This is a genomic window from Pseudomonas sp. Y3 TE3536 (assembly GCF_053629175.1).
Genome location: NZ_JBRJHU010000001.1, coordinates 3,270,125 through 3,500,810, shown reverse-complemented (window position 1 = coordinate 3,500,810; position 230,686 = coordinate 3,270,125). Strand labels below are relative to the sequence as shown.

Annotated in this window: 178 protein-coding genes, 7 tRNA genes, 3 rRNA genes and 4 pseudogenes (2 of these 192 cut by a window edge); 85 read left to right on the top strand and 107 right to left on the bottom strand. The window is 62.2% G+C overall.

Translation table 11 applies throughout. The annotated features are described in order from the left end of the window. Nucleotides 1-226 carry the 5' portion of a bifunctional isocitrate dehydrogenase kinase/phosphatase gene (gene aceK / locus AB7M33_RS15765; RefSeq protein ID WP_265968496.1) on the bottom strand. It extends 1,490 nt beyond the left edge of the window, so only the first 226 of its 1,716 coding nucleotides appear in the window; the start codon lies at nucleotides 224-226; the stop codon falls past the left edge of the window. Nucleotides 227-363: 137 nt separating this feature from the next. Between aceK and AB7M33_RS15760 the strand changes: the two genes are divergently transcribed. Further along, nucleotides 364-1,239, top strand: coding sequence for a DMT family transporter (locus AB7M33_RS15760; protein ID WP_454243097.1), 876 nt, complete (start codon nucleotides 364-366; stop codon nucleotides 1,237-1,239). A 13-nt stretch (nucleotides 1,240-1,252) separates the two neighbouring features. Continuing rightward, a complete protein-coding gene (locus tag AB7M33_RS15755; protein ID WP_454243096.1) occupies nucleotides 1,253-1,711 on the top strand; it encodes a DUF4265 domain-containing protein in 459 nt (152 codons plus the stop codon). 10 nt (nucleotides 1,712-1,721) lie between these two features. Here the strand turns inward: AB7M33_RS15755 and AB7M33_RS15750 are convergent, their stop codons facing one another. Continuing rightward, the gene (locus AB7M33_RS15750) at nucleotides 1,722-2,603 is read right to left on the bottom strand and encodes a DMT family transporter (protein ID WP_186681965.1); all 882 of its coding nucleotides are present in this window, start codon (nucleotides 2,601-2,603) and stop codon (nucleotides 1,722-1,724) included. 443 nt (nucleotides 2,604-3,046) lie between these two features. On the opposite strand from AB7M33_RS15750, the gene pvdO reads away from it, so the two are divergent. Next, nucleotides 3,047-3,907: a dihydropyoverdine dehydrogenase gene (pvdO, locus tag AB7M33_RS15745; protein WP_454243095.1), complete on the top strand. Its 861-nt coding sequence runs from the start codon at nucleotides 3,047-3,049 to the stop codon at nucleotides 3,905-3,907. Between the two features lie 125 nt (nucleotides 3,908-4,032). Beyond that, nucleotides 4,033-6,489, top strand: a complete 2,457-nt coding sequence (locus tag AB7M33_RS15740) for a TonB-dependent siderophore receptor (protein WP_238217037.1) — start codon at nucleotides 4,033-4,035, stop codon at nucleotides 6,487-6,489. A 193-nt stretch (nucleotides 6,490-6,682) separates the two neighbouring features. Here AB7M33_RS15740 and AB7M33_RS15735 read toward each other — a convergent pair whose 3' ends face one another. The 5 genes from AB7M33_RS15735 to AB7M33_RS15715 all read right to left on the bottom strand — a co-directional run bounded on the left by AB7M33_RS15735 (nucleotide 6,683) and on the right by AB7M33_RS15715 (nucleotide 43,484). Then, nucleotides 6,683-24,280, bottom strand: coding sequence for a non-ribosomal peptide synthase/polyketide synthase (locus AB7M33_RS15735; RefSeq protein ID WP_454244226.1), 17,598 nt, complete (start codon nucleotides 24,278-24,280; stop codon nucleotides 6,683-6,685). 28 nt (nucleotides 24,281-24,308) lie between these two features. Then, complete coding sequence (locus tag AB7M33_RS15730) at nucleotides 24,309-27,662, bottom strand: amino acid adenylation domain-containing protein (protein ID WP_454243094.1); 3,354 nt, start codon at nucleotides 27,660-27,662, stop codon at nucleotides 24,309-24,311. Between the two features lie 145 nt (nucleotides 27,663-27,807). After that, nucleotides 27,808-35,652, bottom strand: a complete 7,845-nt coding sequence (locus tag AB7M33_RS15725; protein WP_454243093.1) for an amino acid adenylation domain-containing protein — start codon at nucleotides 35,650-35,652, stop codon at nucleotides 27,808-27,810. A 1-nt stretch (nucleotide 35,653) separates the two neighbouring features. After that, nucleotides 35,654-42,133 carry an amino acid adenylation domain-containing protein gene (locus AB7M33_RS15720; protein WP_454243092.1) on the bottom strand — a complete coding sequence of 2,160 codons (6,480 nt, stop codon included), beginning with the start codon at nucleotides 42,131-42,133 and terminating at the stop codon, nucleotides 35,654-35,656. 367 nt (nucleotides 42,134-42,500) lie between these two features. Next, nucleotides 42,501-43,484: a TauD/TfdA family dioxygenase gene (locus AB7M33_RS15715; RefSeq protein ID WP_454243091.1), complete on the bottom strand. Its 984-nt coding sequence runs from the start codon at nucleotides 43,482-43,484 to the stop codon at nucleotides 42,501-42,503. Nucleotides 43,485-43,663: 179 nt separating this feature from the next. On the opposite strand from AB7M33_RS15715, the gene azu reads away from it, so the two are divergent. The 3 genes from azu to AB7M33_RS15700 all read left to right on the top strand — a co-directional run bounded on the left by azu (nucleotide 43,664) and on the right by AB7M33_RS15700 (nucleotide 46,871). Continuing rightward, nucleotides 43,664-44,116, top strand: a complete 453-nt coding sequence (gene azu / locus AB7M33_RS15710; protein WP_265968501.1) for an azurin — start codon at nucleotides 43,664-43,666, stop codon at nucleotides 44,114-44,116. 46 nt (nucleotides 44,117-44,162) lie between these two features. Continuing rightward, on the top strand, nucleotides 44,163-45,815 hold the full coding sequence (locus AB7M33_RS15705; protein WP_238215939.1) for a cyclic peptide export ABC transporter: 1,653 nt from the start codon (nucleotides 44,163-44,165) through the stop codon (nucleotides 45,813-45,815). A 630-nt stretch (nucleotides 45,816-46,445) separates the two neighbouring features. Further along, the gene (locus AB7M33_RS15700) at nucleotides 46,446-46,871 is read left to right on the top strand and encodes a hypothetical protein (protein ID WP_454243090.1); all 426 of its coding nucleotides are present in this window, start codon (nucleotides 46,446-46,448) and stop codon (nucleotides 46,869-46,871) included. 177 nt (nucleotides 46,872-47,048) lie between these two features. Here the strand turns inward: AB7M33_RS15700 and AB7M33_RS15695 are convergent. Beyond that, a pseudogene (locus AB7M33_RS15695) lies at nucleotides 47,049-47,351 on the bottom strand (type II secretion system protein GspD); the annotation flags it as partial. A 35-nt stretch (nucleotides 47,352-47,386) separates the two neighbouring features. Between AB7M33_RS15695 and AB7M33_RS15690 the strand changes: the two are divergent. Together AB7M33_RS15690 and AB7M33_RS15685 are read left to right on the top strand one after the other, a co-directional pair. Next, nucleotides 47,387-47,824 (top strand): hypothetical protein, encoded by a 438-nt coding sequence (locus AB7M33_RS15690; RefSeq protein ID WP_265968503.1) that lies wholly within the window; start codon nucleotides 47,387-47,389, stop codon nucleotides 47,822-47,824. A 2-nt stretch (nucleotides 47,825-47,826) separates the two neighbouring features. After that, complete coding sequence (locus AB7M33_RS15685; protein WP_454243089.1) at nucleotides 47,827-48,489, top strand: hypothetical protein; 663 nt, start codon at nucleotides 47,827-47,829, stop codon at nucleotides 48,487-48,489. A gap of 83 nt (nucleotides 48,490-48,572) precedes the next feature. On the opposite strand, the gene AB7M33_RS15680 is transcribed toward AB7M33_RS15685, so the two are convergent. Next, nucleotides 48,573-49,508: an aspartyl/asparaginyl beta-hydroxylase domain-containing protein gene (locus AB7M33_RS15680; protein ID WP_238215933.1), complete on the bottom strand. Its 936-nt coding sequence runs from the start codon at nucleotides 49,506-49,508 to the stop codon at nucleotides 48,573-48,575. A 172-nt stretch (nucleotides 49,509-49,680) separates the two neighbouring features. Then, nucleotides 49,681-50,655, bottom strand: coding sequence for a cysteine synthase A (gene cysK, locus AB7M33_RS15675; protein ID WP_027594589.1), 975 nt, complete (start codon nucleotides 50,653-50,655; stop codon nucleotides 49,681-49,683). Between the two features lie 133 nt (nucleotides 50,656-50,788). Here cysK and AB7M33_RS15670 point away from each other — a divergent pair, with 133 nt between their 5' ends. From AB7M33_RS15670 to AB7M33_RS15660, 3 genes are all read left to right on the top strand, one after another. After that, entirely contained in the window at nucleotides 50,789-51,862 is a 1,074-nt protein-coding gene (locus AB7M33_RS15670) for a DUF748 domain-containing protein (RefSeq protein ID WP_454243088.1), read from the top strand. 229 nt (nucleotides 51,863-52,091) lie between these two features. Continuing rightward, nucleotides 52,092-52,937, top strand: coding sequence for an AAA family ATPase (locus AB7M33_RS15665; RefSeq protein ID WP_454243087.1), 846 nt, complete (start codon nucleotides 52,092-52,094; stop codon nucleotides 52,935-52,937). Nucleotides 52,938-52,947: 10 nt separating this feature from the next. Further along, a complete protein-coding gene (locus tag AB7M33_RS15660) occupies nucleotides 52,948-54,126 on the top strand; it encodes a vWA domain-containing protein (RefSeq protein ID WP_265968506.1) in 1,179 nt (392 codons plus the stop codon). A gap of 133 nt (nucleotides 54,127-54,259) precedes the next feature. On the opposite strand, the gene AB7M33_RS15655 is transcribed toward AB7M33_RS15660, so the two are convergent. Genes AB7M33_RS15655 through AB7M33_RS15640 form a run of 4 tightly spaced genes read right to left on the bottom strand, consistent with a single transcriptional unit; the run spans nucleotide 54,260 to nucleotide 57,941 of the window. Next, complete coding sequence (locus AB7M33_RS15655) at nucleotides 54,260-55,177, bottom strand: 5-oxoprolinase subunit C family protein (RefSeq protein ID WP_454243086.1); 918 nt, start codon at nucleotides 55,175-55,177, stop codon at nucleotides 54,260-54,262. Beyond that, the gene (gene pxpB / locus AB7M33_RS15650; protein ID WP_454243085.1) at nucleotides 55,174-55,869 is read right to left on the bottom strand and encodes a 5-oxoprolinase subunit PxpB; all 696 of its coding nucleotides are present in this window, start codon (nucleotides 55,867-55,869) and stop codon (nucleotides 55,174-55,176) included. The genes AB7M33_RS15655 and pxpB overlap by 4 nt, the downstream gene beginning before the upstream one ends. Continuing rightward, a complete protein-coding gene (locus AB7M33_RS15645) occupies nucleotides 55,866-56,645 on the bottom strand; it encodes a 5-oxoprolinase subunit PxpA (protein WP_454243084.1) in 780 nt (259 codons plus the stop codon). Before AB7M33_RS15645 ends, pxpB begins: the two co-directional genes overlap by 4 nt. Nucleotides 56,646-56,654: 9 nt before the next feature. Then, a complete protein-coding gene (locus tag AB7M33_RS15640) occupies nucleotides 56,655-57,941 on the bottom strand; it encodes an MFS transporter (protein WP_027594598.1) in 1,287 nt (428 codons plus the stop codon). A gap of 131 nt (nucleotides 57,942-58,072) precedes the next feature. On the opposite strand from AB7M33_RS15640, the gene AB7M33_RS15635 reads away from it, so the two are divergent. After that, nucleotides 58,073-58,984 carry a LysR family transcriptional regulator gene (locus AB7M33_RS15635; RefSeq protein WP_454243083.1) on the top strand — a complete coding sequence of 304 codons (912 nt, stop codon included), beginning with the start codon at nucleotides 58,073-58,075 and terminating at the stop codon, nucleotides 58,982-58,984. Between the two features lie 135 nt (nucleotides 58,985-59,119). On the opposite strand, the gene AB7M33_RS15630 is transcribed toward AB7M33_RS15635, so the two are convergent. The 3 genes from AB7M33_RS15630 to AB7M33_RS15620 are packed head-to-tail and all read right to left on the bottom strand — an operon-like array spanning nucleotide 59,120 to nucleotide 60,936. After that, on the bottom strand, nucleotides 59,120-59,641 hold the full coding sequence (locus tag AB7M33_RS15630) for a DUF2937 family protein (protein WP_027594600.1): 522 nt from the start codon (nucleotides 59,639-59,641) through the stop codon (nucleotides 59,120-59,122). A 9-nt stretch (nucleotides 59,642-59,650) separates the two neighbouring features. Beyond that, on the bottom strand, nucleotides 59,651-60,424 hold the full coding sequence (locus AB7M33_RS15625) for a class II glutamine amidotransferase (RefSeq protein ID WP_027594601.1): 774 nt from the start codon (nucleotides 60,422-60,424) through the stop codon (nucleotides 59,651-59,653). A gap of 14 nt (nucleotides 60,425-60,438) precedes the next feature. Then, complete coding sequence (locus AB7M33_RS15620; protein WP_027594602.1) at nucleotides 60,439-60,936, bottom strand: hypothetical protein; 498 nt, start codon at nucleotides 60,934-60,936, stop codon at nucleotides 60,439-60,441. 132 nt (nucleotides 60,937-61,068) lie between these two features. Between AB7M33_RS15620 and AB7M33_RS15615 the strand changes: the two genes are divergently transcribed. After that, complete coding sequence (locus AB7M33_RS15615) at nucleotides 61,069-63,111, top strand: S9 family peptidase (RefSeq protein WP_454243082.1); 2,043 nt, start codon at nucleotides 61,069-61,071, stop codon at nucleotides 63,109-63,111. A gap of 192 nt (nucleotides 63,112-63,303) precedes the next feature. On the opposite strand, the gene AB7M33_RS15610 is transcribed toward AB7M33_RS15615, so the two are convergent. After that, nucleotides 63,304-63,582, bottom strand: a complete 279-nt coding sequence (locus AB7M33_RS15610) for a hypothetical protein (protein ID WP_186680926.1) — start codon at nucleotides 63,580-63,582, stop codon at nucleotides 63,304-63,306. 132 nt (nucleotides 63,583-63,714) lie between these two features. Between AB7M33_RS15610 and AB7M33_RS15605 the strand changes: the two genes are divergently transcribed. Further along, nucleotides 63,715-64,086: a YajD family HNH nuclease gene (locus tag AB7M33_RS15605; RefSeq protein ID WP_027594605.1), complete on the top strand. Its 372-nt coding sequence runs from the start codon at nucleotides 63,715-63,717 to the stop codon at nucleotides 64,084-64,086. Nucleotides 64,087-64,157: 71 nt separating this feature from the next. Next, nucleotides 64,158-64,628 carry an RNA methyltransferase gene (locus AB7M33_RS15600; RefSeq protein WP_027594606.1) on the top strand — a complete coding sequence of 157 codons (471 nt, stop codon included), beginning with the start codon at nucleotides 64,158-64,160 and terminating at the stop codon, nucleotides 64,626-64,628. A gap of 130 nt (nucleotides 64,629-64,758) precedes the next feature. Here AB7M33_RS15600 and AB7M33_RS15595 read toward each other — a convergent pair whose 3' ends face one another. The 5 genes from AB7M33_RS15595 to AB7M33_RS15575 all read right to left on the bottom strand — a co-directional run bounded on the left by AB7M33_RS15595 (nucleotide 64,759) and on the right by AB7M33_RS15575 (nucleotide 70,840). Beyond that, entirely contained in the window at nucleotides 64,759-66,249 is a 1,491-nt protein-coding gene (locus AB7M33_RS15595) for an aldehyde dehydrogenase (protein ID WP_454243081.1), read from the bottom strand. Nucleotides 66,250-66,251: 2 nt separating this feature from the next. After that, the gene (locus AB7M33_RS15590) at nucleotides 66,252-67,154 is read right to left on the bottom strand and encodes a dihydrodipicolinate synthase family protein (protein WP_265968513.1); all 903 of its coding nucleotides are present in this window, start codon (nucleotides 67,152-67,154) and stop codon (nucleotides 66,252-66,254) included. A 75-nt stretch (nucleotides 67,155-67,229) separates the two neighbouring features. Next, nucleotides 67,230-68,558, bottom strand: a complete 1,329-nt coding sequence (locus tag AB7M33_RS15585) for an MFS transporter (protein ID WP_238215911.1) — start codon at nucleotides 68,556-68,558, stop codon at nucleotides 67,230-67,232. Nucleotides 68,559-68,741: 183 nt separating this feature from the next. Next, complete coding sequence (locus tag AB7M33_RS15580) at nucleotides 68,742-70,061, bottom strand: NAD(P)/FAD-dependent oxidoreductase (protein ID WP_265968514.1); 1,320 nt, start codon at nucleotides 70,059-70,061, stop codon at nucleotides 68,742-68,744. Nucleotides 70,062-70,123: 62 nt separating this feature from the next. Continuing rightward, complete coding sequence (locus AB7M33_RS15575) at nucleotides 70,124-70,840, bottom strand: GntR family transcriptional regulator (protein WP_186680931.1); 717 nt, start codon at nucleotides 70,838-70,840, stop codon at nucleotides 70,124-70,126. Nucleotides 70,841-71,173: 333 nt separating this feature from the next. On the opposite strand from AB7M33_RS15575, the gene AB7M33_RS15570 reads away from it, so the two are divergent. After that, entirely contained in the window at nucleotides 71,174-71,515 is a 342-nt protein-coding gene (locus tag AB7M33_RS15570) for a YgaP-like transmembrane domain (RefSeq protein WP_027594612.1), read from the top strand. A 494-nt stretch (nucleotides 71,516-72,009) separates the two neighbouring features. On the opposite strand, the gene AB7M33_RS15565 is transcribed toward AB7M33_RS15570, so the two are convergent. Both AB7M33_RS15565 and AB7M33_RS15560 read right to left on the bottom strand, forming a co-directional pair. Continuing rightward, nucleotides 72,010-73,224 (bottom strand): hypothetical protein, encoded by a 1,215-nt coding sequence (locus AB7M33_RS15565; RefSeq protein ID WP_238215907.1) that lies wholly within the window; start codon nucleotides 73,222-73,224, stop codon nucleotides 72,010-72,012. A 41-nt stretch (nucleotides 73,225-73,265) separates the two neighbouring features. Beyond that, nucleotides 73,266-73,715 (bottom strand): YcgN family cysteine cluster protein, encoded by a 450-nt coding sequence (locus AB7M33_RS15560; RefSeq protein WP_027594614.1) that lies wholly within the window; start codon nucleotides 73,713-73,715, stop codon nucleotides 73,266-73,268. Nucleotides 73,716-73,859: 144 nt separating this feature from the next. Here AB7M33_RS15560 and AB7M33_RS15555 point away from each other — a divergent pair, with 144 nt between their 5' ends. Continuing rightward, complete coding sequence (locus tag AB7M33_RS15555; protein ID WP_027594615.1) at nucleotides 73,860-74,453, top strand: nitroreductase family protein; 594 nt, start codon at nucleotides 73,860-73,862, stop codon at nucleotides 74,451-74,453. 116 nt (nucleotides 74,454-74,569) lie between these two features. Here AB7M33_RS15555 and AB7M33_RS15550 read toward each other — a convergent pair whose 3' ends face one another. The 4 genes from AB7M33_RS15550 to AB7M33_RS15535 form a co-directional block, all read right to left on the bottom strand. Then, nucleotides 74,570-75,502, bottom strand: coding sequence for a D-2-hydroxyacid dehydrogenase (locus AB7M33_RS15550; protein ID WP_186680938.1), 933 nt, complete (start codon nucleotides 75,500-75,502; stop codon nucleotides 74,570-74,572). A 78-nt stretch (nucleotides 75,503-75,580) separates the two neighbouring features. Next, on the bottom strand, nucleotides 75,581-75,874 hold the full coding sequence (locus AB7M33_RS15545; protein WP_027594617.1) for a YcgL domain-containing protein: 294 nt from the start codon (nucleotides 75,872-75,874) through the stop codon (nucleotides 75,581-75,583). Further along, nucleotides 75,871-77,004 carry a ribonuclease D gene (rnd, locus tag AB7M33_RS15540; protein ID WP_265970164.1) on the bottom strand — a complete coding sequence of 378 codons (1,134 nt, stop codon included), beginning with the start codon at nucleotides 77,002-77,004 and terminating at the stop codon, nucleotides 75,871-75,873. The genes AB7M33_RS15545 and rnd overlap by 4 nt, the downstream gene beginning before the upstream one ends. 108 nt (nucleotides 77,005-77,112) lie before the next feature. Continuing rightward, entirely contained in the window at nucleotides 77,113-78,750 is a 1,638-nt protein-coding gene (locus AB7M33_RS15535; protein ID WP_454243080.1) for a phosphoethanolamine transferase, read from the bottom strand. 297 nt (nucleotides 78,751-79,047) lie between these two features. Between AB7M33_RS15535 and AB7M33_RS15530 the strand changes: the two genes are divergently transcribed. Next, nucleotides 79,048-79,284: a YdcH family protein gene (locus AB7M33_RS15530; protein WP_274885149.1), complete on the top strand. Its 237-nt coding sequence runs from the start codon at nucleotides 79,048-79,050 to the stop codon at nucleotides 79,282-79,284. A gap of 61 nt (nucleotides 79,285-79,345) precedes the next feature. On the opposite strand, the gene AB7M33_RS15525 is transcribed toward AB7M33_RS15530, so the two are convergent. Then, nucleotides 79,346-80,530, bottom strand: coding sequence for a trans-sulfuration enzyme family protein (locus tag AB7M33_RS15525; protein WP_454243079.1), 1,185 nt, complete (start codon nucleotides 80,528-80,530; stop codon nucleotides 79,346-79,348). 128 nt (nucleotides 80,531-80,658) lie between these two features. Between AB7M33_RS15525 and AB7M33_RS15520 the strand changes: the two genes are divergently transcribed. Then, nucleotides 80,659-81,120, top strand: a complete 462-nt coding sequence (locus AB7M33_RS15520) for an Lrp/AsnC family transcriptional regulator (RefSeq protein ID WP_027594622.1) — start codon at nucleotides 80,659-80,661, stop codon at nucleotides 81,118-81,120. Nucleotides 81,121-81,242: 122 nt separating this feature from the next. Here AB7M33_RS15520 and AB7M33_RS15515 read toward each other — a convergent pair whose 3' ends face one another. Then, a complete protein-coding gene (locus AB7M33_RS15515; RefSeq protein WP_454243078.1) occupies nucleotides 81,243-83,567 on the bottom strand; it encodes an FdhF/YdeP family oxidoreductase in 2,325 nt (774 codons plus the stop codon). Between the two features lie 358 nt (nucleotides 83,568-83,925). Between AB7M33_RS15515 and moaA the strand changes: the two genes are divergently transcribed. Further along, complete coding sequence (gene moaA, locus AB7M33_RS15510) at nucleotides 83,926-84,930, top strand: GTP 3',8-cyclase MoaA (protein WP_454243077.1); 1,005 nt, start codon at nucleotides 83,926-83,928, stop codon at nucleotides 84,928-84,930. Nucleotides 84,931-84,950: 20 nt separating this feature from the next. After that, a pseudogene (locus tag AB7M33_RS15505) lies at nucleotides 84,951-85,851 on the top strand (bestrophin family protein). 66 nt (nucleotides 85,852-85,917) lie between these two features. Here AB7M33_RS15505 and moaB read toward each other — a convergent pair. After that, nucleotides 85,918-86,457, bottom strand: a complete 540-nt coding sequence (gene moaB / locus AB7M33_RS15500; RefSeq protein ID WP_099430188.1) for a molybdenum cofactor biosynthesis protein B — start codon at nucleotides 86,455-86,457, stop codon at nucleotides 85,918-85,920. 141 nt (nucleotides 86,458-86,598) lie between these two features. Between moaB and AB7M33_RS15495 the strand changes: the two genes are divergently transcribed. Continuing rightward, complete coding sequence (locus AB7M33_RS15495; RefSeq protein ID WP_238215891.1) at nucleotides 86,599-87,486, top strand: LysR family transcriptional regulator; 888 nt, start codon at nucleotides 86,599-86,601, stop codon at nucleotides 87,484-87,486. Here the strand turns inward: AB7M33_RS15495 and AB7M33_RS15490 are convergent. Next, the gene (locus AB7M33_RS15490; protein WP_099455060.1) at nucleotides 87,474-88,256 is read right to left on the bottom strand and encodes an AraC family transcriptional regulator; all 783 of its coding nucleotides are present in this window, start codon (nucleotides 88,254-88,256) and stop codon (nucleotides 87,474-87,476) included. The two genes, AB7M33_RS15495 and AB7M33_RS15490, sit on opposite strands and share 13 nt — an antisense overlap. Before the next feature lie 359 nt (nucleotides 88,257-88,615). Between AB7M33_RS15490 and AB7M33_RS15485 the strand changes: the two genes are divergently transcribed. The 5 genes from AB7M33_RS15485 (at nucleotide 88,616) to AB7M33_RS15465 (ending at nucleotide 95,201) form a co-directional block, all read left to right on the top strand. Then, nucleotides 88,616-90,232, top strand: a complete 1,617-nt coding sequence (locus AB7M33_RS15485) for an APC family permease (protein ID WP_027594629.1) — start codon at nucleotides 88,616-88,618, stop codon at nucleotides 90,230-90,232. Between the two features lie 28 nt (nucleotides 90,233-90,260). Then, nucleotides 90,261-91,187, top strand: a complete 927-nt coding sequence (locus AB7M33_RS15480) for a 4-hydroxyproline epimerase (RefSeq protein WP_454243076.1) — start codon at nucleotides 90,261-90,263, stop codon at nucleotides 91,185-91,187. A 56-nt stretch (nucleotides 91,188-91,243) separates the two neighbouring features. Further along, nucleotides 91,244-92,191 (top strand): dihydrodipicolinate synthase family protein, encoded by a 948-nt coding sequence (locus AB7M33_RS15475; RefSeq protein ID WP_454243075.1) that lies wholly within the window; start codon nucleotides 91,244-91,246, stop codon nucleotides 92,189-92,191. Between the two features lie 172 nt (nucleotides 92,192-92,363). Further along, nucleotides 92,364-93,941: an aldehyde dehydrogenase (NADP(+)) gene (locus AB7M33_RS15470; RefSeq protein WP_454243074.1), complete on the top strand. Its 1,578-nt coding sequence runs from the start codon at nucleotides 92,364-92,366 to the stop codon at nucleotides 93,939-93,941. Nucleotides 93,942-93,944: 3 nt separating this feature from the next. Continuing rightward, nucleotides 93,945-95,201 carry an NAD(P)/FAD-dependent oxidoreductase gene (locus AB7M33_RS15465; protein WP_454243073.1) on the top strand — a complete coding sequence of 419 codons (1,257 nt, stop codon included), beginning with the start codon at nucleotides 93,945-93,947 and terminating at the stop codon, nucleotides 95,199-95,201. A 130-nt stretch (nucleotides 95,202-95,331) separates the two neighbouring features. On the opposite strand, the gene xenA is transcribed toward AB7M33_RS15465, so the two are convergent. Next, the gene (gene xenA / locus AB7M33_RS15460; RefSeq protein ID WP_454243072.1) at nucleotides 95,332-96,423 is read right to left on the bottom strand and encodes a xenobiotic reductase XenA; all 1,092 of its coding nucleotides are present in this window, start codon (nucleotides 96,421-96,423) and stop codon (nucleotides 95,332-95,334) included. A 49-nt stretch (nucleotides 96,424-96,472) separates the two neighbouring features. On the opposite strand from xenA, the gene AB7M33_RS15455 reads away from it, so the two are divergent. After that, a complete protein-coding gene (locus AB7M33_RS15455) occupies nucleotides 96,473-96,808 on the top strand; it encodes an ArsR/SmtB family transcription factor (RefSeq protein WP_027594635.1) in 336 nt (111 codons plus the stop codon). 117 nt (nucleotides 96,809-96,925) lie between these two features. On the opposite strand, the gene AB7M33_RS15450 is transcribed toward AB7M33_RS15455, so the two are convergent. The 3 genes from AB7M33_RS15450 to mqo all read right to left on the bottom strand — a co-directional run bounded on the left by AB7M33_RS15450 (nucleotide 96,926) and on the right by mqo (nucleotide 100,061). Then, the gene (locus tag AB7M33_RS15450; RefSeq protein ID WP_027594636.1) at nucleotides 96,926-97,543 is read right to left on the bottom strand and encodes a helix-turn-helix transcriptional regulator; all 618 of its coding nucleotides are present in this window, start codon (nucleotides 97,541-97,543) and stop codon (nucleotides 96,926-96,928) included. Then, complete coding sequence (locus AB7M33_RS15445; protein ID WP_454243071.1) at nucleotides 97,543-98,181, bottom strand: hypothetical protein; 639 nt, start codon at nucleotides 98,179-98,181, stop codon at nucleotides 97,543-97,545. The genes AB7M33_RS15450 and AB7M33_RS15445 overlap by 1 nt, the downstream gene beginning before the upstream one ends. Nucleotides 98,182-98,423: 242 nt before the next feature. Beyond that, a complete protein-coding gene (gene mqo / locus AB7M33_RS15440; RefSeq protein ID WP_454243070.1) occupies nucleotides 98,424-100,061 on the bottom strand; it encodes a malate dehydrogenase (quinone) in 1,638 nt (545 codons plus the stop codon). Nucleotides 100,062-100,395: 334 nt separating this feature from the next. Here mqo and AB7M33_RS15435 point away from each other — a divergent pair, with 334 nt between their 5' ends. The 3 genes from AB7M33_RS15435 (at nucleotide 100,396) to AB7M33_RS15425 (ending at nucleotide 104,487) form a co-directional block, all read left to right on the top strand. Beyond that, the gene (locus tag AB7M33_RS15435; protein ID WP_099430197.1) at nucleotides 100,396-100,926 is read left to right on the top strand and encodes a sigma-70 family RNA polymerase sigma factor; all 531 of its coding nucleotides are present in this window, start codon (nucleotides 100,396-100,398) and stop codon (nucleotides 100,924-100,926) included. A gap of 4 nt (nucleotides 100,927-100,930) precedes the next feature. Beyond that, the gene (locus AB7M33_RS15430) at nucleotides 100,931-101,896 is read left to right on the top strand and encodes a FecR domain-containing protein (RefSeq protein ID WP_265969909.1); all 966 of its coding nucleotides are present in this window, start codon (nucleotides 100,931-100,933) and stop codon (nucleotides 101,894-101,896) included. Nucleotides 101,897-102,051: 155 nt separating this feature from the next. Then, nucleotides 102,052-104,487, top strand: coding sequence for a TonB-dependent siderophore receptor (locus tag AB7M33_RS15425; RefSeq protein WP_454243069.1), 2,436 nt, complete (start codon nucleotides 102,052-102,054; stop codon nucleotides 104,485-104,487). Between the two features lie 85 nt (nucleotides 104,488-104,572). Here the strand turns inward: AB7M33_RS15425 and AB7M33_RS15420 are convergent, their stop codons facing one another. Further along, entirely contained in the window at nucleotides 104,573-104,764 is a 192-nt protein-coding gene (locus AB7M33_RS15420; RefSeq protein WP_027594641.1) for a DUF4223 family protein, read from the bottom strand. 205 nt (nucleotides 104,765-104,969) lie between these two features. On the opposite strand from AB7M33_RS15420, the gene AB7M33_RS15415 reads away from it, so the two are divergent. Continuing rightward, the gene (locus AB7M33_RS15415) at nucleotides 104,970-105,587 is read left to right on the top strand and encodes a LysE family transporter (RefSeq protein ID WP_027594642.1); all 618 of its coding nucleotides are present in this window, start codon (nucleotides 104,970-104,972) and stop codon (nucleotides 105,585-105,587) included. A 76-nt stretch (nucleotides 105,588-105,663) separates the two neighbouring features. Here the strand turns inward: AB7M33_RS15415 and AB7M33_RS15410 are convergent, their stop codons facing one another. Continuing rightward, a complete protein-coding gene (locus AB7M33_RS15410) occupies nucleotides 105,664-106,827 on the bottom strand; it encodes an ATP-binding protein (RefSeq protein ID WP_099430200.1) in 1,164 nt (387 codons plus the stop codon). A gap of 427 nt (nucleotides 106,828-107,254) precedes the next feature. Here AB7M33_RS15410 and AB7M33_RS15405 point away from each other — a divergent pair, with 427 nt between their 5' ends. From AB7M33_RS15405 to AB7M33_RS15390, 4 genes and pseudogenes are all read left to right on the top strand, one after another. Beyond that, nucleotides 107,255-107,518: a hypothetical protein gene (locus tag AB7M33_RS15405; RefSeq protein ID WP_274885136.1), complete on the top strand. Its 264-nt coding sequence runs from the start codon at nucleotides 107,255-107,257 to the stop codon at nucleotides 107,516-107,518. A 136-nt stretch (nucleotides 107,519-107,654) separates the two neighbouring features. Further along, nucleotides 107,655-107,930, top strand: coding sequence for a DUF3077 domain-containing protein (locus AB7M33_RS15400; protein ID WP_265969904.1), 276 nt, complete (start codon nucleotides 107,655-107,657; stop codon nucleotides 107,928-107,930). Between the two features lie 63 nt (nucleotides 107,931-107,993). Beyond that, a pseudogene (locus tag AB7M33_RS15395) lies at nucleotides 107,994-108,119 on the top strand (type II toxin-antitoxin system RelE/ParE family toxin); the annotation flags it as partial. Beyond that, nucleotides 108,112-108,456 (top strand): addiction module antidote protein, encoded by a 345-nt coding sequence (locus AB7M33_RS15390; protein ID WP_454243068.1) that lies wholly within the window; start codon nucleotides 108,112-108,114, stop codon nucleotides 108,454-108,456. The pseudogene AB7M33_RS15395 and the gene AB7M33_RS15390, both read left to right, overlap by 8 nt. 128 nt (nucleotides 108,457-108,584) lie before the next feature. On the opposite strand, the gene AB7M33_RS15385 is transcribed toward AB7M33_RS15390, so the two are convergent. The 5 genes from AB7M33_RS15385 to dapA form a co-directional block, all read right to left on the bottom strand. After that, nucleotides 108,585-108,674 (bottom strand) — tRNA-Ser (locus AB7M33_RS15385). A gap of 92 nt (nucleotides 108,675-108,766) precedes the next feature. After that, a complete protein-coding gene (gene purC / locus AB7M33_RS15380) occupies nucleotides 108,767-109,477 on the bottom strand; it encodes a phosphoribosylaminoimidazolesuccinocarboxamide synthase (protein WP_008097517.1) in 711 nt (236 codons plus the stop codon). A gap of 29 nt (nucleotides 109,478-109,506) precedes the next feature. Continuing rightward, nucleotides 109,507-110,265, bottom strand: coding sequence for an MBL fold metallo-hydrolase (locus tag AB7M33_RS15375; protein ID WP_027594646.1), 759 nt, complete (start codon nucleotides 110,263-110,265; stop codon nucleotides 109,507-109,509). Continuing rightward, on the bottom strand, nucleotides 110,266-111,384 hold the full coding sequence (gene bamC / locus AB7M33_RS15370; RefSeq protein ID WP_454243067.1) for an outer membrane protein assembly factor BamC: 1,119 nt from the start codon (nucleotides 111,382-111,384) through the stop codon (nucleotides 110,266-110,268). A gap of 17 nt (nucleotides 111,385-111,401) precedes the next feature. After that, nucleotides 111,402-112,280 carry a 4-hydroxy-tetrahydrodipicolinate synthase gene (dapA, locus tag AB7M33_RS15365; RefSeq protein ID WP_099430204.1) on the bottom strand — a complete coding sequence of 293 codons (879 nt, stop codon included), beginning with the start codon at nucleotides 112,278-112,280 and terminating at the stop codon, nucleotides 111,402-111,404. A gap of 259 nt (nucleotides 112,281-112,539) precedes the next feature. Between dapA and AB7M33_RS15360 the strand changes: the two genes are divergently transcribed. Both AB7M33_RS15360 and AB7M33_RS15355 read left to right on the top strand, forming a co-directional pair. Then, nucleotides 112,540-113,100, top strand: a complete 561-nt coding sequence (locus AB7M33_RS15360) for a glycine cleavage system protein R (protein ID WP_027594649.1) — start codon at nucleotides 112,540-112,542, stop codon at nucleotides 113,098-113,100. 10 nt (nucleotides 113,101-113,110) lie between these two features. Further along, a complete protein-coding gene (locus AB7M33_RS15355; protein WP_027594650.1) occupies nucleotides 113,111-113,584 on the top strand; it encodes a peroxiredoxin in 474 nt (157 codons plus the stop codon). 100 nt (nucleotides 113,585-113,684) lie between these two features. Here the strand turns inward: AB7M33_RS15355 and AB7M33_RS15350 are convergent, their stop codons facing one another. Together AB7M33_RS15350 and AB7M33_RS15345 are read right to left on the bottom strand one after the other, a co-directional pair. Beyond that, on the bottom strand, nucleotides 113,685-114,755 hold the full coding sequence (locus AB7M33_RS15350; protein WP_027594651.1) for an AI-2E family transporter: 1,071 nt from the start codon (nucleotides 114,753-114,755) through the stop codon (nucleotides 113,685-113,687). Between the two features lie 20 nt (nucleotides 114,756-114,775). Continuing rightward, nucleotides 114,776-115,015 carry a sulfurtransferase TusA family protein gene (locus AB7M33_RS15345; protein ID WP_027594652.1) on the bottom strand — a complete coding sequence of 80 codons (240 nt, stop codon included), beginning with the start codon at nucleotides 115,013-115,015 and terminating at the stop codon, nucleotides 114,776-114,778. Nucleotides 115,016-115,135: 120 nt separating this feature from the next. Here AB7M33_RS15345 and AB7M33_RS15340 point away from each other — a divergent pair, with 120 nt between their 5' ends. Beyond that, on the top strand, nucleotides 115,136-116,572 hold the full coding sequence (locus AB7M33_RS15340; protein WP_027594653.1) for a M48 family metalloprotease: 1,437 nt from the start codon (nucleotides 115,136-115,138) through the stop codon (nucleotides 116,570-116,572). Between the two features lie 118 nt (nucleotides 116,573-116,690). Here the strand turns inward: AB7M33_RS15340 and nadA are convergent, their stop codons facing one another. Together nadA and AB7M33_RS15330 are read right to left on the bottom strand one after the other, a co-directional pair. Further along, nucleotides 116,691-117,749, bottom strand: a complete 1,059-nt coding sequence (nadA, locus tag AB7M33_RS15335) for a quinolinate synthase NadA (protein ID WP_085272423.1) — start codon at nucleotides 117,747-117,749, stop codon at nucleotides 116,691-116,693. Between the two features lie 215 nt (nucleotides 117,750-117,964). Continuing rightward, complete coding sequence (locus tag AB7M33_RS15330; RefSeq protein WP_454243066.1) at nucleotides 117,965-119,473, bottom strand: YdgA family protein; 1,509 nt, start codon at nucleotides 119,471-119,473, stop codon at nucleotides 117,965-117,967. A gap of 473 nt (nucleotides 119,474-119,946) precedes the next feature. On the opposite strand from AB7M33_RS15330, the gene AB7M33_RS15325 reads away from it, so the two are divergent. The 3 genes from AB7M33_RS15325 to AB7M33_RS15315 all read left to right on the top strand — a co-directional run bounded on the left by AB7M33_RS15325 (nucleotide 119,947) and on the right by AB7M33_RS15315 (nucleotide 124,555). Continuing rightward, nucleotides 119,947-121,299, top strand: a complete 1,353-nt coding sequence (locus AB7M33_RS15325; RefSeq protein ID WP_027594656.1) for an APC family permease — start codon at nucleotides 119,947-119,949, stop codon at nucleotides 121,297-121,299. 66 nt (nucleotides 121,300-121,365) lie between these two features. Then, nucleotides 121,366-123,432, top strand: coding sequence for a methyl-accepting chemotaxis protein (locus tag AB7M33_RS15320; RefSeq protein ID WP_454243065.1), 2,067 nt, complete (start codon nucleotides 121,366-121,368; stop codon nucleotides 123,430-123,432). A gap of 163 nt (nucleotides 123,433-123,595) precedes the next feature. Then, nucleotides 123,596-124,555: a cation diffusion facilitator family transporter gene (locus tag AB7M33_RS15315; RefSeq protein ID WP_265969899.1), complete on the top strand. Its 960-nt coding sequence runs from the start codon at nucleotides 123,596-123,598 to the stop codon at nucleotides 124,553-124,555. Nucleotides 124,556-124,624: 69 nt separating this feature from the next. On the opposite strand, the gene AB7M33_RS15310 is transcribed toward AB7M33_RS15315, so the two are convergent. The 18 genes from AB7M33_RS15310 to AB7M33_RS15225 form a co-directional block, all read right to left on the bottom strand. Continuing rightward, nucleotides 124,625-124,700, bottom strand: a tRNA-Lys gene (locus AB7M33_RS15310). A 61-nt stretch (nucleotides 124,701-124,761) separates the two neighbouring features. Further along, nucleotides 124,762-125,436, bottom strand: coding sequence for a 7-cyano-7-deazaguanine synthase QueC (gene queC, locus AB7M33_RS15305; RefSeq protein WP_454243064.1), 675 nt, complete (start codon nucleotides 125,434-125,436; stop codon nucleotides 124,762-124,764). A gap of 17 nt (nucleotides 125,437-125,453) precedes the next feature. Beyond that, a complete protein-coding gene (gene queE / locus AB7M33_RS15300; RefSeq protein WP_454243063.1) occupies nucleotides 125,454-126,101 on the bottom strand; it encodes a 7-carboxy-7-deazaguanine synthase QueE in 648 nt (215 codons plus the stop codon). Nucleotides 126,102-126,260: 159 nt separating this feature from the next. Further along, nucleotides 126,261-127,076, bottom strand: coding sequence for a tol-pal system protein YbgF (ybgF, locus tag AB7M33_RS15295; RefSeq protein WP_099430209.1), 816 nt, complete (start codon nucleotides 127,074-127,076; stop codon nucleotides 126,261-126,263). 6 nt (nucleotides 127,077-127,082) lie between these two features. Then, complete coding sequence (pal, locus tag AB7M33_RS15290; RefSeq protein WP_008090230.1) at nucleotides 127,083-127,580, bottom strand: peptidoglycan-associated lipoprotein Pal; 498 nt, start codon at nucleotides 127,578-127,580, stop codon at nucleotides 127,083-127,085. 54 nt (nucleotides 127,581-127,634) lie between these two features. Continuing rightward, entirely contained in the window at nucleotides 127,635-128,906 is a 1,272-nt protein-coding gene (tolB, locus tag AB7M33_RS15285) for a Tol-Pal system beta propeller repeat protein TolB (protein ID WP_033694211.1), read from the bottom strand. Between the two features lie 26 nt (nucleotides 128,907-128,932). After that, entirely contained in the window at nucleotides 128,933-130,057 is a 1,125-nt protein-coding gene (tolA, locus tag AB7M33_RS15280; protein ID WP_033694212.1) for a cell envelope integrity protein TolA, read from the bottom strand. Then, on the bottom strand, nucleotides 130,057-130,509 hold the full coding sequence (tolR, locus tag AB7M33_RS15275; protein ID WP_012273765.1) for a protein TolR: 453 nt from the start codon (nucleotides 130,507-130,509) through the stop codon (nucleotides 130,057-130,059). The genes tolA and tolR overlap by 1 nt, the downstream gene beginning before the upstream one ends. 14 nt (nucleotides 130,510-130,523) lie before the next feature. Beyond that, a complete protein-coding gene (tolQ, locus tag AB7M33_RS15270; protein ID WP_008090219.1) occupies nucleotides 130,524-131,219 on the bottom strand; it encodes a protein TolQ in 696 nt (231 codons plus the stop codon). Nucleotides 131,220-131,221: 2 nt separating this feature from the next. Further along, a complete protein-coding gene (gene ybgC, locus AB7M33_RS15265; RefSeq protein WP_027594664.1) occupies nucleotides 131,222-131,674 on the bottom strand; it encodes a tol-pal system-associated acyl-CoA thioesterase in 453 nt (150 codons plus the stop codon). A 124-nt stretch (nucleotides 131,675-131,798) separates the two neighbouring features. Then, entirely contained in the window at nucleotides 131,799-132,845 is a 1,047-nt protein-coding gene (ruvB, locus tag AB7M33_RS15260) for a Holliday junction branch migration DNA helicase RuvB (protein WP_454243062.1), read from the bottom strand. Beyond that, nucleotides 132,842-133,459, bottom strand: a complete 618-nt coding sequence (gene ruvA / locus AB7M33_RS15255; protein WP_238215831.1) for a Holliday junction branch migration protein RuvA — start codon at nucleotides 133,457-133,459, stop codon at nucleotides 132,842-132,844. The genes ruvB and ruvA overlap by 4 nt, the downstream gene beginning before the upstream one ends. 109 nt (nucleotides 133,460-133,568) lie before the next feature. Beyond that, the gene (gene ruvC / locus AB7M33_RS15250) at nucleotides 133,569-134,093 is read right to left on the bottom strand and encodes a crossover junction endodeoxyribonuclease RuvC (protein WP_027594667.1); all 525 of its coding nucleotides are present in this window, start codon (nucleotides 134,091-134,093) and stop codon (nucleotides 133,569-133,571) included. 226 nt (nucleotides 134,094-134,319) lie between these two features. After that, entirely contained in the window at nucleotides 134,320-135,066 is a 747-nt protein-coding gene (locus AB7M33_RS15245) for a YebC/PmpR family DNA-binding transcriptional regulator (protein ID WP_027594668.1), read from the bottom strand. 114 nt (nucleotides 135,067-135,180) lie between these two features. Further along, nucleotides 135,181-136,956, bottom strand: coding sequence for an aspartate--tRNA ligase (gene aspS, locus AB7M33_RS15240; RefSeq protein ID WP_027594669.1), 1,776 nt, complete (start codon nucleotides 136,954-136,956; stop codon nucleotides 135,181-135,183). A gap of 93 nt (nucleotides 136,957-137,049) precedes the next feature. Further along, entirely contained in the window at nucleotides 137,050-137,271 is a 222-nt protein-coding gene (locus AB7M33_RS15235; RefSeq protein ID WP_027594670.1) for an FmdB family zinc ribbon protein, read from the bottom strand. 92 nt (nucleotides 137,272-137,363) lie between these two features. Further along, nucleotides 137,364-137,693, bottom strand: a complete 330-nt coding sequence (locus AB7M33_RS15230) for a ribbon-helix-helix domain-containing protein (protein ID WP_027594671.1) — start codon at nucleotides 137,691-137,693, stop codon at nucleotides 137,364-137,366. A 181-nt stretch (nucleotides 137,694-137,874) separates the two neighbouring features. Then, the gene (locus tag AB7M33_RS15225; RefSeq protein ID WP_027594672.1) at nucleotides 137,875-138,348 is read right to left on the bottom strand and encodes a Dps family protein; all 474 of its coding nucleotides are present in this window, start codon (nucleotides 138,346-138,348) and stop codon (nucleotides 137,875-137,877) included. Between the two features lie 277 nt (nucleotides 138,349-138,625). Here AB7M33_RS15225 and AB7M33_RS15220 point away from each other — a divergent pair, with 277 nt between their 5' ends. Next, entirely contained in the window at nucleotides 138,626-139,219 is a 594-nt protein-coding gene (locus tag AB7M33_RS15220; RefSeq protein ID WP_027594673.1) for a cold-shock protein, read from the top strand. Nucleotides 139,220-139,258: 39 nt separating this feature from the next. On the opposite strand, the gene AB7M33_RS15215 is transcribed toward AB7M33_RS15220, so the two are convergent. Together AB7M33_RS15215 and AB7M33_RS15210 are read right to left on the bottom strand one after the other, a co-directional pair. Next, nucleotides 139,259-139,465 (bottom strand): SlyX family protein, encoded by a 207-nt coding sequence (locus tag AB7M33_RS15215; RefSeq protein ID WP_027594674.1) that lies wholly within the window; start codon nucleotides 139,463-139,465, stop codon nucleotides 139,259-139,261. 1 nt (nucleotide 139,466) lies between these two features. Next, nucleotides 139,467-139,889, bottom strand: a complete 423-nt coding sequence (locus tag AB7M33_RS15210; protein WP_155951424.1) for an HIT family protein — start codon at nucleotides 139,887-139,889, stop codon at nucleotides 139,467-139,469. Nucleotides 139,890-140,654: 765 nt separating this feature from the next. Here AB7M33_RS15210 and AB7M33_RS15205 point away from each other — a divergent pair. The 3 genes from AB7M33_RS15205 (at nucleotide 140,655) to AB7M33_RS15195 (ending at nucleotide 144,788) form a co-directional block, all read left to right on the top strand. Beyond that, complete coding sequence (locus AB7M33_RS15205; RefSeq protein WP_027594676.1) at nucleotides 140,655-141,938, top strand: OprD family porin; 1,284 nt, start codon at nucleotides 140,655-140,657, stop codon at nucleotides 141,936-141,938. Between the two features lie 160 nt (nucleotides 141,939-142,098). Continuing rightward, a complete protein-coding gene (locus AB7M33_RS15200; RefSeq protein ID WP_027594677.1) occupies nucleotides 142,099-143,814 on the top strand; it encodes a proline--tRNA ligase in 1,716 nt (571 codons plus the stop codon). Between the two features lie 20 nt (nucleotides 143,815-143,834). Beyond that, on the top strand, nucleotides 143,835-144,788 hold the full coding sequence (locus AB7M33_RS15195; protein ID WP_027594678.1) for a hypothetical protein: 954 nt from the start codon (nucleotides 143,835-143,837) through the stop codon (nucleotides 144,786-144,788). Nucleotides 144,789-144,816: 28 nt separating this feature from the next. Here the strand turns inward: AB7M33_RS15195 and dinB are convergent, their stop codons facing one another. Continuing rightward, nucleotides 144,817-145,875 (bottom strand): DNA polymerase IV, encoded by a 1,059-nt coding sequence (gene dinB / locus AB7M33_RS15190; RefSeq protein ID WP_454244225.1) that lies wholly within the window; start codon nucleotides 145,873-145,875, stop codon nucleotides 144,817-144,819. A gap of 221 nt (nucleotides 145,876-146,096) precedes the next feature. On the opposite strand from dinB, the gene AB7M33_RS15185 reads away from it, so the two are divergent. The 5 genes from AB7M33_RS15185 (at nucleotide 146,097) to AB7M33_RS15165 (ending at nucleotide 150,794) form a co-directional block, all read left to right on the top strand. Beyond that, nucleotides 146,097-146,173: transfer RNA gene (locus AB7M33_RS15185), tRNA-Met, on the top strand. A gap of 134 nt (nucleotides 146,174-146,307) precedes the next feature. Next, a tRNA-Met gene (locus AB7M33_RS15180) sits at nucleotides 146,308-146,384 on the top strand. Between the two features lie 133 nt (nucleotides 146,385-146,517). Then, nucleotides 146,518-146,594, top strand: a tRNA-Met gene (locus AB7M33_RS15175). 265 nt (nucleotides 146,595-146,859) lie between these two features. Then, on the top strand, nucleotides 146,860-149,502 hold the full coding sequence (gene mprF / locus AB7M33_RS15170; protein WP_265970065.1) for a bifunctional lysylphosphatidylglycerol flippase/synthetase MprF: 2,643 nt from the start codon (nucleotides 146,860-146,862) through the stop codon (nucleotides 149,500-149,502). Next, entirely contained in the window at nucleotides 149,502-150,794 is a 1,293-nt protein-coding gene (locus AB7M33_RS15165; protein ID WP_099430214.1) for a virulence factor family protein, read from the top strand. Before mprF ends, AB7M33_RS15165 begins: the two co-directional genes overlap by 1 nt. Before the next feature lie 245 nt (nucleotides 150,795-151,039). Here AB7M33_RS15165 and AB7M33_RS15160 read toward each other — a convergent pair whose 3' ends face one another. Then, entirely contained in the window at nucleotides 151,040-152,950 is a 1,911-nt protein-coding gene (locus tag AB7M33_RS15160) for a potassium transporter Kup (protein ID WP_454243061.1), read from the bottom strand. A 236-nt stretch (nucleotides 152,951-153,186) separates the two neighbouring features. Between AB7M33_RS15160 and rimO the strand changes: the two genes are divergently transcribed. The 5 genes from rimO (at nucleotide 153,187) to tsaA (ending at nucleotide 157,275) form a co-directional block, all read left to right on the top strand. Next, nucleotides 153,187-154,518: a 30S ribosomal protein S12 methylthiotransferase RimO gene (rimO, locus tag AB7M33_RS15155; protein ID WP_027594684.1), complete on the top strand. Its 1,332-nt coding sequence runs from the start codon at nucleotides 153,187-153,189 to the stop codon at nucleotides 154,516-154,518. A gap of 262 nt (nucleotides 154,519-154,780) precedes the next feature. Beyond that, nucleotides 154,781-155,239, top strand: a complete 459-nt coding sequence (locus tag AB7M33_RS15150; protein ID WP_027594685.1) for a GNAT family N-acetyltransferase — start codon at nucleotides 154,781-154,783, stop codon at nucleotides 155,237-155,239. A gap of 112 nt (nucleotides 155,240-155,351) precedes the next feature. Continuing rightward, on the top strand, nucleotides 155,352-156,062 hold the full coding sequence (locus AB7M33_RS15145) for an rRNA pseudouridine synthase (RefSeq protein ID WP_099430216.1): 711 nt from the start codon (nucleotides 155,352-155,354) through the stop codon (nucleotides 156,060-156,062). A gap of 49 nt (nucleotides 156,063-156,111) precedes the next feature. Then, on the top strand, nucleotides 156,112-156,573 hold the full coding sequence (locus AB7M33_RS15140; RefSeq protein WP_027594687.1) for a YehS family protein: 462 nt from the start codon (nucleotides 156,112-156,114) through the stop codon (nucleotides 156,571-156,573). Nucleotides 156,574-156,579: 6 nt separating this feature from the next. Further along, nucleotides 156,580-157,275, top strand: a complete 696-nt coding sequence (gene tsaA, locus AB7M33_RS15135; RefSeq protein WP_099430217.1) for a tRNA (N6-threonylcarbamoyladenosine(37)-N6)-methyltransferase TrmO — start codon at nucleotides 156,580-156,582, stop codon at nucleotides 157,273-157,275. Nucleotides 157,276-157,333: 58 nt separating this feature from the next. On the opposite strand, the gene AB7M33_RS15130 is transcribed toward tsaA, so the two are convergent. The 4 genes from AB7M33_RS15130 to AB7M33_RS15115 form a co-directional block, all read right to left on the bottom strand. Next, nucleotides 157,334-158,656, bottom strand: coding sequence for a dicarboxylate/amino acid:cation symporter (locus tag AB7M33_RS15130; RefSeq protein WP_027594689.1), 1,323 nt, complete (start codon nucleotides 158,654-158,656; stop codon nucleotides 157,334-157,336). 385 nt (nucleotides 158,657-159,041) lie between these two features. Continuing rightward, nucleotides 159,042-160,388 (bottom strand): ATP-binding protein, encoded by a 1,347-nt coding sequence (locus AB7M33_RS15125; RefSeq protein WP_099430218.1) that lies wholly within the window; start codon nucleotides 160,386-160,388, stop codon nucleotides 159,042-159,044. Next, nucleotides 160,385-161,062 (bottom strand): response regulator, encoded by a 678-nt coding sequence (locus AB7M33_RS15120; protein ID WP_027594691.1) that lies wholly within the window; start codon nucleotides 161,060-161,062, stop codon nucleotides 160,385-160,387. The genes AB7M33_RS15125 and AB7M33_RS15120 overlap by 4 nt, the downstream gene beginning before the upstream one ends. Nucleotides 161,063-161,192: 130 nt before the next feature. After that, nucleotides 161,193-161,798, bottom strand: coding sequence for an outer membrane beta-barrel protein (locus tag AB7M33_RS15115; RefSeq protein WP_027594692.1), 606 nt, complete (start codon nucleotides 161,796-161,798; stop codon nucleotides 161,193-161,195). Nucleotides 161,799-161,927: 129 nt separating this feature from the next. On the opposite strand from AB7M33_RS15115, the gene AB7M33_RS15110 reads away from it, so the two are divergent. Both AB7M33_RS15110 and AB7M33_RS15105 read left to right on the top strand, forming a co-directional pair. Next, nucleotides 161,928-162,719 carry a dienelactone hydrolase family protein gene (locus tag AB7M33_RS15110; protein ID WP_454243060.1) on the top strand — a complete coding sequence of 264 codons (792 nt, stop codon included), beginning with the start codon at nucleotides 161,928-161,930 and terminating at the stop codon, nucleotides 162,717-162,719. Between the two features lie 80 nt (nucleotides 162,720-162,799). Beyond that, complete coding sequence (locus AB7M33_RS15105) at nucleotides 162,800-163,501, top strand: 4'-phosphopantetheinyl transferase family protein (RefSeq protein WP_454243059.1); 702 nt, start codon at nucleotides 162,800-162,802, stop codon at nucleotides 163,499-163,501. 3 nt (nucleotides 163,502-163,504) lie between these two features. Here the strand turns inward: AB7M33_RS15105 and AB7M33_RS15100 are convergent, their stop codons facing one another. After that, nucleotides 163,505-165,112, bottom strand: coding sequence for an ATP-binding protein (locus tag AB7M33_RS15100; RefSeq protein ID WP_099430221.1), 1,608 nt, complete (start codon nucleotides 165,110-165,112; stop codon nucleotides 163,505-163,507). Beyond that, nucleotides 165,109-165,807 carry a response regulator transcription factor gene (locus tag AB7M33_RS15095; RefSeq protein ID WP_265969947.1) on the bottom strand — a complete coding sequence of 233 codons (699 nt, stop codon included), beginning with the start codon at nucleotides 165,805-165,807 and terminating at the stop codon, nucleotides 165,109-165,111. The genes AB7M33_RS15100 and AB7M33_RS15095 overlap by 4 nt, the downstream gene beginning before the upstream one ends. A 623-nt stretch (nucleotides 165,808-166,430) precedes the next feature. On the opposite strand from AB7M33_RS15095, the gene AB7M33_RS15090 reads away from it, so the two are divergent. From AB7M33_RS15090 to AB7M33_RS15080, 3 genes are all read left to right on the top strand, one after another. Beyond that, a complete protein-coding gene (locus AB7M33_RS15090) occupies nucleotides 166,431-169,310 on the top strand; it encodes a ribonucleoside-diphosphate reductase subunit alpha (RefSeq protein ID WP_027594697.1) in 2,880 nt (959 codons plus the stop codon). A 137-nt stretch (nucleotides 169,311-169,447) separates the two neighbouring features. Then, complete coding sequence (locus tag AB7M33_RS15085) at nucleotides 169,448-169,579, top strand: hypothetical protein (RefSeq protein ID WP_256208043.1); 132 nt, start codon at nucleotides 169,448-169,450, stop codon at nucleotides 169,577-169,579. Between the two features lie 491 nt (nucleotides 169,580-170,070). Then, entirely contained in the window at nucleotides 170,071-171,321 is a 1,251-nt protein-coding gene (locus AB7M33_RS15080; RefSeq protein ID WP_027594698.1) for a ribonucleotide-diphosphate reductase subunit beta, read from the top strand. Between the two features lie 54 nt (nucleotides 171,322-171,375). Here AB7M33_RS15080 and AB7M33_RS15075 read toward each other — a convergent pair whose 3' ends face one another. After that, the gene (locus tag AB7M33_RS15075; RefSeq protein ID WP_454243058.1) at nucleotides 171,376-171,834 is read right to left on the bottom strand and encodes an N-acetyltransferase family protein; all 459 of its coding nucleotides are present in this window, start codon (nucleotides 171,832-171,834) and stop codon (nucleotides 171,376-171,378) included. Between the two features lie 101 nt (nucleotides 171,835-171,935). Here AB7M33_RS15075 and pdxR point away from each other — a divergent pair, with 101 nt between their 5' ends. Then, entirely contained in the window at nucleotides 171,936-173,414 is a 1,479-nt protein-coding gene (pdxR, locus tag AB7M33_RS15070; protein WP_454243057.1) for a MocR-like pyridoxine biosynthesis transcription factor PdxR, read from the top strand. A gap of 104 nt (nucleotides 173,415-173,518) precedes the next feature. Here the strand turns inward: pdxR and AB7M33_RS15065 are convergent. Together AB7M33_RS15065 and AB7M33_RS15060 are read right to left on the bottom strand one after the other, a co-directional pair. Then, nucleotides 173,519-174,238: pseudogene (locus AB7M33_RS15065) on the bottom strand (type II toxin-antitoxin system HipA family toxin); the annotation flags it as partial. Nucleotides 174,239-174,274: 36 nt separating this feature from the next. Then, nucleotides 174,275-174,592, bottom strand: coding sequence for a helix-turn-helix domain-containing protein (locus AB7M33_RS15060; protein WP_027594701.1), 318 nt, complete (start codon nucleotides 174,590-174,592; stop codon nucleotides 174,275-174,277). 589 nt (nucleotides 174,593-175,181) lie between these two features. On the opposite strand from AB7M33_RS15060, the gene AB7M33_RS15055 reads away from it, so the two are divergent. The 8 genes from AB7M33_RS15055 (at nucleotide 175,182) to AB7M33_RS15020 (ending at nucleotide 183,161) form a co-directional block, all read left to right on the top strand. Then, nucleotides 175,182-176,420, top strand: a complete 1,239-nt coding sequence (locus AB7M33_RS15055; RefSeq protein ID WP_454243056.1) for an OprD family porin — start codon at nucleotides 175,182-175,184, stop codon at nucleotides 176,418-176,420. Nucleotides 176,421-176,668: 248 nt separating this feature from the next. Continuing rightward, nucleotides 176,669-177,475, top strand: a complete 807-nt coding sequence (locus AB7M33_RS15050) for an NAD-dependent epimerase/dehydratase family protein (RefSeq protein WP_454243055.1) — start codon at nucleotides 176,669-176,671, stop codon at nucleotides 177,473-177,475. Between the two features lie 25 nt (nucleotides 177,476-177,500). After that, entirely contained in the window at nucleotides 177,501-178,379 is an 879-nt protein-coding gene (locus tag AB7M33_RS15045) for a glucurono-1,5-lactonase (protein ID WP_252825584.1), read from the top strand. A gap of 63 nt (nucleotides 178,380-178,442) precedes the next feature. Then, nucleotides 178,443-179,414, top strand: a complete 972-nt coding sequence (locus AB7M33_RS15040) for a TRAP transporter substrate-binding protein (RefSeq protein WP_027594705.1) — start codon at nucleotides 178,443-178,445, stop codon at nucleotides 179,412-179,414. Between the two features lie 66 nt (nucleotides 179,415-179,480). After that, complete coding sequence (locus AB7M33_RS15035) at nucleotides 179,481-180,008, top strand: TRAP transporter small permease (RefSeq protein ID WP_027594706.1); 528 nt, start codon at nucleotides 179,481-179,483, stop codon at nucleotides 180,006-180,008. Continuing rightward, nucleotides 180,009-181,289, top strand: coding sequence for a TRAP transporter large permease (locus AB7M33_RS15030; protein WP_027594707.1), 1,281 nt, complete (start codon nucleotides 180,009-180,011; stop codon nucleotides 181,287-181,289). A gap of 53 nt (nucleotides 181,290-181,342) precedes the next feature. Beyond that, the gene (locus AB7M33_RS15025) at nucleotides 181,343-182,266 is read left to right on the top strand and encodes an EamA family transporter (RefSeq protein WP_099430227.1); all 924 of its coding nucleotides are present in this window, start codon (nucleotides 181,343-181,345) and stop codon (nucleotides 182,264-182,266) included. Between the two features lie 25 nt (nucleotides 182,267-182,291). Beyond that, entirely contained in the window at nucleotides 182,292-183,161 is an 870-nt protein-coding gene (locus tag AB7M33_RS15020) for an aldose 1-epimerase (RefSeq protein ID WP_454243054.1), read from the top strand. 147 nt (nucleotides 183,162-183,308) lie between these two features. Here AB7M33_RS15020 and AB7M33_RS15015 read toward each other — a convergent pair whose 3' ends face one another. The 15 genes from AB7M33_RS15015 to AB7M33_RS14945 form a co-directional block, all read right to left on the bottom strand. Beyond that, on the bottom strand, nucleotides 183,309-184,604 hold the full coding sequence (locus AB7M33_RS15015) for an MFS transporter (RefSeq protein ID WP_099430229.1): 1,296 nt from the start codon (nucleotides 184,602-184,604) through the stop codon (nucleotides 183,309-183,311). A gap of 171 nt (nucleotides 184,605-184,775) precedes the next feature. After that, nucleotides 184,776-185,672: a LysR family transcriptional regulator gene (locus AB7M33_RS15010; RefSeq protein WP_265969942.1), complete on the bottom strand. Its 897-nt coding sequence runs from the start codon at nucleotides 185,670-185,672 to the stop codon at nucleotides 184,776-184,778. Between the two features lie 86 nt (nucleotides 185,673-185,758). Continuing rightward, entirely contained in the window at nucleotides 185,759-187,789 is a 2,031-nt protein-coding gene (locus tag AB7M33_RS15005; RefSeq protein ID WP_454243053.1) for a pyridoxamine 5'-phosphate oxidase family protein, read from the bottom strand. 28 nt (nucleotides 187,790-187,817) lie between these two features. Then, on the bottom strand, nucleotides 187,818-188,447 hold the full coding sequence (locus AB7M33_RS15000; protein WP_099430232.1) for a glutathione S-transferase family protein: 630 nt from the start codon (nucleotides 188,445-188,447) through the stop codon (nucleotides 187,818-187,820). A gap of 173 nt (nucleotides 188,448-188,620) precedes the next feature. Beyond that, the gene (locus AB7M33_RS14995) at nucleotides 188,621-189,172 is read right to left on the bottom strand and encodes a UPF0149 family protein (RefSeq protein WP_265969938.1); all 552 of its coding nucleotides are present in this window, start codon (nucleotides 189,170-189,172) and stop codon (nucleotides 188,621-188,623) included. Between the two features lie 90 nt (nucleotides 189,173-189,262). Further along, on the bottom strand, nucleotides 189,263-190,252 hold the full coding sequence (locus AB7M33_RS14990) for an asparaginase (protein ID WP_454243052.1): 990 nt from the start codon (nucleotides 190,250-190,252) through the stop codon (nucleotides 189,263-189,265). Further along, nucleotides 190,249-191,400, bottom strand: coding sequence for a hypothetical protein (locus AB7M33_RS14985; protein WP_454243051.1), 1,152 nt, complete (start codon nucleotides 191,398-191,400; stop codon nucleotides 190,249-190,251). Before AB7M33_RS14985 ends, AB7M33_RS14990 begins: the two co-directional genes overlap by 4 nt. A gap of 11 nt (nucleotides 191,401-191,411) precedes the next feature. Further along, the gene (locus tag AB7M33_RS14980; RefSeq protein WP_265969935.1) at nucleotides 191,412-192,308 is read right to left on the bottom strand and encodes a nitrilase family protein; all 897 of its coding nucleotides are present in this window, start codon (nucleotides 192,306-192,308) and stop codon (nucleotides 191,412-191,414) included. A gap of 148 nt (nucleotides 192,309-192,456) precedes the next feature. After that, on the bottom strand, nucleotides 192,457-194,391 hold the full coding sequence (locus tag AB7M33_RS14975; protein WP_454243050.1) for a flavin monoamine oxidase family protein: 1,935 nt from the start codon (nucleotides 194,389-194,391) through the stop codon (nucleotides 192,457-192,459). A gap of 197 nt (nucleotides 194,392-194,588) precedes the next feature. Continuing rightward, nucleotides 194,589-196,232: an acetolactate synthase large subunit gene (locus tag AB7M33_RS14970; RefSeq protein WP_099455110.1), complete on the bottom strand. Its 1,644-nt coding sequence runs from the start codon at nucleotides 196,230-196,232 to the stop codon at nucleotides 194,589-194,591. 290 nt (nucleotides 196,233-196,522) lie between these two features. Continuing rightward, nucleotides 196,523-196,638 (bottom strand): 5S ribosomal RNA (gene rrf, locus AB7M33_RS14965). Nucleotides 196,639-196,767: 129 nt separating this feature from the next. Next, nucleotides 196,768-199,660: ribosomal RNA gene (locus tag AB7M33_RS14960) — 23S ribosomal RNA — on the bottom strand. Between the two features lie 228 nt (nucleotides 199,661-199,888). After that, nucleotides 199,889-199,964 (bottom strand) — tRNA-Ala (locus AB7M33_RS14955). Nucleotides 199,965-199,970: 6 nt separating this feature from the next. Next, nucleotides 199,971-200,047, bottom strand: a tRNA-Ile gene (locus AB7M33_RS14950). 77 nt (nucleotides 200,048-200,124) lie between these two features. After that, a 16S ribosomal RNA gene (locus AB7M33_RS14945) occupies nucleotides 200,125-201,661 on the bottom strand. Together the 16S, 23S and 5S rRNA genes with 2 tRNA genes alongside form the textbook arrangement of a ribosomal RNA operon. Before the next feature lie 456 nt (nucleotides 201,662-202,117). Between AB7M33_RS14945 and AB7M33_RS14940 the strand changes: the two genes are divergently transcribed. Further along, nucleotides 202,118-203,014 carry a formate/nitrite transporter family protein gene (locus AB7M33_RS14940; RefSeq protein WP_027594253.1) on the top strand — a complete coding sequence of 299 codons (897 nt, stop codon included), beginning with the start codon at nucleotides 202,118-202,120 and terminating at the stop codon, nucleotides 203,012-203,014. 3 nt (nucleotides 203,015-203,017) lie between these two features. Here AB7M33_RS14940 and AB7M33_RS14935 read toward each other — a convergent pair whose 3' ends face one another. Continuing rightward, nucleotides 203,018-204,112 (bottom strand): MBL fold metallo-hydrolase, encoded by a 1,095-nt coding sequence (locus tag AB7M33_RS14935; RefSeq protein ID WP_454243049.1) that lies wholly within the window; start codon nucleotides 204,110-204,112, stop codon nucleotides 203,018-203,020. 130 nt (nucleotides 204,113-204,242) lie between these two features. Between AB7M33_RS14935 and AB7M33_RS14930 the strand changes: the two genes are divergently transcribed. Beyond that, nucleotides 204,243-205,316: a diguanylate cyclase gene (locus tag AB7M33_RS14930; RefSeq protein WP_454244224.1), complete on the top strand. Its 1,074-nt coding sequence runs from the start codon at nucleotides 204,243-204,245 to the stop codon at nucleotides 205,314-205,316. Between the two features lie 56 nt (nucleotides 205,317-205,372). Further along, the gene (locus tag AB7M33_RS14925; protein WP_454243048.1) at nucleotides 205,373-207,961 is read left to right on the top strand and encodes a bifunctional diguanylate cyclase/phosphodiesterase; all 2,589 of its coding nucleotides are present in this window, start codon (nucleotides 205,373-205,375) and stop codon (nucleotides 207,959-207,961) included. 45 nt (nucleotides 207,962-208,006) lie between these two features. Here the strand turns inward: AB7M33_RS14925 and AB7M33_RS14920 are convergent, their stop codons facing one another. The 8 genes from AB7M33_RS14920 to AB7M33_RS14885 all read right to left on the bottom strand — a co-directional run bounded on the left by AB7M33_RS14920 (nucleotide 208,007) and on the right by AB7M33_RS14885 (nucleotide 213,322). Next, nucleotides 208,007-208,327: a DUF2025 family protein gene (locus AB7M33_RS14920; protein WP_186702577.1), complete on the bottom strand. Its 321-nt coding sequence runs from the start codon at nucleotides 208,325-208,327 to the stop codon at nucleotides 208,007-208,009. Between the two features lie 160 nt (nucleotides 208,328-208,487). After that, nucleotides 208,488-209,357 (bottom strand): efflux RND transporter periplasmic adaptor subunit, encoded by an 870-nt coding sequence (locus AB7M33_RS14915; protein WP_027594248.1) that lies wholly within the window; start codon nucleotides 209,355-209,357, stop codon nucleotides 208,488-208,490. Nucleotides 209,358-209,392: 35 nt separating this feature from the next. Beyond that, nucleotides 209,393-209,599, bottom strand: coding sequence for a DUF1656 domain-containing protein (locus AB7M33_RS14910; protein WP_027594247.1), 207 nt, complete (start codon nucleotides 209,597-209,599; stop codon nucleotides 209,393-209,395). Further along, on the bottom strand, nucleotides 209,586-211,574 hold the full coding sequence (locus AB7M33_RS14905; RefSeq protein ID WP_454243047.1) for an FUSC family protein: 1,989 nt from the start codon (nucleotides 211,572-211,574) through the stop codon (nucleotides 209,586-209,588). The genes AB7M33_RS14910 and AB7M33_RS14905 overlap by 14 nt, the downstream gene beginning before the upstream one ends. Nucleotides 211,575-211,754: 180 nt before the next feature. After that, nucleotides 211,755-211,871 (bottom strand): cytochrome c oxidase subunit CcoM, encoded by a 117-nt coding sequence (ccoM, locus tag AB7M33_RS14900; RefSeq protein WP_003254862.1) that lies wholly within the window; start codon nucleotides 211,869-211,871, stop codon nucleotides 211,755-211,757. 135 nt (nucleotides 211,872-212,006) lie between these two features. Continuing rightward, nucleotides 212,007-212,168 (bottom strand): hypothetical protein, encoded by a 162-nt coding sequence (locus AB7M33_RS14895; protein ID WP_454243046.1) that lies wholly within the window; start codon nucleotides 212,166-212,168, stop codon nucleotides 212,007-212,009. 67 nt (nucleotides 212,169-212,235) lie between these two features. Continuing rightward, complete coding sequence (locus tag AB7M33_RS14890) at nucleotides 212,236-212,565, bottom strand: aspartate-semialdehyde dehydrogenase (RefSeq protein WP_085273530.1); 330 nt, start codon at nucleotides 212,563-212,565, stop codon at nucleotides 212,236-212,238. Between the two features lie 61 nt (nucleotides 212,566-212,626). Further along, the gene (locus AB7M33_RS14885; protein ID WP_454243045.1) at nucleotides 212,627-213,322 is read right to left on the bottom strand and encodes a M949_RS01915 family surface polysaccharide biosynthesis protein; all 696 of its coding nucleotides are present in this window, start codon (nucleotides 213,320-213,322) and stop codon (nucleotides 212,627-212,629) included. A 151-nt stretch (nucleotides 213,323-213,473) separates the two neighbouring features. Here AB7M33_RS14885 and rapA point away from each other — a divergent pair, with 151 nt between their 5' ends. Beyond that, complete coding sequence (rapA, locus tag AB7M33_RS14880) at nucleotides 213,474-216,320, top strand: RNA polymerase-associated protein RapA (protein WP_099455117.1); 2,847 nt, start codon at nucleotides 213,474-213,476, stop codon at nucleotides 216,318-216,320. Nucleotides 216,321-216,601: 281 nt separating this feature from the next. Beyond that, nucleotides 216,602-218,866, top strand: coding sequence for a putative bifunctional diguanylate cyclase/phosphodiesterase (locus AB7M33_RS14875; protein ID WP_265968795.1), 2,265 nt, complete (start codon nucleotides 216,602-216,604; stop codon nucleotides 218,864-218,866). Here AB7M33_RS14875 and AB7M33_RS14870 read toward each other — a convergent pair. Both AB7M33_RS14870 and AB7M33_RS14865 read right to left on the bottom strand, forming a co-directional pair. Beyond that, a complete protein-coding gene (locus tag AB7M33_RS14870; protein WP_454243044.1) occupies nucleotides 218,766-219,653 on the bottom strand; it encodes an NAD(P)-dependent oxidoreductase in 888 nt (295 codons plus the stop codon). The genes AB7M33_RS14875 and AB7M33_RS14870 overlap by 101 nt on opposite strands. Before the next feature lie 205 nt (nucleotides 219,654-219,858). Then, a complete protein-coding gene (locus AB7M33_RS14865) occupies nucleotides 219,859-220,170 on the bottom strand; it encodes a DUF2288 domain-containing protein (RefSeq protein ID WP_454243043.1) in 312 nt (103 codons plus the stop codon). 360 nt (nucleotides 220,171-220,530) lie between these two features. Between AB7M33_RS14865 and AB7M33_RS14860 the strand changes: the two genes are divergently transcribed. The 8 genes from AB7M33_RS14860 to nhaA all read left to right on the top strand — a co-directional run bounded on the left by AB7M33_RS14860 (nucleotide 220,531) and on the right by nhaA (nucleotide 229,606). Beyond that, complete coding sequence (locus AB7M33_RS14860; protein ID WP_027594239.1) at nucleotides 220,531-221,646, top strand: branched-chain amino acid ABC transporter substrate-binding protein; 1,116 nt, start codon at nucleotides 220,531-220,533, stop codon at nucleotides 221,644-221,646. 187 nt (nucleotides 221,647-221,833) lie between these two features. Continuing rightward, on the top strand, nucleotides 221,834-222,757 hold the full coding sequence (livH, locus tag AB7M33_RS14855) for a high-affinity branched-chain amino acid ABC transporter permease LivH (RefSeq protein ID WP_008097482.1): 924 nt from the start codon (nucleotides 221,834-221,836) through the stop codon (nucleotides 222,755-222,757). Next, a complete protein-coding gene (locus AB7M33_RS14850) occupies nucleotides 222,754-224,010 on the top strand; it encodes a high-affinity branched-chain amino acid ABC transporter permease LivM (RefSeq protein ID WP_454243042.1) in 1,257 nt (418 codons plus the stop codon). The genes livH and AB7M33_RS14850 overlap by 4 nt, the downstream gene beginning before the upstream one ends. Continuing rightward, nucleotides 224,007-224,774, top strand: coding sequence for a high-affinity branched-chain amino acid ABC transporter ATP-binding protein LivG (gene livG, locus AB7M33_RS14845; RefSeq protein WP_027594237.1), 768 nt, complete (start codon nucleotides 224,007-224,009; stop codon nucleotides 224,772-224,774). Before AB7M33_RS14850 ends, livG begins: the two co-directional genes overlap by 4 nt. Beyond that, nucleotides 224,775-225,476, top strand: a complete 702-nt coding sequence (locus AB7M33_RS14840) for an ABC transporter ATP-binding protein (RefSeq protein ID WP_085273538.1) — start codon at nucleotides 224,775-224,777, stop codon at nucleotides 225,474-225,476. It abuts the gene before it with no gap. A gap of 237 nt (nucleotides 225,477-225,713) precedes the next feature. After that, a complete protein-coding gene (locus AB7M33_RS14835; RefSeq protein WP_099430246.1) occupies nucleotides 225,714-226,388 on the top strand; it encodes a COG3650 family protein in 675 nt (224 codons plus the stop codon). A 103-nt stretch (nucleotides 226,389-226,491) separates the two neighbouring features. Beyond that, the gene (locus tag AB7M33_RS14830; protein WP_099430247.1) at nucleotides 226,492-228,105 is read left to right on the top strand and encodes an NAD(P)/FAD-dependent oxidoreductase; all 1,614 of its coding nucleotides are present in this window, start codon (nucleotides 226,492-226,494) and stop codon (nucleotides 228,103-228,105) included. Nucleotides 228,106-228,430: 325 nt separating this feature from the next. Further along, nucleotides 228,431-229,606 (top strand): Na+/H+ antiporter NhaA, encoded by a 1,176-nt coding sequence (nhaA, locus tag AB7M33_RS14825; protein ID WP_027594233.1) that lies wholly within the window; start codon nucleotides 228,431-228,433, stop codon nucleotides 229,604-229,606. 78 nt (nucleotides 229,607-229,684) lie between these two features. On the opposite strand, the gene AB7M33_RS14820 is transcribed toward nhaA, so the two are convergent. Further along, a complete protein-coding gene (locus AB7M33_RS14820; protein ID WP_027594232.1) occupies nucleotides 229,685-230,149 on the bottom strand; it encodes an outer membrane lipoprotein in 465 nt (154 codons plus the stop codon). 151 nt (nucleotides 230,150-230,300) lie between these two features. Between AB7M33_RS14820 and AB7M33_RS14815 the strand changes: the two genes are divergently transcribed. Beyond that, nucleotides 230,301-230,534 (top strand): hypothetical protein, encoded by a 234-nt coding sequence (locus AB7M33_RS14815; protein ID WP_454243041.1) that lies wholly within the window; start codon nucleotides 230,301-230,303, stop codon nucleotides 230,532-230,534. A gap of 140 nt (nucleotides 230,535-230,674) precedes the next feature. Here the strand turns inward: AB7M33_RS14815 and pdxH are convergent, their stop codons facing one another. Then, a protein-coding gene (gene pdxH / locus AB7M33_RS14810; protein ID WP_027594230.1) for a pyridoxamine 5'-phosphate oxidase crosses the window boundary here: on the bottom strand, nucleotides 230,675-230,686 show its 3' portion. The gene runs 636 nt beyond the window's last position; the window shows 12 of its 648 coding nt (coding positions 637-648); its start codon lies off the right edge, out of view — the gene reads right to left on this strand; the stop codon is at nucleotides 230,675-230,677.

Genomic DNA, 230,686 nt, shown 5'->3' with positions numbered 1-230,686 from the left:
GCAGCACCTCATCGGCAACGCTCTGCCGTAGCCGGCCGTTGGCCTCGGCCACCTTTTCTTCATAGAGGTTGATACGCGCCGCCGCTGCGCGCTGGATGTCTTGCCAGCGCGCCTGCTCGAAGCGCTCACGGGCGCCGAGGGTGATGCGCCGAAAGTGTTCGCGGTAGTCATCGAAGCCATCGAGGATCATCCGGGCGATTTCGCTGGCAGGCCAGTGCTGGGACATGCAGGGCATCTCGGTGCAGGGTGAGAGATACAGCTTAGCCGGTCCACAGCCCGCCTAGATTCACAGCGCAAGAAAGCACAAGAATCCCACTCCCCCCTGGCGTAAACTCGCGCCCTGCCCAAAACCCGGAGACCGTTGTGACCCCCATTGCCCTAGCCCGCCTGCTGACCCTTGCCGCTGTCTGGGGGGCGAGTTTTTTGTTCATGCGCATCATCGCCCCCGAACTCGGCACCGTGCCGACCGCGTTCTTCCGCGTGTCGATCGCCTGCCTGGGCCTGGTCGCCATCGTCGCCGCCGCGCGGGTACGCTGGGACTTCCAAGGCAAGCTCGGCGCCTGCCTGGTGCTGGGCATGATCAACTCGGGCATCCCCGCGACGTTCTACTCCGTGGCCGCGCAAGTACTGCCAGCTGGCTACTCGGCGATTTTCAACGCCACCACACCGCTGATGGGCGTACTGATCGGCGTGCTGTTCTTCCGTGAACCGATGACCCTGCCCAAGCTCTGCGGCATCTTCCTGGGCCTGTTCGGCGTCGGCATAGTCAGCGGCGCTGGCCCCGTCGCGCTGGACCTGGCCTTGCTGCAAGGCGCCCTCGCCTGCCTGGCGGCCACCACCTGTTATGGCTTCGCCGGCTTTCTCGCCCGCCGCTGGGTCAGCGGCCTGGACAGCCGCCTCTCGGCCCTGGGCAGCATGCTCGGCGCCACGCTACTGCTGAGCCCGCTGTTCGCCTGGAGCGCCTTGGCTCAGCCGCCTGCCAGCTGGGGCGGCTGGCAGGTGTGGCTGTCGCTGCTCGGGTTGGGCCTGCTGTGCACCGCATTCGCTTATATCCTGTACTTCCGCCTGCTCGAAGAAATTGGCCCGGTCAAGGCCAGCACCGTGACCTTCCTGATCCCGGTATTCGGCGTATTGTGGGGGGCATGGTTGCTGGATGAACCGCTGTCGATGGCGCACCTGTACGGCGGTGTGTTGATTGGCGCGGCCTTGTGGCTGGTGCTGCGGCCGACGCGCAATTGAAGCGGGGCACACGATGAACAGTGCATACAAGAAGGTGTTGTTCCGCCTGGTACAGGACGCAGACGGTTACCCGCCGGCCTCGGTCGAGGGCCTGTGGGCCAAGGCAGTCGAGGGCGGCTACCAAGTCGATGGCATCCCGTTCTATGTCTACGGCATTGCGCCGGGCGACATCATCGACACGCGGGAGGACAGCGGTGAAACCTGGTTCGACAGCTTGCGCATCAGCAGCGGCCGCTCGGTGTTCCGGGTGATCGTCAAGCCACCGGAAACCCTCGACCAGGTGCGCGCAGCCCTGCAAGACTTTGGCTGCAACTGCGAAGCAGAACAGGCGGTGAGGATGCTTGCCGTCGAAGTCCCCTCGCAGCGCGCGCTCGACACCTTGCTCTACTACCTGCTGACCCAGCGCGAAGCCGACCTGCTGGACTTCGAGGAAGGCGTGCTGCGGCACACCATCCCCGAAGAGTTTCGCTAGCGCGCTACGCTTACGCCTCCGCCAACCGCGCAGCCGGCTTGCGGAACACGAACAGCAAGCCCACCACGATCAGCCCCATCCCCAGCAGGCTCAGCGCTGCCAAACGGTTACCGAAGATCAGGAAGTCCATCACCGCAGTCACCGCAGGCACCAGGTAGAACAGGCTGGTGACATTGACCAGATTGCCCTTGGCGATCAGGCGATACAACAGCAGGGTCGCCAGCAACGACACCACCAGCCCCATCCACAGCAATGCACCGACGAAGCCGCCGGTCCACTGCACGTGCAACGGCTGCAAGGGGGCGAACAACGCGCACAGGGCAAACCCTGCCAGGTACTGCAACGGCAAGGTGCCCATAGGGTTGTCGGTGATGCGTTTCTGCAGGATCGAACCCAAGGTCATGCTGCCCAGCGCCAGCAGCGCGAACAGCATGCCGGCCAGGGACACCCCACCCAGGTTGATGCTTTGATAGACCACCATCACCAGGCCAGCAAGGCCTAGCCCCAGGCCAAACAGCCGGCTCCAGGAACGCTGACGCTCCATCAGTACTACAGTGAGGATCGGTTGCACCCCCATCACCGTGGCCATCACGCCAGGGGTGACATGGGTATTGAGCGCCAACAGATAGAAGATCTGGTAGGCCCCCAACAACACGCAGCCAGTGCCCAGGGCGCGCAGCACCGCCCCACGACTGCGCGGCCAACGCAGGCCCAACAAGGGGCCGATCATCAACAGGCCCGCAAGGGCCAGCGCCGAGCGCAATAACAGGAAAGCGAACGGGCTGGCGTGCGCCAGGCCCAGCTTGGAGACGATTGCCCCGCTGCTCCACAGCAAGACGAACAGGCTGGTGGTGGCCGCCGAGGCCACGGATGCTTTGGAAATGACAGACATGTATTGCCACCTTTCGGGCGAATGAGCCGAACGGAGGGCGTACGCTTCAGCGAGGGAGGTAGCCGACCGTGTTCAGTAGGTTGCGAGTGCGGTGGGCAGCGGCCAGAAGCCGATCAGCCCAGCACGACCACGCAAGGAGGCGGAGCTACGCCGCCTACAACGCCACTGACAGGTGGTGGGTAGTGACTGATCATGGCCGGCTGCTGGCTACCACGCACGACCTCGCCCGCGACTGGCGCGATGGCAAAGCATGAGGTGGAAGGGATGGCTGGCATGAACAGGTCTTCAGGATGAGATCAATGGCCTGGACTATAGCCCGGCGTTTTCTGGCTGGCAACTGGCTAAACCGACCTTTGTAGGCGCGGCCGTTGGTTAATTTTTCACCGCCTTGGCTCGTCTGAATGCGAAACGCCGCACGCATTCACCCGCTCCGAGGACCACTCATGAACGCAAAAGCCTGGCTCTACCGGCCAGCCCAGATCACCTGCCTGCTGCTGGTCAGCGCCTACGCCCACGCGGCCCAGCCAGGTGATGTTTTCCAGGACTGCAAGGACTGCCCAGAGATGGTGGTACTGCCCGCCGGCAGCTACGTGATGGGCGCACCCGATGACGAAGCCGGCCGCCAGCCCGACGAAGGCCCGCTGCACACCGTGACCTTCGCCAAGCCTTTCGCGATGAGCCGCTACCAGGTCACCGCCGGCGAGTTGGACGCCTACATCAAGGCCACCGGCACCGTCATCAAGAGCGGCGACGACCGCCCCGGCCGCTGGTGCGAAGCCAGCAAGCCCACCTACAAACAAACGGCCCGCCAACCTGCGGTGTGCGTCGACTATGACGAAGTCCAGGCCTACACCGTATGGCTGGCAAAAAAAACCGGCAAGCCCTACCGCATGGTCAGCGAGGCTGAACGTGAATACGCCGCCCGCGGCGGCTCTACCGGCCCGTTCCCCTTCCCGTTCGACGAGCCGGGCAAGTACGAGATCAGCAAGCACGCCAACACCTACGGCCCCCGTGACGGCTACACCTTCACCGCCCCCGTGGGCAGCTACCCGGCCAATGCCTTCGGCATGTACGACATGCACGGCAACGTCTACGAGTGGGTCGCCGACTGCTACCACGAAAGCTACGAAGGCGCCCCCAGCGACGGCAGCGCCTGGATCCAGGACCCCAAGTGCATCCGCGCGCACATGCGCGGCAACGACTGGGGCGAGCCACCGATCTTCTCGCGCTCGGCCAACCGCAACGACCGCCTCAAGACCACCCGTGGCGACTTCCTCGGCTTTCGCGTAGCCCGCGAACTCTGAACGTTGTGACGCGGTTAACAGCACCTGCGGAAAAACAGTCAATAAGAATCGTTCCGGTTTTTCACAGGTGCTGCGTCACATACAGCACATAGAAAAAAACCCCTCTGCCAACGAGAACGCAACAGATGTCCATGCCATTGCCCAGTGCGCTCAACCCGCTTGCCAAAGCCTTACTGATTCGTCATTCCCTTCGCCCCCAGCGTGCGCTGTCACGCATTGGCCTGGGCCTGGCGCTGTCCTCTGCGCTGGTTGCACAGGTGCAGGCACAGGAATGGACCCTGGATATTCCGGCGCAGTCGATGAACTCGGCGCTGCAGGCGCTGGCCAAGCAGACGGATACTCAACTGCTGTACAGCCCACAAGATATCAGTGGGCTGCGTTCTTCGGCACTGAAGGGGCGCCATGACCTGGCGTCATCGCTGCGCATCCTGTTGCAAGGGACGGGGTTGAGGTACCAGATTGATGGCAACTCGGCGACGGTGACAGCGAGTTCGGCCGCAAAGGAAGGCCAGGTCGAGCTTTCGGCGACCAACGTCAATAGCGTGGGCCTCGGCGCTACTACCGAAGGCACCGGTTCGTACACCACAGGTATCACCAGTACAGCCACGAAGATGAACCTGTCGCTTCGTGAAACGCCTCAATCGGTCACCGTGATGACGCGTCAACGCATGGATGATCAACACCTCAGCGCCATCACCGATGTGCTCAAAGAGACCCCAGGGATCACCATGTCCCAGGATGGCGGGGAGCGCTTCAACATCTACTCTCGCGGGAGTGCCATCGATACCTACCAGTTCGACGGCGTCAATACCAGCCAGGAAAACCAGACGCGCAACATGCCCAGCACGCTGCTGGACATGGCCTTGTATGACCGGGTCGAGATCGTCCGTGGCGCCACGGGCCTGATGACCGGTGCCGGCGAGCCTGGCGGCGTGATCAACTTGATCCGCAAGAAGCCGACCCGCGAGTTCAAATCCTATGTCAAGGGCAGTGTTGGATCCTGGGATAACTACCGCAGCGAAGTCGATGTCTCCGGCCCACTGACAGAAACAGGTAACGTCCGAGGGCGCATGGTTGCGGCCAAGCAAGACAACCACACGTTCATGGACTGGTATGACCAGAAGCGGGAAATCCTCTACGGCGTCGTTGAAGCCGACCTGACCGACACAACCCTCGTGCGTTTTGGTGTCGACTACCAGAAGTACAAATCGACGGGCGCGCCGGGTGTCCCACTGCTGTTCACCAATGGCAAGCAAACCGATTTCTCGCGATCCACCAGCTCTGGCGCTCGGTGGATGTACGATGATTTCGAGACCATGAACTACACGGCGACCTTGGAGCAGCAGTTGGTCAACGACTGGAAGCTCAGGGTGGTGGCCAATTACATGGACGTCGATCGCGATGCTGACCTGGGCTGGTACCGCAGCACGTCCGGGGTCACGTACTTGAACGAGGAAACCGGCGCTGCAAGCGCCGAACGGGCAAAGATTTCCGCCGATCAAACCCAGAAGGGCTTGGACGTCAACCTCGCCGGCACTTACGAGCTGTTCGGCCGTTCCCACGACTTGGTCGTGGGGTACAACTATTCCGAATATGAAAACGACCACCACTCGCAGACCGGTGGTATCGCCACGTTCAATTTCTACACCTGGGATAACTACCTGGCCCGCGACGGCTACCGGCCCTCTCTGATTTTCAACATCAAGACACGACAAAGCGGTTACTTCGTGGCCAACCGTTTCAACATTACCGATGACCTGCACCTGCTGCTGGGTGCACGGGTTTCGCAATACACTTACGACTCCGACCTGACCTCGCTGATTGCCAACACCAACACGGTCAGCAAGATGCGTGAAACCGGCCAGGTAACCCCCTATGCCGGTGTGGTCTACGACCTGACCCCTGAACAGTCTGTCTATGTCAGCTATACCGACATCTTCAAGCCGCAGACGTCGATGGACAAAGACGGCAAGGTACTCGAGCCTGTGGTCGGCAAGAACTACGAATTGGGTTGGAAAGGCGAGTTCTTCGATGGCCGCCTGAATACCAGCGCCGCCGTGTTCATGGTAGAGCGGGACAACTTCGCCGAAATTGATCCGGGCCAACTCACACCGACCAATGGCCAGGCGTATCGGGCCGTAGACGGCGCGAAAACCAAGGGCTTCGAGTTTGAAATCGCGGGTGAGATCGCGCCTGGCTGGAATGTCCAAACCGGCTACAGCCATGCCCGTACCGAGAACGCCGACGGCGACCGTCTGACGACCCAATTGCCCATGGACACGTTCCGCCTGTGGAGCACTTATCGCCTCCAGGGCAACTGGGACAAGCTGACCGTAGGCGGCGGCGTCAACTGGGATTCCAGCAAAGCGTTGACGTTCACCAACTTCAACAATGCCAAGGTCAAGGATGACGACTATGCCGTGGCCAGCCTGATGGCGCGTTACCAGGTCACCGACCACTTGGCGGCAACGCTGAATGTGAACAACCTGTTCGACGAAAAGTACTACTCCGGCATGGCCGGCAGTTATGGTCACTATGGTGCACCGCGTAATGCCACGCTCGACCTGCGCTACGACTTCTGATGGCGTTCATCTAGCCAGGCGGGTCTAGCCGGCCACGGTCCACACGACAGGCCTGTTGATAACGGCGCTTCCCTAACCGGAGCGCCGTTTTTTCATGCCCAGCCTTTGCGAAGGCGAGCGCCATTTACGCCTGCATACAAAAAGGGGCTATCCCGTACGGATAGCCCCTCTTGGTACTTCTACAAGGCCGTTGTTACGCGACCGTATCCACCTCCCTCAACTTAGCCACCAGGCTCTCGATCACCTCTGCATGCTTGAGGATGTCATAGTGGCCAGCTAAGACAGCGTTGCTTTCAGCATAGGCATGGGTCCAGGCAGGGCTCACGCTGCCGCCTGCCCACCAGCACGATGCCAATGCCTGGGTGGCCGGAAGCGGCTCGACCCCTTGCGACAACACCTTCAGCCGCATGGCAACGATGAATGTATGAGCCAATTCAGCGCTGCCGACTTCGGCAAACGCTGACTGCCCACCCTGCATCGCGCAGACCTCGTCGATCACCTGCTCCAGCATTGCAGTTGCAGTACCGGCTGGCACTGAGCCAATAGCCAGTTGTTCCTTGGGTACCCCCAACACGACACCCAGGAAGCCGCGTAGGTCATCGCTCCAGTCACCTTGCACGTCATTTGGCTCGGTCCCCGGCATGAAGCTGTCGACCAGCCCGAGCAACGATACCTGCTGGCCCTGGCTTTCCAGTTCCTGGGCCACCAGCACGGCCAGCGTCCCCCCCAACGACCAACCCAGCAGGCGGTAAGGCCCTTCGGGCTGCTTCTGGCGGATGTACTGGGCGTAATCGATGGCCATCGACTGAAGCGAATCGTCCACCCAGTCACGGTCGAGCAGCATTCGGCATTGCACACCGTAAACGCTGCAGCGCCCCTCCAGGCGTCGGGCCAGTGGTTCATAATCGAACACCGTACCAAAGCCCGCGTGCAGGCAGAACAGGGGGGCCACATCGGGCACCCGGCTGTTGAGCAGCAACAAGGGATCGAGGCTTTCATCAGCGGCGGCATAGCCACTGAGTTCACCGATGGTCGGTTTAGCCATGACGTCCCGCAGTTTCAGCTCTATCGGAATATCATCGCTGGCGCGGACCTTCGACAACATCTTGAGCACCCGCAGCGAGTCACCGCCAAGCTCGAAGAAGTTGTCGTCCACACCCACACTTTGCACGCCCAGCACCTCTTGCCAGATGTTCACCAAGGCCTGCTCCACGGCATTGCGCGGTGCAATCCGCTGCCGCTGTGCTGCAAACTCAGGGGCAGGCAATGCATTGCGATCAATTTTGCCATTAGGGGTGAGCGGCAGCGTCGGCAACAGCACCAACTGCGCAGGCACCATGTAGTCAGGCAGCTCGGCACGAAGCGCCTCACGCAGCTGCGTCGCATCGGTTGCGGCCGTACCGGTGACCACATACCCGACCAGCTGTTTGCCGGCAGCGCCCTCACGCGCCACGACTACGGCATCCCTGACATCGGCCAGGTTACGCAAGCGCGCTTCGATCTCGCCCGGTTCGATACGGAAGCCGCGCACCTTCAGCTGGCTGTCCAGGCGCCCAATGAAATCGATCACCCCGTCGGCACGGCGGCGCACGCGGTCCCCCGTCCGATACAGGCGCGAACCTTCGGCGAAGGGGTCGGCCACGAAACGCTCGGCCGTCAGGGCACTGCGCTGGTGGTAACCCCGCGCCACACCCTCGCCCCCGATGTACAACTCACCCGCGACACCCTCTGGCAGCGGGTTGAGGTCATCATCGAGTACATGCAACGTGCGCTGGCCGACCCGATCACCGATCGGCGCATACACCGCCTCGCAACGCTGCTGTGCCGATACCTTCCACAGCATCGGCGTCACTACCGTTTCTGTAGGCCCATAACCATTGGTCAAGTACTGCGGTTGCAAGGTGCGCTTGACCAATTCGAACAAGGCATCGGGTACCGCATCCCCGCCGAAGCAATAGATGCGTACCGCAGGTGGCGCCTCTGGCTGACTCTCGGCGAACTCGGCCAACTGCTGCAGGTAGGCTGGCGGGAAGCACGCAATATCGATGCTTTGTGCCTGCAGCACCTGCCAGGTTTCTTCCGCGGTCCACAAGCGGTTCTCGCGAACCACCAGGCAACCACCGGAGGACAGGGTTGAAAGCCACCGTTCCTGGGCTCCGTCGAAGGCAAACGACATGAACAACAACTCGCGCGTGGCCTCGTCCATCTCATACAACTGGGCGATGGCCTGGCAGTGCATGCGGATTTGCCCATGGCTTACCGCCACACCTTTCGGCTTGCCGGTAGAGCCAGAGGTGTAGATCAGGTAAGCGAGGTTGTCTTCCTGTACCTGAAGCTGAGGTGCAGTCGACGGCAACTGCGACAGCGACAACTGGTCCAGAGCCACCACGTGTTGTACGTCGCCCAAACGCTCACGCAGGCTGCTGCTGGTCAGCAGCAGGTGCATGTGCGAATCCTCCACGATCCACTGCAGACGTTCCTGCGGGTAGTCAATGTCCAGTGGTACATAGGCCGCGCCGGTTTTCATCACTGCCAGGAAGGCCACGATCGTCTCGACCGAACGCTCCAGCGCAACCCCCACCGTCGCTTCAGGCTGCGCGCCCAGGCCGATCAAATGGTGCGCAAGGCGGTTGGCGCGTTCGTCCAGTTGCGCATACGTCAGTTGCTGCCCAGCACAGATGACAGCCACAGCTTGCGGCCTGGCTACCGCGTGTTGGGCAATGCGCTCAGCCAGCAACGGCAGGCCCTGTTGCTTAGGTTGCAGTTGGTTGCGCTCGCGTGCCTTGAGCGACTGCATCGGCGTGAGCATGTCCAGGCTGCCTATCGCTGCGTTCGGGTTATCCAGTATGCCGGTGAGCAAGCGCTCAAAGCTGCCCCGGATCATGTCCGTTGCCGCATAAGTCAAGCGGTTTCGCAGGTACAGGAACTCGACGGACAAGGTCTCGCCCAGGTGCACGGCGAGGTCCATGGCATAGTTGGTCACGTCACGGCTACTGACTTCACCGAACCGCAGTGTGCCAGCCCCTTCCTCGCGCAGACGCTCATCGACTGGATAGTTCTCGAAGACCACGATGCTGTCGAACAGCGGTTGCCCCGCGCGCCCTGCCCAACGCTGGACGTCAGACAAGGCAGCATGTTCATGGTCTCGCAGTTCCAGGTTGTAGGCCTGAAGCTGACGTACCCACTCACCGACAACGTGATGAGGTTGTGCTGACTGCACCACTGGCAAGGTATTGATGAACAGCCCGAGCATCTCATCGGCGCCGGCCAAACCTGCTGGCCGCCCAGCTACCGTGGCCCCGAAGCACACCGTGGATTGACCGGTATAGCGCTGCAAGAGCAACAGCCAAGTGGCCTGAATCAAGGTGTTCGGGGTGACGCGCAGACGCTGTGCCTGTTCGCGTAAACGGGAAGTCTGCTGGCGGTCCCATTTCAGATACAGGGCATCATGGCCAACCTGCTTGGCATCAGGCTGTGGCGCTATGCTGCCCGCCAGCAGCGTCGGGCTTTCCAGCCCTTGCAACTTACTGCTCCAGAACGTCTCCAGCGCGCTTTGCGGCTGCTCGCCCAGCCAACGGATGTAGTCAGCGAAGCGGCCGAGCGGCGCCTTGGCAGCATGACCGTGGTAATGCTGCAGCACCTCGCCCAGCAGGCGTGAGTTGCTCCAGCCATCCATCAGGATGTGATGGCGTGTCCAGATCAGGTGCAAGCGTGCGTCTTCGAGCTTGACCAATGTCAACCTCATCAGCGGTGCAGCCATCAGGTCAAAGCCTTCTGCCGCCTCCCTTGCAGCCAGGTCTTGCAATGCCTGAGCGGTATCATCACGGCCGCGCCAGTCAAGCACTTGCACAGGCAGGGTGGCGTGGCGATGGACCACTTGCAGCGGCTGGTCTGCTTTGGCAGACAACCAGAAGCCGGTACGCAGGATGTCATGGCGCGCAATCACATGGTTCCAGGCCGCGATGAAACGCTCGACTTCAAGGCCTTCGACTTCTACTGCGGTCTGGTTGATGTAGAGCGCGGCTTCCGAGCCCTGCAGCGTGTGGAAGAGCATGCCCTGCTGCATCGGGGATAGCGGGTAGAGATCGGCAATGTCCGCAGCTGCAACCGGCAAGCTGTCCAGCTGAGCCTGGGTAAGGCCCGCCAATGGGAAGTCCGATGGTGTGACACCACGATGGGACGGTTCGCAGCAGTGGGCCACCAACGCTCTCAACTCGTCGGCATACGCGTCCGCCAGCTGCTTGAGTGTCGCCTCGTCGAACCGCTCGCGGCTGAAACTCCAGCTCACCTTCAATTCGCCGCCATACACCTGGCTGTTCACTGTCAGCAAGCTGGGCAATGGCGCGTCTGCGTCCTGGTTAGCACCCGCGTACTCCTTGGCAGGCACGAACAGGCTCGACTCGCCGTCAAAGCTACCGTCGAACTGCCCCAGGTAGTTGAACACGATTTCCCCCTGGGGCAGCGCCGCGAGCACATCACGCGCGTTGTCCCCGCCCAGGTATCGCAGCAGACCATACCCGACCCCTTTATTGGGTACTGCGCGCAATTGCTCCTTGATGGCCTTGATCGAGTCGGCCAGGCCAGCGTGAGGGCGCAAGGTGATCGGATACATGCTGGTAAACCAGCCTACCGTGCGGCTCAGGTCGATGCCATCGAACAGGTCTTCCCGACCATGGCCTTCCAAGCGCACCAACACTTCCGGGCGCCCCGTCCAACGGCCCACTACCCTGGCCAGCGCAGTCAGCAGCAAGTCGTTGATCTGTGTACGATAGGCCACCGGGGCTTGCTGAAGCAGTTGCCGCGTGGTCTCGCGGTCCAATTTGGTGCTGACCGACGCCGCATGTTTGAGCAGGTTTTCGCCTTGCGGGTAGTCACACGGCAGCACGTCATTGGCGCCCTGCAGTTGTGTTTGCCAGAAGCCCAGCTCGGCCTGCAACTCAGGGCTGGTGGCATGACGCTGTACATGCTCCGCCCAGACTTTGAACGCGCAGGTCTTGGCCGGCAAGCGCAGCGCATTACCGGCCCGCAGTGCTTGGTATGCCTGTTGCAAATCCTCCAACAGCACCCGCCACGACACACCATCCACAACCAGGTGGTGGATCACCAGCAGCACGCGTTGGCTGCCATCGGCGAGGTTAGCCAGCACCGCCCGCACCAGTGGGCCCTGCTCCAGGCTCAAGCTGCGCTGGGCTTCTTCGACAAGAGGCTGAAGGTCGTCTGCATTAACGGCTGAGCGCGTCCACAGTTGATGGGGTAGCGCTTCGCGGAACTCGGCTTGCCAGGCGCCCCCCTTCGACTCGAAGCACAAGCGCAGTACATCATGGTGCTCGACCAGTGCGAGCAAAGCTGCGTCCAGCGTATCCGAGTCCAGTCGTTCACTCGGTGTCAGCAGTACCGACTGGTTCCAGTGGTGTCGTTGAGGAATATCCGCCTCGAAGAACCAGTGCTGAATCGGTATCAGCGGCGTGACGCCGGTTACCGGCCCTTGATCGATGACAGCACTCGCCGCGCGGCGGGCCACGGCTGCCAGGCCTTGAACTGTTTGAGCCTGGAACAATTCCTTGGGCGTGAACTGGATGTTTTGCAGGCGTGCGCGACTGACCACCTGCAGCGACACGATAGAGTCGCCCCCCAACTCGAAGAAGTTGTCACTCAAGCCGACGCGTTCCAACCTGAGTACATCTGCCCAGATCGCCGCGATCTGCTGCTCCATTTCGGTCTGGGGTTCGATGTATTCGCCTTGCAGCAGGCTGGCATCCGGTTGCGGCAGGGCTTTGCGGTCCAGCTTGCCGTTCGGTGTTACCGGCAGCTTGCCCAGCAGCAGCAGGTGCGCGGGCACCATGTAATCCGGCAGCCCGGCCTTGAGGGCCTCACGCAGGCTGTCGCGCAACTCTACCTCGTCTTGCGTGCTGTCGGCCGGTACCACATAGCCCACCAACTGCTTGCCACTCGGCCCGTCCTGGGCCAGCACCACCGCTTCCTGCACCGCTGGCAATTCCAGCAGGCGCGCTTCGATTTCACCCAGTTCAATCCGCAACCCGCGGATCTTCACCTGATGGTCGATACGCCCGGCGTAGTCGATCACGCCATCGGCGTTGTAACGCGCCAGGTCACCGGTGCGGTACAGGCGCCCGCCGTTGTCGCTGAACGGGTCCGGCACAAAACGCTCGGCCGTCAGCGCCGGGCGCTGGTGATAACCACGTGCCAAACCTACGCCGCCCAGGTACAGCTCGCCGGCACTGCCGCGTACCGCCGGTTGCAGGCTGCCTTCGAGGATGTGGGTCTTGAGGTTGTCGATCGGCTGGCCGATCGGCACGCTGATGCTTTCGTCCGCGCGGCAGGTCCAGTGGGTGACGTCGATGGCCGCTTCGGTCGGGCCGTACAGGTTGTACAGGCCGGCCCCTGGCAGGCGCTGCAGGGTCTGGCGCGCGAGCTCGGCCGGCAGTGCCTCGCCACTGCACACCACGCGCTTGAGGCTGCGGCAGCTTTCCACCGCTTCGTGGATCATGAACGCCTGCAGCATCGACGGCACGAAGTGCAGCGTGCTGATGGCGTACTGGTTGATGGTGTCGACCAGCAGCTGCGGGTCGCGGTGGGCGCCCGGCTGAGCCATGACCAGGCGCGCGCCGGTCATCAGCGGCCAGAAGAACTCCCACACCGACACGTCGAAGCTGAACGGGGTTTTCTGCAGCACGCTGTCACTGGCGTCCAGGCCGTAGGCCTTCTGCATCCACCACAGGCGGTTGACCAGTGCCTGATGGCTGTTGCCGGCGCCTTTCGGGCGGCCGGTGGAGCCGGAGGTGTAGATCACGTAGGCGAGGTTCAGCGGGGCTACGTCGATACCAGGATTGGCATCGCTGTAGCCGGTCAAATCCTCGACATCCAGATCCAGGCTGTGTAGGCCAGCCGGAATCGGCAGGGCATCACGCAGGTGCGACTGGGTCAGCAGCAAGGCAATGCCGCTGTCTTCGAACATGTAGCTGAGGCGGTCCTGCGGGTACTCCGGGTCCAGCGGCACATAGGCGCCACCTGCTTTGACGATACCCAGCAAGCCGATGACCATCTCCAGGCTGCGCTCCATGGCGATGCCCACCAGCACGTCCGGGCCCACGCCCAGTTCACGCAGCTTGTGCGCCAGCTGGTTGGCTTTGCCGTTGAGTTCGGCGTAGCTCAGGGTCTGCTCGCCGAACACCAACGCCGGGGCGTCCGGGGTGGCGAACACCTGGGCTTCGATCAATGAGTGGATGCTGCGCTCATTCGGGTACGCCGCGACGGTGTCGTTCCAGCCTTCGACCATCATCTGCTGCTCTTGCAGGCTCAACATCGGCAGCTCGCCGACTACTGCATCCGCATCCGCGACCAGTGCCTGCAGTAAATCCGCAAAGTTGGCCGCCAGGCGGCCAATGGTCTCGTCGCTCCACTGCGTACGGTCGTGGTTGTAGTGCATCGCCAGGCTGCTACCCAGCTCAACCACCAGGGTCAGTGGGTAGTTGGTTTGCTCCTGCACGGCCACGTTGCCAAAGCGCAAGCGGCCGGGCGCGCCTTGTTGCAGCGCCTCGGACACCGGGTAGTTCTCGAACACCAGAATGCTGTCGAACAGCGCGTCACCGCCCTGCCCGGCCCAGCGCTGCACATCGTACAGCGGGGTGTGCTCGAACTCGCGCAACGCCAGGTTGCAGCCTTGAACCTGGGCGATCCACTCGGCCACGGTCTGCTCGGCACGGGGCGCGCCAATCACCGGCAGGGTGTTGATGAACAGGCCGATCTGCTCCTCAACGCCTGGCAAATCTGCCGGGCGGCCGGCCACGGTGGCGCCAAAGCAGACACTGGCCTGGCCGGTATAGCGCTGCAACAGCAGCAGCCAGGCCGATTGCACCAGGGTGTTGACGGTGACGCGGTTAGCCCGGGCGAAGGCTTCGATGCGTGCGGTCTGCTCGGCATCGAGGGCCAGGCGATGATCACCGTAGCCGCTGCCCGCATCGCCTGCGCTACCGGCAATGGCCTGGGCCAGGCGCGTCGGCTCGTCGAGCGCGGCCAGCTGGGCCTGCCAGAAGGCTTGGGCAACTGCCGTATCCTGACGTTGCAGCCAGGCGATGTAATCCCGATAGTGCGTGGCCTGGAACCCGGTCGTCGGGCCAGCATAACGCTGCAGGACTTCGCCCAGCAGGCGCGAGGTGCTCCAGCCATCCATCAAAATATGGTGGTTGGTATAGATCAGGTGGTAACGGTCATCGTCGATACGGACCAGCACCAGGCGCAGCAGCGCTGGCTCATCAAGCGCAAAACCACGCTGACGCTCGTCTTCGGCCAATGCTTGCAGCGCCGCTTCGAGCGCTGGTGCTCCACGCCAGTCGTGCTCACTGAACGGCAGCGTCACCTGCTTTCGGACCACCTGCATCGCCTGGTCCAGGTCCCCTTCCCAGACAAACCCGGTGCGCAGAATGTCGTGCGCATCCAACGCCGCCTGCCAGGCCTGCTTGAAGCGCAGTACCTCCAGCCCCTCGACATCGACCCGCAACTGGTTGATGTAGTTACCGGCCTGTTGGTCGTAGAGCGTGTGGAACAGCATGCCCTGCTGCATCGGCGACAACGGATAGACATCGGCGATCGAAGCCGCCGCCACGGGCAGGTGGTCCAGTTGTACCTGGCTCAAACGTGCCAGCGGGAAGTCCGACGGGGTGAACCCGCGATGCCCGGGTACGCAGCAATGGGCAATCAACGCCTTGAGCTCTTCAGCGTACTCGTCGGCCAGGCGCTGCACCGTCGACGCATCGAACAACGCGCTGCTGAAGGTCCAGCCAAGTTTCAGCTCACCGGCATACACCTGACCGTTGATTGCCAGCAGATTGCTCAGTGGCGCGGCTTGGTCATGGGGGTCACCGCTGTACTCTTTAGCGGGAACGAACAGGCCTGCCTCATCGCCGAAGCTGCCGTCGAACTGGCCCAAGTAGTTGAAGACAATTTCACCCTGTGGCAACTGCGCCAGTGCCTGACGCTGTTCATCACTCCCCAGGAAGCGCAGCACACCATAACCAATGCCTTTTTCAGGCACCGCGCGCAGTTGCTCTTTGATCGCTTTGACCGAATCGGCCATGCCAGCGCTCGGGGTCAATTTCACCGGATAAACACTGGTGAACCATCCAACGGTGCGGGTCAGATCGAGGTCATCGAACACATCCTCCCGTCCATGCCCTTCCAAACGAACTACTACGTCCGGCTGCCCTATCCAGCGGCTAAGCACCCGCGCCAGCGCGGTCAGCAACAAGTCGTTGATCTGCGTGCGATAGGCCGCTGGCGCATCCTGCAAGAGCTGACGGGTGCAGGTTTTATCCAGGCGGGTCGTCACCGAGGTGGCATGCCTGACCAGGTTTTCGCCACCCGGATGGTCCACAGGCAACGACGCGCCTCGTGCCGTTTGCAGGCTACCTTGCCAATAGCTGACCTCATGCTCCAGCTCGACGCTGCTGGCATAGGCCTGCAAGCGTTGGGCCCAGGCCTGGAACGAACTGGTCTTGGCCGGCAAGCTCGGCGCTTGACCGGAACCCAGCGAGGCATAGGCCTGTTGCAAGTCTTCCAGCAATACCCGCCATGAAACACCGTCCACGACCAGGTGGTGGATCACCAGCAGCAACCGCTGGCTACCATCAGGCAGCAACGCGAGCACCGCACGCATTAAGGGCCCTTGTTCCAGGTCGAGGCTGCGTTGCGCCTCGTCGACAAGCCCGCGCAGCGCTTCGTCGTCGCGCAGCGTACGGGTCCACAACACCGCTGACGGCGCTGCTGTGCCGAAGCTGGCCGACCAATTGCCACCTGACGCTGCGAACTGCAAACGCAGCGCATCGTGATGCGCAAGCAACGCGTGCAACGCCGCATTCAGTCGATCCGCTTCCAGTGCGGTATTCGGCGTGAGCAGCAACGACTGGTTCCAGTGATGGCGCTCGGGGATATCCGCATCGAAGAAGCGACGCTGGATCGGGGTCAGTTGCATGTCGCCCACGACCAGGCCTTGGTCGATGCTCAAGCCTGCCGACAACCGGGCAACCGATGCCAGCCCCTGTACCGTCTGGTGCTCGAACAACTCCTTGGGCGTGAATTGAATGCCGGCCTGACGTGCCCGGCTGACCACTTGCAAGGAAATGATCGAGTCGCCGCCCAACTCGAAGAAGTTGTCGGCCAGCCCCACCTTGTCCAGTTTCAATACGTCCGCCCAGATCACTGCAATCGTACGCTGCAGGTCCGTTTGCGGTTCGAGGTAGGCCTGCTGTAACAGGCTGGCATCCGCGTGTGGCAGGGCTTTGCGGTCCAGCTTGCCATTCGGCGACAGCGGCAGCTGATCCAGGAACAGCAAGTGTGCAGGCACCATGTATTCAGGCAGTGCGGCCTTGAGATCGACCCGCAGGGCATCACGCAGCGTCGACTGAGTATCAGGGCCGCCTTGCATCACCGATGGCTCGGTCGGCACCACATAACCCACCAACTGGTGTCCCTGCGGCCCTGGCTGAGCCAATACCACGGCTTGACGCACACCTGGTAACGCCTGTAGGCGCGCTTCGATTTCACCGAGTTCGATACGGAAACCGCGAATTTTCACCTGATGGTCAATACGCCCGACGTACTCGACAACCCCATCGATGCGGTAGCGCGCCAGGTCACCGGTGCGGTACAGGCGCTCACCCTCCGGGGCTCCAAACGGATCGGGGATGAACCGTTCTGCAGAGAGCTGGGCCTTGCGGTGATAACCGCGTGCCAGGGCTTTACCACCGATGTACAGCTCTCCACAGACGCCAACCGGCACCGGATTGAGGCCCGAGTCGAGAATATGGATCCGCGTATCAGGCAGCGCCTTGCCGATCTCGACGTCGCCCTGCCGAACGCTCAAACGCTCACTGTGAGTCGCATTGATCGTCGCCTCGACCGGGCCGTAACGGTTGTAGATTGCCACATGCGGCAAGCACTCCAGGGCCCTGTTGAGCAGGTCATGGGTGATGGCTTCGCCACCCGAGAACAAACGCTTCAGGCTATGGCAGTGGGCAACGTGCTCCGCGTCGAGGAAACTCTTGAGCATGGACGGAATGAAGTGCAGGGTCGTGACGCCATGGGCACGAATCAGATCGATCAGAAGCGCCGGGTCACGCTGATCACCCTGCCGTGCCAGCAGCACCTTGGCACCACAGGTCAATGGCCAGAGCAGCTCCCACACGGACACGTCAAAGCTGAACGATGTTTTTTGCAGGACCACATCGTGCTCGTTGAGGCCATAGGCGTTCTGCATCCAGCGCAGGCGGCCACAGAGTGCTTGCTGATCAACGCCTGCACCTTTCGGTTTGCCGGTCGAGCCAGAGGTGTAAATGACGTAGGCCAGGTTCTGCGCGACGCTGGTTTGCGTCAGGTTCTCGCCCGGGTAACCTGCAAATTCATTGTGTTGGTCGACGACAACGCAGTGCATCCGTGCCGGCACCGGTACGTGCGCAACCGATGATGCCTGCGTCAGCAACAGCTGAATATCACTGTCCTCGAGCATATAGGCCAAGCGGTCCTGCGGGTAGTCCGGGTCCAGCGGCACATAGGCGCCGCCCGCCTTGAGCACAGCCAGCAACCCCACCACCATCTCCAGGCTGCGCGCCATGGCGATACCGACCAGCACATCAGGGCCTACACCCAGCTCACGCAACCGGCCTGCCAGTTGGTTAGCCCTGTGGTTCAGCTCGGCATAGCTCAACGACTGCCCCTCGAAAAGCACCGCCACGGCATCAGGCGTCCGTGCTACCTGCGCTTCGATCAACTGGCTGACACTCAGCTCATCGGTGCTGACGGCGGCCTGGTAGTTCCAGTCCGAGACCATCAGGCGAGCTGCTTGCGGATCCAGCAGAGGCAGGTCGCCCAGTGCCGTGGTGGCATTGTCGACGAGCGCCTCGAGCAGATTGGCGAAGTGGCTGGCGACCCCTTGGATCGCTTGCGTACTCCACAGCGTTCGATCATGGGTGTAGCGGACAGACAGCACATTGCCGAGCCCGATTGCCACGCTGAGGGGGTAGTTGGTCTGCTCCCGGTTAGCCACTTCGCCAAACTGCAAGCCGGCAGGCGCGCCTTGCTGGAGGGCTTCGGACACCGGATAGCTCTCGAACACCAGGAGGTTGTCGAACAGTGCCTCCCCGCCCAGGCCTGCCCAGCGCTGTACCTCGTACAACGGCGTGTGCTCGAACTCACGCAGGGCAAGGTTGCTCGCTTGCACTTGGCTGATCCACTCAGCCACCGTCTGCTCCACGCGAGGGGAACCGATCACAGGCAAGGTGTTGATGAACAAGCCGATCTGTTCCTCCACACCCGGCAGGTCAGCCGGTCGCCCTGCTACCGTAGCGCCGAAGCACACGGTCGATTGCCCCGTATAGCGGTGCAGAAGCAGCATCCACGCAGATTGCATCAGCGTATTGACCGTGACCCGGTTAGCCCGGGCGAACGCTTCGACACGTGCGGTCTGCTCGCGGTCGAAAACCTGGTGGAAGGCTGCGTGACCAGAAGCCTGCTCACCCGGTGCCATGCGTATGGCATGCACCAGACGCGTCGGTTGTTCCAGCGCCGTCAATTGCTCCTTCCAGAAGGTTTCAGCGGCAACCGCATCCTGGCGCTGCAACCACGCGATGTATTCGCGGTAATGCGCGCTCTGGGTCGGCAGTGCCTGACCGGCATAGCGCTGCAGCACTTCCCCCAACAAACGCGACGTACTCCAGCCATCCATCAGGATGTGATGATGCGTGCATATCAGATGATGACGTTGCTCACCGGTACGCACCAACACCAGGCGCAACAAGGGGGCTGCATCCAGCACGAAGCCGCGTTGTCGCTCACGCTCGGCCAACGCGTCCAGCGCTTGATCTGCCGTTGGCTGATTGCGCCAATCCTGTTCAGTGAACGGCAGCTCGACGTGCTTGCGTACGATCTGCACCGCGTGGTCCAGGTCTCCCTGCCAGACGAAACCGGTTCGCAGAATATCGTACGCCCCCAGCGCGCCCTGCCAGGCATGCTTGAAGCGCTCCACGTCCAGCCCGTCCACGTCTACACGGAGCTGGTTGATGTAGTTGCCGGCCGACTGCTCGTACAGCGTATGGAACAACATGCCCTGCTGCATGGGTGCCAGCGGGTAGATATCGGCGATTTCGGCGGCGGGTACCGGCAGGCTGTCCAGTTCGGCCTGGCTCAAGCGGGCCAGCGGGAAATCCGAAGGCGTGACCCCGCGATTGGCCGCCTGGCAGCAGTGGGTGATCAGCGCCTTGAGTTCCTGGGCATACTCATCAGCCAAGCGCTGAATGGTCGACGCGTCGAACAGTTCCCGGCTGAAGGTCCACCCCATTTTCAGCTCGCCCGCATAGACCTGCCCGTTCAGTGCCAACAGGCTGCCCAAGGGCGCCTCTTCGCTTTGATTGGCCCCGCCATCCTCCTTGGCTGGCGTGAAGACGCTGTCTTGCTCCTGGAAACTGCCGTCGAATTGCCCCAGGTAGTTGAAGACAATTTCACCCTGCGGCAGGCTCTCCAGCACCTGCCGGCTGTCATCGCTGCCAAGATAGCGCAGCAGCCCGTATCCAATACCCTTGTTGGGGACTGCCCGCAGTTGCTCCTTGATGACCTTGATCGAGCTGTCGAGTTGCGCCTGAGCGGTCAAGGTCACCGGATAGATGCTGGTGAACCAACCCACGGTGCGCGTCAGGTCCAGGTCGTCGAACACGTCCTCACGGCCATGCCCTTCCAGGCGCACCAGTACGTTAGTCCGCCCGGTCCAACGGGCCACCACACGCGCCAGCGCTGCGAGCAGCAGGTCATTGATCTGGGTGCGGTAGGCCATGGGCGCTTCATGCAAAAGCTTGCGCGTCCACTGTGCATCCAGATGGGTGCTTGCGTAGGCGGCGTGCCTGACCTGGTTGCCGCCTTGCAGATGATCACGGGGCAAATCGTCGTCAGCATGCTGCAACTGTGCGTGCCAGTAGCTCAGCTCCTGAGCCAGATCGGCGCTTTTGCCGTACGCCTGCAGCCGTTCGGCCCAAGCCTTGTAGGCGCTGGTCTTGGCAGGCAATTCGACAGGCTGGCCGGCCGAGACTGACAGATAGGCCTGCTGCAGATCCTCAAGCAGTACGCGCCATGACACACCGTCAACGACCAGGTGATGGACCACCAACAGCAGCCGTTGGTCACCATCAGGCAACGTGCCCAGCAATACCCGCATCAAGGGGCCACCGAGCGTGAAACTGCGCTGCGCATCACTGGCCGCGCGCAAAAGCGCGTCCATGTCGCTGAACGAGCGATGCCACAGTACGTCCTGGGCTTCGACATCGTTGAACGTGCCTTGCCAACTTCCGCCTGCCTGATCAAAACCCAGGCGCAGCGCGTCGTGGTGCTGCAGCACGTGTTGCAGTGCGGCACCCAGATGCTGCGGGTCGATGCTTACGCTGGGTGCCAGCAGTACCGACTGGTTCCAGTGCTCAGGCTGGGGCATCGCCTGATCGAAGAACCAGTGCTGAACAGGTGTCAGCGGCGAGGTGCCGGTGACTGCGCCTTGGTCGATGACAACGTTATCGGCACACCGCGCAACCGATGCCAAGCCTTGTACGGTCTGGAATTGGAACAATTGCTTGGGCGTGAACTGGATGCCTGCCTGGCGCGCACGGCTGACCACCTGCAAGGAAATGATCGAGTCGCCACCCAGCTCGAAGAAGTTATCGGTCAGCCCGACCTTTTCCAGTTTCAACACACCCGCCCAGACCGCAGCAATACTGCGTTCCAGTTCGGTACGAGGCTCAAGGTACTGGGCTTGGAACACGCTGGTATCGGGCTGTGGAAGCGCCTTGCGATCCAGCTTGCCATTGGGCGTCAGCGGCAACGCGTTGAGGAACACAAGCTGCGCCGGGACCATGTACTCCGGCAGGCTTTGCTTGAGCTGGCCACGCAACGCATCACGCAGCGCTGACTGCTGCTCGAGTGTGTCCATCACGGCATCATCGGCCGGTACCACATAGCCCACCAATTGCTTGCCACTTGGGCCATCCTGAGCCAACAGGACCGCTTCATGGACAGCCTCCTGGGCCTGCAGCCGCGCCTCGATCTCACCCAGCTCGATACGGAAGCCACGAATCTTCACCTGGTGATCGATGCGACCGGCATACTCGATCAGCCCGTTTTCCTGGTAGCGGGCGAGGTCGCCGGTACGGTACATCCTGCCGCCGCCCTGCTCATCGAACGGGTCGGGAATGAAGCGTTCGGCTGTCAGGCCTGGGCGGCCGAGATAACCCCGTGCCAACCCCGCACCGGCCATGTACAGCTCGCCGTTTACACCTACCGGTACCGGCATTACCGCTTCACTCAGCAGATAAACCGCACTGTTGGCGATCGGCCGGCCAATGTTGGCTTTGCCATTGGCGCAACGCAGGGTAAAGGTGGAGTAGGTCGTGTCCTCGGAAGGGCCGTACAGGTCATAAACCTGTTGCACATGCCCGGTCGCGTACAAGTCGTCGACCAGCGACTGCTTCAGCGCTTCCCCGGCAAGGTTGATGGTGCGAACGGTTGCCGGCAAGGCATCGGTCTCAAGCAGCATCTTGATTGCCGAAGGTACGGTGTTGACCAGGCGTACGCGGTCTTTGGCCGCCAGGTGTGGCAGCTCCAGCGCGTTGGCAGCAAGCACCGCGTAGCCTCCGGCCGACAGCGTGACGAACAGCTCCCACACCGACAGGTCGAAACAGATCGAGGTCGAGGCCAGCACACCGCACAGGTCCTCTTGGCTGTAAACCGTCAGTGCCCAACCAATCAGCGCCGTTACGTTGCGGTGCTCGATCAGAACACCCTTGGGTTTGCCTGTGGACCCAGAGGTATAGATGCTGTAGGCCAAATTGCCCGGTTCGGTCAGGCAGACCGGATCGGTTACCGGGTATGCCTGCAGCGACAACTGATCCAGCAACAAAGTCCTGGCATGGAACTCCTCAGGCATGCGCGCAAGCAGGTGCGACTGGGACAACAGCAAGACCGACTGGCTGTCCTCGAGCATGTACTCGATACGGTCCTGCGGGTATTCAGGATCGAGCGGCACATAGGCGCCACCCGCCTTGAGTATCGCCAGTAGGCCAACCACCATTTCAGGGCTGCGCTCCATAGCGATGCCCACCAGCACATCCGGGCCTACCCCCTGCTCACGAAGCCTGTGCGCCAACTGGTTGGCCCGTTCGTTCAGCGTTGCATAACTCAACACCTGTTCGCCAAACAACAAAGCCGGGGCGTCGGGTGACACACGCACCTGAGCTTCGAACAATTGGTGCATGGCTTTATCGGCAGGGTAATCCGCTTGCGTGCTGTTCCAGTCGCTGATGACGCGTTGCTGCTCTTGCGGGCTCAGCATCGACAAGCCTGCAACAGGCTGGTGCGGCTGCCCTGCGATGCTGACGAGCACGTTGACCCAGTGCCCTGCCATGCGCTCGATGGTGGCCGCGTCGAACAGATCGGTCGCATACGTCAACGCCGCGCTGATACCCGCTTCGTGCTCGAACGTGTCCAGTGCCAGGTCGAACTTGGCCACATGGCTTTGCGCCGCCAACTCCTCCATCAGCAGGCCTGGCAGGTTGCGCCCTTCGCTTTTTTTGGTCTCGGCCTGGTGGTTGTACATCACCTGGAACAACGGGCTGTGGCTGAGGCTGCGCTCCGGCTGCAAAGCTTCGACCAGTTGTTCGAAAGGCAAATCCTGATGCGCCTGCGCGCCCAAAGCACGTTGCCTGACTTGCTCCAGCAGCTCGGTAAAGGTGATGCCCAGGTCGAACTCGGCACGCAGCACCTGGGTATTGACGAAGAAGCCCGCCAGGCGCTCCGTCTCGGCACGGTTGCGGTTGGCGATCGGAACGCCCACGCGGATATCCGCCTGCCCTGAGTAGCGGTGCAGCAGCGTTTGAAAGCTGGCGAGCAACAGCATGAACAGTGTCACGCCCTGCTGCTGCGCCAATTGCTTGAGCGAACCGACCAGTTCCCCGTCCAAAGGGATTTCCAACCGTGCACCCTGTTGGCTGTGGACCGCCGGGCGAGGACGATCGGTCGGCAACTCCAGCACCGGTTGCTCATCACCCAACTGTGCTTTCCAGTAGGTAAGTTGCCGGTCCTGTTCACCCGCCTGCATCCAGGCCCGCTGCCAAATGGCGTAGTCGGCGTACTGGATCGGCAACGCCGGCAACTGCACGTCGCGGCCTTGGCTGAACCCTTCATAAAGCTTGACCAGGTCTTGCACCATCACCGGCAAGGACCACCCGTCAGCCACGATGTGGTGCAACGTCAGTGTGAGCACGTGCTCTTGCGCCCCCAACTGCAACAGCCTGGCCCGCATCAGTGGCCCATGTTCCAGGTCGAAGGGCAGCTGGGCCTCAGCTTCAAGGCAGGCACGAACAGAAGGCGCAGTGGCCTCGACAGGCTCCACGACCAGCGTGAACGGCATGTGCGGATGAAGGACCTGTACCGCCTGTTCGCCCTCCAGCCGGAAGGTGGTACGCAGCGTTTCGTGGCGGGCGATCAACGACTCGAAACTGCGCTGCAAAGCGCTGATGTCCAGTGCACCGGTGAACTTCAAGGCAGCAGGAATGTTATAGGCAGAACTTTGCGGCTCCAGCTGCCAAAGGAACCATTGCCTTTGCTGAGCAAAGGAAAGCGGTATCGGGTCGACATCGCCACGGCTCTGCGGGATCGGTAACTGCGCAAGGCTCATGCCCTTCGATGCGAGCTTTTCAAGAAAGAGCTTGCGCTGCGGCAGGGGCAGGCCAATGAAGCGTTTTACCAGTTCCAAATTTCTGTTATCCGTTTGCATCTCAAACTGCCTCAAGCTCGCTCATGAAGTCCTGGAGGTCGTCCAGGTCTGCATCGGTATTGGAATTCAAGCCACTGATCATGGCTGCGTATGCCTGTAGGTTTTGGGCCTGGAACAGCAAGGCGAGCGGCAAGTTGATGCCCAGCTCAACCTGCAGGCGAGCCATCACCTGGGTCGCCAGCAAGGAGTGGCCACCCAGTTCAAAGAAGTTGTCGTAAAGGCCCACCTTGTCCAGCTTCAGCACATCGGCCCAGACCGCTGCGATCCGTTGCTCCAATGCACTTTGTGGCGCCGTGAACTGGCCCTGCAGCAGGCTGGCATCCGGTTGCGGCAGCGCCTTGCGGTCCAGCTTGCCGTTGCCGGTCAGCGGCAAGCTGGCGAGGAACAGCACCTGAGTCGGCACCATGTATTCTGGCAGGCTTGCCTTGAGCGCTTCGCGCAGGGAAGCCCGCAGCACAACCTGGCCTTCGAGGCTGTCCAGGACCGCGCTGTCGACAGGTACCACATACCCCACCAACTGTTTGCCATGCGGGCCATCCTGGGCAACCACCACCCCCTGGCGCACTGCGCCCTGCTCCTGAAGGCGTGCTTCGATCTCACCCAACTCGATACGGAAACCACGAATCTTCACCTGGTGATCGATGCGCCCCAGGTACTCAATCACGCCATCACCGCCATAGCGGGCCAAGTCTCCCGAGCGGTACAGGCGGCCACCGTGGCTATCGAAAGGGTTCGGTACGAAACGCTCTGCAGTCAACGCCGGGCGACCGTGATAGCCACGTGCCAGGCCCTCCTGGCCAATCATCAGCTCACCCTGGCTACCGGGCACGATCGTGTTCAAGGCGCCGTCCAGCAGGTACCAACTCAGGTCAGGAATCACCTCGCCAATCGGGCTGCTGCCAACCTGCTTGAGGTCATCCCGACGGATTGGCCGATAGGTCACATGCACCGTGGTCTCGGTGATGCCATACATGTTGATCAGGCGCGGCAGGTGGTCACCGAAAACGTCGAACCAGGGCTTGAGGCTGCTCACATCCAACGCCTCACCGCCAAACACCACATGCCGCAGTGCCAGCTGGTTGCCAGCCTGCGCTGCGTTGCAGGCCAGCGGGATCAGTTGCTGAAACGCCGAGGGCGTCTGGTTCAGGACTGTGACCTGCTCGCTGACCAACAACGCATGGAAATCTTGCGGTGAACGCGCCACATCCCTCGGCACAATGACCGCCTTGCCGCCATACAGCAGCGCGCCGTACAGCTCCCACACTGAAAAATCGAACGCGTAGGAGTGGAATACCGTCCATACGTCGCTGGCATCGAACCGGAACCAGTCCTGGGTCGCCGCGAACAAGCGCACCACGTTATGGTGCGCCAGCAGCGCACCCTTGGGTTTGCCCGTGGAACCCGAGGTGTAGATCACATACGCCAGGTTCTGCGGTGATACCACGCGATCCAGGTTCGCCTCGCTGTAGTCGGCCAGCGCCCTATCGTCCAGGTTCACGGTCTGCATGCCTGGCGTAATCGGCAAGGCATCGCGCACGTGGCTTTGGGTCACCAACAAGCCGATGGCACTGTCCTCGAACAGGTAGGCAAGGCGATCCTGGGGGTATTCCGGGTCTAGCGGCACATAAGCGCCGCCCGCCTTGAGGATGCCGAGCAGGCCGACGACCATGTCCAGGCTGCGCTCCACGGCAAGCCCCACCAGTACGTCGGGCCCGACACCCAGTTCGCACAGTTTGTGCGCCAAGCGGTTGGCGCGGCGGTTCAATTCGCCGTAGCTCAGTGTCTGGCCGGCAAAACTCAAGGCGGGTGAATCCGGCGACAACGCGGCCTGGGCTTCGATCAACTGATGAAGCGTGTGCTCGCTGGGGAACTTCGCCGGGTTGCGGTTCCAGTCCTGAATGATTCGGGCCTGCTCCTGTTCTGCCAGCAGAGGCAGATCGGCAACGCGCTGCTGTGGTTCGTGAACAATCCCCTGCAGCAGGTTCAGCCAGTGCCGGGCCATGTGTTCGATAGTCTTAGCCTCGAACAGGTCAGTGGCATAGGTCAGCGCAGCACTGATGCCTTGCTCATGCTCGAAGGTGTCCAAGGTCAGGTCGAACTTGGCCGTGTGGCTGTCCCAGGCCAGTTCTTCCATCTCCAGCCCCTGCAGACGGCGGCGCTCGCCTTTGGCCTGGGTCTGGTGGTTGTACATCACCTGGAACAAAGGGCTGTGACTGAGGTTGCGCTCGGTCTGCAGGGCCTCCACCAGTTGTTCGAACGGCAGGTCCTGGTGCGCCTGAGCACCCAGCACACGTTGCTTGACCTGTTGCAGCAGCGCAGTGAAGGTCATCTGCAGGTCGAATTCTGCGCGCAGCACTTGAGTGTTGACGAAGAAGCCGATCAGCCGCTCGGTCTCGACCCGATTACGGTTGGCGACGGGCACACCGACACGGATATCGCACTGCCCGCTGTAGCGGTGCAGCAATGCCTGGAAGCTGGCCAGCAACACCATGAAGGGCGTCGCGCCCTGTTGCTGGGCCAACTGCTTCAGCGCGCCAGCCAGCGTGCTGTCGATTGCCACAGTAACGCGGGCGCCGTGGTAGCTGCTGGTCGTGGGCCGCGGCCGGTCGGTGGGCAGCGCCAGCACGGGCTGTTCGTCACCCAGTTGTTCGGTCCAGTAGGCGAGCTGTCGCGCCTGCTCGCCGGCCTCCATCCAGTTTCGCTGCCAGATGGCGTAGTCGGCGTACTGCACCGGCAGCACAGGCAGGTCCACTGCCTGCCCTTGGCTGTAGCCTTGGTAGAGCTGCACCAGTTCATTGATCATCAGCGGCATCGACCAGCCGTCAGATACGATGTGGTGCAGGGTCAGCACCAGCACCTGTTCGCCCGGCATCAGCCCCAGCAACTTCACCCGCAACAGCGGGCCCGTTTGCAGGTCGAAGGGCAGATGGGCTTCGCGCTCGACGTGACGACGCACGCTGGCGTCATCGGCCTGCTCCAGCTGTTCGAACATCAATTCGAAGGGGGTGTGCGCATGGACCACTTGTATGGCCTGCTCGCCTTCCAGGCGGAAGGTGGTGCGCAATGTCTCGTGACGGGCGATCAACGCCTCGAAGCTGCGCTGCAGGGCAGCAGTGTCCAACTGCCCTTTGAAGCGCAAGACGGACGAGAGGTTGTACGCGGTACTCACCTCCCCCAGTTGTGACAGTATCCACAGCCGCTGCTGGGCATAGGACAGCAGTACCGGCTCTTCTGGATCCCTCGGGAAGATCGGCGTGACCCCATACAGGTTGACGCCTTGTTTCTTGAGCAAGGCTGCCAACGCCTTACGTTTTTGGGTGGACAACGATACGACCGTATCGAGCAGCTCTTGCACAGGGAATCTCCTAAGAAATCAGCTCTTCAATTTCCTCCGTAGGTAGACGATTGAGCACTGGCAAGGATTTAGATGGAAATTCGCGCCGCTTACCGTGTGGGCGCCGGTTGGCCGGCTCCCACACGGTCCCTGCTAAGTCAAAAAGCTAGGAAACCAGCTCATCGAGCTCTTCCGTGCTCAAGCTGTCGAGCAACGCCAGGGACTTGGCCAACTGGTCCTGGGTAGCGTCGATGACGGGCGCCTTGCCTTCAAGCTGGCGGCTGAAGTCAGCCAGGACAGGGAACTCGAAGAGCTCTTTCAGCTCGGCCGAGACACCGGCTTGCTCCTGGATGCGCACGATCACCGAAGTCGCCAACAGGGAATGGCCACCTAGCGCGAAGAAGTTGTCAGTGAGGCCGACCTTCTCCAGCTTCAGTACATCGGCCCAGATCGCCGCTATCTGCTGCTCCATCTCGGTCTGGGGTTCGATGTATTCGCCTTGCAGCAGGCTGGCATCCGGTTGCGGCAGGGCCTTGCGATCCAGCTTGCCGTTCGGTGTTACCGGCAATTTGCCCAGCAGCAGCAGGTGCGCGGGCACCATGTAATCCGGCAGCCCGGCCTTGAGGGCCTCACGCAGGCTGTCGCGCAATGCGGCCTCGTCTTGCGTGTTGTCGGCCGGTACCACATAGCCCACCAACTGCTTGCCACTCGGCCCGTCCTGGGCCAGCACCACCGCTTCCTGCACCGCTGGCAATTCCAACAGGCGCGCTTCGATTTCACCCAGTTCAATCCGCAACCCGCGGATCTTCACCTGGTGGTCGAGACGCCCGGCGTAGTCGATCACACCGTCGGCGTTGTAACGCGCCAGGTCACCGGTGCGGTACAGGCGCCCGCCGTTGTCGCTGAACGGGTCCGGCACGAAGCGCTCGGCCGTCAGCGCCGGGCGCTGGTGATAACCACGGGCCAAACCTACGCCGCCCAGGTACAGCTCGCCGGCGCTGCCGCGTACTGCAGGTTGCAGGCTGCCTTCGAGGATGTGGGTCTTGAGGTTGTCGATCGGCTGGCCGATCGGCACGCTGATGCTTTCGTCCGGGCGGCAGGTCCAGTGGGTGACGTCGATGGCCGCTTCGGTCGGGCCGTACAGGTTGTACAGGCCGGCGGCTGGCAGGCGTTGCGGGGTCTGGCGCGCCAGCTCGGCCGGCAATGCCTCGCCACTGCACACCACGCGCTTGAGGCTGCGGCAGCTTTCCACCGCTTCGTGGGTCATGAACGCCTGCAGCATCGACGGCACGAAGTGCAAGGTGCTGATGGCGTACTGGTTGATGGTGTCGACCAGCACCTGCGGGTCGCGGTGGGCGCCCGGCTGGGCCATGACCAGGCGCGCGCCGGTCATCAGCGGCCAGAAGAACTCCCACACCGACACGTCGAAGCTGAACGGGGTTTTCTGCAGCACGCTGTCGCTGGCGTCCAGGCCATAGGCCTTCTGCATCCACCACAGGCGGTTGACCAGTGCCTGGTGGCTGTTGCCGGCGCCTTTCGGGCGGCCGGTGGAGCCGGAGGTGTAGATCACATAGGCAAGGTTCAGCGGGGCCACGTCGATACCAGGATTGGCATCGCTGTAGCCATCGAGGTTTTCGCTGTCCAGGTCCAGGCTGCGCAGGCCAGCCGGGATCGGCAAGGCAGCGCGCAGGTGCGACTGGGTCAGCAGCAAGGCAATGCCGCTGTCCTCGAACATGTAGCTGAGGCGGTCCTGCGGGTATTCCGGGTCCAGCGGCACATAGGCGCCACCGGCTTTGACGATACCCAGCAGGCCGATGACCATCTCCAGGCTGCGCTCCATGGCGATGCCCACCAGCACGTCCGGGCCCACGCCCAGTTCACGCAGCTTGTGCGCCAGCTGGTTGGCTTTGCCATTGAGTTCGGCGTAGCTCAGGGTCTGCTCACCAAACACCAACGCCGGGGCGTCCGGAGTGGCGAACACCTGGGCTTCGATCAGTGAGTGGATACTGCGCTCATTCGGGTACGCCGCGAGGGTGTCGTTCCAACCCTCGACCATCATCTGCTGCTCTTGCAGGCTCAGCATCGGCAGCTCGCCGACTACTGCATCCGCATCGGCGACCAATGCCTGCAGCAGGCGGGTGAAATAACCCGCCAACCGGCCAATGCTCTCGTCGCTCCACAGGGCACGGTCATGGCTGTATTGCATCGACAGAGTCGCGCCCAGTTCTACTACCAGCGTCAGCGGGTAGTTGGTCTGCTCTTGCACAGCCACGTCGCCAAAGCGCAACCCGCCCGGCGCGCCTTGTTGCAGCGCCTCGGACACCGGGTAGTTTTCGAACACCAGAATGCTGTCGAACAGCGCGTCACCGCCCTGCCCGGCCCAGCGCTGTACGTCGTACAGCGGGGTGTGCTCGAACTCGCGCACGGCCAGGTTGCAAGCCTGCACCTGGCTGATCCACTCGGCTACCGTCTGCTCGGCACGGGGCGCGCCAATCACCGGCAGGGTGTTGATGAACAGGCCGATCTGCTCTTCCACCCCGGCGAGGTCCGCGGGGCGGCCGGCCACGGTGGCGCCGAAGCACACGCTGGCCTGACCGGTGCAGCGCTGCAACAGCAGCAGCCAGGCCGATTGCACCAGGGTGTTGACGGTAACGCGGTTAGCCCGGGCGAAGGCTTCGATGCGGGCGGTCTGCTCGGTATCGAGGGCCAGGCGATGATCACCGTAGCCGCTGCCCGCAACGCCCGCACTACCGGCAATGGCCTGGGCCAGGCGCGTCGGCTCGTCGAGCGCGGCCAGCTGGGCCTGCCAGAAGGCTTCGGCGACCGCCGCGTCCTGGCCTTGCAGCCAGGCGATATAGTCGCGGTAGTGCGTGGCCTGGGCCTTTGGCGCCATGCCTACGTAACGTTGCAGCACTTCACCCAGCAGGCGTGAGGTGCTCCAGCCATCCATCAAGATGTGGTGGTTGGTGTAGATCAGGTGGTGGCGGGCTTCGCCCGTTTGCACCAGCACCAGGCGCAGCAGCGGCGCTTCGGTCAGGTCGAACCCTTGTTGGCGCTCGCCTTCGGCCAGCGCCTGCAGGGCCTGCTCAAGCGCCGGCTGGCCACGCCAGTCATGCTCGCTGCACGGCAACGCCACCGATTTGCGCACCACCTGCACGGCCTGCTCCAGCTCGCCCTGCAGGACGAAACCGCTGCGCAGGATGTCATGGGCATCGAGCGCGGCCTGCCAGGCCTGCTTGAAGCGCTGCACATCCAGCCCCTCGACATCGACCCGCAACTGGTTGATGTAGTTGCCGGCCTGTTGGTCGTAGAGCGTGTGGAACAGCATGCCCTGCTGCATCGGCGACAGCGGATACACATCGGCGATTTGCGCTGCAGGTAGAGGCAAGCTGTCCAACTGGCCCTGGGTGAGCGCGGCCAATGGGAAGTCCGAAGGCGTCACGCCGTGGTGCTGCGCCTGGCAGCAATGCTCGACCAACTCGGCCAGTGCCTGCTCGTAGGCCTGGGCCAGCTGCTGGATGGTTTCCGGGTGGTAGACGTCTTCGCTGTAGGTCCACTCCAGGAACAGCTCGCCGCCATACACCTGGCCGGTGATGCTCAGCCAGTTGCCCAGTTGCGCACCGGCGCATTGGGTACGCCCGGCGCTTTCGCCGCTCGGGCTGAACACGGCGGTATCGTCGGTCGTGAAACTGCTGTCGAACTGGCCCAGGTAGTTGAAGGTGACGCGTGGCTGCGCAGTGCCGCTGAGCCGCTCGCGGACCGGGGTATCGCCCAGGTAACGCAGCAGGCCGTAACCGATGCCCTTGTCCGGCACCGCGCGCAATTGCTCTTTGATTGCCTTGATCGACGGGCCCATCGCCTGGCCAGGGGCAAGGCGTACCGGGAACACGCTGGTGAACCAACCCACCGTGCGGCTGAGGTCAAGGTCGTCGAACAGGTCTTCGCGGCCATGGCCTTCCAGTTGCACCAGCACCTCGTCCTGCGCGCTCCACTGGCACAGGGTACGCGCCAGCGCGGTCAGCAGCAGGTCGTTGACCTGGGTGCGGTAGGCGGCGGGTGCCTGCTTCAGCAACTGGGCGGTACGCGCGGCATCCAGGCGCGATGCAGCGGTACGGGCATGCTGGTTGCCCAGGCTGCCCTGCGGGTTGTCACGCGGCAGTTCTGCCGGGCTGCCTTGCAGCACCTGCTGCCAGTAGTCAGCCTGGGCGTGCAGCGCTGGGCTGCTGGCGTGAGTGACCAGGCGCTCTGCCCAGGTTTTCACGCCGCAGGTTTTGGCCGGCAGGCTAACGACTTGCCCGTTCAGGCGTTGCTGGTAAGCCTCTTGCAGGTCCTCCAGCAGTACCCGCCAGGACACGCCGTCTACCACCAGGTGGTGAATGACCAACAGCAAACGCTGCTGGCCATCGGCGACGTCGAACAGTTCGGCACGCAGCAGCGGCCCGTGCTCCAGGTCGAGGCTGGCTTGCACCTCAGTGCCCGCAGCGTCCAGTTCGCTCAACGCCGCGAGGCTGCGCTGGCGCAGCACCGGCGAAGCGTCCACGGCCTGGAAGCGGGCCTGCCACGGGCCGTTCTGGCGGCTGAAGCGCAGGCGCAAGGCATCGTGCTGTTCCAGCACCGCACGCAGGGCCGCTTCCAGGTGCTCCACTTGCACACGCTGGGCCGGTTTCAGCAGCACCGACTGGTTCCAATGCGCAGGCTGGGCGATGTCCATCTCGAAGAAACGCACCTGGGCCGGCAGCAGCGCCACCTCACCGCGGGTCGCGGTATCCACGGGGGCTGCAAGCGGTTGCTTGGCTTCGATGCGCTTGGCGACCTGGGCCAGTTGGCCAACGGTCTGCTGTTCGAACAGCTGCTTGGGGGTGATCTTGATGCCTTGGCGCTTGGCCCGGGCGATGATCTGCAGGCTGAGGATGGAGTCGCCACCCAACTCGAAGAAGTTGTCGCTGCTGCCCACGCGTTCCAGCTTGAGCACATCGGCCCACACGGCGGCGAGCTTCTCTTCGACCTCGCCTTCTGGGGCCACATAGCCGCGGCTTACCGCGCCCGGTGTGGGCAAGGCACGCTTGTCGAGCTTGCCGTTGGCGGTCAGTGGCAGGCGCTCGAGCAACAGGATGTGTGCGGGCACCATGTAGTCAGGCAGGCGCGTCTGCAGGTGCGCCTGCAACTGCTGCGTGCTCATGCCCCCTTCAGCCACCACGTAGGCCACCAACTGCAGGCGCTCGGCATCGCCTTCCAGCGGCACGGCCAGGACCACGGCGTCGCTGACACCGGGCAACCCGGCGATGACTCGGCCGATTTCACCCGGCTCGACGCGATAGCCACGGATTTTCACCTGGTCATCGGCACGCCCGATGAATTCGATCAGGCCTTCAGCGCTCATTCGCGCTCGGTCGCCCGTGCGGTACAGGCGGGCGCCACCCGCAGCCGGTACAAAGCGCTCGGCCGTCAGCCCCGGCTGGCCCAGGTAGCCCTGGGCAACGCCCTGCCCACCCAGGTACAGCTCGCCGACCACGTGCGGCGCCAGCGGGTTGAGGTAACCATCGAGCACCTGGGCGCAGGCATTGCCCAGCGGGCGACCGACCGGCACTGTGCGGCAGCCTTGCAGACGCTGGCTTGGCTCAAAGGTCAGCACGCCGACCGTGGTCTCGGTCGGGCCGTAGTGGTTGATCACCCGGCACCCCGGGCGCAACTCGCGGACTTTTTCCAGCAGGCTCCAAGGGCACGCTTCGCCGCCCAGAATCAACGCTTCGGCAGGCAGCACCTCGGCGGCGCGGGACGCTTGCAGCAGGCCTTGCAGGTGGCTTGGCACCAGCTTCACCACGCCCACCTGGTGCTGCGCCATGTAGCTGGCGAAACCGTCGGGGTCGAAGGCCAGTTCCTGCGGCAACAAATGCAGCAGGCGGCCCGAGGCCAGGGCGCCGAACAGCACGGTGTGGCCCAGGTCGGCGGCGGTGGTGGACACCATGGCCATGCTCACGCCGGCGGGCAGTTGCAGGCGCTCCAGCACGGCTTGGATGTAGCTGGCCAGCGACCCGTGGCTGACCACCACGCCTTTCGGCTGGCCGGTCGAGCCCGAGGTGTAGATGAGGTAGGCCGGCTGTTCAGGGCTGACTGCAACCGCTACTCGGCTGTCGCTGCAGCCTGCCCAGGTGGCGGGCTCACAGGCAACCGCCTGCACCCCGTCGAGGCCCGCGAAGCGTGTATCGCCCGGCTCATGCAGCAGCACGGCAGCGCCACTGTCGACGATCAACTGCTGCAAGCGCTCCTGCGGCTGCTGGGTGTCCAGCGGCAGGTAGGCGGCCCCGGTCTTGAGGACTGCCAGCAAGGCCGTGACCCACTCGATGGAGCGCGGCAGGCACAGGGCTACGATGCTGCCATCACCGACGCCGCGCTGGCGCAGGTAGTCGGCCACGCGGTTGGACGCAGCGTCCAGCCCGGCCTGGGTCATGAAGCGGTCACCTGCGCGCACGCCACCTTGGGCCTGCCCTTGGGCCATCGCCTGGTGCCACAGGGCGAGGACGTCGCGGTGCGGGTAGGCTGCTGGCGCGGCCTGCTGCTGCGCCGCCACTTCAAGGTGCTCGACGATCGGCGTGTGCGGGGCGTGGCTGAGCACGTCCAGCACGCGCCGCAGCGAATCCGCCAGGCGCTGAATGGTGGCCTGCTCGAACAGGTCGGTGGCGTAGGTGAAGTACCCCTCGATGCCTTCGGGTTTGTCCGAGAAGTCAAAGGCCAAGTCAAAGCGCGCATCGCCTCCTTCGCGGGCAAAGCCTTCTACCTCCAGCTCGCCCAGGCGCTTGCGCGAGGGGTCGCCGGCCGCCACGTGCTGGTTGATCTTAAACTGGAACAGCGGGTTGTGGGCCAGGTTGCGCTCTGGCAGCAAGGCATCCACCAGGTGCTCGAACGGCAGCTCCTGATGCGACTGGGCGCCGCCGATCACGTCCTTGACCTGCTCCAGCAGCGCAGCGAAGGTCGCGCGCTCGTCCACTTGCACACGCAGCACTTGGGTATTGATGAAGAAGCCGATCAGGCCTTCCAGCTCTTTGCGGTTACGCCCGGCATTCGGTGCGCCGATGCGGATGTCCGACTGCCCGCTGTAGCGCGACAGCACCACCGCCATGGCCGCCAGCATCAGCACGAATACGGTGTGGCCGCCCTTGCGTGCCTGGGTGCGCAGAGCCTCGGCCTGCTCGGCGCCGATGTTCAGTTTGAGCACCGCGCCGCGATAGCTCGGCGTGGCCGGCCGCTCGAAGTCCAGCGGCAGGCTCAGCAACGGCTGCTCGTCACCCAGTTGCGCCTGCCAGTACGCCAGCTGGCGCTGGGCCTCACCGGCCTCCAGCCAGGCGCGCTGCCAGATCGCATAATCGGCGTACTGGATCGGCAGGGCCGGCAATTCGGCCTGACGGCCTTCAGCCAACGCGGTGTACAGCTGGATGAATTCCTGCACCAGCAGGTCGCTCGACCAACCGTCGGAGATGATGTGGTGCATGCTCAGGGCCAGCACATGGTGCTCAGCGTCCACGCGCAGCAGCGTAACCCGCATCAACGGCCCGGCCAGCAGGTCGAACGGCTGCTTCAGCGCGGCATCGACAGCCACGCTCAAGGCGGCTTCATCGTCCTGGCACTCGACCACGTCCAGCACCAGCGGGCAGGCGTCGAGAATGTCCTGATGGAACTCGCCTTCATCCGAGACGAAGCGGGTACGCAGCGACTCGTGACGGCTGACCAGCGCATCCAGCGCCTGCTGCAATACCGCCAGGTCGAGTGCGCCCTTGAGGCGCACGGCCATCGGCACGTTATAGGCCGGGCTATCGGGCTCCAACTGCCACAGGAACAGCAAGCGCTGCTGGGCAAACGACAACGGAATGCGCGCCAGGCCCTGGCGTGCGGGCACGATGGGCAACAGGCGGAAGCTTTGCCCAGTGGCCTGCATTTTCTCCAGGATCTGCTGACGCTGCTCCACAGGGAGGCCGACGAAGCGTTGGGCAATGCGTTGTGCTGCAGTGAGTTCCATGTCAGGCCTCTGTGAATTCATTCATCATTTTTTCGATATCGCTCAGGCCGTCGTCGCTCAGCGACAGGCCCTGCTCGTCCAGTGCCTGGGCGAACGCACGCAGCTCGGGGTGGGCGAAGATCAGCCGCAGGGGCAGGTCCAGGCCCAGCTCCACGTTGATGCGCGAAACTGCCTGTGCGGCCAGCAGGGAGTGGCCGCCGAGCTCGAAGAAGTTGTCGTTCAGGCCAACCTGGCCGAGGTTCAGCAATTGCGCCCAGATCTGCGCCAGTTGCTGTTGCAGTTCGGTCTGCGGCGCTTCGTAGTCGTGCTGCGGCTGGCTGGGGTCGGGCAGCGGCAGCGCCTTGCGGTCGAGCTTGCCGCTGGGGGTCAGCGGCATGTTCGGCAGGGTCACCAGGTAGGACGGGATCATGTAGTCCGGCAGGCTTGCCTTGAGGTACTGCTTGAGCGCCTGGCGCAGGTCGCCAGTGCTGCCTTCGACAGGCACGGCATAGGCGCACAGCTGCTTGCCGCTGGGCAGGTCGATGGCCAGTACCGTTGCCTCGCGCACATCCGGGTGCGCGCGCAGGTACTGCTCGATCTCGCCCAGTTCAATGCGGAAGCCGCGCACTTTCACCTGGTGGTCAGCTCGCCCGCGATAGGCCAGTTGCCCCTGCTCGTCGTAGTAACCGAGGTCGCCGGTGCGGTACAACCGGCCTCCACCCACGGGGTCGAACGGGTCGGGAATGAAGCGTTCGGCTGTCAGCGATGGGCGTTGGTGGTAACCCCGCGCCAGGCACCCTGCCCCGCCGATGAACAGTTCGCCCGACACGCCGACCGGGGTCGGCGCAAGGCCGTCGTCCAGGGCGTGCAAGGTCCGGCCTGGCAACGCTCGGCCAATCGGCACGCCGCCTGCGCTGATCTGCTCGGGCGTCATTGGCGAGCAGTCGAACGTGGTGGCGACCACGGTCGCCTCGGTCGGGCCGTAGGTGTTGAGCAGGCGCACCGCCGGCGGCCCGTCGGCCAGCCAGGCGCGCAGGGCATCTTCCGGCACCGCTTCACCGCCCACGTGGATCTGCTTGAGCCGGCCATAGGCCTCGGGTGCGCGACGCTCCAGGGCCAGTAGCCTCCAGTAGGCCGCCGGCAGGTCGGCCACGGTAACCCCGTGGCGGTTGATCTCGTCCACCAGGGTGTTGGTGTCCCACAGCCGCAGGTCGCGCAGCACCACGCAAGCGCCTTGCGCCAGCGGCGGGAAAAACTGCTCGATGAAGCCGTCGAAGCTGAAGGTAGCGAACTGCAGCACACGGTCTTCCGGGCTCAGGCGCGAGTAGTCGCCAGCCACCTGGCAGAACACCGACAAGGCATGGTGATCGATGGCCACGCCCTTGGGCATGCCGGTGGAACCGGAGGTGTAGATGACATAGGCGAGGTTGTGCGGCGCGGCCAGGTTCGGCAGCGGCTCGGCTGGCCAGGCGTGCAGCCACTGGGTGCCGGGTTCGAGCACCACGCAAGGCAGCTGCTTATCCAACTGCAAGCGCGCCAGCGACGGCGCATCGGCCAGCAGCAGGCCGATGCCGCTGTCCTCGACCATGTACGCCAGGCGCTCTTGCGGGTAGTCCGGGTCCAGCGGCACATAGGCACCGCCAGCCTTGTGAATGGCGATCAGCGCCAGCGCCATGCCCAGGCCGCGCTCGACGGCTACACCTACCAGGCGGTCTGGGCCTACGCCCAGGGCACGCAGGCGGTGGGCCAACTGATTACTGCAGCGGTCCAGCTCGGCGTAGCTCAGTTGCTGGTCGTCGAAAATAAGCGCCACGGCGTCGGGCCGCGCACTTGCCTGACGCGCCAGCAACTGGTGCGCACACAGGCCGCTGCTGGCCTGCGGTGCCGGGTTCCAGCCATGAGTCAGCTGACGGCGCTCAGCGTCGGCCAAGAAGTCCAGCTCGGCGATGCAGCGCTGCGGCTCGGCACAGATGGCTTCGAGCAGCGCTTGCCAGTGCCCGGCCATGCGCTCAATACGCGGGGCATCGAACAGGTCGGTGGAGTAGTTGAACGAGGCCGTTACACCGTCGGAGCGTTCCAGGGTGTTAAGCGAGATGTCGTACTGCGCGCCCGGCTCCAGCAGGTCCACTTCCCGGACCTTGAGACCGTGCAGGGCATCGCTGGACACCTGCTCGCCCAAGTCGCGCAAATGGTTGTACAGCACCTGGAAGAACGGGTTCACGCCCTGGTCGCGCTCGGGGTACAGGGCTTCGGCCACCTCAAGGAACGGCACGTCCTTGTTGGCCTGGGCCTGCAACGTGGTCTCCTTGATCGCGGCCAGCAGCTGCGGGAACGGCAGGCTGCCATCGACGCCCACCCGCGCCACCACCACGTTGATGAAGAAGCCGATCAGCCCTTCGAGCTCCAGGCGGTTGCGGTTGGTGACGGGCACGCCGATGTTGATCGTGTCCTTGCGGCTGTAGCGCGACAGCACGATGGCATAGGCCGCCAAAAAGACATGGAACAGCGTGGCATTGGACGCCACCGCCAATGCCCGCAGACGCTCGGTCAGGGCCAGCGGCAGGCGCACATCGAAGCGGCTGCCCTGGTAGCTTTTGACCTGCGGGCGAATACGGTCGGCGGGCAGTTCGAGGACCTCGAAGTCGTCTTCAAGGCGCGCTTTCCAATAGTCGATCTGTGCCTGCATCTGCCCCTCGTCCAGCCATTTGCGCTGCCAGGCGGCGAAGTCGGCGTACTGCACCGGCAGCGGTTCGATGGCCCGCACCTGGCCGCTGGCCGCCGCGTTGTAGGCCGTTGCGAACTCGCGTACCAGCAGGCTCATCGACCAACCGTCGGAGACGATGTGGTGCAGGGTCAGCGACAGCAGGTGCTCCTGCGCATGCACCTTGAACAGGCGGGCACGCAGCAGTGGGCCGTGCTCCAGGTCGAACGGGGCGAAGGCTTCGGCCTCCAGCTTGCGCATCTGCGCGGCGTCGTCCTGGCCACTGAGGTCGTCGAAACCGATCGGCACCGAGGCGGCGGGCAGGATGCGTTGCCACGGCAAACCGTTGGCTTCGACAAACACCGTGCGCAGTGACTCGTGGCGCGCCACCAGCGCATCCAGCGCGGCCTGCATCGCAGCACGGTCGAGGGGGCCTTGCATGCGCACGGCCATTGGCGTGTTGTAGGCCAGGCTTTCGGGGTTGAGCTTCCAGAACAGCCACTGGCGGTTTTGCGAGCGGGACACTGGCAGTGGCTGCTCGCGGTCGAGGATCTCGATCTCAAGCCCAGCGCCCTGCTCGCCCTCGGCCACTGCCTGGGCGAAGGCCTGCAGGTCGACCGTGTCGAACAGGGTACGCAGCGGGATGTCCAGGCCCAGGTGCTTGCGCACCCGCGATACGGCCTGGGTTGCCAGCAGCGAGTGCCCGCCCAAGGCAAAGAAGTTGTCGCTCAGGCCCACCTGCGGCACCTGCAGCACTTCAGCCCAGATCTGCGCCAGTTGCACCTGCAGCGGGGTCACCGGTGCCTGGTAGGCCGCCTGGGTGGCCACCGGCTCAGGCAGCGCCTTGACGTCGACCTTGCCGTTGACCGTGACCGGCAGTTGTGCCAGCACCATCAGGTGGGTCGGCACCATGTGCTCGGGCAGCAGGCCTTTGAGCGTGGCGCGAATCGTGTCCTGCCAAGCTTGGCTGTCTGCCGGCATTTGGCTGGGCACCAGCCAGGCCGCCAGCACCGCTTCCGGTGCCTGGCCCTTGACCCGGACCACGGCGTTGGCGACGCCCTCCAGGCTAAGCAACTGCTGCTCGATCTCGGCCAGTTCCACGCGGTAACCGCGGATTTTCACCTGGCCGTCCATGCGCCCGGCAAACTGCAGCTCGCCAGCGGCGTTGTGCCGTACCCAGTCGCCACTGCGGTACAGGCGTTCGCCGTGGGCACCACTTGGGTCGGGCACGAAGCGCTCGGCGGTGAGCGCCGGGCGGCCGAGGTAGCCACGGGCAAGGCCGGCGCCGCCGATGTACAGCTCGCCCTTGGCCTTGGCCGGCAGTGGCTGCAGGCAGCTGTCGAGCACGCTGACGGTTGCGTTGGCCAGCGGTTGGCCGAGCGACGCCTGATCGTCCAGTTCAGCCACCAGCACGCCGACCGTGGTCTCGGTCGGGCCGTAGTGGTTGAACACCTTGAGCGCCGGCGCCAGGGCGCGGATTTTGCCGAGCAGGCCCGGGCTGATGGCTTCGCCGCCCAGCACCAGGCACTGGCCAGGCAGTGCCGCGCGACCGGCGACCAACATGGCCTCCAGGTGCGAGGGCACGATCTTAACGGCGTCCACCTGGTGCTGTGCCAGGTAGGCCGCAAAGCCCTCGGCATCCAACACTTGCTCGCGCAGCATCAGGTGCAAGGTCTGGCCGCCACACAGGGCGCCGAACAGCATGGTGTGGCCAAGGTCCGCTGCCGGGGTCGAGACTTGCGCCATGCTGTGGATCTGCCCCACCGGCAGGCGTGCGGCGATGCCCTCAACGTAGTTACCCAAGGCGCCATGGCTGATCGCGACGCCCTTGGGCTGGCCGGTGGTGCCGGAGGTGTAGATCACGTAGGCGAGGTTGGCTGCGGCAGCACTAGGGCGTGGCATTTTTTGGCTTAGGGCTTGGGTATGTTCCCACGCCAGGCGGGAAACGCCTTCAGGCAGTTCCGCCTGCCAGTTGCCAGGCGCCAGCACCCGCTGGGTGCCGCTGTCGGTGAGCAAGTAGGCCAGGCGTTCGGCCGGTTGTTCAGGCTCCAGGGGCAGGTACGCGCCGCCCGCCTTGAGCACGCCGAGGATGCTGGCGAGCATGCCGACACTGCGGTCAGCCAGCACGCCGACCAGGGTGTCTGGCTGCACGCCGGCTTCGACCAGCCTGTCGGCGATGGCCTCGGCGCGGGCGTCGAGTTCGGCGTAGCTGGCTGCCTCGCCGGCGGCCATCACTGCGGTGCGCGCGGGGTGGCGGCGGGCGGCGTCGGCAAAGCGCTGGTGAACCAGCAGCGGCTCGACCAAATGACCTGGCACACCCCGAGTGGCTGCCAGGCCCGGCAACGGCAACTCGCCCACCGCGCCAGCGGTGTCATCGGCCAGCGCCTGCACCAGGGCCAGCCATTGCTCGCCCAGGGCCTCGATCGTGGCCGCATCGAACACGTCCAGGGCATAGGTGAAGGCCGCATGCAGCTGCCCGGCACGCTCGTGGGTATCCAGCGCCAGGTCGAAACGGGCGCTGTGCTTTTCCAGGGTGATCGGCGCCAGGCTCAGCCCGGAGCGGGTCTTGATGGCTTCGACATCCGCCACCTGGGCCTGATGGTTGAACAGCACGCGGAAAAGCGGGCTGTCGGTGCTACGGGGCAGGTCCAAGGCTTCGACCAGTTGCTCGAACGGCAGGTCCTGGTGGCTCTGCGCGCCCACGGCGGTTTCGCGCACGCGCTGCAACAGGCCGGTGATATCCAGCAGCGGGTCGAGCTCGGTGTGCAGCACTTGGGTATTGATGAAGCAGCCGATCAAACCCTGGCTTTCGGCGCGGTTGCGGTTGGCGATGGGCACGCCGACGCGGATTGCGCCCTGCCCGCTGTAGCGCTGCAGCAGCAGCTTGAAGGCCGCCAGCAAAACCATGAACAAGGTAACGTTGTGCCGACGCGCCAGGCCGCGCAGGCGCTCGGCGACATCGGCAGCAATCGGGAATGCGTGGCGAGCGCCGCGGTAGCTTGGCCGGCCTTTGCGGGTGCGGTCCAGCGGCAGCTCCAGTGGGGCGTGATCATCGCCCAGGCGCGCCTGCCAGTACGCCAGCTGGCGGTCCTGCTCACCGGCCTCGAGCCAACTGCGCTGCCACAGGGCGTAGTCACGGTACTGGATCGGCAGGGGCTCGAGTGTGGCCTGGGTGCCGGCCACGGCGGCGTCGTAGAGGTGCAGGAATTCGTCGATCAGCACGTTCATCGACCAGCCGTCGGCGACGATATGGTGCAGGGTCAGCAGCAGGACATGTTCCTGCGCTGCCAGTTGCAGCAGGCGCACGCGCAGCAGCGGGCCGGTGGCCAGGTCAAAAGGCGCCAGGGCCTCTGCTTCGGCAATCGATTCGAGGGTGTGTTGGCGGGCCGCTTCGGCCAGCTCGCTCAGGCAGTCCTGGCGCAATTGCAGCGGGGCCGCGACGGCATCCACGTGCTGACGCACGTCATCGCCGTCGGCGACAAAGCGGGTGCGCAGGGTTTCGTGGCGGGCGACCAAGGCGTCGAATGCGTGTTGCAGGGCGCTCAGGTCCAATGGGCCATTCAGGCGCACGGCCATCGGCAGGTTGTAGGCTGCGCCTTGGGGGTCGAGCTGCCAGAGGAACCACATGCGCCGCTGGGCGTAGGACAACCGGTCACGCTCGTCGACCTCGACACCTGGCGCAATCGGCAGCACGGAGAAGTCCATGCCCTCGCCCTGCAACGCCTTGAGGAACAGGCGGCGCTTGTCGGGGCTGAGTTCGATGAAACGGCGGGCGAGTTTGAGCGTCTGTTCAGCATTCATGTCGAGCGGTGTCCTGGCAGTCGAGCGTTAACTGTCAGACGAAGGCATGGGGGGCTGATTTAGGGGTTGGGGCTGATAGGTGCATGCCTTGGGTTTTGCAGCGCCGGTGAGATCGAGCGCCGCCCGCGCGGCGCTTCGCAGCACAAGGCTGCTCCTACATCTGTTTCCGGCCAGTAAAGCCTGTGAGAGAGGCGCGCGACCGCCTTGTTTGTTCGACTCGATATCGTGTCAGGCGCCAAGGGGCCGCGCGCTAATGCCTCAGGAATAATTGGCCCGAAACAGATGTAGGAGCAGCCTTGTGCTGCGAAGCGCCGCGCGGGCGGCGCTCGATCTCACAGGCGACAAAACCCCCAAGGCATGCACCTCCTCACCGCCCCACCTGCGAATGCCCCTCCGCCATCGCCACCACCACCTTACGCTTCCCCGTAAACGGCGAACGCGCATGCGCCGCGAGCATGTTATCGAGCATCAGCACATCATTCTCCAGCCAAGGGAAACTGATAGTGCACTCATCCAACACCCCGCGTACCTCATCAAGTAACGCGTCCTCAATGGTCGAGCCATCGCCGTAATACACATTGCGCGGCAGGTCTTCTTCCTCGACGATGTCCATCAACGCCTCCCGCACCTCCGGCTGCAGGTTAGACACATGGAACAGGTGCGCCTGGTTGAACCACACGTCCTCCCCCGTCACCGGATGACGCGCTACCACCTGGCAGCGTTGGCGTGTGCGCAACTCGCCATCCTCCTTCCAGATGCATTCAATGGCATGCGCACGGCAGTAGGCCTCGACCTGCCGCGGGTCTTCGGTGTTGAACACCTGCGACCATTCCACGTCCAGGCCGTTGCCGTAGTTGCGCACATACATCAGGCCCTTCTCGACCAATCGCTCACGAATGCGCGCTGGCATCCGCCGATACACCTCGCGGCTGTCGGCAATCGGCGTCTCGCCGCCGGTCTCGGCGGGGATCACGCTGTAGAACCAGATCTTCATCGGCCACTCGAGGGTGTAGGCCTGCTCGTTGTGCAGCGGGATGCTCTGGTGCGCCGGGTACTCGGTCGAGGTGTAAACGCCTTGGGTCACGTTGCTGCGCGGCGTGGAGCCGAACTCGTAGTTGAGCAGCGGGTGGCCGAACGCGGCGGCGAACTGGCGAAAAGCCTCAGCCCCGCCCACCTGGAAGCCCCTGAACAGGATGCCGCCTGCGTCCAGCAGGTGGCGGTCAACCAGCGGTTTCAGCTCGTCGAACGCGTCGAGCAGGTCGATGCCAGGCTCCGGCGCGCGCACCAACAACGGCAGGTCGCCGCGGGCAGCGTCCAGGGGTTCGATCGCAAAGCTCAGCAATTCACTCATGTACCGTCACCTCAAGCCAGGGCCGCCGTGGCGGCGAAAGGGATGCTGCGCCATCAGGGCGCCTGACTAGATGAACGAGCATGCCCGGCAGAAATTCACCCGCGCGAACACACAGGTAAAGCGAACGCGCGCCGGTTCGTCTGAACGATGTGCACCCTTTTATCGTCCAGGAACCCTACATGACTCGCCAGCTTCTGCTCCTCGCCTTGCTTGCCGCGGCCCCTGCCGTCGCCTGGTCGGCCGAGCACTGCGCCGTGGAAATACACGGCACCGACCAGATGACCTTCGACAAGGCCGAAATCACCATCCCCAAGGCCTGCACGTCGTTCACCGTCACCCTCGCCCACCCTGGCGAAATGCCGAAGAACGTCATGGGTCATAACTGGGTCCTGAGCACCCAGGCAGATATGCAAGGCGTGCTGGACGACGGCCTGAAGGCAGGCGAGGCACAGGACTACGTGAAGCCAGGCGATACCCGGGTCATCGCCCATACCCGCCTGATTGGCGGTGGCGAAAAAGACAGCGTCACCCTCGACACCCGTTCGTTGAAGGCCGGCACTGCCTACAGCTTCTACTGCTCGTTCCCGTTCCACAGCACCTTGATGAAGGGCACCCTGGCCCTCGGGAGCTGACCCCGCCGCGCCGCCCACCTCCACTCCCTCACCGAGATCGCGCTTCATGAAAACGTCTTCCCCCGGGGCCATCCGCGAATTGCTGGGCCTGCTCAAACCCTACCGCCCGGCGGTCATTGTCTCGGTGCTGCTGGGCATGGTCGGCGGCCTGGCCGTGACCGCGCTGCTGGCCACCGTCAACCAGGGCCTGCATGCCCCCGATGGCATGAGCCAGGGCGTGATCCTGGCCTTCGCCGGCCTGTGCGTGCTGGCGCTGGTGAGCAGCGTGGCCGCCGACAGTGGCACCAACTACGTAGGCCAGAAGGTCATCGCCCGGCTGCGCAAAGACCTCGGCGCCAAGGTGCTGTCGGCGCCGATCGAGCAGATCGAGCGCTACCGCACCCACCGCCTGATCCCGGTGCTGACCCGTGACGTCGACACCATCAGCGACTTCGCCTTCGCCTTCGCCCCGCTGGCCATCTCGCTGACCACCGTGACTGGCTGCCTGGCCTACCTGGCCTGGCTGTCGTGGCCGATCTTCCTCATCACCCTGGTGGCGATCGGCATCGGCAGCGCCGTGCAGTACGTGGCCCGGCAAAAAGGCGTGGCCGGTTTCAACGCCGCCCGCGATGCCGAGGACAACCTGCAAAAGCACTACTCGGCGATTGCCGAAGGCGCCAAAGAGCTGCGCATCGACCGCCGCCGCCGCCATGCCATGCTGACCCGCAACATCCAGGGCACCGCCGACTTCATCGCCAACACCCACATCCGCGCCATCAACATTTTCGTGGCCGCCAAGAGCCTCGGCTCGATGCTGTTCTTCGTGGTCATCGGCCTGACCCTGGCCCTGCAGTCGCTGTGGCCGAGCAACGACCCGGCCGTAATGAGCGGGTTCGTGCTGGTGCTGCTGTACATGAAAGGCCCGCTGGAGACACTGATCGGCAACCTGCCGATTCTCGGCCGCGCGCAAGTGGCGTTCCGCCGCATCGCCGACCTGTCCGAGCGCTTTTCCTCGCCCGAACCGCACCTGCTGCTGGACCAGCCGATCAAGCACACCGCCCCCGGCAGCGCGCACCTGGAGCTGCACAATGTCGAATACGCCTACCCACCGGTGGACGGCAACGAACCCTTCCGCGTCGGGCCGGTGAACCTGAGCATCGCGCCGGGCGAGATCCTGTTCATCGTCGGCGAAAACGGCTGCGGCAAGACCTCGCTGATCAAGCTGCTGCTGGGCCTGTATACCCCGCAACGCGGCGAAGTGCGCCTGAACGGCAAGGCCGTTGACCCGCAGGGGCTGGACGACTATCGCCAGCTGTTCACCACCGTGTTCGCCGACTACTACCTGTTCGAAGACCTGCCCGAGCACGAGCACAGCCTGCCCAGCGATGCCACGCGCTACCTGGAGCGGCTGGAAATCGCCCATAAGGTGAGCGTGCGCGATGGTGCGTTTACCACCACCGACCTTTCCACCGGCCAACGCAAACGCCTGGCGCTGGTCAACGCCTGGCTGGATGGGCGGCCGGTATTGGTGTTTGACGAATGGGCGGCGGACCAGGACCCGACCTTCCGCCGGGTGTTCTACACCGAGCTGCTGCCGGACCTGAAGCGGTTGGGCAAGACCATCATCGTGATCTCGCATGATGACCGCTACTTCGATACGGCGGACAAGGTGGTGCACCTGAGCCGCGGGAAGGTGGTCGAGGCGCTGGAGCCGGCGTGAGGTAGCGCAGCGCGGGCTTGGCTAGGGGCGGTCACGGCAATGACCGCCTTTTTTGTGCGCCCTGATAATGCAGGGGGATAGCCAGGTGGTTGTGATGGTATTTTGCCTTCGATGCTGTGATTTCTGTAATTCCCTCTGTCCCTGGCCTCGCAAGCGTCGCGATAGACGCGATACGGGGTGGGAAAATATAGCAAGCTTCGGAAAAACGCTGACGACTGCCGAAACGCGCCTTGGACGCCTGTCAGTTCCCCCTCAAAATTCACAAAAAACAGTTCAAACCAAATTCAAGCAGACCGCACGCCCGAGGCAGCAATCGACGCTAAATCTAATGGCTACAAACACAGCACCTCGAAAGACGGATCCGTCCTAACTCACCAATAGCCAGAAAACCTATAGATTCTATGAAAAATCCACGAGCACCGGCGGCCCGTCAGCTGCGATGCGCATGACAGGTGACAAAAAAGACCTGACAAAAATACGATTTGGATCAACACCATGATGCTAAAGTTAAACTTTCAAGACACCGTTGATATTACAACCAAAATCTCTGAGCATTTAGCGTTTGACAAGGAGCTCCCACAGAACGTATTCAAATATCGTGATTGTGTTTTCTATTTTATAGAAAGGCCCATGCTGGACAATGACACGGTAATGGCGTCACTTATCGACTCCAGCACCCATCAATTTTGCGCGCCGGTGATCGTCAAATATCTGGGTGAGGCCACTCAAGAGGGTAGCTGCCTTTCCTTCAGTGGAAAGAATACCCTCAATGACCTTGAAGAATTTGAGCATGGCAACAGGACTTTTTTTGACGGCACGCTCGATTACCCGATAGTTCTATGTAGCCGCAACATGGAATGGCTAGCCATTGAAAGCGCATGCGACGAATTGGCGGTAATAGCGGTCAAGCGAGAATTCTTTAATGGCGAGTTCAAAGAGGTGATCCATGATCACTTCATTTCCATTGGCGAACTTGCAGCCATTTCAAAAAAACCTGGGCCCGATGGGACGCTCGCGCAAACCTATCTGAAAAATTTTGGCATCACGCAACAATAAAGACTCCAGCAACACCAAGTGCGAGGGCGCTGCCCCCGCTCCTCTTGTGCCAATCGTTGCGACGGGAGCTGATTAACTGATCGCTAAGGTCCGGGCTGTGCTATCACGCCCGGCCCGGACCTTCCACACACAGCATTACTCAACGCAACACGGCGGGATAATCAGTTAATCAGTGGCTCACCCCTCACTCAATCCAGGCCGTATGAGCTGCAACTGTTGCCGATACTCACCCGTCACCTGGCGGGCCGTGCTGGCATCACTCACCACCTTCGGCGTGATCAGCACGATCAACTCGGTACGGCCATGGCTACGCTGCGTATCGCTGAACAGCCAGCACACCCCAGGTACCCTGCCCAACCAAGGCACACGGCTCTGACTGTCGGCCTCGTTCTGTTTGATCAAGCCCCCCAGCAACACCGTCTGGCCGCTTTGCACCGCTACCTGGGTAGAGACTGCTCGCGTCGAGATACTTGGGTAACCCGTGCAAATATGTGGACCCTGATGGCAAGCAAGCATTGAGTCAGACGCTTAGTAGTTTCTTTGCTCGGTTGCTTAGCGCGCTGACCGGTCGCACCATCACGACAAACTCCAACAACGGCTCAAACCAGGACCTTGGTGGGTTTGAATCTTCATTCAAGCTTGACAATACGCCTTCGTGGGCAGATCAAGACAACACCTCTAGCTGGAAAAACCGCCTGAGCTTCAACGAGGAGCACAATGAGGCATCGGATGATGATTTCGAAATCCCTGATGCGCCGGTTGGAAAGCTGACGGCTCGGGATGATAAATGGTGGAAAAACCAAGGTGTTGATGCACACGAGGAAAAAGCTAACTATGGGGACTCACGGCGAAACCTCGCCATCGACTCCCGCTCTAATGTTTGGACTGTAGATCGGTTCAAATCAACAAACCCCGAATTCCTCGGCCGCTTGAAAGACATGCGAAGGAAATGATAATGCACAACCTCTCATGGGAAAAAGACCTGACCCAAACGCCTGCTGGTCATCAATCCCGCATGCAAGCTTATATCTCCCCTCCAGGGGCACGCCAGCTGGTGAGCGCCTTGATGCACGAGGCCACAACAATCAGCGCAACCTTCTCGGATGAAGCGCTGCTTGTTTTCAAATTAACACTCGGCATTTCAGTATTTGAGAAGAAGACTGGGACGTTCTACGGCCTCTATGCGTCTGACACGGACAGTGATGCCTTGCCCAATTTCTGTATCCGCAAGGCCACATGGAGGATGGCTTTTGGCAATGTAGACAAAGTTCTGGAAAGCCTCGAATCAACGAGTAGCTTCTTCAGAAACTCACAACTGCCACTCGCTCATTCAGCGTTCGTCACAGAGGCCTGCAACGGAATAATTAGAAACATTGAAGTAACCCCCAGAACACCGCCAAGCGAGGACCCTCGAATACTGCGATATTATGCCCTAGAAGGTGACTATTCCCTCAGGGGGGAATACCGTGCATTCGACATGCATTCCGCTTACGTAGAGCAACTTTTTATGCACCTTGAAGCCTTGCATCAATCCACTGAAACACAGGGCAGCATACTTCCTGTACCCGGAACTTTTCGTATTTCCTATACGTTCGACGGGTTCGACTTCTTGAGATAGCACACCCCTAATACACAAGCACTTGCATCCGATTACAGATTTTGGGCCAGAGAGGGCTGCAAAGCAGCCCCAGTGGGTAGAAATCAGATCAACCAGCGATACAACAGATACGCCACCACCACCGCCAACACCGGCCGCAGAATGCGGTAGGCCTTGGGGTTGGCGCGCTTGAACTGCTTCACGTGGCTACTGATCTTGTTGCTGAAACGCTTGCTCCAGGCATACGCCTGGTTGATCCCGCCGACGCGCTCGTCGTCGGTGTTCTGCGGCGCGGTGGCGCGGCCGAGGAAGGCACTGACTTGGCGGTTGATGCGGGTCATCAGCGGGCTGCTCAGCGGGCGTTCGATGTCGCAGAACAGGATCACGCGGGTGACGTCGGTCTCGTTCTTGACCCAGTGCACGTAGGTTTCGTCGAACATCACGTCCTCGCCGTCACGCCAGGCATACACCTGGCCATCGACGTAGATGCGGCAGTCGTCGGAATTGGGCGTGGACAAGCCCAGGTGATAGCGCAACGAGCCGGCGAACGGGTCTCGGTGCGGGTTCAGGTGGCTGCCACCGGGCAGCAAGGCGAACATCGCGCCCTTGACGTTGGGGATGCTGCTGACCAGCTCGACGGTGCGCGGGCACAAGGCCTCGGCCGACGGCAGCGGTTTGTCATACCACTTCAGGTAGAAGCGCTTCCAGCCCTTCTTGAAGAACGAACCGAAGCCGGCGTCGTTGTCTTTTTCAGCTGCGCGAATATAGCCCTCATCGAACAGGCGCATGGCCTCTTCGCGGATTTCCTGCCAGTTGTCCTTCAGCACATCCAGTTCAGGGAAGCGCTGACGGTCCAGGTACGGCTTGGACGGCACGCCAGAAAACAGGTACATCAAGGCGTTATAGGGAGCGAACAGCGCCGAATGGTTGACGAACTGGCGCAACACCGGCAGGCGCGCCTTGCCGCGCAGGTGCACGAACAGCACGCTGCCGAAAAACACCAGCAGGACACCCGCCTTGGCTGCAAAGGAAAAGGTCATGCAACACTCCTTGGAAAGGAAGCAGGCCTGCGCCGCCTGCTGCCGAAAAAATCATCCGGCCATCATAAACCCATCCCGCCCCGGTAAAAACAACCTGGGCGGGATCTCATTCATGAAGATTCTGCAATAAACCGGATTACCGAGTGTTGCGCCTGATCAGAGGACGAGGCGATTACTGCTGGTTTTCCTGCTCGCTGAACATATCGCTGAACAGCATGCTCGACAGGTAACGCTCGCCAGAGTCGGGCAGGATTACGACGATGGTCTTACCCTGCATCTCTGGTTTTTCCGCCAGGCGCACTGCCGCCGCCATCGCTGCGCCACAGGAAATACCGCACAAAATACCCTCTTCCTGCATCAGCCGAATGGCCATGGCCTTGGACTCTTCGTCGGTCACCGTCTCGACCTGGTCGACCATGGAGAGGTCGAGGTTCTTCGGCACAAAGCCCGCGCCAATGCCCTGGATCTTGTGCGGGCTGGGCTTGAGTTCTTCACCGGCCAGGGTCTGGCTGATCAACGGCGAGGCCACCGGCTCCACCGCCACCGAGAGGATCGACTTGCCCTGGGTCTGCTTGATGTAGCGCGAAACGCCGGTGATGGTACCGCCAGTGCCCACACCGGCCACCAGCACATCGACGGCGCCGTCGGTGTCGTTCCAGATCTCCGGGCCGGTGGTCTTTTCATGGATTGCCGGGTTGGCCGGGTTTTCGAACTGGCCTGGCTGGAAGTACTGGGCCGGGTCGGAGTTGACGATTTCGTTGGCCTTCTCGATGGCGCCCTTCATGCCCTTGGCCGGCTCGGTCAGCACCAATTCGGCACCCAAGGCCTTGAGCACTTTGCGCCGCTCCAAGCTCATCGAGGCCGGCATGGTCAGGATCAGCTTGTAGCCACGGGCGGCGGCAACGAACGCCAGGCCAATGCCGGTGTTGCCCGAGGTGGGCTCGACGATGGTCATGCCGGGCTTGAGCTTGCCGCTGCTTTCGGCGTCCCAGACCATGTTCGCGCCGATCCGGCATTTGACCGAGTAGCCCGGGTTGCGCCCTTCGATCTTGGCCAGGATGGTCACCCCACGCGGGGCGATGCGGTTGATCTGCACCAGCGGCGTGTTACCGATGGAATGGGCGTTGTCTGCGTAGATACGGCTCATGGCAGGGGTCCTTGAACATGAAGATGCAGGGAAAGACTTCAAGGGTAAGCCTGCCCCGTTGGCCCGTAAAGCCTGTTCGAACTCCCAGGCGGCGGCTGCGGTCAACCGCACATCCAGCCTAGGAGAACCTTCGATGAAAGGTCGCTACCGCTGGCCGCTGGTCGGCCTGGCCAGCCTGGTCGTGCTGCTGGTGGCCCTGCACCTGGCCCTGCCCTACCTGGTGCGCGACTACCTCAACGACAAGCTGGCCGACATGGGTGACTACCGCGGCCAGGTCGTCGACGTCGACCTGGCCTGGTGGCGCGGCGCTTACCAGATCAACGGCCTGAAGATCGTCAAGACCAGCGGCAAGGTCCCGGTGCCGCTGCTCGATGCGCCCTTGATCGACCTGTCGGTGAGCTGGCACGCGTTGTGGCACGACCGCGCCGTAGTGGCCGAGGTGACCTTCGTGCGGCCAGCGCTGAACTTTGTCGATGGCGGCAGCAAGCAGGCGTCACAGACCGGCCGCGGCACCGATTGGCGCCAACAACTGGAAAAACTGCTGCCGATCACCCTCAACGAAGTGCGCATTGAAGACGGCGTGCTGACCTTTCGCAACTTCACCTCCAAGCCCCCCGTCAACCTCAAGGCGACCCGGCTCGACGCCAGCATTCGTAACCTGACCAACGTGCGCAACGAAAAAGGCCGGCGCGACGCCAGTTTCGACGCCAATGCCGTGTTGTTCGGGGATGCCAAGGTCGAGAGCCGCGCTACCTTCGACCCGTTCAGCGACTTCGACGACTTCGAATTCCGCCTGCGCGCCACCGACTTTCAGTTGCGCAAGCTCAATGACTTTGCCAGCGCTTATGGCAAGTTCGACTTCAATGCCGGGCATGGCGACCTGGTGATCGAAGCCCAGGCTGAGAAGGGCCGGCTTACGGGCTATATCAAGCCGTTGCTGCGCGATGTCGATGTGTTCAACTGGCAGCAGGACGTGCAGAACAAGGACAAGGGCTTTTTCCGCTCGGTGTGGGAGGCGCTGGTGGGGGGCACCGAATCGGTGTTGAAAAACCAGCCGAAAAACCAGTTCGCCACCCGGGTGGAGCTTAGTGGCAGTGTGCACAAGCAGGATGTCAGTGCCTTCGAGGCGTTTTTGCAGATCCTGCGTAATGGCTTTGTCCAGGCGTTCAATGCGCGGTATGAGCAGCCTGCGCCAAAGTCCGACTGAAAGCGCGTGACGGGGCATTCAGGGACTGAATACCCAGTCTGCGTTTGCAGGCGCCGAGCCCCGCGTTATAGTCGGTAACAAATCAAAAATAGGTACTGGCTGTCATGGCCCTATCGCCGGCAAGCCGGCTCCCACAGGGATACCACAGTTCTCAAGGCTTGTGGTGCTCCTGTGGGAGCGGGCTTGCCCCGCGAAAAGGCCGGCACAGCCACCCGCAGAGGACACTCCCATGAAGTTCGAAGGCACCCGCGACTACGTCGCCACAGACGACCTGAAACTGGCGGTAAACGCGGCCATCACCCTCGAACGCCCGCTGCTGGTCAAAGGCGAACCGGGCACTGGCAAGACCATGCTCGCCGAGCAGCTCGCGGCCTCCTTCGGCGCCCGCCTGATCACCTGGCACATCAAGTCCACCACCAAGGCCCACCAGGGCCTCTACGAGTACGATGCGGTCAGCCGCCTGCGCGACTCGCAGTTGGGCACCGAAAAAGTCCACGATGTGCGCAATTACCTGAAAAAGGGCAAGCTCTGGGAAGCCTTCGAGGCTGAGGAGCGGGTCATCCTGCTGATCGACGAAATCGACAAGGCCGACATCGAGTTCCCCAACGACCTGCTGCAAGAACTCGACAAGATGGAGTTCTATGTCTACGAAACCGACGAGACCATCAAGGCCAAGCAGCGCCCGATCATCATCATTACCTCGAACAACGAAAAAGAACTGCCCGACGCCTTCCTGCGCCGCTGCTTCTTCCACTACATCGCCTTCCCCGACCGCGCCACGCTGCAACAGATCGTCGACGTGCACTACCCGAACATCAAGCAATCGCTGGTCAGCGAGGCGTTGGACGTGTTCTTCGACGTGCGCAAGGTGCCGGGCCTGAAGAAAAAGCCCTCCACCTCCGAGCTGGTCGACTGGCTCAAGCTGTTGATGGCCGACAACATCGGCGAAGGGGTGCTGCGTGAGCGTGACCCGACCAAGGCCATCCCGCCCCTGGCGGGCGCCCTGGTGAAGAACGAGCAGGACGTTCAATTGCTCGAGCGCCTGGCGTTCATGAGCCGACGCGGCAACCGCTGAGGGGCCGGCCATGCTGCTCAACCTGTTCAACGAAATGCGCGCGGCCAAGGTGCCGGTGTCGGTACGCGAACTGCTCGACCTGCTCAATGCCCTGCAAAAACGCGTGGTGTTCGCCGACATGGACGAGTTCTACTACCTGGCACGGGCGATCCTGGTGAAGGACGAGCGCCATTTCGACAAATTCGACCGAGCATTCTCGGCCTACTTCAAGGGCCTGGAAAACCTCGACCGCCACCTTGAAGCGCTGATCCCCGAAGACTGGCTGCGCAAGGAATTCGAGCGCTCGCTCACCGATGAAGAACGCGCGCAAATCCAGTCGCTGGGCGGCCTGGACAAGCTGATCGAGGAATTCAAGAAACGCCTCGAAGAGCAAAAGGAACGCCACGCCGGCGGCAACAAGTGGATCGGCACCGGCGGCACCAGCCCATTCGGTTCAGGCGGTTTCAACCCCGAAGGCATCCGCGTGGGCGAGGCTGGCCAGCGCCAGGGCAAGGCGGTGAAGGTGTGGGACCAGCGCGAATACAAGAACCTCGACGACCAGGTCGAGCTGGGCACGCGCAACATCAAGCTGGCCTTGCGCCGGCTGCGCAAGTTTGCCCGTGAAGGCGCTGCCGAAGAGCTGGATATCGACGGCACCATCGACCACACCGCACGCGACGCCGGGTTGCTGAACATCCAGATGCGCCCGGAGCGGCGCAACACCGTCAAGCTGCTGTTGCTGTTCGACATCGGTGGCTCGATGGATGCCCACGTCAAAGTCTGCGAAGAGCTGTTTTCCGCCTGCAAGACCGAGTTCAAGCACCTGGAGTACTACTACTTCCACAACTTCGTGTACGAGTCGGTGTGGAAGAACAACCTACGGCGCACCTCGGAGCGGTTCTCCACCTTCGACCTGCTGCACAAGTACGGCGATGACTACAAAGTGGTGTTCGTCGGCGACGCGGCCATGGCGCCCTATGAGATCACCCAGCCCGGTGGCAGCGTCGAGCACTGGAACGAAGAGGCCGGGTATGTCTGGATGCAGCGCTTCATGGAGAAATTCAAGAAGATCATCTGGATCAACCCGTATCCGAAGCAGGCGTGGGACTACACGGCATCTACGCACCTGGTGCGGGATTTGATCGAGGACAAGATGTACCCACTGACCTTGCAGGGGTTGGAGGATGGGATGCGGTACCTGTCTAAGTGATATCGCTTGCACCGGCCTCTTCGCGGGACAAGCCCGCTCCCACAGGTTCAAGTGCAGTCCAGGTAGGGTGCTGTTCTTAGGGACAGCACCTTACCTGTGGGAGCGGGCTTGTCCCGCGAAGAGGCCGGTAGCTTCACCGCCAACGGTTCAGATAACCCTGCTGTTCCCGCCAAGCCTCCTCCTGCACCACCGCCCTGAACCGCACCCCCGCCCCCGGCATGCACTGCGCCAATTGCGCCAGCGCCAACGGCGTCAACGCCCCCAGCCGCGGATACCCGCCAATGGTCTGCCGATCATTGAGCAGCACGATCGGCTGCCCATCTGGCGGCACCTGCACCGCGCCCAGCGGAATCCCTTCGGAGATCATCGGCGCACCCTGGTAAACCAGCTGTGGCCCAAGCAATCGGATCCCCATGCGGTCTGCTCGGCTGTCCAAAGTCCAGTCACTGTTGAACGCTTCAAACAGGCTCATGCCGCTGAAGTCACCGATCTGCGCGCCCATCACCAGGTCGAGCACAGGCTTCGCCGAATACACGGGCCGCAACGCCCCAGGCACCTCGCGCAAGGCCGGGGATGAACCGGCAAATGTCAGCCCCTGACCTTTGCCAAGCGCGCCCCCTCGCCCATCGATGCCGCCAAGTTCTTCACGTACAACGGTGGCGCAACTGCCCAGCACTGACTCGGCCTGGAACCCGCCAGGCGCAGCAAGATAAGCGCGTACGCCCTGCTTGGGCTGCCTCAACGTCAGCTGCTGGCCCTTGGCCAGGGTAAAGCTGCGCCAAGGCGCCAGGGGCTGATCCTCAACCCGCGCATCCAGGTCGGCGCCCGCCAAGGCCAGGACGCAATCCTGCTCCGCCACCACGCTGAATCCGCCCAACGCCACCTCGATCACTGGCGCCCCCAGCGGGTTGCCCAGCAACCAGTTGGCCCAATTCATCGCCACCCAGTCCAGGGCCCCGCCCTGGGTCACGCCCAAGTGGCGCACGCCAAACCGCCCGGCATCCTGCAATTGGCACAGCGCGGTGCTGGCCTCGATCTTCAACTGCGTCATGCCTGCGCCTCCAGTGGGCTGTCATCCCCCCCCAACGCCCTGAACTCGGCGTGGGAAACCGCCACGAAACGCACCCGGTCACCCGGTTGCAACAAGCTGTAGCCTTCGCGTTCACGGTCGAACAGGCGCACCGGGGTACGCCCGATCAGGTTCCAGCCGCCTGGCGATACCGCCGGGTAAGCGGCGGTCTGGCGCTCGGCGATACCCACGCTGCCCGCCGCCACACGCTTGCGCGGGGTGCTCAGGCGCGGCGATGCCAGCCGCTCGTCCACCAGCCCCATGAAGCCGAAGCCTGGGGCGAAGCCGAGGGCGAATACCGGGTACTCGCGCTCGCTGTGCAGGCGGATCACCGCTTGCTCACTCAGGCCGGTGCGCGCCGCCAATACGGGCAATTCAGGGCCAACACTGGCGTCGTACCACACCGGAATCTCATGCCGACGGCCACCGCTGCCGGTGTCCGGCTGCAGCCCCTCCAGCGCTTGGGTGATCAGCGCCCTCGCCTGCCCAGGCGGCAGATCGAACTGCACCATCAGCGTGGTGTAGGAAGGCACCAAGTCCACCAGGTGCTTCCCGAACGCGGTACTCAAGCGCTGGCTGGCCGCGAGCATCCACGGCATGTTGGCTTCATCGATGGTGTCGAACAGGCGCACCATCAGGCTATCGAAGGCGACCACTTCAATGCGCAATTTCATGCGTGCTCCAGCGCATCGAGGGCCTGGCGGATCTGCCGCACCGCGGCCACTGAACTGTCGTTATCGCCGTGCACGCACAGGGTGCTGGCGCGCAGGCGCAACGCGCTGCCATCGTCCGCAACAAGGGTTTCACCACGGGCCAGGCGCACGGCCTGTTCGACCACAAGCGCCGGGTCATGGTGCACGGCGCCGGGCAGGCGCCGCGAGACCAGGTGGCCACTGGCGGTGTAGGCGCGGTCGGCGAAGGCCTCGAACCACAGCGGCACGCCAATCTTCTCCCCCAGGGCCTGTGCCGCACTGTCGTCGGCAGTGGCCATGAGCATCAACGGCAAGCCGCTGTCATAGGCCGCCACGGCTTCGAGCACCGCGCGCAACTTGAGCGGGTCGGCCATCATGTCGTTGTACAGCGCGCCATGGGGTTTGACGTAGGCCACCCGGCTGCCAAGCACCTTGCAGATGCCGTCCAGCGCACCGATCTGGTAGTGCAGCAGGTCGCGGATTTCCTCAGGGCTGCAGGCCATGGAGCGGCGGCCGAAGCCGACCAGGTCTGGGTAGGCCGGGTGCGCGCCGATGGTCACGCCATGGGCCAGTGCCAACTCCACAGTACGGCGCATGATGCTGGGGTCGCCGGCGTGGTAGCCGCAGGCGATGTTGGCGCAATCGATAAACGGCATCACTTCGGCATCCAGGCCCATGCGCCAGCTGCCAAAACTCTCGCCCATGTCACAATTGAGAAGCAGGCGTTCCACCACACAGACTCCCTTGTCGCTGTTCATAGGCCTACCTTACCGCGCCTGAAGGTGTTTGCCGCGTGTTTCCGGCAGGCTGAGCGCTGCCAGGATTACCACGCCGTACGAGACAGCCGAGAAAACACCAATCCCCAACCCCAGTGGCACCTGTTGGCTGAGCACGCCGATCAGCAAGGGGAACAGTGCGGCGATGACCTTGCCGATGTTGTAGCAAAAGCCCTGCCCCGAGCCACGAATGCGGGTGGGGAACAGTTCGGTCAGGAACGCGCCCATGCCACTGAAGATGCCCGAGGCGAAGAACCCCAGCGGGAAGCCCAGCCACAGCATCACGCCATCGCTGACCGGCACCTGCGTGTACAGCAGCACGATGATGAACGAGCCCACGGCGAACAGGATGAAGTTCTTCTTGCGGCCCAGCAGGTCGGACAGGTACGCGCTGACCACATAGCCGATGTAGGAACCGACGATCACCATCGCCAAATAGCCACCGGTACCCAGCACGCTGAGGCCGCGCTCGTTTTTGAGGAAGGTTGGCAACCACGAGGTGATCGCGTAGTAACCGCCCAGCGCTCCGGTGGTCAGCAAGGATGCACGCACGGTCGTCCAGAGCATGCCGGGGGCGAAGATTTCGTAGAAGTGCGACGGTGCTTCGACCGCCTCAGCCGCCTTGGCCTGGCGGTACACCTCCGGGTCCTTGACCAGGCGGCGCACGAAGATCACGAACACGGCCGGCACCAGCCCCAACAAGAACAGCGCGCGCCAGGCCTGCTCGGCCGGCAGCCAGGAGAACAGCAGCGCGTACAGAATTGCGGTCAAGCCCCAGCCGATGGCCCAACCAGACTGCACCATGCCCACCGCCTTGCCACGGTCCTGGGCGCGGATCACTTCGCCGATCAGCACCGCGCCGGCGGTCCATTCACCGCCAAAACCGAAGCCCATCAGGGTACGGGCAATCAGCAGCTGTTCGTAGTTTTGCGCGAAGCCGCAGAGGAAGGTGAAGAACGCGAACCACAGCACCGTGAGCTGCAAGGTGCGGACCCGGCCAATACGGTCGGAAAGGATGCCGGCGACCCAGCCGCCGATGGCAGACGCGATCAACGTACTGGTATGGATCAGCCCGGCCTCGGCGGTGCTGATGCCCCACAGCATGATCAGCGTGGGGATGACGAAGCTGAGCATCTGCGTGTCCATGCCGTCCAGGCCATAGCCGATCTTGCAGCTCCAGAAGGTGCGTCGTTGCTGCTTGTCGATGTCGCGGTACCAGGCGAAAGGCCCGGTCGAAGAAGGTGAAGCGACCTGCTGCTGCACGCCGGTGGGGTTCATGCTTGCCTCGGCTTGTTGGTATTGTTTTATGGGGCGACCTATTGCGTCGCGGCCTGGGCATCATTGTTCAGAGACCGCGCCGGGTGCGTCCAACGAGAAAAACCGCCGGTCTGGAACAAGAAAAACTGATCATGAACCTACGTTTCCTCGAAACTTTCGTCTGGGTCGCCCGGCTCAAGAGCTTCCGCCTGACCGCAGAAAAGCTGTTCACCACCCAGGCCTCGGTCTCTAGCCGCATCGCCGCGCTGGAAGCCGACCTGGGCGTCAAACTGCTGCTGCGCGACTCGCGCGGCGTCAGCCTGACCCCGGAGGGCAGCAAGGTGCTGGAATACGCCGAGCGCATGCTCGACACCGCCAAGGCCATGAAGCAATCGCTGGACAGCGACCGGGCCAAGATCGGGCGCATTCGCATCGGGGTGATGGACACGGTGATCCATACCTGGATGAGCGCGTTGGTGGCGGCGTTGACCGAGCGCTACCCGCAGGTAGAGATCGAGCTGGTGGCCGATACCGCGCTGAACCTGCGCGAGCAGCTGCAGAAGGGCTTTCTGGATGTGATCCTGCAGACCGACCTGCTGCGTGAACAGTCGATCCGCAGCCTGGACCTGGCGCGTTACCCGATGGGCTGGATCGTGGCCGCAGGCTCGCTCCAGCACCGTGATTACGCCTCGCTGGCGGAACTGGGCCGCGAGCGCATCGTGACCTTTTCGAAAAACTCGAGGCCGCACCAGGAGGTGCTCAGCCTGTTGCAAGGTGCCGGGGTGCAAACACCGCGCTTGAACTGCGTGAACTCGGTGGCAGCGATTACCCGGCTACTGCGCGACGGCTTTGCGGTGGGTGCGCTGCCACCGGCCTTGGTGGATGCGGAGCTAGGCTTGGGGGAATTGGTGCTGCTGGAAGGGCTGCAACCGCCGCCTAGCCTGGAGCTGGTGGTGGCCTGGCAGACTGGGGTGGCATTGGTGGATGAGGTGGTCGAGGTGTGCCGGCAGGTGCTGGAGCGGTATGCGCAGGATGTGGGTGGGAAACGGATTGTGCTGGTCTAGGGATTATCGCTGCCTTTACCGGCCCTTTCGCGGGGCAAGCCCGCTCCCACAGTGATAGTGCAAAGCTTAAATACTGCAAAACTCTTGTGGGAGCGGGCTTGCCCCGCGAAGAGGCCCGCACAGGCACTACATGACTCAGCGCCAGCTTTCCTTCACCACCCGGCGCCGCCCGCCCATGATCACCCAGCCAAGCGCCAGCAACAGGCTCTCGACCACAAAGGCCAGCACAAACCCGGCACCAATGCCCCAGCCAACCGCCTCTGGCACCAGCAGAATCTGGTAGCTGTAGCCCTTGAGCGTTTCTTCACGCATTTGCGGGTCCGGCTGTACCAATACATGCCAGGTACGGCTTACCCACGACCCTTGCAGCGCCTGCCATTCGTTTTCCAGCAGTTCGTTGCGGATCATCAGGCTTTCGATGCTGTTGGCATCACTGTTGAACACCGGGTCATCACTGCTGCGGTAATGCCGCAGCAGCGCCTGGAGGTCGCCATTGAAGAAGCGTTCGGCCGTCTGCTTGAAGCCATCCAGCGCCTGACGCGATTCGAACAGGTGCGCCTCGACCCGCTGGGTGTAGTCATTGACCAGCCCCGGAACCTGGATACCGGCCAGTAGGCCGAAGGTGAACAGCAACAACCGCAGGTAACTTCTGAACATGCAGCGTCCTTAGCTCTGGCCTTGCGAAACGCACTCTCCGTGCCGCCACAGTGCCCACTCGCCCGGCGCGTAACGCGCCCAGGTCTCGTTCTCGGTCAGGGCCTCGGTGGCAATCACCGTGACCACGTCATTGGGGGTCGTTTCGGTGTGAAAATCGACGATCAGGTCGACATCTTTCAACCGTGCCGCACCAAAAGGTGCGCGCCGGGTTATGTGCACCAACTTGGTCGAGCAGAAGCAGAACAACCAGTCGCCGTCACTGAGCATGCAGTTGAACACGCCCTTGCCACGGTAGCCGGCACAGGCTTCGACCAGCACTGGCAGCAGCTGTTCCACGGCTACCGGCTCTGGGAAGGCCGCGCGGATGCGGTTGAGCAGGTCGCAGAAGGCCGCTTCGCTGTCGGTATCGCCCACGGGCCGATAGAAGGTCGCTTCACCCTTGAAATCGCCCAACTGGCCGTTGTGCGCGAAGCACCAGTTGCGGCCCCACATTTCGCGGACGAACGGGTGGGTGTTGGACAGGCACACCTTGCCGACGTTGGCCTGGCGGATGTGGCCAATAACCACTTCGCTTTTGATCGGGTAACGCTGCACCAGGTTGGCGACTTCCGACTCGCTGCTCGCGGCGGGGTCCTGGAACAGGCGCAAGCCGCGCCCTTCGTAGAAGCCGATACCCCAGCCATCACGGTGCGGGCCGGTGCGGCCGCCGCGTTGCATCAGGCCGGTGAAGCTGAAAACGATATCGGTGGGGACGTTGGCACTCATGCCCAGCAGTTCGCACATGCGCGTGTCTCCGATTACAGGCGAGGCTCGACCCGACCGCCGCCCGCAGGCGCGGCAGGGGGTGGATCGTTGCGGTAACGGTCGCGGCGCTCGGCCGCCAGCGGGGCGTCGACCCGGACCTCGTCATCTTCGGCGGCCTGGCGCTTGGCCGCGGCTTCGGCTTGCTCGCGGCGCTCACGGGCACGTTTTTCCAGCGGCCAGCGCACCAGCACGAAGAGCAAGTACAGGCCAAAGGCGATCATGCCGTACATGGCAAAATCGGACACCGCGCGCCAGGCGTTGTTGCCGACCTTGAAGGCCACATCCAGGGCGGTAATGGCGATGGCCGGGGCAAAGCTGTCCTTGACCGGGTCGACGATGGTCGGGGTCAGCAGCAGTACCGCCAGGATCACCCGCAGCGGTTCGCGCAGCCAGCGCCACATCCAACCCGTGAGCTTGAAGCCCACCAACAGGCAGCCCAGGGCGGCAAGGGCGTACAGGCCCCAGGCGAGGGTATAGTCGTTCTCGGTCATGGTGTTCGTGCAAGCCAGGCAAAGAGTTGCCTATGATAAACACTTTTCAGGGCGCAGACAGCGCTTCCCTGTTCAGGCTTGCCCGCGAAGCGGCCTGAACAGGCACCGCAAGCCCTCAGCCAAGGACCCCCGATGCCCACCAAGCCCCAGCCCCCCATCGCCCGTGCAGACCAAGCCGCCGACCCATACGCCTGGCTGCAACAGCGCGACGCGCCCGAGGTGCTCGAATACCTGCAGGCCGAGAACAGCTACCAGGAGGCCTGCCTGGCCGACCAGGCCCCCCTGCGCGAACAGCTGTTCGAGGAAATCAAAGGCCGCATCCAGGAAACCGACCTGTCGCTGCCTTCTCCTTGGGGCCCGTACCTGTACTACACCCGCACCACCGCCGGCGACGAATACCCGCGCCATTACCGCTGCCCGCGCCCGGCTGACGACTCCAACACGGTGGATGAAAGCCGCGAACAGCTGCTGCTCGACCCCAACGCACTGGCCAACGGCGGCTTCCTGTCACTGGGGGCGTTCAACGTCAGCCCCGACCATCGCCTGCTGGCCTACAGCCTCGACACCAGCGGCGACGAGATCTACACCCTGTACGTCAAGGACCTGGGCGACGGCAGCATCACCACCCTGCCCTTCGAGGACTGCGACGGCAGCCTGACTTGGGCCAATGACAGCCAGACACTGTTCTTCGCCGAACTGGATGACACCCACCGCCCTTGGCGCCTGCGTCGTCACACCCTGGGTAGCAGCGGCGCGCCAACCGTGTTCGAAGAGCCCGACGGCCGCTTCTTCCTGCATTGTTACCGCACCAGCTCCGAACGCCAGTTGGTACTGCTGCTGAACAGCAAGACCACCAGCGAGGCCTGGGTACTTGATGCCGAAACGCCGCAGCTGCCGTTCACCTGCCTGGCGCCACGGGTTGAAGACCATGAGTACTTCCCGGACCACGGCCAGCTCGATGGCGAGTGGCGCTGGTTCATCCGCACCAACCAGGACGGCATCAACTTCGCCCTGTACCACGCCCCAGCCAATGACGTACCGACCCGTGATCGCTGGCAGTTGCTGGTAGCGCACAGCGACGAGGTGATGCTGGAAGGCCTAAGCCTCAACGCAGGGGCATTGACCCTGAGCCTGCGCGAAGGTGGCCTGCCGATCATCGAAGTACGCCCCCAGGGCCTGGCGGCTTACCGTGTCGAATTGCCGGATGCTGCCTACAGCCTTTACGTGCAGGACAGCCTTGAGTTCGTCAGCACCCGCGTACGCCTGCGCTACGAAGCGCTCAACCGCCCGGCCCAGGTGCGGCAGCTGGAGCTGGCCACCGGTGCACAGGCGGTGCTCAAGCAAACCCCGGTGCTGGGTGCGTTCGATGCCGACGACTATGTCAGCCAGCGCCTGTGGGCCACCGCCCAGGACGGCACACAGGTGCCGATCAGCCTGGTGCGCCGCCGCGAAGACCTGGGCAAGACCGTGCCGCTGTACCTGTATGGCTACGGCGCCTATGGCGAAAGCCTCGACCCGTGGTTCTCGCATGCCCGCCTGAGCCTGCTGCAGCGCGGCGTGGCCTTTGCCATTGCCCACGTGCGCGGTGGTGGCGAGTTGGGTGAAGCCTGGTACCGGGCCGGCAAGCAGGCACACAAGCTAAACAGTTTCACCGACTTCATCGCCTGTGCCGAGCACCTGATCGCCGAAGGCGTGACCTCGCCCGAGCGCCTGGCCATCAGCGGCGGCAGCGCGGGTGGGTTGTTGATGGGCGCTGTGCTCAACCTGCGCCCCGAGTTGTTCCGCTGCGCGATTGCCGAAGTACCTTTCGTCGACGTGCTCAACACCATGCTCGACCCCGACCTGCCGCTGACCGTCACCGAGTACGACGAATGGGGCAACCCGCAAGAGCCCGAGGTGTATGAGCGCATCAAGGCCTATGCACCGTACGAGAACGTAACAGCCCAGGCCTACCCCGCCATGCTGGTGGTGGCCGGGTACAACGACAGCCGCGTGCAGTATTGGGAGGCTGCCAAGTGGGTCGCGCGCCTGCGCACGCGCAAGACCGATGACAACTTGCTGCTGCTCAAGACTGAAATGGGGGCTGGGCATGGCGGCATGAGTGGGCGGTACCAGGGGCTCAAGGATGTGGCGCTGGAGTATGCCTTTGTGTTTGGCGAGTTGGGGGTGGTGTAGCCTTCAGGCGTATGGCGCTGGGGACATAGAGCCTTTGAGATCGAGCGCCGCCCGCGCGGCGCTTCGCAGCACAAGGCTGCTCCCACATCTGTTTCGGGCCAGTGAGGCCTGTGATATAGGCGCGCGGGCGGCGCCCGATCTTCGCAACACCGCACATTTCACGACAATCGCCTCCCACCCAAAACCATCACTTCAATCCTCCTCCACCTGCACCTTCGGCGGCTCTGGCCGCAAGCCTGGCAATGGCTGGTCCTTCGGCGGCCCAGGCACCGGCATTGGCGGCAACAACGGTGCGCCAGGCTGGCTGTCATAAGCCTTCGGCGGCGTACTCGGGGTGATCTGCGGATAGGGCGTGGGCGTGGGCGTGCCGGGGGCGCCGGGCACGGGTGTATTGAGCCGGGGTGGCGCGCTGGCGGCTTCGGCCATGGGCAGGCCAGCCAGGAGCAACGCGGTGAGGATCGCATGCAACATCAGCAACCTCCTGTCGGGAACCTTCCTACAGGCTACGCCTAAATGGAAGCTTTCGCCTGTCCGCCTGGCCTGCAAGCGCGCTAGACTCAGTGGCATAACCGTCATTTGCCTGATCAGAACAAAGGAAACACCATGAGCTCGGCCTCTACCTCCGCCGCCACCGCACGCCTCGACCGCATCCTTGCCGACGCCAAGCGCGACAAAGAGATGGGCTACCGCGACAAGGCCCTGAAAATGTACCCGCACGTGTGCGGCCGCTGCGCCCGCGAGTTTGCCGGCAAGCGCCTGAGCGAGCTGACCGTGCACCACCGTGACCACAACCACGACAACAACCCGCAGGACGGATCGAACTGGGAGTTGCTGTGCCTGTACTGCCACGACAACGAACACTCGCGCTACACCGACCAGCAGTATTTCAGCGAAGGCTCGACCAGCACCCCGAGCATCGCCAAGGCTACCCATAACCCGTTTGCCGGGCTGGCTGGCCTGCTGAAAAAAGACTGACCATCGACACAGCCCCCGCTGCGGCCGGCGAGCCCGTATAATCGCGCTTTTTTTGCGAAGGGCCCCGGCACGTGGCAAACAAACGATACAGCTGCATCGGCCTGTTCAACCCCAAGTCGGCGGAAAACGTCGGCTCGGTGATGCGCGCAGCGGGTTGCTACGGCGTCAACTCGGTGTTCTACACCGGCAAACGGTATGAGCGCGCCCGCGACTTCGTCACCGACACCAAACGTGTGCACTACGACATCCCGCTGATCGGCATCGACGACCTGCAGCGCATCATTCCGCTGGGCTGCACGCCGGTGGCGGTAGAGCTGGTCGACGGCGCACGGCCGCTGCCCGAGTACACCCACCCGGATCGCGCCATCTACATTTTCGGGCCAGAAGACGGCAGCCTCGATGCGGATGTGCGGGGGTGGTGTGAAGAGACCATCTACATCCCGACCCAGGGCTGCATGAACCTGGCGGCGACAGTGAATGTGGTGCTGTATGACCGGATGGCCAAAGGGCTGAATACCCGGTCGGGGCCCAAGTTCAAGTAAAAAAGCCGCCTCTAAGGGTGCCTGTACCGGCCTCTTCGCAGCACAAGGCTGCTCCTACAGGTCGGTACAGGCATCACCAGAGGCGGCCAGGTGCTGAGCTCCGTCAGAACAGCACCGTCCTGCAGTCAGCTCACGAAGCGTTGATCCAGATGGTCTTCAACTCCGTGTACTGATCGTGCGCCCAGATGGACTTGTCGCGCCCACCAAAGCCGGACTCTTTGTAGCCGCCGAACGGCGTCGAAGCATCGCCTTCGCCGAAGCAGTTGACCGTGACCACACCCGCGCGGATTTCCCGCGACAAGCGCAGGGCATTGCGCAGGCTGCCGGTGTAGGCCGAAGCCGCCAGGCCGTAGATGGTGTCGTTAGCCAGCTCGATCGCTTGGTCAATGGTTTCGAAGCTGGTCACGCTCAGCACCGGCCCGAAGATTTCCTCGACGAACAACCGATTGTCAGGCGTCACCCCGTCAACGATGGTCGGTTGCACGAACACGCCCTGCTCGGTTTCACCGCCCTGCACCACGTTGAGATTCTGCTCGGCGGCATATTCCAGGTAAGACTTCACCTTCTCGAAGTGCGCTTTGCTGACCATCGCCCCCAAGCGGTTTTCCGGGTCCAGCGGGTCGCCCAGCTTCCAGTCCTTCAAGTGCTTGCCGATCAGCGTCAGCAGCTCGTCCTTGACGTCCTTGTGCACGATCAGGCGCGAGGACGCGGAGCAGTTTTCGCCCATGTTCCAGAACGCACCGGCGGTAACGAACTGGGCCACTTCGTCCAGGTCTTCACAGTCGTTCATCACCACGGCCGGGTTCTTGCCACCCAGCTCCAGCACGATGCGCTTGAGGTTCGACTCGGCGGCGTATTTCAGGAACAGGCGGCCGGTGTCGGTGGAACCGGTGAAGCTGACCATCGGGATGTCCATGTGGCGGCCGATGGCTTCGCCCACTTCACGGCCACCGCCTGGCACCAGGTTGAACACACCCGCCGGTACGCCGGCCTGATGCGCCAGCTCGGCCACGCGCAGGGCGCTGAGGGTGGTTTCCTTGGCCGGCTTGACCACGATCGAGCAACCGGCCGCCAGCGACGGGGCAATCTTCCAGGCCAGCATCAGCAGCGGGAAGTTCCACGGCAGCACCAGGCCGACTACACCGATGGCTTCACGCACCACCATGGTCACGGCCGCATTGCCGGTGGGGGCGGTGTTGTCGTAGATCTTGTCGATCAGCTCGGCGTGCCAGCGAAGGGTGTGGATGGTTTCCGGCACGTCGACGTTCTGGCATTCGCTGACCGGCTTGCCGCTGTCCAGTGCCTCCAAAACCGCCAGTTCGTGGCTGTTGTCTTCCAGCAGCTGGGCGAACTTCAGCAAGATGTGCTTGCGCTCAGCGGGTTGCAGTTTCGACCACGAGCCGTCTTCGAAGACACGCTTGGCCGCCGCCACGGCAACGTCGACATCCTGCACGTCGCAGGCGGCGACTTCGGCCAGCTGTTTGCCAGTGGCCGGGTTGGTGGTGACGAAGGTGCGGCCCGAGACGGCATCGCGGAACTCACCGTCGATGAACGCCTGGGTGCGCAGTTGCAGGTCGGCGGCGATGGCCGCGTACTGTTCCTTGCTCAGCAATTCAGCCATGGTCAGGCACCTCCGGTGATCTGGGCGATGTTGCGCTTGAGTTCAGTGACCACGCGCTCGAGTGCCTGCTTCTCGGCGGCATCCAGGTCGTACAGCGGCTTGCGCACGCCACCGGTACTCAGGCCGTTCAGCGCGCAGCCGTACTTGATCGACTGGACGAACTTGCCACCTTCGAGGAAGTCCATCAGCGGCATCATGGCGGCCATGATGCGGCGGCCTTTGGCGAAGTCCTTCTCGATCACGCAGGCCTCGAACAGGGCCACGTGCTCACGCGGGATGAAGTTGGAACCGGCGCAAACCCAGCTCTGCGCGCCCCAGGCGAAGAACTCCAGGGCCTGGTCGTCCCAGCCGCACGACAGCTGGATGTTCGGGCGCTGGATGGCCAGGCGGTGCAACTGGGCCACGTCGCCCGAGCTCTCCTTGATGGCGACGATGTTTTTCACATCGGCGACCGCATCGAAGAATTCCTCGCCCATGCCCACACTCATGCGGCCTGGGTAGTTGTAGAGCATGATCGGCAGGCCGGCAGCCGCGTCGACCGCTTTGACGTGCAGGGCGATTTCCTGTTGGGTCGGCAGCGCGTACGGCGGCGTGCCCACCAACAGCGCGTCGGCCTTGATTTCCTTGGCGTGCTTGGCGAAGGCCACGGAGTCTTCGGTGCGGATCGCGCCGGTGCCGATGATCAGCGGCAGGCGGCCATTGAGCACGTCCTTGGCCTGGGCGGCCAGTTCGATGCGCTCTTGCGCGGTATGGGCGTAGTACTCGCCGGTGGAGCCACCGATGATCACGCCGTGGATTTTCGATTCGACCAGGTAGTCGAGTACTTCGGCGAACGCCGCCTTGTCGATCGAGCCGTCCGCAGCCAGCGGAGTGATTGCCGGGGTGTAGATGCCTTCGAATTTCACGGTAGGTTCTCCAGTGCGTTGTTCAGGGGTGTAGAAGCCACAGCGGTTCTACGCTGCGGCGGCTTTTCGAATAGCTCAGCTCAGCGATGCCGCTTGCTGCAGGTTCAATGAACGGGTTTCCGGGGCCAGGGCGACAGAGACGGCCAGGCCGACAAACGTGACGGCGGCGGCGGCATACATGGTTGCGCCGATGCCATAGTTGTCGAGGGCGATGGGTACCAGCCAGGTACCGACAGCAGCACCGACCCGCGACATGGAGGTGCCCACGCCCACGGCGCCGGCACGGATTTCGGTGGGGAACAGCTCGTTGGGATAGACCAGTTGCAATACCTGGGCACCGCCGATGAACAGTGCATAAGCACCGAACAGCACCAGGATCAGCAGCTCGCTGCCATGGCTGAACGCCGCCAGGCCCAGCAGCGCCAGCCCCGACCAGAAGAAGCTGTGCAGCAGCGTGGTGCGCCGACCGAGGGTGTTGAGCAGGCGGGTGCCGATGATGCAACCGACCACGAACAGGAAGGTGATGGCGACCGAACCGATCGATGCCCAGTCACCCTTGAGGTTGAGCGCGCCCAGCACTTTCGGGGCGAAGGCGTACACGGCGAACACCGGGATCACCGAACAGGTCCAGAACAGGGTGACGAACAGCATGCGCTTGCCATAACCGGAGTGCAGCAGGCTGAGAAACGACAGCTTGCGGGCCTTGGGTTCTTCCGGCAGGTTGCGCAGCGAGAAGCCATTGCCATAGACCCGCTTGATCACCTGTTCGGCCTCGGCCGAGCGGCCCTTGCTGATCAGCCAGCGTGGCGATTCCGGGGTGCCCAGGCGAATGGCGAACAGCAGCGCGCCAATGACCGCCGCACTGGCCAATACCAGGCGCCAGGCATCATCGCCACCGTGGCGCAGGATCGCCTCACCGACCATGTAGGCGGTCGCGGCACCGGCGAACCACAGCACCGTCAGGGTGGCCAGGCGCGGGCCGCGGTTCTTCTTGGGCAGGAATTCCACCAGCAGCGAGGTGGCCACCGGGTACTCGATGCCCACCGCGATGCCGATGGCAAAACGCAACAGGAACAAGGCCAGCGCCGACTCCACCCAGAACTGCGCAAGTGACGACAGGATGAACAGGGTCGGGCCGACGAAAAACACACGCTTGCGGCCAAAGCGGTCGGTCAGCCAACCGCCGAAAAAGCCGCCGAAGAAAATGCCGATCAGCGCCGAGGCGGCGATCATGCCCTGCCAGAAGCTGGTCAGGCTCAGGCCCGCGGACATTTGCACCATTGCCACGCCGATGATGCTCAACACATACCCATCGACGAAAGAGCCCCCGCCGGAGCGCAGGGTTAAAAACTGGTGAAAACGGTTGATCGGTACATCTTCAATCGAAATATTCGGACTTGTCATTGTTGTTCCTACCACTTCTTCTGCATGCACGTTTTCAAGGCGAGCGCGTCCGCGAAACTGAAAACAGCCTTCAGCCCCGGGTCATCGGACATGACATCTCGATCATCAATTTCGGGCAAAGCGCGCCCGTGCCGGGCAAAGCCGCCCGACGTCAAATATTCAATGGTCTAACTTACAAAACGATCAGCTTTCTTTGCCCGCGCGCAGTTGCCCCCACATCAAGTTGGCGTTCAAGCCCAGGGATACCAAGGGCTGCGGTGGATTCGCGCAAGGCCCGGGGGCATTGAGCAAAAACTCGATAAGTTCGTTTTTGTCACCGGCCAGCCAGTCGGCCAGCAACTTCCCGGTGACCGTGCCGCGGGTAACACCCAGGCCGTTACAACACAGCGCGCCGACCACATTGGGCGCCAACTGGCCAAAGAACCCCATGTGATTACGCGACAACGCCAGGGCGCCGCCCCAGGTGTATTCAAAGTTCACGTCGGGCAACATCGGGAAGCGACGGGCAAAGGATTCGCGGTGGCGTTGAACGAAACGGTCCAGGTACTTGCGGTTGCTGCGCCCGTCCGGGTTGAAGCTGAAGCTGTTGCGCACCAGCAGGCGGTTGTCGACGGTACGCCGCAGGGTGGTGCCGAATGGGTCGGCGGGGATCACGCCCCAGTAGGGTTTGCCACCCAGGCGGGCCTGCTCGTCTTCGGTCAGCGGGCGGGTGATGCTGCCATAGGTGAACACGGGCAACATGCGGCCCTTGAGGAAGCCGAAGCTCATGCCAAAGGCATTGGTGGTGAGCACCAGCTTGTCAGCAGTGATCGAGCCCTTGGCGTGGCGCAGTACCACTTTGTCGCCGTACTCGACGTCAGTGATCGGCGTGTGCTCGTACAGCGAAACGTTGCTCGGCAAGCTGTCGGCCAGGCCTTTGACCAGCGCCGAAGGCTGCAGCAACGCGGTACCCGGCGTGAACAAACCCTTACGGTAGAAGTGCGTGCCGATGTGTTCGGGCAGATCGCGACCTTCGATCACTTCATAGGGCTGGCCGAGTTTGTCCAGGCCTCGACGGTAGGCATCGAGCACGGCAATGCCACGATCCTCGACAGCGGCCTGGTATTTGCCACAGTGCCGAAACTGGCATTCGATGCCATGGCGCTCAATCAGTTCCTTGAGGTACGACTGCCCACCCAGGTTGAGTTTGAGCACGGTCTTGGCAGTATCGATGTCGCCGATGTAGTCCTCGGCGCCGATGTCATGGGGCAGGTCGATGGCAAAACCGGCGTTGCGCCCGGAGGTGCCAAAACCGACTTCCTGGGCCTCGACCAGCACAACCTCGTCATGCGGAAAGTTCGTTGCCAGCTGGCGCGCAGCGGCCAGCCCGGTGAAGCCGGCACCGACCACCACCCAGCGCGCCTGGCTATGGCCACTGTGGGCCGGCCGTGGTGTGCGGGGTGTGCTCAGGTGATACCAACCACAGGTGGCATCATCGGCAGGTAACGAGCTTATTCTTGTCATGTCACTAACCTGGATCTTGTTGTTGACGAGCGATCAGCGCCAGTGGCGACGACCTGGAAACCTCATATCTGAATCGGTACATCCAGCCCTTGCGGTGCGGCGTATTCAGCCATACGCCGGCGCGACAGCTCGAAGTGCTCACGCACCAGTTGCCCGGCGCGCGCGGGGTCGCGGCGTTCGATGGCATCGATCATCTGGTCATGCTGGTCGCAGGCGGTTTCAAGGTCCTGTTGCATGTCATCAGTGGTCGGGTGGCGATAAAAAATCTTGCCCAGGCGGGCATGGTCGATAAGCAGGCGGCGCAGGCTCGGCATCAGGTAGTCGTTGTGCGCCATCCTGCCGATTTCCAGGTGGAAGGCGTCGTTGTAGACCACCCGGTTTTCTACATCACGCGCTTCGATGGCCTGGCGAAACTGCGCCTGGATAGCCTTGAGCGCCTCGATTTCCGCTTCGCTGGCGTAGGTAGCGGCCAACTGGGTGGTGGCGATATAGATGAGCGGCGCCGCGACGAAAAAGCTGTGCAGCGAATCGTGGTTCATCGCGGCAACCCGTGGCGCGCGGTTGGCCTCGAGCTCGATATAGCCTTCGGCGGCAATCTGGCGCAGCAGCTCACGCACCGGTGGGCGCGACAGGCCAAACTCGTCACACAGGGCCAACTCGTCCACCACAGCGCCGGGGGCCAGTTCCATGCTGAGGATCCGGCGGCGCAGCGCTTCGGCGAGGACGGCCTTGCGGTCCTGCGGCGCTTCTTCGCTGATGGCTTGAACGGTGGCTTTCATGGCGGCCTTCTTTGTTGTCATAGCGCTGTGTCTACTATTTGTATAACGACTATAGGGCACTGTTAGACAATGTGTCTACAGCATTTTCGATGAGCGGTTGAATCTCTGGACCGCCCGTATTTAAAGGGCTTCGCGGTTTTAAAGGGTGAGATTAAACACCTGGCCCGCTGCATTGCCAAACCGGACAAATAACTGCCCAGACAAGACATTTTTCAGGTGCTGGCGCTGAATGGCAATGCACAGGCCGTGCGCCTGGCAACCATTCGGCACAGCGAATGAACGGCTGCGACCCCCCTGCGGTCAGCTGCTTACACTTCATACGGAGGGCTTGCCATGCTCGATATCCATTCCGCTGCGGCGTCGCCGGAGCACAATGTCCAGGGCCTGGAAAGGGTCGGTTCGCTGGCCGGCGGGGCGCTGATGTTCAGCAAGGGGCTGCGCCATGGCGGCCTGGTCGGGTTGCTGCAGATGGTGGTGGGCGGTATGGCCGTGGCGCGCGGGGTCAGCGGGCATTGCTCGACCAAGGCCTGGTGGCAGCGGCATCGTCAGGAATACAACCGGTTGCGCGCGGACATCGAAGACAGTGCAGCGCAGTTGCAGGCGTTGAAGGCGAGTGCCAAGGCAGCTACCCGCGGGGTGACGGTGACAGGAAAGGACCCGTTGACTGGCCTTTGATTTTGTTTTTGCCTGTGCCGGCCTCTTCGCGGGGCAAGCCCGCTCCCACAATTACCTCACTGATCCTGAGAGCAGTGCATTGCTCCATTGGTCCTAAGAGCAGTGCATTGCTCCAGTGGCCCTCAGAGCACTGCATTGCTCCATTGGTCCTAAGAGCAGTGCATTGCTCCATTGGTCCTCAGAGCAGTGCATTGCTCCATTGGTCCTAAGAGCAGTGCATTGCTCCATTGGTCCTCAGAGCAGTGCATTGCTCCATTGGTCCTCAGAGCAGTGCATTGCTCCATTGGCCCTCAGAGCAGTGCATTGCTCCATTGGTCCTCAGAGCAGTGCATTGCTCCATTGGTCCTCAGAGCAGTGCATTGCTCCATTGGTCCTCAGAGCAGTGCATTGCTCCATTGGCCCATTGGTCCATTGGTCCATTGGTCCTCAGAGCAGCGCAATCCTGTGGGAGCGGGCTTGCCCCGCGAAGAGGGCGGCAGAGGTGACACAAATCGCTAGCGCAACACCTTGCTCTGCAACACCTCAGACCGCCGCCCCAGCACACGCTCGCTGATCTGCACGAACTCCTCGGTGCTGACACTCGGCAAGCGCATCAGCGCCCGCGCCACGTCATCCAACGAACGCTTGGCCTGGGTGTGGATGCGGATCTCCTTGTCCAGGGCCTGCAGCAACAGCACCCCTCGGGCAACCTGCGCCGGGTTGGCCTGCTCTCCCTTGAGCTGGGTAACCTTGGCAGCCTGCTTGCTCAAACGCGCCTGCCAGGCCTCGTAGCGGTCATCGCTGACCCCGCCTGCCCGGCGCAACAACTCACTGGCGTAGTAATCAGTCAGGCTCTCGATCAGCCAGTCACTGCCTTCACGGCCATGAATCTGCGCAAACAGTTGCACCAATTCGCGCAACAACGGGCTGCTGCCATTTTCGCTGATCATCGGCCGGGCACTGTGCATGTACAGCGACCCCTGCGCCGCCATCGCACCGCGCCACATGCCATCCCGGGCGCCGACCAACAGCAGTTTGGGTGGGTTACGCGGGAACACGGCCTGCAATTGCGGCCAGACGAACGTCAGCAGGGTCAGGCTGTCCATGCGCCGCATGCCCTGCCCGACTGGCGCGGCAACGGTAACTTCAGTCTCGCCCAGCCGCGCCCGGCGGCTGCCCAGGTCTCCCGCCAGCATCCAGCCCGTGGGGCGGTCGAACAGGCGCGAGACGTTGTCGATGCGGAACTTGTCCTTGCCAATGCGCGGCCAGGAGGTTTCGATGCTTTTCCAGCCTTCTGGCAGGTCGAACCACAGGCGTGCCACCAATTCGGTACCGTCCTGCTGATCGAGGCGCGCGGGCGGTACCAGTTGGTCGCCGAGGAACAAGGCCCAATGGGGCGTGATACGCGACGAATAAGCGCCACTGCGCAGCTTTTGGTCCAGTTGCACGCGGTAGCTGAGGCTGGTCTTGCCGGGCGCCGGGTGCCACACACCGCGCTCGCCCTTGTCTGCGACTTGCCATTGGCCGTCAGCCTGGAAGCCACTGTAAGTACCGGCCTTGCCCAGCTCGAAGTCGAGGCTGCGCACGCTGCTGCCTTCGGCCAGGGTCAGGCGCACTTCGGCCTGGCCATTGGCTGGCAACAGGCGCACGTGATAATCCAGGTCGACTTTCTTCGCCCAGGCCGGCGAACAGGCCATCAGGCTCAGCAGCAACAACAGCTGGCAACGCATACAGAAACTCCTTGTTTCCCAGAGGCGACGGGGCGCGCCGGTCAGCTGGCGCGAAAAATCAGGTGGTCTTCCCAGTCGTCTTCATCGACATCATGCTCACTGAGCATACGCCCTGACTGGGAAATACGCTGTTCATGGACCTGCTGGCGATCGCCGCAGATCAAGTGGTGCCAGTCAGGCAGGTCCTTGCCTTCGCTGACCAGGCGGTAACCGCAGGTGCTTGGCAGCCACTTGAACTGGTCGGCCTTGCCTGGGGTCAGCTGGATGCAGTCGGGCACGTGGGCGAAGCGGTTGGGGTAGTCGCTGCACTGGCAGGTGTCGAGGTCCAGCAGTTTGCAGGCAATGCGCGTGTAATAGATGCTGTTGTCGTCCTCGTCCTCGAGCTTTTGCAGGCAGCACAAACCGCAGCCGTCACAGAGCGATTCCCACTCTTGCGGGCTGAGTTGTTCGAGGGTTTTGCGCCGCCAGAACGGCGCGCTGTCAGCGATCATCACACGGGTTTCCTGCATTCATCATCAGTGCGCGGCGCGCGGCGGCGCCAGTCTAGAGCCTGGCCTTCGGCAAAGCCAGACCGCTTGTCAGTCATGACGGGACGCAGTAGCGTGCGGTTTTCCCATCCGCTTGCAGGAACAGCCATGAGCGCCACCCCCCGTATTGCCGATTACGCCATCAACGAGCAGTTCATCAACCGCTGGTCGCCACGGGCCTTCACCGCCGAGCCGATCAGTGAGGAGACCCTGCTGAGCTTTCTGGAAGCCGCGCGCTGGGCGCCTTCGGCGTACAACTCGCAGCCTTGGCGCTTCCTCTATGCCCGTCGCGACACAGCGAACTGGGAGCGTTACCTGAGCCTGCTGGTGCCGTTCAACCGCAGCTGGGCGCAACAGGCGTCGGCGCTGGTGCTGATCATTTCCAAAACCACCTTCGCAGCGCCTGGCGCCGCTGAAGAAAGCCCTGCCCTGTGGCACACCTTCGACACCGGCTCCGCCTGGGGGCACTTGGCCCTGCAGGCCAGCATCAGCGGCTGGCACACCCACGGCATGGCTGGCTTTGACAAGGAGCTGGCACGTAGCGAGCTGAAGGTACCGGAAGGCTACGAGCTGCATGCCATGGTGGCGATCGGCAAGCTGGGCGACAAGGCGACCTTGGCTGAGGCGCTGCAGGCGCGTGAAGTGCCAAGCTCGCGCCGGCCGCTGAGCGAGCTGGCGGCTGAGGGGGATTTTAGCCTCTAAGCATTTTTGTGGGCTGTACCGGCCTCTTCGCGGGGCAAGCCCGCTCCCACAGGTATTGCGCCATCCCTGTGGGAGCGGGCTTGCCCCGCGAAGAGGCCGGTACAGGCCACTAGCAATCAGTAACCCCGGGCGAAATCCACTTCCCCGCGCAACCCCTGCCCCGCCTCATACGCCCGCACATTCTCGACAAACAGCCGCACCATCGCCGCCGGCGAGGTGGGCGCCGAGCTGTGCCCGGTCAGCAGTAACCCCCAGGCGGTCCAGAACGGGTGACGCTGGGGCAGTGGCTCCTGGCGGCACACATCGATCACCGCGCCTGCCAGATGCCCCTGCTTCAGTGCTTCCACCAGGTCGGCATCGACCACCGCCACTCCACGCCCGGCATTGATGAACAAGGCACTGGGCTTGAAGCGCTGGAACAGCGCCGCATCGTACAAATCGTGGGTGGCAGGCGTGTCCGGCAGCAGGTTGATCACGTAGTCGACCTGCTCGACCATGCGCGGCAGGTCCGCCAGGGCCGCCACTTCGACGAACGGCAGCTGCTCGCGGGCGCTGCTCGCGACCCCGTACAGGGTCACGCCGAATGGCAGCAGAAACTCCGCCACACGTTGGCCGATATCACCGGTGCCGACGATCAGCACCTTGCGCCCCTCAAGGGTGCGCCCTGGGCGGTCGTCCCAGCGCCGCTCGACCTGGCTCACCAGGCGCGACAGCACCTCGCGTTCATGGCCGAGCAGGTAGGTGAGCATGTACTCCGCCATGACCTGGCCAAAAATGCCGACTGCGCGCGTCAGGCGATAGTCCCGTGGCAAACCCTCGGCCAGCAACGGGGTGATGCCAGCCCAGGTCGACTGCATCCAGGCCGGCTTGTGGCCCTGGCGCAGCAGGCTCGCCAACAAGTCGGGCTGGCCCAGCCACACCGGGCACTGCGGCGCCTGCAGCGCCAGCTCGGCAGAGTCGCTGCTGGTCAGGATTTGCAGGTCAGGGGCCGCTTCGCCCAGCAGCTGGGTGTACTTGGCATGATCCTGTTCGGCGATCAGAACGCGCATCGTGAAAACAACCTTGGCAGACAACGAAAGCGGCCCGACAGGCGGGCCACTTGGCGAATGAGAGGAACCGGGCCTGAGTCAGACCGGGTCGTTACGGCGCAGCAGCTCTTCGGGCAGGTGCTCGATGTACTCATCCTCGGCCGGCGGCATCTGCAGGTGATAGCCCTGGTTGTCGAGGTTTTCCAGCACTTTGGTGATGTCCTCGCGCGCCAGCTTGCGCTCGGGGCTCAGCACCAGGTCGAAAGCATGCACGGGGGTGCCGAAGAACGGCAGCAAGGCCTCGGGCACGCGCTCCAGGCCTTCGGCCTTGAGCACATACAGGTACATTTCGTTCTTGCGGGGGCTCTTGTAGATCGAGCAAATACGTTTCATCGGGTCTCTCCGGCGCCTGCCAGGTTGTCCAGCAGGGCCTGGCCCATGCGCTCGCGACGCCAGCCGCGCAGCGAATCGGGCAGTTGATAGGGGCCATTGGGGTAGCCGCTCTTGAGCAGCGCTTCCAGGGTTTTCTTGCGCAGCATCAGCTCGGGGGCAATGCCTAAGCGCTCGCCTTCGGCCTGGCCGATGGCGCGCAGTTGCTTGAGGATGCCGGCCGCTTCGATCGGCAATGGCTCAGGCAAAACCTGCGGCCACTGATCGGCGGGCAGGCTGGCAGCACGCTTGATCAGCTGGACGAGAAACTCCCCGTCCTGGCGGATGGTGCGCGGGTGCATCTCGTCGATCTTGGCCAAGGCCGACAAGTTAGAGGGCTGGGACTTGGCCATCGGCCACAGCGAGTGCTCTTTGAGGATGCGGTTGCGCGGCACGTCGCGGTTGCGCGCTTCGCGCTCACGCCAGGCGCACAGCTCGCGCAACACGGCCAGCTGCTGGGGCGCCAGCTTCCAGGCCAGCTTGACGTCGCGGTACAGGCTCTCGGGCTCGACTTCCCGGCGCAGCTGGGCCACCAGCTCGGCGCCGTCTTCCAGCACCCAGGCGTACTTGTCATCGGACAGGCGCGGGCGCAGCGCGATGAACAGCTCGGCCAGGTGCACGGCATCTTCGGCGGCGTAGCTGACCTGGGTGTCGGACAGCGGGCGTTGCAGCCAGTCAGACCGGGTTTCGCCCTTGGGCAGCTCGAGCCCCAGCACGTCCTGGACCAGGCGCGAGTAACCCATGGAGAAACCCAGGTTCAGGTAACCGGCGGCCAACTGCGTGTCGAACAGTGGCTGTGGCAGCTTGCCGGTCAGGCGCAGCAGCACTTCGAGGTCTTCGCTGCAGGCGTGCAGCACCTTGACCACGCCGCTGTCTTCAAGCAGCTCGCCCAGCGGCTGCCAGTCCTTGATCAGCAGTGGGTCGATCAGAAAGGCACGTTGACCGTCGCCAATCTGGATCAGCCCCGCCTTGGGGTAGAACGTGTCTACCCGCATGAATTCGGTGTCGAGCGCTACGAAGGGCAGTTGGCGCCACTTTCGGCAGAGGTCGGCCAGGGTCTGGTCGTCACGGATCCAGTGAATTTCGATGGCCACGAGGCTCTCCCACTAACATTGGCGCGCAGTATATACGGCGCGGGCACTGCGGGTGAAACCTGCGCCATCCCTGGAATAGATAAACGGTGGTGTAAAAGCCATGCGCGATCAGCGCTTGGCGGCCAGCCACGGCCTGCAGCTGGCGAACATGTCCAACGATTGCTGGTAGACCTCGGTGCGCACCTGCAACAGGCCGAGCATCGAGTGGAACAGGTTGTCCTGGGACAGCGGCGCATCGCTGAGCTTGGCCAGGCAGTCGGTGTCCAGGCCAAAGTCCTCTTTGTAGCTGTCGGAGAACCAGGTCAGCAGTGGCACGTGCTTCTGCTGCTCCGGGGCGATGGGGTAAGGGGTGCCGTGCAGGAACAGGTTGTACTCACCCAGCGACTCACCGTGGTCGGAGAGGTAGATCATCGCTGTGTCGACCTTGTCCTGTTTACTGCGCAGCGTGTCGATCAGCGACGCCAGCACCTTGTCGGTGTAGGCCAGGGTGTTGTCGTAGCCGTTGATGATTTCCTGCTCGCTGCACTGGTTCAGCGCATTGCTCTGGCACACCGGGGCGAAGCGCTCGCCGGCGTTGGGGTAGCGCTTGAAGTACTCGGGGCCGTGGCTGCCCATCTGGTGCAGCACCAGCACGGTGTCCTTGTCGAGGTTGTCGATCAGCTCGCCCAGGCCCTGCAACAGGATCTCGTCATGGCATTCGCCGTTGGCGCACAGCGCCGGGTCGGTGAGGTTGCTGACATCGATGAACTGCACCCGATCACAGGTGCCCTTGCAGCCCGACTGGTTGTCGCGCCACTGCACGGCCAGGCCTGCCCGCTGCAGGATATCCAGCAGCCCTTCGCGGTTTTTCGCCACGCGCGCGTCGTAGTCTTTGCGCGGCATGCCCGAGAACATGCAGGGCACCGACACGGCGGTTTCAGTCCCGCACGAATGCACATCGGAGAAGGCCAGCAGGCCCTGCTCCTTGGCCAGGTTAGGAGTAGTGTCGCGGTCATAACCGAGCACGCCGAAATGGTCGGCCCGCGCACTTTCGCCGACGACCAGCACCGTCAACGACTTGCGTTCATGGTGCTGCCAGGCGGCATCGCGTTTCGCATCCGTACCATAATTCTGGAAGGGCCTGGCCGCAGTACCGACGCGTTCGCTGACATAACCAATGGAGGCACCCACGATATTGCTCGGGGTGAGCATCAGGCGCAGTTCGTGGTGATTGCGAAACAGTGACGACAAGCCCTGGTAGTTGACCAACGCCACCGACCCGAGGGCGACCACACAGGCGCCGCTGACCACCAGCTTGCCCAACAGCTCACGGTGCCAGGCGCGGTAGGCGATCGGTGTTTTCCACAGCACGACCGAGGGCAATACGCCCAGCAACAGTATATAAGCGGCAAACTTAAACGACATCAGGTCGCGCACTTCCGCAACATTGGTCTCTGCCATGTTACGGAACATGCCAGAATCAATAAGCACCCCGTACTGATTCATGAAGTAAGCAACACCCGCGCCACTCATGAACAGCACAATAAGTACCGGCTTCAATACATACCGGAAGGCAAACAAGGTCAAAATCAGGTTGAATGCGAACAGCATCAGCACGGCAAACGCCAGGCTCAGCCAAAGCCCCGCCAACCCTGGCGGAACCACGTGCTCCAGATGCTGCCAGAGAAAGAAATTGAAGCCGATCAGCAGGTACAGGCTGGCCAGCAGCGTGACCCATTCAGTCCGCAGGGATTTAAAGTTGAGCATCAGTGTTCGCAATCAAGAGTGATTATCAGCCCACGGGCCTGTGCGGCACCGCGAAAAGTTGGCTGAACTCTAGAAAGGCCACCATCAATTTTTCGTGAAAAAGACGCCAACAAAACCGTGAGATGGCGTTTTTCCAACATTAAATGAAGTTTATTCAGCCGCCATTCAGCCTGGCAGGCCAAGTTTGCTGCCCGGTTGCGAGAAGGCTGCGCCGGCCTCCCCCAGCTCCCCACCTGCGCAAAGGCGACTATCCTCAAAGGTCAGGACCGTTCGCCAACCCCCACGAGAGGTGAAGAAATGCCCGTTCCGCATGATCTGCTCGCTGACCTGAACATCACTGCCGAGGATTTCCAGAAGCGCATCGACAAAGACCATGACCTGCACAAACTGCACAAGGAGTACAACGCCAAAGACAAGGAAGTGCTGGCCGCTGAAGGTAACGCCAGCACCGATGACACCGTCACCCGACTGCGCAAGGAGCGGCTGCTGATCAAGGACAAGATCGAACGGATCATTCATCCGCCGAAATCTTGAGGGGTTTCTGCTGAATCAACCGGCCCTATCGCCAGCAAGCCGGCGATAGGGCCAGCCGCTTTTATACGCTAGCCGACGCCTTCAACGCCGTATCCAGATCTTCGATCAGGTCCCGATAGTCCTCGATCCCCACCGACAGCCGCAGCAAGTTCTCACTGATGCCCATCACGCCCTTCTGTTCCGGGCTCAGGGAGTTGTGCGACATGCTCCAGGAGTGGTTGATCATGCTCTCCACGCCGCCCAGCGAATCGGCAAGTACGAAGATCTGCAGCGACTCGACCAGGCGATTGAGCGCCGCCCGGTCGCCACCCTTGACCTTCATGGCCACCACAGCCCCGCCCGCACGCATCTGGCGCTTGCACAGCGCATGCTGGGGGTGGCTTTCAAGCCCTGGATAAAACACCTGCTCGATCTGCGGATGGCTTTCGAGAAAACGCGCCACCTGCAGGGCATTGGCGCACTGGCGCTCCATGCGTACATCCAAGGTTTTCAGGCCACGCAGGGCCAGGTAGCAGTCGAACGGGCCCTGAATCGCCCCGACGGCCATGCTGATCTTGCGCAGCCGCGCCAGCAGCGCGTCATTGGCGGCCACCACCACACCGCCGGTGAGGTCGGAATGGCCGCCGATGTACTTGCTTGCCGAGTGCATCACCAGGTCCACGCCCAGGGTGATCGGGCGCTGGTTCCAGGGCGAGCAGAAGGTGTTGTCGATGCAGGTGAGGATACCGCGCGACCGCGCCAGGTCGCAGACCGCCTTGATGTCGACCAGGTGCAGCAAGGGGTTGGTCGGGGACTCGATCCAGATCAGCTGGGTTTCCGGGCGAATCGCCGCGGCCACAGCCTGCACGTCGTTGAGGTCGACGTAAGTGGTGGTCAGCCCCGATGTGTGGCTGCGGTAGTCCTCCAGAATACGGAACGTGCCGCCGTAGACGCCGTTCATCACCACCACGTGGGCATCCTTGGGCAACAGCTCCAGCACCGTTGCCGTGGCGTTCACGCCGGAGGCGCAAGCCACCGCGCCGACGCCTTCTTCCAGCGCCGCGACGCAGCTCTCGTAAGCATGCCGGGTCGGGTTGCCGACGCGGCTGTAGGCATACTCGGGGTTGTCGTCCAAGCTGCGCTTGATGTACGAACTGGCGGTGTAGATGGGCGGGAAGATCGCGTTGTCGGCAACGCTATCCTGCTCGCCGGCGTGGATGGTACGGGTGGCGAAATTACGCGGCTTGTCGGACATGATCCGGTCCATTAACTGAGGTAAGCCTGCAACTATCGCACAACCATTGCCGGCGGCAAGGACGCGCAACGGGGGTCACGCATTTTTCCGGTTTTGCAGTAATCTGGAGAAAATCATTCTCTGGCCAGCCTGTAATCGACATGGACAATTTCGACCAACACATCCTTACCTTGCTGCAGCGCGACGCGTCCATTTCTCTCAAGGACCTGGCCGAGGCGGTAAACCTGTCCACCACGCCCTGCTGGAAGCGGGTCAAACGGCTGGAAGAAGAGGGTTACATCCTTGGCCGCGTCGCCCTGCTCGACCCCACGCGCCTGGGGCTGGGCCTGACCGTGTTCGTCCAGCTCAAGACCCAGCGCCACGACAGCGCCTGGCTGGAGCAGTTTGCCGCGACGGTGACCGGTTTCGAGGAGGTGATGGAGTTTTACCGCATGTCGGGGGATTGGGATTACATGCTGCGGGTGGTGGTGGGTGACATTGCCGCCTATGACCGGTTCTACAAGAAGCTGATCACCCGCACGGACGGGCTTTCCAACATTACGTCGAGTTTTGCCATGGAACAGATGAAGTACACCACCGCTTACCCGGTGCACCGGCCCTAGCGCGATCGTCTGTAGGAGCGGCCTTGCGTCGCGAAAGGGCCGCGAAGCGGCCCCAACAATTTATGCCGCGAAGCTGAAAACCTGGGGCCGCTGCGCGGCCCTTTCGCGACGCAAGGCCGCTCCTACAGAGACCGCGCCTCGATCCGGATCCCCGCCTTGGCTTTCTCTACCCTGATCGCGACGAACTTCGAGGTCGGCGTATACGTCCCCTCGCCATAACTCTCCAGCGGCACCAGCGGGTTGGTCTCCGGGTAATACGCCGCGGCCTGCCCCTGCGGCACGTCATACGCCACCAGGCGGAACCCGGACACCCGCCGTTCGCGCCCGTCCTCCCACAGCGACACCAGGTCCACGTGCTCGCCAGGCTCGAACCCCAGGCGACGGATGTCGGCCTCATTGACGAACACCACCTCACGCAGGCCAAACACCCCACGGTAGCGGTCATCCAGGCCATACAGCGTGGTGTTGTACTGGTCGTGCGAACGCAAGGTCTGCAGGATCAGGTCCGGTTTGTCGCCACGGGCCAGCACCTGGGCATTGACCAGTTGCTCCGGCAACTGGCTGGCACTGAAACGCGCCTTGCCGGTGGCGGTACGCCACGTGCGATCCGCCGCGTTGTTGCCCAGGTGGAAGCCACCCGGGTGCTGCAAGCGCTCGTTGAAGTCGGTAAAGCCGGGGATCACATCGGCGATCATGCTGCGGATGCGGCTGTAGTCGGCAATGGCATATTCCCAATCGATCGGCTGCTTGCCCAAGGTCGCCTGGGCCATGCCGGCCACGATGGCCGGCTCCGAACGCAAGTGTGGCGAGCGCGGGCGCAATTGGCCGTGGGAGATGTGCACCATGCTGAAGGTGTCCTCCACGGTCACGCCCTGCGGCCCGTCGGCCTGCAGGTCGATCTCGGTTCGCCCCAGGCACGGCAGGATGAGCGCATCACGGCCGGTGACCAAGTGCGAACGGTTGAGCTTGGTGGAAATCTGCACGGTCAATGCGCAGTTGCGCAGGGCCGCGTGGGTTCGAGGGGTGTCTGGGGTAGCCTGGGCGAAGTTACCGCCCAGGGCGATGAAGACCTTGGCCTGCCCTTCTTCCATGGCCTTGATCGCCAGCACCGCGTTATGCCCGTGGGCACGGGGCACACGGAACTGGAAGCGTTTTTCCAGGGCATCGAGCAGCCCGGCCTTGGGCTTCTCGTCGATGCCCATGGTGCGGTCGCCCTGCACGTTGCTGTGGCCACGCACCGGCGACAAGCCGGCACCGGGTTTGCCAACGTTGCCGCGCAGCAGTTGCAGGTTGACGATTTCCTGCACGGTGGGCACCGAGTGGCGGTGCTGGGTGACGCCCATGGCCCAGCACATGATGACCCGCTCGGCCTTGCGGTACATGCGCGCTGCCAGCTCGATCTCGGCCTGGGTCAGGCCCGACTGCTCGACGATATGCGCCCAGGAGGTGGCATCCACCGCCGCCAGGTAGGCGTCGACGCCGCTGGTGTGGTCGGCGATGAAGGCATGGTCGAACACCGCCGGTTCACCCTTGGCCTGGGCCTCACGTTCCCATTGCAGCAAATACTTGGCGATGCCACGCATGGCCGCCATGTCGCCGCCCAAGGCCGGGCGGAAGTACGCGGTGTTGGTCGGTTCGGAGCCGTTGCTGAGCATTTCGAACGGGTGTTGCGGGTGCTGGAAGCGCTCCAGGCCACGCTCCTTCAGCGGGTTGAAGCACACCACCTGGGCCCCACGCTTGACCGCCTCGCGCAGCGGTTCGAGCATGCGCGGGTGGTTGGTGCCGGGGTTCTGGCCGATGACGAAGATGGCGTCGGCCAGTTCCAGGTCATGGAACACCACGGTGCCCTTGCCCACGCCGAGGGTTTCCGACATGCCCACACCGCTGGCCTCGTGGCACATGTTCGAGCAATCGGGGAAGTTGTTGGTGCCGTAGGCGCGGACGAACAGCTGGTACAAAAACGCCGCTTCGTTGCTGGCCCGCCCCGAGGTGTAGAACTCGGCCTGGTCGGGCGAATCGAGCGCCTGCAGGTGTTTGGCAACCAGGGCGAAGGCCTCTTCCCAGGAGGTTTCGACGTAGTGGTCGGTGGCCGCGTCGTAGCGCATCGGGTGGGTCAGCCGGCCTTGGAATTCGAGCCAGTAATCGGTCTGTTCGGCCAACGCACTGACGCTGTACTTGGCGAAGAATGCGGGGTCTACCGAGCGACCGGTGGCTTCCCAGTTGACCGCCTTGGCGCCGTTCTCGCAGAACTTGACCATGTCGTTTTCCGGCGATTCGCCCCAGGCGCAGCCGGGGCAGTCGAAGCCGCCGTTCTGGTTGGTCTTGAGCATGGCCCGCAGGTTCTTGAAGGCGTTTTCGCTGCCCAGCCAGCTTTTGGTCACGCTCTTGAGCGCCCCCCAGCCGGCGGCCGCGCCTTTGTAGTCCCTGATATGTTCGTCCTGGCTCATGCGGTGAATCCTCACGCTCGGTGTTTTTTCCAGACTATTGAGCGTGGGGCACAAGCGTCCAATCGAAAGATCTTACGGGCTGATAAGCCGTTTCGATCACGGGCCAGCACTGACAATCCAGATCGCGTCCTGCAGGAGCAGCCTTGTGCTGCGAAGAGGCCGGTTTGGCTAGCCGAGAAGCTGTGGCTGCAATGGCCTCTTCGCAGCACAAGGCTGCTCCTACAGGGGAAATCTCCCATACATGCCAGGGCCTGAAGCCGTGATAGAGCAGATTGATCAACCAGTCGGGGAAAGCAATTTGACGGGGGTGCGGCCAGGTTATAGCTTGGAGCTGAGTCCATCCCATTCGAGCGCAATCGTGGAACAGAACAGCCGGGCCCTGATCGACGGCTTCAACCGGAAAATCGACTACCTGCGGATGTCGGTCACCGACCGCTGCGACTTCCGGTGCGTGTACTGCATGGCTGAAGACATGCAGTTCCTGCCGCGCCAGCAGATCCTCAGCCTCGAAGAACTGTTCCAGGTGGCTGAGCGCTTCGTCGCATTGGGCACCCGCAAAATCCGCCTGACCGGTGGCGAACCGCTGGTGCGCCAGGGCATCGTCGAGCTGTGCGGGCGTATCGCCGCCCTGCCCGGCCTGCGCGAACTGTGCGTGACCAGCAACGGCTCGCAACTCGGGCGCCTGGCCCAGCCGCTGTTCGACGCCGGCGTCTCGCGCCTGAACATCAGCCTCGACAGCCTGGACCCCGGGCGCTTCAAGCAACTGACCCGCACCGGCGACCTCAACCAGGTGATCGCCGGCATCGACGCCTCGCGCCAGGCAGGCTTTCGCAAGACCAAGCTCAACTGCGTAGTGCTCAAGGGCCGCAACGATGACGAACTGGTCGACCTGGTGCGCTTTGCCATCGACCGCGAGCTGGACATCACCTTCATCGAAGAAATGCCCCTGGGTAACATCAGCGAACACCAGCGTGGTGAGTCGTTCTACTCCAGTGACGAGGTGCGCGACCGGCTGGCCGAGCAGTTCACCCTGATCGAGTCCACCGAGTCGTCCCAAGGCCCGGCACGCTACTGGCGCCTGGCCGAAGCGGCGCACACCCGGGTCGGCTTCATTTCGCCGCACAGCCATAACTTCTGCGCCACCTGCAACCGCGTGCGCCTGACCGTCGAAGGCCGCCTGCTGCTGTGCCTGGGCAACGAGCATTCGGTGGACCTCAAGCAGGTCCTGCGTGCCCACCCAGGCAACGCCGAACGCCTGGAAAACGCCATCCGCGACTCCTTGCACCTCAAGCCTTACCGCCATCATTTCGAGGTGGGGGGTGACGTGCAGATCCTGCGTTTCATGAACATGACCGGCGGCTGAACAGCCACCTCTGGATTTCCATGATCGTCCACCCCCGCCCCGATGTGCTGCGCGTGCTGTTCACCCTCAAGGGCTCGATCATCAAGCGCATCGCCCTGCGCTGCCTGATGGTCACCCTGCTGGCCGCACTGATCGTGCTGGTCGAGCGCCACTATCCGGCATTTTTCTACCCGGTCAGCGCCACACCGTTCACCTTGCTGGGCCTGTCGCTGTCGATCTTCATGAGCTTTCGCAACAACGCCTGCTACGACCGCTGGTGGGAAGGCCGCAAGGCCTGGGGCAAGCTGATCATCGAGACCCGTTCGTTCGTGCGCGAAAGCGTGGTGATCGCCGACCCGGCACTGCGTGCCGAACTGTTGCGCAGCCTGTGCGGCTTTGCCCATGCGCTCAACGCCCGCGCTGCGCAACGAGGATGACCTGGCGGCCGCCCGGCCTTGGCTGGCCAACCCCAATGCGATCAGCCCGCACAATGTGTGCGACACGATCTTGCGCGAAGTCGGCGGGCACTGCTCACGGCTGGCCCAACAGGGGCAGATCAGCGATTGGCGCTACAGCGTGCTGGAACAGCGGCTGGTGGGGCTGACCGAAGTGCAGGCCACCTGCGAGCGGATCAAAGGCACGCCGTTGCCGTTCCCCTATACCTTGTTGCTGCACCGCACCATCTACATCTTCTGCCTGCTGCTGCCGTTCGCCCTGGCTGAACCGCTAGGCTGGTTGGCGCCGCTGTTCACCACCATCGTCGGCTATACGTTTTTTGGGCTGGATGCGATTGGCAACGAACTGGAAGACCCTTTTGGGCGCGATGAGAACGACCTGCCTACCGATGCGCTGGTGCGCACCGTGGAGCGCGATGTGCTGGCCGGGTTGGGGGTTGAACCGCTGCCACCGGCATTGGAGCCGGTGGGGTATGTGTTGAGCTGATTCTTTTGCTGCCTGTGCTGGCCTCTTCGCGGGCAAGCCCGCGAAGAGGCCAGCACAGCCAGGGCATTAACCGCGGCTTGCGCAAGCCTCGACAGGCTTCAGGTGCGGCACGAAGTTGCACGGCCGGTGGCGCGCATCCAGTTGCTCGGCCAGGATCCCTTCCCACGCCGTGCGGCAAGCCCCGGTCGAGCCTGGCAGGCAGCACACCAAGGTACCGTTGGCGAGCCCGGCCAATGCCCGGCTCTGAATAGTCGATGTGCCGATATCGAGAATGGACAACGCCCGGAACAGCTCACCAAAGCCATCGATACGTTTGTCCAACAGGCATTCAACGGCTTCAGGCGTACTGTCACGCCCAGTGAAGCCGGTACCGCCGGTGATCAGCACCACTTGCACCTGCTCGTCGGCGATCCAGGTGGCGACCTGGGCGCGGATCTTGTACAGGTCGTCCTTGAGCAGCGCTCGCGCCACCAGACGATGGCCAATTTCCACCGAGCGGCTGGCCAGCAGCTCACCGGAGGTGTCGTTGTCGTAGGTGCGGGTGTCACTGACGGTCAGTACGGCGATGTTGAGCGGTACGAAGACCGCATCGGGTTTGACGCTCACGGTGGGCTACTCCTGAAAGGGCATTGTCACCACGCTAGAGGCACGGCCGGGGGGCGTCCAATCGATATGGCGTACCGGGTGATCAATGACATCTATCGCTGACTTGGTTAAGGTCAGCATAACCAGACGCCAGGCACTCCCATGGACATCAAGCAACTCAAGTTCCTCATCGCGCTCGACCAGACTCGCCATTTTGGCCAGGCCGCAGCGCTGTGCCACATCACCCAGCCGACGCTGTCGATGCGCCTGCGCAACCTGGAAGACGAACTGGACCTGGTGCTGGTCAAACGCGGCCAGCGCTTCGAAGGGTTCACCGAAGCCGGCGAACGTATTCTGGCCTGGGCCCGCACGCTGCTGGCGGCCCACGACGGCCTGCAAGCCGAAGCCGCCAGTTGCCGCGGCCAGGTGGTCGGCAGCCTGCGCCTGGGCACCGTGCCGCTGGCCAGCTTCAACCCGATGCAATTGCTGTTGCCGCTGCGCGAAAAATACCCCGAGCTGCACTTCCAGATCAGCTCGCACAGCACCGAGCAGATCATGGATGGCCTGAGCCGCAACCAGCTCGACCTGGGCATCTGCTACCTGGACCAAGTCAATGCCAGCTTCTTCGAAGTGATCGAGTTGGGCACCACCACCATGGGCCTGCTGCACGATACCCGGCACTTCCAGTTCCAGGCCGACACCCTGCGTTGGGAAGACCTCGGCGATATTCCACTGGGTTTGCTGAGCAAAGGCATGCACTACCGTCAATCGCTGGACCTGAGCTTTCGCAGCCGCAGCCTGGAACCCAACGCCGTGCTGGAAAGCGACTCGAGCTTCCAGTTGATCCAGGCCATCAGCACCGGCGTGTGCTGCGCGATCATGCCACTGGATTGCGGGCTGGAAGACTTGAGCGACCACATGCGCATCCTGCCTATCGTCGACGCCAGCATCCACAGCCCGGTGGGCCTGCTGCTGCGCCGCAGCGAGCCGCGTTCGGCGATTGCCGAGCAGTGCTTTGACGAGGCGCGCGCGCTGTTTCAACCCTCCTGAGCGGCCGTCGCCTGGCGGTACTGGCGCGGGGTGAAGCCGGTCAATTGCTTGAACTGGCGGCTGAAGGCGCTGTGGTCGGTGTAGCCGCACTGCATCGCCACCTCGGTGATTGGCAAGTCGCTGTGCAGCAAGCGATGGGCATGCTCCAGCCGCGCCTTGTGGATCATCTGCCGTGGCGTGAGGTGGAACACCCGCTTGCAATAGCGCTCCAGCTGCGCCACGGAAATACCCGCGATGCGGGTCAGTTCGCCCATGCTGATGGGTTGGTGAAAATGCCGCCGAATGTGCTCATCCACAGCTGCCAGGCGCTGGTAAGCGGGGTGGGTGTCGGCGGCTGACTGCAGGTCGACCGAGATGCCCACCAGGCCGATTATTGCGCCGTCGGGGTTGAGTAAAGGCCGCTTGTGGGTCAGGCACCAACCCGGTTCGCGGCTGCCGTACAGGTGCAGTTCGAGCTGGTCTTGCAGCACCAAGCCATCCTTGAGTACGCGACGGTCCTGCTCGGTGTAGCCGGGGCCCAGTTGTGCCGGGAAGACCTCGGCGCTGGTCTTGCCCAGCAAGGGTTGCAAACGCTTGAGGCCGCAGCGCTGGACCAGGGTGTTGTTAGCCAGCACGTAGCGGGCGTCGGCGTCCTTGATGAAGATCGCGGCGTTGGGGATCGCGTCGAGGATCGGCAGCAGCAGGGAGACCCCGGCGAGTAGGGCCTCCAGGGTGGCGGGGCGGTGCTGGTCCAAGGACTGGTACAGGGTTGCCAGGGAAAGGGCGCTCATCGGGTTGATCTCTAATGGCTTTACTGGCCTCTTCGCAGCACAAGGCTGCTCCTACAGGGACCGCACTGCCTTGTAGGAGCAGCCTTGTGCTGCGAAGAGGCCGGCACTGGCACTGCATCTCCCAAGCCCTTATGCGGTATGGCTTTCAGCCTATCCACGAGCCCACCACCCCGCCACTACTTTTCTGCAACTGTGCCGATTTCGTCACCCACCCTGCAGAAAACCATCAAGAACCGATGCCCAGATCGGTCCACTCTATGCCCCACGCAAGCCGCCCAAGACCTAAAAGAGCGCGGCCCAAAAAGCCGCACCTCGTGACATCAGACCTGCCTATCCAAAACCTACAAAAAGGCGCACCCATGTCAGGCAAATTCAAAAAACAGCTCTCATTGCTCGACCTCACCTTCATCGGCCTAGGCGCCATTTTCGGCTCCGGCTGGCTGTTCGCCGCCAGCCACGTCTCGGCCATCGCTGGCCCCGCCGGTATTCTGTCCTGGTTCCTCGGCGGTTTCGCCGTGCTGTTGCTGGGCATCGTCTACTGCGAGCTCGGCGCCGCCCTGCCCCGCGCCGGTGGCGTGGTGCGCTACCCGGTGTACTCCCACGGCCCGCTGCTTGGCTACCTGATGGGCTTCATCACGCTGATCGCGTTTTCCAGCCTGATCGCCATCGAAGTGGTCGCGTCACGGCAATACGCCGCGGCCTGGTTCCCCGAGTTGACCAAGGCCGGGTCCAGTGACCCGAGCGTGCTCGGCTGGCTGGTGCAGTTCGCGCTGCTGGGGCTGTTCTTTCTGCTCAACTACCGTAGCGTCAAGACCTTCGCCAAAGCCAACAACCTGGTCAGCGTGTTCAAGTTCATCGTGCCGTTGCTGGTGATCGGCGTGCTGTTCACCTTCTTCAAACCGGCAAACTTCGAGGTCCAGGGCTTTGCGCCGTTCGGCCTGTCGGGTGTGGAAATGGCCGTCTCGGCGGGTGGCATCATCTTCGCTTACCTGGGGCTGACACCGATCATTTCGGTAGCCAGTGAAGTGAAGAACCCGCAGCGCACCATTCCCATCGCGCTGATCCTGTCGGTGCTGTTGTCCACCGCGATCTACGCCCTGCTGCAACTGGCCTTCCTCGGCAGCGTGCCAACCGAAATGCTGGCCAACGGCTGGGCCGGTGTGACCAAGGAACTCGCCCTGCCCTACCGCGACATCGCCCTTGCCTTGGGCGTGGGCTGGCTGGCCTACCTGGTGGTGGCCGACGCGGTCATCTCGCCAAGCGGTTGCGGCAACATCTACATGAACGCCACCCCGCGGGTGATCTATGGCTGGGCGCAGACCGGGACCTTTTTCAAAGTCTTCACCCGCATCGACGAGCAGTCCGGCATCCCCCGCCCGGCGCTGTGGCTGACCTTTGCCCTGTCGGTGTTCTGGACCCTGCCGTTCCCGTCCTGGGAAGCGCTGATCAACGTGGTCTCGGCGGCACTGGTACTGAGCTATGCCGTGGCCCCGGTCACCGTCGCCGCGCTGCGCCGCAACGCACCCGACATGCCGCGCCCGTTCCGCGTCAAGGGCATGAGCGTGCTCGGCCCGCTGTCGTTCATCATCGCCGCGCTGATCGTCTACTGGTCTGGCTGGAACACCGTGTCGTGGCTGTTGGCCCTGCAAATCGTGATGTTCGTGCTTTATCTGCTGTGCGCCCGCTTCGTGCCAACCCAGCACCTGTCCATCGGCCAGCAAGTGCGCTCGTCAGCCTGGCTGATCGGTTTCTACGCGGTGACCATCCTGCTGTCCTGGCTCGGCAGCTTCGGCGGCCTGGGCGTGATCGGCCACCCGTTCGACACCGTGGTCGTGGCCGCCTGTGCTCTGGGCATCTACTACTGGGGCGCCGCGACCGGCGTGCCGGCGCACCTGGTGCGCCTGGATGGCGAAGACGAGAGCGAAGCCACCGCCGACACACACCTGGGCCACCGCCCTGCCGCTGTCGCCTCCTGACCTCGGCCACCATTCAAGGGACCTGCCCATGAAACACATTCACGTCATCGACTCGCATACCGGCGGCGAACCGACCCGCCTGGTGATGAAAGGCTTCCCACCGCTCAATGGCCGCACCATGGCCGAACAGCGCGACGAACTGCGCGAACTGCACGACCCATGGCGCCGCGCCTGCCTGCTGGAGCCTCGCGGCAACGATGTGCTGGTCGGTGCGCTGTATTGCCCACCGGTCTCGGAAGACGCCACGTGTGGGGTGATTTTCTTCAACAACGCCGGCTACCTGAACATGTGCGGCCACGGCACCATCGGCCTGATCGCCTCGCTGCAGCACCTGGGGCTGATCGCGCCAGGCGTGCACAAGGTCGACACGCCGGTCGGCCAGGTGAGCGCCACCTTGCATGAAGACGGCGCGGTCACCGTAGGCAACGTGCCTGCCTACCGCTATCGCCAACAGGTGCCGGTCGAGGTACCGGGCCATGGCGTGGTGCACGGCGATATCGCCTGGGGCGGCAACTGGTTCTTCCTGGTGTCCGAGCATGGCCAGCGCGTCGAGCTGGACAACGTCGAAGCGCTCACCGACTACACCTGGGCGATGCTCAAGGCCCTGGAGGCCCAGGGCATCACCGGCGAAAACGGCGAGCCGATCGACCATGTCGAGCTGTTTGCCGACGACCCCGACGCCGACAGCCGCAACTTCGTCATGTGCCCCGGCAAGGCCTACGACCGCTCCCCTTGCGGCACGGGCACCAGCGCCAAGCTGGCCTGCCTGGCCGCCGACGGCAAGCTCGACGAGGGCCAGACCTGGGTCCAGGCGAGCATCACCGGCAGCCAGTTCCAGGGCCGCTACCAGCGCGAGGGCGAGCGCATTCGCCCGTTCATCACCGGCCGCGCCTACATGACCGCCGACAGCACCCTGCTGATCGACGAACAGGATCCTTTCGCCTGGGGCATCTGACCTGCCCAGGCCTTTTTATTCGCAACCCAGACTGAATACTGCAAGGAGTGACACCCATGAGCGACAACATCTTCACCGGCTGCATGCCTGCCCTGATGACCCCCTGCACCGCCGCGCGCAAACCGGACGTCGACGCCCTGGTACGCAAAGGCCGCGAGCTGATCGAAGCCGGCATGAGCGCCGTGGTGTACTGCGGCTCGATGGGCGACTGGCCGCTGCTGACCGAGGCCGAACGCCAGGAAGGCGTGGCGCGCCTGGTGGCTGCCGGCATCCCGACCATTGTCGGTACTGGCGCGGTGAATACCCGTGAAGCAGTTTCCCACGCGGCCCATGCCGCCGAAGTTGGCGCGGCCGGCCTGATGGTGATCCCGCGTGTACTGTCCCGCGGCGCTTCGTTGATCGCCCAGAAGCACCACTTCTCGGCCATCCTGGCCGCCGCGCCGAAACTGCCGGCAGTCATCTACAACAGCCCGTACTACGGCTTTGCCACCCGTGCCGACCTGTTCTTCGAACTGCGCCGCGAATACCCGAACCTGATCGGCTTCAAGGAATTTGGCGGTGGCGCCGACCTGCGCTACGCCGCCGAGCACATCACCTCCAAGGACGATGACGTGACCCTGATGGTCGGCGTCGACACCCAAGTGGTGCATGGCTTCGTCAACTGCAATGCCACCGGTGCCATCACCGGCATCGGCAACGCACTGCCCCGTGAAGTGCTGCAACTGGTGAGCCTGAGCAAGCAGGCTGCCAAAGGTGATGCCAAGGCCCGGCGCCTGGCCCGTGAACTGGAAGCGGCGCTGGCGGTGTTGTCCTCGTTCGATGAAGGCTGCGACCTGGTGCTGTATTACAAGCACCTGATGGTGCTCAACGGCGACCGCGAGTACAGCCTGCACTTCAACGAGACCGACGCCCTGACCGATGCCCAGCGCAACTACGCCGAACAGCAATACGCGCTGTTCCGCCAGTGGTACGCCAACTGGTCGGCCGAGCAAAACGTCGCCTGATCACTGTGGGCGTAACCGTGGGAGCGGGCTTGCCCCGCGAACACCGGCAAAGCCGGTGCCATGCACCGCGGCCCCTTCGCGGGGCAAGCCCGCTCCCACAATGCCGCTGGGGGATCTCCCACAGGGTATGCGCTACACCCTTGCACCTGAATCCGACTCCAAAGGAGGCTCTATGCCCCTGACAGGCAACCTGCTGATTGGCCAAACGCCGGTAACCGGCAGCCGCGACGCCATCCGCGCCATCGACCCGGCCACCGGCCAAGCGCTCGAACCCGCCTACCTCGGCGGCACCGGCGAACACGTGGCCCAGGCCTGCGCACTGGCCTGGGCGGCGTTCGATGAATACCGCGAGACCTCGCTCGAACAACGGGCACACTTTCTTGAAACCATCGCCGAACAGATCGAGGCCCTGGGCGATGCACTGATCGACCGCGCTGTCGCCGAGACGGGCCTGCCCAAGGCACGCATCCAAGGCGAACGCGGCCGCACCTGCACGCAACTGCGCACGTTCGCCCGTGTGGTACGTGCCGGAGAATGGCTGGACGTGCGGGTCGACAATGCCCTGCCCGAGCGCCAGCCCCTGCCGCGCCCCGACCTGCGCCAGCGCCAGGTGGCCCTGGGGCCGGTAGCGGTGTTTGGCGCCAGCAACTTCCCCCTGGCCTTCTCGGTGGCCGGCGGCGACACGGCTTCGGCACTGGCCGCGGGTTGCCCGGTGGTGGTCAAGGCCCACGGCGCCCACCCTGGCACCAGCGAGCTGGTGGGCCAGGCAGTGGCGCACGCCGTGAAGCACTGCGGCCTGCCTGAAGGCGTGTTTTCGTTGTTGTACGGCGCGGGCCGTGAAGTGGGCATCGCCCTGGTCAGCGACCCGCGCATCAAAGCCGTCGGTTTTACCGGCTCGCGCAGCGGCGGCATCGCCCTGTGCCACGCGGCGCAGGCCCGCCCAGAGCCTATCCCGGTGTACGCCGAGATGAGTTCGATCAACCCGGTGTTCCTGTTTGACGCCGCCCTGCAGCGTCGCGGCGAAGCACTGGCGCAAGGGTTCGTCGCTTCGCTGACCCAAGGCGCCGGGCAGTTCTGCACCAACCCTGGCCTGGTGATCGCCCGGCAAGGGCCGGCGCTGCAACGCTTCGTCGACGCTGCCAGCGAGCAGGTGCAACGTGCAGCCGCACAAACCATGCTCACCCCCGGTATTTTCAGCGCTTATGAAACGGGCGTTGGCGCATTGGCCGAGAACAACAACGCCCACGTCGCCGCCAGCGGTCAACCGGCGCATGGCCCTAACCAGTGCCAGGCCCAGTTGTTCGTGACCCAGGCCAGCGCGTTTCTGACCGACCCGGCGCTGCAAGCCGAGGTCTTCGGCGCTGCCTCACTGGTGGTGGCGTGCGACAGCGACGCGCAGGTGCGCCAGGTGGCCGAGCACCTGGAAGGCCAACTGACCGCGACGCTACAACTGGACGAGGCCGACATCGACAGTGCCCGCGCGCTGTTGCCGACCTTGGAACGCAAGGCCGGGCGCATCCTGGTCAACAGTTGGCCGACCGGGGTCGAGGTGTGCGATGCAATGGTCCATGGCGGGCCATTCCCGGCTACTTCCGATGCCCGCACCACGTCGGTGGGCACGGCGGCGATCCTGCGCTTCCTGCGCCCGGTGTGCTACCAGGACTTCCCAGACGGGCTGCTGCCAGAGGCCTTGCGCCACGGCAACCCGCTGCAACTGCGCCGGTCGCTCGACGGCAAGCGGGAAGGCTGAACCATGGTCGAGCCGCTCAACGCTGCTGAAACTGATATCGCTGTGGTCGGCGCCGGCATCGTCGGCGTCGCCTGTGCCCTGCAGTTGGCAAGGCAAGGCCGTCGGGTGCTGCTGATCGACCGCCAGCCACCTGGCCACGGCGCCTCGTTCGGCAACGCCGGGCACCTGGCCACCGAGCAGGTGTTCCCGATTGCCGACTTGTCGATTCTCAAGCGCCTGCCCAGCATGCTGATGGACCCGATGGGCCCGCTGCGCCTGGACTGGAAGTACCTGCCCAAGGCCATGCCCTGGTTCACCCGCTTGCTGCTCAACCTGCGGCCCGCGCCATTTCAGCGCAGCGTGGCTGGCATCCGTGCGCTGAACGAAGGCAGCCTGGCGGCCTGGCAGCGGTTGCTCGGCTCGATTGGGCGCAGCGACCTGTTCAAGGAAGCGGGGTCGTTGCTGGTGTTCGAACGCAACGAATCGCGCCAGGCACTGGCGGCCTTGCAGGCGCGCATGCAGCAGCAGGCAGTGCCGGCAGAGTACTGGTCGGCCGACAGCGTGCGGGCAACGGCGCCTCAGTTGAGCCGCTCGATCCTGGGCGGGCTGTTTTTCCCCCGTACCGGGCATTTCATCGACCCGTACCGCGTGGTCTGTGAGCTTTTCGAAGCGGCCAAGGCCAGTGGGGTTCGCTTCGTCCAGGCGCACGTCGACGGTGGGCACCTGCACGGCAGCGGCGTCAGCCTGGCCAGCGACCAAGGCACGTTCACTGCACGCCAGGTGCTGATCAGTTGCGGCGCGCATTCGGCCAAACTCACTGCGGCCCTTACCGGCAAGCGGGTGCCGCTGGACACCGAACGTGGCTACCACCTGATGTTGCCGGGTGAACATCAACGGCTGCCCTTTGCCGTCACCTCGCTGGAGCGCAAGTTCATCATGACGCCGATGGCCGACGGGTTACGGCTGGCCGGCACGGTGGAATTCGCCGGGCTCGATGCGCCGCCAAGCATGCAGCGGGCATGGCAGCTACATCGGCTGAGCAAGGGCTTGTTCCAGCAAGATCTCGATGCCGAAGGGGCAACGCCGTGGATGGGCTTCAGGCCATCGTTGCCGGATTCATTGCCGGTGATCGACCAGGTGTGCGAGGGACGGGTGATGCTTGCGTTCGGGCATCAGCACCTGGGGTTGACCCAGGCGGCGGTGACGGCCGAATGGGTGGGGCGGCTTGCCGACCAGGAAAGAGGGCTGCAGATGGAGGCCTATCGGTTGGATCGGTTTTGATCAGGGCCGGCCTCTTCGCGGGGCAAGCCCGCTCCCACAGGTACTCCGCTGGCCTTGAGGTTGGCGGTTACCTGTGGGAGCGGGCTTGCCCCGCGAAGAGGCCGGCCCAGGCTACTGAATAATCAGCAACTCAGCGATAACGCTCAAGCCAGTGCGCATAAGGCGCCGGCAAGGTCCACGACGCTTTATCCACCCCCAACTCCTTGGCCGCGAAGTACGCCCAGTGCGGGTCCGCCAGGTGCGCACGCCCTACCGACACCAGGTCGAGCTGATTGGCTTTCAGCGCGCCTTCAGCCAGCTGCGGCGTACCAAAGCCCCACGCCGACGTCACCGGCAGGCCGGCCTCGCGGCGTACGCGCTCGGCAATCGGCCCCATGAACGCCGGGCCCCACGGGATGTTCGTCTCAGGGATGGTGAAGCCGACGCTGACACTCAGCAGGTCCAGGCCACCGGCTTTGAACATCCGGGCCAACTCGATGGACTCGTCCAAGGTCTGCTCATCGCGACCGTCATATTCCAGCACACCAAAGCGGGCGGTCAGCGGCAGGTTCTCCGGCCACACCTCACGCACGGCTGCCAGGGTTTCCAGCAAGAAGCGGCTACGGTTCTCGAAGCTGCCACCGTAGGCGTCGGTACGCTGGTTGGAATGCTCGGAGAAGAAGCTTTGGCCCAGGTAACCGTGGGCAAAGTGCAGCTCGATCCACTCAAAGCCCGCCTCGTGCGCACGGCGGGCGGCATCGACGAAGTCCTGCTTGACCCGGGCAATGTCGTCCAAGGTCATTTCGCGCGGTACTTTCGGCAAATGAGCGCCGAAGGCGATGGCCGACGGGGCGATGGTCTGCCAGCCGCGGGCGTCGTCGGCGGCGATGTGGTCGTCCCCTTCCCACGGGCGGTTGGCGCTGGCCTTGCGCCCGGCATGGGCAATCTGGATGCCCGGCACTGAGCCTGCTGCTTTGATCGCCTGCACCATCGGCACGAACGCCTGGGCATGGGCGTCGCTCCAGATACCGGCGCAGCCGGGGGTGATGCGCCCTTCCGGCGCGACTGCAGTGGCTTCGACCACCACCAGGCCGGCACCACCCCGGGCCAAGCCGGCCAGGTGGACGTGGTGCCAATCATTGACCATGCCGTCCTCGGCCATGTACTGGCACATGGGCGGAATCGCGATGCGGTTGCGCAGGGTGACGTCTTTGAGGGTATAGGGTTCGAACAATGCGGACATGAGGGACTCCGGGTTCATCTGAATACGATAGTTCGATCATAATCGAACTATGGCAATAATTGAAAGGCCCGTTATCATGTCGACCATGCGAGCCTACAAACATCCCAACCCTGAAGACCTGATCCTCGAGCGCCTGCTTTACGCCTTGAGCGACCCCGTGCGCATGGAGATCGTGCGCCACTTGGCGGGCGTGGCGGAGGCCAGCTGCGGCGAGCTGGACGGCGGCCGGCCGAAGTCGAGCATGTCGCACCATTTTCGCGTGTTGCGCGATGCGGGGTTGGTACATACGCGTAATGTCGGCACGACCCACATGAACTCGTTGCGCAGCGAAATGCTCGACGAACGGTTCCCTGGGTTACTGGCGTGCATTCTGCGGCAGCAGTGATTGCTGTGCGGGCCTCTTCGCGGGCAAGCCCGCTCCTACAGGTACATCGCCAGACTTGAAGTTGGCGCAGATCCTGTGGGAGCGGGTTTACCCGCGAAGAGGCCCGCACTATCAGCATCAAGTCTGTTCCTTACGCAGTGCAAACCTGCACACCTGCCCTCCCCTCAGCATGCATTCTTCATGGCTGACCTCGGCGCCCCCCAACGCCCCGATCAGCGCCAGATCCAGCTCACACACCACGGGGTGCGCCTTGGCCAGGTGATGGAACACGCAATTGTGCGCCACGATCTGCGGCTCCCCGGCTGAGCGAAAGAACACCTCGGCCTCATACCCGGCCGTGTTCATGTGCTGAACGATGCGCGCTTCATCCACCACCTGCCGCTCCAGGTCTGCCGCCAGCTTGCGCCCCAACTGGCGCATCAGCACCTGCAAGGCGTCATGGCCGATGATGCCGGCCACTTCATCGATCAACAGATTGGCCAACAGCGGATACTGCCGCGGGAACAGCTCGCGGGCATGCTCGGTGAGCTGGTGCAGTTGCTCCGGGCGGCGCCCGGTAGGCCGGGTGGCACCGCGCATCACCAAGCCGTCACGCTCCAGTGCGGCCAGGTGCTGACGCACCGCGGTGCGGGTGATGGCCAGGGCCTGCGCCAGGTCGTCGATGCTCATGCCAGCCGGCTGATGCAGCAATGCATGGAGCAGGTCCTGTTGGGTACGGCCAAGCCCTTCGAGCATCAGAACTTGTCCGGGAACTGCTTGACCAGCGCCGCCGTCAAGGCGTCCGCCAGTGCCAGGATATGCTCGCGCATCATCCCCCAGGTGCGTGCCTCACCGGCATAGTCGCCAGCGGCAAGCTGGTCGATCTGCGCAATATGATGGCCGCCATGGGCGCCGAGCATCGTGATCAGGGTCTGCTCGGGCAGGTTGGGGTTGGCCTTGGCCAGGAACGCTGCAAGCGCCTTGGCGTTGCTGGTCAGTTCATCGACAGCGGCCTGCTGGCCTCTTTTTTCCTTGCCCACGGTGGCGTCACTGTAATGCTTGATGGCGCCCCAGTGGCCGGCAAGCAGTTTGAGCAACTGGTCGGCTGCCGTCTGGCCGTACAACGGCGCAATGCTGTTGGCGATGCGGGTGGCATCGGCGACCACTTCGTTGGCGGCGACTGCGGCTTGCTTGGCATTGCCGGCCTGGTTGGCCACGGCGTAGTTGCGGACCCAGAAAATGTGCTCGACCCACAGGTCGCGCAGGGCCAGGCGCGTGGTCAGTGCACCGGCTTGGGCGGGTTTGGCGGCGGGGGTAGCGGTTGAGTAACTCTGGCTCCATGCCGGCTGTGCGCACAGCGCTAGCAGCAGTAAGGCAGCAATCTTGAGGTTCATGACGGCACCCTCCTGGAGGGGATCGACTGACAAGATTAATTTAAGCATCAATATATGTTTTTATTGGCTCCCGCCAGGGTTTCCGATCAGCGGTTTTCGGTGCCGGCCCTTTCGCGGGTGAACCCGCCCCCACAGGTATTGTGCTTAAACCTGTGGGAGCGGGTTCACCCGCGAAGAGGCCGGTACAGGCAATAAAAAAGCCACGAGGTCACCCCCGTGGCTTTCGTTCACAACAGTGTCGCTTACAGCGCCATGTCGTTCTCAGGCTTGCTTTCAACCGCTTTGCCTGGCGCAGCACCGAAATCGACGCTGGCGTCGATCACGGGCGGCTTCTCCAACTGCAGCACTTCAGCGGTGTAGTTCCACTCTTTCTGCGTGGCGGCTGCCGAATCATTCAACTTGGTACCGTAGCTCGGCACGATCTCTTTGATCTTGGCTTGCCACTCAGGCGTCGCCACCTTCTCTTTGAACACGGTTTCGAGCACGTTCAGCATGATCGGCGCAGCAGTCGAAGCACCTGGCGAGGCACCCAGCAGGCCGGCAATGGTGCGGTCCTCGGAGGCCACGACTTCGGTGCCCAGCTTCAGCACGCCGCCTTTTTCGGCATCACGCTTGATGATCTGCACGCGCTGGCCGGCCTGCCACAGGCGCCAATCTTCTTTCTTGGCGTTCGGGAAGTAGGTGCGCAGGGCTTCGAAGCGGTCGTCGTCAGACAGCATCAGCTGGCCCGCGAGGTACTCCACCAGCGGGTACTGTTCGATACCAACCTTGGTCATCGGCCACACGTTGTGCAGCGTGGTGCTGCCCAGCAGGTCGAGGTACGAGCCGTTCTTCAGGAACTTGGTCGAGAAGGTCGCGAATGGCCCAAACAGGATTACGCGCTTGCCGTCCAGCACGCGGGTGTCCAGGTGCGGTACCGACATGGGTGGCGCGCCAGTCGAGGCGATGCCGTAGGCCTTGGCCATGTGCTGCATGGCAACGGTTGGGTTCTCGGTCACCAGGAACGAGCCGCCCACCGGGAAGCCGGCGTATTCCTTGGCCTCAGGGATGCCCGACTTCTGCAGCAGCTTCAGCGCGCCGCCGCCGGCACCGATGAACAGGAACTTGGCGTCGGTGGCCGATTCGGTACCGTCCTTCAGGTTCTTGTACTCGACGTGCCAGGAGCCGTCCTTGTTGCGGGTGATGTCCTGCACTTCGCTGGACAGTTTCAGGTCGAACTTGTCCTGGGTCTTCAGGTGGCCAACGAACTGGCGGGTGATCTCGCCGAAGTTGACGTCGGTACCGATCGGCGTCCAGGTCACGGCCAGCTTCTGGTTAGGGTCGCGGCCTTCCATCATCAGCGGGACCCACTTGGCGATCTGCGCGTGGTCTTCGGAATATTGCATCGGGCGGAACAGCGGGCTGGCCTGCAGCGCGTCATAACGCTTCTTGAGGAACTTGATGTTGTCATCGCCCCAGACCAAGCTCATGTGCGGGGTGCTGTTGATGAACGAATGCGGGTTCTTCAGCACGCCCTGACGCACCTGCCACGACCAGAACTGGCGGGAGATCTGGAAGGCTTCGTTGATTTCGATGGCCTTGGTGATGTTGACGTTGCCGTCTTTGTCTTCCGGGGTGTAGTTCAGCTCGGCCAGCGCGGAGTGGCCGGTACCGGCGTTGTTCCAGCCGTTGGAGCTTTCTTCGGCGACACCGTCCAGGCGTTCGACCATTTCCATCGACCAGCTCGGCTCCAGCTCGTGCAGCCAGACCGCCAGGGTGGAACTCATGATGCCGCCGCCGACCAGCAGCACGTCGACTTTCTTGGTTTCTACCGCGTGCGCTTGCATGACGCTCGCCGCGACAGCCAGACCCAGCAAGGTCTTGCCAGCTTTCTTGAACATTGATCAATCCCAATGGTTAGCACGTAAGGGAGGCCTAGGCGGGGCCTCGTGTCGTTCTGTCCTTCAGCGCGCGCTTGTTATTGATCATTGGAGTCAGCAGCCAAGAGAAACAGTGAACGCCCAGCCGATGGTCGAATTGACCCGCCATCGCTGAAACGTTTTTCCGATTGTATCTGAATTGCCAGCACAAACAAATTGAGGGGCTGCGCGTCAAGGCGACAGGTTGTCCCAGCCACGCGGGAATATTCGACAGCGATTGCAGTATTCTTCCGCCGCCCCTACTATTGCGATCATTTCTCATTCGCACCAGTACGCGCTCGCGCCGGATGCCGCCGTGGTTTCGATACCTGAGTTGAACACCTCGATCCATACCCTGTACCACAGCCATTCGCGCTGGTTGCTTGGCTTTTTGTACCGGCGCCTGGGCAGCCGTTGCGATGCTGCCGACCTGGTTCAGGACACGTTCCTGCGCATCCTCAACCGCCCGCGCCAATTCGACGGGGAGCGCGCTGAACGCTCCTACCTGGCCACCATCGCCCGTGGCCTGTGCGTGGACCACTGGCGGCGCCAGCGGCTGGAGCATGCCTGGCTGCAACAGCTGGCGTTGCAGCCCGAAGCCGTGCAGCCTTCCCCCGAGCAGCGAGCGATCATCGTCGAAACCCTGCACGAGGTGGACGCGATGCTGTTGCGCTTGCCCGGCAAGGTGCGCCAGGCGTTTTTGCTGGCACAACTCGATGGCCTGGCCTACCGCGACATCGCCGCGCACATTGGCGTCAGCGAACGCATGATCAAGAAGTACCTGGCGCAGGCCTTTTTGCACTGCGCCATCCTTGAAGCCGAACTCGACGGCGTGCTGGTGGAATGACGCCATGAGCACACCCACACAGAAACTCAGCCACGCCAGTTTGCAAGAAGCCGCGCACTGGTACGTGCAACTGCAGGACGAGGACGCCGGCCCGCAGGTGCACCACCAGTGGCAACACTGGCTCGACCAGCACGGCGACCACCGCGCAGCCTGGCACTACGTGCAACGTGTCGGCCAGCGCTTCGCGCCTTTGCAGGCCGAAGGCGCTGCCGCGGGCCGGGCCCTGCGCGAGCAAGACTCGCGCCGCTTCAGCCGGCGCACCGGGCTCAAGACGTTGCTGGTGCTCGGCGCCAGCTCGCTGCTCGGCTGGCAGGCCTGGCGGGGTGCGCCACTGCCGGGCTGGGGTGCCGACCTTGCCACCGGCATTGGTGAAACCCGGCAAACCCGCCTGGCCGACGGCAGCCAGCTGTGGCTGGGCGCCCAGAGTGCAGTGGACCTGGAGTTCTCTGCGCTGAGCCGCGTGCTCACGTTGCGTTTTGGCGAAATCCTGGTGGAAACCGCCGCCGACTCGCGCCGGCCATTTTTTGTCGACACCGCGCAAGGTCGCATGCAAGCCCTGGGTACCCGTTTTGCGGTGTGCCAGCAGGGCGAGACCACGCGGCTGGACGTGTACGCCGGTGCGGTCGAAGTGTGCACTGCGCAGCGGGCCAAGCGCCTTATTGTCCAGGCCGGGCAGCAGGTGGTCTTCACCGCCCAGGGCATCAGCGCGCCGCGCCCGGCGCAGAGCGCGGGCGAGTCGTGGATTCATCAGCGCCTGAATGCCGAGGACATGCCCCTGGCGCAGCTGTTGCAGACGCTGGGCCGCTATCGCCATGGCCACCTGGGCTGGCACCCGTCGGTGGCACAGCTGTCAGTGATGGGGGCTTTTCCGCTCAACGATACCGACCGCGCACTCGACCTGCTGCAGGCGGCGCTGCCGGTTCGTGTGCAAAGGCTGACGCCCTGGTGGGTGAGCGTCGAGCCGGCGTGAGGAGTGGGGCTGGTGGTTGCCGATAGGTTTGTAGCGCCATACCCCCCACAATCCTCATGCAAAAAAACCGCACCAACCGGTTCCCTTTTCCCAATCTCGTTCGGTTAACCCCTCACAACCTCCCTCAACTGACCGTATCGACCTCAGGGACCAGCATGCCGACGCCCCTCCACCCCGCCTTTCGCCTGGCGCTTGCCGCCCCGCTTTCCCTTTGTGCCGCTGCACCGCTGATGCTGCCGGCGACTTTGGCGCACGCCGAACAAGCGATCAATGCCGAGACTGCCTTCAATATCGCCCCGGGCTCACTGACCAGCGCCCTCAACCAGTTCAGCAGCCAGGCCGGCATCTACCTGGCCGGCAGCAACGCATTGGCCGCCGGTAAAACCAGCCAGGGCCTGCAAGGCCGCTACAGCGTCACCCAAGGGCTGGCCCGACTGCTGCAAGGCAGCGGTCTGCAGGCTGTACCGCAAGGCAGCAGCGGCTATGTGCTGCAACCGGTCGAAGACGGCAATGCTTTGCAACTGGATGCCACCGCCATCAACGCCGCCACCCTGGCTGCCAGCAATGGCCAGGGCGACACGGGCTACCGTGCCGTCTCCAGCGCCACGGCCAGCAAGACCAGCAGCGCCCTCGCCGACACTCCGCGCTCGGTCTCGGTGGTGACGCGCCAGCGCATGGACGACCAGCAATCGCAAACCCTCACCGAAGTGCTCGGCTATGTACCGGGCATCTTCTCCCCACCCTTTGCCGGCGGTGACGGCCAGGCGGGCGACCTGTTCTTCATCCGTGGTTTCAACGCCACCGACTATGGCTACGGCCTGCTGCGCGATGGCCTGCGGGTGCAAGGCAACCGTTACGACACCAGCAGCGAACCCTATGGCCTCGAGCGCGTGGAAGTGTTCCGCGGCCCGACCTCGATCCTGTACGGCGAGAACGCCCCAGGTGGCGTGGTCAACCTGGTCAGCAAACGGCCGACCGCCGAGGCCCGCGGCGAAGTGCAACTGAGCTATGGCTCGCACAACCGCCGCCAACTGGGTGTCGACGTCTCCGGCCCGTTGAACGATGAAGGCAATGTGCTTGGCCGCCTGGTAATGATGGGCCGCAACGCCGATACCCAGGTCGATCACCAGCCTGATGACCGCCTCTACATCGCCCCGTCGCTGACCCTGAACTTCGACGAGTTCAACAGCCTGACCGTGCTGGCCACCTACCAGCGCGACCGCACCTTGATGGAGTTGGGCTACCCCGCAGCCGGCACCTTGCTGCACAACCCCAACGGCAAGATCGACAAGGACCAGCTGTCCGGCAACCCGGACTGGGACAACTTCGAACGCGAAACCTGGAGCCTGGGCTATGAGTTCAGCCACCGCTTCAACGACACCTGGCAGTTCCGCCAGAACTCGCGCTATATGCAGTCGCGCATCGACCGCCAGGAAATGTGGCCAGGCAGCCTGAACAACGGCGGCTTCGGCACCACCTTGGGCAACACTGCCTACGACCGATACAACAAGTCCATCGCCTACTCGCTGGACAACCAGTTCGAAGGCCACTTCGACAGCGGTGCGTTCGAACACACCCTGCTGCTGGGGGCGAGCCTTGACCGCACTTCGTTCAACCAGGACTGGGATGCCGGCAACGGCGGCACCATCAACGTGTTCAATCCGGTCTGGAACGGCAAACCAAGCACGCCCCTGCATGTGCAGAACGCCTTGCTCGATCAAACCATGTACGGCCTCTACAGCCAGCTGCAAACCAAGGTCGACAACTGGGTGTTGCTGCTCGGCGGGCGCCTGGACCGGGTCAACAGCCAGTTCCGCAACAAGGTCGGCAACCCGCCAGTCGACATGGACAGCTGGGACAGCAAGTTCACCTGGCAGACCGGGGTGATGTACCAGTTCGAAAACGGCCTGTCGCCGTACTTCAGCTATTCCACCGCCTTTGCCCCCACCCAGCAGACCGAGAGCAAAAGTGGCCCGCTGGACCCGACCACCAGCGAGCAGTACGAAGTGGGTATCAAGTACGAGCCCAAGGGCTGGAACACTGCCTTTACCGCGTCGGTGTACGACCTGCGCAAGAAGGACGATGTGCTGTTCGACTCAAGCGTCGGCGACTACCGCCAGATCGGCGCCAGCCGCGCCAAGGGTGTGGAACTGGAGCTCAACAGCGACCTGAGCGAAAACCTCAACCTCACCGCGGCCTACACCTACACCGATTCGCGCATAACCAAGGACGTGGCGGGCTCGCTGTATGAAGACCACCAGATGACCGGCGTGCCGCGCAACCAGGCATCGGTGTGGAGCACCTACCGTTTTCGTGACGGGCTGTTGAAGGGGCTGCAGATCGGCGGTGGCGTGCGTCACTTCGACAGCACCTTCGCTTATACCCCGGCGAGCCTGTACGGCAAGCTCGATACCGGTGATGTCACGCTGGTGGATGCCAAGGTGGGCTATACCCTCGACGAACATTGGTCAGTCGAGGTCAATGCCCGCAACCTGTTCGACAAAGAGTATGTAGCAGGCTGCAACAACGCCGGGCGTTGCTACTGGGGTGAAGAGCGGACCTTGCTCGGTACCGTTTCGTTGCGCTGGTGACCCCTTAAACAAAAGACCCCGGCCATCTGCATGACCGGGGTCCTTGGATCACGCCGCAAGCGTCGCGATCAGGGTATCGCCAAGATTACTGCGGCTGAGGCAGTTTATCGATCGGGCCGCAGCCACCGATGACCTTGGAGATGGAAACCGAAGGGTGGAACAGGTAGTCGTACGAGCAGTTCTTCTGCTGGTTGTAGACTTGACCAGTGCAGCCGGACAGCAGGGCAACGCCCGAAACGACAGCAACGGCAACAGTGGCTTTCAACAGCTTTTTCATACTAAGTCCTTTAAATGAATCGTCGGCCATCGTACTGATGGCGCCCGGATCATACAGAACCAAGGCATTGGATCCAAGTCGCACGGGCTGCGATGTAACAATACGTCGCGTTATCGCAGCATTAACCGACAGTTGAAAAGTAAGCCGCCGGGGAAGATAGTCTGTAGTTCTGCCTTGTACCTGCACTATTACAGGAGTTCCCCCCATGCTGGGTGTTACCGACTACGGCGCCTTCGTCATCGCCTTCATCATCGTCCTGGCCATCCCTGGCCCGGGCAACTTTGCCTTGATCACGGCCACGGGCAAGGGTGGCATCAAGGCCGGTTTGGCGGCAACCTTCGGGGTCATCCTGGGTGACCAGGTGCTGCTGTGGCTGGCCGTGGCCGGCGTTGCCACCTTACTTGCCGCCTACCCTGCCGCCTTCCACGTGGTGCAATGGGCGGGGGCTGCGTACCTGGCCTACCTGGGCCTGCGCATGGTGCTGAGCAAACCCGGCGGCGCCCCGCGTGCAAGCCGCATGGACAACGGCCACTACTTGCGCCAGACGATGATGATCACCTTGCTCAACCCCAAGGCGATCATGTTCTACATGGCGTTTTTCCCGCTGTTCGTCGACCCGGTGAAGCACCAGGGGTTGCTGACCTTTGGCTTTCTGGCGGCGACCGTGGCGGTGGTGACGTTCCTGTATGGGCTGATTGCGGTGGTGTTGACCCACAAGCTGGCCGAACGTATGCGCGCAAACCCACGGATTGCCAACCTGTTCGAGCGGTTGGCGGGGGTTTGCCTGGTTGGGTTCGGGATCAAGCTGGCGGCGATGCGCTGAGGGTTGTCATTTGGATTCGAGATAGCCGGGGCTGCTGCGCAGCTCACGGCTAATCGAACTGTGCACTTGCCACCGTTCAACCCTGACGCCGCATGTACTCCGCAAAAAGTGGCACGGTGAAATCCAGGAAACCATGATCGGTACTGTAGGCCATGCCTTTGGAGATTACCTTAGCTCTGGTCGGCCCCAAGGATGATTGGGTTCGACCCAGTGCCTTCGCGATATCACTCACGGCATAGGGCCCATTACCAAGCTCCGACATGGCTTTGACGAATAGCACTTCCCCTGGGGTCAACTGATCTATCCGGACCCTGAAAAAACCTGCATCGAGCAAAGCCAACGTTTCAGAGTATGAATGGACTACATCTTCTAGTGAAATTTCTGGGCCTTCAGCACAGTTCCACGCAGTAGAGGCCCATTCCTGTAAAAAGAACGGATACCCCTTGGTACGGACGACAATCTCCTGTAATGCGGCTTCTGCAATTGATGCCTCCTCGTCCACGATTGGCTTTAATACTGCTTGTGCGGCAGCTTCTGCATCCAGTGCATTGATTTCGGGATAGAGAAACAGCCGCTCGGCATAAGACTTTGCCTCGCCAGCAAGGCGCGCCACCTGAGGCAGGCCGGCTCCGACCAGTAGCACGGGCAGGCCTTCTTGAGACATACGATGCATCGAAACAATCAATGCGCGCAGGTCCGCCTCTGACAGGTACTGCACCTCATCGATCAGCAATATCCAGCCTTTGCCTGCAGCCTTTGCAGCCCGCCCGATAACGTTGAAGAGGTCTGGCAAATCGTATTGAAGGTTGCCACTGTCGGCCAACCCCGGTTCTGGCTCCACCCCAACCTCCACACCGGCAATATCGATTTTGAAGATAGAGGCAAAACCCCGAAGACCTTTCAGACCTCGATGGGCGATCTGCTTGGCGGCTTCTACAGTCGAGAGTGACCTCATGACCTTACGCATTTCTGGATAAAGCAGACGAGCCAGGCTCTCTTCTTCCGGAGACTCGACTTTGGATACCAGTAAGCCCTCGTCCTCTGCGATTTTCCCGACTTCGTTCAGCAGTACGGTCTTGCCGGTGCCTCTCAAGCCGAGAAGCATCATGGACCTTGCACTGCGGCCATTGACTGCTCGACCACAGGCTATTCGGGCATGCTCCAGCACTACATCCCGCCCAGCCAACTCGGGGGGCCGGCTGCCTGCGCCAGGTGCGAAAGGGTTGCGGTACGGGTCCATGGGCCACCTCTCAGATGGAGCTATAGCAATAGATAGCTAAGTCTAGCTAAAATTACTATCTATCAGTAGATTTTGCTATCAGAACCACCTGATCGGGCGAATCCTATCGGCCTCAGCTTTCCGCCCTACAGCCAACCTTCAGTTTTTTCCCCTATCTTGTAGTCCATTTCCCAAACATACTCCCGAGCCGCTCAAACTGTTGCTAGTGCTTGGGTCGCGCTCTAGTCTCGCCGTGTCGTTGCCAAATCAACGACTGGCTTTGACAGGCCGACAACCCAAGTTTCCGCTGCAGCGCTTCATGGCGGCTGTACATAGGGCACATTCGTGTGCGCCGGGTTGCTTGGGTACCGGTCTGTCAACCTGTGTATAGCTGCCTCCATTCGTTTGACAGCGTTGCCAGGCAGCTCCACTTACCCAAGGAGCTTTCATGCGCAAGATAGTCCCCGATCCGCCCTACTCCCTCGATTCCTCGCAGATATTGCAGGACACCCTGATTCAATCCACAGAGTACGTCCTCTGTGCCCTGTCTGTAGCCCGCCAATCAGTGCAACTCAAGCCCACCTCCCCCAACTCGATCGTGATGCAGGCAGTCATCCACGAGATGGAGGCAGTACAAAGCCTGGTTGAGTCCGCATTGATGCAATTGCAGATGCAGCCGCACATCCCCGCAGCGCCGGGCACGGTCCATTGAGCGTTCGAATAGCTGCGTAGCCAGGCCCGGCCCCTTCGCGGGCAAGCCCGCTCCCACAGGGCTCTTCTCCATACCTGTGGGAGCGGGTTCACCCGCGAAGAGGCCAGGCCCGGCACTAAAGATTCCAGGGAGTTAAATGACGACTACAGCCACCCGAAAGCCGCCCACCACTGTCGGCGTGACGACGTTCTACCAAGGCGAAAACCAAACCCACCCACTCTTTCGCATCGAGCCCGGCATCTGCTGCCAAAGCGCCCGCGAACAGGCATCCGAGCTGATGGGCTATGTACGCGACATGACCCTGACGGGGTTGATGGAGGGCGATCAGAAGTTGATCTGGGCTTCGCATTACCTGAGCGCGATGGCCAAAGCGCTGCTTGATGATGCGGAACTGGGGATGATGAAGCATTAGGGACAGGCAACGAAGGCATCGAACCTCTCCGCCAAGGCGCCATCATCAAGATGGCTATCTCACTACTACGTGCGTACAGGCACAACCCGCTACCTGATGCTCTACGGCAGTGATAAGACGGCTCAATCCAGAAGCATTAAACGAGCGAAGGAAATTCTTGACGCTCTGCGAGGTAAAAATCATGAGTAACACAGCCCATCACGACGAGATGCCAATCCTCGATCTAGATTTGAGCAATACCAAGCCTTTCGAAGCCTCTCGGTTCCTTGATAACCCTGAAACCATTGCCGCGTTTCTAGCTGAAGCGATGAAGGCTAACGACGCTCAGGTCTTGATGCACGCCATGGGAGAAGTGGCGAAAGCAAGGGGCGTGAACCAGTTCGCTCAGGATGCCGGGGTAAACCGAGAATCTCTTTATAAAACACTCAAAGGCGGCGACAAGACTCGTTTCGCTACAGTTCAGAAGCTCATGCTTGCCCTGGGAGTGGAGTTAACGGTTAGACCGCTTGATAAGCATCTAGCGTAAAAGATGCCGCCTAGACCAAGGTGACATCTTTTATGACGCCGACCAGGCGACCGATGAGGGCGTATTAGAGACCAACGAAAAAGCCCCTGAAAACTCATCGTTTTCAGGGGCTTCATCTACCACATGTATGGCGGAGAGATAGGGATTTGAACCCTAGGTACTGTTGCCAGTACAACGGATTTCGAATCCGTCCCGTTCGACCACTCCGGCATCTCTCCAATGGCGCGCATCATACCAGCGAATTTCTGAAACGCAAACCTTTATTTCAAAAAAATTCGCGTGGTATCAGGCGCTTGCGTGAACGGGCCGCTTACAGCGGCACGCCCAGGCGCTTGGCAACTTCTTCGTAGGCTTCGATGACGTCGCCCAGGCCCTGACGGAAGCGGTCCTTGTCCATCTTCTTGCGGGTTTCTTTGTCCCACAGGCGGCAGCCGTCTGGGCTGAATTCGTCGCCCAGGACGATCTGGCCGTGGAAGACGCCGAACTCCAGCTTGAAGTCGACCAGCAGCAGGCCGGCGTCATCGAACAGCTTGTTCAGCACTTCGTTGACTTTCAGCGACAGCTTTTTCATTTCGACCAGCTGCTCGGCGGTGCCCCAGCCGAACGCGACAACGTGGGATTCGTTGATGAAGGGGTCGCCCTTCTCGTCGTTCTTCAGGAACAGTTCGAAGGTGGACGGCTCCAGCTTGATGCCCTCCTCCACGCCCAGGCGCTTGACCAGGCTGCCCGCGGCGTAGTTACGCACCACGCACTCGACTGGGATCATGTCGAGCTTCTTCACCAGGCACTCGTTGTCGCCCAGCAGCTTGTCGAACTGGGTCGGCACGCCGGCTTCTTCGAGCTTTTGCATGATGAAGGCGTTGAACTTGTTGTTCACCATGCCTTTGCGGTCGAGCTGTTCGATGCGCTTGCCGTCGAACGCCGAGGTGTCGTTGCGGAACAGCAGGATCAAGCGGTCGGCGTCGTCGGTCTTGTAAACCGATTTGGCCTTGCCGCGGTAAAGTTCTTCGCGTTTTTCCATGATGGGCTCCGCTTGCTTGAGTAGTTGGGCTAGGCGATTTCGCGCCAGTCGAGCCCGTGTTCCTGATTCGCCACCTGAAGCCAGTCCGGGTCGCACCCAAGGGTGTCGACGAAACACTGGCGGGCCAGTTGTGGCAGGTTGTTCTTGCTGCTGAGGTGGGCCAGCACCAGGTGTTGCAGGTTGCTCCAGCCCAACTCGTCCACCAGGCGCGCAGCCTGGTGATTGTTCAAATGCCCTTGCGCGCCACCCACCCGCAGCTTCAAGAAGGCCGGGTAGTGCCCGCGCGCCAGCAGGTCACGGCAGTGGTTAGCCTCGATCAACAAGGCATCCAGGCCTTGGTAGCGCTCCAGCAACAACGCATCGTACGAGCCCAGGTCGGTGAGCATGCCGAAACGCCGTCGGCCGTCGCTGAACACGTACTGCAACGGCTCGTAGGCGTCGTGTTCGACGCGCGCCGCCGTCACCTCCAGGCCACCGATGCGCAGGCTGTCGCCACACGCGAGAAAACCGGCCACCTCCACCGGCTTGCGCAGGCCGCGCAAGGTCCCTTGGCTGAGGTAGACCGGTACATTGTAGCGCCGCGACAGCAACCCCACCCCATGCACGTGGTCGGCATGTTCGTGGGTGACCAGCACGGCGCTAAGCTGTGCTGCGCTGACCCCGAGCAGCGCCAGGCGCCGCTCGGTTTCACGCAGGGAAAACCCGCAATCGACCAGGATGAGCGTGTCACCACTGGCGATCAGCGTGCCGTTTCCCTGGCTGCCGCTTCCGAGTACCGCGAAGCGCACTTAACCCAGGTGGTCCTGAATGGCGCTCAGCACGCGGCGGGCGACATCGGCCGGAGCCACGGTGTTGATGTTTTTCTCGACCGTCACCTGCACGCTTTCACCGACCTTGCTCAGGCGCACCTGGTAGCGTTCGGCACGGGCTTCACGCTCTTCCTTGGACGGCGCACTGCCGAACAGGCGGCTGAAGAAGCCCGGCTCGTTCTGCTTGTCGTCAGGCTTTTCGGACAGGTTGATGTAGTACAGGCCCAGGCTGCGGTTGATGTCTTCGACACGCCATTCGCCACCTTGCTCCAAGGCGCGGCCTACGCTGGACCAGGCACGATCCAGGTCGGCGCCCAGGTACAGCACCGGGTTGCCGCTGCCGTCTTCGCTCAGGCTGACGCGGCTCGGGGCATCGAAATCGCGTGCGGCCAGCAGCGAGACCGACCCGCCCTTCTCGGCGCTGCGGTTCATGCTGGCAAGCATTTCGTCAACCAGCAGGGCATCGGCCCCGGTGTTGCTGGACGAGGACGGGAAACCAGGCTCGGCAGTGCTGCCGGCCGGGCGCTCGACGCTGACGATGTACACCTCGGAGGTGTTGCGTTGCACGCCGGGCTCCATGCGTACACGCACGCGCACTTCGCTGTCTGCGCTGCTGGCGGTGCTCGCCAGGCGCTGACCGAGTGACGCGGAGAGTTCGTCTAAACGCTGCCAGGTGGTGTTGAATTCGCCAGTCTGTGGGCGCTCTTCAGCAATGCGGAAGCCATTGTCTTCAAAGAACTGACGGGCTGCCGGCCAAACTTCGGCGGGCGAGCGCTGGGCCAGGACCCAACGGCTGTTGCCGCTGCGCTGCAGGCTGAAATCGCTGACTTCAGCACCCGCAGTCAGGGGCTGCGGGCGCGGTACTTCGAACTCGCCGGTGGCACGGTCATCAGCAACGTTACGCGGAATAGGCAACAGCGGGTCGAGGCGCTTGACGTTGCTGGCGTCCGGCGGCAGTTGCATCGGCGCAGTCGGGTGCGCCTGCAGGTAATCGCTGCCGCGGTCGCGGAAATAACCCTCGTCGCCCCACAGCCAGCCGCAACCGCTGGTGCTGGAAATGATCAGGGCAAGGGCGGAAAGACCAGCCAGTCGCTTCATGCGGTGTACTTCCTCGATTAAACCAGTACGCCGGACTGGCGCAAGGCAGTACGGACTTTTTCGTGACAGCCTTCGCTCAGCCAGGTCAGCGGCAGGCGAATGCCCTTGTGCATCAGGCCCATTTCAACGAGCGCCCACTTCACCGGAATCGGGTTGGCTTCGCAGAACAGGTCTTTGTGCAGCGGCATGAGTTTTTCGTTGATCGCGCGGGCCTTCTCGGCATTGCCCTCAAGGGCGGCCTCGCACAGATCGGCCATTTCGCGCGGGGCGACGTTGGCGGTCACGGAGATGTTGCCCTTGCCGCCCAGCAGGATCAGCTCGACAGCGGTCGGGTCGTCGCCGGACATGACGATGAAGTCCTTGCTGACGCCATCGAGGATGGCTTTGGCGCGGGCCAGGTCGCCGGTGGCTTCCTTGATGCCGATGATGTTCGGCACGGTCGACAGGCGGATCACGGTCTCGGCCTGCATGTCGCACGAAGTGCGGCCGGGCACGTTGTAGAGGATCTGCGGGATGTCGACGGCTTCAGCGATGTGCTTGAAGTGCTGGTACAAGCCTTCCTGGGTCGGCTTGTTGTAGTACGGCACGACCAGCAGGCAGGCATCGGCGCCAGCGTTCTTGGCGTTCTGGGTCAGGTGCACGGCTTCCGACGTGGAGTTGGCGCCGGTGCCCGCGATGACCGGGATGCGGCCATTGACACGTTTGACAACAAATTCGATGACCTCGATGTGTTCTTCAACAGTCAGGGTGGCCGACTCGCCGGTGGTGCCGACGGCGACGATCGCATGAGTGCCGTTTTCCAGGTGGAAGTCTACAAGTTTGCCGAGGCTGTCCCAGTCAAGACGCCCTTGTGCATCCATGGGAGTGACCAATGCCACCATACTGCCCGCAATCATGTAACTGCTCCTGCCGGAAAAAGAGAGCGGTAATGGTACTGGGGGCATCGGCCTTGCACAAGCGAAGCAGGCGGGCGGAGCATTCCCCTCGGCGGCTTATTTCGCTACCCTTGGCCCTTTGATCGGTGCAGCGCGGCCCGCCGGGCCGTCGACCTTGCTCCCCGCCGGCGTCCACGACCTCGCATGCGAGCCCCGGGCCCTGCCGACTGGAGGCTTTTGCCTGTCCTGCACCGACCGCTCATCGCTTTAGGAATGCTGCATGTCCACCCCCACCGTCCGCGAACAATTCCTTGTCATCAGTGCCCTGGGCCCAAACCCCATGGAACTGGCCAACGTCCTCAGCCGCGCTGCCTTCGAAAACCGCTGCGCGGTCGTCACTTCGCGCCTGAGCCGCCATGGCGAGACCAGCGCCCTGGTGCTGCAGGTCGGTGGCAGCTGGGACGCCCTGGCGCGTCTTGAAGCTTCCCTGCCGGGCCTGGGCAAAAAGCACGGCCTGACCCTCGATGTGGTGCGCAGCGCCGACCAGGAGGTGCGCCCGCAGGCGCTGCCTTATGTGGCCTATGTCAGTGCGGCCTACCGCCCGGACATCATCAATGAGCTGTGCCAGTTCTTCCTCGACCACCGCGTCGAGCTCGAAGCCATGACCTGCGACACCTACCTGGCGCCACAAACCGGCAGCAGCATGCTCAACGCCCAGTTCACCGTGATCCTGCCCGCCGGCACCCAGATCAGCTGGCTGCGTGACCAGTTCCTGGACTTTGCCGATGCCTTGAACCTGGATGCGCTGATCGAGCCTTGGCGCCCACAGAACCCCGTGTAAGGAAGCCCCTATGGCCGTAGCACTCGACCAACCCGTTGCCGATTTCCAGGCCCAGGCCACCAGCGGCCAGACGGTCAGCCTCGCCGAGCTTAAGGGTCGCCAGGTGGTGGTGTACTTCTACCCGAAGGACAGCACCCCGGGCTGCACCACCGAAGGCCAGGGTTTCCGCGACCAGCATGACGCCTTTGCCGCAGCCAACACCGTGGTGTTCGGCGTGTCGCGCGATGGCATCAAGTCGCATGAGAACTTCAAGGCCAAGCAAGGCTTCCCGTTCGAGCTGATCAGCGACAAGGACGAGGCCCTGTGCCAGCTGTTCGACGTGATCAAGCTGAAGAAGCTGTATGGCAAGGAATACATGGGCGTGGACCGCAGTACCTTCCTGATCGACAAGGACGGTGTGCTGCGCCAGGAATGGCGTGGGGTGAAGGTACCAGGGCATGTGGAGGCCGTTTTGGCGGCGGCCCAGGCTTTGAACAAGGCTTGAGATAGGTTGGGGCCGCTTCGCGCCCCATTCGCAGCACAAGGCTGCTCCTACAACGGCAACCTTGTGCTGCGAATGGGCCGCAAAGCGGCCCCAATGTCATTCAAAGCAGTGGCGAAACACTCGGCTCCTGCCGCGGCCAGGCATCCAGCACGGCCTTGAACAGCGTCGCCAGCGGGATCGCGAAGAAGATCCCCCAAAAGCCCCACAGCCCACCAAACAACAACACCGCGCAGATGATCGCCACCGGGTGCAGGCTGACCGCCTCGGAAAACAGCAGCGGCACCAGCACGTTGCCATCCAGTGCCTGAATGATCGCGTACACCGTCATCAGGTAGATGAACTGGTCCCCCCAGCCCCACTGGAACAAGGCAATCAGCGTCACCGGCACGGTGACCACCACCGCGCCCACATAAGGCACCACCACCGACAAGCCCACCAGCAGCGCCAGCAGCGCGGCATAGTTGAGCCCCAGGCTGATGAAGGCGATGTAGGTGGCAATCCCGCAGATCAGGATCTCGATACCCTTGCCACGGATGTAGTTGGCAATCTGCCGATTCATCTCGCTGCCCACCCGGTTCAACAGTGTGCGCTGGCGCGGCAGATAACCACTGACCCAGCGGGCGATCATTTCCCGGTCCTTGAGGAAGAAGAACACCAGGATCGGCACCAGCACCAGGTAGATCATGGCGTTGACCAGCAGCGGCAGGCTCGACAGCGAGAAGGTCAGCGCCCATTGGCCAAACTTGCCGATTTCACCGCGCACCGACTCGATAGCTCGCAACACCTGCTCATCCGACACCAGGTGTGGGTAGCGCTCAGGCAGCAGCAACAACAGCGACTGCCATTTGCCGAGCATGCCGGGCAACTCGTTGAACAGGGTGATCAGCTGGTGCCAGAGCAACGGCACCAGCACCAGCAGGATGACCGCCAGCGCCCCCATGAACAGCGCGAACACCACCGCCACCGCCAGCCGAGTAGGCACGCGCAGGCGCTCCAGGGCGTTGACCAGGCCTTGCATCAGGAACGCCAGGACCATCCCCGCCAACACCGGCGCGAGCATGCCGCCCAGGGTCAGTACCGCGGTAAACGCCAGAAACAGCAGGACCGCCAGCACCACCGCTTCTTCATCGGAGAAGTAGCGCTGCATCCAGTCGCGAAGCACTTTGAACATTGACGATCCTTGGTTAAGACTCAGGCCTTGCGCAGCCAGTAGGTGTAGGTACCGGCCTCGGCCGTTTCGTGCAGCAGGGTATGACCGGCCAGCTTGGCAAAAGTGCGGAAGTCACGCTGCGAGCCGGCATCGGTGGCAATCACCTTGAGCACCGCGCCACTGGCCAGGCGGTTGAGTTCCATCTTCGCCTTCAGCAGTGGCAGCGGGCAGTTCAGCCCGCTGGCGTCGAGTTCGGCGTCGCAGGTCAGGGTGTCACTCATCAGGGGTTCTCCACACGCGGGTAGACGTCTTTGGTAACAGGCCCGCTAGGATACCGCCACTGGTCGCCAACGTGTGAGCGGGCTACAGTAGAGGCCTTTGACCCGACGCGAGCTTCGTGCATGAATCTACTGCGCCCTACCCTGTTGACGCTGGCCTGCCTGATGGCCCTTCCCGGCCATGCTGACGACCTGCCATCACTGGGTGATGCCAGCTCTGCGATCGTCTCGCCGCAGCAGGAACACCAGCTCGGCCGCGCCTGGCTCAGCCTGTTGCGTGGCCAGGTCAACCAGCTGAACGACCCGCAGCTCAAGGACTACGTCGAAACCAGCGTGTACCGCCTGGCAGAAACCAGCCAGCTGCAGGACCGACGCCTGGAATTCATCCTGATCGACAGCCGCGAGCTCAACGCATTCGCCGCCCCTGGGGGCATCGTCGGGGTCAACGGCGGCCTGTTCCTCAATGCCCAGACCGAGGGCGAATACGCCTCGGTACTGGCGCACGAACTGGCGCACTTGTCGCAGCGCCACTTTGCCCGTGGCGTCGAAGCCCAGCAACGCATGCAACTGCCCATGATGGCAGCGCTGCTGGCTGGCATCGTGCTGGCGGCCGGGGGCGCTGGCGACGCTGGCATCGGCATGATTGCCGGCACCCAGGCGGCGGCGATCCAAGAGCAGCGGCGCTTCTCGCGGCAAAACGAGCAGGAAGCCGACCGCGTCGGTATCCAGAACCTGGAAAAGGCCGGCTACGACCCGCGCAACATGCCGAGCATGTTCGAGCGCCTGGCGCGCCAGTACCGCTACGATGCCAAGCCGCCAGAATTCCTGCTGACTCACCCGGTTACCGAGTCGCGCGTTGCCGACACGCGCAACCGCGCCGAGCAGGCGCCCAAGGGCGGCATCGAAGACACCCAGCGCTACCAGCTGATCCGCGCCCGCGTGGCCCTTACCTACGAAGGTACACCAGGCCTTGCCGCCAAGCGCTTCCGCGCCCAGCTGGATGAAGACCCCAAACTGGACGCCGCACGCTATGGCCTGGCCCTGGCGCAGATCAAGGGCGGCCAGCTCAACGAAGCCCGCGAACTGCTCAAGCCGTTGCTGGCCAAAGCGCCCAACGACATTACCTATAACCTCGCGCAGATCGACCTGGACATCACCAACAACCGCCTCGCTGACGCCCAGCAGCGTGCCGAGCGCATGCAGGGGCTGTACCCGGGCAACTACCCGCTGAAACAGGTGCGGGCCGACCTGCTGGTGAAGCAGAACAAGCCAGCTGAAGCGGAAAAAGTACTGAACGACCTGCTCAAGAGCCGGCCGGATGATCCGGATGTGTGGTACGACGTTGCCGAAGTGCGGGGGTTGTCGGGTAATACCATCGGCTTGCACCGGGCGCGTGCCGAGTACTTCACCTTGGTCGGTGACTTCGACCAGGCTATCCAGCAGCTGGATTACGCCAAGCGTCGTGCGGGGAGCAACTTCCCGCTGGCGTCACAGATCGATCAGCGCCAGCGCGAGGTCATGGAGCAGCAGCGGATGGTTCGGGAGATGATGGGGCGCTGAGTTTTTCGGGAGCGCTTTGCGCTCCATTCGCAGCACAAGGCTGCTGCTACAGGAGATCGCATTCCCCTGTAGTAGCAGCCTTGTGCTGCGAATGGGCCGCAGAGCGGCCCCAGCATTTTCAGGCGTTACCCGAAAGCTTCAAGCGCGCCGCCTGGGTGAAATCCAGCATGCGGTTAAGCGGTTTGATCGCCTTAGGCACCAACGCCGGGTCAACAAAAATCTCGTTGCTGCCCGTGCGCAAGCATTCCAACACCCGCTCCAGCGTGTTCATCGCCATCCACGGGCAGTGCGCGCAACTGCGGCACGCAGCACCGTTACCGGCAGTCGGGGCCTCGACGAATTCCTTGTCCGGACACAGCTGCTGCATCTTGTAGAAGATGCCACGGTCGGTCGCGACGATGAAGGTCTTGTTCGGCAGGGTCTGCGCGGCTTTGATCAACTGGCTGGTGGAGCCAACCGCGTCAGCCAGGTCGATCACCGATTCTGGCGATTCGGGGTGGACCAGAATTGCGGCGTCCGGGTAAAGCGCCTTCATGTCGGCCAACTGACGCGACTTGAATTCTTCGTGGACGATGCACGCACCGTCCCACAGCAGCATGTCGGCACCGGTCTGCTTCTGGATGTAACGGCCCAGGTGCTGGTCCGGGCCCCAGATGATGGTCTCGCCGTTGTCCATCAGGCTTTCGACAATCTCCAGTGCGCAGCTCGAGGTCACCACCCAATCGGCACGGGCCTTCACGGCCGCCGAGGTATTGGCATACACCACCACGGTGCGTTCCGGGTGCTGGTCGCAGAAGGCCGAAAACGCTTCGACCGGGCAACCCAGGTCGAGGGAGCAGGTGGCTTCCAGGGTGGGCATCAGCACGCGCTTTTCGGGGGTGAGAATTTTTGCCGTCTCACCCATGAAGCGCACGCCGGCGACGATCACGGTTTCGGCGGGGTGGTTCTTGCCGAAGCGGGCCATTTCCAGCGAGTCGGATACGCAGCCGCCGGTTTCTTCGGCCAGCGCCTGGATGACCGGGTCGCAGTAGTAATGGGCGACCAGCACGGCGTTCTGGGCCTTGAGCTCGGCAGCGATGGCCGCACGGTATTCGGCCTCCTGCTCGGCTGTCAGCGGGTTGAGCTGTTTGGCGTCGAGGTGGGCCTGAACCAACAGGCGTTCGGAAATCTGGGTCATGATCGCTGGACCTGCAAGCGCGTGCGCGCATCAAATCAAGTGTATCACCCGGCCCTGGCAGATCGGCTAAGGGCGCCGGACGGCGCGCAGGCCATCACGGCCCTCTGCGGGCGCGGATTATTATCGGACGCCGAAGGCTACAGACAATCGAGGGAATTCAAAAGGGGTTTTTATGCAGCCTGCCCCGGCGAACGAGCCGGGGCAGGCTTAGCGAATCAACCTTGCGGCTGCAAGGCGGCAAGACGCATGGACATCAGCATGGCGAACTCTTCTACGGTCATCTTCTGGCCATTGAAGTCGACCATGCCATCGGCATAGTGCAGGCGGGTCACCACGTCGTTGCCCTGCACCGTGGCCATGCCGCTCTGCAGCGCCATCATGCCAACCATTTCACCTGCCTGGCTCGACTGCATGGCGATGGCCTGGGCATCGGTCTGCCCTTCCAAAAGAGCCTGCAAAGTTGCCAGGTCACCGATCATCGGCTTGGACAGCGACAGCGACGTCTTGACCTCGGTGATCAGTTGTTTGCTCAGCTGGTCGGGCGGCAGGTCGAAGGAGGCCGGGCTGGCGAAGTCCATTGCCAGGTTGAAGCGGCTCTCGCCGCTGGCGGTCTTGAACGACAGGTTTTCTACCGCGAGCTTGGGCTTGGAGGCCAGCAGCTGCTGCAGGTCAGCCTGGAACTTGGCCTTCTCGGCTTCGCCCATCTGGATCTGTGGCACTGCCTGGCCCGCTGCGGCCGCAGCCTCGAACTCCGGCAAGTGCGCCTGGTACCAGTGCGACAGCGCTTGCAGCGCCGGTGCATTGACCGACTTGATGCTCACGGCCATCTGCGCATTGCCGACGGCGCGGCCGTCCCAGGTGATATCCGCCAGCGTGTAATCCGCGCGCCCACCGACGGTGTCCGGGCCGTCGAGGGCTTGCTGGGCTTTCTGCTCAAAGCCTTTGATCGACAGCACCTGCTGCTTGGGCCCCAAGGTCACCTTGGTTTCCGCCAGCGACAGGTCGACCTTGCCGACATAGATCGCATCGTGCTGGGTGGCGGCCAGGTCGCCGTCGACCTTCAAGCCCTTCAGCTCGAAGGTGGCAGGCGGCTGATCGTCGTGCACCCACTTCATTTCGAAGCGCTCGGCGCTGCCCTGGAATTTCGTCGCCTTGCCTTCGCGGTCGCCGCTGAGCTGCAACTGCATGCCCGAGAACGCGAGGCTGTTGCCGTCGGTTTCGTTGACCTTGAGCGGGGCCAGCAGGACCGTACTGTCGACGTTGCCGCCGTAGCCCAGGCTGGTCTGCGCGCTGACCGGCGCCTGTTCGCCCGCTGCCGCGAACCAGGGGGCGGTGAAATCGTCCTTCTGCAGGGTGCTGTTGCTGACAGCCAGCACGGGCATCAGCTTCAGTGCCTTGACCCGCGACCACGGGAATGGGCCATGCTCGATCTGGTCGGTCATGCCTACATCGAAACTGACCACTTCGTCGTCGCCCAGGTTGATGTCCTTGGCCTTGAGCCGGTACTGGGCGGTACTGCTGAAGAAGTGCCGATCCAGCGAGACCAGTTCGACGGTCAGGCTGCCACCGACGCCCACCAGGGCTTTTTTCAGTTCGGCGTTGCTGCGGTTGACGGAATATTCCAGCTCCGCAGGCAAGCGCTCGCCGGTGTACCAGGCGCCAGCGGTGGTTGCGACGGCAATGGCGATAGCCAGGCCGGTAAGGATGCCTACTGATTTCTTCATGAATAGAACCGAATGCTGTCCATAAGGGCTTACACGTGGCCAAGGTGCCACGCAAGGCCTGAAGAATATCACCGCAGCCTCTGGCAGGTGGTGGCCGAAGCCGAGAAATCCCGCTTTTAGGATCCGTCTGATAGGCCCATAGGAAACATCCTATTCGTTCAATTTTACGAACATCTAAATCGATCAAAACCGCAAAAATTCGCGCAAAAACTGAACAAAACCCCATTGAAATCGATAAATATTTCAGTTTGGCAACATCTTGTCATGTTTAACTTGACACCAACCTACCCATCGTTTTTTATTTTCACCACTTGCACCGCGCCCACCCCACAAAGAACAACCGGCGCCTCGCACGCGCCTCCCTCTGCTCCGAACAATAAAGGTGAACAACATGGAGCCCACCCGCTCGCCCTTGCCGCATGCGCAACTCACTGTGCCCGCCGTTCACGTCCAGCCGCAGGAGCCACGCCAGCATGCAGCCTGACCAAAGCGCTTCCGGCGGCGACCAATTCCGCAAATCCCTGCGCCTCTGGCACGTGGTGATCATCGGCCTGGCCTACCTGACGCCGATGACCGTGTTCGACACCTTCGGCATTGTCTCCGGCATCACCGCCGGGCACGTGCCGAGCGCCTACATCCTGGCGCTGGCCGGCATCCTGTTCACGGCGGTGAGCTACGGCACCCTGGTACGACGCTTCCCGCAATCGGGTTCGGCCTACACCTACACCCAGCGCGCCATCAACCCGCACGTGGGCTTCCTGGTGGGCTGGTCATCGCTGCTGGACTACCTGCTGCTGCCCATGGTCAATGCCTTGCTGGCCAAGCTCTACCTGTCGGCCATGTTCCCCGAAGTGCCGGCGTGGGTCTGGGTGGCCGGGTTCGTCAGCCTGATCAGCCTGATCAACATGCGCAGTATCAACCTGGTGGCGCACTTCAACCTGTTGTTCGTGGCGGTGCAGGTCGCGATCATTGCGGTGTTCATCTACCTCTGCGTGCGCGGCCTGGGCCACGGCGAAGGGCTGGGCACCACCTGGAGCCTGCTGCCGTTCGCCGACAACCAGACCCACCTCAGCGCCTTGGCCGCTGGTGCCACCATCCTGTGCTTCTCGTTCCTGGGCTTCGACGCAGTGACGTGCCTGTCGGAAGAAACCCGCGACCCAGGCAAGACCATCCCACGGGCCATCTTCCTGACCGCGCTGATCGGCGGGATGGTGTTCATCCTGGTGTCGTACTTCATCCAGGCCTACTTCCCGACCATGGCGCGCTTCCATGACCAGGAAGCCGCCCTGCCGGAGATCGCCCTGTACGTGGGCGGCAAGCTGTTCCAGTCGGTGTTCATCGCCTGCACCGTGATCAATACCATCGCCTCGGGCCTGGCCTCGCAGACCAGCGTCTCGCGCCTGCTGTACGTGATGGGCCGCGACAATGTAATCCCGGCCAGCATCTTTGCCCGCCTGCACTCGCGCTACAAGACACCGGTGATGAACATCGCCGTGGTCGGGCTGATCTCGCTGTCGGCGATCTTCTTCGACCTGGTCACCGCCACGTCGATCATCAACTTCGGCGCCCTGGTCGCGTTCAGCTTCGTCAACCTGTCGGTGATCAACCACTGCTACCTGCGCGAAGGCAACCGCAAAGGCTTGGCCAACAAGCTGAAGTACCTGGTACTGCCGACCATCGGCTTCTGCATCATCGTTTCGCTGTGGCTGGACCTGAACGCGCACTCGTTGATGTTCGGCGGGCTTTGGGCACTGCTCGGGGTGATCTACCTGGCCTGGCTGACCAAGGCCTTCAGGGTTGCGCCACCGAACTGCATCGCTGAATGACCCACGCTGCCGACAACGCCCGCGCCTGACCGCGGGCGTTGTCCTTGATCGAAAAGGAAAGCCCTCATGTCGCTGCGTCGCCTCTCCATCCAGTGGAAGATCACCCTGCTTGCCGGCTTGTGCCTGCTGGCCATCGTCGCACTGCTGGTCACCACCTCGCTGACCCAGGCCCGGCGCAGCGCGGCATTGGTCAGCCAGGCCAACTCGGAAATGCTCGACCACAGCGCGCGCCTGCGCCTGCAGGCGCACGCCGAAACCCAGGCGCTGCGTATCCAGCGCTACTTCATGGACGCCTATCAGCACGGTAATGGCTTCCGACGCCTGGTACAGGTGCTGAAGGCCCGCGGCGGCAACGACTTGCGTGGCGAGCTGACCCGCGAGGCGCGCGCCAGCCTGGCCAGTAACCCGGACGTGATCGGCCTGTACCTGGTGTTCCAGCCCGACGCGCTGGACCACCAGGACAGCCAGTTCGTCGCCCAGGAGACCGTGGGCAGCAACGACAGCGGGCGCTTCTCGCTGTACTGGTCGCAGCCACGCCCAGGCACGCTGGAGCAAGAAGCCATGCCTGAGGCGATGCTCGCCGACACCCGCACCAGCACCAGCGGCAGCCCGCAGAACCGCTGGTTGACCTGCCCGCAAGAAACCGCCCGGACCTGCATGCTCGAGCCGTACCTCGACGAGGTCAACGGCCGCCAGGTGCTGATGACCAGCATTGCCCTGCCCCTGCTGGAAAACGGCAAGGTCGTCGGCGTGGTCGGCCTGGACATAGGCCTGGACAACCTGCAGCAGTTGAGCCTGAACGGCCGTCAGGAGCTTTTCGATGGCCAGGGCCAGGTCAGTATCGTCAGCCCCGCCGGCCTGCTGGCGGGCCACAGCCGCGACAGCAGCCAGCTCGGCAAAGCGCTGGACGCGGCGGTACCAAACGGCTTGCTGCGCGTTGCTCACCCGTTCAGCCCCATCCCCGACGCAGCGCCCTGGCAAGTGCTGCTGGAGTTGCCTGAAAGCGTGCTGCAAGCACCGGCCATGGCGCTCAATCAACGCCTGGATGCGCACAACCAAACTGCCAACCTCACCAGCCTGCTGATCGGCCTTGGCGCCGCTGTGCTGGGCCTGGTACTGGTGTGGCTGACCGCGCGCGGCGTGACGCGGCCGATTCTCGCCGTCGCCGCACGCCTGAAAGACATCGCCAGCGGCGAAGGTGACCTCACGCGCCGCCTGGACTATGCCCGCGAGGACGAACTGGGCCAACTGACCGGCTGGTTCAACCGCTTTCTCGACAAACTCCAGCCGGTGATCGCCCAGGTCAAAGGCTCGCTGCAGGAAGCCCGTGGCACTGCCGACCAGTCCGCCGCCATCGCCAGCCAGACCAGTAGCGGCATGCAGCAACAGCACCGGGAAATCGAGCAGGTCGCCACCGCCGCCAACGAAATGAGCGCCACCGCGCTGGATGTAGCCCACAACGCCTCCCAGGCCGCCCAGGCGGCCCGTGGCGCCGACCAGGCAAGCCGCGAAGGCCTGCAACTGATTGCCAGCACCCGCCAGGCCATCGACCGCCTGGCAGCCGACATGAACACCGCGATGGACGAAGCGCGCACCCTGGAAAGCCGCAGCGATCAGATCGGCTCGGTGCTAGAGGTGATCCGTGCGATTGCCGAGCAGACCAACCTGCTGGCGCTCAATGCCGCCATCGAAGCGGCCCGCGCCGGCGAGGCTGGCCGTGGCTTCGCCGTGGTCGCCGATGAAGTGCGCAGCCTGGCCCAACGCACTCAGGTGTCGGTCGAGGAAATCCGCCAGGTCATCGAGGGCCTGCAGCAAGGCACCCAGGATGTGGTGGGCGCCATGCATGAGGGCCAGCGCCAAGCCCAGGCCAGCGCAACGCGCATGGAACAGGCGCTGCCGGCCCTTCAGCGTATCGGCGAGGCGGTGGCGGTGATCAGCGACATGAACCTGCAGATCGCCTCGGCGGCCGAGGAACAAAGTGCGGTGGCCGAGGAAGTGAACCGTAACGTGGCAGGTATTCGTGATGTGACAGAATCGCTGGCTGGCCAGGCCGATGAATCGGCGCGGATAAGCCAGGCGCTGAACCGGCTGGCCAATCAACAACAGGCGCTGATGGAACAATTTCGCGTGTAGGAGCGGCCTTGTGTCGCGAAAGGGCTGCACAGCAGCCCCAGCACTATCGGCGACGCCTCTGAAATCTTGGGGCTGCTCTGCAGCCCGATCGCGACACAAGGCCGCTCCTACAATAATTGCGCAACACTGAAGATAGTTACTTCGTTACGACTGAGCTCATTTCATGGATCCCCAAAACAAACAACCGTTCTTCGACATCACCAGCGAACAAGGCCTGCTACGCACCTCGATCGCCGTTACCCTGTTCATCGCCACCATCGGCATTGCCTTCGGCCTGGCCTCGGGCTCGTTCTCGATCATCTTCGACGGCGTTTACTCGCTGGTCGACGCCAGCATGAGCGGCCTGTCGCTGGTGGTGGTCAAGCTGATCACCTCTCACGCCACCAGCCTGCAGATGTCACGCAAGCTGCGTGAGCGCTTCACCATGGGCTTCTGGCACCTGGAACCCATGGTGCTGGCGCTCAATGGCATCCTGCTCAGCGGCGTAGCCATCTATGCGTTGATCAACGCCGTCAGCAGCGTGCTGCAAGGCGGGCGGCACTTGGAGTTCGGTATCGCCATGGTCTACGCGGTACTGACCGTGATCGCCTGCGTGACCATCGCAGTCGTCGAAGCCCGGGCAAACCGCAAGCTGGGGTCGGACTTCGTACGCATGGACGTCAAGGGTTGGGTGATGTCAGCGAGCATCACCGCCGCGTTGCTGATCGCTTTCTGCTTTGGCTATGCGGTGCAGGGCACGCAGTGGGAATGGATGTCCCCGTACATCGACCCGGCGGTGCTGGCACTGGTCTGCCTGGTGATCATTCCATTGCCGCTGTCGGTGGTACGCCAGGCGTTTTCGGAGATATTCCTGGTGACGCCGGGGGACCTCAAACTGCATGTCGACGAAGTCGCCAAGGCCTTCGTTGCGCGCCATGGGCTGCAGTCGTACCGCGCCTATGTGGCCAAGGTAGGGCGCTCGCGGGAGATCGAGCTGTACTTCATCGTGCCTACCGGCATGGGCGCAAAAACCATCGATGAATGGGATGCGTTGCGCAATGAGATCGGCGATGCCGTGGGCGGCGAAGGGCCGGACCGTTGGTTGACCGTGGTGTTTACCGGGGATCCGGAGTGGGCTGAGTAATCGGCAGTACACGCCAGAAACGACAAAGCCCGCTACCGTTGCCGGTAGCGGGCTTTGACTTACTGCGTATGGTGGGTCGTGTAGGATTCGAACCTACGACCAATTGGTTAAAAGCCAACTGCTCTACCAACTGAGCTAACGACCCGTTGGATGGCGCGTATAATACTGATTTCTAACGGGAAATCAACACCTCGCCATAAAAAAAATCAAAAATAACGCGTCGGGTCGGTCACCCCGGCAGCCTTGAAGCCATCAGCACGCAGGCGGCAGCTGTCGCACTTGCCGCAGGCACGGCCTTGACCGTCGGCTTGGTAGCAGGAAACCGTCAGGCTGTAATCCACACCCCGGGCGATGCCCGCTTGAACGATCTGCGCCTTGCTCAAGTTCTGCAACGGTGCCTGGATGCGGAAGCCCTGCCCTTCGACACCCGCCTTGGTCGCCAGGTTGGCCATGCGCTCGAAGGCTTCGACGAATTCGGGGCGGCAGTCCGGGTAACCGGAGTAATCCACGGCATTGACGCCGATGAAGATGTCACGCGCTTCGAGCACCTCCGCCCAGCCCAGGGCCAAGGACAGGAAAACGGTGTTGCGCGCCGGTACGTAGGTGACCGGGATGCCTTCGCCTGGGGTTTCCGGTACGTCGATGCTGCTGTCGGTCAGGGCCGAGCCACCGATACCGTCCAGGCTCAGGCCAATGACCTTGTGCTCGACCACACCCAGGTCACGCGCCACACGGGCGGCAGCATCGAGCTCGGCCCGATGACGCTGGCCGTAGTCGAAACTCATGGTGTAGCAGCTGTAGCCTTCGGCTTTGGCCATGGCCACCACCGTGGCCGAGTCCAGGCCACCGGACAGCAAGATTACCGCGCGTTTCTCTGTCATGTACTGCAACTCCTCAATCAACGTCCGGGTTCGTCGTTCCACAGCAGCTTGTGCAGCTGCAACTGGAAACGTACGGGCAAGTTGTCGGCAACGATCCAGTCGGCCAGGTCACTCGCGCTCACCTGATGGTGGCTGGGCGAGAACAACACCTCACCGGCACGCTCGGCCAGGTTGAACTGGATCAGCTTGGACACGGCCCAGTCATAATCCTCACGGGAGCAGATCACGAACTTGACCTGGTCGTTGCGGGTCAGGTGCTCAATGTTCTCGTAGCGATTGCGGTGCGACTCCTCGGAGCCTGGGGTCTTCAGGTCGACCACACGGCTGACGCGGGTGTCGGTACCGGAAATATCCAAGGCGCCACTGGTCTCGAGCGATACCTCGTAGCCGGCATCGCACAGCTGCTGGAGCAAAGGCAAGGCATTGGGCTGGGCCAGCGGTTCGCCACCGGTGACACAGACGTAGCGCGGCTTGAAGCCGGCCACTTGCTCCATGATCGAATCGAGGGTGCGAATAGTGCCGCCGGTGAAGGCGTAGGCACTGTCGCAGTACTGACAGCGCAGGGGGCAACCGGTCAGGCGCACGAATACCGTGGGCAGCCCAGCCGTTCGTGTTTCACCCTGCAACGAGTAAAAGACTTCGGTGATGCGTAATGTGTCTTGCATGATCGCCACGGGCGTGACAGCTAAACAGGCTGTCCGCCTCCGTCAGGCACTGTCGCGGACTCGACATGGCGTTATCCGCAGCAGCGTGTTTAGGAAAAAGGGCACTGATTCTAACGAAAAAACCCGCGACTCGCGCGGGTTTCTTTTGAAAGGTGCTGCTTAGAGCTTCTGCAGGTCGCGCTGCGCCAGCTGTGCGGCAGAGGTGCCGGGGTACTGGGTGATGACCTGTTGCAGAATGCCTTTGACCTTGTCGGTGTGGCCCATGCGGCGCTCGACGTCGGCCAGCTTGTACAGCGAATCAGGCACCTTGCTGTGCTTGGGGTACTTCTGGCTCACCTGAGCGAAGGCCTGGCTGGCACCTGGCAGGTCGCCCTTGGCCAGGTTCACCTCACCCAGCCAGTACTGGGCGTTGCCGGCGTACTGGCTGTTGGGGTACTTGCGCAGGAAGGCGTTGAACGCCTGGCTGGCCTTGTCGAAGTCCTTCTGCTTGATCAGGTCGAAAGCAGCATCGTAGTAGAGCTTTTCTTTCGCCGGATCACCGGGCTCGCTGTTGGCGGCCGGTTGTTGTGCAGCAGCGCCAGCGGCGCCTGCTGCTGCACCGGCGGCGGCATTGGATGCGCCACCGGTAGCGGAATTGTCAGGGGTCGCGGCAGGCGCGGCACCACTGTTGATGCGACGGTCCAGATCCTGGTATCGCTCCAGGTTTTCCTGCTTCATGCGCGACACATCGTTTTGCAGCTCTTCGATGATGCCTTGCTGGCGGGAAAGCTGATCCTGCATCTGTTGCAGCTGCATGAACAGCTGGCCCTGTGCTGAGGCAGGGGTCGAAGCCCCTGCCCCGGCATAGGCGCCGCTCGTGCCATAACCCGCAGGTGGATACCCACCCGCGTTGTCATCTACTACAGGGACCTCAGCCCAGGCCGCGAGCGGCAGGCTGAGTGCGAGGACGGTTACAACACGGCGGCACATTCGCATAGGAACTTACTTACGCAGTTCTACGCGACGGTTCTGAGCCCAGGATTGCTCGTCGTTGCCAGTGGCAACCGGACGCTCTTCACCGTAGGAGACCAGTTCCAGCTGAGCAGGGGAAACGCCCTGCAGAACCAGGTAACGCTGAACGGCCTTGGCACGACGCTCACCCAGAGCCATGTTGTACTCGCGGGTGCCGCGCTCGTCGGTGTTGCCTTCCAGAACAACGCGGTTGCCGTTGGACTTCAGGTCCTTGGCGTGAACGTCCAGAGCGCGCATGGCTTCTGGCTTCAGGTCCGAGCTGTCGTATTCGAAGTAGAAGGTGGTGATTGCGCGCAGGGCGGCTTCTTCGCTCAGGGAGCCGTCAACAGCGCCAGTGTTGGCACCGTAGCCAGCGTTCGGGTCAACAGCGCCTTCACCAGCGTTGTCACCGCCTTTCGAGGAGCAACCTACAGCTACAGCCATGGCCAGAGCCAGCGCAGCGAATTTACCAAACTTCAGCATTTCCATCGTGAAACTCCTAATGAAACCCCAGTGTGTTAAGCAAAACGTATTACGCCGCAATCAGTTCAGGAAAGGGGACCAGGACGGTTCTCTGACTTCGCCTTGAGCGGTAGGAAGTGGGAGCCTCACGCGGCCATTAAGCGACACGAGCATCAAGACTCCCCGGCCCTGCTGGCGGGTGGCGTAGATTAGCATGGTGCCGTTTGGCGCAACAGTGGGAGACTCATCAAGACTTGTTTCCGAGAGAATCTTTACACTTCCGCGTTGCAAGTCCTGTGCCGCCACTTTGAAGTTGGTGAAGCCCTGCTGACGGTGAATCATCACCAGCGTCTTTTCGTCCGCCGAAAGTTTCGGGTTGGCGTTGTAGTTACCCACGAAAGTTACGCGCTCGGCACCACCACCACTGACCGACTGCTTGTAGATCTGCGGCTTGCCGCCACGGTCGGAGGTGAAGTACAGGGTGTTGCCATCTTTGCCCCAGAACGGCTCGGTATTGATACCCGGGCCGGCAGTGACACGGCTGATCTGACGCGACGCCACGTTCATCACGTAGATGTCCGGGTTGCCATCTTTGGACAGCACGAACGCCAGGCGCGAACCATCCGGCGACCAGGCAGGCGCGCCGTTGAGGCCTTCGAAGTTGGTGACCTGCTCACGGCGACCGGTGTCGATGTGCTGAACGAAGATGCGCGGGCGCTTCTGCTCGAACGACACATAGGCAATGCGCTTGCCATCCGGTGCAAAGCGTGGCGACAGGATCGGCTCACGCGATTGCAGCAGGGTCACTGCCCGGGCACCGTCGTAGTCCGAACGCTGCAGGGTGTAACGGGTGTTGTTGGTAGAGAAACGCTCGGCCGTCACGTAGAGCATGCGGGTCGAGAACGCACCCTTGATGCCGGTGAGCTTTTCGAACGACTGGTCGGCGATGTAGTGCGACATGTCGCGCAACTGGTCGACGCTGCCCGCCACGCTACCGGTCAGCACTTGCTGCTCGGTGGCGACGTTGAACAGGGCGTACTGCACCTGCAGGCGGCCGCCGGACGGCACAATGCTGCCGACCATGACGTACTGCGCGCCCAACGCTTTCCAGTCACGGAAGATGACTTCGCTGGCCTGGGAAGGCTGGCTGATCATGTTCTGACGCGGAATCGGCGAGTAGTAGCCGGAGTTGCGCAGGTCGTTGCCGATGATCTCGGCCATGTCTTCGGGCAGCACGCTGCCGCCCTGCAGACCGAACGGCACTACCGCGATGGGAGTGGCCCGGTCACTGCCACTGGTGACCAGGATGTTCTTTTCATCTGCCACCGCCATGCCTGCTACGCAGCAGAGCATGACCAGCAGTCCTCTCAGACGTTTAATCACAACGCTAGATCCTCAGGTGTAAATGTCATCTTGAACGAACGATACTGATTGAAATCGCTCGGCTTCATACCCTGCATTTCGGTCAGACGACCGATGTTCTTCACTGCTGCCACCGCCGAACTGTCGAACGGACCGTCGCCACTGGAGCGCAGAACGCTGGCATTGGTGATGGTGCCATCTGGCAACATGTTGATCTGCAGGACCACCGTCATGCCCTTACGCGCGGAAGGCGGACGCGCCCAGCCTTCGGCCGCTCGCAAACGGATCAGGTCGTCGAAACTGCCGGCCACCTGGTCGCCTTGCTCGTCAGCCAGTGCCTGCTGCCGCTCTGTGGTGTCGGACAACAGCTCGGCCAGGGCCTGAGCTTTCTTGTCTTCCGCCGACTTGCGGGCCGCTTCCTGTGCCTTTTTCTTCTGGGCGTCTGCAGCGGCCTTTTTCTTGGCCTCTTCAGCTGCCTTCTTCTTCGCGTCCTCGGCCGCCGCTTTCTTCTTGGCGTCCTCGGCTGCTTTCTTCTTGGCCTCTTCGGCTGCCTTTTTCTTGGCGTCCTCGGCGGCTTGCTTTTTCGCTTCTTCGGCGGCCTCTTTCTTGGCCTCCTCGTCGGCTTTCTTCTTGGCCTCTTCCTCAGCCTTCTTCTTGGCGATGTCGGCCTGCTGTTTCTCGGCGGCCTTCTTCGCCTCCTCGGCTTTCTTGGCTTCGGCGGCTTTCTTGGCCTCGGTGGCCTTGGCAGCCTCCTCAGCCTTCTTGGCTTCAGCGGCTTCAGCCTTCTTGGCCTCGGCGGCTTCGCGAGCCTCTTCGGCCTTTTGAGCGGCGTCGGCTTTCTTTTGTTCCGCGGCCTTCACGGCCTCTTGCTCGACCTTCTTCTGTTCCAACTGCTCGACTTCGGTCTGGCGCGAGGCGGTTTTCTTCGCTTCCCCGGCAATCTTCTGATTGGTCTGGGTAGTCGCCTGGCTCTTGGACTTCAGCTGATACAGGGTAGCCTGGACGATCGGCTTGGAAGGCGGCAGTTCAGGCGTCATGGCAAAACTGACGAACAGCATGCCGAACACCAGCACGTGCAGACCGATGGCCCAGACACTGGGCCAGAAGTAGCTTTCCGAGGCGGATGGCTCTCGCTGTTGCATCAGGGCGCCTCGGTAATCAGGCCAACGTTACCGACACCGGCCTTCTGCAACCCGCCCATGGCACCCATGACCGCGCCGTAGTCGACAGCCTTGTCGCCACGAATGAAGACCTGTGTCTGCTTGCCCTGGTCACGGCCGGCGGCAATGATCTTGGTCACTGCGTTGGTCATGTCGGGCAAGGTCATGGCCTTGTCCATCTGCTTGTCGGTATCGACTTCGCTGCCGAGGTTCCAGTAGTAGGTCTTGTCGGCCTTGATGGAAATGGTGAGGATCTGGACGTTGTTGTCCTGCGGCAAGGCTTCACTGGAAACCTTGGGCAAGTCGACCTTCACGCCTTGGTTGAGCATTGGGGCCGTCACCATGAAGATGACCAGCAGCACCAGCATCACGTCGATGTAGGGCACCACGTTCATCTCGGCGACCGGCTTGCGTTTGTGGCGAACTCGGGCCATGGGCTTCTACCTGATTACTCTTCGCTGGTGTGCACTTTGCGGTGCAGGATCGCCTGGAACTCGTCGGCGAAGGTGTAGTAACGACCGATCAGCACTTCGCTGCGCGCGGCGAAACGGTTGTACGCGATAACGGCTGGGATTGCTGCGAACAGGCCGATCGCAGTGGCGATCAACGCTTCGGCAATACCGGGGGCAACCGTGGCCAGGGTGGCTTGCTGGGCGCTGGCCAGGCCGCGGAAGGAGTTCATGATGCCCCATACGGTACCGAACAGGCCGATGTACGGGCTGGTCGAACCGACGGTGGCGAGGAACGGCAGGCTCTGCTCGAGCTTTTCTTCTTCACGCGAGATGGCCACGCGCATGGCTCGGCCAACGCCTTCCATGACCGCGTCCGGGTCTACACCCGGCTGCTGACGCAGGCGCGAGAACTCTTTGAAGCCTGCACGGAAGACCTGCTCCACACCCGAATCCGGGTCTGGGTTGCTGCCGGCCTGACGGTACAGCTTGGACAGGTCGATACCCGACCAGAAACGCTCCTCGAAGGCATCCAGCGCTCGACGACCGGCGCGCAGCATGGTGCTGCGCTGGAAGATCATGATCCATGAGGTGACCGAGGCGGCCACAAGGATCAGCATTACCAGCTGTACCACCACGCTGGCATTGCTGACCAGACTCCACATGGAGGTATGGTCGACGACGTTAGCTTCCACGCTTATTCTCCTGCATTCGATTGAGTACCCGAGCCGTCCGCCATAAAGGCGTCGCGCAGCTTGGGGGGTATGGCTCGGGGTTTGAAAGTGTCGGCGCGCACGGCGGCCACCAGGAACTGCCCCTCGCAGAGCAGCGTTTCATCCTTTTCCCGCCAGACCTGCTGCACGAAGCGCAGGCTGGCACGATTGAGTTCAAGTACTTGCGCGGTCACCCGCAGTTCATCGTCCAACCGCGCCGGCGCGTGGTAGCGTGCCTCGCTGGAATGGACCACGAACAGCAGGTTCTCCCCGGCCAACTGCAACTGGGAAAAGCCCAGGTGCCGCAGCCGCTCGGTACGCGCGCGCTCCATGAATTTCAGGTAGTTGACGTAATACACCACGCCGCCCGCATCGGTGTCTTCGTAGTAGACGCGACAACGGTGGGCGAACGGTTCGAGCTGATTTTGCGCGCGCATACTCTAGTGCTTACTCCTCAGCTTGCCAATCCGCTGCGGCAACTGTTTTTTCTCATTAATGTCTTATTGCCAGCGCGCCGAGGGCATGCCAGCGGTAGGACCACAAAAAGCCGGTTTTGATCTGTCATTCATCGCCTGGCTCGGAAAAATCACCACCCTCCCCCAAACGCCCAGGAACATTCAGGCCAAAGTGCAGGTAGGCATGCCGGGTGACCACACGGCCGCGCGGCGTACGCATGATGTAACCCTGCTGGATCAGGTAGGGTTCAAGCACGTCTTCGATGGTATGACGCTCTTCACTGATGGCGGCGGCGAGGTTGTCTACCCCCACCGGGCCACCGTCGAACTTCTCGATCATGGTCAACAGCAGGCGGCGGTCGGAATGGTCGAAACCACGCTCGTCGACGTCCAGCAGGTTCAGCGCCAAGTCGGCCACAGCCTTGGTGATCTGGCCCTTGCCGCGCACTTCGGCATAGTCGCGCACACGGCGCAGCAGGCGGTTGGCGATACGCGGCGTGCCACGGGCACGGCGGGCAATCTCGAAGGCGCCCTGGTCTTCGATGACCAGGCCCAGGATGCCAGCGGAGCGGCTGACGATGGTTGCCAGGTCCTTGTCGCTGTAAAACTCCAGGCGCTGGACGATGCCGAAGCGGTCACGCAAAGGGTTGGTCAGCATGCCGGCGCGGGTGGTGGCACCCACCAAGGTGAACGGCGGCAAGTCGAGCTTGATCGAGCGGGCGGCGGGCCCTTCGCCGATCATGATGTCGAGCTGGAAGTCTTCCATCGCGGGGTAGAGCACTTCTTCGACCACCGGTGAAAGCCGGTGAATTTCGTCGATGAACAGCACATCATGGGGTTCGAGGTTGGTCAGCATCGCCGCCAGGTCACCCGGGCGCTCGAGGATCGGCCCCGAGGTGCTCTTGACCGAAACGCCCATCTCGTGGGCGATGATGTTGGCCAAGGTGGTCTTGCCCAACCCGGGCGGGCCAAAGATCAAGGTATGGTCGAGTGATTCGCAGCGACCACGAGCCGCCTGAATGAACAGCGACATCTGCTCACGCACCACCGGCTGCCCGATGTATTCGTCCAGGCGCAGGGGGCGGATCGCGCGGTCCTGGACCTCTTCGCGGTCACGCCCACTGGCGGCGATCAGACGGTCGGCTTCGATCACTTGGTAATCATCCCTTTGAGGCTGGCGCGGATCAGCTCTTCACTGCTCAGGCCTGCCTTGTCCTTGATGGCGGACACTGCCTTGCTGGCTTCCTGCGGCTTGTAGCCCAGGGAAACCAGCGCACTGACGGCATCGGCCTCGGCCGTGGAGGCACCGCTGACCGGCACCGGCCCGTCAGACACCAGGGTGAACATGGCCGGTGAGGTTTCCCAGGCCTTGAAGCGGTCCTTGAGTTCGACCAGCAAACGCTCGGCGGTCTTCTTGCCGACACCGGGTACGCGCACCAGGGCCGAGGTGTCCTGGGCCTGCACGCAGCGCACCAGCTCGTCGGCTTCCAGGCCCGACATCAAGGCCAGCGCCAGCTTCGGCCCAACGCCATTGAGGCGAATGAGCTCGCGGAACAGTTCGCGCTCGCGCTTTTCGTGGAACCCGTAGAGCAGGTGCGCGTCTTCGCGCACCACCAGGTGGGTATGCACGGTAACCGTTTCGCCGACCTTGGGCAGGCGATACAGGGTGGTCATGGGCACTTCCAGCTCATAGCCCACGCCATTGACGTCGATAATCAGGTGTGGCGGTTGCTTTTCCGCCAGGGTGCCGCGCAAACGTCCAATCACGTTCCGATCCTTCCTCTTGGGGAGCCGATCAAAGACCGCTCAACCCTATCAGCAAATGCCTCAGGTGAACGCTTCACCTGAACAAAATGTGTATCACCGCATGAAGCGACTACAGACGCAAGCGCCCGCCGCGACGCCGTGCCGTGGCCAGGCCGTGCGGTACTAGGCTGGAACGGGTGTGGGCATGGCACAGGGCGATGGCCAGGGCGTCGGAGGCGTCGATCTGCGGCTTCTTCGTAAGCTTGAGCAGGTGCATGACCATCATCATCACTTGCTCCTTGTTGGCCCCACCCGTACCCGCCACGGCCTGCTTGACCTGGGTGGCACTGTACTCGGCGATTTCCAGGCCGGCCTCGGCGGCGGCGACGATTGCCGCACCGCGGGCCTGGCCGAGTTTGAGCGCCGAGTCGGGGTTGCGGGCCATGAACACCCGCTCGATGCCCATGGTCACCGGTTCGTGCAGCTTGATGATCTCACTGACACCGCGAAAGACAATCTGCAGACGTTCGTGCAACTCACCACTGCCCGTGCGGATACAACCCGACGCCACGTACTCGCAACCACGGGCAGTCTGGCGCACAACGCCATACCCGGTGATGCGCGAGCCGGGGTCGATACCAAGAATCAGAGTCATAAAGCCTGTCGTATAGGGAGATGCTTGGAAGCCTGAGCTTGCTTCAAGGCCATTGGGGCCGCTGCGCGCCCCATCGCAGCGGTTCGTCGCCACGACAAGCCAGCTCCTACAGGTAGCGCGCTGATCTAGGAAGATGCGCTGTACCTGTAGGAGCTGGCTTGTCGTGGCGACGAACCGCTGCGATGGGCTGCGCAGCGGCCCCAATTACAGCCTTGTAGGCGACACCTTAGCCGAGTTTTTCCATGATCTCGTCGGAAATCTGCGCATTGGAATAGACGTTCTGCACATCATCCAGGTCTTCAAGCATGTCGATCAGCTTGATCACCTTCTCCGCACCTTCCTGATCCAGTTCCGCACTGGTGGTCGGCTGCATGACGATTTCGGCGTCATCGGCCTTGAAGCCAGCCTCTTCCAAGGCATTACGCACGGCATAGAAGCTGTTGAACGAGGTGAAGACGTCGAACGAACCATCGTCATTGGCGACGACGTCGTCGGCATCGGCCTCCATCGCGGCTTCCATCAAGGCGTCTTCATCAACGCCCGGCGCGAAGCTGATCTGGCCCTTGCGCTCGAACAGGTAGGCCACCGAACCGTCGGTACCGAGGTTGCCGCCACACTTGGTGAAGGCATGACGCACGGCTGCCGCGGTACGGTTGCGGTTGTCGGTCATGGCCTCGACCATGATCGCCACGCCACCTGGGCCGTAGCCCTCGTAGCTGAGCTCTTCGACGTTGTCGCTTTCGTTGGTGCCAGCACCACGGGCCACGGCACGGTCGATGATATCGCGGCTCATGTTGGCGCCGAGCGCCTTGTCCAGGGCCAGACGCAGACGCGGGTTGGACGCCGGGTCACCACCGCCTTGCTTGGCAGCTACGGTCAGCTCGCGAATCCACTTGGTGAAGATCTTGCCTCTCTTGGCATCCTGGCGCTCTTTGCGGTGCTTGATGTTCGCCCACTTGGAATGACCAGCCATAACGACTCCAAATTCTTTGAAACACAAACAATTGCGCCCCTGACGGGGCGCAACGACAAAAATACCTGCGCCGTAACGCAAAGGCGCATCCATCTGGATGCGCCCTGGGCCCGCTTACTCGACCTTGGTCTGTTCGCGCAGGCGGATGTGCAGCTCGCGCAAGGCCTTGGCGTCGACCATGCCAGGGGCTTGGGTCATGACGCAGGCAGCGCTCTGGGTTTTCGGGAAGGCGATCACTTCGCGGATCGACTGGGCGCCGGTCATCAGCATGACCAGGCGGTCCAGGCCGAAGGCCAGGCCACCGTGCGGCGGTGCACCGAACTTCAGGGCGTCGAGCAGGAAGCCGAACTTCTCTTCCTGTTCCGCCGCTTCGATACCCAGCAGACGGAACACCGCCTGTTGCATCTCTTTGCGGTGGATACGGATCGAACCGCCACCCAGCTCAGTACCGTTCAGGACCATGTCGTAGGCACGGGACAGGGCTGTGGCCGGGTTGGCCTCCAGCTCTTCTGGCGAGCACTTCGGCGCGGTGAACGGGTGGTGCAGCGCGGTGAAGCTGCCGTCTTCGTTCTCTTCGAACATCGGGAAGTCGACGACCCACATCGGTGCCCACTCGCAGGTGTGCAGGTTGAAGTCGTTGCCGACCTTGATGCGCAGTGCGCCCAGGGCCTCGCTGACGATCTTGAACTTGTCGGCACCGAAGAAGACGATGTCGCCATCGACCGCGCCAACGCGATCGAGGATCACGTTAAGGTTGGCTTCAGGGATGTTCTTGACGATCGGCGACTGCAGGCCTTCAACACCTTTGGCGCGCTCGTTGACCTTGATGTACGCCAGGCCCTTGGCACCGTAGATGCCGACGAACTTGGTGTACTCGTCGATCTTGCTGCGCGGCATGCTGGCGGCGCCTGGCACGCGCAGGGCGGTAACGCGGCACTTCGGATCGTTGGCCGGGCCGGCGAATACCTTGAAGTCGACATCCTTCAGCTGGTCGGCAACGTCGACCAGCTCCAGCGGGTTACGCAGGTCTGGCTTGTCGGAACCGTAACGGCGCATGGCTTCTTCGAAAGTCATGTGCGGGAATTCACCGAACTCCAGGTCCAGGACTTCCTTGAACAGCTTGCGGATCATGCTCTCGGTGAGACCCATGATCTCGGACTCATCGAGGAAGCTGGTCTCGATGTCGATCTGGGTGAATTCCGGCTGGCGGTCAGCACGCAGGTCTTCGTCACGGAAGCACTTGGCGATCTGGTAGTAGCGGTCGAAACCGGCCACCATGAGCAGCTGCTTGAACAGCTGAGGCGACTGCGGCAGGGCGAAGAAGCTGCCTGCGTGGGTACGGCTCGGTACCAGGTAGTCGCGCGCGCCTTCTGGCGTGGCACGGGTGAGGATCGGCGTCTCGACGTCGAGGAAGCCGTTCTCGTCGAGGAAGCGACGGATGCTGCTGGTGATGCGCGAACGCAGGCGCAGCTTGTCGGCCATTTCCGGGCGACGCAGGTCGATGAAGCGGTAGCGCAGGCGGGTTTCCTCGCCAACGTCGGAGTATTCGTTGAGCGGGAACGGCGGGGTTTCCGCTTCGTTGAGCACGGTCAGCTGGTAGCCAAGGATCTCGATGGCACCGGAGGCCATGTTGGCATTCACCGCACCGTCAGGGCGCTTGCGAACCTTGCCGGTGACTTGCACGACGTATTCGCTGCGCACACGGTCGGCGGCGGCGAAGGTTTCGGCGCGATCGGGGTCGAATACGACCTGGGCCATGCCCTCGCGGTCACGGATGTCGAGGAAGATCACCCCGCCGTGGTCGCGGCGACGATGGACCCAGCCGCAAAGGGTGACTTCCTGGCCGTCCAGGCTCTCGTTCAGTTGGCCGCAATAATGGCTGCGCATCATGATGGTGGTTTCGCTTCTCGTGATTCGTGTATTCGGTGGAGGCCTTGGCCGCCCAGAGGGCTAATACTGCAAGACCCGGTCACAGCATTCAACTCAGTCGGCTTTGTCGCCGCCTGCAAGGTTCTTTTTTGCCCCGGTCTTGAAGTCGGTTTCGTACCAGCCGGTGCCGCTCAGGCGAAAGCCGGGTACCGACAGCAGCTTCTTCAGTGCCGGCGCCTGACAGGCCGGGCAATCGGTCAGCGGCGCAGCGCTGATCTTCTGCAGCACTTCCATGCGGTGCTCGCAGGACGCACATTGATAGTCATAAAGGGGCATGGGTGTCTCTCGTCAACCATAACACTGGCTGCCGGGGCAGCAAAAAGCGGGATTATATATGGTTAGCAAGCACTGCGCAGCCCGCCTGGCGATCAGCGTGCACTCGGCGGATCGAGCAACCAGGCGACGCAGATGACGCGGATCAGGCCACTGAAGTTGCGCACCCCGCCCTGGCGCAGATGCACCTCGCGGTCCACGTAGGACAACACCGCGCTGACCGAGCAGCGGTTGGCCTCGGCGATACGCTCCAGGATCCCCCAGTAGACCGCTTCCAGGCGCAGGCAGGTGGAAAACCCGTTGAGCCGGACCGAACGCGACACCGGTCTGATCTGCAGCATGTCAAAGTCGGCCTTGAAGGGGTCGACGCATTGCTTGCCCGGCCAACGCCCCTGACCACCGCCTCGCTTGTCTTGTTGCATCATGCCTACCATCCGGCCACTCCATCGCGACTGCCATTGCCCCTGTACCCGGGGCCCTAGGGCAACCATGAAGCGCCAGCCTGCGCCTTCGAAGCAGCGGCAAAACCTTCCCGCAGAAACGCAAAAAGCCCGGCTGCACTGCCGGCAGCCGGGCTTTTCAGACGTTTCTGACGCTACGCGGCGACTATTGGCCGTCCAGCAAGACGCGCAGCATCCAGGCGGTCTTCTCGTGCACCTGCATACGCTGAGTCAACAGGTCGGCGGTCGGTTCATCGCTGACCTTGTCCACCACCGGGAAGATGCTGCGCGCGGTGCGCACGACCGCCTCCTGGCCCTGCACCAGCTGACGGATCATCTCCTCCGCGGCCGGCACGCCCTCCTCTTCCTTGATCGAAGAATGCCGCGCATAAAAAGCATAGGACCCCGGTGCCGGGAAGCCCAAGGCACGGATCCGCTCGGCAATCGAGTCCACCGCCAGCGCCAGCTCGTTGTATTGCTCTTCGAACATCAGGTGCAGGGTACGGAACGACGGACCGGTGACGTTCCAGTGAAAGTTATGGGTTTTCAGATACAGCACGTAGGTATCCGACAACAGGCGGGACAGCCCATCGACGATGGACTTGCGATCTTCTTCACTGATACCGATATCAATTGCCATGAAGTTCCCCTTTCCATAAGGCTTGATGATCAAGCGGGCCCTTCCAACTGTATCAACACTTGGCGCAACCCGCCTGTGACATGGCGCAACACATCGGCTGTGGCGGCCTGCGGTTTGAGTAGCCTGCGCCTTTGCTGTTAAATAGGCAGGGTGCCACCCGTGCGGACTGTTATTGCCGGGTGCATAGGCTGGCCCACCACGTGTTCGCGCTTTACACCTCATGCGCACCGTGTCGCCAGCTCTTCCTGTGATCAGCTTGTCAACTGTGAGCCAACCCATGTTCAAGATCGTCCATCTGGTGACGGGCGTAGCGGCTTTGCTGCTATCGCTCATACCCAGCCTGAAAACCGACGCAACACCCTTCCTGCAGCAACCCGACGCGGTCTACCTGGCACTGCTCGGCCTGCTTAACCTGGTATTGGCCCCGGTCGTGCCGCTGTATTACCGAGGTGCCCGGCAACAATTGCAGCACCTGGCTTGCGCCTTGCTGGTGGTGGCCGTGGTATTGCAGACCCTGACGCTGCTGGCTCGCCCCGAGATGGGCAACCTGGCCGCCCTGGTCTGCGCGGCCTTGGCCGTGGTGCTGCACCTGGCTGCGGGCTTCGCCCGAGCCAACCGAAAAGCCCGCACCAGCCAAAGCGCCCCCTTGGAGGCCGGCAACCGCGATACGGGCACCGTCAAGTGGTTCAACACGTCCAAAGGCTTTGGCTTCATTTCCCGCGATTCGGGCGATGACATCTTTGTGCACTTCCGCGCCATCCGCGGCGAAGGCCACCGCATTCTGGTCGAAGGCCAGCGCGTCGAGTTTTCGGTCATGCACCGTGACAAAGGCCTGCAGGCCGAAGATGTGGTCGCGGTAACCCGTCGCTGACCGTGTGCAGCCCTGGTGCAAGGCCAGGGCTGCCTCAACTCAATAATGAGGGGGCGGCGCCTCTTCACCTTCGCTGCCGTATTGCCCCACCATTTCTTCGTAACGCTTGAGCAGCTCGGCCATCTGCAGTTGCAGGCGCTCGATCACACGCCCTTGCTCAACCACTACATCATTGAGCGCCTGAAGCGTGTCGTCCTGGAAGGCCTGGCGGGTTTCCAGCTCGATGATTCGCGATTCAGAGGACACTTCAGGCCACCTGCTGGTAGTCATCGTTGAGCAGCGCGCGCAGGCGCTGACCAATGGCATCGACTTGCCCCGGCGCATACTCGACGGCGGGCACTTTGCCCCATACCGGCGCTGGCCAAGCGGCGTCATGCGTGTGACGGACAATGACGTGCATGTGCATCTGGCTGACAACGTTACCCAGGGTGGCAACGTTCATCTTGTCAGCGTTGAATTCGCCCTTCAGCGCTTCAGCCAGGTACGTGGTTTCTTTCCACAGTTGCGCCTGGTCTTCCTGGCTCAAGTCGAACAATTCGCTCACTCCAGGGCGACGCGGCACCAGGATGAACCAAGGGTAATTGGCGTCTTTGCTGAGCAACACACGGCACAACGGAAAGTCTCCAAGTACATAGGTGTCTTGCTGCAAACGCGAATCCATCTCAACCACCACCAACCTCCAATACTCGATAACGGGCCCGCGAGACACGGGAACATTGCGCAAGGATACCTTGCTTCGCGCACGCCGGCATGCAACAGCAGCCCGACACTGCACACTTTAAGTTCATGAAAACCTGCTGCCTGCACAGTCGCGGTAACACACCGCTACTTTTCGCACCAAAATGAGGCCGCAAACGAGCACACCACTACGCTTTTACCCACACGAATGACTCCGCATGAACAGTTGCCGGTAACACATTGACTTTTATGGCAGGTTTTGAATTTGAAAACCGCCAGAGTTGTGGCACACCATCAGACAAGCCCCGCCCCGTGTTTACGGTACTTTCCGACCTTCGGCAGCCTCATTTGTGAAAATTTCATGAACCGGTGGTAATTTTGAGCACGCTTGTTGCATTCCTCTCCCGCCAAGTCGGCACGACATCTGCATCAAGCGATGTACGCAACAAATAACAACAGCCGCTTTGGATACACCAGGGAGTTTCCCTAACCGGAACCTGTAGTTACAGATTCGTTACGGTGACAGGAACAGCGCTGGCGTTGTACGACCCGGGAATCCGGGACGTGATTTGCGACATGGAAATACCTGAAAGCGACATGGCCATAAAGTTCCCGAAAGCTTGGATATGCCCATATCGCCAACAACAGTCAGCGTGTTATACATTTCCGCCGACATAACAAGAAAGAGCTGCCCCATATAACTAAAAGACTTGGGCGCAGCGGTACTCTTCCTAAAAAACCAAAGGAGCAAATCACGATGCGCGTGATGAAGTGGAGCATGATCGCCCTGGCCGTTTCGGCAGGGACCTCGCAATTGGCCTTCGCCTCTGCACAAGACGAGTCCAAGGGTTTCATCGAAGACAGCCAGCTGAACGTCAAAACTCGCATGCTGTACTTCAGCCGTGACTTCCGTAACAACCCAGCCGGCACTCAAAGCCGCGTGGAAGAAACCGGCCTTGGTTTCCTCGGCACTTACGAATCGGGCTTCACCCAGGGCACCGTAGGCTTCGGCGTCGACGCCATCGGCATGCTCGGCCTGAAACTGGACAGCGGCAAAGGTCGCGCCGGCACCGGCCTGTTCCCACAAGGCTCCGACGGCCGCTCGCAGGATGATTACTCCGAAGGCGGCGGCGCTGTAAAAATGCGCATCTCCAATACCGTGCTGAAGTTCGGTGACCAGTTCACCGCCATGCCAGTATTCGCCACTGACGACAGCCGCCTGCTGCCGGAAGTTGCCGAAGGCGGCTTGATCACCAGCAACGAGATCAATGGCCTGACCCTGAACGCCGGTCACTTCACCGCCATGAACGCCCAGGCTCAGACCTACCATGACAGCCTGAACCTGACCGAAGCCAACATCTTCGGCGGTACCTACGCGTTCACTGATAGCCTCAGCACCAGCGTTTACTACTCGCACATCGAAGATCACTTCCGTAAGTGGTACGGCAACATCAACTGGGCGCTGCCGATCAGCGACAAGCAAGGCCTGGTGTTCGACTTCAACATCTATGACACCAAGTCGATCGGCGCCAACCGTACCGGTGCATTCGTCACCAAGTCCGACGGCACCAACGAGCTCGACAACATCGCAGCCAGCTTGTCGGCTGCCTACAACATCGGCGCCCACACCTTCACCCTGGCCTACCAGAAAGTCAGCGGCGACGGTGACTACGCCTACGGCGTGGACGGCGGCGGTACCGTGTTCCTGGCCAACTCCATCGCTCGTTCCGACTTCAACGCCGAAGACGAGAAATCCTGGCAGGCTCGCTACGACCTGAACTTCGCCGAGTTCGGCGTACCAGGCCTGACCTTCATGACCCGTTACGCACGCGGTACCGGTGCAACCACCCGCACCACCGACGACGGTAAGGAATGGGAACGCGACGTAGACGTCAAGTACGTCATGCAGAGCGGCCCAGCGAAAGACCTGAGCTTCCGTGTGCGCCAGGCCACCTACCGCTCCAGCGACGGTGTGTACTACGGTTCGAGCTCGATCGACGAACTGCGTCTGATCGTCGAGTACCCGCTGAGCATCCTGTAAGCCTGGCTTGCAGTGCCCCGCACTTGAAAAAGCCCGGCGATCACGCCGGGCTTTTTCTTGGCTGACAAGTGTCACGCCCTGGGGCATCCTGTACGCCTTCGTTTCGCCCCCGTACAATGCGGGGTCATTTCAACGTCTTAGGCAATCGACACGGCCCACCATGCGCACCAGTCAATATTTGCTCGCCACCCAGAAAGAAACCCCTGCCGACGCAGTGGTCATCAGCCACCAGCTCATGCTGCGCGCCGGCATGATCCGCAAACTGGCCTCTGGCCTGTACACCTGGCTGCCGATGGGCTTGCGAGTGATGCGCAAGGTCGAAGCCGTTGTGCGCGAGGAAATGAACGCCGCCGGCGCCCTGGAAGTGCTGATGCCCAGCATCCAGCCCGCCGAACTGTGGCAGGAATCCGGCCGTTGGGAGCAGTACGGCCCAGAGCTGCTGCGCCTGAAAGACCGCCACAACCGCGACTTCTGCGTCGGCCCGACCCACGAAGAAGTCATTACCGACCTGGCCCGTAACGAGCTGTCCAGCTACAAACAGCTGCCGCTCAACATGTACCAGATCCAGACCAAATTCCGTGATGAGATCCGCCCACGCTTCGGCCTGATGCGCGGCCGCGAGTTCATCATGAAGGACGCCTACTCCTTCCATGCCGACCAGGCTTCCCTGCAGGAAACCTACGACCGCATGCACCAGGCGTACAGCAACGTCTTTACCCGCCTGGGCCTGGACTTCCGCCCTGTGCAAGCCGACACCGGCTCCATCGGTGGCAGCTACTCGCACGAATTCCACGTGCTGGCCGAATCCGGTGAAGACGATGTGATCTTCAGCGACAGCTCCGATTACGCTGCCAACATCGAGAAGGCCGAGGCCATCCCGCGTGAAACCGTGCGCCCTGCCCCTTCCGAGGAGCTGCGCCTGGTCGACACGCCGGACGCCAAGACCATCGCCCAACTGGTCGAAAACTTCGGCCTGCCGATCGAGAAGACCGTCAAGACCCTGATCGTGCGCGGCGCCGAAGAAGGCAAGCTGATCGCCCTGATCGTCCGTGGCGACCACGAGCTCAACGAAATCAAGGCCACCAAGCTGGAACAGGTTGCCGACCCGCTGGTCATGGCGACCGAAGCTGAACTGCGCGACGCCATCGGCGCCGGTGCAGGCTCGCTCGGCCCGCTGAACCTGCCACTGGAATGCATCATCGACCGTTCGGTTGCCCTGATGAGCGACTTCGGCATCGGCGCCAACATCGATGACAAGCACTACTTCGGCGTCAACTGGGAGCGCGACCTGCCGGTTCCGCAAGTCGCCGACCTGCGCAACGTCGTCGAAGGCGACCCAAGCCCAGACGGCCAGGGCACCCTGGTGATCAAGCGCGGCATCGAAGTGGGCCACATCTTCCAGCTCGGCACCAAGTACAGCGAGGCACTCAAGTGCCAGGTACTGGGCGAGAACGGCAAGCCTGTCGTGTTGTCCATGGGTTGCTATGGCATTGGCGTGTCCCGCGTGGTCGCCGCCGCCATCGAACAGAGCTACGACGACAAAGGCATCATCTGGAACGACGCCCTGGCGCCTTTCCAGATCGCCCTGGTGCCGCTGCGCTATGAAACCGACGTGGTTCGCGAAGCGACCGACAAGCTGTACGCCGAACTGACTGCCGCCGGCTTCGAAGTGCTGCTGGATGACCGCGACAAGAAGACCAGCCCAGGCATCAAGTTTGCCGACATGGAGCTGATCGGCATTCCGCACCGCATCGTCGTTAGTGACCGCGGCCTGGCCGAAGGCAACCTGGAATACAAGCACCGCACCGAACAGGATGCTCAAGCGCTGCCACTCAATGAAGTGCTGTCGTTCCTGCAGGCCCGCGTTCGCCGCTGATAATCAATGCACGAGTGATCATGTCCAAGCGAAGTACCTTTCCCCTGGGGGGCGCCGCACTGTGCGGCGCCCTGCTCATCAGCGGCTGCGCCAACCAGATGTCCCAGCGCAGCGAGCACGAGGAGCGCGTCGAGCGAAAACTGCTCGAACACAGTCTGCAGATCGATGTCGGCGAGCCGAAGGTGATGGAGCTGCCGCAACGACGTGTGCGCGTGCATGAGCTGAAGCGCTTCGAAGTCACCGAGTTCGAAGTTACCCGGCGCTACGACCGCTACACGCCTTACCAGCCCTGGCGGGAGATCTATGAGATCCCACTGGGTGCGGTGGCTGTCGTAGCGGGCGTGGGTGCCAACGTGGTCAACGTGTTCGCCTTGGGCAACCTGCCTGAAAGTGTGACCCACGACTGGCTCAGTTACGGCGTGGCGGGGCTTAACCCGTTCATGAACGTGCAGTCCAACGGTCGCGCCCAGCAGAACCTTGCCGGGATCAGCGAAGTGCAGAAGGACCAGCGCGAGGAGTCCACCAGCCTGCCCTGGAGCGAGCGCCTGGTCGAAGTCAAGGCCGGCAAACTCACCCACGAGCTGACCACCGACAGAAACGGCGTGCTGCGCCTGAACCTGCTCGACAGCCCGTTCTCCGAGCAGAACCTCAACCACATCGGCACCCTGCACCTGCAGGTGGTCGATGAGGACAATGCGGTGCGCGGTGACGCCAGCCTGCTGGTCAGCGCCACGCTGCGCAACAAGCTGCTTGAAGCGCATGAGCTGATCTTCGACGACCTGGAAGACGATGATGTCAGCCAGTGGGTGCACCGGGTCAAACGCCTGTCCGAACTGGGCCTGGAAGAGGAAGCCAGTGAAATGGAGCAGAGCCTGATCGAGCTGACGCGCAACGATCCGGAACTGCAGCAGGAATTCCTGCAATCCCTGACTAAGGCCACCGGGCGGCTGGTAGCTGACCCAGGCGTGCAATAAATGAAAGGGGCCGCTTAGCGGCCCTTGTTCATTTAGGTGGGAACAGCTCCAGTTGCTCATGCGCACCGCGCAAATCCCGCAACCTTACCCCGACCCCCAGCAAGCGCACCGGCTTGTCACCCCGCGCGAAGGCCTTCTTCATTAATTGCCGGTAACTTTCCAGGTCCCTGCCTGCCCCCGCCTGCTCCATCGTCGTCTGGCTGAAGTCATGGAACTTGACCTTGACGAAAGGCTTGTCCGGCCGGTAGCTGCTGTCCATGCGGGCAATGCGTTCATTAAGGCTGTCGAGCAACGCGGGAAGACGCTCCAGGCAACTGGCCAGGTCCGGCAGATCGGTATCGTAGGTATTTTCCACGCTGACCGATTGCCTGCGGCTGTCATTGTGCACAGCACGCTCATCAACCCCCCGCGCCAGCCCCCAAAGCCGCTCACCAAAACTGCCGAACTCACGCACCAGGGCCAGGCGGGACCACGCGCGCAGGTCCAGGCAGGTATCGATACCCAAGCGCGCCAGCTTGTCCGCCGTGACCTTGCCCACCCCGTGCAACCGGGCGACGGGCAAGGCCGCGACAAACGCCTCGACGTCCCCCGGGGTGATGACGAACAGGCCATTGGGCTTACGCCAGTCACTGGCGATCTTGGCCAGGAACTTGTTGGGGGCGACACCCGCCGACACCGTGATATGCAGGGTACGGGCGACGCGCCGGCGAATGTCCTCGGCAATCCGTGTCGCGCTCCCGGCGTACCACTGGCTGTCGCTGACATCCAGGTAGGCTTCATCCAGCGACAAGGGTTCGATCAGCTCGGTGTAATCGCGAAAAATGGCGTGAATCTCACGCGATGCCTCGCGATAGGCTTCAAAACGGGGTTTGACGATCAACAAGTCAGGGCACAGCTTGAGCGCATGGCGCGAGGACATGGCCGAGCGCACGCCATAGGCACGGGCTTCATAGTTGCAGGTGGCGATGACCCCGCGATGGTCGGCCGACCCGCCGACCGCCATGGGCCGACCGGCCAGGCGCGGGTCATCACGCATCTCGATCGCGGCGTAGAAGCAATCGCAGTCGACATGGATGATCTTGCGCAAGGACATGGATGACCGTCAGTACTGTAGATTCATACAGATAGTATCGCATGGTCCCTCTGGCGCAACAGCCTGCACGGCGCATCCCTCGACAATTGGCCTGCAAGGCCCGCCGCGCCTGCCCCGCGCGCCTTGCTCAAACGCTAAGGGTTTGAAGGAAAAAGGGTTTTCTTGGAATAATGCTTGACATAGGGCGGGAAATCCGTAGAATTCGATCTCACAGGCGCGGGATGGAGCAGCCTGGTAGCTCGTCGGGCTCATAACCCGAAGGTCGTCGGTTCAAATCCGGCTCCCGCAACCAGATTCGAGAAAAGGCCACTGTTAACGCAGTGGCCTTTTTCTTTGGCCTCGAAAAAGTCATTGTGGAAAATTGACGATAAATCAAGAGCTAACGCTTGACACACCGTCAATAAACTGTAGAATCCGCCCCACAGACGCGGGATGGAGCAGTCTGGTAGCTCGTCGGGCTCATAACCCGAAGGTCGTCGGTTCAAATCCGGCTCCCGCAACCAAACAAAGAGAAGGCCACTGTTAACGCAGTGGCCTTTTTCTTTGCATCGAAAATGATGCAGAAGAAAAAAGGTTGAGAAATCAACAATTAACGCTTTACACAGATTCAACAAGCTGTAGAATGCGCACCTCTGACGCGGGATGGAGCAGTCTGGTAGCTCGTCGGGCTCATAACCCGAAGGTCGTCGGTTCAAATCCGGCTCCCGCAACCATATTCGTCAGAACAAACCCCGCCTGTGTAACAGCAGCGCGGGGTTTGTTGTTTTATGGCCCCACGGTTTCCATCGCCAAAGCACTAACCTGCCACTCGCCTGCCCCTCAGGCTTGAGATGCCCCTCTCAGGATGAACTATCTTTAACCCGGCCAGAACGCTGAAAGCGCCTGTGCACGGAGTACTATTGGATACGTTTTCCTAAGGGACTTTCACTTGGCCGCACCTCTCCCCTACCTCGCGCTGCCGGCTCGGGGTACCAATCGATGACTTCCCACAACCCTGAACCTCCGGTGCCCCTCGCATCGGCGCTACCGACTGCTGCGCAACGCCTGCCCATGATCGAGCGCTTGAGCCGCTATCGTCAGCCCATTGGCCTGGCGGTGACGCTGGTGCTGTTCGCCATGGCGCTGGTTGCCTGCCGCCACCTGCTGAGCGAGCTGGACATCTATGCACTGCACGATGCCATGCTCAGCGTGCCGACGCAGTCGTTGCTCGGTGCGTTGCTGGCGACGGTCGTCGGGTTCGTGATCCTGCTGGGGTACGAATGGTCGGCCAGCCGCTATGCCGGCGTGAAACTGCCCGCGAGCAGCCTGGTCCTGGGCGGCTTCAGCGCCTTCGCCATCGGTAACGCCATTGGCCTGTCGATGCTGTCGGGTGGCTCGGTACGCTACCGCCTGTATGCGCGCCAGGGCCTTGGGGCTGCCGAAGTTGCGCGGATGACCGTTTTTGCCAGCCTGTCGCTGGGGTGTGCGTTGCCGCCCCTGGCTGCCTTGGCGACCTTGAGCGATCTGCCCGCCGCCTCCACGGCGCTGGGCCTTTCGCCGGGCCTGTTGGCGGGTATCGCCGCTGCTGTACTGGTGCTGTTTGCAGTGTTGGTGATCGGGCTCTATCGCAGGCGCCTGGCCGAACAACCCGTGGCCGATAACCTGTTGGTGCAACTGGGCCGCCGCACGCTGCGCCTGCCGGGTGCCCGCCTGGCTGCACTGCAATTGCTGATCACTGCCTTGGACGTGGCCGCCGCAGCCACCGTGCTGTACCTGCTGCTGCCCGAAGCACCGCCCTTTGGCGCGTTCATCCTGGTGTACCTGCTGGCCTTGGCCGCTGGCGTGCTCAGCCATGTACCCGGCGGTGTCGGGGTGTTCGAGGCGATCTTGCTGGCAGCCTTTGCCGACCAGTTGGGCGCCGCGCCACTGGCAGCAGCCTTGTTGCTGTATCGCCTGATCTACGTGGTATTACCGCTGCTGCTGGCCTGCGTGCTGTTGTTGGCCAACGAGGCACGGCGCCTGCTGTTCGCGCAACAGGCGATCAAGGTGGCTTCAGGGCTGGCCGCGCCGGTGCTGTCGATCCTGGTGTTCCTGTCCGGCGTCGTGCTGCTGTTCTCCGGTGCCACGCCGGAGATCGACACGCGCCTGGAGCACATGGGTTTTCTGGTGCCCCATCGCCTGATCGATGCCTCGCACTTCGGCGCCAGCCTGATCGGCGTGCTCTGCCTGCTGTTGGCCCAAGGGCTGCGCCGGCGCCTGTCTGCGGCCTGGCTGCTGACCACCACATTGCTGCTGGTCGGTGCCTTGCTGTCGCTGCTCAAAGGCTTTGACTGGGAAGAAGCGTGCCTGCTCACGTTCACGGCCGCCCTGCTTGCCCTGTTCCGCCGCTCCTTCTACCGCCCCAGCCGCTTGCTGGAGCTACCCTTCTCGCCGGTATTCCTGGTGGCCAGCGCCTGCGTGGTGGGTGCTTCGGTGTGGCTGCTGCTGTTTGCCTACCAGGATGTGCCCTACAGCCACCAGCTGTGGTGGCAGTTCACCTTGGATGCCGATGCCCCGCGCGGCCTGCGGGCAGCCATGGGCAGCGCCGTGTTGCTGGTGGCCGTGGCCCTGACCTGGCTGCTGCGCACCGCACCGCCGGTCATCCACCTGCCCGATGACGAAGAGCTGCAACGCGCCAACCGCATTCTGCTGGCGTCCGACCAGCCCGATGGCGGCCTGGCGCTGACGGGGGACAAGGCCTTGCTGTTCCACCCACGCGACAACGCCTTCCTGATGTATGCCCGTCGCGGTCGCAGCCTGGTGGCCCTGTATGACCCGATCGGCCCCGCACAGGAGCGCGCCGAGATGATCTGGCAGTTCCGTGACCTGTGCGACCTGCACCACGCCCGGCCGGTGTTCTATCAGGTACGCGCAGAGAACCTGCCCTTCTATATGGACATTGGCCTGACCGCCCTCAAGCTGGGTGAGGAAGCCCGGGTCGACCTGCGCCGTTTCGACCTCGACGCCAAGGGCAAGGAGATGAAGGACCTGCGCTACACCTGGAACCGTGGCGGCCGTGACGGCCTTAGCCTGGAGATCCATGAGCCCGGTCACGCCCCACTGGCAGAGCTCAAGGAAATCTCCGATGCCTGGCTCAGCGGCAAGAACGTGCGCGAGAAAGGCTTCTCGCTCGGGCGCTTCAGCCCCGAGTACCTGCAGCATTTCCGGATTGCCCTGATTCGCTTCCAGGGCCGGCCCGTGGCGTTTGCCAACCTGCTGGAAACCCACAGCAACGAGCTGGCCAGCCTCGACCTGATGCGCGCCCACCCAGAAGCGCCGAAGCTGACCATGGAATTCATGATGATCGGCCTGATCCTGCACTACAAAAGCCATGACTACGGCCGTTTCAGCCTGGGTATGGTCCCGCTTTCCGGGTTGCAGCCAAGGCGTGGCGCGCCGTTGACCCAACGCCTGGGCTCAATGGTGTTCCGCCGCGGCGAACAGCTCTACAACTTCCAGGGGCTTCGACGCTTCAAGGACAAGTTCCAACCGGACTGGGAACCCCGTTACATGGCTGTGCCAGCAGGGCTCGACCCGCTGGTGGCACTGGCCGACACTGCCGCCCTGATTGCTGGCGGCCTGACTGGATTGGTGAAACGCTGATGATCCGACGCTATTGGCTGTACCTGGTGATTGCGCTGCTGCTGGCCGCCCTTGGCGGGGCCGCGGCCTTCTGGCTATGGACGCGCCCGGCCCCCGAGGCGCGCCTGGAGCAATTGACCCTGAATGACACCCACATCACCCGTGTCACCCCTGGCGTGCACGCCAAAGCCCGGGTCGCCATCGGCGTCCCCCAGGACCAGGCCCTGACCGACAAGCAGTTGCTGGACCTGAGCCAGGCCGGGGAAGCCCAGCTGGTGCAGGTGATCCTGCCGCCTAGCGACTGCAGCAAGCAGCAGCAAGCGCTGGACCTGGCAGTGACCCAGCTCGCCGAGAAACCGACCCTGGTAGCCGGCATCGGCCCGGGTGCGGCACAAGCCTGGCGCTGGCTGGCCGCACAGACTGACGACAAGGCGCGGGCCATTTCCGTCGACTTCACCCTGGAGCAACCCGGCTGCCAGGCCACGCTGCCCAAGTCGGCGGCCCACGGCCACTGGAACGTCGCCTGGAACGACAACCCGGATGACGCCAGCGCCGCCTTCGTGCGCGACCAGGCCAACGCTGAAACCAGCATCAGCGATTACGACATCCACTTGCCCCAGGTACTCAAATCGCAGCTGACCCAAGCCTTGGTCGGGCATGACGGCAACGCCCTGGCCATCCCGGTGGTCGAGGTGCCGGCTGGGCAAACCACCGACACCGTCACCCTGTTCCTGTCCGGGGACGGTGGCTGGCGCGACCTGGACCGGGACGTCGCCGGGGAAATGGCCAAGCTGGGCTACCCGGTGGTCGGTATCGACACCCTGCGCTATTACTGGCAACACAAGACCCCGGAACAGAGCGCCGCTGACCTGTCGGAACTGATGCAGCACTATCGTCAGAAATGGGGTACCAAGCGCTTTGTATTGACCGGCTATTCGTTTGGCGCCGACGTGCTGCCCGCCATCTACAACCGCCTGCCGGCCGAAGACCAGCAACGCATCGACGCGGTGATGCTGCTGGCCTTCGCCCGCAGCGGCAGCTTCGAGATCGAGGTCGAGGGCTGGCTGGGCAAAGAAGGCCAGGAGGCGCCAACCGGGCCGGAAATGGCCAGGCTGCCAGCGTCCAAAGTGGTGTGCGTCTACGGCGTGGAAGAGACCGACGAAAGCGGCTGCACCGACAAGACGGCCGTCGGTGAGCGACTGAAGCTACCGGGGGGGCACCACTTCGATGAGAACTACCCCGCGCTGGCCAAGCGCCTGATCGGCGAGATCGAGACGCGCCAGGGCAAGTCGAGCGTGGCGGAGCAGAACTGATAGAAAGGGGCCGCCATGCGGCCCAATCGCCGGCAAGCCGGCTCCCACCCGAACTCTGTAGCCTCCAAGGCTAGCGCCGCACCTGTGGGAGCGGGCTTGCCCGCGAAGAGGCCGGAACAAGCACCACAAGACAGTTGCTCCCACAGGAAGTGTGCAGCGCTTGAGGGCGCTGTTGAACCTGTGGGAGCCGGCTTGCCGGCAATGAGGGCAGAACGGGCTGCGCAATTCCAGCAGCCCGACCTGGCTCAGATCTCGACCTGGGTCCCCAGCTCGATCACCCGGTTCAACGGTAGATTGAAGAAGCGCAGATTGCCGTTGGCGTTCTTCAGCAGAAACGCAAACAGGTTCCCGCGCCAGCGCGACATGCCCTCCAGCCGCGACGCAATGACGGTTTCGCGGCTGAGGAAGTACGTCGTGCGCATCGGGCTGAAATCCAGGTCCTCCAGGTGGCACAGCTTCAACGCCGCCGGCACGTCCGGCTCGTCCATGAAGCCAAAGTGCAACAGCACGCGGAAGAACCCGTCGCCATAGGCCTCCACCTCGAAACGCTCCTGCTCCGGTACCCGTGGCTGGTCCTCGCTGACCACCGTCAGCAGCACCACCTGGCTGTGCAGCACCTGGTTGTGCAACATGTTGTGCAGCAGCGCATGGGGCACGGCGTCGGGGCGCGCCGTCAGGAACACCGCCGTCCCTTCAACCCGGTGCGGCGGCTGGATGCGGATGCTGCTGATGAACACCGGCAGCGGCAGCGCGCCTTCATCGATGCGCTCGACAAGAATCTGCTTGCCGCGCTTCCAGGTGCTCATCAACAGGAACAACACGCCGCCCGCCAACACCGGGAAGGCCCCGCCCTGCAAGATCTTCGGCACGTTGGCGGCGAAGAACAGCCCGTCCACGAACAAAAAGCCCAGCAGAATCGGCACTGCCAGCACCGGCGGCCATTTCCACAACAGCAGCATCACCGACGACACCAAGATGGTGGTCATCAGCATGGTGCCGGTGACCGCCACACCATAGGCCGCGGCCAGGGCGCCGGACGATTCAAAACCGATGACCAGCAACACCACACCGACCATCAACGTCCAGTTCACCGCACCGATGTAGATCTGCCCCTGTTCATCGCTGGACGTGTGCTGGATCTGCATGCGCGGTATGTAGCCCAGCTGGATGGCTTGGCGCGTCAGGGAGAAGGCCCCGGAAATCACGGCTTGCGAGGCGATCACCGTGGCCATGGTTGCCAACCCCACCAGCGGCAGCAACGCCCAGGACGGTGCCAGCAGGTAGAAGGGGTTGCGCGCCGCCTCCGGGTTCTGCAGCAGTATTGCACCCTGGCCAAAGTAGTTGAGCACCAGCGCCGGCAGCACCAGGGCGAACCAGGCGCGGGCAATCGGCTTGCGGCCAAAGTGGCCCATGTCGGCGTACAGCGCCTCGGCACCGGTCAGCGCCAGCACCACGGCACCAAGAATGGCCACGCCCATGCCGGGGTGAACAATGAAGAAGTTCACCGCCCAACCGGGGTTGAATGCCCTGAGCACTTCAGGGCTTTGCGAGATGCCATGCACCCCCAAGGCCCCCAGCACCACGAACCAGGCCACCATGATCGGGCCAAACAGCTTGCCGATCTTGTCGGTGCCATGCTTTTGCACCAGGAACAGCGCTACCAGCACCACCAGCGAAATGGGCACCACCCAGTGATCGATGCCGTCGAAAGCCAGGCCCATGCCCTCGACCGCCGACAGGACCGACACCGCCGGGGTGATCATGCTGTCGCCATAGAACAGCGAAGCGCCGATCAGCCCGCAGATGACCATCAGCGTACGCAGCCGCGGATGGGCCGCCGTGGCCCGCCGCGCCAGCGCGGTAAGCGCCATGGTGCCGCCCTCGCCCTGGTTGTCGGCACGCAGGATGAACATCACGTATTTGAACGACACCACCCACAGCAGCGACCAGAGGATCAACGACAGGATCCCCAGCACACCGTCATGGTTGACCGGCACGCCGTAGCCACCGGTAAAGACTTCTTTGAGCGTATACAGCGGGCTGGTGCCGATATCGCCATAGACCACCCCGACCGCTGCCACGAGCAGGCCCAGCGACCGCGTCGCACCCTGCTTTCCCTCGTGCCCGCCTTCGGCATGACTGCTTGCCTGAACCATCGACCACTCCCGCAGACGGCCCTCTCGGCCGATAGAATTCACCCCCACGCCAGGGCATGGCAGATACCCGGACGCAACGGCGCGAAGCATAGCGCAGCGTTCGTCGTATTTCTGCTAGTCAAGCGACCTTGCGCTCGCTAGAATTGCGCACTTTTTGATCAGAGGCGCCAAAAAGCGCCCGTCAAGATCGCCCCCGTTTCTGGTCGGGCGACCTGTATTCAATACCGAGGTTAGTCATGTCCACCACTCCCGCCACTCCTAAGGTAGGTTTCGTAAGCCTGGGTTGCCCAAAAGCCCTGGTCGATTCCGAGCGCATTCTGACCCAGCTGCGCATGGAAGGTTATGAAGTCGTGCCCACCTACGAGGACGCCGACGTGGTGGTGGTCAACACCTGCGGCTTCATCGACAGCGCCAAGGCCGAGTCGCTGGAAGTGATCGGCGAAGCGATCAAGGAAAACGGCAAGGTCATCGTCACCGGTTGCATGGGTGTCGAGGAAGGCAGCATCCGTGATGTGCACCCGAGTGTGTTGTCGGTCACCGGCCCGCAGCAGTACGAGCAAGTGGTCAACGCCGTGCACGAAGTGGTGCCGCCACGCCAGGACCACAACCCGCTGATCGACCTGGTGCCGCCTCAAGGCGTCAAGCTGACCCCGCGTCACTACGCCTACCTGAAGATTTCCGAAGGCTGCAACCACAGCTGCAGCTTCTGCATCATCCCGTCGATGCGCGGCAAACTGGTCAGCCGCCCGGTGGGTGAAGTGTTGAGCGAGGCCGAGCGCCTGGTCAAGGCGGGCGTCAAGGAGATCCTGGTGATTTCCCAGGACACCAGCGCCTACGGCGTCGACGTCAAGTACAAGACCGACTTCTGGAACGGCCGCCCGGTCAAGACCCGCATGCTCGAGCTGTGCGAAGCGCTGAGCAGCCTGGGCGCCTGGGTCCGCCTGCATTATGTGTACCCGTACCCGAACGTCGACGACGTGATCCCACTGATGGCCGCCGGCAAGATCCTGCCGTATCTGGATATCCCGTTCCAGCACGCCAGCCCGAAAGTGCTCAAGTCGATGAAGCGCCCGGCCTTCGAAGACCGTACCCTGGCGCGCATCAAGAACTGGCGCGAGCAGTGCCCTGAGCTGGTGATCCGTTCGACCTTCATCGTCGGCTTCCCTGGCGAAACCGAAGAAGACTTCCAGTACCTGCTCGACTGGCTGACCGAAGCCCAGCTCGACCGCGTCGGCTGCTTCCAGTATTCACCTGTCGAAGGCGCCCCGGCCAACGACCTGGGCCTGGACGAAGTGCCGGATGACGTCAAGCAGGACCGCTGGGACCGCTTCATGGCACATCAGCAAGCCATCAGCAGCGCCCGCCTGCAGCTGCGCATCGGCAAAGAGATCGAAGTGCTGATCGACGAAGTCGAGGAGCAAGGTTCGGTAGGCCGCAGCTTCTTCGATGCACCAGAGATCGACGGCAGCGTGTTCATCGATGGCGACCATGGCTTCAAACCCGGCGACAAAGTGCGTTGCCGGGTAGTGGATGCCGACGAGTACGACATGTGGGCAGAGCCTGTCTGATCAACGCAAAGCGCTGAAATACCGGGGGCGCATTGCGCCCCTTGTGTTGCCACGTCCGCCCACACCCTCCGGTCATGCGCACTCCCGGTAGGAGCAGCCTTGTGCTGCGAAGAGGCCGGTGCTAGCAGCGAAGATTGACGGAATTGCCACTGGCCTCTTCGCAGCACAAGGCTGCTCCTACAATGGAATGGTTAGGCTGATCTGACGCCGACCTTTGCATTTGCATCTATCGTTTTCCTCAGTGCCCAGGAGGATTACACGGATGCGCCAGGTTTCGACGCTGCATACCCCCCATCTGCGCGACTACCCCGAGCTGACCCAGGTTTGGGAAGACTCGGTGCGCGCGACCCACGATTTCCTGCCTGATGCCTATATCCTGCTGCTGCGCGAACATGTGCTGCACCGCTACCTCGATGCGGTGATGCTGATTTGCTGCAAGGACTCACAGCAACGCATCCAGGGCTTTGCCGGCGTGGCCAATGGCCGAGTGGACATGCTGTTCGTCGCGCCCTCATGCCGTGGCAAGGGCATTGGTAAGCGGCTGCTGCATTACGCCATCGATGAACTGAATGCCGAACGCCTGGATGTCAACGAGCAGAACCCGCAGGCGCTGGGGTTCTACCTGCACGAAGGTTTTGAGGTAGTTGGCCGCTCGCAGACCGATGGTCTGGGGCAGCCCTACCCTTTGCTGCACCTGCGGCTGATCCGCGCAGGGGCCTGACGCTTCTGCCGTGTTGTCTCGCCAAAACGGCGTAAATGACACAGATTCCCAGCCCCTCGACCGCCCAGGCAGGTACAATGGCGGCCTTTCCCTGCCTTTGCGAATCACCGTCATGTCTGAGCCCGTCCGCCTGTCCAAACGCCTTATCGAGCAATTCGGCTGTTCCCGCCGCGAAGCCGAGCTGTACATCGAAGGCGGCTGGGTCACGGTCGATGGCGTGGTGGTCGAGCAGCCGCAGTTCAAGGTCGACGGCCAACAGGTCGAGCTGCTGCCCGGTGCGCGCGCCGAAAACCTCGAACCCGTGACCCTCCTGCTCAACCAGCCTGCCGGCCTGGACACCGAGTCGGCCCGTATCAGCATGACCATGGACACCCTCAGTGAGGCGCACCGTGAAGGTGTTCGGCCGCTGCATGGGCACTTCACCAAGCTGTCCTGCATTGCCCCCCTCGAGCGTGGCGCCAGCGGCCTGCAGATTTTCACCCAGGATTGGCGCGTAGCGCGCAAGATCGACGCCGACCTGCGTCGCCTGGAGCAGGAATACATCATCGAAGTCAGCGGCGAAGCCACCCCGCAGGCGCTGGAGCGCCTGGCCCGTGGTGTGATGCGCAATGACCGGGAGTTACCCAAGGCCAAAGCCAGCTGGCAGAACGAAACCCACCTGCGCCTGGCCTTGAAAAACCCGCAGCCGGGGCAGATTTCCGAACTGTGCGCCAGCCTGCGCCTGCAGATAATCAGCATGCGCCGCATTCGCCTGGGCGGTGTGTCCATGGGCAAGCTGCCACTGGGACAGTGGCGCTACATGGCTACCAGCGAACGTTTCTAAGCAATACCGCCGCGCCGGATGGCACGGCTCAGAACAGGATTTCAGTCAAATGAACCACAACGATGTACTGCGCAGCCTGCGCTACATGCTCAAGATCAACGATGCCAAAATGGTCGGCATCATCAAGCTGTCGGGCCTGGAGGTCAGCGCCGAGACCCTGGCCAGCTACCTCAAGAAAGAGGAAGAGCCCGGCTTCGTGCGCTGCCCCGACCCGGTCATGGCGCACTTTCTGGATGGCCTGGTGATTCATCGCCGCGGCAAGGACGACAGCCGCCCGCAACAGCCGGTCGAGCTGCCGGTGACCAACAACACCATTCTGAAAAAGCTGCGCGTGGCGTTCGAGCTCAAGGAAGAAGACCTGCACGCGATACTCAAGTCGGTCAACTTCCCGGTCTCCAAACCCGAACTCAGCGCGCTGTTCCGCAAGGTCGGCCATGACAACTACCGGCCCTGCGGCGACCAGCTGCTGCGCAACTTCCTTAAGGGCCTGACCTTGCGCGTGCGCGGCTAAGTGGCCATGCAGCATACGGTTTCACCGGTCGGCATCGTCCGCTCCTGTTTCAAGGAAAAGTTCGCCATCCCGCGCCAGCCCCACCTGGCACCCGCGGCGCGTGGCGTGCTGGAGCTGCTGCCGCCGTTCGACCAGGGTGATGCCGTGGCGGGCCTGGAGCAGGTCAGCCATGTCTGGCTGTTGTTTCTGTTCCACCAGGCCCTGGAAGACAAGCCACGCCTGAAAGTGCGCCCACCGCGCCTGGGCGGCAACAAGAGCATGGGCGTGTTCGCCACCCGTGCCACCCACAGGCCCAATGGTATTGGCCAGTCGGTGGTACGCCTGGAAGGCGTGGAGCCTGGGCGCCTGCTGCTGTCCGGGATCGACCTGCTCGATGGCACCCCGGTGCTGGATATCAAGCCTTACGTACCCTATGCCGACAGCATTGCCGGTGCCAGTAACCAGATGGCCAGCGAAGCGCCCGCCGCCATTGCCGTGCAATGGCACGACGATGCCCTGCCCCAGGCCCACGCGCATGCGCTGCGCCTGGGCGAGCCACTGGTGGAGCTGATCGAGCAGTGCCTCGGGCAAGACCCGCGGCCAGCGTATCAGGTGCCACCCCCGGAGCGGGTGTATGGGGTCAAGTTCTGGGATGTGCAGGTGCGCTGGCATTATCCGCAGCCGGCGCTGATCCGCGTGCTGGAAGTCGTGCTGGATCATTGACCCGAGCGTGCACAAAAAAGGCGACCCGAAGGTCGCCTTTTTCATTGCCTAACCGCGATCAGCGCGCCGGGCCTTCAGCCACGCCCAGGTCGTCGGTTGGACGGGTGTCTTCCAGCGGTGCGCCGCCAGATGCCAGCTCCGAAGCCAGCTTGTCGTTGTCCATTTCGTTGACCCACTTGGCCACGACCACGGTGGCAACGGCGTTACCGACCAGGTTGGTCAAGGCACGGGCTTCGGACATGAAGCGGTCGATGCCCAGGATCAGCGCCAGGCCGGCAACCGGCAGGTGGCCAACCGCCGACAGGGTGGCTGCCAGCACGATGAAGCCCGAACCGGTCACGCCAGCAGCGCCTTTGGACGCCACCAACAGTACCAGCAGCAGGGTGATCTGGTGGGTGATGTCCATGGTGGTGTCAGTCGCCTGGGCGATGAACACGGCGGCCATGGTCAGGTAGATCGAGGTGCCGTCCAGGTTGAACGAGTAGCCCGTCGGGATGACCAGGCCAACCACCGATTTCTTCGCACCCAGGCGCTCCATCTTCGCCAGCATGCGTGGCAGCGCGGACTCAGAAGAAGACGTGCCCAGCACGATCATCAGCTCTTCGCGGATGTAGCGGATCAGCTTGAGGACGCTGAAGCCGTGGGCGCGGCAGATACCGCCGAGGACCACCAGGACGAACAGCAGGCAGGTCACGTAGAAGCAGGCCATCAGGTAGCCCAGCTGCACCAGCGAACCCACGCCGTACTGGCCGATGGTGAAGGCCATGGCACCGAAAGCACCGACCGGGGCCAGCTTCATGATCATGTTGATGATGTTGAACATGACATGGGCGAAGCGATCGATCAGGTCGAGCACCGGCTTGCCGTAGCTGCCCAGGCGGTGCAGGGCGAAGCCGAAGATCACCGAGAACATCAGCACTTGCAGGATATCGCCGTTGGCGAAGGCACCGACCACAGTGTTGGGGATGATGTTGAGCAGGAAGCCAACGGTGGTCTGCTGTGCGCCGGCGGCGGCATAAGCGGCCACGCTGCTGGCGTTCAGGGTGGTGACGTCGATGTGCATGCCAGCGCCTGGCTTGACCACGTTGACGACGACGAGGCCGATGATCAGGGCGATGGTGGAGACGATTTCAAAGTACAGGAGCGCGTAGCCGCCGGTCTTGCCTACCGACTTCATGCTCTGCATGCCAGCGATGCCGCTGACCACGGTGCAGAAGATGATCGGGGCGATGACCATTTTGATCAGTTTGACGAACCCGTCACCCAGGGGTTTGAGGGCAACGCCGGTTTCGGGATAGAAGTGGCCGAGCAGGATGCCGATGGTGATGGCGACCAACACCTGGACATACAGGGATTTGTACAGCGGCTGACGTGTCGTCATGGCTAATTTCCTCAAGTGTGCCGGTTCACCCTTCCCAGGGTGATGGGGCACCTGAATCGCTAACCCTCCTGCACATGGAGGGATTTGTCGTTGTGTTCGAGCTGCCTGGGCAGGCCTCTGCCAGGATCAATAGCAAGGGCAATGCCAAAATGCCCATGAAGGGTGCAAAGGCCGAGATTGCTAGGGGTAAGTGCCCAACGACAGGGCGAAAAAGCTGAGGAAGGCTGGCGGATTTCCGCCCGGTGGCGGAATTTGTACAAGGGGTGATGGCGGGAATCCGCCCATAGTGTATGGCGGTACGGCCCTTTCGCGGGTGAACCCGCTCCCACAGAGGGGGCACTGCACTCAAGCATGTGCATGCCTGTGAAAGGGCGGGTACTGCCGATCAATCCAGCGTGAAGGTGATCCGGAACGCCGCGCCACCCAGCGGCGAATCACCCAGGCTCAAGCCGGCGTCATAGCTGTCGACGATGTCTTTGACCACCGCCAGCCCGATGCCCTGCCCCGGGTGCTGGCTGTCCAGCCGCTCGCCGCGCTCCAGAATGCGCTCGCGCTGATCGGCCGGCACCCCTGGCCCATCGTCTTCGATGCACAGCGTCAGTTGGCCTGGCGCCTCTTCCAGGCTCACCCGTACGTGCCCCAGGCTCAACCGGTAGGCGTTTTCCAGCAGGTTGCCGAGCAGTTCCAGCAGCGCGCCCTGCTCCATCGGCAGCTGCGCGGCCTCGGGTATGTCCAGCGCGACGCTGACCTGCTTGTCGCGGTATACCTTGGCCAAGGTGCTGCACAAGCTGTCGAGCAAGGGCTTGAGTTGCACGCTGTGACGCACCAGGCCGCTCTTGCGCAGGCTGGCGCGCTGCAGTTGGTAGTCGATCTGCTGGCTCATGCGCTCGATCTGGCTTTGCAGCACCCGCGCCTGCTCGCGCTCACCGCTGCGCTGGCGCAGGCTCTCGCCCACCCCTTGCAACACCGCCAGCGGTGTCTTCAGGCTGTGCGCCAAGTCATCCAGCGAGTCGCGGTAGCGCTGGCGCTGTTCGCGCTCGCTGTGCAGCAGGCGGTTCAACGACCCGGTCAGGCGCAGCAGCTCACGGGGGTGCTCGCGGCTCAACCCGTCACGCGCGCCGGCCTCGACCTCGTCCAGCTCGCGGCTCAGCCGCCGCAGCGAACGCAGGCCCCAGGTCAGGCCGGCCCACAACAGCACCAGCAGCGCCAGCAAGGCTGCGCCAAACCCCAGGTAGAGCTTTTCGCGCAGGCCATCGAGGGTGTGCTGGTACTCGCGCACCGGTTGCAGCGCAACGATGCTGTAGGCCGCGCTCTGGCCGCCAAGCAGCTTGATCTCGACGTCATAGACAAAGAACTCTTCGCCATCGCCTTGATGGATGCGGGCGAACTCGTTGCCACGGCCGTCATAGCGGGGCCGGTAGTTGATGTTCTGGTCTGCAGTGGCCCGCGACTGCCACACCAGGTTGCCGTCGCGGTCAAAGATATAGCCGAGCAGGCCGGTGTAGGGCAGGTTGTAGCGTTCGTCCGGCAGCAGCGTCGGCATCTGCAACTGGCCGCGCTCGATGCGGGCGGCGGAGATCAGCGTGGTCACGTCCGAGGCCAGGCGTTGCTCGATGGATTCCTGCAGGGCAAGGCTGAACGCCTTCTGCAAGGCAGGCAGCAGCGCCAGCATGAACAGCAGCGCCAGCACTGCGGCCGCCAACATCAGGCGCACCCGCAGGGAACGGATCATCGGCAGCGCTCGGTAAACAGGTAACCCAGGCCGCGCACCGTGTCGATCGGTTTGAAGCCGTTATCACCTTCCAGCTTGCGGCGCAGGCGCCCGACCAGCACCTCGATCACATTGGGGTCACGTTCTTCATCGCCTGGGTAGAGTTGCTCCATCAGACGGTCCTTGGCCACCACCTGCTGGTGGTGGCGCATGAGGTATTCGAGGATGCGGTATTCGTAGGCGGTCAGGGCCAGGGGCTGATCGTCCAGGGTCGCCTGCTTGCGGTTGAGGTCGAGCAGCAGCGGGCCTGCGGCGATGGTCGACTGGGTGAACCCGCTGGAGCGGCGCAGCAGCGCGTTGAGGCGCGCTTCGAGTTCTTCGAACTGGAAGGGTTTGACCAGGTAATCGTCGGCACCGGCGGCCAGGCCTTCGACCTTGTCCTGCCAGTTGCCACGGGCGGTGAGGATGAGAATGGGGAAGGTCTTGTTCTGGCTACGCAGGCGGCCGATCAGTTCCAGGCCGCTCATGCCCGGTAGCCCAAGGTCGATCACGGCCAGGTCGAAGTGGTACTGCTCGGCCTGGTAAAGGGCCTCTTCGGCATCGGCGACAGCCTGGACCACGTGGCCGCTTTCGCCCAGGCGGGTGTAGAGGTGATGGCGAAGCAGCGCTTCGTCCTCGACCACCAGCAGTTTCATGTGCAGCTCCTTGTTTATATGGCCTGTGCCGGCCTCTTCGCAGCACAAGGCTGCTCCTACATCGGGCAACCACTGTGCCTGTAGGAGCAGCCTTGTGCTGCGAAGAGGCCAGAGCAGGATAACAACTACCTCAGAACTTGTAGTTCGCCGACAGGTAAGTTTGTGCACTGCTGGTCAGGCGCAGGGTGCCGTCTTTCGGCCCGCCGCTGGCGCCCACCTCGGTTGCTGCATTGGTGCGCAGGTAACGGTAGCCCATCTCCACCGATGCCTTGTCGGTGATCTCCTGGATCACACCTGCCTGCAGGCCCACCGCGTAGCCATAATCGGTATCACGGCTGGCACCTGGGGAATCCTGGGTCAGCTTGGTCATGCCCAGGCTGCCGCCGCCGAACAGTTTGGTGGTATCGCCCACCGGCAGGAACAGGTCATAGCTGCCCAGCAGGTTTTCCTGGCGCAACTTGAGGCCGCTGTGGTCGCCCGAGACGTTATCGTAGGTCATGTAGTAGCGACCCTGGTCGTTGATCTTACCCACGCGCACGCCCCAGGTGTCGTCCTTGCCGATGATGCCGTCGGCGTTCAGGTTGTCGGTGTTGCGTTGCAACAGGCCCGATTTGCGGACTTTATCGCTGGTCTGGCCGTAGGTCAGGCTGGCGAAGTTTTCGTCGGCGGCCTGGGCGGTTGTGATGCCTGCGGCGCAGACGGCCATGGCGGCGAGCAAGGTGTTGAAGGTTTTCATGGCTTCGTACTCCAGTTGGATGCGCTGTTTCTGTCTGGAAGCTAGAGTAAGGAGGGCACCCTGAACCGTGACTGAACCCTGGCTGAACCAGGGCTGAACGAACTGTCTGCAAGACAAGGAGTAGTAAACATGCGCGCCCTGCTGGCCCTGACCTTGATGTGCAGCGCCGCCCTCGCCCAGGCGGCGGTAGTGACCCGCGAGATCCCCTACCAGGACGACGATGGCAAGCGCTATGTCGGCTACTACGCCTATGACGATGCGCTGGACGACAAACGCCCGGGCATCGTCGTGGTGCATGAGTGGTGGGGCCTGAACGACTACGCCAAGCGCCGCGCCCGTGACCTGGCAGCCTTGGGCTACAAAGCGCTGGCGATCGACATGTATGGCGATGGCAAGCACACCGAGCATCCACAGGATGCTCAGGCGTTCATGGCCGAAGCGATGAAAGACCCGGCTGCGGCGGCCGCGCGCTTCGACGCTGGCCTGGAGTTGCTGAAAAAACAGCCGAACGTCAACAAGCACCAACTGGGCGCCGTGGGTTACTGCTTCGGTGGCAAGGTGGTGCTCGATGCGGCGCGCCGGGGAGAAAAACTCGATGGCGTGGTGAGTTTCCATGGCGCGCTGGCCACCCAGACGCCAGCCAAGCCGGGCGTGGTCAGGGCCGACATACTGGTCGAGCACGGCGCGGCGGACAGCATGGTCACCGAACAACAGGTCGAAGCGTTCAAGGCGGAAATGGACGCGGCCAAGGTCAACTACAAATTCGTCAGCATCCCCGGGGCCAAGCATGGCTTCACCAACCCGGACGCCGACCGTTTGAGCCATGGCGAGCATGGTGGGCCGGACATTGGTTACAACAAGGCAGCCGATGAAAGCTCATGGGCGGATATGCAGGCATTTTTCAAGAAGGTGTTCAAGTAACGATCGCCGGGGCCGCTTTGCGGCCCATCGCGACGCAAGGCCGCTCCCACACAGGCGTCGCGGCTGGCACAATAGCCCCCATGAACACACTTCCCACCTGCTGCTCCCCACTTCAGCACCACTGGCCCCTGCCCCGCCCGTTGCCGGGTGCAGTGTTGGTCAGCTGTGCCTTCGACCCGGCCCACCTGGCTGCCGACGACTTCCAGCGTGCCAGCATTGCACAAAGCGCCAGCCTGCAACGCTCGGTGGCCAAGCGCCAGGCCGAGTACCTGGCCGGCCGTGTCTGCGCCCGCGCCGCCTTGCAACGCCTGGATGGCCGCGACTTTGTGCCGGGCACCCATGAAGACCGCTCGCCCATCTGGCCGGCCGGTATCCACGGCTCGATCACCCATGGCAAAGGCTGGGCCGCCGCCGTTGTCGCGGGCCAAGGCAGCTGCCGCGGCCTGGGCCTGGATCAGGAGTCGCTGCTGGATGACGAACGTGCCGAGCGCCTGATGGCGGAAATCCTCACCCCCGCCGAACTTGAGCGCCTGGACCGCCGCCAGCTCGGCCTGACAGTGACGCTGACCTTTTCGCTCAAAGAAAGCCTGTTCAAGACCCTCTACCCGCTGACTCGCCAGCGTTTCTATTTCGAGCACGCCGAAGTGCTGGAGTGGGCCGCCGAGGGCTTTGCCCGCCTGCGCCTGCTCACCGACCTGTCACCCGAATGGCAACGCGGCAGTGAACTGCAGGGCCAGTTCTGCCTTCAGGACGGCCACCTGCTGAGCTTGATCAGCGTCTGAGATTTACTGGGGCGCCTGTGCCCGCGGCCAGCTGAGGCTGAAGCAGGCGCCGCCCAGCGCCTCGCTGCGCCCTACCGTGGCCCTGCCAGCGTGCCAGTAGATGATCCGCCGAACGATCGACAGGCCCAACCCATGCCCGCCGGATGCCCGGGTGCGGCTGTCGTCGAGCCGGGTGAAGGGCGTGAAGATGCGGTCCCAAACGCCCTCCGGGATGCCTGGCCCGTCATCTTCCACATCGACCCTGCAGCGTTGCTGCCCCAGTTGGTAACTGAGCCGAACTTCGCCTTCGGCATGGCGCATGGCGTTGCTCACCAGGTTTTGCAGCGCCCGGTGCAGGTAGCGTGGCTCGGCCTCGACCCAGGCCCCATCGGTTTCAGCCCCTTGGCAAGCACCGCGTACCACCTTGATGCCGGCCCTCAGCGGCGCCAGTTCCTCGATCACCCGGTCAAACAAGGCATCAAGGTCGACCCGCTGGAATTTCAGCGCCGGCGCACCTTGCTCAAGGCGCGCGTAAGTCAGCATCTCGTCGACCAGCTTGTCCAGGTCCTGGATGTCGCCATCCATGCCGGCCAGGTGCTTGGCGCGGGCTTGGTCGGTACTCGCGGTCTCGATCATCTCCAGGCCAAAGCGCAGGCGCGCCACCGGCGTGCGCAGCTCGTGGGACACCGCCCGCACCAGCTCGCGCTGCATGGTCAACGAGCGCTGCAGGTGCTCGGCCATGCCATTGAATGCTGCAGCCAGGCGCCCGACCGAATCGGCGTCACCGGCCGGCACACGGGTGTCCAGGCTGCCCTGGGCAATACGCGTGGCCGCAATCTCCAGGCCCGACACACGCCGCTCCAGCTGGCGCACCAGCAAATACACCACCAGCCCGATCAGGCACAGCCCGAGAAAGGCAATCAGGATCAGCAACTGCGGCGGGTACGGGTTGAGCTGATGCAACGGGCCGATTTCCAGCACCCAGGGTGACCCCGAGAGCCCGGAGAACACCCGGATCGAATCGCCATCCTTGCCCAGGGCCATGACGGTATCGCCCTCCTCTACACGCCGCCGCTGGTCGTCATCCAAGCCGACCCGCTCCAGCCGTTGCAGGGCGATGTCGAAACCAAACCCCTTGCTCTGCTTGAGTTGCGCAAGGCGCTGCTGCTGCTCGGTCACCGGGTAACGCACCAGCTCGTCCGCCAACAGGTAAAGCGTGGCCCGGGCCAGCTGCTCGCTGACCTGCTTGATCTGGGCCACCAGCAGTACATCCTCGCGGCCAACCTTGCGCAGCACCTGGGCGGCGTGCGGGCCGGTCTTTTCGACCACCACCAGGCCGCGATACAACCGGGCCCGCTGGCCACCGTCAAGGGTGCGCGCCGACATCGGCTGCAGCGCCAACGGCACCCCAAGCAGGCGCTCCCACATCAGCAATGAGCGCTTGCGTTCGGTTTCGTTCTGCACGGCCAGGTTGTCGGCCATCAGGCTGAAGGTTCCTTGGGCCAGGCCCTCGCGGTGCTGGGCGGCGCGCACTTCGTTGACCAGGTGCAGGCTGAGTACCCCGAGCAGCGCCACCAGCACCAGCACGGCGAGCATGCCGCCATAGATGCGCAGAAAGATCGAGTTGTTCATGGCGCCTCGCCGACGAACAGGTAACCCTTGCTGCGCAGGGTCTTGATCAGGCGTGGGTGGATCGGGTCGTCACCGATCTTGGGGCGGATCTTGGAAATGCGCACATCGATGGAGCGGTCCTGGCCGTCGTAACCAACACCGCGCAGGGCGGTGAAGATCTGCTCGCGCGACAAAACCCGGCCGGCGTTGCTGGCCAGCAGCCAGAGCAGGTCGAATTCGGCGCCGGTCAGGTCTATCAGTTGCTCGCCCAGCCGCGCCTCGCGCAGGCGGTTGTCGATGCGCAGCGGGCCGAAGGCCAGGTCCAGGCGCTTGCTTTCGGGCGCTTCGCTGCGCCGCAGCAGGGCCTGGATACGCGCCAGCAACACGCGCGGGCGCACGGGCTTGCACACATAGTCGTCGGCGCCCAGGTCCAGCCCCTGCACTTGGTCGAGTTCGTCACTGCGGGCGGTGAGCATGAGGATCGGGCCAGTATATTGGCCGCGCACCCGGCGGCAGATGCTCAGGCCGTCTTCACCGGGGAGCATGAGGTCGAGAATCACCAGGTCAGGCTGGCTGTCGACAATGCGTCGCACCGCGCGGCCGCCATCGCCCTCGACGGCCACCTCGAAGCCGTTGGCCTGGAGGTATTCGGCCGTGAGCTCGGCCAGGCGCTGGTCGTCTTCGACGATGAGGATGCGGGGGGTGGGTTGGTCCATGGCCTTTGCCTTTCAATTGTTGTTTTTCTATCGTCGATACTACGTTCCGCCCCGAGCACTGCCAACCGACCTGCAGTGCCACACTCGCCACTGGACTGAACCGTTTTTTGTGGTAGGGTTCGCGCCCTCAAAATTCTGCCTTGGGGCAGCGCGCTGAAGAAAAATACTGCAAACCACTTGGCACAAGGCCTACAGGCTATACCCACAAAGTACGCACAACTTATCCACAGGCGCTCGCCTTGCAAAGACCCTGATACCGCATTATCTTGTATCCCGATCGCAGCGAACCACTACATGTTGGGGTTCGTGCAAAATCACACACAAAAGTCAACCCGGCAAATTATTCGATTTTCCGGTTGAACTTCAGGTGATTTGACCAGCCATACCGCTCCAGCGGACTACTGAACTGCAACAGCTTTTGGGTACTGCCCAAAACCTTTGACTTCGGCCAGGGAGCGGCAAGCTATTGCCCCTTATTCCTGAGTCTGTCCCGAAGTCGGTACGCCCGAGCGGGCGGATGCGCGCGCATGACGCATCCCCGCACGGGTGATCGAGCAAGTGGACGGAACGGTGGGCGCCCAAAAGGCGCCTGTACAATATAGAAACTGTGGAGACACCCACCCATGCAAACCGACACAACTCGCGAGAACCCGCAGGCCCAGGTGCCGCAGGCCGCCGATTCCAACCAGGATCTGGCTGCCACCGCCCCCGGCCAACTGCGCGTGATCAAGCGCAACGGCACTGTCGTCCCCTACACCGACGACAAGATCACCGTGGCCATCACCAAGGCGTTCCTCGCAGTTGAAGGCGGCACCGCCGCCGCCTCGTCGCGTATCCACGACACCGTCGCGCGCCTGACCGAGCAGGTCACTGCCACGTTCAAGCGTCGCATGCCATCGGGTGGCACCATCCACATCGAAGAAATCCAGGACCAGGTCGAACTGGCCCTGATGCGTGCCGGTGAGCAGAAAGTCGCCCGCGACTACGTGATCTACCGCGACCAGCGTGCAAAAGAGCGCGCCACCCGCGCCAACACCGACGCCGTGGTCGAGCCGCACCCAAGCATCCGCATCACCTTGGCCGACGGCAGCCTGGCGCCGCTGGACATGGCGCGCCTGAACACCATCATCAGCGAAGCCTGCGAAGGCCTGGCCGAAGTCGATGGCGACCTGATCCAGCGCGAAACCCTGAAGAACCTGTACGACGGCGTGGCCATCAAGGACGTCAACACTGCCCTGGTGATGACCGCCCGTACCTTGGTCGAGCGCGAGCCGAACTACTCGTTCGTCACCGCCCGCCTGCTGATGGACACCCTGCGTGCCGAAGGCCTGGGCTTCCTCAGCGTTGCCGACAGCGCTACCCACCACGAGATGGCCGAGCTGTACGCCAAGGCGCTGCCAGCCTACGTCGCCAAAGGTATCGAGTTCGAGCTGCTGAACCCGGCCCTGGCCGACTTCGACCTGGAAAAACTGGGCAAGGCGATCAACCACGAGCGCGACCAGCAGTTCACCTACCTGGGCCTGCAGACCCTGTACGACCGCTACTTCATCCACAAGGATGGCGTGCGCTTCGAGCTGCCACAGGTATTCTTCATGCGTGTGGCCATGGGCCTGGCGCTGGAAGAGAAAGAAAAAGAAGCCCGTGCGATCGAGTTCTACAACCTGTTGTCGTCCTTCGACTACATGGCCTCGACCCCGACCCTGTTCAACGCCGGTACCCTGCGCCCGCAGCTGTCCAGCTGCTACCTGACCACCGTGCCGGACGACCTGTCGGGCATCTACCACGCGATCCACGACAACGCCATGCTGTCGAAATTCGCCGGTGGCCTGGGCAACGACTGGACCCCTGTGCGTGCACTGGGCTCCTACATCAAGGGCACCAACGGTAAATCCCAGGGCGTCGTACCCTTCCTGAAAGTGGTCAACGACACCGCCGTTGCGGTCAACCAGGGCGGCAAGCGCAAGGGCGCTGTCTGTGCCTACCTGGAAACCTGGCACCTGGACATCGAAGAATTCATCGAGCTGCGCAAGAACACCGGTGATGATCGTCGTCGTACCCACGACATGAACACCGCCAACTGGATCCCTGACCTGTTCATGAAGCGCGTCTTCGATGACGGCAAGTGGACCCTGTTCTCGCCCTCGGAAGTGCCTGATCTGCACGACCTGACCGGCAAGGCCTTCGAAGAGCGCTACGAGTACTACGAAGCCCTGACCGAGTACAACAAGATCAAGGTGTTCAAGACCATCCAGGCCAAAGACCTGTGGCGCAAGATGCTGTCGATGCTGTTCGAGACCGGCCACCCATGGCTGACCTTCAAGGACCCGTGCAACCTGCGTTCGCCGCAGCAGCACGTGGGCGTGGTCCACAGCTCGAACCTGTGCACCGAGATCACCCTGAACACCAACAAGGACGAGATCGCGGTCTGCAACCTGGGCTCGATCAACCTGCCGAACCACATCGTCGATGGCAAGCTGGACACCGCCAAACTGCAACGTACCGTGAACACCGCCGTGCGCATGCTCGACAACGTGATCGACATCAACTACTACTCGGTGCCGCAAGCGCGTAACTCGAACCTCAAGCACCGCCCTGTTGGCCTGGGCATCATGGGCTTCCAGGACGCACTGTACCTGCAGCACATCGCCTACGGTTCCGACGCTGCTGTCGAGTTCGCCGACAAGTCGATGGAAGCGGTCAGCTACTTCGCGATCCAGGCGTCCTGCGACCTGGCCGACGAGCGTGGCGCCTACGAGACCTTCCAGGGTTCGCTGTGGTCCAAAGGCATCCTGCCGCTGGATTCGCAACAGATCCTGATCGAGGCCCGCGGCCAGAAGTACATCGACGTCGACCTGAACGAGACCCTGGACTGGGCGCCGGTGCGTGCTCGCGTACAAAAAGGTATTCGTAACTCGAACATCATGGCCATCGCGCCGACCGCGACCATCGCCAACATCACTGGCGTGTCGCAGTCCATCGAGCCGACCTACCAGAACCTGTATGTGAAATCGAACCTGTCGGGCGAGTTCACCGTGATCAACCCGTACCTGGTTCGCGACCTGAAAGCCCGCGGCCTGTGGGACTCGGTAATGATCAACGACCTGAAGTACTACGACGGTTCGGTGCAGCAGATCGAGCGTATCCCGCAAGAGCTGAAAGACCTGTACGCCACCGCGTTCGAAGTCGAGACCAAGTGGATCGTCGATGCTGCATCGCGTCGCCAGAAGTGGATCGACCAGGCTCAGTCGCTGAACCTGTACATCGCTGGCGCTTCGGGCAAGAAGCTGGACGTGACCTACCGCATGGCCTGGTACCGTGGTCTGAAAACCACCTACTACCTCCGTGCCCTGGCTGCGACCAGCACCGAGAAGTCGACCATCAACACCGGCAAGCTCAACGCCGTTTCCAGCGGCGGCGACAGCGCCCCGGTTCAGGCCGCCGGCCCTGCACCTGTGCCAAAGGCGTGTGCGATCGACGAGCCTGACTGCGAAGCCTGCCAGTAAGGCCTGATGCCGCAAGGGGTGCCCACGGGTGCCCCTTGCGGCATTTTTGTATCCGCGTTCCAGAGAAGCCTTGCCCTTTGCCCACCGCTCGCGCGGCTCGGTAAAAGAGCAGGACCTCTCAAAAAAGGACGTACCCCATGGCGCGGAAAAAAGTGGCAACTCGCAAAATTGGTCGCAATGCTGAAACCGGCCGCTTCACCTCGGTCGAAGAAGCACGCAAGCACCCCAAGACACACGTGGTCGAGACCCTGCGCAAGCAGTGCAGCTAACACGCTCTGTGTAGGAGCAGCCTTGTGCTGCGAAGAGGCCGGTTATGCCAGCGAAATGTGCTGTGCATGCGCCGGCCTCTTCGCAGCACAAGGCTGCTCCTACATGACGCGCAAACCCCATATACAGTGCTTAACAAACAAAAAACCACAACATATAGTGCCAAACCTTCGTTTAGCGGCTACACTCTTGCCCGAACGAACGGCACACCCTTGGTGAACGGATGCGCGTTAAACCGGTCGAAAAAGTTACCCTCGCCCGCCAGACTCGCACCCCGATCGAAGGCGAATTCCGGTATACTGCGCCCCCTCTGAAAAGGGCACCTTTCAAGTCCCTGGCCCCTCTGTGAGGCCTGGCCAGGCACAAGCACATCCAGATGTAACGAGAGTCAGCCTCTCGAGCTGTCCATTCGCCGTAACGGCCTTGCGTCAGGCATCACATTCTTAAAATCCAACCGGTTGCCTGAGGGCGACCCTCAAGCAGGAGCCAAACCATGCTGAGCTGGGACGAATTCGACAAGGAAGACGGCGAAGTAGCCGCCAAAGGCAACACCCCTGCGCAGGCCAACGCCGCTGCCACCCTCGACAAGCTCGACAGCGCCGGCGGTGCCGCCGCCCTGGAAGCCCGTGCCGCTACCGCTTCTGACTCCGAAGCCGTAAAACGCGCCAAGGCTGCCCTTGACGCCCTCGACGTTGCCGAAGGCCTGGCCGAGCTGGAAGGCTCTGCTGCCCGCGTTGCGGTCGATGAAAAGCGCATGATCAACTGCCGCGCCGACCTCAACCAGCTGGTGCCATTCAAGTACGACTGGGCCTGGCAGAAGTACCTCGACGGCTGCGCCAACCACTGGATGCCGCAAGAGGTCAACATGACCGCCGACATCGCCCTGTGGAAGAGCCAGGACGGCCTGACCGAAGACGAGCGCCGCATCGTCATGCGCAACCTCGGCTTCTTCTCCACCGCCGACTCCCTGGTTGCCAACAACCTGGCCCTGGCCGTGTACCGCCTGATCACCAACCCGGAGTGCCGCCAGTACATCCTGCGCCAGGCCTTCGAAGAGGCGATCCACACCCACGCCTACCAGTACTGCATCGAGTCGCTGGGCATGGATGAAGGCGAGATCTTCAACATGTACCACGAGATCCCGTCGGTCGCGAAGAAAGCCGCCTGGGGCCTGAAGTACACCCGCGCCATCTCCGACCCGGAATTCAACACCGGCACCCCGGAAACCGACAAAGAGCTGCTGCGCAACCTGATCGCCTACTACTGCGTGCTGGAAGGCATCTTCTTCTACTGCGGCTTCACCCAGATCCTGTCGATGGGCCGCCGCAACAAGATGACCGGCGTTGCCGAGCAGTTCCAGTACATCCTGCGTGACGAGTCGATGCACCTGAACTTCGGTATCGACGTGATCAACCAGATCAAGATCGAGAACCCGCACCTGTGGGATGCCTCGATGAAAGAAGAAGCGACCCAGATGATCCTGCAAGGGACCCAGCTGGAGATCGAATACGCCCGCGATACCATGCCGCGCGGTGTACTGGGCATGAACGCAGCGATGATGGAGGACTACCTCAAGTTCATCGCCAACCGTCGCCTGACCCAGATTGGCCTGAAGGAAGAGTACCCAGGCACCACCAACCCGTTCCCGTGGATGAGCGAGATCATGGACTTGAAGAAGGAGAAGAACTTCTTTGAGACGCGTGTGATTGAGTATCAGACTGGTGGGGCGTTGAGCTGGGACTGATTGTCCGGGCTGAGCATCGAAAAGGCTGCCGAATGGCAGCCTTTTTTTTGCGTGCTAACAAGCCATCCGGTACTCGATCACCCCCGGCTTTTCAGCAATCCAGTCGTACAGCCGCTGTGCAGTCTGGTTGGTTTCTTGGGTATGCCAGTACAGCCGGTCGCACTGTTTCTCCCGTGCCTGACCCTGAACGAACTCGATCAGCTGCTTGCCAACCTGCCTCCCTCGCGCGCTTGGGCAAACGTACAGGTCTTCCAGATAGCAGAAGTCGTTACGCCCCCAAGTCGAGCGATGGAACACAAAATGGACGAAACCGAGGATGCGCTCACCGTCCGTGGCGACGGCGCAGTGCACGGGCTCTGCTGGGTCGAAAAACCGGGCCCAGGTCAGCTCGGTGGTGGCCTGGCTCAGCGCTACTTTGTAGAACGCCTGGTACTGGTCCCAATAGGCGGACCATTGATGGAAATCGCTCTGCTTCAACTCGCGGACTGAAATCAATGCTGGTGCAACTGTCATCGGGGACCCCTTTCAATGTGGGAATGGTCTGAAAACAGGTGCATTTATAGCGATAGAATGGCCTGAATAGCCCCGCCACTTTCTGCACGTGAACCAGACCAATGTTCAAACACGCACAACTGCAATCGGTCAAAGCCTGGATGAGCGACCCGGCCCATGGCGCGTTGTCGTTACATGTGCGGATCCAGCGGGCGATTCGCCAATTGATCCTTGATGGCGCGCTGCCGGTCGGTAAGTCGCTGCCAGCTTCACGCCCATTGGCCCAGTCGCTGGGCGTCTCGCGGGATACCGTGGAGGCGGCTTACAGCCAGTTGCATGCCGAGGGTTTCATCGAGCGTCGGGTGGGCAGCGGAAGCTTCGTCTCGCAACGCGCACGGCATCTGCCACGGCGACAGCAAAAACGCGAAACGCGCTGCGATGAGCCACCTCAACTGAGCCGCCGGGCGATGGCCGTGCTGCAGAGCGGGGGCGTGAATAATTTCCAAGGGCCGCGCCCGTTTGCACCGGGGGTAGCCGAGACCCGGCACTTCCCCCTGGCGATCTGGGAAAGGCTGGAGCGCCAGGTGTACAAGGAATTTGGCACCCAGGCATTGGAGCACAGTGCGCCACAGGGCATGGCCTGCCTGCGCAACGCGATCGCTGACTACCTTAACCTCGAACGGGGCGCGCAGGCGTCTGCCGACCGGGTGCTGATCCTCACCAGCTCGCAGCAGGCGCTTAGCCTATGCGCGCAGGTGCTCATGGATGCAGGCGATCAGGTACTGGTCGAAGACCCGCTCTACCAAGGCACGCGCAAAGCCGTCGCGGCAGCAGGCCTCGAAGGCGTGCCCGTGCCAGTGGATGAAAACGGCTTGCAGGTGGAACGCATGGCGCGGTTGGCCGCCAATGCCAGGGCGGTGTTTCTAACACCGTCCCATCAATACCCCACCGGCGCGACGTTGTCGCTGGACAGGCGCCTGCAGGCCATCGAGTGGGCAAGGCAGCAGCGCGCCTGGATCATCGAAGATGACTACGACAGCGAGTTCCACTACGAGGGCCGGCCGACCGCCTGCGTGCAGGGCCTGGACCCGCATGACCGCACGCTGTACATCGGCACGTTCACCAAATCGCTGTTCGCCGGGCTGCGCATCGGCTACTTGCTGTTGCCACCTGCTCTCGTCGCGCCGATGACCAATGCACGCACGCTGCAGGATGGGCATACGGCCTCCATTGCCCAGCTGACCCTGGCGCGGTTCATGGAGGGCGGGCACTACACGGCGCATGTGCGGAGCATGCGGGCGCTGTATGCCGCGCGCCGGGACATGCTGGCAGAGCTTGTGCACAAGCACTTGGGGGCGTTTCTGGCGCCAAGCATTCCGGCCGGGGGGCTGCAGATGCCCTGCCACTTCGTGCAGGACATGCCGGAAGATGCGGTAGTGAGGGCGGCGCATGCGGCGGGGATCGACCTGTTGGGGCTCGGCAGTTTGTATGCATCGCCGAGGAATGATGCGGGCCTGTTGATGGGGTTTGCGGCGCTGACGCCTGGCGAGATGCGTGTAGCGGTGGGGAAGCTGGCGAAGGTGTTTGCGGGGCTCAAGTAGAGGCCTCGCCCCCGCCACAAAGGCATCGATGTGCCGTACTGGGGCGCCCAGAGACGTGGTCGAGGGTGAGACCGTTGCTAAGTCTAGAAGCAATTGCGGCTGCTTCAACTCACCGACTGGAGCAGCGCACTGTTTTCGTCGATACGGCCTTGCACGGTTTGCAGCGTTTCCTGGGTGATCATCTGCGGATACATACGCTCGGCCATGTACCTAAACTGGCTCGCTGCAGCGCATATGCGATCGATGATGGCGGCGGCGGACGCCGGCGTAATGTCTGCTTCGCTTGCCAGGCGCAGTATCGCTTTCCGGTCGATCGCCAAGGCCTCCCCCATCACATCCATCTGATGATAGCCGCCAGGGCCTTCGCAAAAGGTCACGTCATACGCGGGTGCCAGTTTCCACTCGCCTGCTCGCGACATCACGTAGGAAAAATTCTTGGGATGGTCATCGCGGTTATTGAATACCACGTTAAAAACAACTCGCTCAAAGGCGCGCGCTTTCTCTCGCAGGTCGTTGGTGCACAGATGAGTCGCCCGCAAGAAGTTGACGTAATCCAGGGCACCGGGTGACCTGAAGTCGGCGCCGGTATAGGCCGCCAAGCTCTGCATCGGCACACGCAGATCCCCCTGGCGATCAAAACGTCGGCTGGCGAAAGCGGCCAGCCCATTTGGCAAACTGAAATGCTGGGTATCAGGCGTCGCAATGCCGCACTGACGTAGGCACTCGGCATAGACCATTTCGATAGCGCAGACTTCAGGGTGCTCTTCTCTCGCCGGGAACTTGATCAGCCAAGCTTCCAGGCCTGCCCTGGCAACGGTGGTAAATGCTCACCCCAACCTTCGTAATAGATGCGCACTTGCTCAAGCATTGTCGTGTTTACTCCTGATACGCTGCCGCTTGGCACTCTGCTCGTAGCGATGCAGGTCAGCGAGGCTGTCCAGCTTGGGCAAGAAAAGGCCTTCTAGCTCCTTGCCGCGCCCCAGCACCATGGCCACCTTGACCAGGTTCTCAAAGCCGACATTTCGCCCAGCCTCTAGATTGGACACGGTATTGGTAGCGATACCCGCCCTGCCAGCCACATCGGCCTGCGTCATCTGCTGCGCTAGCCGCTCGGTGCGCAAACGTTCGCAAAGGCGCTTCACGACTTCGCTCGGCTTACTGAGGCTTAAATCCAGCATAGCGAGTAATAACTCCATGAAATCCACTTAACACACAAGATAGTAGTAGTAGGCCCTGCCAGCGATCAATTTCAATAATCACAATATTTTGTGTCTTATTGATAAAATAATCAGTTTAGCAACAAAATAATGGAATTAAATTAACATACGCATACACGATCTTGATCGTCATGGAGGTTAGAGAAAATCAAAGCCCCTACCTACCCTACACAGACTCAGTCATCGTATCTCCACACGAACCCCTGGCCCCCGGTATAGAGCCCACCACCCAGAATGCCGCGACAACATCTCACCCTCATCACACCACAAAGCGTTGACATCCCCACCACCACTTGATAAAAATCGCCACAGTTGTACGACAACGCATAACAAAAACAACAATCAGTGGACGATCGCCATGTCGACTTCAATCGCGCTATACCCCCGCGTTGCACCTTTCCCGATTTCGTCACCCGCGGCCACCTAGGGCCGTAAGCCCGTTTCACCCTCCCTGGCCGTGACCGGCCCGTTACCTACCCGCCCCTACCGCTGGCCGCTTGCGCGTGCACGGTGGACGGGCCGCCACACCCTTTTGTGGAGCACAACAATAATGAGAATCTGCCAAACCCTTCCCTTTGCCCTGCTCGGCGTCGGCATGCTCGGCAGCCTGCCGGGCACCACGCTGGCGGCGGGCTTTGTCGAGGATGCCAAGGCCACGCTCGGCCTGCGCAACTTCTACATCAACCGCAACTTCACCAACCCCAGCAACCCGCAAAGCAAGGCCGAGGAATGGACGCAGAGCTTCATTCTCGATGCCCGCTCGGGCTTTACCGAGGGGCCGGTGGGGTTCGGTGTGGATGTGCTGGGCATGTGGTCGGTGAAGCTTGATGGCGGTGGCGGCACCTACGGCACCGGGCTGCTGCCGCGCCACGACGATGGGCGCCCAGCCGATGACTTTGGGCGCCTGGCGGTGGCGGGCAAGGCGCGGATCTCGAAGACCGAGCTTAAGATCGGCGAATGGATGCCGGTGCTGCCGATCCTGCGCTCCGACGACGGCCGTTCGCTGCCGCAGACGTTCCGCGGGGGGCAGGTCACCTCCAACGAGATCGCCGGGCTGACGCTGTATGGCGGGCAGTTCCGTGGCAACAGCCCGCGCAATGACGCGAGCATGGAAGACATGAGCTATGGCGGGGCGCTTTCGGACCGCTTCAACTTCGTCGGCGGCGAATACAAGTTCAACCAGGACCGCACACTGGTCGGGCTGTGGAATGCGGTGCTCAAGGACGTCTACCAACAGCAATACCTGCAACTGAGCCACAGCCAGCCAGTGGGTGACTGGACCCTGGGCGCCAACCTGGGCTACTTCCATGGCGATGAAGACGGCTCCGAGCGTGCCGGGCAGCTGGACAACAAGACCTACTCGGGGATGTTCTCGGCCAAGTATGGCGGCAACACCTTCTGGGTTGGGCTGCAAAAAGTCGATGGCGATACCTGGATGCGGGTCAATGGCACCAGCGGCGGGACGCTGGCCAACGATAGCTACAACTCCAGTTTCGACAATGCCAACGAACGCTCGTGGCAGGTGCGGCATGACTTCAACTTCGTCACCGTCGGGGTGCCGGGTTTGACGCTGATGAACCGTTATATCAGCGGGCAGGATGTGCACACCGGTGCGATTACCGATGGCAAGGAGTGGGTGCGGGAAACCGAGCTTGCGTATGTGATCCAGAGCGGGGCGTTCAAGGATTTGAGTGTGAAGTGGCGGAACTCGAGCATTCGCCGGGATTACAGCAACAACGAGTTTGATGAGAACCGGTTGATCTTCAACTATCCGTTGTCGCTGTTGTAACAAGAGGCTAGCGCGCTCCGTGTAGGAGCGGCCTTGTGTCGCGAAAGGGGCGCGCAGCGGCCCCAGCAATGGTAAGGGCTGCGCAGGTTTGGGGCCGCTGCGCAGCCCTTTCGCGACACAAGGCCGCTCCTACAGTGGATTGCGTTAGCCGGTAAAACCCACTCACGGCTCATTGACAACAGCCAACCCCACTGCCAATAATTCACTTAGTCATACGACAACCTACAACAACTAACAACGAGCCGGCCATGACCCCAACTCCCCTCAATCGCCTGCTGCTCACCGGAGCCGCAGGCGGCCTGGGCAAGGTCCTTCGCGAACGCCTGCAAGGCTACGCCGAGGTCCTGCGCCTTTCCGATATCAGCCCGATGGCACCTGCCGCGGGCCCGCATGAAGAGGTGGTGGCCTGCGACCTCGCCGACAAGGCAGCGGTCCACGCCCTGGTCGAAAGCGTAGACGCCATCATCCACTTCGGTGGCGTGTCCACCGAGCATTCCTTCGAAGACATCCTCGGCCCGAATATCTGCGGCGTGTTCCACGTCTACGAGGCGGCGCGCAAGCATGGCGTCAAGCGCATCATCTTCGCCAGCTCCAACCACACCATCGGTTTCTACCGCCAGGACGAGCGCATCGACGCCCACTCCCCGCGCCGCCCCGACAGCTACTACGGGCTGTCCAAATGCTACGGCGAAGATGTCGCCAGCTTCTACTTCGATCGCTATGGCATCGAGACCGTGAGCATTCGTATTGGCTCGTCGTTCCCGCAACCGCAGAACCCGCGGATGCTCTGCACCTGGCTGAGCTACGACGACCTGGTTCAGCTGATCGAGCGCGGGCTGTTCACGCCCGATGTCGGCCACACCATCGTCTATGGCGCCTCTGACAACCGCACCGTGTGGTGGGACAACCGCCATGCCGCGCACCTGGGCTATGCGCCTAAAGACACCTCCGAGGTGTTCCGCGAGGCCGTCGAAGCCCAACCGGCGCCCGCCGCCGATGACCCGAGCATGGTCTATCAGGGCGGCGCTTTCGCCGTGGCCGGACCGTTCAACTGACCCCCGCGCGCCAGGAGGCACGGCCATGAACTGCGAACTGATCGTCGACGCCCGCAACGGTACCGGCGAAAGCCCTGTGTGGCACCCTACCGAACAGGCCCTGTACTGGGTCGACATCCCTGCCCGCACACTGCACCGCTGGCAGCCCAATGGGGCCCAGCAGGCGTGGCAAGGTGACGAAATGCTCGCCTGCATCGCCCGCACCGAACAGGGGTGGGTCGCGGGGATGGAAAGCGGCATCTTCCACCTCGAACCCAAGGCCGACGGCAGCCTCGACAGCCGCCTGCTCAGCACCGTCGAACATGCCCAGGGCGGCATGCGCTTCAACGATGGGCGCTGCGACCGCCAGGGCCGCTTCTGGGCCGGCACCATGTTGATGGACATGCCGCAGGGCGCCCATGTCGGGGCGCTGTACCGGCATGACGGCGAAGGGCACCTGCACCTGCAGCAGGACGGCATGATCGTGCCCAATGGCCTGGCCTTCAGCCCCGACGGCACGCGCATGTACCTGTCGGACTCGCACCCCAACGTGCAGAAAATCTGGGTGTTCGACTACGACATCGACAGCGGTACGCCCCACAACAAGCGGTTGTTCGTCGACATGCATGCCTACCCTGGCCGCCCCGACGGCGCCGCCATCGACCAGGACGGCTGCTACTGGATCTGCGGCAACGACGCCGGCCAGGTCCACCGCTTCACCCCCGATGGCCGCCTGGACCGCTCGCTCAATGTGCCGGTGAAAAAACCGGCCATGTGCGCCTTTGGTGGCGCCAACCTGGACACCCTGTTCGTCACGTCGATCCGCCCTGCGGGCATTGACCTCTCCGACCAGCCGCTGGCCGGTGGGGTATTTGCCTTCGAGCTCGGCGTCAAAGGCCTGGAGGAGCCTGCCTACCGGGGCTGAACACCCGCTCTGCCACACACTTGCACACACGAAACCGGATAATAAAAACCACGGAGTTTCACCATGACCTTCAAACGCAAGCTGCTCCTTGCCGTACTCCCCTTCGCCTTCAGCCTGTCGATGCCGGCCTCCGCGCTAGACATCAAGTTCGCCGAGATTCACCCGGCCGGCTACCCGACCGTGGTCGCCGAACAGAACATGGGCAAAAAGCTCGAAGCCGCCAGCAATGGCGAGATCACCTTCAAGATGTTCGCCGGTGGGGTGCTCGGCTCCGAGAAGGAAGTGATCGAGCAGGCACAGATTGGTGCCGTGCAAATGACCCGCGTCAGCCTGGGGATCGTCGGCCCGGTGGTGCCGGACGTGAACGTGTTCAACATGCCGTTCGTGTTCCGTGACCATGAACACATGCGCAAGATCATCGACGGCGATATCGGCCAGGAGATCCTCGACAAAATCACCAACTCCGAATTCAACCTGGTGGCCCTGGCCTGGATGGATGGCGGCTCGCGCAGCATCTACACGAAAAAACCGGTGCGCAGCCTTGAAGACCTCAAGGGCATGAAGATCCGCGTGCAGGGCAACCCACTGTTCATCGACATGATGAACGCCATGGGCGGCAACGGCATCGCCATGGACACCGGCGAGATCTTCAGCGCACTGCAGACCGGCGTGATCGACGGCGCCGAGAACAACCCGCCGACGCTGCTCGAGCACAACCACTTCCAGAGCGCCAAGTACTACACCCTCACTGGCCACCTGATCCTGCCGGAGCCGGTGGTGATGTCCAAGACCACCTGGAACAAGCTCACCGCAGACCAACAGGCACTGGTGAAGAAGGTCGCGCGTGAAGCGCAGATGGAAGAGCGTGCGCTGTGGGACGCCAAGTCCGCAGCCAGCGAAGAGAAGCTGAAGGCGGCCGGTGTCGAGTTCATCACCGTCGACAAGAAGCCGTTCTTTGACGCCACCGCATCGGTCCGCGAGAAGTACGGCGCACCGTACGCCGACCTGATGAAGCGTATCGACGCCGTCCAGTAATACCGGCCCCTTCCAAGACGACCTCGACAGTGCGGCGGCCGCCGCCCTGTCGCTTTGGTGATGCCTATGAAATCGCTTTTCCTGAGCGTGAACGACACGCTGTACCGCGGCTGCATCTGGATTGCGGGCCTGTCGATCCTGACCATGACGCTGATCATTCCGTGGGGCATCTTCGCCCGCTACGTGCTGGGCACCGGCTCCAGCTGGCCTGAGCCGGTCGCGATCTTGCTGATGGTTGTGTTCACTTTCGTCGGCGCCGCCGCCAGCTACCGGGCGGGCGCGCACATGGCGGTGGCGATGATCACCGACCGCCTGCCCGCCCTGCAGCGCCAGCTGGTTTCACTGCTGGTGCAACTGCTGATGATCGTGGTGTGCGTGTTCATGACCTATTACGGCACCAAGCTGTGCATCACCACCTGGAACCAGTCGCTGGCCTCGCTGCCAGGCATACGCGTGGGCATGACTTACGCACCGATCCCGGTGGGGGGCGTGCTGACGCTGATCTTTGTCGTGGAAAAACTCCTGCTGGGCGACCAAAGCAACCGCAAGGTGGTGCGTTTCGACCTGGCTGAAGAAAGCGAAGGAGCTGCGTAAATGGATGCGTTCATTCTGTTGGGCAGTTTCATCGCGTTGATCCTGATCGGCATGCCAGTGGCTTACGCCTTGGGCCTGTCTGCGCTGATCGGCGCCTGGTGGATCGATATCCCGCTGCAGGCGATGATGATCCAGGTGGCCAGTGGGGTTAACAAGTTTTCGCTGCTGGCGATTCCGTTTTTCGTACTGGCTGGCGCGATCATGGCCGAGGGCGGCATGTCCCGGCGGCTGGTGGCGTTCGCTGGGGTACTGGTGGGCTTCGTGCGGGGCGGGTTGTCGCTGGTCAACATCATGGCCTCGACGTTCTTTGGCGCGATTTCCGGCTCGTCGGTGGCCGACACCGCGTCGGTCGGCTCGGTGCTGATCCCGGAGATGGAGCGCAAAGGCTACCCGCGTGAATTCTCCACCGCCGTGACCGTCAGTGGCTCGGTACAGGCGCTGCTGACCCCGCCCAGCCACAACTCGGTGCTGTACTCGCTGGCCGCGGGGGGCACGGTGTCGATTGCCTCGCTGTTCATGGCCGGGGTGATGCCTGGGCTGTTGCTGAGCGCGGTGATGATGGGCCTGTGCCTGATCTTCGCGAAAAAGCGCAACTACCCCAAAGGCGAAGTGATCCCGCTGCGCCAAGCGCTGAAAATCGCGGGCGAGGCGCTGTGGGGGCTGATGGCGATGGTCATCATCCTCGGCGGTATCCTGTCGGGCGTATTCACCGCGACCGAGTCGGCCGCCGTGGCCGTGGTCTGGTCGTTCTTCGTGACCATGTTCATCTACCGCGACTACAAGTGGCGTGACCTGCCCAAGTTGATGCACCGCACGGTACGCACCATCTCGATCGTGATGATCCTGATCGGCTTTGCCGCAAGCTTCGGCTACGTGATGACGCTGATGCAGATCCCGTCGAAGATCACCACGGCGTTCCTGACCCTGTCGGATAACCGCTACGTGATCCTCATGTGCATCAACTTCATGCTGCTGCTGTTGGGCACGGTGATGGACATGGCGCCGCTGATCCTGATCCTGACGCCGATCCTGCTGCCGGTGATCACGGGCATCGGTGTAGACCCGGTGCACTTCGGCATGATCATGTTGGTGAACCTGGGTATCGGCCTGATCACACCGCCGGTGGGCGCGGTGCTGTTCGTCGGTTCGGCCGTCGGCAAGGTGAGCATCGAGTCGACGGTGAAGGCGCTGCTGCCCTTCTACCTGGCGTTGTTCCTGGTACTGATGGCCGTGACCTACATCCCTGCCATCTCGCTCTGGCTGCCCAGCGTGGTGCTGTAAAGCCAAATGGGGCCGCTTGCGGCCCCATCCTCTTTTGCAAATGGATCCTGCACATGGCTGTTCCCTCCTCTGCCACTCCCCTCTTTCCTCGCAAGCTGGCGCTGGCGCTACTGGCGCTGCTGGCCTGCTCGTTCGCCGCCAACCACGTTGCCGCACGCATCGCCTTCGATGACGGCACCGGCGTGCTGCTGGCGATTCTCTGCCGCTCCGGCATCACCTTTCTGGTCCTGGCCTGCCTGCTGCTGTGGCAACGCCAGGCAGTGGGCCTGCCGACCGGCACACGGCGCTGGCAATTGCTGCTTGGCCTGCTGATCGCCACACAGAGCCTGTGCCTGTATTCGGCGGTGGCGCGCATCCCGGTGGCACTCGCGCTGCTGGTGGGCAATACCTTCCCGATGTTGCTGGCGCTGCTCACGTGGGCGTTGGGCGGCGCGCGCCCGACTGGCCGCACCGTGCTGTTCATGGGCCTGATCCTCTGCGGCCTGGTGCTGGCGCTGGATGTACCGGCGCGGCTGGCCGACAGCGCCGACGCCAACCCGCACTGGGCCCTGGGCGTCAGCCTGGCCTTCTGCGCCGCGTGCGCCTTCGCCTGCGCGCTGTGGATCACCGATCACAAGCTGGCCGCCGTGCGCGGCCCGGTACGCAGCCTGCTGACCTTGCTGATCGTGTTCTCCAGCATGCTGGTGGCAGGCGCAAGCGGCGTGATGCCCTCCGGGCTGTCGCTGCCTGCCAGCAGCAGCGGCTGGGCGGCCTTGGCCAGCCTGGTGGTGCTGTATGGCGTGGCCTTCACCCTGCTGTTTGTCTGTGTGCCCCGGCTGAACATGGCGCAGAACGCGCCGGTGATGAACATCGAACCGATCGCCACTTTGCTGCTGGGCTGGGCGTTGCTGGATCAGCGCCTGAGTACCTTGCAACTGATCGGCGGTGCCGTGGTGGTGTGCGGCATCGTGCTGCTGACCTATCGCCGGGCGAGCTGAGCAAACATTCTGAAAGGAGCCGCTGATGGCTGTCACCGAACTGCACCTGCAAGACCACCTGACCCGCCTGAGCCTGGCGCCGGACCTGGGCGCCAGCCTGATCAACTGGGAAGTGAAAGCGACCGGGCAGGCGCTGCTGCGCCACTCTGACCAAGACGCGCTGGCCAGCGGCACGCCGCGGCAACTGGCGTGCTACCCACTGGCGCCTTGGTCCAACCGGATTGCCCAAGGGGGTTTCGAGCGGCCCGAGGGTTGGCTGGCGCTGGCGCCCAACACCGCACACGACCCCTACCCGATTCATGGCACCGCCTGGCAGCAGGCCTGGCAGGTGGACCACCACAGTGAACGCCGTGCCCGGCTAACGCTCGACAGCCAGTTGCCCTTTGCCTACCGGGCGACGCTGGATGTGCACCTGCTCGACGGGTGCCTGAACCTCGACTTGCATGTGACCCACCTGGATCAAACGGCCACCTGGTATGGGCTGGGGCTGCATCCTTATTTCCCGCGGTATTCGGACACCCGGCTAAGCGCTGCGGCGCAGCATGTGTGGCTGGCAGAAGAGGGGCGGCTGCCGTCGTACCCGGCTGAGCTGCCTGATGACTGGTGCTTCGACAGCCCGGGCGCGTTGCCGACCAGGGTGGTCGACCATGCGTTCGGTGGTTGGCCTGGCAACTGCGTGATCGAACAGCCCAGCGCGGGCTATGCCCTGGAATGCACGGCCAGTGGGTGCGAGCACTTTCTGTTGTTCTGCCCACCGGGCAAGGCGTTTTTCTGCTTCGAGCCGGTCAGCCACCCGATCAACGCGCATCACCTGCCTGGGCGGCCAGGGTTGCGGTTGTTGCAGCAGGGTGAGGCGATGAGCTTGGGGTTCAAGATGCAGTATCGGGCGCTGTAAGGGGGTTGCCTGTATAGGGGTCGCTTTGCGACCCATCGCCGGCAAGCCAGCTCCCACAGGTGTGGCGCTTAACTTGGAGGCTACACAGTTCGGGTGGGAGCTGGCTTGCCGGCGATGGGCTGCAGAGCAGCCCCGCGATCTCAAGCTTTAAACCAGCACTTCGCCGGTGGCCACGCCCTGCCGCGCGACCGGCTCACCCCGTACCTCACGCGCAACCTTCCACACCAGCACCGCCGCAACGATATCGAACGCTGCCAGCACCACGAACAGCGGGCTGTAGCCGATCTGCGTCACCAGGATGCCAAACACCAGGGTAAACACCGCCGCGCCCAGGTACCCGCACATCCCGCCCATACCTGTCGCGGTGGCCACCTGGTCCTTGCTGAACGAGTCCGACGTAATCGAATACAGCGCCCCCGACAGCGTCTGGTGCGCAAAGCCACCCATGCACAGCAGCAAAATCGCGGTATACGGGCTTTCAACCAAGCCAATGCACGCCGGGCCGATCATGCAGCTGGCACCGAACACCAGCACCATCTTGCGCGAGGTGAACAGCGACACCTTCAAGTGACGGTGGAACAGCGGGCTCAGGTAACCACCGAGCACACAGCCGATGTCGGCCGCGAGAAACGGCAGCCAGGCGAACATCGCCACTTCCTTGATGTTCATGTGCCGCTCGGTCATCAGGTACAGCGGGATCCAGGCATTGAAGGTTTGCCAGGCCGGCTCCGAGAGGATGCGCGCGGAGGCGATGGCGTAGAAGTTTCGAGTCTTGAAGATGCGTTTCCAGGCGCCCTTCTCGCGCTTCTCTTCCTTGAAGTGCGCTTCCTGGCCAGACAGGATGTAGTCACGCTCTTCGCTGCTCAAACGCTTCTGATCGCGAGGGTGTTTGTAGAACAGCATCCACAAAACCGTCCAGACGATGCCGGACACCCCGACCATCACAAAGGCCAGTTGCCAGCCGCTGTGCAGGATGGCCCACACCACCAGAGGCGGCGCCAGCAACGCACCCAGCGAGGAGCCGATGTTGAACCAGCCGATCGCCACCGACCGCTCTTTGGCCGGAAACCATTCAGTGGTGGCCTTGACCCCGGCAGGCAAGCCGGCTGCTTCGGTCATGCCCAGCAGCCCGCGCATGAAGGCCATGCTTTGCCAGCCCGTGGCCAAAGCTGCGCCAGCACACGCCACCGACCAGGCCATGGCGAACACGGCAAAACCGAGCTTGGTCCCGATGAAGTCGATAAACCAGCCGGCGATCGGCTGCATAAGGGCGTAGCACACCTGCCAGGCGGCGACGATCTTGGCGTATTGCTCGGTCGTGATGGAGAGGTCGGTCATCAAGGTGGGGGCAGCCACCGAGAGGGTATTGCGGGCGAGGTAGTTGACGACGAGCCCAGCCGTGACGAGGCTGACCATCCACCAACGGATGCCTTTCATCTTCATGGTTCACCTGAATCTTATTTTTAGAGGTGCGGGTGAGTGCCTCAACGCTGGCAGCGCTAATTGAGACAATTTGTTTCAGGCGCAAGATTGCCATGTCGTAGGTCGTCGTACAACATAAATTGTTAACGAATGTGTATATTCAGGGGTGCTATTGCAGTGGGTTGTACGACCTCAATCCAGCCCTTGGGCTCGAAGCGCCTGGGCTAGCATGTCGATGAAGGTCCTGACTTTGGCGGACCCGTACTTGCTCTCCCGGTGCAGCACATGAATCGGCCAGGGGGCTTCTTCGTACTCGGCCAAAATGACCTGCAACTGCCCGTTCGCTATCTCGTCCGCCACTTGGTACGACAGCAACCGTGCGATCCCCAGCCCGCCACTGGCTGCGGCAATCGCCCCATCATTGCTGGTCACGGTCAGCCGCGGCTTCATGCGGACCAGGGTCGGCTCATCCGTCACGCCGAAGCGCCAACCGGCCCGGGGCGACAAGTTGGTGGTGCCGATCACCGCATGGCCTGGCAAGTCCGATGGGTGTTGCGGCACGCCGTGGCGCGCCAGGTAGTCCGGCGAGGCGCAGAGCATGCGCCGCACCCTGCCCACCCGCAGCGCCTTCAGGCCGGAGTCTGGCAGCGGGCCGATGCGCACGGCCACGTCCATGCCCTCCTCGACCATGTTCACCACCCGGTCGAGGAAGTACGCAGACACGTCGACCTCGGGGTATTGCTGCAGGTAACGAACGATGCACGGCATGACGAATTTCTTGCCGAACAGGATCGGCGCGGTAACGGCCAAGTCACCCTTGGGCGTGGCGTTGATGCCGGCCGCGGCTTCATTGGCCTCGTGGATGCTGGCGAGAATATGCCGGGTATCTTCCAGGTAGCGGCCACCCGCTTCGGTCAGGCGTACGCTGCGGGTGGTGCGCAGCAGCAGTTTGACCCCCAACTGGTCCTCCAGGGCACTGACAGCACGGGTTACCGCGGCGGGCGAGATGTCCAACCGGCGGGCGGCAGCGGCGAAGCTTTCCAGCTCGCCGACTGCTACGAACACCTTCATCAGGTGAATCTGATCCATGCCGGCTCCTGGGATGTCGGGGGGTGTGGATTATCGATTATCTGCGGTTTTTTCGCTGCCCTGTGCGCAGGCCACAACAGTCAGCACTACAGTTCCAGCACCAAGGCCTGCGCGCCCTCCTCCACTTTAGCCGGCACGGCACAGCAGATCAGCGCCGTACCGCTTTCCGGCATCTCGGCAGGCGGGTTCGGGTAATGCACCTGCCCACTCACCACCTTGGTCTTGCAGGTGCCGCATGAACCACCCCGACAGCTGAAATCCGGCGACAACCCACGCGCCTCGGCAAGCTCCAGCAAAGTGCCGCTACCCGGTGCCCAGCGCGCCTCCTTGGCCGAGCTGGCGAAGTACACCGGCACCGCTTCGCTGGCAGCCGGGGGCTGCTGCAGCACCGGCTGGTCGTCGTCGGTGTGCCGCCTGAGCGTCGATGGCCCAAAGGCTTCGGCATGGATACGTGCGTCGGGTACATGCACGGCACGCAGCCCTTCGTACAGGTCCTGGGTAAAACTCGCTGGGCCACACACATAGAAATCGTAGTCATCCAGCGCCAGCTGGGCTTTCACCTGCTCAATGCCCAGCCGGCCAGCATGCTCGTAGTCGCGCCCCCTGACGGCCTCGGCCTCAGGCTGGCTCAGGCAACGGTGCACACGCAACCATTCGCCCGCTTGCTGGCGCAGCGCCGCCAGTTCTTGCTGGAAGGGCAAGTCCGCCAGGCTTCGCGCACCGTGAAACAGGTGAATAGGCCGCGCCTGACGCCGGGCCAATTGTGCTCGTAGCATGGCGATCAATGGCGTGATACCCACGCCCGCGCCAATCAGTACAATCGGCCGTGCGCTTTGCTCATCCAGGGTAAAACTGCCCATGGGCAGGCGCACATCGAGCAGGTCCCCCACCGCAATGCGCTCATGCAGATAGCGCGATACCGGGCCCTGGGCCTTGACGCTGATGCGCAGGTAACCGTCCGACGGGGCGCTGGAAACGCTGTAGGTGCGAATCAGCGGGGCATCGCTGCCCAGCGCGATACGCACAGGAATATGCTGCCCTGGCGCAAACTGCACGGGTGCATCTGCCGCCAGGTAGAACGAGCGAATATCACGGCTCTCCTGCTCTAGGCGCACCACCCGCCACGCCTGCCATTGACGCTGACGTTCACGCTGTTGCAGGCGTTCGCCGGCCTCGGCCCAGGTGCCGGTCATCAGGCTGGTCGGTGCGTATTCTTTAAAGGCCCAGCGCAGCGACACGGCTGCCGGGCGCCATACCACGTGCTCGACGTCCAGCGTCCACAGCCGCTCGGCGCCCTCGAACGCGTTGATGGCAGGGCTCTCCAGTACCACTTCGGCATGCCCGCAAAGCTGCAGTACATTGCCGGTGGCGAAGTCGATGAACAGCAACCCTGCCACCGGGTTCACCAACAGGTTGCCCAGCGTATTGAAGTGCAAATTACCGGCGTAGTCGGGAATGGTCAGGCGGTTGCCCTCGACCTTGACGAACCCAGGCCGACCGCCGCGGTGGGACACGTCGACCGAACGCTGGCCATCGTCTTGCGCGACGTAGCTTGCGACAAAAAAGGTATCGGCCGCTTCGATCATGGCAACCGCGCGGGCATCCAGTGCAGTGGAATCGACGCGCCCTTTTGCCGGCTCATCGCTACGCGTGTACTCGCGCAGCTGGATGTACTGAGGGCAGTTGCCGAACGACTGCTCCACCGTCACTTCCAGTTGCCCGTTACGTGCCTGGCCGATCAGGCCGTTGATTCGGTTGCGCCGGCGCGTATGCAACTCGATGCCCAGCAGCCCGATTGCCTGCCCGCTCGCCAGCCCTGGTGTGGCGGGGTCATCCGCTTTCAGGTCCACGTTGATCAGCAACTGGCGTGGGTCGGGCGAGCTGACGAAGCCTTGCGGGCCTTCCAGGAGGGTCGCCCACGGCCTGCCGTGGGCATCCACACTGCCCGCCACCATGAACGGCAACTGCTGATAGAACGCGCGATGCTGGTCTGGCATGAAGTCGCGAATAACCTTCTGCCCGAACACCTCCATGCGCTCCGACACACCGACCTTTTCCTGCAGGATCTTCTCACCGCTGTGCCAAGGTGACGCGCGATGGCCTGGAAGCTGGTGCATGGTGGCATTCCTCGAAGGGGGGTTGAGCTCAATCGCCGGCTTGCAGGCCCGTGGCGGTACGCGGCATCGGCACGAAACCTGGCAGCGCCTCGATCCGTGCCAGCCAGCTGCGCACGTTGGCGTACGGCTCCAGCGAGACATTGCCCTCTGGTGCGTGGGCGATGTAGGAGTAGTTGGCAACGTCGGCGATGGTGGGCTCACTGCCTGTCAGGAAGGGGGCCTTGGCCAGTTCGGCGTCGATCACCTTGAGCAGGGTGTGGGCACGGCCGATGACTTCATCGGTGTTGAACGCGGCGCCGAACACGGTCACCAGGCGAGCGGCAGCCGGGCCAAAGGCCAATGGGCCTGCGGCGACCGACAGCCAGCGTTGCACGCGCGCTGCGGCTTCGGGCTCCTCGGGCAACCAGGTGCCGTTGTCGTATTTCTTGGCCAGGTAGACCAGGATGGCGTTGGAGTCGGCGATGACGGTGCCGTTGTCGTCGATGACCGGCACCTGCCCGAACGGGTTGAGGGCAAGGAAGGCAGGCTGCTTGTGCTCACCTTTGGCCAGGTCGACGAAAACCAGCTCGGTCGGCAGCTTCAGCAACGAGAGCATCAGCTCGATACGGTGCGCGTGGCCAGACTTGGGGAAGTTGTAGAGTTTGATCGCGGTCGACATGGGCTTGGCTCCTGGTCAGCGCCGGAATGGGCTGGTGGAGGCCATGTTGGACCGATTCGACTGGCAGCAGAATCAGTGCTGGGGGGAAACCATAATTTCGCGTGGCGGAATAATGCTTGTAGAAGCGGCGCTAGGCCGCTTTTACAGTGGAGTGCATAGGCTGCATCTTCGGCTCAGTGCCGCTGATTATGGAACTTGAACAACTGGCGTGCCGCCTCGATCACCTGAGGCACACAGGCTTGAATGTCCTCTTCACGCATTTGATCGAGCAACTCGAAGTTGTCCTCCAGCCCATGCAGGGAAATGGCCTTGAGCAGTTGATCCTGCTCCGGCGGCAACGCATCCCAGCTGGCGACCTGGGTACCGCGCATATAGCCGAAGCACCACTCTTCCATGATGATCACAGCGCCATCGTCGGTTTCATTTTCCTCGAACAGCGGTTCGAACTGATCGATGTTGTCACCCAGTTCGTCCGCCACTTGGCTGGCGTAACGCAACATCAACGCCGTGTACGCCTCTTCATGCGCGGGCTTCTTGAATTTCGGCACTTTGCCACCCGCCACGGCTGGCAACCATTGTTCGGGGTGGACGATGATCGGGGAACTGGCCAGGGCGGTAAAAAAGCCATTGAGCTCGGCCAGGTTGAGTACCGAATAATCGTTGCCGTAAGTGATCAGCAGGTCTTCGAGGCGGTCGAGTTCTTTTTCGCTGAGCGCGGGGAGCATGGGGGTTGTCCTGAAAAGCAAAAGTGCACGCACCCTAGCACAGCACGCACCAGAAGGCTGCCCGCAGCGACGAGGCTACGGGCAGTTTCGCTAGCGTGGCAACCACATGGGCAGCAGGGCCTGCCTGCCTGACCCGATCAGCAGCCAGAGCAGGACTCGGCACTTGCGCGGGCAAAGTTGCCCAGCCATGTGCAGCCCTTTTTTCTGCAGGTCGATCTCGCCGCCGACAAACCCATAGGTCGCCAGCGCCGTAGGCCCCCTGCCTGTGCGGGTAGCCATGATCACTGGCAAGCCGGGCGTGAGTTGGCCCAGCATCTCGGACCAGGCGCCCGAGACGTGCCCGGCACCAAACCCCGCAATCACCAGCCCCTCGTAACCCAGCGCCGGCAAGGCCTGCAATAAGGCAGTGTCCGCATCCAGGCAGGCCTCCAACAGGGCAACGCGATGATCCAGACGATGCGGCAGTGGCAGTACCTCCCGTGGTGAAGGCTGGTGGTGATAGCGCGCAACACCTTCGACCACTTCGCCCACGGGGCCACTGCCTGGTGACTCGAAAGCGGACATCGCCAGGCTGGCGACCTTACGAACCTTCGCGGCGCTGTGGATCTGGTCGTTGATCACAACCAGCACGCCACGCCCCTGACTGGCCTGGGCTAACGCCACTTGCGCGGCCGCCAGTAGATTGGCCGGCCCGTCACAGCCCGGTTGGCTGGCCGAACGCATGGCACCGGTCAGCACCAAGGGGGCATCGAATGGCCAGAGCAGGTCGAAGAAGTAAGCCGTCTCCTCTAGCGTATCGGTCCCTTGGGTGAGCATCACGGCCTGCGCACCGCGCGCTATCTGACCACGCGCCCACGCCAGTACTTCAAGCAGCGTCACAAACCCGAGCGAGGCGCTGGGCAGCATGCCCAGCGTCGCCACTTCGAGGTGCGCCATTTGCCTGAGCGCTGGCAGCAAGGACAGTTGCTTCTCACAATCGAGCGTTGGCGTTACACCACCGTCAACCGTATCGACCTGCATGCTGACGGTGCCGCCCAGGCTGGCGATCGACAGCCGAGGCAACTGTGGAGACTCAGTCATGCCCCACCTCCTATCAGCCCCACCAGCGGCACGATCGCCAATGTACTGAAGGCCATGGACAAGACATTGCCGATGTAGCCATGCATATAGCTTGGCAACCGGCCACTGATGGCCACCGCCAATGGCGGCGCTACCAGCGCACCCAGTACCGCGCTGGCTACCACAACCTGCCAGTCACCACCGTGAATCAGCACGGCAGCCGGAACGATCGACACAATGGGAATGTAAGTGGGGTACCAGCCACGCGCCTGCCATTGACGACGCCACACCAGCACCCCCACCAATGACGCCAGCGCCTGGCCTGCCACCATCTGCACGACCAGTTGCGAACCGTAGGCTGGTGCGGCAGGCGCAATCACGTAGGCCAACAGCAGGCCCAGCAACAACCCGAGGCTGGCCAGCTCATTGCCGAAAAATGGCGCTTCACTGAAGTCAGCCAACACACGTCGAAAAGTCCAGACCACACCGTAATCAGGTTGACGGGTGACGGGCTGCAACCCCGCGGGCCTTTTGCCTTGGTGCACCCATGACGGGAAACGCTTGCACAGCAGGAAAGCCACTACGCTCGCCACGGCCATGCCGCCAACGTTGCCGATGACCACCGGCAACTGCAAAGGAATGCACAGGTAATTGACCAGGAGCAGGCTGCCAGGCGTTACCAGCAGCGCACCGAGTAGCGCCCCGGTAATCGTCACCTGCCAGCCTCCGCCAAACAGCAATACCATGGCAGCCGGCAGCGACACGAAAGCAACGAAGGTCGGTTGCCACCCTCCCCCAGCCAGCGTCCACCCCCACAAGACGTGGCTGAGCAACAGGCCGAGCAGCGAGCTTGTGAACACCCACGGCCACAGCCCAGTGCCATAACAAATGGCAAAGCCTTGCCAGCGGTAGCCACGAAGACCGGCCCAATGCGCCAGACAGGCCCCCAGCAGCAGGCCTAAAGCCGGCAACTCGTGCTTGTAGAAAGCGACTTCGCTGATGTCGCCGACTATCCAGCGCAAACGGCTCAAGGGTTGATCAAGGGTGGCGGTGAGCTGTGCGTAGTCCGGCCATTGGCCGAAAACCAGGCTAACTATCAGCAGTACGGTCAGGCAGGCCAATATCACCAGCGGTGGCCTTTGCCTATTCGGGATGCTTATCTCGTTCATGTTCTGCCTCCTCAGCGCGGCATCGGGGCATGCAGGCGATAACCGAGGGTGTGGTCATAAAGATCGGTACGCCGATCTCGCGGCAGATCATTGAGGCTGTTCCAGATCGGCGCAGACCGAGCCGCACTGAGGTCCACATCGGCATAGAGAATGCTTTCCTCTTCCGCGCTTGCCACTTCTCCGATCGGCCAGCCGTTGGTGCCGGCAATCAGCGAACAGCCCAGAAAACGACCGCCACGCTCGCTGCCAATTCGGTTGGCAGCGGCGATATAGACGTTGTTGACGTGCGCTGCGGTCATGGTCAGGTAAGAAGCCATGCAGCGCCCGGCCTCATCGAACAGCGGCGGAGGCGTCCACACCCAGTTGTTGAGGCTGCAGAGGATGTCGGCGCCTTGTGCAGCCATCAGGCGGGGGACTTCGGGGAACCAGATATCCCAGCAGATCAACAGGCCGATACGCCCAATGGGGGTTTCGAACACCGGGAAGCCGAGGTTACCGGGCGTGAACCACAGCTTCTCCTGGTTCCATAAGTGCGCTTTGCGGTAGTGCCCAAGCATTCCTTCGGGGCCGAAAAGTACGGCGCTGTCATACAGCTTCATCCCATCCCGTTCGGCGAACCCCGCCGCCAGATAGATGTGATGATCCCGCGCAAAGTCCGCCCAGGCTTGGACACTGCGCCCGTCGTGCAGGGTCTGCGCATGGGCATAGGCTTCTGCCCGCGAGTGGAACGTATAACCGGAGTTGGCAAGCTCTGGCAGGACAATCAGGTTGGCACCTTCGCGCACGGCGCGCCGGGCCAATGCCAGGCCCCTGCTCACATTGCTATCACCGTGCTCGACCCCCACTTGAGGGTCATACTGGATGACTGCGATGCGCACGGGGCTGACAGGGGTGCAGTGTTCAGACATGGCGGCTTCCTTTTATGTTTGTTGTGGAAGGGCGCCAGTAAAGCGGGGTTGAGCCTGGGAGCGACAGTCAGGACGCTCCCACAAGATCGTAGGGAAAAGGAAGAATTATTGAGGGAAGGGTCCTACATATTGATTGCCGACGCCCTGATTACCGCACTTGATAATGCGGGTAATGATCCAAGGTGAAGCCACCATTGAACGTGGCTTTCGTGCGATTGCAGAGGTTGATCACGGTATCGATTGCAGTGCGCAGGCACGGCTCGGTCCAACCCGCGTCAACAGAGAAGGACTCTCCCGCCAGATAGAGTCCGGAGGCAGCGCTGAGGTCGCGGTTGTATTTCATCAGGCTGACTGCGTCGTAATAGGTACCTGCCCTGTACAGCTTTGCGCAGCCGAGAGCATTTCTATCTGTCATCCAACGCTGTATGCGGATGTTTCGAGTATCGATGTAAGGCGATATGGCTTCCCCCATATTGGTACAGCGCATCAGAATCCGGTCGAGTTCCTGGATGCATTTGTTGCCCAACGCCTGATCTGATATCGCCCCCAATTTAGTGGCGTCATCTTCCCAGGTATAACTGAGCAGGATGCAGTCATCGGAGTAGCTGTCGTTGTAGCGGTAGGCATAAACATCGTGCACGAAGCTGTCAGTGACGAGGATTTGAGGGATGGCCACTTTGCGGTCGAGAAAGCTTTTTTTGAGTGGTGCATAGACCTTGCAACTGGTTTCCCAGTGGGCATGCTTCCAGGCATCGATGATCCGTTGCGGCAGAATCTCTCGATTGAAGCCATTGATCTGTATGTGGGTTTCAATCAGCCATGAAGGCGTGGTGAGGATTACGCTGTCGAAATCCTCGTGCAAAACCTGGCTATGTGCCGGATCACTGTGCTGCCAGCGATACTCCACCCGGACACGCCCATCAGACTGCTTGTGCAATGCGCAGACTGAACTGTCGGTCAGCAGACCGTCGTCTCGTTGAATGAAGTGATCATAAAGCGATGTGCCTTGCATCCCAACGTCCATGAACAGCAGACAATCATCCATCGCCGCAAGGCCCAAATAGGCAGGCGCCTGAAACATGAGCCCTCTGCTATCGGGTAACTGGCCCGCTCCCAAATACGGTGCGACGTAGGGTATGCCGCCCTCATCAACACGCCCATGCACCAACTGCAAATGGCTGCTGAAGCCAAAGATCGCAGTACGCAGCGGGTACAAGCAGCAGACGTCATAGAATGCGCCCCAGCTGCCATCTCCAATGCCGATTGCATAGAAAATTGCCGACTCATCGCTGTTCATCCCCAACCCGCCGAAGTCTCCGGGGTTTTCAGCGCTCCAGGCGTCAAGGGCAGGCAACTGCACCAGGTCCCGGAACGACAAGCGGTGATAACGTTCGACGATTGCCGACCACATCGCCTCCCAATCTCCCGTCCCATAATGAGCAGCGACCCGCTCGGCGAAATGCTCCGCAAAGCGCCGCCATTTGTTGTAGACATTCTGCAGCGTAAGGGTGGGAGGTGGTGTGTCTCCCTCCGGGTTAAGCCAAATCAGCAGCGTTGGATCCCCCTTCCCATCCAGCTGACCCTCTCGCAGATAAATACCGGTGGCATTCACCCAGGGCGTTCCGGGATTGGGAAAGTCAGTCAGGCGCAGCTCGAACACATTGGCGTAATAGGCCATAAGCGAGCGACCGTCCTTGGGTGGCTCTCCTGTCCTATTGAACAACGGCATGCGCATAGCCCCCATTTCGAATGGGGTGGTGGGGTGCTTGTGATCCCCAAGCGTGTTCACCACAGTCAAATGACGCCCGCCCACACGCTTCGATTGCTCGATCAGGGTGATATGGGTAAAACCGCAACGCAACAGCTCCCGTGCGGCGGTCAAACCCGTTACACCAGCACCGATAATGCATATTCGGTGATGCGGCTGAGTAGCACGGGCTATACCTCCCGCTTGCTCGAGCAACCGGCGGTAATCAAAACAGAGATCGGGTGGATTGGGGTAACGTGCAGCCCATGGCTGGGCTGGGGATGACGGCTCAACGGCCAAGTGTGCGGGGTGGTTGTGAGTCGATCCGATCGTCATGTTCTCGTGTTCGCCAAGGGTTGGGGAACCTGAGAATGGAGAATCGTAGAGTGACAGGCGCGGTGTTTATTTAATACCACTTGGTGTCTGGCGCAAAGCATTCGCGGGGGCGTGCCTACTCCCAAGGTAAGCACAGTCCTCAGGAACTGTGCAGTACTTGTGGGAGCGGGCTTGCCCCGCGAATAGGCCGTTAAGCCTTACACCGCCAGCGCGCGCTCACGCAGCTCGCTGTTGAGGATGCGGTCGTTCTCGCTGTAGTCGACCGGGCAGTCGATCACGTGTACGCCAGGGGTCTTGATGCAATGCTCGAGCAGCGGCAGCAAGCCTTCGGCGCTTTCCACGCGGTGGCCATTGGCACCGTAGGCTTCGGCGTATTTGACGAAGTCCGGGTTGCCGTAGTCCAGGCCGAAATCGGTGAAGCCCATGTTGGCCTGCTTCCAGCGGATCATACCGTAGCCGTCATCACGCAAGATCACCACGGTGACGTGCATGCCCAGACGGACTGCGGTTTCCAGCTCTTGGCTGTTCATCATGAAGCCGCCGTCGCCACATACCGAGATTACCGGGCGGTCCGGGTACACCAGGTGCGCTGCCATCGCCGACGGCAGGCCGGCGCCCATGGTCGCCAGGGCGTTGTCGAGCAGCACGGTGTTCGGCTTGTGGGCCTTGTAGTTACGGGCGAACCAGATCTTGTAGATGCCGTTGTCGAGGGCAACGATGCCTTCGGACGGCAGCACACGACGGATGTCGGCGACCAGGCGCTGCGGGTAGACCGGGAAGCGGTCGTCGTCGGCACCTTCGGCGATTTGCGCTTCGTTGGCTTCACGGATGGCCATGAGGCGGGTGAAGTCCCAGTGCGAAGTGTCGCCCAGGCCTTCAGCGATCTGCCAGACGGCGTTGGCGATGTCGCCGATCACTTCGACCTGTGGGAAGTACACGGCATCGACTTCGGCGGAGCGGAAGCTGATGTGGATGACTTCGGTGCCGCCACGGACCATGAAGAACGGCGGCTTCTCGATCACATCGTGGCCGATGTTGATGATCAGGTCGGCCGCTTCGATTGCGCGGTGGACGAAGTCACCGGACGACAGCGCGGCGTTGCCCAGGAAGCGCGGGCTGCGCTCGTCGACCACACCCTTGCCCAACTGGGTGGTGACAAACGGAATGCCGGTCTTGTCGATCAGCTGCTTGAGGACCTTGGCGGTCATCTTGCGGTTGGCGCCGGCACCGATCACCAGGATCGGGCTGCGTGCGGTGCGCAGTTTTTCGATGGCGGCTTCGATGGCCACGTGCTCGGCCAGCGGGCGGCGGTGCAGGCTGCGCGGGATCGGCATGGCATCGGTCTGCTCGGCAGCGATGTCTTCCGGCAGTTCCAGGTGCACGGCGCCTGGTTTTTCTTCTTCAGCCAGACGGAACGCTTCACGCATGCGCGAAGGAATGTTGTCGGCCGAGGCGAACTGATGGGTGTACTTGGTGATGGGGGCCATCATGCCGCACACATCGATGATCTGGAAGCGGCCCTGTTTGGACTTCTTGATCGGCTTTTGGCCGGTGATCATCATCATCGGCATACCGCCGAGGTAGGCGTATGCACTGGCGGTGACCAGGTTGGTCGCGCCAGGGCCGAGGGTCGACAGGCTGACGCCGGTCTTGCCGGTCAGGCGGCCATAGGTGGCGGCCATGAAGCCCGCAGATTGTTCGTGGCGGGTCAGGACCAGTTTGATCTTCGACTTGCGCAGGGATTCCAGCAGGTCGAGGTTTTCCTCACCAGGGATGCCGAACACATACTCGACACCTTCGTTTTCCAGGCATTGCACAACGACATCGGCGGCCTTAGCCATCTTGCTCTCTACCTCAAGTGATAGGACGGTGAAAGTCCATAAATGCGCAGCACGGCACGCTGGCATCGCTCTATTCGGGCGCGAGGGTGCCCCGAACCTAAGTCTTGACGCAGGTTAGGCAGGGCAAAGTCACGTGCGCGAACAGGATTAATTGTCGCACCCTTGAGCGCGTTTGAAGAGGTACAGGACGGACAAAACATCTTTGCCTGGAGACAGCGGATCTGCGGTTATAAACGGCAGAAAGACAAAACCCCTACCTGCTTGCGCAGATAGGGGTTTTGCGAAATGAATCTTGACGATGACCTACTCTCACATGGGGAAACCCCACACTACCATCGGCGATGCATCGTTTCACTACTGAGTTCGGGATGGGATCAGGTGGTTCCAATGCTCTATGGTCGTCAAGAAATTCTGTAGCCAGAATGTCCAGATGGACAGCCCAGCGAATTCGGATATGCGATATGTGTGGTTACGAACTTTCGGGTCTTTCGTCTTCACCACCGCAATCTGCGCTAGCAAATTGCTTGGGTGTTATATGGTCAAGCCTCACGGGCAATTAGTATTGGTTAGCTCAACGCCTCACAGCGCTTACACACCCAACCTATCAACGTCGTAGTCTTCGACGGCCCTTTAGGGGATTCAAGATCCCAGTGAGATCTCATCTTGAGGCAAGTTTCCCGCTTAGATGCTTTCAGCGGTTATCTCTTCCGAACATAGCTACCCGGCAATGCCACTGGCGTGACAACCGGAACACCAGAGGTTCGTCCACTCCGGTCCTCTCGTACTAGGAGCAGCCCCTCTCAAATCTCAAACGTCCACGGCAGATAGGGACCGAACTGTCTCACGACGTTCTAAACCCAGCTCGCGTACCACTTTAAATGGCGAACAGCCATACCCTTGGGACCGGCTTCAGCCCCAGGATGTGATGAGCCGACATCGAGGTGCCAAACACCGCCGTCGATATGAACTCTTGGGCGGTATCAGCCTGTTATCCCCGGAGTACCTTTTATCCGTTGAGCGATGGCCCTTCCATACAGAACCACCGGATCACTAAGACCTACTTTCGTACCTGCTCGACGTGTTTGTCTCGCAGTCAAGCGCGCTTTTGCCTTTATACTCTACGACCGATTTCCGACCGGTCTGAGCGCACCTTCGTACTCCTCCGTTACTCTTTGGGAGGAGACCGCCCCAGTCAAACTACCCACCATACACTGTCCTCGATCCGGATAACGGACCTGAGTTAGAACCTCAAAGTTGCCAGGGTGGTATTTCAAGGATGGCTCCATGAGAACTGGCGTCCCCACTTCAAAGCCTCCCACCTATCCTACACAAGCAAATTCAAAGTCCAGTGCAAAGCTATAGTAAAGGTTCACGGGGTCTTTCCGTCTAGCCGCGGATACACTGCATCTTCACAGCGATTTCAATTTCACTGAGTCTCGGGTGGAGACAGCGCCGCCATCGTTACGCCATTCGTGCAGGTCGGAACTTACCCGACAAGGAATTTCGCTACCTTAGGACCGTTATAGTTACGGCCGCCGTTTACCGGGGCTTCGATCAAGAGCTTCGCTTGCGCTAACCCCATCAATTAACCTTCCGGCACCGGGCAGGCGTCACACCCTATACGTCCACTTTCGTGTTTGCAGAGTGCTGTGTTTTTAATAAACAGTCGCAGCGGCCTGGTATCTTCGACCGGCATGGGCTTACGGAGCAAGTCCTTAACCCTCGCCGGCGCACCTTCTCCCGAAGTTACGGTGCCATTTTGCCTAGTTCCTTCACCCGAGTTCTCTCAAGCGCCTTGGTATTCTCTACCTAACCACCTGTGTCGGTTTGGGGTACGGTTCCCAGTTATCTGAAGCTTAGGAGCTTTTCTTGGAAGCATGGCATCAACCACTTCGTCGCCTAAAGGCAACTCGTCATCAGCTCTCGGCCTTGAGATCCCGGATTTGCCTAAGATCTCAGCCTACCACCTTAAACTTGGACAACCAACGCCAAGCTGGCCTAGCCTTCTCCGTCCCTCCATCGCAATAACTGGAAGTACAGGAATATTAACCTGTTTTCCATCGACTACGCTTTTCAGCCTCGCCTTAGGGACCGACTAACCCTGCGTCGATTAACGTTGCGCAGGAAACCTTGGTCTTTCGGCGTGGGAGTTTTTCACTCCCATTGTCGTTACTCATGTCAGCATTCGCACTTCTGATACCTCCAGCAAGCTTCTCAACTCACCTTCACAGGCTTACAGAACGCTCCTCTACCGCATCACCAGAAGGTGATACCCGTAGCTTCGGTGCATGGTTTGAGCCCCGTTACATCTTCCGCGCAGGCCGACTCGACTAGTGAGCTATTACGCTTTCTTTAAAGGGTGGCTGCTTCTAAGCCAACCTCCTAGCTGTCTAAGCCTTCCCACATCGTTTCCCACTTAACCATGACTTTGGGACCTTAGCTGACGGTCTGGGTTGTTTCCCTTTTCACGACGGACGTTAGCACCCGCCGTGTGTCTCCCATGCTCGGCACTTGTAGGTATTCGGAGTTTGCATCGGTTTGGTAAGTCGGGATGACCCCCTAGCCGAAACAGTGCTCTACCCCCTACAGTGATACATGAGGCGCTACCTAAATAGCTTTCGAGGAGAACCAGCTATCTCCGAGCTTGATTAGCCTTTCACTCCGATCCACAGGTCATCCGCTAACTTTTCAACGGTAGTCGGTTCGGTCCTCCAGTCAGTGTTACCTAACCTTCAACCTGCCCATGGATAGATCGCCCGGTTTCGGGTCTATACCCAGCGACTAAACGCCCTATTAAGACTCGCTTTCGCTACGCCTCCCCTATTCGGTTAAGCTCGCCACTGAATATAAGTCGCTGACCCATTATACAAAAGGTACGCAGTCACCTAACAAAGTAGGCTCCCACTGCTTGTACGCATACGGTTTCAGGATCTATTTCACTCCCCTCTCCGGGGTTCTTTTCGCCTTTCCCTCACGGTACTAGTTCACTATCGGTCAGTCAGTAGTATTTAGCCTTGGAGGATGGTCCCCCCATATTCAGACAAAGTTTCTCGTGCTCCGTCCTACTCGATTTCATTGATAAGAGATTTTCGTGTACGGGGCTATCACCCACTATGGCCGCACTTTCCAGAGCGTTCCACTAATCTCAAACCAACTTAAGGGCTGGTCCCCGTTCGCTCGCCACTACTAAGGGAATCTCGGTTGATTTCTTTTCCTCAGGGTACTTAGATGTTTCAGTTCCCCTGGTTCGCCTCTTGCACCTATGTATTCAGTACAAGATACTCAGCTTATGCTGAGTGGGTTCCCCCATTCAGAGATCTCTGGATCACAGTCTGTTTGCCGACTCCCCAAAGCTTATCGCAGGCTACCACGTCTTTCATCGCCTCTGACTGCCAAGGCATCCACCGTATGCGCTTCTTCACTTGACCATATAACCCCAAGCAATCTGGTTATACTGTGAAGACGACATTCGCCGAAAATTCGTTTTGCTCTTTCGAGCCCACAAATTTTACCTTAGCCTGATCCACTACCAGTGAAAGTAGTGTTCAGTCTATTTCTATCACATATCCGAATTTTTAAAGAACGATCTGACAAAAGTCAGAAATCAACATTCGAAGCGAATGCTCATTTCTGAGTTTGATCACGTACTGCAAGAGTGGTGGAGCCAAGCGGGATCGAACCGCTGACCTCCTGCGTGCAAGGCAGGCGCTCTCCCAGCTGAGCTATGGCCCCAAATACTGGTAGGTCTGGGCAGATTTGAACTGCCGACCTCACCCTTATCAGGGGTGCGCTCTAACCAACTGAGCTACAGACCTATATAGGGTCTTGATCGTCTTCGACAATGAATCAAGCAATTCGTGTGGGAGCTCATCAGCAGGCTGATGTCGTCGATTAAGGAGGTGATCCAGCCGCAGGTTCCCCTACGGCTACCTTGTTACGACTTCACCCCAGTCATGAATCACACCGTGGTAACCGTCCTCCCGAAGGTTAGACTAGCTACTTCTGGTGCAACCCACTCCCATGGTGTGACGGGCGGTGTGTACAAGGCCCGGGAACGTATTCACCGCGACATTCTGATTCGCGATTACTAGCGATTCCGACTTCACGCAGTCGAGTTGCAGACTGCGATCCGGACTACGATCGGTTTTGTGAGATTAGCTCCACCTCGCGGCTTGGCAACCCTCTGTACCGACCATTGTAGCACGTGTGTAGCCCAGGCCGTAAGGGCCATGATGACTTGACGTCATCCCCACCTTCCTCCGGTTTGTCACCGGCAGTCTCCTTAGAGTGCCCACCATAACGTGCTGGTAACTAAGGACAAGGGTTGCGCTCGTTACGGGACTTAACCCAACATCTCACGACACGAGCTGACGACAGCCATGCAGCACCTGTGTCAGAGTTCCCGAAGGCACCAATCCATCTCTGGAAAGTTCTCTGCATGTCAAGGCCTGGTAAGGTTCTTCGCGTTGCTTCGAATTAAACCACATGCTCCACCGCTTGTGCGGGCCCCCGTCAATTCATTTGAGTTTTAACCTTGCGGCCGTACTCCCCAGGCGGTCAACTTAATGCGTTAGCTGCGCCACTAAAATCTCAAGGATTCCAACGGCTAGTTGACATCGTTTACGGCGTGGACTACCAGGGTATCTAATCCTGTTTGCTCCCCACGCTTTCGCACCTCAGTGTCAGTATCAGTCCAGGTGGTCGCCTTCGCCACTGGTGTTCCTTCCTATATCTACGCATTTCACCGCTACACAGGAAATTCCACCACCCTCTACCGTACTCTAGCTTGCCAGTTTTGGATGCAGTTCCCAGGTTGAGCCCGGGGCTTTCACATCCAACTTAACAAACCACCTACGCGCGCTTTACGCCCAGTAATTCCGATTAACGCTTGCACCCTCTGTATTACCGCGGCTGCTGGCACAGAGTTAGCCGGTGCTTATTCTGTCGGTAACGTCAAAACAGCAAGGTATTCGCTTACTGCCCTTCCTCCCAACTTAAAGTGCTTTACAATCCGAAGACCTTCTTCACACACGCGGCATGGCTGGATCAGGCTTTCGCCCATTGTCCAATATTCCCCACTGCTGCCTCCCGTAGGAGTCTGGACCGTGTCTCAGTTCCAGTGTGACTGATCATCCTCTCAGACCAGTTACGGATCGTCGCCTTGGTGAGCCATTACCTCACCAACTAGCTAATCCGACCTAGGCTCATCTGATAGCGCAAGGCCCGAAGGTCCCCTGCTTTCTCCCGTAGGACGTATGCGGTATTAGCGTTCCTTTCGAAACGTTGTCCCCCACTACCAGGCAGATTCCTAGGCATTACTCACCCGTCCGCCGCTAAATCGAAGAGCAAGCTCTTCTCATCCGCTCGACTTGCATGTGTTAGGCCTGCCGCCAGCGTTCAATCTGAGCCATGATCAAACTCTTCAGTTCAATACTGCTTGGGTTTTTAAGAAACCCTAAACTTGGCTCAGCAATCTCAAATGACTATGTGATTTCTCGCATGGTCACTTGTGATGCTGATAATCTTTGTGACTATCAGTCCGTACTCACAAGCACCCACACGAATTGCTTGATTCGATTTGTTAAAGAGCGTTTGGTTAAGAGCTTTTCGTCTCAACCGAGGCGCGCATTCTACGCTTTCCTCATTTGCTGTCAAGCGTTTATTTTGAAGTTTTTTAACTTCGCTTTCTTTCGAAAGCTTTCAACTTCAACAACTTGCCGCTTGCCCCGAAGCGTTCATCGCTGCGAGGAGGCGAATAATACGCGCTTTGAAATCAGAGTCAACACCCTGATCTAAAAAAACTTTCCAGTAGTGTTTGCCCGCCCTTCGCAACTAATGAACACGCAACCGATCTGTAGATAAACACCCCACGGAGCGTGGCAACCATGAGCGAGACGCAAAGCGAGAAAACGCCAGGCCTGTCGGCGGACGAAGAGCAGGAGGTCAGCCATAACCAGCCGCCAAGGGCAGCGGTGCTGCATGAGATCATTCGCTACCAGGGCGACCAAGAGCTTGAGCGCACGATCGCAGCCCTGTGGTGGTCAGCGCTGGCCGCCGGGTTGTCGATGGGGCTCTCGCTCATGGCCATGGGGTTGTTCTATGCCCGCCTCCCCGAGGGCGACAGCGCCCAGGTGATTGCAAGCATTGGCTACAGTGCAGGTTTCCTGGCGGTGATCCTCGCTCGCCAGCAACTGTTTACAGAGAACACACTCACCGCCGTGCTGCCGGTGATGACCTCGCCTACCCTGGCCAACCTGGGTCGCCTGCTGCGCCTATGGAGCGTGGTATTGCTCGGCAACCTGGCCGGCACCCTGCTGGTGGCCTGGGTCATGCTGGAACTGCCGATCTTCGACGGCAAGACCGACGTGGCCTTCCTAGAGGTCGGGCGCAAGGTAATGAAGAACGACATCGGCCAGATGTTCGCCAAAGGCATCGTGTCGGGCTGGATGATCGCCACCATGGTCTGGATGATCCCGTCGATGGAGCACGCCAAGATCTGGATCATCCTGATGATCACTTACTTCATGGCGCTGGGTGACTTTACCCATATTGTCGTCGGTTCGGTGGAAGTGTCCTACCTGGTCTGGGCCGGAGAAGAGACCTGGCGCAGCTTCTTGCTGGCATTCGCCCTGCCGACCCTCGCCGGCAACATCATCGGTGGCAGCTTCATCTTCGCGCTGATAAGCCATGCGCAGGTGCGAAGTGACAGCGGCAAACCGCCTTCGCGTTTACTGGAGGACCAGAAGCCGCCCTCACCTCGCCAGCGAGACGCTGAAAAATGACCCTCAGCGCACCGCCACGGCGCGCTCTGTCGACCGCTCTCGCTGATGCGCAGGCTTGGGCTGCCACCAGTTCTGCCCGGCATGCGGCGAGTCCAGGCTGACCCGCTCGCCCATCTGCGGGGTGCATAGCCGCACCTGCGCTTGCTCAGTGAGGGCCAGGATGCGCTCGAATGGCTCTTGCCAGGCATGGGTGGACAAGTCGAAGGTGCCGTTATGAATCGGCAGCATCCAGCGCCCCTGCAGGTCGAGGTGTGCCTGCAGGCTCTGCTCCGGCTGCATGTGCACGATCGGCCAGGCGACGTTATAGGCCCCGGTCTCGATCAGGGTCAGGTCGAAAGGCCCGAAACGCTCACCGATCTGCTTGAAGCCCTCGAAGTAGCCTGTATCGCCGCTGAAAAACAACCGCAGCTGTTCATCGATCACCACCCAGGACGCCCACAAGGTCCGGTTACTGTCGAACAGGCCACGCCCTGAAAAGTGCTGTGCTGGGGTCGCGACAAAGCGTACCCCTTCAACTTCAGTGTCCTGCCACCAATCCAGTTGGCGCACCTTGTCTGCTGCAACCCCCCATTCGATCAGCAGGTCACCCACCCCAAGCGGTGCCAGAAACACCCCCGTACGCGGGGCAAGCCGTCGAATCGCCTGCTCATCCAGATGATCGAAGTGATCATGGGACAGGATCACCGCGGCCAATGGCGGCAGTTCGTCCAGGCCAAGCGGTGGCGCATGGAAACGTTGCGGCCCTGCCCACTGCACCGGTGAGGCGCGCTCGGCGAATACCGGGTCGGTAATAAAGAAGCGCCCACGCAACTTCAGCAATATCGTGGAATGGCCAAGGCGCCACAGGCTGTGATCAGGTGCATCAAGCACCTGCTGCCGGGTCATGGGCTGCACATGGAGGGGGGTGGAGGGCCGAGTGTCGGGCGGCTTGCGCAAAAACAGGTACTTGAGGCCGATGCGCAGCTTTTTCATCACGCCGTCTTGAGGCAGGCGGGCCTGATTATGGAAACGACCGTCCCGTTGAGGCGCCGACTCGCCGGCAGCGTTAGCCATGGGAACCATGAGCATGAGCACTCCAAGCAACAGGAAAGCCTTCATATTACCCCACAGTGATCAGATCAACCGTGAATTGGCTTGTAAGGTCATTTTTCATAGATGAAACACTGTTCAACAATATTCACACGCGTTATGCGATAAACGGCGCCTTAGCAGAAGAACGATGACCATGATGGACAACCGCAGCGGCAAGGGCCTTTCTTTCGTCAAGCGCATCTACCTGCCGCGCATCATCGGCATGGGCATCGGCCTGTTCAGTGTAATGGCTGCCATGGCGCCGCTATCGCCGCCTACCTGGGTCTGGCTGCTGGTGCTCTTCAACGGGATTGTCTGGCCGCATTTGGCCTACCTGTGGGCGATGCGCTCGGCAGCGCCTTATCAGGCAGAACAGCGCAACCTGCTGCTGGACTCGCTGATGGGCGGCTTCTGGACCGCCGCCATGCACTTCAACCCACTGCCCAGCGTGACCGTGCTGTCGATGATGACCATGAACAACGTGGCCGCAGGCGGCAAGCGCCTGGTCGTTCGCGGCGTGCTGGCCCAGCTTGCCGGCATGCTCCTGGCCACGCTCGTGCTCGGCCCTGGCTTGCAACTCACTGCCACGCCCTTGCAGGTTTACGCGTGCTTGCCCATGCTGACGCTCTACCCGCTGGCCCTGGGCTGGGTCTGCTACCGCCTGGCAATCAAACTGGCAGAGCACAAGCGCCGCCTCAGTGCGCTAAGCCTTACCGACAGCCTGACCGGGTTGCTCAACCACGGTGCCTGGAAAGACCTGCTGCTGCTCAAGTTCCAGACCTGCCAGCAACAGCAGCAACAGGCGGTCATCGCCCTGATCGACATCGACCACTTCAAGACCATCAACGACACGTTTGGCCACGTAGTCGGCGATTGCATCCTGCGCCAGATGAGCGAAGAGCTCAAACGCAACCTGCGTGAGGTCGACCAGGCCGGGCGCTACGGTGGCGACGAGTTCTGCGTGATCCTGCCGGACACCAACGAGGCCCAGGCCTGCCTGGCCATGGAGCGCTTGCGCGAGCGGGTGGCGAGCTACCGCAACCCGCAATTACCACACTTGCGGATCAGCCTCAGCATCGGCCTGTCTGCCTTCGACGCCGACCTTGAATCCCCCGAACACTGGCTCGAACAGGCCGACAAGGCGCTCTACACCGCCAAGCACGCTGGCCGCGACCAGGTCAATTTCGCGCAACGCGAGGCCACCGGCCTCAGGCTGGCCTATCCTGACTGAACCTCCTTCCTGATTGCCTTGCGGGAGGCTGCTGTTCTTGAAGGAGTCACCCGCACATGGCCAGGACCGCCAACCTTCCACCCACCCTACCCACACCCCGATTTCAAGTTCGCCGCTTGATTGCAGGCTTTTGCGTGGTCTTTGGCCTGGCCTGCCTGGTCACCTTGGGCGCATTGCTCAACATCGCCGCCACCCTCGATCACCAAGAGCAACAGCGCAGCGCCTTCCATGCCTCGCAAGCCCTCGAGCAACGGCTGCTTGCCTCACGCCAGTTCCTGTCCAGCTATGCCGTGTGGGATGCCGCCTTTGAACACTTGGCCGGCAAGGCGGACTGGCAGTGGGCCTATGAAGAGAAGAACGTCGGGGAATCGCTATACAGCGCCAGTGGCTACGAAGGTGTGTTCGTGGTGGACGACCAGCGCACCACCTACGCCCTGTTCAAAGGCAAGCCCAGTGAAGCGAGCGCCAGCTCTTATATAGAAGCGCCGCTGCAACCCATCATCAATGAAGCGCGGGGGGCTGCCAGCGCCCGCGAACAAATCACCCGGTTCGTGCTGTTCAACGGATGGCCCGCCGTGCTTAGCGCCGCGGCCGTACGCCCAGACAAGGACGTGTCGGAAAGCGAAGTGCGCCAGGCACCCGTCATGCTGTTCGTCGATCAGCTGACCGACGACAAACTCACACGGTTGGGTACCGGCGCCGGCCTGGCAGGCATGCACCTCGAGAAAGACGCTACCGGCGAGCATGGCCAGCAGCGTATCGCGCTGGGCGATACCGGCTTCCACCTGGCCTGGACCAGCCCGCTGCCGGGCCAGCAATTACTGTGGGCGATGCTGCCGCCGCTGCTGTGCGCGCTGCTGATACTCGGCTTGGTGATGCTTTACCTGTTCCGCCACGCCTTGCGCAGCTCCCGCGCCATCGACCTTAGCCTGGCGCGCCTGCAGCAGAGCAACCAGGCCCTGGAGGCCAGCGAGCAGCGTTTTCGGGCCGTCGCCGAAGCCGCATCCGACTGGATCTGGGAAACCGACCGACAACAACGCCTGACCTATCTTTCACAGCGTTTCGTCAGCGTCACCGGCTACCCGGTGGACGACTGGCTGGGCCAGCCGGTAAACCAGCTGCTGGCCTGCGACACCACGCCCCTCTCACCCTGGCTGGACGCGTTGGCCGCCGCCGACCCACAGCAGTTGGCAAACCTGCGCTGTACCTACCGTGACCACAATGGGCAAAACCGCTATTGCCGCATCTCGGCGCGGGCGATCTGGTACGACGGCAAGCCGACGGGTTTTCGCGGCACCGCCAGCGACATCACTGACGAGGTCGACGCCCATGCACGCATCCAGCACCTGTCACTGCATGACCCGCTGACCGGGCTTGCCAACCGCAACAAACTCGCCCGGCACCTTGAGCAGTTGTTATTGCGCGGCAGCGACTCGCCCCCACTCACGTTGCTGCTGCTGGACCTGGACAACTTCAAGCCGATCAACGATTCCCTCGGCCATGCCGCCGGTGACGCTGTGCTGCAAGAGGTGGCGACACGCCTGCGCGACACCACCCGCGATGTCGACCTGGTCGCGCGCCTGGGTGGCGACGAGTTCATCCTGGTACTCAATGGCATGGATAACCGCACTGAAGTCGACCGCTTCTGCGCCCGCCTGATTAGCCTGCTGCAGCAACCTATCGTCTTCGACAACCAGCCCCTGCATATCGGCGCCAGCATCGGCGTCGCCCAGAGCCGCACCCTGGGCTTCGATGCCGGCGAACTGATCCGCTGCGCCGACATCGCGCTGTACCAGGCCAAAGCGGAGGGCAAGAACACCTGGCGCTACTTCGCCGCCGAAATGAACAAACAGATCCAGTACCGCCGACAACTGGAGAATGATCTGCGCCGGGCCCTGCAAAACCAGGAATTCGCGTTGCATTACCAGCCACGCTATCGCCTGGGCGACCTGCGCATCGTCGCGGTCGAAGCCCTGCTGCGCTGGCAGCACCCGCAGGAGGGGTTGCTCGGGCCAGACACCTTCATCCCGCTGGCCGAGCAGAGCGACATCATTGTCGCGCTGGGCCGCTGGGTGCTGCGCGAAGCCTGCCGCACGGCCCACGACTGGCCGGAGGGCCTGCTGATATCGGTAAACCTGTCACCTGCGCAGTTCTTGCGCAGCGACGTGGTGGCCGATGTGCGCGAGATCCTGTTGGAAACCGCGTTCCCCGCCCAGCGCCTTGAACTGGAAATCACCGAAAACGTGATGCTCAACGACATCGAAGGCGCGCTAAGCACCATGCTTTCGCTAAAGGAGCTGGGCGTTCGCCTGAACATGGATGACTTTGGCACCGGTTACTCATCGTTGGGCTATCTGCGCACGTACCCGTTCGACAGCATCAAGATCGACAAACGCTTCATTGCTGGGCTGAACAACACCAGTGGCAATGATCGCGCCGTGGTGCAAGCCATCATCAACCTGGGTGAAGCCATGGGGCTGACCGTGACGGCCGAGGGCGTAGAAAGTGAACAGCAGCTCAAAACACTAGAAAAGGACGGCTGCCATGAGGTGCAGGGTTATTTCCTGAGCCGGCCTTTACCTAAAGAAGCGCTCGAAGCCTTGCTGCAACAGGCGCCCACAGGCTCGGCCGGGCGCCTGCCGTAAAGGCAGCCTTCGCAGAACAAGGCTGCCCCCCTGAACAGCAGGGCGTCAGCGCTTGTTGCGCTCGGCCACGATCTCGGGCAAATCACTGCGCCGCAGGTAAGTACGCAAGGGCTCGCCAATGTTCAAGCGGTCATCCACATGCTGGTCCAGCAACAGTGCCAGGCGTTGTCGGCACAACGCCATGCGCGGGCCTTGCTCGGGCCGCCAGACGAATTCGCTGCAGGGGGTGATACTGTCGTCGGCCACGTCCATGCCGAACGAGTCCTCGGAAAAACGCACGATATGAACGCCGCGCTTGCCATGAAAGCCAACGAAACCGTTGAGCTGCTCCGCCGCGTTGCAGATGTCCTGGGAAGTGATGGCCATGCCGTAACCTCGCAATCAAGTCGAAAGTGACGCACGCCGGGCTGCAATCGGTCGCCTCTGCCGGGCAACTCGCAGCGGCCAGCCTAACGCAAGTCACCGCGCATTCGCCAAGGTTTTCCGCGTGCCGCCGACAGCCCCGTAAGAGGGTTCGGCATTCCCTTCATTGCGTAACCCGGTCCTCATGCACCTGCACGCTGGCAGTCATGCCGGCACTCAGGTTCATGCCCTGCGGGATCTCGTCCAGGCGGATCCGCACAGGTATCCGCTGCGCCAGGCGCACCCAGTTGAAGGTCGGCTCCACCTCCGGCAACAGTTGGCTGTCCGGGTTACTGTTGCGGTCGGTGATGCCCCGGCTGATGCTCTCCACATGCCCCTGCATTGCCTCGCCCGCCCCCATCAACCAGACCTTGACCGTGTCACCGACGCGGATGCGCGGCAGTTTGGTTTCTTCGAAATAGGCCTGGATATAGAAGGTCGAATCGTCCACCAGGGCCATCACCGACTCCCCGGTGTTCACGTAGTTGCCCTGGGCCAGGCGCAGGTTGGTGATATGGCCACTGCGCGGCGCCCGCACTTCGCTGCGCGCCAGGTTGATCTTGGCCACTTGCAGTTGCGCCTCGGCCTCATGCAGTTCACCGCGGGCGATGGCGGCGTTGATCTGGGCATTTTCACGCAGCTCGGCACTGATTGCCTCCGGCCCCAGGGCAGTACGCCGCGCCGCTTCGCGCTCGCGCAAGCGCAGTTGCTGGGCGCGGGTCTCGGTCACGGCGCTGGCCTGGTCGAAGGCTGCCTGGAAGCGTTCACGGTCGATGCTCATGAGCAAATCGCCCGCCTTGACCTGCTGGTTGTCATGCACCTTGAGCTCACGCACCCAACCGGAAACGTCCGGTGCGATCACCACCACGTCGGCACGCACCCGGGCATCGCGGGTCCAGGGTGTCAGCATGTAGTACTGCCACAGCTGGTAGCCTGCCAACAGGGCAAGGGCCACCACACACAGGGTTACCAGGGTACGTACGGCGGCACGCATTGAATCACTCCTTACAAAAATCGTTACAAGAGCCTTTATGCAGCCCCCAGTACTCGCACCACCAGGAACAACACACACACGAACAACGCCGCGTCGAACAGCGCTTCATGCCAGATCCAGCGACCCAACGGCGTGGCCTGTACCAACAAGCGCAACACCCCGGTGAGCACCAACGCCAGCAGCACATAAATCAGAAACGGGCTCAGCAGCACGCCGCCCAGCGCCCATTCACGCAACCCCATGCACGTCCTCCTGCCAGCGGCACCATTTGCCCCAGCTCTTCTGCAACTGCAGCACTGCACCTTCAGCCAGGCGCAAGGGGTCGCTTGCCGGCAGCCGACGCAAGGCGGCGATGAATTGTTCACTGGCGCTGTCCAGCCGTTGCCCGCGGCCCGGCGCCGGCCCCTTGGCCAGCACCGCCTCCACCTGCTGCAGGTACTCGCGTTCAGCGCGGCCCAACGGCGCCTGGGCGACCGCCAGGCACATGCGCAGGTGCACCAGTTCGTCGCCGATGTCCAGGCCGTGCAAGCCGTCATCCCAACGCTTGCGCTCGCTTTCGGGCAATTCGCCGGCATGCCGCGCCAGTTGCAAGAGGCGATCGGCCATACGCCCGCCAAACCAGCTGTCGGCGCCACGCAGGTCGCGCCGGGTCAGGCGCACCAGGTCGCTTTGGGTCGCCGCCCGCAAGCGCCGGCCCAGCCAGGCCGGGTGACGGAACACCAACAAACGAAAGGCCATCACCGCAGCAGACACGCCCACCAGCATCGCCAGCGCGCTGTTGAGCATGCTGGCCACGCCAAACTGCATGGCATTGAGCGGCGATACCAACACGATGAAGTGCAGGCAATACGAAGTCGCGGTCGCGCCGGTACGCGGGTGGGCCATGCCCAGCGCCCCCAGAAACAGCGGTACACCCATGCCCAGGCAGAGCATGGCGAAGCTGCTCCACTGCGGCAAAAGAATCTGCCCGACCAGAAACGCCGCGGGGATCGCCAGAAAGATGCCGCGCAAGAAACTAAGGCCGATCTGAGCACCGTTTTCGCGGCTGGCAAACAGGCTGCAGACCACACAGGTCAGCACCAGGCCGCCCGGCGCAGAGGGCCAGGCGGTCGCCAGCCAGAAACCACTCATCACCAGAAACGCCAGCGCGCTGCGTGAACCGAACAACAGTGCCAGCGACCAGTCGCGGTGTGCGGCCAGGCCCTGGGACACATCCTTGGGCGCCCTGCCCGCTTCGACGTCGTCCAGCGCCTGGGTCGCGGCCATCGCGTAGTCCAGCAGCAGCGTCATACGCGCCAGGCAGTAATGTTCGGCAGCGCTTATCCGCTCATCATGGGCGGCATCCCAGATGCGTTGGCGCAACAGCAACAGGCCGGGTTGGTCGGGTGCACCCAACTGCGCGCGCACCGCCTCCAGCCAGGGCGCCAGGTGCCGAGCTTCTCCTTGATCGAGCTGGCGCCACTGCCGGCGCACCGAACGGGAGATACGCAGCAGCACCATCAGCTTCTGGCTCAGGCCGCGAATGGCGCGCGCCCGCTGACGCCCGCGATTGCCTTCGAACCAGGCATGTTCGCGCTGGCTGTCGATGGCGACGATGCGCCCAAGGCTTTCCAGCAGCCCTTTGCGCGCCTCATCCTCTCCCCCCAGCATGGCACTGGCCGCCTGCAGGCCATTTTGCCAAGCCTGCCGGGCTTGCCCGCCCAGTTGCTGTTCCACGCGCAGCGGCCAGATCAGGGCGCTGGTGGCGGTAGCGCAGAAAATCCCCAGGCAGATCTCGGTGCAGCGCGCCACGGCCTGGTCGAACACCTGCAACGGGTGGTCGATCGCCGGCAGGGCGATGATCGCGGCGGTGTAACCGGCCAGCACAAAGGCGTAAGCCCAGGCACTGCGCAGTTGGGTCGACGCGGCCGTGCACAGTGCCAGCCACAGCGCGAGGGTGATCAGGAACAGGCCTGGCGTCTGGGCGAACAAGCCGATAAAGACTACCGACATGAATGTGCCGACCAGGGTGCCGGCCAGGCGCGCAAGGCCCTTCTGCACCACCATGCCGGACAACGGCTGAGCCACGATGAACGCCGTCATCAATGCCCATGACGGCTGCTCCAACCCCCAGCGCATCGCCAGCCAAAGCGCTAGGCCGCCACCGAGCACGGTCTTGATGGCGAACTTGAGGGCGAGGCTGCTGGGTGCGAACAGGGCCTGGAGAGTGATGGGCACGAGGCGGACCTTGCGGGGATGATCAGGTAAACGATAGACAATGAAGCGAAGGATAATGCGGAAACGATTAATTAGCTAGCTAATCATCTTTATTGAGATGCCCTGCCCAACTTTTAGCAGGCAAAAAAATGGGCGACCGAAGTCGCCCTAAATGCCTTGCGTGCTCGTAAACCCGGAAGGTCAGCGCGGCTTGCGCTTGTTCGAGTCCTTCCAGATGAAAATGCCCAGACCGGCAAAGAATGCGACCATCAACCCGACCGTTACCACACCTGCGATAACCACGTTGTCGAAGAACATGTCGGCCTCCCTCTTCGTTTGCCGTTGTCCGATGGATGCAAGGTAACGAATGTGGGGGCGGGGAAAATTGACCGGGGTCAATGGTGCCCGGGACCGGGCACGCGAGGCGGGCGCAGGGTTGACCTGCGTCAAGTTTCAGCGCTTCTTGGGCTTGCCCTTGGGCTTCTTTTTCTTTGCCGTGCTCAGGGGCATGGCTTGCTCGAAGGCCTGGCGCACTTCGTTCAGGCGCTTTTCCTTGACGTCGTGGACGCGCTTGGCACGTTCGGCATCGAAATCGATGAGGTTGTCTTGGCTCATGGGTGGGCTCGACGATCAACAGAGACTTGCATGATGAAGCCAGCCAGTGACGCTGACCAGCCCCGCGTCAGACTTCGATGTCGACCAGCAGCCCCTGGCGTGGGCTCTCGCCCATCAAGGGGGCGACCGGCACGGTGTTGTCGGCGTTGACTTCATCGCCCGGTAACGCGCTGTAAAGCTCGCTGTCGCTTTTTTGCCGACGTTGCTGTTGACGACGCTGTTCATCACGCAGGATCAAGGCCTGCTCCTGCGGGTCGCGCTGCTGCTTGAGGTTGATGGCGCTTTCACCGGAGGTCGGCTGCGCGGGGACCACCGGCTTGATGTCGGGAGTGGGTTTGACCGGGTCCTGTTGCGAGGTTACCGGGGCTGCACTGAGCGGAATAATCGGCGGCAACATGGAAAGTCTCCTATTACCCCTGTATCGGCGGGCGTTGTCCTACCTTGAATAGAGACAACGCTTATTCGACTTCGTCATCGGGGTCGTCATCGCTCGGCGGGCTCGCCTCGCTCCAGGGCCGCTTGTAGACCTGCTGCCAGACTGCGTCCATGTGCTCGCGCAGTACCTGCGGCGCGCTTTTGAGCGAGGCGCTGTCTTCGCGCTCGCCGCCGATCGGCTCCTCGCCCGCCGGGGTGATCAGCGATTGGCCGGTAATGGTGTAGATGGCCTGGCTTTCGCGCATTTCGATGGCGATATCGTGAGGGTCGATGCCGCCGCCGCAGAAGGCATGGCTGGCAACCGTCAGTTCGGCGATACCGTCCTTGTTCAGGTCACTGACATCGCTGACATCGGAATAGAAGTCGACATCCAGGTCCAGCCCCGGGCAGGTGGTTTCCTGCTCGATCTGCCAGCGTGCCTTGAACGCATCGCTTTCGGCCGTGCGCCCATACAGCGTGGCCTTGAGCACTACCTTGTCCACTTCCTGCTGGTTTTCCGCGTCGGTGGCCTGGCCGTCGGTGCGGCTCAGCACCAGCAGGCCTTCGCCGTCGCGGTCACGAAAGTGCACGCTCTTGATCGGCGTCTGCACGCCCAGTGCCTCAAGCTGCCCGGGCGTAATCGCCGGCAAGGTCTCGAAGCTTTTTTGCTCGCAGCCGGCCAGCAGCACAAGGCTGCTCACGGCCAGGGATACGTTCAACCAGCGGTGCTTGGCGGACATGTTGGTGCGCGGCCCTCGTCTACAAGACGGTGTTGGTCGATGAAACGGCTAGACTGTTGGTCTTCGGCACCCTTCGGTGCACTTCAACACTTTGGTCTGACCGGCCGATCCGTTAACATAGCCGGCTTTTCATCGCGGGAGTTCAGGCAGTATGGCGCAGCAGTATCAACCGGGGCAACGCTGGATCAGCGACAGCGAAGCAGAGCTCGGCCTGGGTACCATCCTGGCGCAGGATGGCCGCCTGTTGACCGTGCTCTACCCGGCCACTGGCGACACCCGCCAGTATTCCCTGCGCAATGCGCCGCTGACCCGCGTGCGCTTCTCGCCAGGTGACCAGATCACCCACTTCGACGGTTGGAAGCTGACCGTGCGCGAGGTCGACGATGTCGATGGCCTGTTGGTGTACCACGGCCTGGACGGGCAAAACCAGCCGCGTACCCTGCCGGAAACCCAACTGTCGAACTTCATTCAGTTCCGCCTGGCCAGCGACCGCCTGTTCGCCGGCCAGATCGACCCGCTGTCGTGGTTCAGCCTGCGTTACAACACCTTGCAGCACACCAGCAAGCAGATGCAGTCGTCGCTCTGGGGCCTGGGTGGCTGCCGCGCACAACCGATCGCCCACCAGTTGCACATCGCCCGTGAAGTCGCTGACCGCAGCGCACCCCGGGTGCTGCTGGCGGACGAAGTCGGCCTGGGCAAAACCATCGAGGCAGGCCTGATCATCCATCGCCAGCTGCTCTCAGGGCGCGCCAGCCGCGTACTGATCCTGGTCCCGGAAAACCTCCAGCACCAATGGCTGGTGGAAATGCGCCGGCGCTTCAACCTGCAAGTGGCGTTGTTCGACGCCGAGCGCTTCATCGAGAGCGATGCCAGCAACCCGTTCGAAGACGCCCAGCTCGCGCTGGTGGCCCTGGAATGGCTGGTTGACGACGAAAAAGCCCAGGACGCGCTGTTTGCCGCAGGCTGGGACCTGATGGTGGTCGACGAAGCCCACCACCTGGTCTGGCATGAAGACCAGGTCAGCGCCGAGTACGGCCTGGTCGAGCAACTGGCCCAGGTGATCCCTGGCGTGCTGCTGCTCACCGCCACCCCCGAACAGCTCGGCCAGGACAGCCACTTCGCCCGGCTGCGCCTGCTCGACCCCAACCGTTTCCACGACCTTGTGGCGTTCCGTGCCGAGAGCGAAAACTATCGCCCGGTCGCCGAGGCGGTACAGGAGCTGCTCGACGAAGGTCGCCTGTCGCCGGAGGCCCACGCCACTATCCATGGTTTCCTCGGGGCCGAAGGCGAAGCCTTGCTGGCAGCCGTCAGCGATGGCGATACCCAAGCCAGCGCGCGCCTGATCCGCGAGCTGCTCGACCGCCACGGCACTGGCCGCGTGCTGTTCCGTAACACCCGCGCAGCCGTTCAGGGCTTCCCCGAGCGCGAGTTGCATGCCTACCCGGTAGCGATGCCGGAGCAGTACCGCGATCTGCCGCCTGGCGAAAAAGCCGAGCTGTATCCGGAAGTCGCCTTCCAGGCGCAGGGCGACATCACTGACGACGAGCGCTGGTGGCGTTTCGACCCTCGGGTCGACTGGCTGATCGATACCCTGAAGATGCTCAAGCGCACCAAAGTACTGGTGATCTGCGCCCATGCCGAAACCGCCATGGACCTGGAAGACGCCCTGCGCGTGCGCTCCGGCATTCCTGCCTCGGTCTTCCACGAAGGCATGAGCATTCTCGAGCGTGACCGCGCCGCCGCCTACTTCGCAGACGAAGAGTTCGGCGCCCAGGTGCTGATCTGCTCCGAGATCGGTAGCGAAGGCCGCAACTTCCAGTTCTCTCATCACCTGGTGATGTTCGACCTGCCGGCCCACCCGGACCTGCTCGAGCAGCGTATCGGCCGTCTCGACCGGATCGGCCAGAAGCACACCATCCAGTTGCACGTGCCCTACCTGCAGGACAGCCCGCAAGAGCGCCTGTTCCAGTGGTACCACGAAGCGCTCAACGCCTTCCTCAACACCTGCCCGACCGGCAATGCCCTGCAGCATCAGTTCGGCCCTCGCCTGCTGCCGCTGCTTGAAAGCGGTGACAGCAAAGCCTGGGATGCACTGGTGGCCGATGCCCGCGGCGAACGCGAGCGCCTGGAAGCCGAACTGCACAGCGGCCGCGACCGCCTGCTGGAGCTCAATTCTGGCGGGGCCGGTGAAGGCCAGGCACTGGTCGAGGCAATTCTCGAACAGGATGACCAGTTCGCCCTGCCGATCTACATGGAAACCCTGTTCGACGCGTTCGGCATCGACAGCGAAGACCATTCGGAAAACGCCCTGATCCTCAAGCCGAGCGAGAAAATGCTCGACGCCAGCTTCCCGCTGGGAGACGACGAAGGCGTGACCATCACCTACGACCGCGCCCAGGCGTTGTCCCGCGAGGACATGCAGTTCCTGACCTGGGAGCACCCGATGGTTCAGGGTGGCATGGACCTGGTGCTGTCCGGCTCGATGGGCAACACCGCCGTTGCGCTGATCAAGAACAAGGCGCTGAAGCCGGGTACCGTGCTGCTCGAACTGCTGTTCGTCAGCGAGGTGGTGGCACCGCGCGCCCTGCAGTTGGGCCGTTACCTGCCGCCGGCAGCCCTGCGCTGCCTGCTCGACACCAACGGCAACGACCTGGCGTCGCGCGTGGCATTCGAAACGCTCAACGACCAGCTCGAAAGCGTGCCGCGCGCCAGCGCCAACAAGTTCGTCCAGGCGCAGCGGGATGTATTGGCCCAGCGCATCAGTGGTGGTGAAGCCAAGATCATGCCGACCCACGTCGAGCGTGTGGCCGAAGCGCAGCGTCGCTTGCAGGCCGAGGCCGACGAAGAGCTGGCGCGCATGGTTGCCCTGCAAGCCGTCAACCCAAGCGTGCGCGACAGCGAAATTGACGCCCTGCGCAAGCAGCGTGAAGAAGGCCTGGCGATGCTTGAGAAAGCTGCCTTGCGCCTCGAAGCCATTCGCGTGCTGGTAGCCGGCTGATACACCCCGCCCCTGTAGGAGCAGCCTTGCGCTGCGAAGAGGCCGGTAGAGCCACAGCATTGGCTGTGTCTGAACTGGCCTCTTCGCAGCGCAAGGCTGCTCCTACAGGTGGCGCGGCACCAGTAGCCATATTCCTGGCTGCTATTGAACGCATAACCAAATCGTAGAAATCAAAGTGCCATTAGTCAGGAAGGCCTAACCACCTCTTCCTATACTGCCTCTGGACAGTCTCCCAAGGCGTTGTACCGGAGACGCGTGAAAACTCGGCCAAGAGGCACGCAATGGACTGGTTGGGACTGCAACTGTTCGCCGATCTGCCGGCAACCGGACGCATCGTCATCGATTGTCGCCACGAGCCTTTCCTTGTTCTGCTCGCCTTTACCGTGGCCTGCGCGGCTTGTTTCGCGACCCTGGACATGGCCGAGCGGCAATCCCACAACGAACACCCCACCGCGCAACGCCAGTGGCGCGTGCTTGGCGCCTGTTGCCTGGCTGGCGGTGTCTGGGCCATGCACTTCATCAGCATGCTGGCCTTCCAGGCGCCGGTGGAAGTCCACTACGACGTCTCGCTGACCGTCCTCTCGTTGCTCATTGCATTGATCGTTGCCTGGCTGGGCATGAACAGCCTCAACCGCAGCCAAATGCGAGTGCAGCACTACCTGCAAAGTGCCGTGCTGATTGGTGCCGGTATTATCCTGATGCACTTTGTCGGCATGGCCGCCCTCGAGACCGGCGCCCGGCAGTACTACCAGACCGGGCTGTTACTCGCCTGCGTGGTCATCGCTATGCTCACCAGCCTCGCGGCGTTGCTGTTGGCGCGGTATTTCCGCAATGGCAGCGGCACCTTGCACCAAGCCCTGAAGTACGGCGCCAGCCTGGTGATGGCCGGTGGCATCGTCGCGACTCACTTCACTGCGATGTCAGCCATGACCCTGGTCATTCCCGCCGATACCGCCCTGCGCCTGCCCTCGGCAGACAACAGCCTGCAACTGGGGCTGACCATTGCCTTCATTACCCTGCTGATCAGCGGCGCCAGCATCAGTGCGGCACTGGCCGACAAGAAGCTGCAAAGCAAGGAGCACGACCTGCGCCGGGTCAGCATCCTGCTTAGCCAGCTCGACCAGGCACGGGCCTCGCTGCAACAGGCCGCGCATTACGACGCCCTGACCAACCTGATCAACCGCCGCGGTTTCAATCAGGTATTCGCCGAACGCCTCGCCGAACAGACCACCAGTCAAAACCGCCTGGCGGTGATGTTCCTCGACATCGACCATTTCAAGCGGATCAACGACAGCCTTGGCCATGCCGCCGGCGACGAACTGCTCAAGGTGATTGCCAACCACATCAAGGCAGCCACCCGCAGCCACGACCTGGTGGCGCGTTTCGGGGGCGACGAGTTTTGCGTGGTCACCAGCCTCAACAACCGTGACGAGGCACGCCACCTGGCGCAGCGCATCATGCAACGGATGAAGGAGCCCATCGACCTGGGTGGCCGACGCATGGTCATGACCACCAGTATCGGTATCAGCATTTTCCCCGACGATGGCCACACCGCTGAAGAGCTGCTCAAGCACGCCGACCTTGCCCTGTACCAGTCCAAGGGCAACGGCCGCAACAGCCTCAACTTCTTCAACGACAGCCTGAAAACCCGCGCCACCCTCGCCCTGCAGCTGGAAGAAGAACTGCGCATCGCGCTGCTGGAGGAACGCGGGCTGTGCGTGCACTACCAGCCCATCTTCGACCTGCGCAATGGCCAGGTGGCCAAGCTCGAAGCCTTGGTCCGCTGGCAGCACCCGCAACACGGCTTGCTCGGGCCCGACCGGTTCATCGGTATCGCCGAAGCGAATGGTTTGATCATCGACCTCGACCTGTGGGTGCTGCGCCACGCCTGCGCCGACCTGGCGCAACTGCACCGTCATGGCTTTGCTGACCTGAAGGTCACCGTCAACTGCTCGGCGGTAACCCTCAGCCACGATGAGCTACCCAGCGAAGTGGAGAAAGCGCTGTATCACTCGGCGCTGGCGCCCCGCCACCTGGAGCTTGAAGTCACCGAGAATGCCTTGATGGGCGATATTCATCGCACGGTCAACCTGCTCAAGCGCGTGCGCGCCCTCGGCGTGGCCTTGTCGATCGATGACTTTGGCACCGGTTATTCGTCACTGGCCTACCTCAAGCGCCTGCCGCTGGACGTGCTGAAAATCGACAGGACCTTCCTGCAGGAGGTACCCGGCAGCCAGAAAGACCGCGAGATCGTCCAAGCCATCATCGTCATGGCCCACACCCTGCACTTGCAGGTAGTCAGTGAGGGGGTGGAAACCGTCGAGCAACTTGAATTCCTCGAAACCCACGGCTGCGACTACCTGCAAGGCTACCTGCTCGGCCGCCCGGTGGCGTTGGGCGAATTGCGGCCCATCCTGGAGCGGCTGGAGCGCCACAAAGGCGTGCTCAGCCCTTGCTGCGATACAGCGATACCAGGGTCGCCGGATCTTTTTGCAAGTAGCCCTGGCTACCGTGCAAGCGCATCAATTGCGCGGCGAGGCCACTGAGCGGTGTCGCCGAGCCCTGCTCGCGGGCGAATTTGACCGCGCTGTCGAGGTCTTTGAGCAGCGTACGCACATGCCACTTGATCGGCTCGAAGCGGCTTTCGGCCATTTGCGGAGCGAGGATCTGCAAGGGTTTCGAATCGGCAAAACCTCCCGCCAACGCCTCAGCGATCAGTGTCGCATCAACCCCCGATTGCTCGGCCAACGCCACCACTTCGGCGATCACCAACGCATTGCAGGCCACGATCATCTGGTTGCAAGCCTTGGTCACCTGGCCTGCACCCACGGCGCCCATGTGCGTTACACGTTGGCCCAGGGTCAGCAGCACCGGCTGCGCGCGTTGCAAGTCAGCCGCTTCGCCACCGACCATGATTGCCAGGGTGCCGGCCTCGGCCCCCGGCGTGCCACCGGACACCGGCGCATCCAGCCAGGCCATGCCACACAGCGCAGCGAGCTCGGCAGCCATCTCACGGGTGGCGGTCGGTTCGAGGCTGGAGAAGTCGATCAGCAGTTGGCCACTGCGCCCGCCCTGGGCAATGCCCTGTTCACCAAACACCACCTCGCGCACCACCGGCGTGTCGGCCAGGCACAGCAGCACCATGTCGCTGTCACTGCACAACGCGGCCGGGCTTGCTGCCAGGCGCGCGCCAGCCGCCACCAGTTCGGCGCATTTGTCCGGGCTGCGGTTCCACACCGTCAAGGGGTAGCCGGCAGCCAGCAGGCGCCGACACATCGGCAGGCCCATCAGGCCAATGCCGGCGAATCCTAGCGAAGGTAGTTGTGAACTCATGAACGACTCCTGGCACATTTGTTATTTTTTGAGGCCGCAGTCAGGGCCTAAGGCGCGGGTGTACCCGCGAAGGGGCGAGCAGCGGCCACATTACGCATCCCGTAAACTGTTACCGCCACGCCGAATTGTTACTTACCTCTACCCGGCTGATCGCCTTCAAGCACCAAATTAAGGCGGGCTGCGCATTTTCACGCACCAAAAACGATCACGCCGATTCCGAACGCTTCGCTTGAATCACGATAAACGGTGAAACCACCACCGCCCAGATATCTGGGTCGCGGTTTTGCAGGTCCAATGCCTGCTCAGCAGTGACCGGCCCCACAGTGCCATCACTGCGCCACTTGGCGAAGATCTCGCTGCGATTCTCGGCCATTGCTTCAGCAACGGCGATCAGGTCCAGGCTGGGGTCGACCCAAATCAGGTCACCCTTCGCCCAGAAGCGCTCCAGTGCTTTCCACTCGATGATTGCCGTCTCGCCAAGCAATTTGGCATAGAGGGTGCTTGTTTGATCAGTCATGGGTTTGTACCCGCAAAAATCGGCCAATAAAAAAGGCCGGTATTTTTGCAGAAAAACCCGGTTTCAAATACGTAATTTGGTCGATCGGCCCCGAACTTAGGGGGTGGGGCCGCAGATACAGGCAAATTGATGGCGCCTTTTTGTATCTTTGTGTCGATCAAGCGACAACCCAGGAAACAGGCTCTTTTTGACCGCTTTTCAAGCGCTCGGACAGCGCTCTACACTGTACCGGTACAGTTCCGGGACATGTTCCGGGGGAAGGTGGGCATGCAGTATGGCGTGGCCATACCGCAAATCCCGCCCGGTCTGTAGCCCTGGCCGCCAGGACTATAAGAATTACAACAGAATGAGTGGAGCACTATGATCAAGATTTCCAAGCTGTTCGCCGCAATGGTTCTGGCCGGGGTAGCCAGCCATTCGTTTGCCGCCGATACCATCAAGATCGGGATCGCAGGGCCTAAGACCGGCCCTGTCACCCAGTACGGCGACATGCAGTTCATCGGCGCCAAGCAAGCCATCAAAGACATCAACGCCAAGGGCGGCGTCGATGGCAAGATGCTCGAAGCCAAGGAATACGACGACGCCTGCGACCCTAAACAGGCCGTGGCAGTCGCCAACAAAGTGGTCAACGACGGCGTCAAGTTCGTCATCGGCCACCTGTGCTCCAGCTCCACCCAGCCTGCGTCCGACATCTACGAAGACGAAGGCGTGATCATGATCACCCCCGCCGCCACCAGCCCAGAAATCACCGCCCGTGGTTACAAGCTGATCTTCCGCACCATCGGCCTGGACAGCGCCCAGGGCCCGGCAGCCGGCAACTACATCGCCGACCACGTCAAGCCCAAGGTCGTTGCGGTACTGCACGACAAGCAGCAGTACGGTGAAGGCATCGCCACCGCGGTCAAGCAGACCCTGGAAGGCAAAGGCACCAAGGTAGCCGTCTTCGAAGGCCTGAACGCCGGTGACAAAGACTTCTCCTCGATCATCCAGAAGCTCAAGCAGAACAACGTCGACTTCGTCTACTACGGCGGCTACCACCCAGAGCTGGGCCTGATCCTGCGTCAAGCTCAGGAAAAAGGCCTGAAAGCCAAGTTCATGGGGCCGGAAGGTGTCGGCAACGACTCCATTTCGCAGATCGCCCAGGGCGCTTCCGAAGGCCTGCTGGTTACCCTGCCGAAGTCGTTTGACGCAGACCCTGCGAACAAGGCCATCGTCGACGCCATCAAGGCTGACGGCAAAGACCCAAGTGGCCCGTTCGTGTTCCCGGCCTACTCGGCTGTCGAGCTGATCGCTGAAGGCATCAAGGCCGCCAAGTCGGAAGACACCGCCAAGGTTGCCGAAGCCATCCACAACGGCACCTTCAAGACCCCTACCGGCGACCTGTCGTACGACGCCAAGGGCGACCTGAAAGACTTCAAATTCGTGGTCTACGAATGGCACTTCGGCAAGCCGAAGACTGAAGTTTCCCCTCAGTAACTGCGTGACTAAATAGCTGACCGTAGAAGCCCACTGTGCGAGCAGTGGGCTTTGTTTTACGAGGTTCATGGGCCTGATCCCCGCGATCCGGGGGCCGGTCCACCTGAAAATCTTAAAACCGTCACCCGCGGTTTCCTGGCCGTACCCCTGCCAGTGAAATGCAAATCAGGTTTTTAGGAGCGCTGTAATGCCTGAGATCTACCATTTCTTCCAACAACTGGTTAATGGATTGACCATCGGCAGCACCTATGCCTTGATCGCCATCGGTTACACGATGGTGTACGGCATCATTGGCATGATCAACTTCGCCCACGGCGAGGTGTACATGATCGGTTCCTACGTGGCCTTCATCGCCCTGGCGGGCCTGGCCATGATGGGTATCCATTCGCTGCCGATCCTGATGACCGTCGCCTTCGTCGCAACGATCTTCGTCACCAGTGCCTATGGTTACAGCATCGAACGGGTTGCCTACCGCCCTCTGCGCAACAGCAACCGTCTGATCCCGCTAATTTCCGCCATCGGCATGTCGATTTTCCTGCAGAACACCGTCTTGCTTTCGCAGGACTCCAAGGACAAATCCATCCCCAACCTGATCCCTGGGAGCTTCTCCTTCGGGCCAGGCGGTGCTGAAGAAGTACTGATCAGCTACATGCAGATCCTGGTGTTCGTCGTCACCCTGGTGGCCATGACCCTGCTCACCCTGTTCATCTCCCGTTCCCGCCTGGGCCGCGCCTGCCGTGCCTGCGCCGAGGACATCAAGATGGCCAACCTGCTGGGCATCAACACCAACAACATCATCGCCCTCACCTTCGTCATCGGTGCCGCACTGGCGGCGGTGGCGGCCGTGCTGCTGAGCATGCAGTACGGGGTGATCAACCCCAACGCCGGCTTCCTGGTGGGCCTCAAAGCCTTCACCGCCGCTGTGCTGGGTGGCATCGGCAGCATTCCGGGCGCCATGCTCGGTGGGCTGGTGCTGGGTGTGGCCGAAGCCTTCGGCGCCGACATTTTCGGCGACCAGTACAAGGATGTGGTGGCATTCGGTCTCTTGGTACTTGTCCTGCTGTTCCGGCCGACCGGCATCCTGGGCCGCCCGGAGGTTGAAAAAGTATGAACAAAAATCTCAAACAGGCGTTCTTCAGCGCCTTGCTGGTATGGGCCGTGGCCTTCCCGGTACTGGGCCTGAAACTGAGCATCGACGGCATCAGCCTGGTGGTGCACAGCCAAGGGTCGTTCACCATCAGCATCATCGCCGTCTGCTCGGTGCTGATGTTCCTGCGCGTGCTGTTCGACAAGCAGTGGAGTTCGGTGATGGGCCGCCGCTCGGATCGCAAGCTGGTCCCGCCTGCGGTGAGCAACTACCTGACCCTGCCCAAGACCCAGCGCTGGATCATCATGGGGCTGATCGTGGCTGCGCTGGTCTGGCCGTTCTTCGGCTCGCGCGGTGCAGTCGACATCGCCACGCTGATTCTGATCTACGTGTTGCTGGGCCTGGGCCTGAACATCGTGGTCGGCCTCGCGGGCCTGCTCGACCTGGGTTATGTGGGCTTCTACGCCGTAGGTGCCTACAGCTATGCCATGCTGTCGCATTACCTGGGCTGGAGCTTCTGGGTCTGCCTGCCGATCGCCGGCCTGATGGCCGCCACCTTTGGCTTCCTGCTCGGCTTCCCGGTGCTGCGCTTGCGCGGCGACTACCTGGCGATCGTGACCCTGGGCTTCGGCGAGATCATCCGCCTGTTCCTGCGTAACCTCACCGACTGGACCGGCGGCCCTAACGGCATCAGCAACATCCCCAAACCAGAGTTCTTCGGCCTGACCTTCGAACGCCGTGCCGCCGAGGGCATGCAGACCTTCCACGAGTTCTTCGGGCTGGAATACAACTCGATCAACAAGGTCATCTTCCTCTACCTGGTAGCGCTGCTGCTGGCCTTGCTGGCGCTGTTCGTCATCAACCGCCTGCTGCGCATGCCGATCGGTCGTGCCTGGGAAGCCTTGCGTGAAGACGAGATCGCCTGCCGCGCACTGGGCCTGAACCCTACCGTGATCAAGCTCTCGGCATTCACCCTGGGTGCCTGCTTCGCCGGTTTCGCCGGCAGCTTCTTCGCGGCTCGCCAAGGCCTGGTGACCCCCGAGTCGTTCACCTTCATCGAATCGGCGATCATCCTCGCCATCGTCGTGCTCGGCGGCATGGGCTCACAACTGGGCGTGATCCTCGCGGCCATCGTGATGATCCTGCTGCCTGAGCTGATGCGTGAGTTCAGCGAATACCGGATGCTGATGTTCGGTGCGCTGATGGTGTTGATGATGATCTGGCGTCCGCAAGGCCTGCTGCCTATGCAACGTCCACACATGGAGCTGCGTCGATGAGCCGCGAAATTCTGCAAGTCAGCGGCCTGAGCATGCGCTTCGGCGGCTTGTTGGCGGTCAACGGCGTGGCCCTGACCGTCAAAGAAAAACAGGTGGTGGCGCTGATCGGCCCGAACGGCGCTGGCAAGACCACCGTGTTCAACTGCCTGACTGGCTTCTACAAGCCCAGCGGCGGCACCATCCTGCTCGATGGCCAGCCGATCCAGGGCCTGGCCGGCCACCAGATCGCCCGCAAGGGCGTGGTACGGACCTTCCAGAACGTCCGCCTGTTCAAGGAAATGACCGCGCTGGAGAACCTGCTGATCGCCCAGCACCGGCACTTGAACACCAACTTCTTCGCAGGCCTGTTCAAGACCCCGAGCTTCCGCCGCAGCGAGAAGGAAGCCATGGAACGCGCGCAGTACTGGCTGGAGAAGGTCAACCTGACCGAATTCGCCAACCGCACCGCCGGCACCCTCGCCTACGGCCAGCAACGCCGCCTGGAAATCGCCCGCTGCATGATGACCCAGCCACGGATCATCATGCTCGACGAACCGGCAGCAGGCCTGAACCCGAAAGAGACCGAAGACCTCAAAGCCCTGATCGCCTACCTGCGCGAATCACACAACGTCACCGTGCTGCTGATCGAGCACGACATGAAGCTGGTGATGAGCATCTCCGACCATATCGTGGTGATCAACCAGGGTACCCCCCTGGCCGACGGCACGCCGGAGCAGATTCGCGACAATCCTGATGTGATCAAGGCTTACCTGGGGGAAGCGTAAATGCTGAAGTTCGAGAACGTTTCCACCTTCTACGGCAAGATCCAGGCACTGCACAGCGTCAACGTGGAAATCAACCAGGGCGAGATCGTCACCTTGATCGGCGCCAACGGCGCAGGCAAGTCGACCCTGCTGATGACCTTGTGCGGCTCGCCGCAGGCGCACAGTGGCAGCATCAAGTACCTGGGTGAAGAACTGGTCGGCCAGACCTCCTCGCATATCATGCGCAAGAGCATCGCCGTAGTCCCCGAAGGGCGCCGCGTGTTCGCCCGTCTGACGGTCGAAGAGAACCTCGCCATGGGCGGTTTCTTCACCGACAAGGGCGATTACCAGGAGCAGCTGGACAAGGTCCTGCAGCTGTTCCCGCGCCTGAAGGAGCGCTATATCCAGCGCGGCGGCACCATGTCCGGTGGCGAGCAGCAGATGCTCGCCATTGGCCGGGCGCTGATGAGCAAGCCCAAGCTGTTGCTGCTCGACGAACCTTCGCTGGGCCTGGCGCCGATTATTATCCAGCAGATCTTCGACATCATCGAACAGCTGCGCCGTGACGGCGTGACGGTGTTCCTGGTGGAGCAGAACGCCAACCAGGCGCTGAAGATCGCCGACCGTGCCTATGTACTGGAAAACGGACGGGTGGTGATGCAGGGCACGGGTGAAGCACTGCTGAGTGACCCGAAGGTGCGTGACGCCTACCTGGGTGGTTGATGAGCAAAGGGCCTTCGGGCCCTTTGTTCTTCCTGCTGCATTTATATGGCCTGTGCCGGCCTCTTCGCGGGTAAACCCGCTCCCACAGACCAGCAGATACTTTGAAAGCTGTGCAGTACCTGTGGGAGCGGGTTTACCCGCGAAGAGGCCGGCACAGGCTATCAACAAAGCTTGTGATCGCCGCGCACCCTGAGTAACGTGGCCAGCTCTTTTGCAACGATCGCCGGAGCCCGCCCCATGCGCCTCACCCCCTCCCTGCTGCTCGCCGCCATGCTGCCCCTGTTCGCCGGCTGCCAGCTCATGGCTGCCACGCCGACCGACCCGAACATCGGCACCACGCGCATGCAGGGCGAACTGAGCGCCGCCGGGGGCCAGTTGCTGTTCAAACCCTGTAATGAAAGCCGCCGTTTCGTGATCAACGACGCCGCCAGCACTGGCATCCTGCAGGAAGCCGCCAACCTCGCCAAGGATGCTGGCGACAAGCTGTTCGCCGACGTGCGCGGCCGCCTGACTGGCAGCAAGCAGGCCAATACCGACGGCCAGCTCGACGTCCGCCGCCTGTACCGCCTGGAGCCCTCGACCCGGGCCTGTGAAGACCCCAACTTCAAACAACTGACCCTGCGTGCCAACGGCCACGAACCCGACTGGGACATCAAAGCCAGCGGCAAAGGCATGGTCGTCAGCCGCGTAGGCCAGGCGCCGCTGCCCCTGCCGTTCCTGGAAGAAGAAGTACCCGGTGGCGGCCTGACCCTGACCAGCGAAGCCAACGGCCAGCACGTGGAGCTTTGGGTCGCACCGCAACGCTGCGTGGACAGCGCGACCGGGGCAGTTCGTCACTTGCGCGCCGAGCTGCGCATCGATGGCAAGACCCTGCAAGGCTGCGGTTACTACGGTGGTGCACGCGACAACTGATCGCCGGGCGCTTTTATCCTGCCAGTCAGGGCGGCGAACAGCTTATACTTGGCGGTTTGTGTAAAGCCGCCGGCCGCCCATGGCCGGGATACTGGACCCTGCCATGCTACGAATCACCGAACTGAAGCTGCCCCTGGACCACCCTGACGAAGCCCTGCGCGAAGCCATCGTCCAGCGCCTGGGCATCCGCGATGAGCAATTGCTCAGCTTCAACCTGTTCAAGCGCAGCTACGACGCACGCAAGAAAAACAGCGAACTGCTGTTCATCTACACCATCGACCTCGAAGCCAGCAACGAAGCCGAGCTGCTTCGCACATTCGAAGACGATCGCAACATCGGCGTCGCGCCTGACGTTACCTACAAGTACGTCGGCCACGCCCCTGCCGAGGTCGAGCAACGCCCGATCGTGGTCGGCTTCGGCCCCTGCGGCATCTTTGCCGGCCTGTTGCTGGCGCAGATGGGCTTCAAGCCGATCATCCTCGAGCGCGGCAAAGAAGTGCGCCAGCGCACCAAGGACACCTGGGGCCTGTGGCGCAAAAGCGTGCTCAACCCGGAGTCCAACGTGCAGTTCGGCGAAGGCGGCGCCGGGACGTTCTCCGACGGCAAGCTGTACAGCCAGATCAAGGACCCGCTGCACCACGGCCGCAAGGTGCTGGAAGAGTTCGTCAAGGCCGGTGCGCCCGATGAGATTCTCTACATCAACAAGCCGCACATCGGTACCTTCCGCCTGACCGGTATGGTCGAGCAGATGCGTCAGGACATCATCGCCCTGGGCGGCGAAGTGCGCTTCCAGGAGAAAGTCACCGACCTGCTGACCGATGATGGGCAGCTGACCGGCGTGGTATTGGAAAGCGGCGAGCAGCTGCATTCGCGCCATGTGGTCCTGGCCCTGGGCCACAGTGCCCGCGACACGTTCCGCATGCTGCACGCCAAGGGCGTGTTCATGGAGGCCAAGCCCTTCTCGGTCGGCTTCCGTATCGAGCACCCGCAAACGCTGATCGACAAGGCGCGCCTGGGCAAGTACGCCGGCCACCCGAAGCTCGGCGCCGCCGACTACAAACTGGTGTACCACGCCAAGAACGGCCGTTCGGTGTACAGCTTCTGCATGTGCCCAGGCGGCACCGTGGTCGCGGCCACCAGCGAGCCTGGCCGCGTCGTTACCAACGGCATGAGCCAGTACTCGCGTAACGAACGTAATGCCAACTCCGGCATCGTCGTCGGCATCGACCCGGAACGCGACTACCCGGGTGGCCCGTTGGCCGGTATCGAGCTGCAGGAGCGCCTGGAAGCCCACGCCTACGTGATGGGTGGCAGCAACTACCAGGCACCGGCGCAGTTGGTTGGCGACTTCGTGGCCGGCAGGCCGTCCACGGCCCTGGGCAGTGTCGAACCGTCTTATAAACCGGGCGTGACCCTGGGCGACCTGGCGCCGAGCTTGCCGGACTTCGCCATCGAGGCGATCCGCGAAGCACTGCCGGCATTCGATCGGCAGATCAAGGGCTATAACCTGCACGATGCTGTACTGACCGGCATCGAGACGCGCACGTCTTCGCCGCTGCGCATCACCCGGGGTGAAGACTTCCAGAGCCTGAACCTGAAGGGGCTGTTCCCAGCGGGCGAAGGTGCGGGTTATGCGGGCGGTATTCTGTCCGCTGGCGTCGATGGCATTCGCATTGCCGAGGCGGTGGCGCGGGATATGCTCGGGCTGAACGCATAAGGCCCGCCTCTGGTAGGAGCAGCCTTGCGCTGCGAAGAGGCCGGTGGCAGCACATAGAGCTTCGCTGCTTTCACCGGCCTCTTCGCAGCGCAAGGCTGCTCCTACACGGAATCGAGTCTGCGGGGCCCTGCAGTGCCAGAAAAGCCTGCAGAGATAATCGGATTTACCCTACCCACGCATTCCGCAACACCGTCTAGGCTTGCCACAGCCCAGGCAGCAATAACATATAACAAAAACGAATATAGTTTTTGTTTTAAAGCATATCGCCACAGGCTAGGGTGTACGCCCGTTCCATCCTTAATCTCTCAGGGAGAGCCCATAGCCCGTGCGTAGCCTCTTCACCCGATTCTTTCAGCTCGAAGCTGCCAGCGGTCTGCTGCTGATCGCCGCGGCCGTTCTTGCGCTGGTCATCAACAACTCACCTTTGTCCTACCTGTACAACGGCCTGCTCGACGTCCCGGTGGCGGTCAAAGTTGGCGCGCTGGAAATCGCCAAGCCCTTGCTGCTGTGGATCAACGACGGCCTGATGGCGCTGTTCTTCCTGCTCATCGGCCTGGAGGTCAAGCGCGAGGTGGTCGACGGCCACCTCTCCAAGCCCTCGCAGATAGTCCTGCCCGCTACCGCTGCGGTGGGTGGCATGGTGATACCAGCACTGATCTACTGGTTCATCAACCGCGACGACCCGGCTGCGGTCGCCGGCTGGGCCATCCCCACCGCCACCGACATTGCCTTCGCCCTGGGCGTGCTGGCACTGCTGGGCAAGCGGGTACCGGTCTCGCTGAAGCTGTTCCTGATGACCCTGGCGATCATCGATGACCTGGGCGCGATCATTGTCATTGCCCTGTTCTATTCGGGCACCTTGTCGAGCGTCTCGCTGTTGCTGGCCGGCGCCTGCCTGGTAGCGCTGCTGGCCATGAACCGGCTTGGCGTGGTCAAACTCGGGCCCTACCTGATCATCGGCCTGGTGCTTTGGGTGTGCGTGCTCAAGAGCGGTGTTCACGCCACGCTGGCGGGTGTCGCCCTGGCGCTGTGCATCCCACTGCGCACCCGCAACGCCGAAACGTCGCCGCTGCTGTCCCTGGAGCATGCCCTGCACCCTTGGGTTGCCTACGCCATTCTGCCGCTGTTCGCCTTCGCCAACGCCGGTGTTTCGCTGGCAGGCATGAACCTGGACAGCTTCACTCATCCAGTACCGCTGGGTATCACTGTCGGCTTGCTGCTGGGTAAGACGGTAGGGGTCTTCGGCCTGACCTGGGTGGCGATCAAACTTGGCCTGGCCGCGTTGCCGGCAGGCGCAAACTGGGGGCAATTGCTGGGGGTGGCGATCCTCTGTGGCATCGGCTTCACCATGAGCTTGTTCGTGGGCTCGCTGGCATTCGTGCCAGGCAGTAGCGATTACGCGGGCATGGACCGCATGGGCATCCTTACGGGCTCGTTCTTCGCCGCGGTCATCGGCTATGCCGTCACTGCCATGGCCAGCCGAAAACCCCTCGCAAGCTAAAAACAGTGGCATTAAAAAACCCCGACTGGCGTGGCCATGTCGGGGTTTTTTATTGTTGCGCTACAACCGGGTCAAGGCTCAGTGCGAGACGCGGCTGGTACCGTCGACGGTCATGATGCGAACACGGTCGCCAACCCGGAAAATCTCGTTTTCCTGAACGGCCTGCACATAGGCACGCATGCTGCCGTCATCTTCACGCACGGTGATTTCAACACCCTGGGTGCGAGTGATGCCTTCCTCGGCGGCAGAACCTGCCAGGCCACCGGCCACTGCACCAATTACGGCAGCAACGATGCTGCCGCGGCCACCACCGACTGCACTGCCGGCAACGCCACCGACAATGGCGCCAGCGCCACCGCCGATTGGGGTCTTGGTGCCTTCGATCTTGACCGGACGGAGGGATTCGATGGTACCCATACGCACTGTCTGCACGCGACGGGCCTCATCACGGGAGTAGCTATCGCCGGTCAGGCTCGAGGCACAGCCCCCCAGCAACAGCGACATGGTGGTAAAGGTCGCCACCAGCAAAGCGGATTTACGCATAGGTAAAATCTCCAAAAGTCATCGGTGTTCATTAGACGCTGCGCGTTGACGGCTGTCACGACGCAGACGCAATAAAATTGTTTTCATTCAGCCTGGGTACAGCCTGCATGGACTGTATCGAGGGGCCTTTCAAGTGAGACCAAGGATAGCCATGGATTACTTCATCGTCGTGGTGACAACTGTCGCAGGGCTGTACTTCCATGGGTGGCTGTATGTGCGCATGCGCCGCTGGATGGACCGCGACCTGGCGCTATCGATGGCCGGGAAGGATGCGCAGAAGCGTGACTACATGTTGCAGCGGCTGGAGCAGGCACGCAAAGAGAAGGTCAAGCGCAAGGCGCTGGCGAGTTGGTTGGAGCGGGAGGCGGCGGCTTATACGAGGTAACCTGATCGATCGCTGGGGCCGCGTTGCGGCCCATCGCGACACAAGGCCGCTCCTACAGGGGAACGCGCCAGTTGCTGGATACACGATCTCCTGTAGGAGCGGCCTTGTGTCGCGATGGGCTGCAAAGCAGCCCCAGGATCTCAGGGTGCCAG

Coding starts and splice junctions, on each gene's coding strand:
- ruvC (WP_027594667.1), bottom strand. CDS start 134,093: ATGACTCTGATTCTTGGTATCGACCCCGGCTCGCGCATCACCGGGTAT.
- AB7M33_RS15390 (WP_454243068.1), top strand. CDS start 108,112: ATGAGTAACACAGCCCATCACGACGAGATGCCAATCCTCGATCTAGAT.
- AB7M33_RS14910 (WP_027594247.1), bottom strand. CDS start 209,599: ATGGGGTTGCGTGAATGGGCGCTGGGCGGCGTGCTGCTGAGCCCGTTT.
- AB7M33_RS15580 (WP_265968514.1), bottom strand. CDS start 70,061: ATGACAAGAATAAGCTCGTTACCTGCCGATGATGCCACCTGTGGTTGG.
- AB7M33_RS15200 (WP_027594677.1), top strand. CDS start 142,099: ATGCGCACCAGTCAATATTTGCTCGCCACCCAGAAAGAAACCCCTGCC.
- AB7M33_RS14985 (WP_454243051.1), bottom strand. CDS start 191,400: ATGAACGAGATAAGCATCCCGAATAGGCAAAGGCCACCGCTGGTGATA.
- AB7M33_RS15355 (WP_027594650.1), top strand. CDS start 113,111: ATGGCCGTAGCACTCGACCAACCCGTTGCCGATTTCCAGGCCCAGGCC.
- xenA (WP_454243072.1), bottom strand. CDS start 96,423: ATGTCCGCATTGTTCGAACCCTATACCCTCAAAGACGTCACCCTGCGC.
- AB7M33_RS15755 (WP_454243096.1), top strand. CDS start 1,253: ATGAACAGTGCATACAAGAAGGTGTTGTTCCGCCTGGTACAGGACGCA.
- AB7M33_RS15715 (WP_454243091.1), bottom strand. CDS start 43,484: ATGAGTGAATTGCTGAGCTTTGCGATCGAACCCCTGGACGCTGCCCGC.
- AB7M33_RS14930 (WP_454244224.1), top strand. CDS start 204,243: ATGGACAACCGCAGCGGCAAGGGCCTTTCTTTCGTCAAGCGCATCTAC.
- AB7M33_RS15480 (WP_454243076.1), top strand. CDS start 90,261: ATGAAACACATTCACGTCATCGACTCGCATACCGGCGGCGAACCGACC.
- AB7M33_RS14835 (WP_099430246.1), top strand. CDS start 225,714: ATGCGCCTCACCCCCTCCCTGCTGCTCGCCGCCATGCTGCCCCTGTTC.
- livG (WP_027594237.1), top strand. CDS start 224,007: ATGAGCCGCGAAATTCTGCAAGTCAGCGGCCTGAGCATGCGCTTCGGC.
- AB7M33_RS14975 (WP_454243050.1), bottom strand. CDS start 194,391: ATGACGATCGGATCGACTCACAACCACCCCGCACACTTGGCCGTTGAG.
- pal (WP_008090230.1), bottom strand. CDS start 127,580: ATGGAAATGCTGAAGTTTGGTAAATTCGCTGCGCTGGCTCTGGCCATG.
- AB7M33_RS15575 (WP_186680931.1), bottom strand. CDS start 70,840: ATGAAAGCCACCGTTCAAGCCATCAGCGAAGAAGCGCCGCAGGACCGC.
- AB7M33_RS15145 (WP_099430216.1), top strand. CDS start 155,352: ATGTCTGAGCCCGTCCGCCTGTCCAAACGCCTTATCGAGCAATTCGGC.
- AB7M33_RS15160 (WP_454243061.1), bottom strand. CDS start 152,950: ATGGTTCAGGCAAGCAGTCATGCCGAAGGCGGGCACGAGGGAAAGCAG.
- queC (WP_454243064.1), bottom strand. CDS start 125,436: ATGACAGAGAAACGCGCGGTAATCTTGCTGTCCGGTGGCCTGGACTCG.
- AB7M33_RS15750 (WP_186681965.1), bottom strand. CDS start 2,603: ATGTCTGTCATTTCCAAAGCATCCGTGGCCTCGGCGGCCACCACCAGC.
- AB7M33_RS15430 (WP_265969909.1), top strand. CDS start 100,931: ATGAGCACACCCACACAGAAACTCAGCCACGCCAGTTTGCAAGAAGCC.
- AB7M33_RS14940 (WP_027594253.1), top strand. CDS start 202,118: ATGAGCGAGACGCAAAGCGAGAAAACGCCAGGCCTGTCGGCGGACGAA.
- rimO (WP_027594684.1), top strand. CDS start 153,187: ATGTCCACCACTCCCGCCACTCCTAAGGTAGGTTTCGTAAGCCTGGGT.
- AB7M33_RS15640 (WP_027594598.1), bottom strand. CDS start 57,941: ATGAACCCCACCGGCGTGCAGCAGCAGGTCGCTTCACCTTCTTCGACC.
- AB7M33_RS14915 (WP_027594248.1), bottom strand. CDS start 209,357: ATGCGTGCCGCCGTACGTACCCTGGTAACCCTGTGTGTGGTGGCCCTT.
- AB7M33_RS15595 (WP_454243081.1), bottom strand. CDS start 66,249: ATGGCTGAATTGCTGAGCAAGGAACAGTACGCGGCCATCGCCGCCGAC.
- AB7M33_RS15625 (WP_027594601.1), bottom strand. CDS start 60,424: ATGTGCGAACTGCTGGGCATGAGTGCCAACGTCCCCACCGATATCGTT.
- AB7M33_RS15050 (WP_454243055.1), top strand. CDS start 176,669: ATGACCCCAACTCCCCTCAATCGCCTGCTGCTCACCGGAGCCGCAGGC.
- AB7M33_RS14935 (WP_454243049.1), bottom strand. CDS start 204,112: ATGAAGGCTTTCCTGTTGCTTGGAGTGCTCATGCTCATGGTTCCCATG.
- AB7M33_RS14840 (WP_085273538.1), top strand. CDS start 224,775: ATGCTGAAGTTCGAGAACGTTTCCACCTTCTACGGCAAGATCCAGGCA.
- nadA (WP_085272423.1), bottom strand. CDS start 117,749: ATGACCCAGATTTCCGAACGCCTGTTGGTTCAGGCCCACCTCGACGCC.
- tolA (WP_033694212.1), bottom strand. CDS start 130,057: ATGCAACAGCGAGAGCCATCCGCCTCGGAAAGCTACTTCTGGCCCAGT.
- AB7M33_RS14850 (WP_454243042.1), top strand. CDS start 222,754: ATGAACAAAAATCTCAAACAGGCGTTCTTCAGCGCCTTGCTGGTATGG.
- AB7M33_RS14820 (WP_027594232.1), bottom strand. CDS start 230,149: ATGCGTAAATCCGCTTTGCTGGTGGCGACCTTTACCACCATGTCGCTG.
- AB7M33_RS15495 (WP_238215891.1), top strand. CDS start 86,599: ATGGACATCAAGCAACTCAAGTTCCTCATCGCGCTCGACCAGACTCGC.
- AB7M33_RS14995 (WP_265969938.1), bottom strand. CDS start 189,172: ATGCTCCCCGCGCTCAGCGAAAAAGAACTCGACCGCCTCGAAGACCTG.
- AB7M33_RS15520 (WP_027594622.1), top strand. CDS start 80,659: ATGGACAATTTCGACCAACACATCCTTACCTTGCTGCAGCGCGACGCG.
- AB7M33_RS15225 (WP_027594672.1), bottom strand. CDS start 138,348: ATGGCAATTGATATCGGTATCAGTGAAGAAGATCGCAAGTCCATCGTC.
- AB7M33_RS14870 (WP_454243044.1), bottom strand. CDS start 219,653: ATGAGTTCACAACTACCTTCGCTAGGATTCGCCGGCATTGGCCTGATG.
- AB7M33_RS15000 (WP_099430232.1), bottom strand. CDS start 188,447: ATGTCGACCGCGATCAAACTCTACAACTTCCCCAAGTCTGGCCACGCG.
- pxpB (WP_454243085.1), bottom strand. CDS start 55,869: ATGAAATTGCGCATTGAAGTGGTCGCCTTCGATAGCCTGATGGTGCGC.
- AB7M33_RS14980 (WP_265969935.1), bottom strand. CDS start 192,308: ATGTCTGAACACTGCACCCCTGTCAGCCCCGTGCGCATCGCAGTCATC.
- AB7M33_RS15635 (WP_454243083.1), top strand. CDS start 58,073: ATGAACCTACGTTTCCTCGAAACTTTCGTCTGGGTCGCCCGGCTCAAG.
- AB7M33_RS14970 (WP_099455110.1), bottom strand. CDS start 196,232: ATGGCTAAGGCCGCCGATGTCGTTGTGCAATGCCTGGAAAACGAAGGT.
- AB7M33_RS14885 (WP_454243045.1), bottom strand. CDS start 213,322: ATGTCCGCCAAGCACCGCTGGTTGAACGTATCCCTGGCCGTGAGCAGC.
- livH (WP_008097482.1), top strand. CDS start 221,834: ATGCCTGAGATCTACCATTTCTTCCAACAACTGGTTAATGGATTGACC.
- AB7M33_RS15075 (WP_454243058.1), bottom strand. CDS start 171,834: ATGACAGTTGCACCAGCATTGATTTCAGTCCGCGAGTTGAAGCAGAGC.
- AB7M33_RS15655 (WP_454243086.1), bottom strand. CDS start 55,177: ATGACGCAGTTGAAGATCGAGGCCAGCACCGCGCTGTGCCAATTGCAG.
- AB7M33_RS15205 (WP_027594676.1), top strand. CDS start 140,655: ATGCGCGTGATGAAGTGGAGCATGATCGCCCTGGCCGTTTCGGCAGGG.
- aspS (WP_027594669.1), bottom strand. CDS start 136,956: ATGATGCGCAGCCATTATTGCGGCCAACTGAACGAGAGCCTGGACGGC.
- mprF (WP_265970065.1), top strand. CDS start 146,860: ATGACTTCCCACAACCCTGAACCTCCGGTGCCCCTCGCATCGGCGCTA.
- AB7M33_RS15195 (WP_027594678.1), top strand. CDS start 143,835: ATGTCCAAGCGAAGTACCTTTCCCCTGGGGGGCGCCGCACTGTGCGGC.
- AB7M33_RS15415 (WP_027594642.1), top strand. CDS start 104,970: ATGCTGGGTGTTACCGACTACGGCGCCTTCGTCATCGCCTTCATCATC.
- AB7M33_RS15230 (WP_027594671.1), bottom strand. CDS start 137,693: ATGATGCAACAAGACAAGCGAGGCGGTGGTCAGGGGCGTTGGCCGGGC.
- AB7M33_RS15025 (WP_099430227.1), top strand. CDS start 181,343: ATGGCTGTTCCCTCCTCTGCCACTCCCCTCTTTCCTCGCAAGCTGGCG.
- bamC (WP_454243067.1), bottom strand. CDS start 111,384: ATGAAGCGACTGGCTGGTCTTTCCGCCCTTGCCCTGATCATTTCCAGC.
- AB7M33_RS15555 (WP_027594615.1), top strand. CDS start 73,860: ATGAGCGCCACCCCCCGTATTGCCGATTACGCCATCAACGAGCAGTTC.
- AB7M33_RS15570 (WP_027594612.1), top strand. CDS start 71,174: ATGCTCGATATCCATTCCGCTGCGGCGTCGCCGGAGCACAATGTCCAG.
- AB7M33_RS15525 (WP_454243079.1), bottom strand. CDS start 80,530: ATGGACCGGATCATGTCCGACAAGCCGCGTAATTTCGCCACCCGTACC.
- AB7M33_RS15660 (WP_265968506.1), top strand. CDS start 52,948: ATGCTGCTCAACCTGTTCAACGAAATGCGCGCGGCCAAGGTGCCGGTG.
- AB7M33_RS15620 (WP_027594602.1), bottom strand. CDS start 60,936: ATGACCGAGAACGACTATACCCTCGCCTGGGGCCTGTACGCCCTTGCC.
- AB7M33_RS15080 (WP_027594698.1), top strand. CDS start 170,071: ATGCTGAGCTGGGACGAATTCGACAAGGAAGACGGCGAAGTAGCCGCC.
- AB7M33_RS15410 (WP_099430200.1), bottom strand. CDS start 106,827: ATGGACCCGTACCGCAACCCTTTCGCACCTGGCGCAGGCAGCCGGCCC.
- AB7M33_RS15545 (WP_027594617.1), bottom strand. CDS start 75,874: ATGAAACGTATTTGCTCGATCTACAAGAGCCCCCGCAAGAACGAAATG.
- AB7M33_RS14875 (WP_265968795.1), top strand. CDS start 216,602: ATGGACTGGTTGGGACTGCAACTGTTCGCCGATCTGCCGGCAACCGGA.
- rapA (WP_099455117.1), top strand. CDS start 213,474: ATGGCGCAGCAGTATCAACCGGGGCAACGCTGGATCAGCGACAGCGAA.
- mqo (WP_454243070.1), bottom strand. CDS start 100,061: ATGTTCAAGAAAGCTGGCAAGACCTTGCTGGGTCTGGCTGTCGCGGCG.
- AB7M33_RS15705 (WP_238215939.1), top strand. CDS start 44,163: ATGAAAACGTCTTCCCCCGGGGCCATCCGCGAATTGCTGGGCCTGCTC.
- AB7M33_RS15320 (WP_454243065.1), top strand. CDS start 121,366: ATGTCGCTGCGTCGCCTCTCCATCCAGTGGAAGATCACCCTGCTTGCC.
- AB7M33_RS15350 (WP_027594651.1), bottom strand. CDS start 114,755: ATGTTCAAAGTGCTTCGCGACTGGATGCAGCGCTACTTCTCCGATGAA.
- AB7M33_RS14895 (WP_454243046.1), bottom strand. CDS start 212,168: ATGAGCCAAGACAACCTCATCGATTTCGATGCCGAACGTGCCAAGCGC.
- AB7M33_RS15400 (WP_265969904.1), top strand. CDS start 107,655: ATGACGACTACAGCCACCCGAAAGCCGCCCACCACTGTCGGCGTGACG.
- AB7M33_RS15090 (WP_027594697.1), top strand. CDS start 166,431: ATGCAAACCGACACAACTCGCGAGAACCCGCAGGCCCAGGTGCCGCAG.
- AB7M33_RS15615 (WP_454243082.1), top strand. CDS start 61,069: ATGCCCACCAAGCCCCAGCCCCCCATCGCCCGTGCAGACCAAGCCGCC.
- AB7M33_RS15680 (WP_238215933.1), bottom strand. CDS start 49,508: ATGACCTTTTCCTTTGCAGCCAAGGCGGGTGTCCTGCTGGTGTTTTTC.
- AB7M33_RS15315 (WP_265969899.1), top strand. CDS start 123,596: ATGGATCCCCAAAACAAACAACCGTTCTTCGACATCACCAGCGAACAA.
- AB7M33_RS15035 (WP_027594706.1), top strand. CDS start 179,481: ATGAAATCGCTTTTCCTGAGCGTGAACGACACGCTGTACCGCGGCTGC.
- AB7M33_RS15325 (WP_027594656.1), top strand. CDS start 119,947: ATGCAGCCTGACCAAAGCGCTTCCGGCGGCGACCAATTCCGCAAATCC.
- cysK (WP_027594589.1), bottom strand. CDS start 50,655: ATGAGCCGTATCTACGCAGACAACGCCCATTCCATCGGTAACACGCCG.
- AB7M33_RS14890 (WP_085273530.1), bottom strand. CDS start 212,565: ATGTTGCCGCCGATTATTCCGCTCAGTGCAGCCCCGGTAACCTCGCAA.
- AB7M33_RS15100 (WP_099430221.1), bottom strand. CDS start 165,112: ATGAACAACTCGATCTTTCTGCGCATCTATGGCGGCATGCTCGCCGTG.
- AB7M33_RS14925 (WP_454243048.1), top strand. CDS start 205,373: ATGGCCAGGACCGCCAACCTTCCACCCACCCTACCCACACCCCGATTT.
- AB7M33_RS15475 (WP_454243075.1), top strand. CDS start 91,244: ATGAGCGACAACATCTTCACCGGCTGCATGCCTGCCCTGATGACCCCC.
- AB7M33_RS15115 (WP_027594692.1), bottom strand. CDS start 161,798: ATGAAAACCTTCAACACCTTGCTCGCCGCCATGGCCGTCTGCGCCGCA.
- AB7M33_RS15235 (WP_027594670.1), bottom strand. CDS start 137,271: ATGCCCCTTTATGACTATCAATGTGCGTCCTGCGAGCACCGCATGGAA.
- AB7M33_RS15020 (WP_454243054.1), top strand. CDS start 182,292: ATGGCTGTCACCGAACTGCACCTGCAAGACCACCTGACCCGCCTGAGC.
- AB7M33_RS15685 (WP_454243089.1), top strand. CDS start 47,827: ATGCACAACCTCTCATGGGAAAAAGACCTGACCCAAACGCCTGCTGGT.
- AB7M33_RS15530 (WP_274885149.1), top strand. CDS start 79,048: ATGCCCGTTCCGCATGATCTGCTCGCTGACCTGAACATCACTGCCGAG.
- AB7M33_RS15740 (WP_238217037.1), top strand. CDS start 4,033: ATGTCCATGCCATTGCCCAGTGCGCTCAACCCGCTTGCCAAAGCCTTA.
- AB7M33_RS15725 (WP_454243093.1), bottom strand. CDS start 35,652: ATGGAACTCACTGCAGCACAACGCATTGCCCAACGCTTCGTCGGCCTC.
- AB7M33_RS15445 (WP_454243071.1), bottom strand. CDS start 98,181: ATGAACCTCAAGATTGCTGCCTTACTGCTGCTAGCGCTGTGCGCACAG.
- AB7M33_RS15220 (WP_027594673.1), top strand. CDS start 138,626: ATGTTCAAGATCGTCCATCTGGTGACGGGCGTAGCGGCTTTGCTGCTA.
- AB7M33_RS15045 (WP_252825584.1), top strand. CDS start 177,501: ATGAACTGCGAACTGATCGTCGACGCCCGCAACGGTACCGGCGAAAGC.
- AB7M33_RS15130 (WP_027594689.1), bottom strand. CDS start 158,656: ATGACGACACGTCAGCCGCTGTACAAATCCCTGTATGTCCAGGTGTTG.
- AB7M33_RS15470 (WP_454243074.1), top strand. CDS start 92,364: ATGCCCCTGACAGGCAACCTGCTGATTGGCCAAACGCCGGTAACCGGC.
- AB7M33_RS14990 (WP_454243052.1), bottom strand. CDS start 190,252: ATGACTGAGTCTCCACAGTTGCCTCGGCTGTCGATCGCCAGCCTGGGC.
- AB7M33_RS15005 (WP_454243053.1), bottom strand. CDS start 187,789: ATGCACCAGCTTCCAGGCCATCGCGCGTCACCTTGGCACAGCGGTGAG.
- azu (WP_265968501.1), top strand. CDS start 43,664: ATGACTCGCCAGCTTCTGCTCCTCGCCTTGCTTGCCGCGGCCCCTGCC.
- AB7M33_RS15585 (WP_238215911.1), bottom strand. CDS start 68,558: ATGACAAGTCCGAATATTTCGATTGAAGATGTACCGATCAACCGTTTT.
- AB7M33_RS15405 (WP_274885136.1), top strand. CDS start 107,255: ATGCGCAAGATAGTCCCCGATCCGCCCTACTCCCTCGATTCCTCGCAG.
- AB7M33_RS15030 (WP_027594707.1), top strand. CDS start 180,009: ATGGATGCGTTCATTCTGTTGGGCAGTTTCATCGCGTTGATCCTGATC.
- AB7M33_RS15095 (WP_265969947.1), bottom strand. CDS start 165,807: ATGGACCAACCCACCCCCCGCATCCTCATCGTCGAAGACGACCAGCGC.
- AB7M33_RS15360 (WP_027594649.1), top strand. CDS start 112,540: ATGTCCACCCCCACCGTCCGCGAACAATTCCTTGTCATCAGTGCCCTG.
- AB7M33_RS15040 (WP_027594705.1), top strand. CDS start 178,443: ATGACCTTCAAACGCAAGCTGCTCCTTGCCGTACTCCCCTTCGCCTTC.
- AB7M33_RS15085 (WP_256208043.1), top strand. CDS start 169,448: ATGGCGCGGAAAAAAGTGGCAACTCGCAAAATTGGTCGCAATGCTGAA.
- AB7M33_RS15125 (WP_099430218.1), bottom strand. CDS start 160,388: ATGATCCGTTCCCTGCGGGTGCGCCTGATGTTGGCGGCCGCAGTGCTG.
- AB7M33_RS15630 (WP_027594600.1), bottom strand. CDS start 59,641: ATGTTCAGAAGTTACCTGCGGTTGTTGCTGTTCACCTTCGGCCTACTG.
- AB7M33_RS15700 (WP_454243090.1), top strand. CDS start 46,446: ATGCTGGACAATGACACGGTAATGGCGTCACTTATCGACTCCAGCACC.
- AB7M33_RS15055 (WP_454243056.1), top strand. CDS start 175,182: ATGAGAATCTGCCAAACCCTTCCCTTTGCCCTGCTCGGCGTCGGCATG.
- AB7M33_RS15645 (WP_454243084.1), bottom strand. CDS start 56,645: ATGAACAGCGACAAGGGAGTCTGTGTGGTGGAACGCCTGCTTCTCAAT.
- AB7M33_RS15120 (WP_027594691.1), bottom strand. CDS start 161,062: ATGAAACTGCTGGTGGTCGAGGACGAAGCGCTGCTTCGCCATCACCTC.
- AB7M33_RS15110 (WP_454243060.1), top strand. CDS start 161,928: ATGCGCGCCCTGCTGGCCCTGACCTTGATGTGCAGCGCCGCCCTCGCC.
- AB7M33_RS15425 (WP_454243069.1), top strand. CDS start 102,052: ATGCCGACGCCCCTCCACCCCGCCTTTCGCCTGGCGCTTGCCGCCCCG.
- AB7M33_RS15165 (WP_099430214.1), top strand. CDS start 149,502: ATGATCCGACGCTATTGGCTGTACCTGGTGATTGCGCTGCTGCTGGCC.
- purC (WP_008097517.1), bottom strand. CDS start 109,477: ATGGAAAAACGCGAAGAACTTTACCGCGGCAAGGCCAAATCGGTTTAC.
- AB7M33_RS15330 (WP_454243066.1), bottom strand. CDS start 119,473: ATGAAGAAATCAGTAGGCATCCTTACCGGCCTGGCTATCGCCATTGCC.
- AB7M33_RS15345 (WP_027594652.1), bottom strand. CDS start 115,015: ATGAGTGACACCCTGACCTGCGACGCCGAACTCGACGCCAGCGGGCTG.
- AB7M33_RS15140 (WP_027594687.1), top strand. CDS start 156,112: ATGAACCACAACGATGTACTGCGCAGCCTGCGCTACATGCTCAAGATC.
- queE (WP_454243063.1), bottom strand. CDS start 126,101: ATGCAAGACACATTACGCATCACCGAAGTCTTTTACTCGTTGCAGGGT.
- ybgC (WP_027594664.1), bottom strand. CDS start 131,674: ATGCGCGCGCAAAATCAGCTCGAACCGTTCGCCCACCGTTGTCGCGTC.
- AB7M33_RS15150 (WP_027594685.1), top strand. CDS start 154,781: ATGCGCCAGGTTTCGACGCTGCATACCCCCCATCTGCGCGACTACCCC.
- AB7M33_RS15610 (WP_186680926.1), bottom strand. CDS start 63,582: ATGTTGCATGCGATCCTCACCGCGTTGCTCCTGGCTGGCCTGCCCATG.
- AB7M33_RS15465 (WP_454243073.1), top strand. CDS start 93,945: ATGGTCGAGCCGCTCAACGCTGCTGAAACTGATATCGCTGTGGTCGGC.
- AB7M33_RS15605 (WP_027594605.1), top strand. CDS start 63,715: ATGAGCTCGGCCTCTACCTCCGCCGCCACCGCACGCCTCGACCGCATC.
- AB7M33_RS14920 (WP_186702577.1), bottom strand. CDS start 208,327: ATGGCCATCACTTCCCAGGACATCTGCAACGCGGCGGAGCAGCTCAAC.
- AB7M33_RS15450 (WP_027594636.1), bottom strand. CDS start 97,543: ATGCTCGAAGGGCTTGGCCGTACCCAACAGGACCTGCTCCATGCATTG.
- AB7M33_RS15720 (WP_454243092.1), bottom strand. CDS start 42,133: ATGAATGCTGAACAGACGCTCAAACTCGCCCGCCGTTTCATCGAACTC.
- AB7M33_RS15455 (WP_027594635.1), top strand. CDS start 96,473: ATGGCAATAATTGAAAGGCCCGTTATCATGTCGACCATGCGAGCCTAC.
- AB7M33_RS15485 (WP_027594629.1), top strand. CDS start 88,616: ATGTCAGGCAAATTCAAAAAACAGCTCTCATTGCTCGACCTCACCTTC.
- pdxR (WP_454243057.1), top strand. CDS start 171,936: ATGTTCAAACACGCACAACTGCAATCGGTCAAAGCCTGGATGAGCGAC.
- ccoM (WP_003254862.1), bottom strand. CDS start 211,871: ATGTTCTTCGACAACGTGGTTATCGCAGGTGTGGTAACGGTCGGGTTG.
- AB7M33_RS15535 (WP_454243080.1), bottom strand. CDS start 78,750: ATGCTCAACTTTAAATCCCTGCGGACTGAATGGGTCACGCTGCTGGCC.
- AB7M33_RS15665 (WP_454243087.1), top strand. CDS start 52,092: ATGAAGTTCGAAGGCACCCGCGACTACGTCGCCACAGACGACCTGAAA.
- tolB (WP_033694211.1), bottom strand. CDS start 128,906: ATGCTCTGCTGCGTAGCAGGCATGGCGGTGGCAGATGAAAAGAACATC.
- AB7M33_RS15340 (WP_027594653.1), top strand. CDS start 115,136: ATGAATCTACTGCGCCCTACCCTGTTGACGCTGGCCTGCCTGATGGCC.
- AB7M33_RS15420 (WP_027594641.1), bottom strand. CDS start 104,764: ATGAAAAAGCTGTTGAAAGCCACTGTTGCCGTTGCTGTCGTTTCGGGC.
- AB7M33_RS15490 (WP_099455060.1), bottom strand. CDS start 88,256: ATGAGCGCCCTTTCCCTGGCAACCCTGTACCAGTCCTTGGACCAGCAC.
- AB7M33_RS15245 (WP_027594668.1), bottom strand. CDS start 135,066: ATGGCTGGTCATTCCAAGTGGGCGAACATCAAGCACCGCAAAGAGCGC.
- AB7M33_RS14830 (WP_099430247.1), top strand. CDS start 226,492: ATGCTACGAATCACCGAACTGAAGCTGCCCCTGGACCACCCTGACGAA.
- AB7M33_RS15010 (WP_265969942.1), bottom strand. CDS start 185,672: ATGGATCAGATTCACCTGATGAAGGTGTTCGTAGCAGTCGGCGAGCTG.
- AB7M33_RS15565 (WP_238215907.1), bottom strand. CDS start 73,224: ATGCGTTGCCAGCTGTTGTTGCTGCTGAGCCTGATGGCCTGTTCGCCG.
- tsaA (WP_099430217.1), top strand. CDS start 156,580: ATGCAGCATACGGTTTCACCGGTCGGCATCGTCCGCTCCTGTTTCAAG.
- AB7M33_RS15105 (WP_454243059.1), top strand. CDS start 162,800: ATGAACACACTTCCCACCTGCTGCTCCCCACTTCAGCACCACTGGCCC.
- AB7M33_RS14815 (WP_454243041.1), top strand. CDS start 230,301: ATGGATTACTTCATCGTCGTGGTGACAACTGTCGCAGGGCTGTACTTC.
- AB7M33_RS15060 (WP_027594701.1), bottom strand. CDS start 174,592: ATGCTGGATTTAAGCCTCAGTAAGCCGAGCGAAGTCGTGAAGCGCCTT.
- AB7M33_RS15670 (WP_454243088.1), top strand. CDS start 50,789: ATGAAAGGTCGCTACCGCTGGCCGCTGGTCGGCCTGGCCAGCCTGGTC.
- AB7M33_RS15015 (WP_099430229.1), bottom strand. CDS start 184,604: ATGAAGATGAAAGGCATCCGTTGGTGGATGGTCAGCCTCGTCACGGCT.
- AB7M33_RS15550 (WP_186680938.1), bottom strand. CDS start 75,502: ATGCGCGTTCTGATCGCCGAACAGGATCATGCCAAGTACACCCAGCTG.
- tolR (WP_012273765.1), bottom strand. CDS start 130,509: ATGGCCCGAGTTCGCCACAAACGCAAGCCGGTCGCCGAGATGAACGTG.
- AB7M33_RS14865 (WP_454243043.1), bottom strand. CDS start 220,170: ATGACTGATCAAACAAGCACCCTCTATGCCAAATTGCTTGGCGAGACG.
- AB7M33_RS14860 (WP_027594239.1), top strand. CDS start 220,531: ATGATCAAGATTTCCAAGCTGTTCGCCGCAATGGTTCTGGCCGGGGTA.
- ybgF (WP_099430209.1), bottom strand. CDS start 127,076: ATGCGAATGTGCCGCCGTGTTGTAACCGTCCTCGCACTCAGCCTGCCG.
- dapA (WP_099430204.1), bottom strand. CDS start 112,280: ATGATTGCGGGCAGTATGGTGGCATTGGTCACTCCCATGGATGCACAA.
- pvdO (WP_454243095.1), top strand. CDS start 3,047: ATGAACGCAAAAGCCTGGCTCTACCGGCCAGCCCAGATCACCTGCCTG.
- AB7M33_RS15515 (WP_454243078.1), bottom strand. CDS start 83,567: ATGAGCCAGGACGAACATATCAGGGACTACAAAGGCGCGGCCGCCGGC.
- AB7M33_RS15560 (WP_027594614.1), bottom strand. CDS start 73,715: ATGATCGCTGACAGCGCGCCGTTCTGGCGGCGCAAAACCCTCGAACAA.